We start from the raw sequence: 228992 nt of genomic DNA, 5'->3' as shown, positions 1-228992 counted from the left end.
CCCTTGGCCCTGGCCCTGTTCTTGACCCCGACCGTTCCCGGAGCCCTTACCCCGACCCTGGCCCTGGCCGTTCCCGGAACCCTGACCCTGGCCCTGGCTTTGGCCCGGCGCCTTCCCGGAACCCTGGCCCGACCCGTTCCCGGGCGCCGTTCCGGCATCGTTGCCGGAGCCCTTGTCGGGCGCATGGCCCGGCTCGTGACCCGGCAACTTCCCGGACTCCTGACCGGTGTCCTTGCCCGTGTCGTGGCCCTTCCCGGGAGCCGTGTCCGGGCCGTGACCCGCTCCCTTGCCGGGATCCTTCCCCGGCACCTTCCCGGAACCCTGGCCCGACTCCTGACCTGGCACCTTCGCAGGGTCGTGGGCGGGCCCCCTGTCGGGCTCCTGGCCAGGCGCCTTCCCCGGTTGCTTCCCCGGGCCCTCGTCTGACTGCTGACCGGGCGCCTTCGCAGGATCCTGGCCTGACTCCCGGCCCGGAACCTTCTCCGAGTCCTTCCCAGGGGCGTCGCCCGGGTCCTGGCCGGACTCCTTGCCCGGGTTCTCGCGCGACTCCTTACCCGGCTTCTGACCCGACTCTTCCTGGCCCGGCACCTTCGCCGGACCCTGACCGGACTCCTTGCCAGGCTCCTTGCCCGCTTCCTTGCCCGGAACCTTCTCCGAGCCCTCCCCAGGGGCCTTGTCCGGGTCCTGGCCGGACTCCTCACCCGGGTTCTCGCCCGACTCCTTACCGGGCTTCTTCCCCGGGTGCTCGCCCGACTCCTTACCCGGCTTCTGACCCGACTCTTCCTGGCCCGGCACCTTCGCCGGACCCTGACCGGACTCCTTGCCAGGCTCCTTGCCCGCTTCCTTGCCCGGCGCCTTCCCGGGTGCCTTGCCCGGCTCCTGGCCATGCTGCTTGTCTGCGTCCGGTCCGGGCACCTTGCCGGGCTCCTGGCCTGTCCCCTTCCCCGGGTTCTCGCCCGTCTCCTGACCCGGGTCCTTCGCCGGGTCCTGGCCCGGGTTCTGGCCCGGGACATTGCCCGGGACCCGAGCGGGTACGTTCCCCGGGTCCTGGCCGGGGTTGGTGTTCGGGGGCTGGTTCGGGGGCGCGTCCCGGGGCGGCTGGACTGATCCCGGGTGGGCCGCCGGTAGGACCGGGTAGGCAGAGCCGGGGGTCTGGCCCTTCGGGGGCGGGACCTCGCGGTCGTGCTTGCTCGCCGCCGCTCCACTCGGGCGCTCGTACCATCCCCTGCGGTCCTGGTCGAAGACCGTGACGGTGTTCACCGGCCTCACGGCCGGCTTGACCGCGACCAGGCCGGAAGACCGGAACGAGGACCACTTCGCACCGCTGTACGTCTGCCCGCCTTTGACCGCGACGGGCGGATCCAAGGGGTTACCGCAGGCACACCGGACCCGGGGCACACCCCGGCCGTCGACCAGTACGGGAGTACCGGCCTGCAGGACCGCCTGATAGCTGGTGGGCACGCCATTGCGGTATCCGTGATTGGTGACCCTGGTGTCCCACCCCAGCCGGACGGGCGTCAGCGACCGCAGGTACGAGGGGATCTCGGGCTGGCGGATACCCAGCGAAACGGCGAACGCCCTGCCCTTGTCCGGGTGCCGCGTCAGGAACCCGATCTGTTTCTCCACGTCACAGCTCGCCACGTTCCGCGTTCCGCCGTACAGCCCGGGATACCCGCCGTCGACCTCGAGCGTGCGCGCACCGTTCGTGGCGCTCGCAGTGCCCGTGTCTCCGTTGGTGCCCGTACCGTCCTTCGCGTCCACACCCGCAGCGGTCATGGGCATGACCTTGGCGACGCTCTCGGCCCGCGTGGCCGTCGAAGGAGTGAACGGGTCGGGCCCGACCTCCGGAGCGGCTTGGAGGAAGACCTCACCACTCATCGCGGTGTTCCCGCCCAACACGGTGAAACTGAGGACCGCCGCCGACACCACGGCCACCGCCGTGGTCACACCCAGTACGGCCTTGCGCGACCGCCATCCACGAAGCAGGCCAGCACCACCCGCCGCAGATAGCGAAGACCCGCCGGAAGAAGCCAGCACAGGCCCCGACGGGGGCCCCGAGGGAGACGGCGGGCCTGGGGGCGGCAGAAGCGGCGGCGGAGGCGGCGGGGGAGGCGGCTCTCCGTGCGCGCCCCGGCCCGACAACGGGCCGGGCGGCGGGCCAGTGGGGCGCTCGGAGGAAGGAGGCAGGGAACTCACGACGCTCGCCCCCCAGCACAGGGCAGTGGGTACACCGTGGTGACTCGCATGCGCTCACTCCTTCCGAACCGTCAACGCCTCCACATCCCGGAGGTGAAACCTGAATCTTTTGGAACGTCCGGAACTTCCGGACGACTGGACGTCCGGGCGGGGACCATCCCCTCCACGTGCGTCCATCTCCTGAGTAAGCCCTCCTCCCCCGCACCCCGTCATGCCGCGACCTTTCGGGACTTGACAGACCCCCGCCTCGCCCCCGTCACGACGAAGCCCCGGCCGCGGAGGGGCCTATGTTGAGGTGTCCCGCTCAAGCGCTCGACATCGAGACCGGCCTGTCCAGTACCTGGCCCAAGACTTCGGCGAGGCACCGCCTCGGATCCGTCCCCGCCGCCACGACGCGCATCGCAACGATCCCGTCCGGACGGATCAGCAACGCCCCCTCCTCGGAAAGCCAAGGGACCGCGACGCGATACGCGGGAAGCGCGACGGCCGTCGCGGCGGTAAGCCAGCGGTCGCCGGCGACGCCCACCAGCAGGGTCCACCGGGACGCCACCAGGTCGAGCGTGGAAACCCCGTCGATCCACGCGTGGGGCACTCGTGAACCCGGCGATCCGTCCAGCACCAGGTCCACGGTGGAGGGGAGCTGTGGCTGCGGCTCGACGACGGCGGCCGAGTCGTACCTCTGGCCGAGATGCACGACCGGCGCCGCCCACACCCCCGCCGCCGCCCTCGCAGCATCGGCCTCGGGTCCGCGTCCCCAGTGCAGCTGCGGGTCGGCGAGCCTGCGCATCGCCTGGTCCAGCGTCGCCGCAGCAACCGGTTCACGTTCCTGCGCATAGGTATCGAGCAACCCGACACCAGCCTCACCACGATGAACAGCGGCCAGTTTCCAGGCCAGGTTGTGCGCCTCGGCGACCCCGGCGTTGAGGCCGAACGCACCCAGGGGTGACACCGTGTGCGCGGCGTCGCCCACCAGGAACACGCGGCCGACCGCGAAGCTTTCCGCCGCTGCGCTCCGAGGCCGCCACGGGAGTACGCTGCGCACCTCGACATCGAGGTCGGGATCGCCGACCGCCAGCCGGACGACCTCGGCGCACCGTTCGTGCGTGAAGTCCTCGGGGCGTTCGCCGGCGTCGACGTCGCAGGAGATGTGGAAGACCCAATTCGTCTCGCCGTCCACGGTGGCCAGCAAGCCAGGGGCTTGTGGTGTGGTGATCGTGCAGGTAGCGAAGGAGATCCCCCGCAGGTGCGGCCGGAGGTCGGCACGGAACAAGATGTTGATCATCGACTTGCCCAAGTCACCCGGCCCGGAAATGCCCACACCCAGCGCGGTCCGCACAGTGCTATGGGCGCCATCGGCGGCGACCACGCGCGTGCACCGTAGCGAGTAGCGGCCGTCGGGTCCCTCCAGTTCGACGTCAACCCCGCTGGCGTCCTGTGCGATACCGGCCAGGCGGGTCGACCAGCGCACGTCCACTCCACGGCGCGCGAGGTCGGCCGCTACGACGGCGTCGAGCCGGTCCTGGGCACAGACACCACGCAGCCTGAAAGGCGTCACGTCCAGCTCGTCCACGGACGGCGTCGACATGGGCACCGTCACCACGTCACCCGCACCCATCTCAACGACAGTCCGCGCCACCGCCTTACCCACACCACCCCCAAGATCAACCGCAACGGCATCAACAGCGGCGTCGAGTCCGAGTTCGCGGAGGATCTCGACGGTGCGCGGGCCGATGCCGGTGGCGCGTGGGTGCACGGAGGGCCCGGAACGTCGTTCGACGAGGACGGCGGGGACGCCGTGATGGGTGAGCAGTGCTGCGGTGACCAGGCCGACGCTGCCGCCACCGACCACGAGCACCGGAATTTCTGGATACATCGTCTCGGTCATGGATACACCGTAGCCAGAAGGTAGGATGAGGGTCAACGAGGAAAGGACCCGCCCCGATGACCGAACAACCCGTTCCCTCGTCGGTGTGGACCCGGCCGCGTCCCGAGCCGCGTCGACGCGCGCCCGGGGTGGACCAGTACGTGGCCGCCGCGCTGGCCGTCGCGGACGCGGAGGGACTGGCAGCCGTGTCGATGCGGCGGGTCGCGGGTGATCTCGGTTCCGGGACCGCCTCGCTCTACCGGTACATCACCAACCGCGACGAGCTGGTGGACCTGATGGTCGATGCGGCGCAGGGTGAGGATCCGCTGCCCGAGTCCGCTGAGGACTGGCGTGCCGGTCTGAAGGCGGTCGCGCACGCGTTGCGTGCGACGCTGCTGCGGCATCCTTGGTTGGCGGGTGAGCTGGCGGGGCGGCCCGCTCTCGGCCCCAACTCGTTGCGGCGGTCGGAGTCCGCGCTGCGCGCCGCCGTCGCACTCACGCCCGACATCACCCTGGCCTCGCAGGCGCTCAGCGCCGTACACGCGTACGTACTGGGTTCGGTCGCCGCCCAGCAGGCCCTTCGACGCGCGGAGCAGCGCACCGGGCTCAGCGAGGAGGAGTGGCAGCGCAGCGTCGGCCCGTACATCAGTGAGGTCCTCGCGGCGGGCGAACACCCGATGCTCGCCCGCCGCGTCCTCGAGGCCGAGGAACTCGACCCCGACGTCGAGTTCGCGTTCGGTCTGGACTGCGTGCTCGACGGGCTCGCGGCCCGGCTGGGTCGCTGAGCATCCGGCGTGGCCGCGCACTGGAAGAACAGTCACGAGCTGTTCGTGCTCGTTCTTCGACGTCACGGGCTCGACCCGGATGCGATCGATGACGTTGCGCGGGCATGGTCTGCGTTCCAGGAGTTCGTCCAGGTGCCGGTCGACGGGATCGAGCCTGCGGAGGACGACGGAGACGGGTTCATCGTGCAGTGGGGGCGGTGGAGTTGGAATGACGACCGCCCCGCACTGGTCTTCACCAGGCAGTTCGCGGTGCACGACGAGGGTGCCCAGGATGACGAGGGTGACGAGGGTGACGAGGGTGACGAGTTCTGGCAGCCGCAGCGCTGGAGCGTAGAGCTCGAACTGTTCTTTGCCGACTCTCCGGCCTGGGCCGACCTGGACGATATGGCCTGGGCCGACAGCATGGGCTTCGACTTCGATCCCATCGGTCATGAACGTGCCGCAGCACTGGCTCGGATCGCCGCGTTCGTCGCAACGCTTCCGCAGGTCAGCGCGATGTGGCGGGCGATCCCGGTCGGTAGCGCCCTCGGGCTGGAGCGCGCGGACTGATCTGCCAGCGATGCTCTGCGCGTCCACCGGGGCAGCCGGCGCGCCGTGGGGGTTGGGCGCGCCGGCCGGGTGGACGGGACGGTCGGGATGGTCGGGTTAGCTGGGCTGACCCCAGCTGACGTAGGTGGGGGTGCCGTCGTCGTTGCGGAGGTGGAAGAGGGCCTGCGACGGGCGCCAGATTCCGATGTTCGCTACAGGGCTGCCGTTGCCGCCGTCCCAATTGCCCGCGACGGGGATGTCGTTGCTGTCGCCCCAGTCCAGGACGACCAGGCTGCCGTCGTCCCTGCGCAGGTGGAACTGGCCGGTCGACGGACGGAAGATGCCCACGTTGTCCGGGCCGACGCCGTCCCAGTTCCCTGAGACCGCGCGGTCGCCCGCCTGCCCCCAGTCCACATAGGTTGCCGAACCGTCGTCGTTGCGCAGGTGGAACCTGCCGTTGCGCCAGATACCGACGTTTGCTGCCGCGCCGCCGTCCCAGTTGCCCGCCACCGGCTGGTCCGTGCCCCCGCCCCAGTCGATGAGGGTCAGGCTGCCGTCGTCCCCGCGCAGGTAGAACTGGCCGGTCGACGGACGGAAGATGCCCACGTTGTCCGGGCCGGCACCGTCCCAGTTCGCCGAGACCAGTAGGTCGCTGCCGACGCCCCAGCCCACGTACGTGGTCGAGCCGTCATCGTTGCGCAGGTGGAAGGTGCCGTTGCGCCACACGCCCACGTTGGACGCCGGACCGCTGTCCCAGTTCCCCGACACCGGCAGATCGCCGGAGTCGTCGTCGACGATGCTGTTGTTGCGGACCGGCCGGAAGGTGCCGTAGCCCGAGTAGTAGGGGTAGGGGATCTCGCGGTAGTGCATCCCGCTACCCGTGAACTCGTAGCCCCTGTACGAGGTGCGCGCGGAGTTGACCCAGCCGCCGAACACGACGATGTGGCCGTTGGCCCCGGCCGCGTCGTTGAGCAGGGCGTCGCCCGGCTTCAGGTCGCTCTTGCCGATCCACGAGGCGACGCCGGCGGGGACGAAGCTGGTGGTGTCCAGCCCGGGGGTGCCAAGGCGCCAGGCCATGGAGGCGAAGCCGGAACAGTCGGTCCGGTAGCCCTGGTAGGTGTTGTGCCAGCTGTACTGGAGCCCGATCCCGACCCAGGAGGCGGCACGCTTGATCACTTCGCTGCGGGTGATGGAGGGACCGGCGGCCGCTTGGGACGGTGCGACAGGCGCGCCCTGGCCTGCTCCGCCCTTGTCCCTGGCCGCGAGGGCGGAGGCGGAGCCGGAGGCGGAGGACGGTGTCGGTACCGGTTCGTCCGCGTGAGCGGGCACGGCGGACAGGACGAGCGACACGGCGCAGGTGGCGGTGGCGGTGACTAAGCCCGCCGCTCTTAAGATCGAGGTCTTGACGGACAACACGACTCCTGATGAAGAGAATTGATCTAGGCATGACAGTCAACCGGTCGGGTGGGTCCCGTCGGCTGCTGCGGTGGTGAAGTGTGGTGGGGCTCTCGCGCGGTGCGGTCTCGTCCGCTCGACAGGCCGGGCCTTGGCCCGCAACGAGGGTGTCCGCCGTCGCCAGGACCAGGCCGCTTCCTGAGGATCACCTGATCGCTGGTTGATGTGTGCCGTTGGCCGATGCCCCATGGGCACGCATCGAGCCCCTACTGCCGGACCGAACACCTCGGCGGGATGGGCGGTGGCGGGATCACTACCTGGCCGGACTCCACATCGCCGCCACTTTCCTGGTCAGCGAGCCGACCAGATGAAGGGACTGCCTATACCCATCCATCGTCGAGGTAGAGCGTCCAGGCATCTCCCACTGCCCGGTTCAGCTCGACCAAGGCCGCAACCTCTGCGATCACTGCCGGCGCGTCGGCCAGCCGCAACGGGGAGTCCGGTACACCCTGCCGGGTGTAGGTCGGCAACTCACCGTTGCAGCCGAAGGCGTGAAGCGGCGAGGGGCCACGGTTGAACCATGTGGGTCGGTGTTCCTCGGCCCACACGGATGCGGCGTCGACGCGGTCCACGTGTGCAAGCAGGTGCTCGGGGGCAGGCCCGTCGCAGAACTGCACGAGGAATCCCCCGGCGTCTACGGCCCACCAATCCCATGTGAATCCGGGTCTGGGGTGCCGCAGGACCGTCGCCATGCCAGCACCATATCCAGGCCAGCACGAGCATGGTGACGGTGGTCCTCAGGAAAGCGGCCCGGCAGTCGGGAAGACGGCAACAGGTCGCGGCCCGGGGCAACCGGGCCGTCCACCGAGCTGTTGAGACACCCGTTTCGGTGCCGACGGACAGGGTCATGCCGTCGGAGCCCGTTCCCCGTTCGGCCGACGGGCCCGGGACCCGGTCGCGGCCGGCCACCGTGCCAGGATCGACGATCACGTGGTGCTCACCGTCCGTGAGGTAGGAGACGGTGGTGGCGGTCGAGCGGTCGAGCGGGGCGTCCGGAACCCAGGTGTGACCTACTGGGAGCCCTCGAGTTCGTCTTCTCGGAGTTCCACGATCACGAGTGTGCCCCGGCTATCGGGGCCGACCGCGTGGGTTGTTCCAGCCGGAACCATATAGAGCTCGCCTGCACGTACGGAGACGGGCCGGCCGCTGACTTCGAGTTGGAGCTGCCCGTCGAGGACGAGCAGGGCCTCGGTAGCTACGTGGCTCTCGGGCTCGACGGGCATTTCGTCCATCCTCAGCACCTTCACGCAGGCGTTACCCACCTCCCCCAGCACGAGCGAACGCCACCCTTCCGGGAGGTCCGCTGCGGTGTTCATCAAGTTGATCAGGGTCACGACACACTTCTCCTTCTCGGCCCGGCATCGCGTCCGCCGGCTCCCCTTCGGATGACTAGAAGCTATGTGACCTGCATCGATGATGGGTCGACCGATTGGTAAAGCATGGCGACGCAGAGCTGTTGGTCCTCCGGGGCCTGTGCGTGGTCGGCGAAGCGGCGCGCGGCATACGCCAACGCCCAGGACACGCCGCGCCCGCCTCGTTGATCGCGGCCACTACGAAGTCCGACCGGACCACGGCCGACGAGGCACCGGCAGCGTGGCGGACCTCCTCGGGCATCTCTGCCGTGCCTGGAGCAACTCGGCCCGGGCCGAGGCAGGCGGGCGGGCGGGTGTGGACGGTCGCGCAGTTCCCCAAGTGCTCGCGGTGGGGACGCCTGGTGGCTCGCGGGTCAGTCCCACCAGAGCACGACGAGCAGGTGGCGCTCGGCTGCGTCGAGGTAGAAGTCGCGCAAGGCGTTGAAGTGTTCCAGCAGGTACGCCTTCAGACCGCCGGCGACGGGGCCCACCTGGCCGATCAAGGATCCGGCTTCACGCTCGTCGGCCGGCAGGGCGGCGAGCAGGGCGGGCATGTCGATCTGGCCGAGCAGTTCGCAGACGCGCGCGACTTGGGAGACGCCCAGGCCGGTGGGGGCGCCCCCGAAGGGCCCCTTCGAGTCCAGCCACCTCCCCGACGCGGTTCAGCAGCGCCGGCGCCCAGGACAGGTCCAACACGTCGTGAGCCGGCGGATCCCAGTGGGGATCGCGGTCCGGTGACGCGCTGGCAGACTGACGGCAGGCGGCGAGATACGCCTCCGGGATGCGGGCGAGCTGCTGGGTAACGGCCATGACGTCAGTATCCGTGCCGCGTCTACCGGATTTCGGCCGCGGGTTCAGGAAGGGCTGTCCACGGTCGCCACCTTGATGCGGGGCTTGCGAGCGCCGGGGCGGGGAAGTTCGGGACGTTCCGCTCCCGATGCCTGGGGACAGAAGCGCCCCCACGCCTTCTCCCCGCCCCCGTCGTGCCCGTACCGCGCGTACGTCCGAGCGGCACGGACCGCGCGGGTCATCCGTTCCTGATCCGGCCGACCGACCGACAAGACACCCACTAGGCAGGGGCTTTGGTACCGGACTCGACGGGCCGCTTGTAGTACCGCCACGGGAACCAGCCCGCGCCGACCGGGATCCACCCTTCTGATTCCAGCCGTCGGTGTCGCGCAGGGGAAGGAAGGGTCACCCGGCAGTGTTCCCAGGGGTGGCCGGACGCCTCCACCTCGTGGAAGAAGGGGCCGTAGCCGACCATGTGCCAGCCGTCACGGCCGGCCTCCTCCAAGGCGGCCATCTCGTTGAACGCGGTCAACCCGCTGAGGGTGCGGCGCTTGGGGGCGTTGGGTCCCCCGGCGGGCGGTGCCGACGCTGTCGCGGCCTTGCCCGCGAAGCGCTGCTGGGCGGCCTGGCGGCTCACCCCCAGGACGCGGCCCACCGTGTCCCAACTGTGGCCGGCGGCCCTGGCGCCGTGGACGGCCTCGCGCAGCAGCCGACTGGCCTCCTCGGCGCCGACGCGCGAGGCGTCCACCAGGCGCAGGTAGCCGTGGGCGTCGTGTTCGAGGGAGTCGGCCAGCCCCTCGGGGGCGCCGAGGACGGCTACCGCGATCCCTTCCCGGATCCGGTCCATCTCCACCGGGTGGAGCAGGGGTTCGCCGCTCATCGACGCAGCCCGGCGAGGGGTTCGAGGGCGTCGAGGGCCGCCTCGTCGTGGCGCGCCCGCTCGGCCGAGTCGCGGGCCGCCGCCCGGGCGGCCAGGCCGGCCGTGCAGGCGATGAGCGCGAGGCCCGCGACGATCAGGGCGACGGTGACGGCGGTACCGAGCCGGCCGCCGAACACCACTGTGATGGCCGGCAGGCTCACGGCGAGCGGCAGCACGGCGGCCATGGAGGAGGTGGCAGGGAAGAGGTCCCGGTGCCGGTCCTTCAACTTCAAGATCAACATGCGTCAAGAAAACCTTGACGCAGCCGACTCGTCAAGAAATCCTTGACACTCAATTTCGCATCATGGCCCATGTACGGAGAGAAGGAAGCCCCATGGCTCAGCCCACCACTCAGGAAGCCCTGGCCGAGCTCTACGGCTATGACCAGGACGCCCATTTCGACACCGACCAGCTACGGGAGGGTCATCATGCTCCTCGAATCGGACGGGTGAGCCCGTGGGCCCGAGAGCACGGTGACCCCGTCGTGATGGCCTCGTCCTGACGGCTCTGTCGTAGCCGCGTACGTACGAAGGTTGCTCACGGCCGTGGTCACGTCGTCGCCCGGGAGAAGAAGCGGCAGGCACCTTGGGGAGGCTGAGGGAACTGCTCGGCGAGCCGGCCCGTTGGGGTTGGGCCCGGCCGCGCCTCTGGACGGCACGGCGGAGGAACTGGCGCGGCTCTGGCAACGCCGTCCGGGCGCGGGTGTACCAACTCGGGCACCTGCACCGGCACCCGTTCCCATCGCTACCCGTTCCCCTTGCGCCCTCGGGCCGGCGGCTTGCTCGACGGGGACGTCGTCGCCGTCACGCGTGCCCCCGTTCGCTCCTTCGCGGACTGCGCCGCGGCCAGTGCGTGGCGAAGCCGAGTACCAGGCAGCCCCCCACTGCCAGGGCCCCGCCGACCGCCGTGCACATCAGGGCCGTGTCCGGAGCGGCACCGGTCAGTCGCGGTATCGCGTTGACGGGTGCGGCGGCGTAGATCAGCAGGAGGGCTGCGCCGCGAGGCCGCACCGGCGCGAGCCGACCACGCCAGGTGCGGGGAACCCGGTCGGCCAGCATGGCCGAACCCGCGGGCAGCAGGGTGAGGGTGAAGAGAGCAAGGCCGATCCATTGCCATGGCACGACGGGTATTCCTTCCGGGGCGGACCAGGTGCCCGAAGGCACGTATGACGAGGCCGGTGGCCAGGGGAGACGTCCCGCATGACCGACATGAACGGGCCGGGCCCGCACAGTATGTGACAGACCGCTCCACCGGCTTCTAGGGGGTCTTGTCGATCGGGTCGGACCGGCAAGGCGCTTGCTAGGGCTTCGCTGCCCGGTAGGCGTACGGGGCGCTGTTCTCCACCTCGGGGAGAAGGTCCTTGCGGGTCTGCTCGTCCATGTCCCGTGCCTGTGCCCAGGTGCGGGCCATGTCAACGCCCTGGGTGCGTAGCCGGTCCGCGCGTGCCGGTCCGGGGGTGTCCTTCAGTTCCTGCAGCCAGGTGGCAGTGAGGTGGTCGGCCGGAGCCGCCTGGTCCGCCCGGTCCGCCCGTTCGTTGAGCAGGTGGTCGAAGACCGTGGCGTGCCATTTCCGGGCTTCGGGGGCGTCCTGGCTCTTGGCCGCGACGGCGACGGCGACGGCGACGGCGACGGCGACGGCGTCCAGGATGCCGAAGGCCCGGGCGTTCTTCGTCGGCTGCAGCGAGAGTTCGCTGCCGGTCGCACCCGTGGGGACTGCGGCGAGCCGCTCGGCTGCGGTACGGGTCTCGGCCGACCGGAGCAGGGCGTAGGCCCGGGGGTCCTCGGCCACCGCTCCCAAGGTTGCGCCGAACACGGTGTGGTAGACCGACAGGTGGTCGGTACCCCCGGCTTCCCAGAGCGGCATGTCGTGGCCCGCCTTCAGGACGTACTCGCTGTCCACACCGGCGAGCATCTCGTGCAGGTCGGGCTCGTAATCGGCCAGGGCGGTGGCGAGGGGGACCCGCAGTGCGGGGTCGAGGTCGATGTTCTTCGGCTGTACCCAGGCGAGTGCGAAGAGCACGTCCTTCATCGTCTGCGCCTGCGCTCGGGCGTGACGGCCCGGTTCGCTGCATGCGGTCGCCTTCACGATGGCTTCCCCGAGTGCCGTGCAGCTCATGCCGGGCTGGATCGCGGCGCCCATCGACGTCCGCACCCGCGTGTCGTGCGCCAGGCGGGTGCAGGGCGGGGACGGCTCACGCCCGAGGGTGAGCCATGCTGCGGCTGCGCCCAGCACGGCCAGGCAGATTCCGGCGGCGGCGAGCGCCTTCACCGGCACGGCCCGGCATCTCGTCCTTCCCCTCACAGCTGTCCCCCCTTCCCGTCCTTCAAGGCCCGGTCGCCCCGGCACCTGCTTCTCTGCGTCGACGTGCACGATCGCCGCCGCCCTTGCTCTCGACGCCCGTAGCTGGGCACACCGTCATCGCCGTCGGGGCTTCCCGAGGCTCCTGCGACCTGTGGCTGGAACCTTCGCTCCGTGCCACCCTGCAATCCGCTGCTGATCTTGTCCATGGGTGTCAGCACCCATCTCCGGGTGACCGGGGCCGCAGGCGGCGGGCGAACGATCCCCCGAACGCGCGTCTCGACGGGCAAGGGCCCGCGGCCGGCCTGAGGATCGGTGCGGGAACGTACGACGGGAGCCGACCAAGGATGCCGAACACCGCCGATTGCTCGAAGAGGGCGCGCATCGCGCTGTCAGGCGTGCTGGCCCTCGTCGGGGTCGTCGTGACCGGGTGCAGCGGTGAGGCCCGCGACGCCGGGCAGGGGCCGGGAGCCGGACCTCGCCCCCAGGCGGCGCGCTCCGGCCGGGTCACCGTCGTCTACGAGACCCGGACGGTCGCACCGGCGGACCGGGAGGCCGTGGCACTGATCCGGAAATCCCGTGTGCTGGAGCGGACGGCCGACTGGGTGAACCGATCCCTCACCCTCCCGCACGACATGGTCGTGAAGGTCACCGCGGACGTGCCGCCCGGCGTCACCGACGCCGTCACCCAGCCCGACGGCAGGACGATCTTCATCCCGCCGCCGTTCCTGACCGAGATCGAGAAGGCCCTCGCCGACGTCGTGAAGACCGTCGAACGGCCCGCTCCGTTCCCCGCGTCCGAGTACAACACCGACGATCTGACCGTGCTGTCGACCGAGTTCATCTTCGGCCACGAGATGGGGCACGCCCTGCAACGCCAGCTCCTCCTGGCCAACCTCGGCCTCGAGGAGGACGCGGCCGACGGCTACGCGTCCTTCTACACCGTCAACGAGGTCGGGCCGGGCCCGTCGCTGGCCGCCGCGATCCTCTTCGACGAGATCGCCCGCAAGGAAGGCACGCCGACGCTGGAGGGCATGTCGAGCGACCACCCCGTCACGCAGCAGCGGGCCTTCAACTTCCTGTGCTACCTGGAGGGCAGCGACCCGAAGAAGTACCAGGCGTCCCTCGTCGACAGCGGCTATCTCCCGAAGACCCGCGCCCCCCTGTGCCCGCAGGCGTGGGCGATGCTGGACTACGGCTGGTGGACCCAGCTCCAACCCCACTTCAGCGCGGCGTTCAGGGCCCGCGGTGACCAGGAGCAGAAGAAGGCGCACGCGCGGCTGATCGCGGAGACGCAGGCTCTGGCGAAGCGCATCGACGAGATCCGCACCAGTCAATGAGCCCGGCCGCCGCAGTGGCCGCCGGGTGTGGGGAACGGCGGGGCGGCCGGGCCGTGCGGGGCGGCGTACGGGGGCTCAGCGGACGCCCCGGCACGTCGCCCGACAGGGTCTAGGGGCGGCCGAGGAGTTGGCTGCCGGCCGTGTTGTCGGTGCGGGCGGTGAAGAAGTCGGTGAACGCCTGGACGAATTCGTCTTCGGTGATGCGGCCGTCTCCGTCGTGGTCGAGCTGGCGGAAGCCGTGGTTGAGTTCGGCGAGGTGGACCCGGGAGCCGCCGAAGACCCTGCGGTACTCATCGGCACACAGGTGTCCGCTGCCGTCGGTGTCCACCGCGTGGAAGACCGCCCGCACGGCGACGTGCAGTCCCTGCTCGAGGTAGGCCGGCCCGGAGTCGATTCCGGTGAGCATGGCGGTGATGAACTCCTCGCAGGTCACCTGTCCGTCCCCATCGGCGTCCATGCCGGTCCGTAGCTGCTGCCACCACGTCTCGAAGGCGGCGTAGACGGGGGCTTCGCGTTCAGCGGCGAGTTCGAGCGGCCAGCACACGTTGTGCGCCATGGCCTGTAGGTCGGCCGAGCTGATGCGACCGTCGCCGGTCTGGTCCAGGACCTGGTGGAAGAAGGTCCGCAGACGCACCGGGCGGGAATCGGCGTCCTTGCGGCGGCGTGGTACGGGAAACCGGACGGGGCGTGGTGCCGACGTGGAAGAGAGGTCGGTGGAGGCGGTGGAGGTGGTGGAGGGCTGTGGGGTCAACGGGACGCCGGCCGGTGGGGTGCGGTAGCGGCGGTGCTCGGGCAGGGCGTTCATCAGCACGCGCAGAGTGCGGTGCAGGATGAAGGACAGCAGGGCCGCGCGGCGGGTGCGGGGCAGGCCGAAGCGCTCGCGGAAGGCTTCTGGCAGGTCCGCGACGGTCAGTGCGCCGATCACCTGGGCGGCCACCGTGCGCAGGAGCGGCCAGGCCGGCTTCAGGGGGCCCAGGCGGCGGGGTGCGGGGGCTTCGCGGAGCATGTCGAAGAGCAAGTAGCGCACGGGCTCGCTGTATTCGAGGCGCTCGCGGATCGTGCGGTCCATGTACGCGGGCACGTCGGCGGCCGTGGCCGGGAACAGGTCGTCGGACAAGCCGAACTCGGAACACACCGCACGGAACTCTGCGTACATCTGCTCCAGTTCGCGCGGCGCCAGCGGGCGTCCCGAGAGTTCCCGCATCGCCGTCATGCACTCGTACAAGGTGACCAGCACCCATACCCGCACCGCCGGGTCCGACGCGGTGAAGGGCCTGCCCTGCTCGTCGGTCCCGGCCAGACGGCGGTGCGTGCGCTCCAGGCGGGCGACCTCGCGGCGCAGCCCTTCACGGTCGGAGAAGAACAGCCGCTTCCCGCTGTCCATCGTGTGCTCGATGCGCCGCCACGGGTGCGCGCGGTAGGTGGAGAAGTCGCGCATGCCGGCGGCGACCGCCGGATCCGCGGTCTGTAGGACCAGCAGCCGCCATGCGACCAATCCGATCCGCCACTCCCCCAGCGTGCGGCGCAGCAGCGAGTCGGGACCAGGAAGATCGGCGGTGGCCAAGGGGGTGTCTCCTCGATCGGGTGCGTGGGAACGAGCGGGGCGGAGGCGGAAGAAAGATCACCGCTCCGCCCCGCTCAACGGCCCTGCCGGGATCCGGGAGCGGCCGGATCGGCGAGTTCACCCGTCCGGGAGGTGTCTTGGGGTGGACGGCAGCGGGGGCCCGGTGCGTGCTGTCGGGCCGGGCTCACGTGGGGTGCTGGTGGCTGTCATGTGGTGGGGCAGGGTGGGGTGAAGTCGACCGCCGTGAAGTACTGGGCCCATTGGGCTTTGGTGATCCGGGGGTGGGCGCTGTCGCAGATGCGGGTGGCGACCTTGTCCAGGCCGGTGTCCCGTAGTCGGATCGTGAAGTCGTTGCCGCCGCTGGCCAGGGTGTTGCCGTCCGGGCTGAAGGCGACGGCTGGTACGGGGTTGGTGTGGCCGGTGAGGACGGTGGGAGTGGCCGCGCCGCCGATGTCCCACAGCAGGGCCTTGCTGTCCGCGGCTCCGGCGGCCAGTCGGCGGCCGGCCGCGTCGAAGGTCACGGTGTAGAGCCAGGAGCCGGACGTCGGTAGCTGCGTCATTTTCGCCGGGTGGTGGATGTCGTGGACGTCGATCAGCCAGAGGGTCTTGTCCGTACGGTGGAAGGCGGCCAGTGTCCGGTTGTCGGGGCTGAATGCGGCGCTGGTCAGCGGGTCGGAGCGGAACGGGGACGGTAGTTCCCGTGGGCTGCGCGGTTCGCTGATGTCCCAGAACCTCAGCGAACCGGATTCGCCGGTGCTCGTCACCAGCGTGCGGCCGTCCGGCCGGAACGAGGCCGTCGTGACGTGGGGTCCGTCCTCAGCGATCCGGCTCAGTGGTCGGGGGTTGCCGGGATCGGTCAGGTCCCACAGTCCGGCCGTGCCCTGTGCCCACAGGGCCAGCAGGTGGCCGTGGCCGTCCGGGCCGAAGGCGGCGCCGGCGACCTCGCCGCCGCCGGGGGCGAGGAGCGACGTCTGTCGCGGTCTGCGGGGGTCGCTCACGTCCCACACGCGTACGGTGCCGTCCTCGCTGGCGGTGGCGAGGGTGCGGCCGTCCGGGCTGAAGGCCACGCACCGGACGAACTTGGTGTGCCCGTGCAGGACCGACAGGGGCCACAGGGCCCGGCCACCGGTGACCTGCCACAGCCGTGCGGTGCCGTCCCAGCTGGCGCTGGCGAGCAGGTGGCCGCCGGGGCCGAACGCCAGGGAGGTGACCACGTCGTCGTGGGTGGCGAGGGACAGGTCCCGCAGGTCCAGGAGGCGGTCGGAGTTGGCGAGCACGCGGCCGTTCGGGCTGAACGCGGCCTGGTAAAAGCCGCCCTGGACGGTGCTGGTCCGGTTCGGGCGTGCCGGGGTGGTGACGTCCCAGAACAGGGTGGACCCGCCGACGGTGACGAGGGTGGCGCCGTCCGGGCTGAAGGCCACCGACCAGACGATCGCGGGATGGACGGGCAGGACGGCGGCTGTCTGCGTTCGCGGGCCGGCCGCGATGTCCCAGACCCGTGCGGTACGGTCCCAGCTCCCGGTCGCCATGGTCTTGCCGTCGGGGCTGAACGCGGCCGAGGTCACGGTGTCGGTGTGGCCGCGCAGGACGTCGCGGAGGAGCGGATGTGCGGGGTCGTCGACGTCCCACAGTCTGGTGGTGGTGTCGCCGGTGGTCGCCACCACGTGGCCGCCGGGGCTGAACGTCACCGAGGTGACCGTGGCCGAGTGGCCGGGCAGGGTGGCCAGCAGCTGCGGGCGGCGGGGGTCGCTGACGTTCCACAGTCGCGCCGCGCCGTCGGTGTGGCCGGTGGCGAGGAGGCCGTCCGGCCCGGACGCCACCCAGGTCGGCGCGGACCGCTGGTCCGCCAGTGTGCTCAGTTCGGCGGGTGCGTGCCGGTCGGTCACGTCCCACAGCCGCACGGAGCGTTCGCTCGCCGTGGCCAGGATGCGGCCGCCCTCGTCGAACGCCACCGACATCAGCCGCTCCGGCTGGTGGACGACGGCCAGTTGGAGGGGGCGGTGGGCGTGTGTGATGTCCCACAGCCGGACGGTGCGGTCCCAGCTCGCGGTGGCCAACAGCGTGCTGTTCGGGGCGACGGAGACCGAGACCACGTCGGAGGTGTGGCCGGTGAGGCGACTCGTGTACGGCGTCGCGAACGTGCTCATGAGCTGGTCGCGGACGTCGTCGGTGGCTGCCAGCCGGTACGCGGCCAGGTTCAGTTGCGCAGCGAGGGAGGGGTCGTGCTGGCGCACCTCGGCCGCGTTCGCGGCGGCCTTGCGTGCGATGGCCACGTTGCGCTGCCCGATGGCCGCGTCGCGCGAATCGAGGGCCAGCCCGCCCGCGGTCGCCGCGATGACCACCAGCACGGTCAGTAGCGTGACCAGTTGTCGCAGGCGGACCGTTCGGCGCCGGACGGCCGCCAGCTCGCCGGCTTGTGCTTCACGGCTCGCGTCGAGGAAGCGGCGTTCTTTGGAGGTCAGTTGGTTACGGTCGGCGGCGGCCAGGTCCAGCGCTGCGGCCAGGCGGGCGCCCCGGTACAGGGCGTGCGGATCAAGGTCCTGTGCTTCCCAAGCGGCGGTAGCGTCGGTGAGCTGACGGTGCAGGAGCAGTTGGTCCCGGTCTTCGGTCAGCCAGGCGCGCAGTCTCGGCCAGCAGCGGATGATCGCCTCGTGGGTGATCTCGACGCATTCTTGGTCCAGGGTCACGAGCCGTTGCCGGGCGAGGGATTCGAGCACGCAGGTGATGTCGGGGCTCGGGTCCAGTTCGTCCCTGGTGATCCGGCGCCGAGTGTCCTCGGTGCCGTCACCCAGTGCGGTCAGCCGCAGGAACAGGGACCGGGCGAGGTCTTGCTGCATCGGTGACAGCGTCCCGTAGGCGGCTTCCGCCGTGTGTGCGAGCGCGTGTTGGATTCCGCCGGCCGCCAGGTATCCCTCCAGGGTCAAGCGGCTGCCGCTGCGCCGGCGCCAGGTCTCGACCATGGCGTGCGAGACCAGTGGCAGTGCGCCCGGCTGGCCGGTCGCGTCCGCGACCACGGCGGCCAGGAGCGGGCCGGTCACCGTGCAGTCGGCGAGGACGGCCGGCCGGGTGATGGCCTCGCGCAGCTCTTGGCTGCTCATCGGGCCGACGGCGAGTTGCGCGTCGCGGATGGCTTCGACCAGGCGGGGATCCTGGACGCAGTGGCCGTAGAAGTCGGCGCGGACGCCGAGGACGACCCGGGTTCGGCTGGTGGGCGTCGTGGCGGCCGCGGTCAGCATGGCGATGAAAGCGCCTCGTTCGTCCCGGTCCCGGCAGAGGGTGAAGACCTCCTCGAACTGGTCGACGACGATCAGCGTGTCCGTGTCCGGCGTGTGGTCGATCATGGTCTGCCGGATGCGCAGGTGCAGGGCCGCGGGGTCGTCCAGCAGTTCGGCTGCCAGCGTTCCGGGGGCCTGACCGGTCGCGGCGGCGAGGTGGACCGCGCACTCTTCCACGGGGTGCGGGCCCGGAGTGAAGAGGATCACCGGCCACCCCGATGCCCGTGCGCGGGCGACGAGCCCTGCCCGGAGCAGGGAGGACTTCCCCGATCCGGACGGCCCGAAGACTGCCAGGAAGCGGCGCTCGCGCACCTTCGTGAGCACCTCGGTGGTCAGGCGCTCGCGCCCGAAGAAGCGGTCGGCGTCTTCTGGTTGGAATGCCGACAGGCCCGCGTACGGCGCGTCCTGCCGGCTGGTTCGTGCGGTCTCGTCGGGGCGTGCGCTCGCGGCGATCTCGGTGGCGACCGCATGCCATCGGGTTTCCCATGCATGGCGGTCGCCGTGGCAGGCCTCGACGTAGGCGAGTGTGACGGCGAGGCTCGGGAAGGTGTTGCCGCCTGCGGCGTCCGAGAGCGTCGTGGACGAATAATGTGCCCTTTTCGCCAGTGCCCGATAAGGCGGCCGGCCCGCTGTCTCGCGCAGCGTCCGAAGATCGGCCGCGAAGCGTGTCAGCGGACCGGAGTCCAGGTCGAGCGGGCGTTCGGGACGTGGCATGGCTTCCTTCCTGCGGCGTCCGCCGTCGTGTCGGGTGGTGTTTGTCCAGCTTTTGATGTCCGGAATCCTCGTTCCGGCGCCGGACATCAACGGGGGGCTAGACAGGGGTCAGCGCAACCGCGCAACCGCGATGGGAAGGGGAAATCATGAGGTCCATGCGACGACTGATGCTGCTGGCGGCGGTCACCGGGCTATTGGCCGGAGCCGCTTTGACGGGCTCGCCCGCGGCTGCGGCGGCGCCGCTCCTCAAGTCCAATCTGAACGGAAGGTGCGCCGACGTCTTCATGTTCCACCAGGAGAACGGCGCCTCCACCGTGACGTGGGACTGCCACGGCGGCACCAACCAGCAGTGGTACTGGGACGGTGAGCAAATCCGTTCCAGCATGAACGGGAAGTGCCTGGAGATCTACGGTCCCCACCTGGGCGAGCAGGGCTCGGTGAGCCTGTGGGACTGCTACGGCGCTCTCCACCAAAAGTGGTACCGCAACGGCAACGAAATCCGTAACCGGGTGAACGGAAAGTGCCTCGACATCTTGGCCGGCCGGCCTGAGATCGGGCAGCTGCTGGTGAGTTGGAGCTGCAACGGCGCACGGAGCCAGAGCTGGGACTTCTGACCGCCTGCCCGGTCCGGCACATCACGTGCCGGGCCGGGCCCCGTCGGATCGGGTCGGTGTCTGGAGCAGGCCAGGGTCGGGGCGGTGCGGCGTCAGCCCGCTTGGGGGCTCAGCGGCTGCCCCGCCGCAGCCGGCCCCGGACCTTGCCCGGGCCGGCCACCTGTGTCGGAGCGGTGGCGTGCGCCGGACCGGTGCCGCTCTGCGGTGGTCTGCCGTGCGGCTCCAGGTGCTTCAGCTTCGCCTCCCACGGGCCGTCCGCCATCTGCGATTGCACGATGACCGGACCTTCGGGCAGTGGAACGGTCTCCCGCCGCTTGCCGATCTCGTTCACGACGTTGTCGTCGTCGGGTAGGGCGGTGTGGTCGTGGTGCCCCTCCCGTTCGAAGAGGTTGACGATGAGGTTGTCCTCGCCCCGGTAGTGGAGGGCGAGGTCGGCTGTTCCCGCGGTGTGCAACAGGAGCCCCCTGGACAAGGCCCGTGGAAAACCGGTCGGGGCCCCGGCGCCGCGCGCGCGTCCACGCGGCTCATTCCTCCCGCGCCGTCGTCCCCCTGTCCACGACTGCCGAGACTGCGGCCACGAGCCTGTCCCCCGCGCGGTCGACGCTGCCGTTCTGCGCGCTGATCTGGGCGCCTTCCAGGAGGAAGGTGATCTCTGCGGAGACGTCGTCGGGCGCGGGCGCGCCGGCCCGCTCGCACATGGCCGTGAGGCGGCGCCGCTGAGCGGCCTTGTGGTCCTCGATCAACCGACGCGCCGGATGGTCGGGATCGGGCAGGCCGGCGATGGAGTTGACGAAGGGGCAGCCCCGTCGGGCGATGTCCGGCAGCCCGTCGGCGATGAAGCGTGCCACGCCGAGCACCTGAGCCCGGCCGTCGTCCGGGTGTTCGGCTTCCACCTGGTCGAAGGCGGTCGCGTACCCCGCCGCCACGATCCTCAGCCACTCCTCGATCAGCGCGTCCTTGGTGGCGAAGTGACGGTAGAGGGCCATCTTCGTCGTCTTCGCCCGCTCGGCGATGGCCTGGACCCCGACGGCCCTGACGCCCTCGAGGAGGAAGAGTTCCTCGGCGGCGTCGAGGATGCGCTCGCGCGGGGGGAGGCGGGCGACCCTGGAGTCCCGGCCCGGTCTCGGGGGGCTGCTCGTCATGGTGTGCCTCGCTTCGGTCGCCTGGGTCGGTGCCTCTCGATCTCAACCCATGTACGTTACCGACCACTCCCAAACGATACCACTCGGTATCACGCGGGACCGATCGGAAACGTAGGTGGAACGCCGTGGAGCTGCACGAATACACCCAGTACGACGCCGTGGGACTGGCCGGGCTCGTTGCCCGGGGAGAGGTGACCGCGGCGGAGCTCACCAGCGCCGCCGAGGCCGCTCTGGCGGCCGTGAACCCGCGGATCAACGCCGTCGTGGAGAGCTGGCCCGCCGAGACGCCCCCGTTCCGGGCAGCACTGCGCTCGCGGGCGTGCCGTTCCTCATCAAGGACCTGGCCGTGTCCATGCGGGGCAAGCGCGTCGAGTTGGGCAGCCGCCTGGCCGCCGGCAACGTGGCCGGCCAGGACTCCTTCCTGATGCGGCGGCTGCGCCGGGCCGGCCTGGTGACGCTGGGCCGCACGGCCACGCCCGAATTCGCCTACAGCACCACCACGGAGCCGGTCCTGTACGGTGCCACGCGCAACCCCTGGGACCTCACCCGGACCCCGGGCGGCTCCAGTGGCGGGTCGGCCGCGGCGGTCGCCGCCGGCATCGCTCCCCTCGCGCACGCCACCGACGCGGCCGGGTCGATCCGGGTGCCGGCAGCCAGCACCGGGCTGTTCGGGCTCAAGCCCACTCGCGGCCGCATCTCGCTGGGGCCGGACGCCGACGAGGTCTTCAACGGCCTCGCGGTGCACGGCGGGCTCAGCCGGTCCGTGCGCGACAGCGCGGCCCTGCTCGACCTGATCCAGGGCCCGGAGACCGGCGACCCCTACTTCGCGGAGCGCCCCCGACGCCCGTACCTCGAAGAGATCACCAGGGATCCCGGCCGTCTGCACGTCGGCCTGCTCACCACCCCCTGGAGCGGGCGTGCGGTGGAGCCGGCCGTGAGCGGGGCGACCCTGGCCGCCGCCCGGCTGCTGGAATCACTCGGCCACCGGGTCGAGGTCACCGTCGTGGACCTCGGCGTGAGCTGGGAGGAGTTCATGCTGGCCAACGCCCGTCTGTGGGCCACGAACCTGGTGACGTGGATCGACGACCTCGCCAGCTCGTTCGGCCGCCCCGTGGACGAGTCCACCGTCGAGCCCGAGATGCTCGCGAGCTACGCGTGGGGGCGCACGGTGAGCGGTGCCCAGTTCGTGCACGCCCTCGACGTACGCAACCGGGTCGCCCGCTCGATCGGCGCCCACTTTGGGGGCCAGGACCTGCTGCTGACGCCCACCCTCCCCGAAATACCGGTGCCCCTGGGCACCTACGGCCGGGGCGCGGAGCATGCTGACGGGCTGGGCTGGCTGGAGCACCTGTTCCACCGCTCCCCGTTCACCGCCGCGTTCAACGTCGCTGGCACGCCCGCGATGTCGGTGCCGCTCGCCTCCGACCCGGCGACCGGCCTGCCGATCGGTGTCCAGTTCGCCGCGGGCTACGGACGCGAGGACGTGCTGTTCCGGCTCGCCGCGCAACTGGAGGAGGCCGCGCCCTGGGCGCAGCGCAAGCCTGCCGTCTGGGCGGGCGCGGCCCGATCGGCCTGAGACCGTAGCGGGAGCACCGGCACCGCAGCCGTCGTCACCGCAGTCGTCGTCATTGCAGTCGTCGTCACCGAATCCTGTGCGGACCACAACGCCTAGCGGGTGCCGGAGCGGTCCTGGGAGGCCAGGACCGTGTCGGCGTAGCGGGCGGCCCAGCTGCCCATCGCGCGGATGGGGACCATCAGGGCCGCGCCGGCCTCGGTCAGGGCGTAGTCGACGCGCGGTGGCGCCTGGGCGTAACGGCGGCGCTCCACCAGGCCGTTGTGCTCCAGTCGCCTGAGCGCGTCGTTGAGCACCTTGGGGCTGATCCCGCCGATCCGATCCAACAGCGCACGCGGGCGCATCGGGCCGCCCTCGCCGAGGACGAAGACCACCACGCTGTCCCACCGGTTCGCCAACACCTCGAAGGCGACCCGGGCCCGGCAGTCCGCCGCGAACCCGTCCCCCGCCAGCTCCTCGCGCTCTCCCATCCCCCCATCCTGCCCGGCCGATGCACACCGTGTGGTGTGCATCGGCCCGCCTAGCGTCCGGGGCATGACATCCCACGACGTAGGGGCAAAGGGGAGCAGCATCATGCGCATCGGCATTCTCGGCACGGGCTCGATGGCGACGGCCCTGGGCGGTGCCTGGGTACGGGCCGGGCACCGCGTACTGGTGGGTGGGCGCAACGCGGCGGCCGCGGCGACGACTGCGGCCCGGATCGGAGCCGCCGGGCACGGCGGCCTCACCGAGGCGGCCGCTTACGGTGAGGCGGTGCTGATGGCCCTACCGGCGGACAGCGCACCGCGGTTGGCCGGCGAGCTCGCCCCGGTGCTGGCCGGGCGGACGGTGCTCGACTGCACGGTGCCCATGGCGGCGGGGCCGGACGGGCCCTGGCTGACCAGCGCCGGCGGCACGGACTCCGTCGCCGCGCGCATCGCGGCAGCCGCGCCGGACGCCGGTGTCGCCAAGGCCTTCGGGATCTGCCACGAGAGCATCTGGACCCTGCCGCGGCCCGCCTTCGAAGGGGCGGCCCTGGCAGTGCCGTTCTGCGCCAACACCCCCGCTGCCGCAGCCTTCACGGCGGAGCTGATCACCTCGATGGGCTGCTCCCCGCTGTCCTGCGGCGGACTGTCCCGCGCGGCACTGCTGGAGTCGGCAGCCGTCCTCGCCGTCGGTGTGTGGTGGTCCGGCGGCGAGGCGCGCCACATGTTCCCCTCCCCCGCCCTGGCACCGGGCGCGGTCGACGACGAGCCCTGAGTGGCGCGGTGCCGTGCGGTCCCGTGCGGTGCCGTGCGGTGCCGTTGCGTGCCCAGGTCACCCGTCGTTGCGGTGCGACTTGCGGCCGAGGGGAAGGAGGTACTGGAGCGGCTGGTCCGGGTCGTGGAGCCCGAGCAGTTCGTGGGCCAGGTCGTCGTGGAAGCCGCCCAGCAGGGTCCCGCCCAGGCCCAGCGCCGACGCCGTGAGCAGCAGGGTCTGGGCCAGGTGGCCGGTCTCCAACAGGGCCAGGCGCAGCGCGCGCAGTCCGTAGCGGCGGCGCAGCAGGCCGAGGTCGACGTAGAGGGCGAGGAGTACCGGTGCCTCTGCGATGCCGATCCAGTCCGGATCGGTCGGCGGGCGCGAGAGGTAGGTCGACAGGGCGGTGATGTCCTCCAGCGGCGCTACCGGGCCGATGCGGCGCAGGGTCCGGCGTTCGGGGACGCAGTCGTAGGTGCCTGCGGGCAGACCGCTCACGTCGAGGACGAGGAGGCGGACGCGTGCCGTGTGGAGGGCGCCCGCGCTGGGGTAGGGGCGGTGGGCCAGGGTGCGGGTCGTGCCGTCGGCGAGGTGCTGCTCGCTACGGCCGCTCTCGGCGAGGGAGTGCCACAGCAGGGCGCCGAGCGTGCCGGTGTCGAGCGGGCCGGTGAGGGGTCCGCGCAGCGAGGAGCGTGCGGCGAGGACCGCGGCCAGGGGCACGGCGGGCAACGGGTCGGCGGGGAGCGGGATTTCGGCGGGCCCGGCCGGGTCGCCCGCCCGGGCCGGATCGCTCGCCGGATCGCTCGCCCGGGCCGTGTCGGACGCCGGGGCCGGAGCTGGCAGTGGGCGCAGTGCAGAGTCCTCGCCGCGGCCGATCTGGAACTTGCTGCGTTCCAGGTATTGCAGGTCGGGGGCGGTGTGGCCGGGCGGGAAGAAGCCTGCCGGTCCGCCCGTCTCCAGCAGGGTGCGCGCGGCCAGCCGACACACGGCCCGTTCCTCGTCGGGGCTCACTCCCAGTCGGTTGAACAGCATGTGTAGCTGGGAGCCCCAGATCCCGGCCCGGGTCCGCTCGCCGGGGCGCTCGAGAGCCGCGTCGGCCTCCCGGACCCGTTCGGCCCAGTGCGCCAACCAGGGCGCCGCGGTGCCCGAGCGGAGGCGGTCGTGCAGGTCCGCGGCGCGGGCGCCGAGGGTGGTGCGCTGCGCGGCGTGGACGGTGTTGACCCGGGTGTGGACGGCGGCAGCGGGCAGCAGCGGCACCTCGGTGACCCAGCGCCAGCCCGCCGCGTGTGCGCGGAGCCAGCGTGCGGCGGCGAGCGGGTCCATGCCGAGCGCATACGCCGTGGTGTGGGCGAGGTCCGCGGCCGCGGTGAGGCGGGATGCGGCCGTGGTCGTGGCGGGCAGGGCCCGCAGTACGTCGAGGGCGGTGCGGGTGGAAGTGACGAAGAGCGCTTCGGCGACGGGCAGGGCCCGCGGTCCGCCGTAGCGCCGGGTTTCCGGTACGTAGGGCACGGCGCGGATCTCGGCGTGTCGGGAGGGCCAGGGGCCGGGGACGGCGGGCACCTGCCGTGCCCGCCGGGCCAGCAGTTCCGGTAGTTCGGCGAGGCCTGCGGCGGTAGCGGTCGCGGTCGCGGTGGTACGGACACGGATCCGTAGGTGGGGGCCGTCCTGCCCGTAGCGGATGAAGAACCAGTCGGCGGCTTCGCCGGCGGCCACGAGGTCGTCGAGGAGGGGGGCCACGTCCCGGACGAGGAAGCGGTCGGTGGCCTCGGTGGTGGAGTGCAGGAAGAGGTGGTGGCTGTGCCAGGTGCCGGCGACGGCACCCGTGCCGGAGCTGGTGCCGGTGCCAGAGCTGGTGCCGGTGCTGGTGTCGGGGCCGGAGCTGGTGCCGGTGCTGGTGTCGTTGTCGGTCGTCGTCACGTCGTCCGGTCCTCGTCGTCGCGGGTCGGGTCAGGGGAAGGGGTGCGGGTGCAGGGGCAGTTCGCCGTGGCGCATCGGCCGGCCGGTGCGGCCCAGGCGGTGGGGCACGTCCCATAGCCGGGGCAGGCCGAGGGTGCGCCGGTTGACGTGCCCGAAGGTCATCGGGAGCGCGCCGGGGACGACGACCTTCACGCAGTGCAGGTCGAACCGCTCGCGCAGCCCCGGCTCGCTCTGATCGACGGTGATCACTTCCAGTCCGGCCCGGGCCAGCCGGGCGACGGTCCGCGTCAGGAGGTCGGCGAGGTCGGGCACCGGGCGGGGGGCGCCGGGCCAGGCCTCGTCGACCGTGGCGGCCGGAGTGTCTGCGAAGAGGAACTCCAGGCGGGGGGCGGCCTCGGGCAGGGTGCTCAGCCCGACGTGGTCGTCCAGGGTGAGGACGAGTTCGGGGTGCTCCAGCATGGGCCGCAGCCGTTCGGGGTCGCGCGGCCCTCCCCGGGCGGCGGAACGGTGCGGTGCCTCCAGCACGTTGGTGACGACCTCGGCGACGGCGGAGCGGATGGCGGCGCGCGGATCGTGGTGGGCGCCGGCCGCGAGGAACATCCGCGGCGCGCCGGGATGGCCGCCCTCGTAGCGGCAGACGGCCAGGACGGCCGGGACGGCGAAGTCGTTGGTCGCATCCAGGAGCAGGAGCCGGTAGCCCGCGGCCGCCGCCCGGTCCGCGAGCAGCAGGGTGTCGGTGTCGTCGGCCGGCGGGTGGATGCGGCGCAGCGGGGTGGCGGCGTACCAGGCCATGAGGAAGGCGTCGCGTTCGGCTACCTCGAACAGCCCGTGCAGGGCGGCCTCTTCGGGGCTGTTGCCGAGGCCGCAGCCGTTGGAGGACTCGTACACGACGCGCGGCCGGTCCGGTCCCGGCACGTCCCAGTAGGCGACGTGTTCGGGGACGGCGATCGTCCTCTGGTGGGTGAGGGACCAGCCGTGTACCCAGTGGAGCGGCAGGTCCGGGGTGTAGGGGACGGTGGGTGAGCCGGGGTGGCCGTGGTGGGCGGGGTCGGGCAGGCCGAGCCGTGCGGGGTCCAAGGCCCGGTCGGGGCCCAGTTCGGCGAAGGAGGCCAGCAGGTCGGTGCGGCGGCCGGTGGGGCGCATGCCCGCGTACCGTTCGACGGCCTCGAAGAGGGCTATGCGTTCGCTGTCGGGGAAGGTGCGGGCCCGGCCGTAACCGCCGTCGTCGATGGACCTGCCGTCCGTGACGAGCGCGCTGGTGAGGCTGAACGCCGAGTCCTCGGAGCGGCGCAGCAGCCGTACGGGGCCGAACCGTTCGTCGTGCAGGGCGGCGCGCAGTGCGGCGCCGGTCGTACGGGGGTTGGGGGCGCGCAGGACGGTCGGGTCGGGCATCGGGCGGGGTCCGGAGGGGAGTGGGGGGAGCGGTGTCTGCGTGTCGGAGGGCAGTGGGCGGCACACGTCGCAGCCGCCGACGGGGCGGACGTGGTGGGTGGACCAGGTGCCGCGCCCCTGGTGGACGAGGTGGACAACGGCCGCATCCGCATCCGCATCCGCATCGGGGCCGGGGTCCGAGTCGAGGTCGAGGAGGTCGTGGACGAGGGCCTCTACGGCCGGGGTCAGGGCTGGTGAGGGCACTCCGGCCAGGGTCAGCTTCGGGGTCTGCCACGGGACCCGGCCGCCCGCGGTCGCCAGGCGCTGGTACTCGGTGCAGACCAGGCAGGCCGCGCCGCCAGGCCGGAGCACCGGTCCGATCACCGCCAGCGGCCCGTCGTAGCGAACCGGGACCAGGGTCACGGGCTGGTGCAGGGCGTGGCGGCTCAGTTCCTCGGCGAGGCCGAGCGTCCAGCGGGTCAGTAGGACCGCGGCCCGGCCGGTGGTGGCCGCCAGGGCGGCGGCCGCGTCCAGCACGGGGACGGGGCCCGGACCGACCGCGGAACCGGGTGCGGGTGCGGGAGCCGTGGCGGGGGCGGAGGCTGTGGCGGGGGCGGTCATCGGGCCTCCTCGGCGGTGGGGAGCACGGTGAAGCCGAAGGAGCGCAGCAGGCCGGCGAGGCCGGCATCCGGTGCGGGGTCGGGTGCGGGCGGTGTGATCGCGGGGTCGGCTCCGGACAGCTGGTGCAGGGTGGTGCGGAAGGCCTCCTCGCGTACGGCCAGGTCGGCGAGCCAGCCCCCGGTCCAGCCGAGGTCCTCCCAGGCGGCGGTGGGCACACCGGCCGCCGCGAGCGGGGCGGCCGCGCCTCCGGAGGGCGGTGACGTGGTGTCGGGCGCCCCGGCCGCGGCAGTACAGACGGTGGTGACGGCGGCCAACGCGGCGAAGGCGGCGGCGTCGCCGGGCGTCGCCTCGACGGCCTCGCCGAGCAGGGGGCCCGGCCCGCGCCCCGGCCGCGGCGGAGTGCGGCGGACCACGGCCCGGTACGCCTGCGCGTGGGGGGCCGCTCGGTGTACTTCCAGTCGTGCGGGGACCGCGAGCCGCCCGGTCAGGGTCGTCCACCAATGGCGGAGCTGCGGGTGGCCGGACCATCGGGCCGGGTCCACCGGGGGGCGGCCGTGCGGGGCGGCGGCGAGGCGGCGGGCGGTGGCGTGGCGCAGGGCGCGGCCTCGGGCGTGCCCCGAATCGGCCCCGACGGTGAACGCAGTCTCTCCGAGGAGTAGTTCGGCAGCGCGGCAGAACACTTCGAGGCGGGCCAGGTCGAGGCGGGGCCCGCCGCCGGTCAGGGTGCGGGGGGTGGTGGCGTGCCCGGTGGTGGGGCCGGGCAGGGCGCAGGCGGCGAGGGGTACCGGAAGTTGGGGCAGGTCCCCCGGTAGGGGGCCGGGCAGGGGTCCGCAGCGGCGGTCCCCGAGGACGGCGATGCGCTGGAGTGCCTCGGCGAGCCCGGCCGGGGGCGCGAGGTGGGCGCGGCGGTCCGCGTCGATCCGTTCGGGGCCGAGCCAGCTGTGGTGGTCGGCGCGCGCGGGGCGGGCGTCGGCGAGGAGGACGGCGGGGATGCCGGGGAGCAGTCGGGGGTCGTCGGCCTCGGTGGCCGGGTCGGGCAGCCCGGCGGCCGCGCACAGCAGCCGGTGGGCGGCGGCGCCGGCCAGGAGTGCGGCGAACGTGCGCGGAGTCTGGTGGGGTTGCGGCGCGGCAGCGCCATCGGCGCCGTCGGCGGCGTCCGCGGCGTCGGTGAGCCGGGCCTCCAGGGCTGCCGCGTCGGCGCGTGCCTGGGCCGCGCTGCCGGGGGCGGTCACGTATCCGGTGGCGCCGCACCGCCCGGCTGCGACCGCCCGGTCCGGACCTGCACCGCGGACGGTCAGCAGGACGCCGTCGCGGGGCAGGTCCGGGTCGGGGCTGAGGGTGACGGGCACACCGCCGGCCGCCAGCGCCCGTACGGCAGCGGCGGCGGGCGGGGAGGCCGGGTCGTGGGCCAGGACCTCGGCGCGGGCGGTGGCGAGGAGGGCGGCCGCGTCGGCGGGGCGTGCGGCCGTGGCGTCGATCCATCGTGCGACGGCGGGGTCGGAGTGCCCGGTGGCGGATGGGCCCGGGTGCCCGGTGGCGGGGGGTGCGGGGATGAGGAGGTCGTGGTCGGTGAGCCGGCCGAGGAGGGTGTCGACGGCGGTGCGGACGGCCGAGCCCTGCTCCAGGCCCTCGCGGAACTCGGCGAGGCGGCCGGAGCGCAGGGGTTCCTCCAGTAGGCCCCACACCGTGGGAACGGCGGTGCTGCCTTCCAGCGTGAGGTTGCCGCGGCGTCCCCGCAGGTGCAGGCCGGCGCGCAGCGGTGTGGCGGCGGTGCCGGGACGCAGCCGGTCGCCGCCGTGCGCGTGGTTTCTGCCGGCGTCCTGGCCGGTGCGTTCGCCGGCGTCCTGGCCGGTGTGCTCACCGGTGTGTTCGCCGGTCATGTCCGTGCCTCCACGGCGTCAATGACGGTGTCGATTTCGGTGCGCCAGTCGCAGCCGGTCAGGGCGGGCACGGCGCGGACGACGAGGTGCGCGGCGAGGTAGCGCTCCAGCGGGCGGACGTCGCAGATCGTCAAGAGCCGGTACAGGGCGTTGGTGCAGGCCCGGTGGATGAGGTAGTCGGGGCGGCTCCACATCGTGCCCTGGGGGTCGGCGCGGCGCAGTAGCTGGTGGAACTCGCTGTAGCGGGTGCGGATGTCTTGGTTCCAGCGTTCGTAGGCGGCGGCGTCGCCGGTGGCGGCCGCCCGGGTCCGGTAGGCGAGGGGGTCTCCGTGGAGGTCGGCGCCCGCGGCGTGGCGCTGGCGGGTGAGCTGCCAGGCGTTGCGGGAGAAGTCGGCCCAGACCTGTTCCCAGTCGTCCGTGCGTCCGTCGGCGATGCGTGCGACGAGGGAGGTGACGGTGTTCCCGGCGCGTTCGGCGTGCTGTTCGAAGGTGGCGCGGAGCCTTCCGTCGGGGTCGTCGTGGAGCAGGAAGTCTTCGAGGTGGGAGACGTAGGACCAGTGTCCGCCGGTGAGGCCGCCGGGGTGGGCGCAGGCGTGGGCCGCCAGGGCGGTGACCGCGAGGCGGAGCCGGGCCCGGTCGGTGTCCCCGTGCCGGCCGAGGAAGGCGGCGCCGGCCCGCAGGGCGTCCAGGCCGTGGCGCAGGAGGTCTTCGCGCAGGGCGGTTCCGTCGGCTTTGAGGAGAGTGCGTACGGGGGTGCGGTCGACGGGTTCGATCCGGGTCGTGTTGTCGGGGTGGATCGGTCCGTAGGGCGGGGGGATGAGTTCGGCGCGCCCGGTCTCGGCGGCCTGTTGCAGGAGTTGGGCCTCGGTGAGGTCGCTGTGTGAGGGGTGGGCGCGCAGCCAGGTGCGGACGTGTGCGGCTGCGGCTGCGGCGGTGTGCGCTACGGCGGCGGGGTCGGTGCCCTGGAGGCGTAGTCGTAGGTGCGGGCCGTGCAGCCAGTGTCGTTCGACGTGGGCGGCGGTGCCGTCGGCGGTCGCGGTGGCGGCGAGCGGCAGCATGACCTCGCGCAACAGGGGGGCTTTGACCGGGTGGTGGTAGTAGGCGACGACGTCCAGTGCACTGTGGTCGTGAGGATCCTGTCCTGGGCGGTTTTGGGGGTCGGGGGCCGGCATGTCCGGTGCGCTCCTGTCGTGGTGCTGCGGGCTGGGCGGGCGGGTCATCGTGGACGTCCGTCCCGGTAGACCTCCAGGGCGAGTTCGACGGCCCGGGTGGGCGCGGTCAGGCCGCCGGGGGCGGGCAGGGCTTCCTCCAGGACGACGCCGTCGGTGTGCCGGGACAGCCATTTGGCGAGGCAGCGCAGGTGCAGGGCGTTGCCGAGGTCCGCGAGGTGCGGTTTGGGGCGGGTCAGGCGGCTGAGGAAGTCCTCGGTGGCCCGGCCGGTGGGTGCGCCGGCGACGGGGTGCAGGAAGACCTGTTCGGGTAGGCCGAGGTGGGCGCGCCAGTCGGCGGTGGCCGCGGCGGGTACCCGGTGGGGGTGGGTGTCGGCGGTGAGGTCGGCGCGCAGCCGGGCCACCACGGCGGGTGGCAGCAGCCAGCGGCGGCGCTGGAGGACCACGTGGCGGTGGCGGAGCCGGGAGCTGACGGTGACCGGGCCGCCGGGTGCGTCCAGCGTTCGGCGGGGGGCGAGGGGTCGGAAGTCGATGACGCCGCCGGGGTGGTCGGCGAGGTGGGGCGCGATGCGGGCGGGCAGCAGGACGGGGGCGAGGAAGCCGGGGTAGAGCACGTCGAGGGGTTCGCCGGTGGTCCGCAGGTGGATGCGGACCTGGTCGGTGGCTTCGTCGTGGACGAGTTCGAGGTCGGCTTCGGCGATGGGGGTGCGGTCGCGGTCGGGGCCGATCTCGTCCGGGACGAGGAGGGGGTGGAGGTTGGCGTTGAACCCGCCGACGGGGCGGATCTGGGCGGGGTGGGCGCCGCGGCCGAGGCCGCGCCGGATCTGCCGGGACACCTCGGCGGTGGCGCGGGGGTCGAGGAAGTCCAGGAAGCGGCTGGTGAAGCGGCCCCAGCCGCCGTAGACGTGGTTGACGGCCAGCAGCCCGGAGGCGGGGTCGCGCTGGAGGAAGTAGGTGTAGCTGAGGGGGCGTTCGAGGGTGGTGGCGGGGAGTCGTTCCCCGAGGGTCTTGAGGGTGTCCGCGGGCAGTACCGCCTCGTCGGCGGGGGCGCAGGCGTGGCGGTCTTGGGCGGCGTCGTGCTCGCGCAGGGCGGTGGCGATCTCTGCGCGCAGCTGGGCGACGGGTTCCGTTGCGCTGGGGAACGAGTCCCGGTCGGCGGGGTCGAGCAGGGCGATCCGTCCGGCGGACTCCCAGGCGGCGGTGACGTCGGTGCCGAACTCCCAGGGGTGCGCGCAGCGTCCGCCGACGCCGTAGCGCTCGACGAAGCGGTCCCGTAGGACGCGGCGGACGAGGTGGCCGAGGTCGAAGAGTTCGGCGAGGGCGGTGACCTCGCCGAGCGCCTCGTGGTCGGCGGCGTCGAGGAAGCCGTCGAGTGCCAGCGGGCGGGGGGCGATCACGTCCTCGGACAGGACGGTCAGCGGGGCGGAGTCGGTGGGGACGGGCCGGCCGGCGGCGGCCAGCTCGGCGGTCCAGCGCTGGGTGAGGTCGGCGAGCAGGCCGGGTCGGTCGGCGGCCGGGGTGGCGGCGAACCTGGCCGTCAGCGCGCCGAGTTCGGCGATGCGGTCGGCGCGCTGCGCGTCCTGGGGATGGCCGGGTGCGAAGGTGCGTACCCAGGCGTCGAGGCGTTGCAGGGGGGCGGGGTCCTGTGGGGCGAGGGGGTGCTGCGGGACCAGCAGGTCGGCGTGGGTGAGCCGGTCGAGGAACGCGGCGACCGCGGCCCGACCTCCACCGCCGTCGTCGCCGTCGTCGTCGCGTTCGCCGGGCGGGCAGAGCGCTGCGGCCAGGCGCTGTGTCAGGTCGGCGAGGGGTACGGGGTTCTCGGCGAGGCCGGTCAGCAGGCGCAGCGGGCGGCCGGAGGCGACCTCGGCCTCGTCCTCGCCGGGTACGAGGTAGCGGCCGCCGGCGAAGGATGGCCGGTCGCGGGTGTATGCGGTGCGGGGGCCGTCGGTGCGTGCGGTGCTGGTGATGCGGTGGGGCAGGGTGGTGCGTCGGTGCGGTGCGTCGAGGAGGGCGAGGGTCAGCGCGGTGGTCAGGGTGCGGTTGGCCCGTACGACGGACCGGAGGGGGCCGTCGAAGAGGGGCGCGGCGCCCCAGGAGGTCACCGGGCGGGCGGGGCCGCGGGCGGGGTGGCCGGCGAGAGGGCCCCATCCGACCGCCGTGAACCAGGACAGCGGGCTGGTCTTGGTGCTGGCCCGCAGGGCGTAGCGCAGCACGGTGGGTTCTTCCTTGCGGGCGCGGCGGTCGGCGGTGCCGGTGGCGGCACGGTTGATGGCGCGCAGCAGGTCGGCGCTGGTCAGGGCGGCGGCCTTGGCGAGGGCGGGTTCGCTGCAGAGGGCGGCGAGTGAGGCGCGTTCGGCGTCGAGGGCGGGGCCGGTGGCGGCGTCGAGGGCGGTGAGGAGGGTGTCGCGGGCGGCGCGCAGGGCGAGCCAGGTCGCGAGTCGGGGCAGGCGGGCGGGCAGGTCGCCGAGGCGGGCGAGCAGGGCGGGGCGGGGTTCACGGCGGTTGTGCAGGGCCCTGCGCAGGGGCAGGACGGTGTCGCGGTGGAAGTCCGCGGGGTGGCCGTCGCGGGCGGCGTACAGGTCGTCGCAGAGCGGTCCGGCGGTCAGGGCCAGTTCGGTGTCCAGCTGGTGGAGGCGGGTCAGTAGGTCCCGGAAGGTGGCTGCGGCGGGAGGCTGGGCCGGGTGGACGAGCACGGTGGCGCGGGCCAGTGCGTAGGGTGCGGACCGGACCCGGTAGCCGTCGGTTCCGGTGCCGGGAGCGGCGTGCGGTTGCGGCTGCGGCATGGGTTCCCGTCCTGTGGGTGGGGGCGGCGCGCGGCTTCCCGCCGGGCGTAGGAGCGCGGCGGGAAGCCTCTGGCGAGCGGTCATGCGGTAGCGCTGTGGTGCAGTGGTGCAGTGGTGCCAGGGTGTTCCCCGGTTACAGGGGGAGTTCGGGCAGCTGCGGGTGGGCGCAGGAGGACGAGCCGCAGGAACAGGAGCTGCCGCCGTTGGACGCTCCTCCCTCGGGCAGCGCGACCGTGTCCCGCATGGAGGTCACGGTGAGTTCACCGAGGTCGAGGTCGTCGAGGTCGAAACCGGCTGACTGCGTGGCGTCGTTCATGGGTTGCCTCTCCGTAGGGGTCAGACGTCGAGGGCGGTGGCGTTCTGCGGCTGGGCGCAGGACGAGGACCCCTGGCAGGAGCAGGAGCCCCAGGACGCCCCGCCCTCGGGCAGCGCGGCGGTGTCCCGCATCGAGGTGACCGTGAGGTCGCCGAGGTCGAGTTCCAGGTCGTGGAGTTCGACCTCGGGGGTGCGTGCGGTGTCGGACATGCGTGTCTCCCGAATGTGGAAGCGGAAAGCCGAAAGTGCACTGAACGTCGGTCGGCCGGACCGTTCGGAAGTATTGCGATGCCGTCCGGACGGCAGCAAGTGCCTGAGGGTTATGTTCGCTATCTGTCCAAGTCCGGTTCTGATCGGTGGTGTCACCGTCGATCGAATCTGGCCGCGGTGGGATTGTGGCCGCTTCCCCGGCATTCCATCCGCTCCCCCGGCATTTCACGGGGCCGGCCGAACCCTGCCGGAGCGGGGGCGTCCACATTTCCCGGCGGGTTGCGGAATGCGCGGCGCGCGCGCCGTCCGCGCCGGATGTCGTGCACCGGTGCGGCTCGGCGGCTTCCGGCAGGTCGGGAAGCGGCGGCCTGCGGCCTGGACCGCCGCGGTGGACGTCCGGCCGCGCAGAGACAATTCACACGGCACCGGAATCTACGCCCCCTCTTTTCCCCGCGGGCGTTTTCCCGTCACACGAACTAGGGGGTGTCGGCTGTTTCTCGCCATTTTCGGAACACCCTCGACCAGATTCATTCGTTATACATTTATTGCGTGCCAGCATGTCGCGGGTGAGATGAACCGTCCGATTCGGACACCGACATGACGGAGTGTTTTCTTGACCACCTACCTCAAACAAGGTACCGGCCCGCGGATGCTCCTGGCACTGCTCTCGGCCCTGTGCACGGTCGTCGCCGCCACGGCGCTCGGTACGGCCCCGGCGACAGCAGCAACGACAGCACCGACAGCGGTCGCGGCTGATCAGCGCCATCCGGTCTACGCCATCGCGCACCGCGTCGACACCCTGGGCGGCGTGGACGCCGCGCTCAAGCACGGCGCCAACAGCATCGAGATAGACGTCTGCGCCTGGTGGAACCCGAACGAGTGGCGGGCCTATCACGACTGTTCCTCGGCCGGGGACAACCGGCTGGGCCCCAGCTTCGACAGCATGATCGACCGGATTCTCTCCCACGCGAACCAGGGGCGCAGGCTGTCGCTGGTCTGGCTCGACATCAAGGACCCGAACTACTGCGGGGAGCGCGAGAACCGCGGGTGCAGCGTCGCCGGGCTGCGTGACAAGGCGCAGCGCCTGACGGCTGCCGGGATCCAGGTGCTCTACGGGTTCTACGAGTACCACGGCGGCAGCACCCCGGACGTCGGCGGCCGGGGTTGGAAGAGTCTCGAGGGCAGGCTCGGCGCTCTGGAGGGCATCACGACGACCGGGACCCGCGACCAGGTGCGGGGGGCGTTCGACCGGTCCGGTTCCGGGTTCCCGGCCGGCCGTCGGGTGATGGACTACGGCGACAGCGACATCACCAAGGGGTTCGGCAACTGCACGGAAGCCACTTACTACACGTGCGCGGAGCTGAAGAAGGGCGCCGCGGACCGTGACGCCGGACAGCTGGCGGCGACCCTGTCCTGGACGACCACCTACAACGATCCGTGGTACGTCGACAAACTGCTGGGCGACGGGCGGGTGGACGGGATCATCGCGGGCTACGGGGCCTTCACCGGGGTACGGGAGTACGACGACAGCTGGCAGTGCGCCAACTCCGTCAGCCTGATCCGTGACTGGGTCGGCCGCCACGGCGGGACCCATCGCATGGCCGCACCCGGTGACCGTCTGTTCCGGTAGGACACGGGCACCGCAGCCGGTTACACCGGGGGCCGGGCGTGACGCTCTCGTGCCCGGCTCGTTGAACGGGTAGGTCAGCGAAGTACGCGGAGGCCCCGAGTCGTTGTCGGGGCCTTCGTGGTGTGCGGCCGTCGCCCACCGGCGCGGGGCTGTGCCAGGCATGGGTGTGTCAGGCAGGGGTGTGCCAGGCATGGGTGTGTCAGGTGTGGCTGTGTCAGGTGTGGCTGTGCGGGGCGATCGCGAGCATCGCGACGTCGTCGTGGAGGGTGCGGGTGTGGCGGGGCAGGTCGGTGTTGAGGAAGTCGACGACGTCGGCGGGTCCGGGTGCCGGGCGGCCTTCGAAGCGGTGGCGTAGCCGCTCCACCAGGGGGTAGAAGTCGCCGCCTGTGTCACGGGCCTCCACCAGGCCGTCCGTGACCAGCAGCAGTACGTCGCCCCGGGTGAAGCGGTGGGTGCGCGCCACCGGCCCGTCCGCTGCGGCCAGCTGGCCCAGGCCGAGCGGCAGGGCTGGCGGGCCGTCCAGCGTGCGCACCTCGCCGCGGGAGATGAGCACCGGCTCCACGTGCCCGTGGTTGGCGACCGTCACCCGGTGCGCCAGGCTGTCGTACTCGATCAGTACGGCGGTCGCGAACAGTTCGGCGTCCCGGATCTCCTCGGCCTCGCGGACCAGGCCCCGCTCCAGCCGGGCGGCGACGGCCGGCAGGTCGTGCGCCTCGTACGCGGCCTCGCGGAAACTACCGAGGAGCGCTGCGACCGTGCGGACCGCCGGGAGTCCTTTGCCGCGGACGTCGCCGATGATGGCGCGCTCCCCCGCCCTGGTGGCGCGGATGTCGAAGAGGTCGCCTCCCACCATGGTCCCGGCCTCGCTCGGCCGGTAGAGGCAGGCTGCGAGTACGTTCCCGACCTGGTGCGGTACCGGGCGCAGGAGTGCCCGCATCAGGGCCTCGGCGACGGAGTTGGCGTGGACGAGGTGGCGTTCTTGGCTACGGCGGTGCGCGGCGAGTGCGGTCGCGAGGATCCCGACGACGACGGTGGCGATGTCGGCGGTGACGTGGTGGGTCTCGCCGAGGTGGTGGGAAAGGGCGGTGAGCAAGCCTTCCAGGAGGATCGCGAGGACGGTGAACGCGGCCACGGCGACGGGGCCGAAGGCGTATGCGGCGATGGCGGGCAGGGCGACGAGGAAGAAGCTCACCGCCCACTCCTGCTGCTGGGCGAGTTCCAGGAGGAGGACGAAGGCGAGGTAGACGAACGGCAGCCACCGCATCCATACCGGTGGCACGGCCGGCCGAAAGCCGTCGTCGACGGCTGTGAGGGGCGTATCCGGGCGGGTGCGTCTCACCGCCCGCCTCCGGGGGCGGTGCGGAGGGCCGGGCACCCACAGGACCTGTGCACGCGGGCCTCCTGACATGAGCGTGATCGACTGTCACAGCGTGAGGAGGAAGTCGGGCCGAACCGTCGATTACGCCGAACGCGGCATGTTGCCCGGCACGTGCGGGAGTCCGCCCCCGGCCCCGGCCCGGGCCCGGGGAAAGGTACCGGCCGCGGGCGGATCTGCTGTTGCACCCGACCGGCGTCAGATCAGGCGTTGCCCCTCACGATGACGCCGGTCGCCCCTCGAGGGGCGTTCTACGGCTACTCGGCGCGCAACGCGGCCAGGCGCTGTTCGAAGGGCACCACCTTGAAGCCGTGCGCCGGATCCGCCGAGGTGATCGCCCCGGTCAGCGAACGAGGTGCGATCGCGGCAGCAGTGTCGGTATCGAAGGCAGTGTCGGGGGCGGTGTCGGGGGTGGTGGGGCGCATGGAGCGGGCCAGTTCCGTGCCCGCGCGGGTGATCCGCCGTGCCAGACCCTGTTCGCCCCAGTCCTGCGAGGCCGCGTACACGGCGGTGGGCACGACCAGTGCGCGCAGGTGGGTGAAGAGCGGGCGCAGGGCGTGTTCGGTGACCAGGCTGTGTCGGGCGGTGCCGCCGGTCGCACCGAGGAGGACGGGCGTGCCGGTGAGGGCGTCTTTGTCGATGAGGTCGAAGAACGACTTGAACAGGCCGCTGTAGGAGGCTGCGAAGACCGGTGTGACGGCGATCAGGCCGTCCGCGGCCGCCACCGCGTCGAGGGCGGCTGCCAGTGGGGCGGGCGGGAAGCCGGTGACGAGGTGTTGGGCGATCTGTGTCGCCAGTTCCCGCACTTCAATGACCTCGGGGTCGGCGTTCAGGTGGTCCAGGTGGTCCAGGTGGTCCAGTGTCGCGGCCGTGAGCCGGTCGGCGAGCAGGCGCGTGGAGGAGGACGAACTCAGTCCTGCCGATACGACGACGAGTTTCATGCCTGCATCTCCTGCTTCGGGGTCTGACGGGCGGCTGCCACGCGGGCCGGGTGGGTCGGGGCGTCCGGTACGCCGGCCGGGCGCAGGTTCGCGAACTCCTTGCGCAGGACCGGTACGACCTCTTCGCCGAGGAGGTCGAGCTGTTCCAGGACGGTCTTCAGGGGCAGGCCCGCGTGGTCCATCAGGAACAGTTGGCGCTGGTAGTCGCCGGCGTAGTCGCGGAAGGACAGGGTGCGTTCGATGACCTGCTGGGGCGAGCCGACGGTCAGCGGGGTCTGTGAGGTGAACTCCTCCAGGGACGGGCCGTGGCCGTACACGGGCGCGTTGTCGAAGTAGGGGCGGAACTCGCGTACCGCGTCCTGGGAGTTCTTGCGCATGAAGGCCTGGCCGCCGAGTCCGACGATGGCCTGCTCGGGGGTGCCGTGTCCGTAGTGGGCGTAGCGCTGGCGGTACAGGTTGATCATCTGCTCGGTGTGGGAGGCGGGCCAGAAGATGTTGTTGTGGAAGAAGCCGTCGCCGTAGTAGGCGGCTTGTTCGGCTATCTCCGGGGAGCGGATGGAGCCGTGCCAGACGAAGGGCGCGACGCCGTCGAGCGGGCGCGGGGTGGAGGTGAAGGACTGCAGCGGGGTACGGAACTTGCCCTTCCAGGTGACGCTGTCCTCGTCCCACAGGCGGCGCAGCAGGGCGTAGTTCTCGATGGCGAGGTCGATGCCGTCGCGGATGTCCTTGCCGAACCAGGGGTAGACCGGTCCGGTGTTGCCGCGGCCCATCATGAGGTCGACGCGGCCGTCCGCGACGTGCTGGAGCATCGCGAAGTCTTCGGCGATCTTCACCGGGTCGTTGGTGGTGATCAGCGTCGTCGAGGTGGACAGGATCAGGTTCTCGGTGCGTGCGGCGATGTAGCCGAGCATCGTGGTCGGCGAGGAGGGGACGAACGGCGGGTTGTGGTGCTCGCCGGTGGCGAAGACGTCGAGGCCGACCTCCTCGGCCTTCTGCGCGATGGCGAGCATCGCCTTGATGCGCTCGTGCTCGCCGGGCACGCGTCCGGTCGTCGGGTCGGCCGTGACGTCACCGACGGTGAAGATCCCGAACTGCATGGCTTCCCACACCCTTCCAAGATTGTTGATTGTTCAACCACACCTCGGAACCGGGGGTGCGTCCGCGATATTCCCGGGCGGCGGACACGAAGCCGCCCCCGCCGCGCCCGGCGGTACGAGCCGGGCGCGGCAGGGGCGGAGAGTCGGGCCCGAGGGCCGGAGAGTCGGGGCCCGGGAGCCCTAGGAGCCTGGGGCCGGGAGGCCTGAGGACCGGGGGCCCCGAAGGGCCGGGGGCCGGGGGCCCGAGGGACCGGGGGCGGGGGTGTCAGCCCTGGCAGAGGCCGCGGGCGTAGTCGTACGTCGCGGTGGCCTGGGAGTAGCGCCACTGCGGGTCCAGCAGGTCGCTCTTGATCTGTCCGGCCGCGGCCGGGCTCTCGACGACGTACCCGAAGTCCTGGAGCCAGGCGGGGTAGAGGTTCTTGGAGCCGATGTAGAAGGCGGATCCGTCGACCGAGACCAGCTTGTGGTGCTGGGCGTAGGGCTTGCCGTCCGCCCACGTCGGCCGGTCGGACGCACGGAAGGTGGCCAGCTGGAGGTTCTCGCACATCGCCGTCCGCGCCCGGCCGCCGTCACCGGTCAGGGCCGCCACGCGGCCGCGCAGGGCGTCACTCACCTCGGAGAGCGACTTGATCTGCGAGTAGCCGCCGCTGCCGATCGTGCCGCGGTTGGCCGGGTCGCTGACGACGATGCGGACCTTCACGCCGGAGACGAGCTTGGCGGCGAGGGCGTCGTAGAGGCGCACGTCGTAGCGGGGCAGCGGCGGGCAGGTGGCGTGCACGTCCTGCTGGGATATCTCGATGTGCGAGGTCGCGCTGGAGACCAGGGCGCGCAGGGCGCTCTCCTCCGGGTTGACGGTGTCGTAGTCCCGGTCGGCGTTGGTCCTGTCGTACACCCCGAACCCGCACTTGGTGTCGCCGGCCGTGGGCAGGACGGGACGGAAGGAGGAAGTGGGGTCGCTCTGGCGGATGCCCACGCCGAGGCCGCCGACGGCGAGCGCGGGCACGTCCCCGCCGCCCGCCGGGGCGGCGGGCCTCGGCAGGGAGGGCATGCAGTCCGCGCCGGGCGAGGCGGCGAACCAGACCGAGCCCCAGTTGCTCTTGTTGCGGCAGGTCCAGTCCCACAGGGAGTCCAGGTAGCGACCCGCGGAGCCCGCGGCGGGCCCGGTCAGCGCGAGGTCGACGTCGCTCACCGGGTGCGAGGTCTCCAGGTAGTCGTCCTTCCAGCTGTTGATGCCGCCGGTGATCACCGAGGTGCCGTCCACGACGACCAGCTTGGAGTGGTTCCAGGAGAACGCGGTCTTCGAGGTGGTCATCGAGGCCACGTTGAGGGTGATGGCGCCCGCGGCGCCCGGGCCCAGCTTCGCGAGGAGCTCATCACGGTAGGACGAGGGGATCACCGTGGAGTGGTAGATGGGCGCGGCGCCCACCATGACGCGCACCTTCAGCCGGCTGCCCTTCTGGGCGGCTTCCTTCAGGCCCGCGACGATCGCGTCCTGGTAGCCGCCGTTGGGGAAGGGCGCGAGCGTCGATATGTCCACGGTCTCGCGGGCGCCTGCGATGTCCTGGCGCATCTTCTCCAGGAGCCGGCGCGATCCGGGCCGGTCGGCGCACGCGGGGTCGCCCCAGCAGCCGGGGGTCTGGAGCAGCCAGTCGGCGCCGCCGGGGACGGAGGAGCCGAGCCGGTTGCCGGCGGTGCGCTCCCACACCGAGCCCTCCAGGCCCGGCGAGACCTGGCGCAGGGTCTGCTCGATGGAGTCCAGGTGCGGTGTGGGGGCATCGGCGGCGGACGCGGGGGCGGCGGCGCCGAAGAAGGAAAGGCCGAGCGCGAGGGCCGTGGCGGGGACGAGGGCCGTCGTACGGACGGTGCGTGCCAATGTGGTTCCTTGACTGAGGTGGGGGTGGCTCCGGCCGGGAACGTGGTCGACCACACCCCGACCTTGATCAACTCGCGTAAGTTACCAGCACGTAGCCCCTGGTTCACCCACCCCGGACGAGTTCCAGCCACACAAAGCCGGAACGCCCGCCGCGCAGAGCCCGGGGCACTCGCCGCGCAGAGCCCGGGATGCCCGCCGCGCAGAGCGGGGCCGCCCGGCACACGGAGCCGGGGCGCTCGGCGCACGGAGCCGGGCGGCCCCTCGCGGGGCCGGCACGCCCGCCGGGCGGAGCCGAGACACCCCCGCGCAGAGGCCGGCGCGCCCGCAGCATGGAAGCGGGACGCCCGCCGCGCAGAGGCCGGGGGCGCCCGCCGCGTGAAGCAGGGGTGCGCCGACCGGGCCCAGGAACGGGGGTGTTGGCCTGGATCGTCCTCGCGAACGGATCCACCCGATGGTTAAAGTGGGTGACGATGACTCCCGGGACGGCATTGCGCCACACACAGATCGGTGACCCGGTGCTCCGCTGAGCGCCGTACAGGCCGGTGTGGGCCGCCGGTTCGAGCGAGGAGACCGCGCCGCTGCGCGGGCTCCACCTCCGTCGTGTTGACCACAGGCTCGACACATCGCTCACCGCGCCCACGACTGGAGAACCCATGCCCATCACGACCCTGTCGATCCCCACCCCAGACGGCCTGGCCGACGCTTTCGCCGCCTTCCCCGACCACGGCGAACGGCAACAGCAACGGCACCCGGGGGTGCTGATGTACCCGGACGGCTTCGGCATCCGGCCCGCGCTGCGCGAGATGGCCCTCGAACTCGCCGGGCACGGGTACTACGTACTCGTCCCCAATCTCTTCTACCGGCACGGCCCGACACCGGTGATCGACCTTCCCGAGCACATCGGCGAAGAGGCCCGGCCCGCGGTCTTCGCCCAACTGATGCCCTTGATCGAGGCCCACACCATCGAACGTGTCCTGCGCGACGCCGACGCCTACCTCACGTTCCTCACCCGCCGGCCCGAAGTCGACACCGGTCCGGTCGCAGTGACCGGCTACTGCATCGGCGGACTCCTAGCGATGCACACCGCCGCGGCGCACCCCGGCCAGGTAGCCGCCGTCGCCGCGTTCCACAGCCCCGTGGGAGCCGACGGGCCCGACAACCTGCGCCGCCTCCTCTCCACCCTGACCGCCGAGGTCCACCTCGGCCACGCCGCATCCGACATCACGCCCGAGGCCCTCGGCGCACTCAACGAGGCCCTGAACGCCGCCGGCCTCGACCACACCTGCGAGATCTACCCCGACACCGTCCACGGCTTCACCATGTCCGACACCGACGCCTTCAACCCCGCCGCACTACAACACCATTGGAACCGCCTGCTCCCCCTCCTCCACCGCGCCCTCACCAACAACTGAGCCCAACGCCCCAACCCCGGCCCCGGCCCCGGCTGGGGCTGGGGCTGGGGCTGGGGCTGGGTGCTGCGGCTCCCTGCGAAGGTTGTCCGACCTGGCTCGTAGCCTGAGCACATGACCACCGCTGAGCTGGAAACCGTCGCACAAGAAGCGCTTACGCATTACCTGCCGATCATCGACGAGATGATCACCGAGCCCTTTCCGGCGACGGACGTGGAGGGCGGCACCGGCTACGGGAGCCCGACCCATGTCGTCCGGGTGCTACGCACGAGCCAGGACTTCTGGGACGACGAACTCCACAAGGCCTTGCAGCAGGCCGACGCGGAGATGAGCGCCGCCCTCGACGCCCTGGTCGCGGCCCTCACTGCGCGCTGGGGCGATCCACTCGTCGTGGACCTGTGGTCATACCTGAAGGCCAGCTTCGACGGGAGCAGGGCCCCGGAGCTGATCGAACGCCTCTCCCAGAGCGCCGGCAGCCTGCAGGCGTGGCCCGTCCCGGACGCCGGCCGCTGGATCGGCCTCACCGTCGGACAACACGACACGGAACTCCCCCTCGAGCTCATGGCCGTGGTCAGCCACACCCCGCTACCCGCTCCGAGCGCTGCCGACACCTACTGAGCCCGGAGCCACACCCGGAGCGGCATCCGAAGCCGCATCCGAAGCCGAACGGCAGCAGCGGGCCCCGGCTCCGGGCGGCGGCCGGGCGAGGTGCGCAGGGCGTCCGCTCGGCCGCCCTGCGGACCCCACGGACCCCGGCGTGCCCTCCACCCGGTCACGTCACGGACCTTCCTCAGGAGGCGGCCAGGGCCTCCAGCGCGGGAACCGTCTCGGCCGGGGTCGCCAAGGCCGCGTTCTCCGCCTGGAGGCGGGCCGCCGCCTCGCGCAGCGCCGGGTCAGCGATCAGGCGGGTCAGCAGCGGGGCATCGACGTCAGCGGAGGCACAGCGCAGGGCGGCCCCGGTGGCGGTGAGCGCGTCGGCGTTGGTGAAGTGGTCGGCGCCCTGGGGAAGCAGGAGCTGGGGGAGACCGGCCTGCAGGGCGGTCAGCAGCGTGCCCGAGCCGCCGTGGTGGACCAGTGCGTCAGAGGTGGTCAACAGCTCGGCGAGCGGAACCCAGGGCAGCGGGCGGACATTGTCCGGGAGGGTGCCGAGCGGGCCGAGGTCGGCGTCACCGACGGCGAGCAGGAACTCGGCGTCCACCGACGCGGCGGCCTCGATCAGACGGACGATGGCGCCGATACCGTCCAATGCGGTGAGCACGGTCCCCAGGGTGATGGCGATGCGCGGACGGCTACCGCGCCGGAGCAGCTCGGCGGGAACGGAGCCGCCACCGTTGTAGGGGAGGTAACGCACGCGCAGGCCACCCGGATCGCCACCGAGCGAAGCGGGAACGATGTTCAGCGCGGTGGGCTCGGCCGGGCCGGCCACCCCGTACGCCCCATACGCCTCGGTGAAGTTGGCGGCGAGCCGGGCGACCATGTCGAGGCCTGAGGTGACACCGAAGTTGTGGACCACCGACGGGATCTTGAGTTTGGCCGCGACCAACGGAGCCGAAGCCTGAAAGGAATCGTAAACCAGCAGGTGAGGACGCCAACTATCGGCAGCCTCCAACAGACCGTCCACAGTGGAGCGGGAAACGAGCGCGAAGCCGCGAGCGGCCCGATCAAGAATCTGATCCGTGGTCATGTCCGGCGCGACATAGCGCACTTGCTCGCCCGTGGCCTGCTCAAAGACGTCCCGGATCCTGCGGCCGTCACCGATCTCAACGATCGAAAACCCACTCTCGCGAAGTTGATCGAGCGGCTGCGAGCCCGCGAACAACACCTCGTGGCCGGCAGCGCGTAAGGCCTGCGCGGTCGGAATCATCGGGAAGAGATGGCCGGCTGCAGCCGGTCCGGTGAAAAGTATGCGCACGAGTTCTCCCTGCCGTCGGTCTGCCAGTCGAACCAGGTCGTGCGGGCCACGACCCAGCTCCCTCCGATGAACCAACAGGAACCCTTCTGACGTTCCCCCCACAGGATCGATGTCCGAACATTTCGAGGTGCGACTGTCCGGAAGGGCTCGATGCGCCCCGCGGGCCGCGGCCATACCGGAAGGTCCGAGGGTGTGCCGACCTGACGTCGTACACCACCAGCCACCCAGCACCCACAGCCACCCGGCACCACCAGCTGCCCAGCAGCACCGGCTACGATCCCGGAACGGGCGGAGCCGTAGCGCAGAGGTCGACGCGCGCGGTCTCCAACACCGCGAGGACACCGGTTCGAATCCGGTCGGTTCCGCCCACCCCAGAGTCCGCAACCCCGCCAAGCCATTCAGCTCCTGACGGCAAGAGCCACACGAACACCCTGACCCGGCGAGTACCGCTCCCCCACATCCCCATCCCTGTCAGGATGGGCCCGTGACCACATCTCGCCCATGGACGAACTCGTCGTGCCGCAGCAACGGCTCCCACCTCTCCCTCTGGTCGAAGGACTCGGTACTGTCCATCGGCTCGGTGGGCTCAGTGCTGTCGATCGGCTCGGTGGGCTCGGTGCTATCCGTCGGCTCCGTGGGCAGCGCTCTGTCCGCCGCCTCCATCGGCTCCTCCCTGTCCGTACTCAGCGCCGCTTCCTGGCTCAGCACGGGCTCACTGCTGTCCGCGCAGTCCCGCTGGTCGGTACTGTCCTGGCGCTCACGCAACGGCTTCATGGCGGCCGGCGTCATCGCCGCGACCGCCGCCGGACTCGCCGCCGCCGGACTCGCCCTGCACCTCAGTGAACGCCGCGGCCACTGAGGGACGCACGGCAGAGCCGGCCCACCGGCGCGCCGGAAGGCCGGCCTACGAACGCCTCCTCTACGGGCGGTGGTGTCAGCCGGTGGGCGGGGTCCAGTCCGCGGGCAGCCCGGACTGGGCAAGTACGGTGGCCAGGCTGTAGTGATCCTGGTCAACAGCGATCCGGCAATGGTTCTCGTCCAGGTCGAGCCGGGTGGTCATCGGCACGGCAAAGGGCTTGGGCGCACCCTTGAGATGACCCGAATAGACGGCCCGGACCGTGATGCGGTCGCCGTCCAGGCGAGTCGTGCGGACGGTGACATGCACGTTCTCGATGAGGGCGTCGGCACGGGCCTTCCACCCGGCGATCTCCTTGCGCCCGCGGAAGGAGACGCCAACGGCTTCGTCGGTGTAGGTGCCATCGGCAGTGAACAGGGCACCAAGAGCCTGAGGGTCAGTACCGTTCCAAGCGCGAGCCCAAGCAGCCACGATCCCCGCCCCACGCCGACCGCTGTCCTGCCCACTGGCAGCAGCGGCAACGGTGGCAGTGGCGGCGCAGAGGGTAGCGGTGGCGGTCAACACGGTGAGAGTGCGCACAGTGCGAGACGTCATGGTGAATGCTCCAGGGAAGTCGGATCCAGTCGGATCAGCCGCCGGTACACCTGCGGCCTCCATGGAGCACAGACTCACGTCGAGCAGTGTCCACTCTCCAGGCCCTACCGGGTCGGAAGATGTCCAGCACTGCCCGCTGCTGTCCACCCGAGGCCGGGGGCCGGGGCCGGCGTGGTGGCGAGCGGCCCGGCGGGCGAGCGGCACGACGAATCCCCCACACACCCCTAGCTCGTACGGCGTGATGTCATGCGCGAAGACCAGGCCGATGCCGTCCCGCACCACCCTCACCCTCCCCACCGGCACACCCCGCGCCTCGCATGGCGCCGTGCATCTCCCCCGGCTGCCGCTGGGAGGGGCGAAGTGCGCTGCTGGGCAGCGCGGGTAAGGCGAGATCCGGAAGAGACGGCCGGGGAGGCGGCGGACGTGGACGTGAGAACGCCCGGCCGGGAAGTCCGGGCCGGGCGTTCTCATCAGTTTGGTTGTCCGCTGGTGGCTTAGTACCAGTGGTTGGCGGACCAGAAGTTCCAGGCGCCGACCGGGCTGCCGTAGCGGTCGTTCATGTAGTCCAGGCCCCACTTGATCTGGGTGGCCGGGTTGGTCTTCCAGTCGGCGCCCGCGGAGGCCATCTTCGAGGCCGGCAGGGCCTGGGCCAGGCCGTACGCACCCGAGGAGGGGTTGGTCGCGGTGTGGTTCCAGCCGCTCTCGTGGGAGATGATCTTGTCGAACGCGGCGAACTGGGCCGGGTCCTTGATCATCTGCTGCGCGATCGCCTTGGCGCTCATCGGCGCCGCCTGGGCGGGAACCGTGGCGAGCATGGAGCCGGCGACACCGAGGGCGACGACGGTGCCCGCGAGGGCCTTCTTGGAGGTGGCGATGCGGCGGATGATGGCGTTGGACACGGAGGGGAACCTTCCACAGGGAACAAGGGCGGTCGCAGGCATGTCGAAGACATGCGTGAGCCACTCACGCGGTGGAGAGGGGTTCGTCGGCGGCGGGTGAAGCACCCGTGCCGCCTGGCGACTCATCCAGTTCTACAGACGGCCCGACCCCCTGGCAACGCCCCCTCTTACTAACGACCCTCGCAGTCCCCGGCCACCAGCGGCACCCGGGGGTGGGAAGAATCCGCGCAGGTGGGAGCCCACACCAAGGGTCGATATGAGACCTTTAGAGGCTACTATCCCGGTTCGTATGTGACGTGGGCCCTATGGGGCGGGTCACCCCTGAGGCACCCGGATCTCACCGACCGCGATCGGTCGTATCCCCTTCGAAACAGCCAGCCGGATACCGCAACCACCCCACGACCGAAGGAAGACCCCGACCGGCCCCCATCAAGGCAAGCCAGACCGACCACAGAACCCCACCGGCCAGGCAGCCGGACGGGCCGGACGGGCCGGACGGGCGGACGGCCGGACGGGCCGGCCGCTCAGCGTCACGGGGACGAGGGCGAGGGCGGCGTCCAGGCCGGATCGCGCCCGCTCAGGCCGACGGTCCGGTCCAGCAGCGGGGCGTCGTCCGGTACGGGCACGACGGCCCCGAAGGCGCCCCCGCCGCGGCCCTCCTCCTGCGCGGCCGCCAGCAGGAAAGCGTGCGAGGCGCGCAGCGCAGCCTGATCCGGTACGTACTCCTGGCCGGTGGCCCGGGCCAGGTCCCAGCCGTGCACCACCAGCTCGTCGGCGGCCACCGCCCCCGCAAGGGGACCGGGCAGGTCCACACCGCCCGCGCGGGTCATACCGGTCCAGGCGGCCGGGTCCTGCCAGGCCTCCGCCAGTTCGCCAAGGACCTTGGGCAGGTCCTCACGCCAGCGGGCCGGCAGAAGGAGCGCGGCCCGACCGGGAGGCGTGTCGGTCGTGGCGCCGAGGTCCTTACGAGCGGCGTCGCGGAAAGCAACGCAAAGGCCCACGAGGTGACCCAACAGGTCAGCGACCGTGTACGCGGGACACGGCGTCCGATCGGCGAGCCGGGCGTCGGGGACGGCGGCCGCAAGACGGGCCACGATCCGGGCCTGCGGTCCGAGGTCGAAGGTCGTCGTGCCGGTCATCTGCCGCTCCTCCCGGACGGTGGATCTGCAGGGTAGACCGACGGATCCGCTCGGGCGCGTTACGACGCGTACGAGCGGATCCGCACCGGGCGGACCAGAGACCCCGTCGAGTCGGCGCGCCCCGCTCGACGGACCCACCCCCGCGACGGAGGATGAGGGACTGTGATGACAGTCCTGGTAGTCGGCGTAGCGGAAGGCACGGAGCTGGAGCTGCTGCGGTCGCGGATCCAGCGCAACCCCCACTTCCGCGTCATCTCCCACGCCCACACACCCGACATCGCGCTCGCGCACGCCCGGGTGCTGCTCCCCGACATCACCGTGCTCACCCTGTCCGGCGGCTTCGGTGACGACCCGGCCGCACTCGGCGTGTTCCAGGGGGTACGCGCCCTCGACCCGCCGAGCGGGGTGGTGCTCCGTACGAGGGCGGAAGCGGCCCCCGGCGATCTCGACGTCGCCTGCGCCGACGGGGCCGTCCACCTCGTCCGCGCGGGCGACGAGGAGGGGCTGATGCGGGCCCTACGCACCATCGGGCTACGTCGCGCCACCTGCGACCCCGACGAAATGCCCTGACCCTCCGTTCCCTGCGCGAGGGCGTGTGAACGGGGCAGACGACTACGGCTACGGCTACCCGCGCGCCGTCAGGCGATGCGCAGGACGCTCTTGCCGTGGGTGGCGCCCTCGGCGAGGCGCCGTACGGCGGTGTCCAGGTCCGCCAGGCCGTATTCGGCGGTGATGTCGACGCGTACCGATCCGTCCGCGACGAGAGCGAGAGCACGGCGAGCACTGTCGGCGAGTCGCTCGGGGTGGGTGCGGCCGAGCAGGTTGCTGTTGTAGGTCAGGAGCGACCTGCCGTTCATGAGCAGATCGCCCGTGTCGGCCGGGACGGATTCAAAGGTGGCGAGGTTACCGAACACCGCGAGTCGACCATGCGCCGTCAACTGCTCCAAAGCAGCGCGGCGGGTAGCGCCGCCGACCGGGTCGAGGATCACGTCGAAGCGTTCACCGTCGACCCCGGCCGGGAAGTCCTCACGCAGCACGATGCGGTCGTATCCGAACCGGGCGGCGTATTCGGCCCTGGCCGGACTACTGGCGACACCGGTGATCCGGCCGGCTCCGGCCAGCCGGGCGAACTGGGCGGCAAGCGTGCCGACCGAGCCGGCCGCGGCATGGATCAGCACGCTCTCACCGGGCCGGACCCGTGCGGTGGTGTTGATCAGGTCGTAGGCGGTCGGTGCGCCCCAGCCGAGCCCCGCGGCCGTCCGCAGCGGCAGGTCACCGACGTCCAGGCTGAGCACGGCGGGCGCCACGACCACCTCGGCGTAGGCACCCGCCGTGGTCAGCGCCGTGACGGGCGCGCCGACACGGCCCGGGGCGACACCCTCACCGACCGCGATGACGTACCCGGACGCCTCGAAGCCGGGAACGAAAGGCCGCGGCACGGGGAAGTGGCCGTCGCGCACCATGATGTCCCCCCACTGGATCCCGGCGTAGGCGACCTTGATCGCCACCTGGCCGGGGCCGGGCGTGGGCGCATCGAGTTCAGCGACGCGGTAGCGGTCCTCGGCATCGAGGAGAACGGCCTTCATAGTCACAACCCCTTGTGCTGACTCAGTATCCTTACAGTCGAGACAGTAGGTATGTAAGGTTCCTGAGTCAACCCATGAACCTGTTAATGGAGTGGGAGTGCGTGATGGAGACCCCGACCGAGGAGTCCCTGTGTACCCGGATCAGGCGGTCCGAACAGGCGCTGATGGCGCACCACGAGGCGGTGCTGCGCACCTACGGGCTGACCATGACGCAGTACACCGTGCTGCTGGCCCTCTCGCGCGAAGGCGGCATGTCCGGCGCCCAACTGGCCCGCTCCTGCGGGGTGACCCAGCAGAGCATGAGCAGCGTGCTGACCAACATGGAAGGCAAGGGGCTCATTCGCCGCGAAAGCTCCCCCGTGCACGCCAAGGTACAGATCGCGACCCTGAGCAATGAGGGCCGGGCGCTCCTCGACCGTGCCTACCAGGAAGTGGCCGTCCTCGAAGAGGCCCTCACCGACGCGTTCACACCCTCCGAACACGCCATGCTCTGCACACTCCTAGAACGGGCCACCAGCGTCCTCATCAAGCAAACCCGCAACACGACGAGCCCGCCCGCCTCCTGAACCACCGCCCTGCAGCACGCGGCTGACGCCCGTCCCCCTCCCTTTTTCGATCGCCTGCGGCTCGGTGGCCACGTTAGGTTGACGCCATGTCTGAACTACGAACCGAACGCCTCATCCTTCGCGGCTGGCAGGACAGCGACCTCGCCCCGTGGGCGGCGATGAATGCCGATCCCGAAGTCCGTGAACACTTTCCGGACGTACTCACGCGTGAGCAGAGCGAAGGGTCTGCGGCCCGTTTCCAAGCCGACCTCGACCGGCGAGGCTGGGGCTGGTGGGCGGTAGAGGTCGCAGCGACGGGCGAGTTCATCGGCTTCACCGGGCTCGATCCGGTCGACGAAGACCTGCCTTTCGCGGGGGTCGAGGTGGGCTGGCGCCTGGCCCGCACGGCCTGGGGGCACGGATATGCGACCGAAGCCGCCCTCGCAGCCCTGGACTTCGGCTTCAACTCCCTCGCGCTGCCCGAGGTCCTGGCCATCACCACGGCCACCAACCTCCGCTCCCAGGCGGTCATGCAACGCCTGGGCATGACCCATGACCCCGCCGAGGACTACGACGACATGAGCGTCCCCGCCGGCCCGCTACGCACGAACGTCGTATACCGGATCTCAGCAGGAGGACAGCAACCCGCCAAGCGGTAGGCCCGCCCGACCACGCCAGGCGATCGACCCCGCGATGGCACCGCCTCCTGCCGCGTCGCTGCCCGACGTGGCGCCCGGGGAACCGCTCTGCCGCTACGGCTGGCGCAGCCCCCCTGCCCGGAGGCGGTCAGTCGCGGCCGATCACGGACGCGAGGAAGGACTCGAGCGCGCGGTTGAAGGGTTCCGTGCTCTCGAGGTTGACCATGTGGGCGGCCGAAGCGAAGCGTTGGCGGCGGGCCCCGGGAACGGCCTGGGCAATGGCCTGGGCGCGGGAGGAGATGTCGCTGCTGTCCAGTTCCCCGTCGAGAACCAAGGCGGGCACGGCGATGGCGGCCAGCCGGTCCGCCGCCCCGACCTCCCTGGGCGCACCCGCCCCGAGGCCGCCGGCGTGCCGCACGACGTTCGCGGACGCCGACGCGCGCATCCGCTCGCGCAGGCCGCGGTCGACCTGGGAGGGCTGACGGAACGGCCCGTCCACCCACATCCGGAGAAAGTGCTCGACAAACCGCTGCGCACCGCCTTCCCGGTCGCCCACCGCGGCCATCTGCTGTGCGCTGTGGTGGGCGACGTACGGGTCGGTGAACGGCCGGCCGCTCACCCCGGGCGAAGCGAGGACCAGTGCCGACACGCTTTCCGGATGGGCCAGCGTCGCATCGAGGGCGGTGCGGGCCCCGAGGGAAAGCCCTATGAGCGTGGCGCAAGGGACATCGAGGTGGGCGAGCAGCGCCTGCACGTCGTCATGGTGGGCGTAGTCCTGAGTGACCGTGGAGGAATGCCCGTGGCCGCGGGCGTCATAGCGGATGACGTGGTACCCCCGGCCCGCGAGCCACGAGAACTGCTCGTCCCACATGTTCAGGTCGAGCATGCCGCCGTGCAGAAGTACGACGGCGGGTCCTTCGCCGGCCGACTCGTAGAAGAGTTCGCCCGCCTCGACGGGTGCGGTGCCGGCCGTGACCGGATGGATCCGTGCGTGCGTCATGGTGTGTCGTCTCCTCGGTCCGTCGGGTGTGGCGGGGCGTCTTGCGCGAGCTCCTTGAATTCCTCGCCGAGGCGGCGGAGTACTTTCAGGGCCGTCGCGACGTCACCTGCGGAAAGATCGGCCAGGCGGCGCCGCAGTTCGGCTTCCTCGGCTTCCTGGATGCTGCTGATGGTGGCCTCCCCCTTCGGGGTGAGCCGGATCAGGTGCGAACGCCGGTGCTCCGGGTTCGGGGCGCTTTCGGCCAGCCCCAGGGCTGTCGCGTCGTTCACCAGACGCTGGACCGGCTGCCGGTCCAGGCCCAGCAGACGGGCCAGTTGAGGGACGGTGCGAGGGCCGCCCCTGCGCAACTCGTCGATCACCGCGTGCTGACCGGCCGTCATGCCCGTGCCCATCAGCTCCCGCTCCACGGCACGAACGACCGTGCGGTGGAGGGGCCACAGGCTGCGGATGACTTCGTACAGCAGGAACCCGACCGGGGGCTCGTCATTCGTACGCTCAACGCCACTCATGATGTCATCATGACACCTTTGATGTCGTCATGGCCAGAGGTTCTGAGCGGCCGAGCCCGAGCGCGTCCCCTCGTGCGCGACCGGGCGCACGCGGTACGCGGTCCGGGCCGGACGCGTACCGTACGCGTCCGGCCCGCGGAAGGTCAGGGCCTGCGGAGCCCTCGGCCGTACGGGCTCTCCCGGCCTTCGACGCCCTCAGCTTCCGTCGGCCGCCACGAACTCGGTGGTGAGGACGTCACCGAAGACGCCCAGGCCGCTCCAGTCGCCGTTGACCTGGCTGGTGAGCAGGTGCTTGCCGTCACGGGAGCCCATGGCGCAGGTCCACGAGCCGTACGTCGCGCCCGCGTTGCCCCAGACCGTGACGCCCGACGGCAGCGCCCAGGAGAACACGCCCAGGCCGTACCGGGTGCCGGGGATCCACGGGACGGGCCCCGTGGTGTCGACGGTGGTGAACATCTCCTGCTGCTGTTCGGCCGGCAGCAGGTGGCCTTGGAGCAGCGCGCCGAAGAAGCGCTGCAGGTCGTCCGTGGTCGAGATGATGCCGCCGGCCGCCCAGGCGAAGGACTGGTTCATGTCGGTCGCGTCGTGGACCTCGGGCTGGGCGTCGGAGGCGAAGAGGGTGGAGTAGTGCCGGGTGTGCGGCCCTTGGATCGTCGGTTCCGTGCCGGGCAGGTAGGTCCCGGTGAGCCTCAGCGGGTGGACGATCCGGTGGGTGAGCGCTTCGGCGAGCGTCCCGCCGGTGATCTTCTCGACGATCAGGGCGGCCAGGAAGTAGTTGGTGTTGGAGTACAGGAAGGCCTCCCCCGGAGCGAAGGACGGAGGGGTGGCCAGACCCATCCGGATCAACTGCTCGGGGGCGTAGGTGTCGTAGCGGTGCTCGAACCAGGCCGCACCGATGCCCTTCGCGAAGAACTGTGCGTCGTTGCCGTAGTTGAAGATGCCGCTGGTGTGGTTGAGCAGCTGGCGGATGGTGATCGCACGGCCGTCGTAGCCGTTGCCCGCCACCATCCCGGGCAGCCATTGCTCGATCGTGTCGTCGAGGCCCAGCCTGCCTTCGGCCGCCAGCTGTAGGACGAGCGTGGCGGTGAACGCCTTCGTCGTGCTCCCGATCCGGAACCGCTCGGACGGCCGGCGTTCCTCGCCGGTCCCGGTGTCGGAGACGCCTGCCGAGCCGAACCACGCGCCGTGGGCGTCTCGTACCTCGACGACGACGCCGGGAGCGCCACCCGGGGCGGCGGCACGGTCCAAGACCTGCTGCAGTGCGGCGCGGTCGGGGGTGGCCGTGATGGCCGCTGCGGGGACCGCCGGCGTGCCCTCTACGGTCGCCTCGGTGGAAAAGTGACTGGTCATGTCGGTGTTCCTTTCGGGAATTCGGGTTCGGTCGGTCGGTGTACGGGTCGGCCGGTGGGTCGGCCGGTGGGCGGGTCGGATCGGGGAAGTGGCGTCAGCGCGCCAGGCGGGCGGGCTCAGGGATCCCGGCCGGTCGCGCCGTGGCGTGCTCGGCCGTGGTGCGCTTGACCGTGGCGTGCTCGGCTGTGGTGCGCTTGGCGGCCACGATCACTCGTGCGGTGGTCCCCACCGTGAGCAACAGCACCGCGACGAGGGCGAGGAGAGTGGTGGTGTCCGGATGGATCAGGGACTGTCCGCGCCACGCCTGCCAGGTCACCACCGCGACCAGCCCCGTGTAGCCGAGGGCGGCACTGCCGACCAGGCGTGCCCGTACCTTCTCGTCGCGCAGCCAGACGCGCTCGGCGGCCAGGGCGGCCAGGACCGCCGTGATCAGGAGGAGTACCTGGATGCCGTGCAGGGCGAAGAAGTGCGGAACCCGGAAGTCGCCTCCGGTCACGCTCCAGTTGGTGAGGGGCATGCCGTGGCCGTCGGGGTCGCCGATGCCGTGGCCCTGGTACATCTGCACGGAGTGGCCGTTGGCGTCGGTCACCGTACGGGAGTGGATCTCGGTGACCATCCAGAAGACCGGTACGACCATGCCGAAGGTGGCGAGTGCGAGACCGGAGCGGATGGCGCGGTTCAGTGCTGCTCCGCCCGTGCGCTGGATCAGGACGACGACCGCGAGGACCAACTGCGCGATGACGATGACCATCACGCCGAAGGTGAGGAGGGGGACCAGGGCCAGGGTGACCGGGTCGGTCTGGTCCGCGTTGAAGTGACTGAAGGTGCCGCGCGCCGCCTGGGCGGTGATGGCGCCCACCTCCACGGTGGCGGCCACCGCGAAGACGGTACCCAGCCAGCGTCCCAGTCGTCGGCCCTTGGTCAGCTTGGTCAGCAGCCACGCCAGCGTGCCCGCGTAGAGGCCGAAGGCGAAGCCGAACTTGAGCGGCTTGACCCACACCGACTCGCCCAACAGCGTCCGCCCGTCGACGAGGGTTCCGACGCCGGAAACGAGCACCAGGCCGAACATGAGTGCGGTGCAGACCACCAGCGGCCGGTGCCAGCCACGCACGGGTGTGAGTAAGGACGTCATGAGGCGCTCCGATCAGGGCGACGAGCAGCCCTCGTCCGGGCCGGCTCGGTTCACATCGCTCGTTCGCGAATGACTAAAAGCTAAATTGCTTTCACTCTTTCGTCAATCAAAAAGGCGACCCGAGAAGCAAAGATGCAGGTCAAAGCGCAGAACTCTTGCAATGACAATGAAGTCGAATGCAAAAGCAGCGGGAAGGCGCTTGCAATGGCCTGACCGCGAAAGCAATACTGGCCGCACACGCGGACCCGACACGGAGGCAATGACGATGCCCGGAGGCAGACTGACCCACGACGAGCGACAGGCGATCGCCGAGGGGTTGGAGGAAGGGCTCAGCTACACCGACATCGCCGGGCGCCTGGGCAGGCCCATTTCCACCGTCACCCGGGAGGTGGCCCGCAACGGCGGCCCTTCCGCCTATCGGGCCGAAGCGGCCCATCGCGCCACCACGGGGCGCGCCCGCCGCCGCAAGCAGCCCACGACACCGGCGACCGCCCCGACCACGAGCGTCGCGCACGGACGCGACCCGGAGGCCGTCCTCGAACTGGAGGAACAGTTCACGGCGATGATGGTCGGTACCGGTCTCCCGCGAATGACCGCCCGAGTACTGACGTGCCTGTACGTCACCGATGGAGGCAGCCTGACCGCCACTGAACTCGCCCAGCGCCTCCAGGTCAGCCCCGCATCGGTCTCCAAGGCCGTCGGCGAACTCGAACAACAGGAGCTCATCAGGCGCGAACGCGACACCGGTCGACGGCGCGACCGGTACGTCATCGACGCCGACGCCTGGTTCCGCGGCTGGATGGCCAGCGCCCGCCAGAACGCCATGCTGGCCGACTTCGCCCTGCGCAGCGCCCAGGTCCTCGGCGCCACGACACCCGCCGGCGAGCGGATGCAAGACATAGGCCACTTCTTCGAGCACGTCGGCCGGACCATGATCGAGGCGGCCGAGCAATGGCGGCAGGCCGATGCCGCGCGGCGAAACCCGTCCGGCTGATGTCGACGTCGGCGTCGCCTCCCGCGAAGGCGGGCAGCCGGCCGGTGGGGGCGAAGATGTGCTCGGGCTCGCCCGACCCCAGGTCCAGGCCGCCCAGGAGCTCGTGGGAGCGGACGATCCTGCCGCCGGCTTAGGTGTGGGCAGCCGCCGAGCTGATGATGTCCTCCTTCAAGATCCCCCAGGTCTCCTCGGCGAACACGCGCATGAAGTCACGGCCGCCGCCCGAGCACACGAACACCCGGAACCCGTGTCCCCGCAGGAGGTCGAGCAGCTCCAGCATCGGCCGGTAGACCAGCTCCACGCGGGGGACGCCGAACCGCGGGTCACGCACCGTCCCGGTCCACTCCCGCACCCGCGCGTCGAACTCCTCGCCCGGTCGTGCCGGCCCACGACCGGGCGAACGCCTCCAGCAGGGTCGCCACCGCTTCGGGTTCCTGCGTCGCCAGGTCCTCGAAAAACCCCTGGAGCGAGGGGTCGGCCTTCACCTCCTCCTCCCAGGTACGGAACACGAAGTCGAAGTGCGGTGGCATCGGCTGCTCCACCCACAGCGTGCCGTCATTGTCGAACGTGGCGACCCGGTCGGCCGGCTCGACGAACGCCGCGCCCGGTGTCGTCGCCCCACGGACGTAGTTCAGGACCGCCCGCCTGGCAGGGCCCTCGTTCCAGCTCGCCAGTACCCGCTCGGTCACGGGCCGCTCCTCGGCTCGGCCGCCGCGTCGTCCTCGAACGGCGGCTCAGGGGCGTTCATGAGGCAATGGTCACGCCGGACGGCTGCGGTCGCCGTCCGGGCATGCCCCGGGTACCGCCCCGACACCGGACGGACCAACGCGGCGCGTCCCCTGGCAGCGGCCCACGCCTTCCCCGACCGCCGTCCCCAGCCGCCGCGGGCCGGGGGCGTACAACCCTGGCGGTAGCCGGGAATCAACTCCTGGCGGGCCGACAGAGCCGTTGGCCGGCCGCTACGTTGGCGCCCGGTCCGCAGCATCCCTGACGGAGGAGCGCCGTATGACCCGTTTGGCCGACGACCCCCGCAAGCGCGTGGTCCGGGGGATATCCCTGGTCCTGATCACGGTCACCGCACTCCTAGGAGGAACACCCGGCCCCGCCGACGCCGCCCGCGCCACCGCGGCGGCCAGGGCGGGGGCAGCCGGGGAGGGGGCGGCCGGGGCGGGGGCCTCGGAGGCGCCGCCCGTCCCGGTGCTGTCCTGGGGCCCTTGCGACGGGGCGAAGGACGGCTTCGAGTGCGCGACCGCCCGGGTACCGTTGGACTACCGCCGGCCCGCCGGCCCCACGCTCGCGCTCGCGGTCACCCGCCGGGCGGCAGCCGATCCGACGCGCCGCACCGGCGTCCTGGTACTGCACCCCGGCGGACCCGGCAACTCCGGTGTGAACTTCGCCCGCAGCAGCTACGGGGCGCTGCCCGCCTCCCTGCGAGACACCTTCGACGTCGTCGGCTACGACATGCGCGGTGTGGCGCGCAGCGGGCAGGTCGAGTGCTGGGACGACGCGCAGTACTCCGCCGCGGTCGACGGTGCGCGCGGTGCGCCCGGGCCGGGGGCCCTCAAGGAGGCCCTGCGGCAGGGCGCCGCGTTCGCCGCCGCCTGCCGGGAACGCTCCGGGGGCCTGCTGCCGTACATCGGCACCGGGTCCAACGCCGGCGACATCGACCTGCTCAGGCAGGCCCTGGGAGAGGAAACGCTCTCCTTCTACGGCCGTTCCTTCGGCAGCTACGTCGGCACCGTGTACGCCGCCCGGTTCCCGGAGCGGGTACGTGCCATGGTCCTGGACGGGGCCTACGATCCGCGCCGCTACGGGGACCTGCCCTACGCGTACGACGCCGCGCAATTCACCGCCCTGGACGCAGCGGTCGGCCGGTTCCTGGACTGGTGCGGGCGCAATGCGGCAGCCTGCGGGTTCGGTGAGGGCCACCCGCGGCAGGCATTCGAACAGCTGAAAAGGGATCTGGACGCGCACCCGGTGATCACCACGAGCGGGCGCCCGGCCACCGGCTACACCCTGGCCTACCGCCTCATGTTCAACATCAACGCGGGCAAGGAAATCTGGCCCCATCTGGGGCAGGCCCTGCGGTCCGCCCAAGCACGGCAGGCCTCGTTCCTCCTGTCGCCCCCTTCGCCCGCATCATTCGACTTCCTCACCGTCAACACGGCCGTCGAGTGCGCCGATCGCCTCTATCCGAGCAGCCGGCCACTCCTGCGCACACTGATCGCCGCCGAGGCCGCGTCCGCCCCGCTGCTGGGACCTCCGATCGCTCTCGGGCCCCCCACCTACGACCACAACCACGCACCCGCCTGTACCCAGTGGTCGACGGAACGCCCGAGCCGTTTCGAGGGCTCCTACCGGGCGGCGGGTTCCGCCCCGATCTTGGTACTCGGCACGACCGGAGACCCGGACACCCCCTACCAAGACGCCGTAACCCTGGCCGGGACACTGGCCAGCGGACGACTGCTCACCTTCAACGCCGAGGGGCACACCGCCTACCACCGCAGCGCATGCATCAGCACCCTGGTCGACACCTACCTCACCACTCTGACACTGCCTGCCCGAGGCACCGTCTGCACGGACGAAACGCCACCACAGCCGCTCGACCGCCGCACCACGACCCCTGAGGTGGACGAAACGCACGACGTAATCCCCGTCCTGCACTGAACAGACCGACCGTCAGGCATGAGCATTCACCCTCACTCCATTGCAACGAAATGGGGTGAGGGTCGTTGCGTTAAGCCCGAAACCATTGCAATGAAATCCTCGACTTGACCTGCGTGAACGCAGTTTTGAGGCAACGAGTCTGTTGCCAGATCCTCGAATGCAACGTAGCTTTTCGTTCATCAGAAACCGCGGAGCGCACGGAGCGCAGCCGCTGATGAAGGAGAAGGACCATGCAGAAGTTCGCCACCGCCACCCCGATCACCGCCGTCCTGGACGTCCCCGCCGCACTCATCCACTTCATCGCTGCCGACCGGGCCGACACCACCGTCGAGATCCTGCCCGTCGACACCTCCAACAGCCGCGACGTGAAGGCCGCCGAGCAGACCACCGCCACCTGCCAGGACGGTGTACTGCGGATCGCGGCCGCACCGGCGAAGAGCCCGGTCGTCGGCAACCCGGGATCCGTCAAGATCACCGTCCAACTCCCGGCCGACTCCCGCATCGAAGCGAAGACCGCCACCGCGGAGTTCCGCAGCACCGGGCGCCTCGGCGACGTCGCGTTCGAGAGCGCCCACGGCACGGTCAACCTCGACGAGACCGCGAGCGCCCACCTCACCCTGATGGCCGGCGACGTCTCCGTCGGACGCCTGGGCGGCGCCGCGCAGATCACCACCCAGAAGGGCGACCTGCACATCGCCGAGGCCCAGCGCGGCACCGTCGAACTGACCACCCAGGCCGGCGACATCACCGTCGGCGCCGCCCGCGGGGCCTCCGCCACCCTCGACGCCGGCACCGCCTACGGCCGCATCCACAACGCCCTCACCAACACCGACGGCGCCGCCGCCGGCCTCACCATCCGCGCCACCACCTCCTACGGCGACATCACCGCCCGCAGCATCTGACCTGCAGTCACGCCGGTGCGTTCGGCACGGTTGGCCCGTTTCATCCTGCCGAACGCGAGCCCGCCCCCGGGGGGGAGCAGAGTCCGTGTCAGGTCAGGTACCGGAAGGGGCCGCACCGTTGGAATTCAGCAGGTCGAGACCGAAACGGCTCACCGTATGAAGGGCGGCCTTCCGCTCCCGGGTGAGGGTGGTCAGCCCGGCGCTGCGCAGCGTGGTGGCGTGCTCGCTGGCGCTAGCAGGTGAGATGCCCGCCCTGTGGGCGAGCTGCGTAGTGGTGCACGCCGGATGGTCGGCTATCACGCACAACACGACCGCCCTGGTACGGCCGAGGAGCGCGGACAGCGCTGGTGGTACGGGGGCATCGACCTGGCGTGAATCGGCGGAGGGAGCCCATAGGCCGGCCGCCTCCGCCGGGTTGTTCAGCGCCGGATACACCATGACGACCGTTTCGGACCGGAGGCCGGTGAACAACTGGGGAACCGGCCCGCAGAACACCGAGGGAGCCAGAACGAGCGAACGACCCGCCAAGTGGAAGTCGGCCTCCGGGTGGACCAGCGGCCGGTATCCCGGGATCTCCAGCACGGGCGCCTTCCACAAGGCCATCGGGCGCAGGCTGTCCAGCAGTGCCCCCACCCCGCCCTCCACCATGAGCCTCCCGCGCCGGGCTACTTCCCCGTCCAGGTGCTGGTGGATGCGCCCCCAGTACGGGGCCACCGCGACGCGGTGGCAGTCCTGCAGCGCGGCGGCCAGCCTTCGTACCGCCCGCGGGTCGGCATGCATCGCTTCGGTCAGCCACGGTGCCCGCCACCTGTCCGTGGGCGGAAGCACCGCGAACTCCGCGCGCAGCTGCCGGTCCGGCGTACTGTTCAGCCGTTCCACCCCCTCGTCCATGCAGCCTGCCGCGCCGACGAGGGTGAACAGATCCACGAGCCCGCCGGCGGGTCGGCTGAGGAACCGTGCGGTGTCCGGCCCGTCGCTGGTGACCAGCGGGCCCGTGCGCGTGCGCCAGCCGCCGAACAACGCCTTGCCATCGCGCCGCTGGAGGTTCCACAAGCTCAGCTGCGTCTCCGCGAGGGGACCCAGAACAGTGACCCGTACCAGCGCCAGATCCTCTGCAGTGAAGTGGAACCGCAGCACGCCTACCTCCTCGTCCGCCCCTGCAGGCGATGCTCCCCACCGCCCTCGCTCGGGGACAGACCGAAACGAGTCGACTCCTCTTCCGGCCCGGGTAAATCCTGCTCTGCAGCCACGCCCGGCCCGGGGCACCCCGCCTCTCGTTGCCTCAGCCCGGAGGGATGAACCATGGAGATCCGCCGACGCTTTGCCACGGGCCGGCTCGCAGCCGCGCTGGTCGGGAGCGCACTCGTGACTGCACCCACTGCCCAGGCTCGGACGTCCGAGTCGGCAGCATCGTGTTTCGACCCCTCGACCAGCTACTCCAAGCCCGCCGGAGACGTGGACCTCCCGGCCGGCCGGCTCTTCTCCACCTCGAACGCCTGCACCGACATCCACATCAGGCCCCACACGAACCGATACATCAACGTCTGCTTCGAGACCCAGGGACGGCTGGAGTGCCAGGCGAACTACGCGCTCGCCCGCGGGGGCCAGTGGAACACGATCGCGACCAACGTGCGGCACGGCGCCCTGTTCGCCTTCTCCTTCCGCTCCGATGCGGCGTTCACCGGCCGTTGGGCCGCCCGACCCGGCGGGCTCGCCCCGGATGAGGCTGGTGCGGCGTAGGGCGACCTTTACCCTGCGGTGCCGGGGTGGGCCCTGCCATACTCTGCGATATGGGGAGAGCTTTGAGTCGCACCCGATCGTGGGGGCCAGGTGATCTGACCGGTGGACCGGTCGATCAGGTTTTTGCACAGGTGCGTCAGGCTGTGCCTGGATTGGCCATCGAACGTCTGGCGGTCACGTGGGCCAGCGACGACGACAACGTGTACTTCCTGGGTGTCGGATCGGTCCCGGACCTCGTCCAGTTCGATACCGGCCCGGACGGTCAGCCGCCGTTCTTGGTCGAGACCGATCATTGTCGGGCGGTGACCTCGGAAGTCGCCGAGGCGGTAGCGGCCGTTTCCGCGGGGCTGGGGTCAGGCGACGCTGGTTCCGGCGACGACCTTCCGTAAGTGGGCGCGCCTGTCCGATGCCCGATGGGAACCGTTTCCGACCCCGGTCAGCGGTGCGCCGCCTATCCCCGCTCCCAGTAGGCACAGTTGCGGCGGGTCTCCGGCGCCTCCGGGGTGGAACTCGGGCAAGGCAGCGGTTCTTGTGGCGGTGAGGAAGGGCGCTCCCATCGATGTGGCCCTGCCGGAGCGCCTGCCCCGTCCTCCATGGAGAGGGTGGCCGCGCCACCGAGTAGGACCAGCGCTACCCAACCGCCCCACAACCACCGTCGCACCGGCCTCGACACCGTCCGCATCCCCCTGCCGCCCGGGCGTGTTGATCACGAGCGTGGTGAGCACCCGTCAGGTCTTGATCATGACGAAGGCCTCCGGTGTGGTGGAGGACGTCTTGAACTGCACCCCACACGAAGGTCATCGCGCCCTACCGTAGTGTCCGCCCGACCGTTCACGGCAGGCGGATCTCGGTCGAACGCGTTCCCACAAGCTGCCCTGTCACCCATGTCGCGGCCGGGCATCCCGCCCGACGACTACCACGAACGGGTCCGTCGATGATGTCGATGGTGGGGACCGGTGCCCGTGCGGAGGGGCCTGCCGGGGGGTACACCCCGGCAGGCCCCTTCACCTGCTGCGGGTGACCGTTCAGCCCGTCGTACGACGGCGGCGGCCGGTGCCGGCAACCAGGGCCGCGCCCATGGCCAGCGCCACACCAGCACCTCCGAGGGCCCAGCTGCTGGCCGCGTCGGCGCCGGTGGCGGCGAGCTCGCCGCCGGCCCCGGTGGTGGTTCCGGTCTGGCCGGTGCTGCCCGTGGCGCTGATCGGCGTGGTGGTGCCGCCGTTCGGGCCGGGCCGGTTGCCGGTGTTCGGGTCGGCGGCCAGGATCTTCACCAGGACCGGGCGGCTGGAACTCCGAAGGTGCGAGCCGATCTCGAGGACCGTGCCGGAGGCCTGGAACTGCGCGTAGCCGAGCGGGGTGTCGGCGGCGAACCGGATGCGCAGCTTGACGTCGAAGGTCTTGCCCGCGGGGATGCTGCCACCTGCCAGGTGGTTGACGATGTAGTAGCCGTCGCTGTAGCCGAGTTCCGCACGCTCCCAGCCGTTCTTCCCGTAGACCTCGACCTCCAGCTTCTCGCCTTCCGTCGGGACCCAGTCGGGCCGGGCGAGGGTGAAGTACAAGTGGAAGTCGTCCAGGGCCGGCTTGCCGGAGTTGTCGACGTGGACCGTGAGGTCCTGCCAGGCACCGCCCACCGCGAGGCCGCCGGGCAGGCCGCCGATGGTGAGCTTGGGGCCCTCGGTCACCACGGGCTGGTCGTTGTCGGGGGTCGCGCCCGTGATCCCGGTGCTGTACCAGGACGTGGGCGAGGCACTGGTCTTGCCACCGATGCGGCTCGTGCCGTCGGCGGTGAGGTCGAAGGCGACGACCGGGGTGTCCGCGGCGAAGCTGATCCGCACGTCGATGGCGTAGACGGCGTCGACGGCCACGGAGGTGGTCGTCGCGAGCTTGTAGACGAACCCGTTGCCGAACTGCGGGCCCTGGACCAGCTTCGCCGGCTGCCAGGAGACGGATCCGTCCGCGGCGGTGACCCGCTGCTCGACCTTGACCTGCGAGGCCTTGATCTTCCCGTCCCTGTGCGTGACGGAGATCTCGGGCGTGTAGTTCGCGACCGCGACGTGGCCCGAGTTGTCGACCTGCACGGTCAGCGGGGTCCAGCTGCCGTCGGCCTTGAAACCGGCCTTCGGGATGCCCTGCACGCTGACTTCGGGCCCCATGAGCATCCCGGTGGGCAGCTCTTGGTCGGGGTCCTCGGTCGCGGGGCCCGCGGCGTCCTTCGCCGGCGTTCCGGCGGCCGGGTGTGCGGGCGTTCCGGCGGCCGGGGGTGCGGGTGTCTGGGCGGCCGGCGGCTGCGGGACGGCCGGCGGCGCCACCGCGGACCCGGAGGCCGGCGGCTCGGCCGAAGTGCCGGTAGTGGCAGGAGCGGCAGTAGTGGCAGTAGTGGCGGGCTTCTCCGCCGCCGCGGTCTCCCCGGCAGCCGGCGCCGTGTCGCCCTTCGGCTCGGCGTCCGGCGTGGTCACGGCCGGCTGCCTCTGCTCGTCGGCCATCGCGGGCGTGGTGAGCAGGACCGGACCGACGACGGCCGCGGCCGCGACGGCGGCGATGCGCTTGATCTTCACTTCTCAATTCCCCCCTCGTTTTGAACATGATCAGATTAGAGGGTCTGGAGGGGTCAGTGTCCGAAAATCGGATCACAGGTCGGACAAGACATCCGGACGCCCCCGCTCCATGCCGTGCGCTCCCCCACCCCGGAACGACCGGCTTGGTTCACGCCGACCCGGTCCTGGCCCAACCAAGGCGATAGCCTCCGTCCGTGACCCATCGCCGCAACCAGGCCGCAGATCCTCACGCCGCTGAGCCGCCTCACCACGAGACGCTCCTGGCGAGCACCGACTGGGCCTCGCTCGCCACCCCGTACGGGACGGGCGAGTCACTGCCGGCGGCCCTCGCCCGTCTCATCGACCCTGACCCGCGCGTCAGGGAGGCTGCGGTCCACGACCATCCGGTCCTCACCGAGGACGGCTTCTCATCATGAGGAGCAGGGCGTGGGAAGTCTGTTGAGGAGCGTTTCCGGGGTCCGATGGGGAGAACTGCACGACGCGACGGGGGCTGCGGCCTCCGGTATTCCCCCTCTGCTGTCCCGGATCGCATACGAAGATGAGGACACGGCCCGTATCGCCATCGATGACCTCGGCGATGCCGTCTGTGCGCTGGGGTTCGTCGTTGGCGAGGCGACGGCCCACACGGTCCCGTTCCTACTCGAACTGGTCGGGTCCCCGCACGTGGCTTGCAAGGCCGAGTTGTTGGACCTGCTGGAAAGCATCTGCCGGACCGACCAGTGGCACTCCGCCGCCGCGGCGGCCCAGGACCGCAAGCACGACGCGAACTACCGGCAGCGAACGGGCTGGGAGGCAGCCGCAAGGACAGCCGTGTACGCGGGCCGGTCAGTCATCGAGGGTGTCGCCTCCTCCGTACGACCGGAGGAGGCGACACCCGCTCGGAAGTTGTTGCTGGTGATGGACGGCACCCCGCCGTTCCCGGAGCCATGAGCGGTCATTGCGGACAGCCCTCAGCTCCGGACGTTCGGCCGCGCCGGCTTCGATCTTCTGCGGACACGAGTCCTACGTACTGAGCGGCTCCTCGGTCTCCGAGCGGAGATCGTAGATCGGGAACTTCGTGGGCGAAGGATGTTCCCTGCACGCTTCTCCGTGGAGTTCTTCGGGTCGCAGCGCCCAGGCAATGGCCTCGTCCGCACCGCAGAACGACGGATCAAGGTGGAACGTGGTCCGGGTCCCGACCGGTTTCGGCGCTGAGAACTCTTCCCGCGGGCCGGTCGGGGCCATCCCGACCAGCTCCTGACGAAGGCCGTGGCCATCCCGCCACACCTCGATGACCGTGCGGACGCTGAGTGCGGCAGCCGCGGAGGGAGCCCAGCGTTGCCTGTCGAACATGTCGAGCAGGGAGCCGAAGAACCGCGGCGCGCGCCTCTCCTGTGCGTCGGCGCTGGGACGTTGATCGCTCTCCACTGTGAAGCTGAGGTCAGATCCGATCTCGATGCTGATCCGTCCGTGCCTGCCGTCGCGACGGTGCAGAGCATCCCAGGCCACCGCTCGAAGGACCTCGGTGGGAAGCTCGGGGCTGCCCTGATCTACCAGAAAATACTGCGCCGGGCGGCGCCGCACGTGCGCCACGAAGTCGACCACCCCAAGCGGCTCGACTGCGAATTTCTCCACTCGCCCCCCATCTGTGCACCTTCGGCCAGTCACAGCCGATGATGGCACCCGCCACCGACATGCTCCGCGCTCCGCGCTCCCCACTCGCGTCCGGGCACCGTGCCGGACCGTTACGAGGAACTGAGCCGGAGCCACAGCCCCCTGAGCAGGCGGAGCGAGGGCTCGTCCTCTAGGGTCCATCACGGCGGCCCGGCATCCGGGCCGCGCGGCGCGGACCGGCAACGGCCGGGGGGAACAGGGGGAACTGATGGAGTCTTTGCGGCCCGGTGACCCGCTGGAGATCGGCGGGTACCGTCTGCTCGCCCGGCTCGGATCGGGGGGCATGGGCGAGGTGTTCCTGGCGCGGACGATGTCCGGGCGGGCGCTCGCGCTGAAGACCGTGCACCGCGAGCTGAGCCTGGACGCGGACTTCGCGCACCGCTTCGACCGGGAGATACGCACCAGCGACCGAGTACGTAGCCCGTGGACGGTGTCGGTGGTCGATTTCAGCGCACCGGGCGCCTCCCCGCAGTGGCTGGCGACCGAGTACGTGCCCGCGCCGTCGCTGGGTGACTGGGTACGCGGATGGGGGCCGCTACAGGCCCCGGCCGTCCAGCAGCTGGGACGGGAACTGTCGGCGGCCCTGGTCAGCGTACGGGCGGCAGGTATCGTCCACCGCGACATCAAACCGGCGAACGTACTGCTGGGCACGGAGCGGCCCTTCCTGATCGACTTCGGTATCGCCCGCACGGTCCGCGACCCGCGGCACACCCGCACCGGCACGGTCATCGGCACACCGGGCTTCCTGGCGCCGGAACAGGCCACTGGCGCGGTGGCCGGGGCCGCGGCAGACGTGTTCTCCCTCGCCGCGGTACTCGTGTACGCGGCGACCGGCCGCAGTCCCTTCCTCGCGGAGGGCGAGGAACTGGACCTGCCGGCCCTGCTGTACCGGATCGTGCACGACGAACCGCACCTCGACGGTGTACCGCAGCCGCTCCGGGCGCTGGTGAGGGAATGCCTCGCCAAGGACCCGCAACAACGTCCCCTTGCCGAAGACATAGCGGCACGGCTGGCCGGCGGCAGCCCGGTGCAGGGCTGGGGGCCCGCCGCGCCGCAGGCCCTGGCGGCCGAGGCCGGCCGACGGGAGACCGAGCTCCGCCATCTCCTCACGCTCCCCCCACCGCCAACCAGCAGCCCCCACGCCCCCCGTGCGAACGACGCTCTCGGAGCTTCCGGCGCGGACAGCTCTCCCCCCGCATCCGTGCCCGGACCGCTCTCGCCTCCTCCGACGCCGCCCTACTCCCCCGCACCCCCGAGGCGCGGGTCGGGGCGGGCGGTCCTGCGTTCGCGGGGCGCCGGTGCGGCCGCGGGTGCCACCATCGTCGCCGCCGCAGCCGTCGCGCTCTCGGTGTGGCTCCCCGGACACCGCGACGACGGCGACGGAAGCGGGAGCCGGACCCCCTCCCCCGGGGCGTCCTCACCCGGGGCGTCCTCACCCGGGGCTTCCTCACCGGCAACGGGTCCGGCGGGGGCGCTGCCGGCCGCGTGGGCCGGTACGTGGTCGGGTGCCGGACCCGGAACTCCTGACGCGGACGGCGTGTCCCGGGCGCGCACGGGTGAGTTCTCCGTCACCGTCACACTGAACGGCGGAGCGGTGGGCGAGCTCGTGGGCCGGCAGGTCAGCGACCTCAAGGAGCTCACCACCGGGCAGAACCTGGGATGCACCGAGGCCCTGCGGCTACAGCAGATCCGCGGGAACAGCGCGGTGTTCGAAGCGGCGACCAGCCATCCCACCGACCGTGCGGCGGTCCTCGAGTGCCCCCGGGGCAACCTGTACGTGCTGACGATGACGGCCCCGGACCGCCTCACACTGGAAACAGAGGGGGCACAGTCGGCGGGCGCTCCCGCGGCGCTGACCCGCCGCCCGTGATCCACCGCCCATGACCCACCGCCCGTGGCCCTCACGCCTTTGTCCCTCAGTCCTTTGACCTCAACCGGACTTGATGTTCTACACATGAGGTCATGACCACTCCCCTCCGTATCGCACTCGTCGTCGGCAGCACCCGGGAAGGCCGGTTCGGCCCCACCGTCGCCCGCTGGTTCGAAACCATCGCCGCCGCCCGCACCGACATCGAGCTCACCGTCGCCGACCTCGCGGACGCCGACCTCCCGGCACACTGGACCCCCGACCTCACACCCCACGGCCGCGCATTCGTCGAACGCCTCGCCCTAGCGGACGCCTACGTGGTCCTCACTCCCGAGTACAACCACTCCTTCCCCGCCTCCCTGAAACAGGCCATCGACATCGCCGGGCAGGTCTGGCGGCGCAAACCGGTCGGTTTCGTTTCCTACGGCGGCCTCTCCGGCGGCCTGCGGGCCGTCGAGCAACTCCGCCCCGTCTTCGCCGAACTCCACGCCACCACGCTCCGCGAAACGGTCAGCTTCCACCAGTTCCCCTTCGACGAAACCGGAGCACCCCGCGACGCCGACGCTGCCGCACGGGCCGCCACCCTCCTCTTCGACGACCTCCTGTGGTGGGGCCACGCCCTACGCACCGCACGCCAGCACGACGAAGCAAAGGACCGAGCCGCCTGACCACACCCGCCCCGCACCCCGGCTGCGGCTGCCCGGCGGCAGCCACAGTCGGGCAGGGCGGCCGCCGCTCCCGGGGTTCAGGTGGGAACGGCACGCGGCAGCTCGGGGGCACGCAGTACGTCCAGGCGTGCCTGTGCCAGCCGCAGGTAACGGGGTTCCAACGCGGGCAGGGTCCCCAGCAGGGCGAGCAGTTCGGCCCCCGACTCCACCGCCGAAGCCCGGTCCCTGAGCTGGGTCCAGCAGTACAGCGCCCCGGCCGCCGCGGCATAGACCTCGGGGGCAGCCGCGCCCTGACCGGCCAGCCGGACCCGACAGGCGCCGATCCACAACCCCGTCGCCAGCAGGAAATCACCCGCCATCCGCGCCAGATCTGCGCGGATCTCCGCCCACTGGACCGCCTCCGGGGAGGAGAACCCGTAGGCGTGCCGGACATGCTCCTCCCACGCCCGAGCCAGAGCCGCCGCCTCCGCGTGACGGCCCGCGGTCGCCAATGCATGGATGTGCGGCCGCGGATCCCCACCCGACACCCCGCCCGGCACCCCGTCGGAGGCCGGGACGGCCGGCCCGCCCGGTTCCTGCCACGCCCCCTGCCGGTCCGGCTGCTGCTGCGGCTGCGGCTGCGGTTGCTGCTGCGGGCCCGGGCGCATGCCCAGTTCGCGGGCGGTCGGCAGGACCAGCGCACCCGGCGGCAGACCCGCCGCTCCCGCCGCCAAAGCGTGCAGCTGCACATCGGCCGGCCGGGACGGGCTACGGCGCAGCTGCTCGATCCAGTGCCGCGTGTAGCCGCTGACCGTGCCGCTCCCCGCCGCGAAACCCGGCGGGCACACCACCCCGTACACCTCCGGAGACGGCAAGCCCGGCAGGCCGCCGCACTCCTGGAGCAACGGCCAGGCCTCCTTGTCCGCGGCCAGGTCGAGGAGCACCGTCGTCAGCCCGGCAGGACGGCCCCGCAGCTCGCCCACCAGCCAATCCCACGGCAGAGCCGTGTACCGCACGGCCGCCCGCGCCGTCCCCGCCAGAGCCAGGTACAGCCCGCGGCCGCGCCGGTCAGCGGTGAGCCGGCCCGAAAGATAGAGGAGCAACGGCCCCGGAGTAGCGGCTGCTGCACGCAACCGCGCCAGCACCGTGTTCGGATCACGTGCCCCGTCCAGACACACCGTGTCCGTCGGAAGCCCGCTGCCCAGCAACACCGAAGCCGGCACCATCGCAAGAGCGGCAAGATTCGCGCTCGGTGCAAGGTGCACCGTGCCGCGGCGCACCGCGGCGTCCCCCGCTATGAGAAGGACGTGCCCCCGCTGCTGCCCCGAACCGATCAAGTACATGGACAGACCGTACCCACCCCACGAACACCACCGCGACCACCGCGACCACCGCGGGGGAAGGGGACCGCGCGGGTGGGCGGACCGTACGACCTGGTACGGCCGACGGACCGGATGGGCCGGTGGTCCCCCTGTGGAGGGGTCGGGGTGCCGTGGCCACCTGTCACCTCCCCTACTCTCGGTCAGATGATCGAGTACGTGAACCAACTCGGCTCCGGGGCACCGCGGATCGGGCCGCCGCCCACGGGCACGGACGCCTCGGTGTGGTCCCTGGACACCGCCGCGGACACGGTCGGCGGGTACCGCGTCGAGGAGGCGGACGCCGTCCTGGACGCCGGGGAACGCGAGAAGGCCGCACGGCTGCTGCCCGGCCACCGCCACCGCTACCTCGCCGCGCACCTGGGGCTACGGGTCCTGCTCGGCGCCCGTCTCGGCCTCGACCCGCGGGAGGTCGCCCTGGTCCGGGAGGACTGCCCGTGCTGCGGCGGCCCCCACGGCCGTCCCGCCGTCGCCGGCGGCGGCGTCCACTTCTCCCTCTCCCACAGCGGTGACCTGGCCTACTTCGCCGTCGCCGACGTCCTGGAGTCCCTGCACCCGGTGGAGAGCGCCGAGTTGACCGCCCTGCCCGCCCCCGAGGGCTACGCCGCCGCCCTCGCCGTGGCCGACCACCACGATCAGGGCCAACACCAGCACCAGCACCAGGGACACGACCAGGAAGAGGAACAGGAGAACCAGACATGATGATCACCGTGCCGGGCGGACACGTCACCCTCTCGGACCGCCGCACCGAGCGCAGTTGGACCGTCGAGGTCGCCCCGTACCTCCTCTCCGCGCACCCCCTCACCCGGGCCGGCTACGCACAGGTGACCACGACACGGCCCGACGGCGGGCAGGGCGGCGGGCGGCTCCCGGCCCACAGCGTGTCGTGGTGGGACGCGGTCCGGTACTGCAACGCCCTGTCCCGGCAGGAAGGACTGACCCCCGCCTACCGCCTCCCCCACACCGCCGAATCCGCCGACACTAAGGACGGCGGGGACGGCGGGGACGGCGGGGACGGCGAAGGGGCTCACATCATCTGGGACCGGGACGCGGACGGGTACCGGCTACCGACCGAGGCCGAGTGGGAACACGCCTGCCGGGCCGGCACCACCGGCCCCCGCTACGGGCCCCTCGACGACATCGCCTGGCACCGCGGGAACTCCGGGGAACGGATCCACGAGGTCGGCGGCCGCCGCCCCAACCCGTGGGGCCTGTACGACATGCTCGGCAACGTCTGGGAGTGGTGCTGGGACTTCTACGACCCCGAGGTGTACGGCTCCTACCGGGTGCTGCGCGGCGGCGGCTGGTTCGACGAGCACTGGAGCTGCCGCGCCTCCGTACGGCGGCGCAGCCACCCGACGCTGCGGATCGAGGACGTGGGACTGCGGCTCGCCCGCTCCCCACGGCCCTGACCGGCCACCGTCCCGGGCGCGGGCCTGCCGCGCGGATGAGGCGCGGCAGGCAGGCCCTCGCACGGACGTCAGGACCGCGACGTCGGCTCCTCCGGTGCCAGTGAGTTGCCCGGGGCGATGCGGCCGCAGTCGGACGGGGCCGGCCTGCCCGCGAAGCGGTCACCCAGCCAGCCGAGAGCGGCGGGGGCCCAGGCCACGGCCGCACCCGTGTGGCTGAGCAGCTCGTACTGGCTGTACTTGACGGCGGAGTTACCGGTGGCGCAGTACTGCCGGGCGAGCGCCCGCACGTCCCCGCTGACCATGACGCCGTCGCCCGTTCCGATCCCCCGGCGGTTGCCGAAGGTCCCTTCCAGGAAGCCCGCGTCGCCCTGGGCGATGAATCCGGGGATGGCGGGGGTGCCGGCCGAGCCGAGGTTGATCTTGTTCATCGCCTCCACGAACGTGGGGATCGAGTTGGGGTCGGCGTACTGCGACTTCGCCATCTTCTTCCAGGTCAGCCCGGGGTAGCGGCCGATCGCGTCGACGATGGAGCCGTGCTCCAGCTCCTTGTACACCTCCAGGCCGTAGCCGTTGAGATAGGACTTGAGGTCGATGCCGTAGGACCGGGAGACGCCGATGACCGCCATGGGGATGACGCCCGACCAGGCCAGCGAGCCGTCCACGTACTTCAGGTTGTGTGCCGGGTCGACGAGCAGACCGCCCTCGGCGTAACCCACCAGCTTGCGCTGCACGTCCGGCGCGTAGCTCGGAGCGAGTGCGGCGGCCCAGTTGGTCGCGATGGAACCACCGGAGTAGCCCATGAGGCCGAATGCGGTGGCCGAATTCAGTCCGGTCTGCGGCGACTTGGTGGCGGCGCGGATCGAGTCCAGCGTGTTCGTCCCGTACTCCGGTCCCGCAGCGAAGTGCGCCTGCTGCCCCTCGGTGTCCGGGATGACGACGTCGTAGCCCTGGGTCAACAGCGGCGCCAGGAAGACGGCCTCGACGTTCGGGATGAGGCCGCCCAGGGTGACGTCGCCCGCGATCGCGCGGGACGGCCCGTCCTCCGGGTTGAGGGAATCGTAGAACGACTGGTAGGACACCGCCTTGCTGCGGTCACCCGTCGGGCTGCGCACCACCGTGGTCACGTTGGCGGCCGGGCGGCCCTGGGCGTCGGTGGTGCGGTAGAGCAGTTGGACCGCCTTCAGCGGCGTGGAGATGCCGAGGAGGTGGTACTGCAGCGTCCGGGTCTTCAGCACGGTGCCCGGCGCGAAAGCGGACAGGGGCGTGCTGTCGCCATAGGCGTAGAACGGGTCGCCCGTCGTGGACGTCGCTGCTGCCGGCGCGGACTGGGCGGCGGTGGCCGCCGGCGCGGCGGTCATGGCCGCCGCGGTGACGACGGCGACGGCGATCAGGCGAACGGCTGCCTTGGACATGTGTTCCTCGATTTCTGGGTGGGGGGGGCTGACGTGCCGGTACGAGGTCGGGCGCATCGGCACGTCAGGCCGGGGCGGGCGGCCCCCGGCAGGGGATTGCGGGGAACGACGCGGCCGGGGTCTGCCGCATCTGGCCATCCACCGGTCAACCGTGTTACCAACCAGTAGGACATGTCCCGGAAACATCATCGGGCCGGTACGCGGCCGCGTCTCCGGGGTGGAGAACAGAAATCTGCGAGGTGAATTGTGACCGGATCCAACGCAGTGGGGCGGGAGTCGGTGCCGCAGTTCGGCGGCGTGCCGGTCCACAAGCGGCTTCAGGACGCCGCCGTGGCGCTGGAACGTGCGGTGATGGTCCGGCTCGTCGAGCGGCTGCCCGTCTACGGCACGCTGTCAGCGGAACACCTCGGCGGTGACATCGCCAAGCAAGTGACCCGCGGCATCCGGAGCTTCGCCGTGGTCCTGCGCACGGGCGAACTGCCCGGGCAGGCCGAAGCGGCGGCGATCCGCGAGTCCTCGGCCCGGCGGGCCGACGAGGGCGTGCCGCTGGAGGCCGTGGTCGGCGCCTATCACCTGGGTGCGGAGGAGTGCGCCTCCCAGGTCTTCTCGGCGGCCGGACCGGGTGACCTGGGCGACGTACTGCTGGTCCAGCGCCAACTGCTCGCGTATCTGCGGCTGGTGAGCTGCGAGGTCGCAGCCGGGTACGTGCAGGAGCGGCAGACGGCGCTCAGTGACGAGCAGGTCGCCCTGCAGTCGTTGCTGTCCCGGCTGCTGGAAGGCGGCAGCCCGCAGGCCGCGGCCGATCGCGCGGGCATCCATCTGCCGCCCTGCTACCTGGTGCTGAGCATCAGCGTCGGACCGCACCCGGACGAGCTGGTGCCCGGCATGAACCATTCGGTCGCCGCGCGCCGCAAACTCCGGCGACTGCGCAATGAACTACAGCGCCAGACGAGGGGGGTCCCGCTGACCGTGCTGTCCGGCGACGGCGGGCTCGTACTGGTTCCGTACGAGACGCCGGCCGGCGACTTCGGCCGCGCGGACCGGGACCGGCTCTCCCGACTGGTCCAACAGCTCGGCCGGGTGTGCGGCGCCGAGCTCGTGGCCGCGGCGGCAGCGGCAGCGCCGGAAGGCGTCGCCGAAGCCGCCCGGCTGGCCGGCGAGGTACGCGAGGTGGCGGAGGCCTCCGGCCGGGGGCCCGGCCTGTACCTGCTCGACGACGTGCTGCTCGAGTACCAGCTGAGCCGTCCCGGCCCGGCCCGGGACGGGCTCGCCGCGCTGCTCGGTCCGCTCGATGCACGCCCGGAACTGCTCGTCACGTTACGCGTCTTCCTCGCGTGCAGCCTTGACCGGCGCCGGGCCGCCGCCCGGCTCCAGATCCATCCGAACACGGTCGACTACCGCCTGCGCAAGGCGACCGAGTTCACCGGACTGGACGCTGCGCGCGGCGCCGATGCACTGACGCTGCGCGCCGCACTGGCGGCGCACGACGCCGTCCGGCCGGGCGGACCCGACGTGGGCTGACGGGCCGTGACCCCGGTTCCTGGACACGAACGTGCGGCTCGGGGAGGGCGGGCCGGGTCGGGTGGCGCTGGATTCCGTCAGGGCGCCGGTTCCTCGACGGTGGTGACGCTCTCCCGCTCCTCGGCGGGTTCCTCCTGGACTTCCGCGACGTGGTACTCGGCCTCCGCCAGGAGCTCCTGGGTCACCCGCACACCGGTGAGGCGTTCGGTAAGCGCCAGGACCGCCGCCTTCCTGTCGACGTCTGGGTCCTCCTCCCCCGACGGGTGAAGGCCGACCGCGAGCATCAGGGGGTTGAGCGCATTCGGAGTGCTGCCGGTCCTGTCTGCGGGCCACTCGAACGTGGTCCTCAACTCGCCCTGTTCGTACCAGTGGAAGAAGTCCATGGGCTTCCCCCCGTTGCTGGAGTGCGAGACGGCACGGGTTCCGGCTGAGATCGCCTCCATGATGTCCGCGCGCATGTCCAGGCCGCCTCCGAACTCCAGAACGAGGGTCCAGTCCCCTCCCTCGCCCTGCACGGTGAACGCTCCGGCGAGGAAGGCGTCGGGCCATTCGTCGTACTCGTCCAAGAACTCCTGCTGCTCGTGGATGAGCTCGTTGAGTCCCTCACACACGCCTTGCGGCTCGGCCCCCACGATCCGGAACAACTCCGAAGGCGAGACCCCCCGCACCAGCGTCAGGCTGTACCCCAACTCCATTCCGTAGGCGAGCACTGAGGACGAGGAAGATATCCAGCCGTAGTCGGCTGCGGTGGCAGAAGTCATGCGGCCCATCCTCCCAGCGCGCACTGACACCGGGGCGCGCTGCCCTCGCGGTCGCGGCCGGCCGTCGTCGTTCCGGACGGGGTCGACCACCAGCCCTCGGTCCGGGCAGAGGGGTGGTGGCCTGGTCGATCTCCCGGCACTCACGCTCCCTACCGACCGGATGACCGGAGGGCAGGTCCGCCTTGCGCCTCCTCGTCCCTCTCCAGAACGCCGATCGCGCGACGGCGCCAACGCGTGATGGCTACGACGAGGATCACCCCACCCAGCAAGCTGACCAACAGAACACCCCAGACTGCGGCCGTGAACAGGGTCCCGAGTGACTCCATGACGCCCCCTCTCGGGGCGAGAGTACTGCGCGTGCGGCACGGTGGGTCAAAGAGACGGCCTAGCGAAGACGGCCGGCCGGGCACTACCGTGGAACACGAAGACCTCGGCGCGGTGCGTTCCTAGACAGCTCCCACCGCACCGGAGGTCTTCGCCATGTTCGAGACCTGCCGAGTGTCCACGACGTTCGTGATCGGTACGCCTCGACCGACCCGGGCTGCGGGCAGTCGGTCACCGCACCCTCGGCCCTGCCGGAGCCGGTACTGCCGGGCTGCACGGCATCCGTTCAGTGCTCGGGGTCGGGCCGGACGGGAGGGTCGGGGTTTCCGAGGGAGAAGCACCACGAACATTCGTGGGGGTCGCTCGGGGCGCTCGCTTGACGAGGCGGGGGCAGGGGAAATCCCGCCCTGTATTCGTCCTGGAGTACGTGTATCGGTCCCCTCTTCTGTCCGGGCGGAGCGACCGCGCCGGCCGTGCCCGCGTCGGCGAGGCGGCGCGTCACGCGCATCAGCGCGGCCCGGACCGTTCTCACCGCCCGGGCTGCCGCCCTCCGGACACGTCGCACAGCCGACCGAGAACCTCGATCCGATAAGTCACCACAGGAGCCATGCTCATGTCCCTTCACGAAATCAGTTACTCCTCGGTCGCACGGAACAGGAATACATGGATGATAATTTTTTTATTTTGGGTATTTCCCGCCCTTTGTATCAGCGCTTAGCACGGAGGTGCGTCGAACGAGAATTACGCAGACCGCCGACGGTACGGGCGGTACAGGCGGGCACTAGGGCGCCGAGATCCCGCAATGTACGAATTGCCGGGGTTTTTGCACTGGCGATGTGTAGATTGCCGGGGTTTTTAAGGATTCGGCGTTAACGGATGCCCTTTCGACCGGATGCACACCTCGCCGACGTGCGGAATTGCACGGCATTACGTCCGAGACCATCGGCTCATCGCCGTGCGGTAGTAGCATCGAATGCCTATCGCGAGCGCGGGCTCTCGTCGCCGGGCGTCGGCATCACCCGGCCCACCGGGGAACACAAGGGCCAATACGGCTCGTGGACGGCCTGGAGCGGCTCCGCACCGGGGCGGGCCGAGACGCCGGCAGACGCCTCCACCCGCGCCGCGGCTTGCCCTCGAGACAGCCGGAGGGCATCCACATGACAGGACAAGACGTCCTTGAACCGCTGCTGGCGCCTCAGCTCAAGGGCGTCCACACGCCACAGCCGGCCGGTCCCTGATGACGTGAACGCGGTGCAGCCCGTACCCAGTGCGGCAGAGAGCAGCACGATCCACAGGAGAAGATGTCCCACAGCTGATCCTTTCGAAGGCGGAAGCTCGACGACGCCCACGATCTAAGCCCCGTCGATTGCTCGGCATAACGCAGAGGCATATGCAGAGTTGCGCCCCGGCCTCCGATTTCAGCAATGCGTAGCAATGTGCCGCCCTTGGCATTTCAGCGGTTTTCACGATGATCGGCCTGCGAGTGGCGACGCAAGTCGGCGGCCGGCGCGCTCCTGTGCGGCGCATGGCAGTACGGAACCGGGGAGGCGACATGGAGGGATGAAAATATGGCGAGTCGGCGACACGTCCAGACCCATTCGGTCAGACGCGGGCGACGCCGTAAGGTGGGCTCGCGGTGTACGGCAGAGCCACCCGCGGGCCCGCCGCGGCCCGGCACTCATCGGCTCCCTGAGCTGCGGATTGGCAGGGCGGCAGGACGTGGTCGCCGGGCTCTCGCCGTGTTACCGGAATCGACTCGAGGTAGGGCTGAAACTTATCCGTCCACCACGATCACCCGGATGGCGCATACCCTGACCAACATCGACAGCGTTTATGGAATATGACAACAGCAAAGCCCCCCTTCTTCTTCCGTAGGCCTCTAGAAGAAGGCGAGGGGGGAGGTGGTTTTCACACCGGGACTACCCGGATCGGAAAGTGGACTTTCACTCCAGGATCAACGGGCTGCAGCGAGAGCAGGCACGCCACACTGGAAGACGAGGGCCTGGAAATCGACCTGTGTTACTCGTCCTCGGTCCTCGAGGACTTCCTCCATACGATGAGCATGATCCAGGTCGACTTCGACCGGAGGTCAGGGAGCACCGCACCGTCCACGGCCGTCGACGCGCGCTCGGGCGGCAGTTCCCGTGCATGAGTCGTACGGGTACCCCGACGTCCACGGCCTCCACCCGCAGCCGGCCACCACCCTGTCCTGGCATCGGCCGGAGCACGGGGAACCACTGGGCAGGTCCGGTGAGACGCAACTGCCGTGGGATCCGGTGGAAGAGCTCGCGAGCCTGCTCCAGGAGAGCCCCGGACCGGTACAGCCGGAGCCCTTCGCCCACGTCGGCTACGACCTCACCGGTGACACGGCCAGCACCATCGGCCTCGTCGCGGGCTTGAAGCAGACCTCCACGGAGCGACCCACCAGACGAGCTTCCAGCGGGCACCGCCGGAACTCGTCGAGGACGCCGGTGGCGACCCTGCTGCAAACCGGCAGCCTGTTCACCGCCCTGCTGGTCGCCATCATCGCCACCCTGGTGAGCGTGCTCAGCGGGATGGCCATCTGCGACGCCCTGCGCCACAGCGCCGGGCTCCACACGGCCAGCGAAGTGGTGAGCTGGTGGCCCCTGCTGATCTACGGGCCCTGGACGGTCGCCTCGCTGTCCATCCTCAGGTCCGCGCTGCACCAGCGCCGTGCGGTGCATTCCTGGGCGATCGTTCTGTTGTTCTCCACCTTGGCGACGCTCCTGTGCGTGGCCCAGGCACCCAGAACACTCGCCGCGGAGATGTCGTCCGCGCTCCCCGCCGTCGCGGCGCTGGCCTGCTTCCAGCAGCTGGTCCGTCAGATCACACTCACGCGGCCGCCCCGCCAAGCCGCTCCCCGACACCGGAACCCGTCGACGTCCGTGCTCGGGGCCGGGCAGACGGCCACGGCCCGCAGCGGCCCGGACGGTGTCCGTCCCGGGTACTCCGTGGCAGACGGAAGGGCGAGCCGCTCCCCGTCCAACGGTCGCAGGTTCGGGTACGGCGCATGACGGTCGTACCCGTGCGGCGGTGTCTCGTCCGCACGCCACAGCTACGGCCCTCGGCCCGGACTTCGGCTCGGGCTTCGAAGGGACGATCGGTGCGGTACCGCCGGGCTGAGGTGTTGACGCCGACCACGGAGGGCCCGCCCGCCTGGCTCCCGCGCAAGCGGGCCGGCGGGATCGGCGCTGCCGGACCACGGTGCAAGGGGGCCGAACGGCCCGTGCGGGGCGACCGCGAAGAGCGGAGGCAGTGACAGCCGCCAACTTCCTGGACAACCCCGTCCTTCCCATGCGTCACAAGGGTGTTCGCTTGCACCTTTGAAACGAAGATCGAAAGCGATAGTCACGGGCCGTGCGCAGACTCAACCCGACGGTCCCTGCCCAGGTCCGGGCCCCATTCACCGGGCTGCGGCCCGAGCCGTAGCCCGCACCCCGGGCATCCGGCTGCCGCGGCACGTCCGAGCGAGGCGACGTCCGTGGCAGCCACGTGCCCGGGGCAATGGGCCGGGCCGTGTTCCGGTGCCTCACCCCCCACATTTCCCACACCTCCCACGAAGGGCAAGAAGCATGGTGTACGAACTGACCCACGCCGAGCGGATGCAGTACAAGAGGCTTCAGGACGCCGCCTACCAGGACGGCGAAGACGCGGTCACCAACCTCCAGGCGGCGCTCGCGCTCGCCGGCATGACCCTTCCCTCCCTGTGCAACGACGGGCCGGTGGCCAGCCACGGTTTCGTGCGGCTCGGTGGGTGCAACGCGGACTTCGCCAACCGGCTCGCCGAGGTCATCGCTGCGGGTGCCGACGCTCTGCAGTACCAACGGTGAACCGGCAGCCGGCCCCCGTGAGCCGACCGTACGACGTCGCCGAGTTCGGATCTGCCGGACGAACCCGCCACGGGCCCCTGGCCCGCTGGGGCTGACCTGCACGAACCGCCCGCGCAGGCGCGCCCGCCGTGTCCTGGGTGTCTCGGTGGCTGCGGTCAAGACACCCAGGGCTGAGGTCCGTTGTGGAAGTGGCTGGAGATGCGGGGTGTCGTTCAGAGACTGCGGATGGCCTCGGCCAGGTCGGATCCGTAGGAGGCCCAGCAGATCACTGAGCCGTCAGCGTCTAGCTGACCCATGAACCACTCACCGTCGTCCCTCACGAGGCACAGTTCGTGGAACGCAAGGATCACATCGGGCTGGAGGGACTCGTAGTCGTCCTGACCGGCGACGTCGACGACTACGAGCCGGTCGACGGAGAGCGGGGCGGCGCTCGGGTCTCCGGACAGCGCGCGCAAGCGTTCGAGCGTCCATCCGGCGGGGAGTCGTGAGTTCACCGACGCATGGTCTCAACAGGGTGCCCGTCACGGCCACTCGTTAAGGACTGCCCATGGTCGGCCGGCTCGAGGAAGAGGCCGCCGGGTGGTTCCTACTCCCTCATGGCTTCCTGCCACGCCTGCGCCTGACCGGGGTGGGGGCCAGCGCACCGAGCGGCCCGGTGACCGCCGCGTCCGGCCAGGTCGCCCTTCCCTCCGCCGTGCGGGAGAGAAACGATTTAGCAGTACGCCCCAGTAGGCGCTTCCGGTCCGCCGGGTGCGCTCGGCGCCGGCCAGCATCTCGGTGAAGCCGGCGCGGGACCGGCCGAAGGCCGCCAGGATGTCGGCCTCGCACTCGCATGACCGCAGGACCATCCGGCCCTCCCTTCGTATCTCCACGGCAAGGACCGCCGCGGGCCAACCGCACCGGGCGCGCGTCTCCGGCAGCCACATGGGCGAACTCGTGCCGGGCGATCGCCCTCGACGTTGAACGGCTCCCCCAGCCGGAGGCGGCCTCGAGGACCCCGGGTCGGCCCCGGAGCCCGAGGCCGTCGGCCTGCCGATCCGCCCACTCGGTCGGGGAACGCACGCCGGGCAGCGCCGTCGGGGGGGCAGCTGCTGTGGGCCTGCGTCGAACTCCGCGGGAAATCGGCCGCATCCACGGTTCGCGGTCACCTGCGCCGGCAGGGGTGGCGCGCACCGCACGGCCGGCGTGCGCAAGGACGCCGGGCGGTCCTGCTCGTACAGCAGCTCACTCAATTGAAATATAAACGACATTTACTGCACATTTTTGCAACCCTTCGGGTCGATAAACACATCCAAAGAGAAGAAGAACCCACCCGTTCTGCCCGCCCGAGGGCAGCCGCCCCGTTCGGAGCAAAGTTCGTGCACGAGTACCCGCAGCCGCAGCAGCCCAGGCGATCCCGCAGGAAGGTGTGGATCACGTCCGCAGTGGCGGTGGCCCTGCTCGCCGGCACCGGCGCCGGGTTGATCTACTGGAAGACGGACTGGTTCGACGGGAACGGGGAGTCCGTCAGTTACGCGAAACCCGCCGCCGATGCGGAGGAGAAGAAGGAGACCGGCGGCGGGAAGCAGGCCTCCGCGCCGAGCGCGGACCCGGACGTCTCCCTCCCCGCCGGCCCGTTCACCGACTTCAAGCAGACGGTGAAGCTGGACGACGGCACCCGCATATCCAAGGCCCGTGTGAAGGGCGCCAAGTCCGGCTTCGACGGAAGCGTCTGGGTGTGGACTCCCAAGGAGTACGACCGCCCGGAGTACGCGAAGAGCGCCTTCCCCGTCATGATCGCGCTGCCCGGAGGCAACGGGAACGCCGACAACTACTGGGCGACCATGCCGAAGCTGGGCCTCCAGAAGGCCGTCGCCGAGGGCGCCGCAGCCGGCAAGAGCCTCCCGTTCATCCTGGTCATGCCGATCCTCAACCCGGACGCCAAGTACTACTACGACGGTTCCGACATACCCGGCCAGGCCAAGATGGGCACCTGGATCGGCGAGGACGTACCCGACCTCGCCCGGGCCAACTTCCGTACGTACAAGTCCCGCGACGGCTGGGCCTTCATGGGCAACTCCTCCGGCGCCTTCGTCGGCCTCAAGCAGCTGCTGCAGAAGCCGGACCGCTTCCGGGCCGTCATCGCCAACGGCGGCGAGATCGTCCCGGACTCCCCGCTCTGGAAGGGCCACCAGGCGGAAATGGACGCGAACAACCCCGAGAAGCTCGCCCCGAAGCTGATCAACGACAAGGGCCCCGAGGTGGACATCCTCTTCCAGTACGGCACCAAGGAAGGCGGGCGCGACCGGATGGAGAAGTTCCAGCAGCAGTTCGGCAAGGGGCCGATCAAGGTCTCGATCCACGAGATCCAGGGCGGCGACCACAACGGCTGGGACTACGTCCGCGGCATGACGGAGGGCCCCCTGGAACAGCTCAGCAAGCTGATGAAGGGCCCGAAGCCGCAGTAAGCGGCCGGTGCGCAAGCCTGAGCGGCCGGGCACCGTTCGCGCCGTCGAACGGCTCTCAGCAGCCGTTCACCGACCGGACGGTGCGATGACGCCCGGGCGAGGGGAAGGGCGCGCTGCTGCGCCCGGAGCCTCGGGGGCTCCGGGCGCAGGCGCCGTGTCAGCCGTGGTCGGGCGGCATGGCGTCGATCATCTCTGCCAGTACGGTCCGCCGGTCCTCTCCCGGGCGTGCGCGCAAAGGACGGGCCAGGCGGGCGCTGTCGTAGTGCCAGCGGTGATCGAGGTCCCGGGGAACGGTCCCGGTCGCACGGAGCTCCGCGCGGGAGCCGAGCAGTTCCGTGAGGTCCTGTGCCAGGTCGTACCAGGACACGTGGCCGCTGCACGCGTTGGCGACTCCGTGCACGGGCCGGTCCAGGCACTCGGCCACCGCACGGGCCAAGGCGGCAGCGTGCACCCAGGCGGCCCCGTACCAGTCGTGTCCGCCGGTACCGGGGCGCGGCAGGTCGATCGGCCGGCCCTGGCGGGCCGACTGGTAGAGCGTGCCGATGGCACCCCAGCGCAGCTGTTCGCGCAGCCGGTCGTGCGCGCCCCAGACGATCGGTGACCGTACGGCGCTCGCGCCCCCGCGCCCCTCGGTCCCCGCGGCGCGCAGCAGCATCGCCTCGCAGTCGAGCTTGGCCCTCCCGTACGGGCTGACGGGCTCGTGGGACGGCAACTCCTCGGCGACCCGGTCCGTCCCGGGGTGCCCGTAGGCGTCGACGCTGCTGACGAAGACGAACGGTCCGCGCCGCCAGGCGTCGACCATCGCCTCCATCGCCGCCAGGTCCACCTCGTGCCGGGTGAAGGTGCAGGCGGCGTGGACCACCGCGTCCGCCTGTGCGACGGCGTCCCGCAGCCCCGCCGGGTCGGAGAGGTCGCCCTCGATGACGTCGACGCCCTCGGTGGCGATCAGATGGGCGGACTCGGGCCGGGCCAGGGCCAGGACGGGGCGGCCCCGTGCGGCGAGTTCACGTACGACGAACGCGCCCACGCCACCCGTCGCGCCGGTGACGAGCACCGTGCCCGGGCGGAGGTCCCGGGAACGGGGGGCCGGCTTGCTCGCGGCCTTCGCGGCGCTCTGCCGTGCCGCCCGTTCGTCGAGGAGCACGGTCAGCGCCCGGGGCGTGCGGGCCTGGAGCACGTCGAGGCCCGTGAGCGGCAGTCCGAGGTCCGTGCGCAGCCGTTCGGCGAGCTGCACGGCCTTGAGGGAGTGGCCGCCGAGGGCGAAGAAGTCGTCGTCCGGCGACGGGGCGACACCGAGCACGGCGGTGAAGCCCTCCTCGACCGCCCGGGCCCGCGGACCGGACGGGTCGCTCGCCAGGGACGGCCCGGGCAGCCGGGCGCGGTCGAGCGTCCCGGAGGCCGAGCGGGGCAGCGCGTCGAGCAGCGTGACCGTGGCGGGCACGGCCGCGGGTGCGAGCGAGCGGCGCAGCAGGCCCAGCAGTTCGTGACCGGACGGGCCGAAGCTGTCGTGCAGGACGGCATAGGCCACGGACGGCCCCTGCTCGGGCTGGACCACCATGGCGTCGGCCACGCCCGGGTGGGCGCGCAGGGCCTGCGCGGCCGGGTGGCGGTCGCCGTCCTGGTCGGCTCCGTCCTGGTCGGCTCCGTCCTGGTCGGCTCCGTCCTGGTCGGCTCCGTCCCGGTCGGCGCCGCCCTGGGGGCCGGAGCCGTCGTTCGGACCGGGGAGGGGCAGCTCGCTCAGGGCGAGTTCCGGGTCGGCCGCGACCGCGTGGAGCAGGGCCGCGTAGTCCCGTACGGCCGCCTCCGCCACGGTGTCGTCCAGCGTGTTCGCGTCGTACTGGACGAGCGCCCGGGGCGGTGCGGCATCGGCCGGCACCAGGCCGTAGGACAAGGTGAACTTCGCGCCGTCGGAGGGGACGTCGACGTACTCGGCCGTCGTACCCGGCAGCCGCAGTACCGTCGGCTCGCCGAGGACGTCGGAGGTGACGCGGACCAGTGCGGTGCCGTCGGCACCGCGGGCCCCGGCGCCGAGGCGTTCGAGGACCAGGTCGAAGGGGATGTGCCGGTGGCTCTGGGCTTCGAGGAGCGCGTCGCTCACGCGGCGCAGCAGTTGGGCGAAGGACGGGTCGCCGGAGACGTCCACCCGTACGGGCAGGGTGTTGACGCACAGGCCGACCAGGCCGCGCATGGCGGTTCCGCTGCGGTGGGTGCCCGCCACGCCGATGACGAGGTCGTCGTCGCCGGTGAGGCGGTGGAGGGCGGCAAAGGCCGCGGTGAGCGACACCGCGAAGAGCGTGGCCCGGCGCTGTGCACCCAGCGCCCGTAGGGCGTCGGGCACCCCTGGCGCCAACGGCACGGTGTGCGCGGCGCCGGGACGTGCCGCCGTGGAGGGAGCGGCTGCGCCCGGCTGGGGCAGGCGCGGCGGGGCGGCGTCGGCCAGCAGGCCGCTCCAGCGGTTCAGTTCCGCCTCGAAGCCGGGCAGGGCGTCGTGCTCGCGGCGCGCGTGGTCGGCGTACTGCGGCGGTGCGGCGAGCGTGCGCCGACCCGTTCCGTCGGCGGCCGCCGTGTAGAGGACGGCGAGTTCGGTGGCCACGGTCTCCAGTGAGGCGGCGTCCACGGCGATGTGGTGGAAGGTCAGCAGCACCGTGTGGTCCTGCGGGCCGTGGCGCAGGACGAGGGCCCGTACGGCGTCGCCGGCCGCGAGGTCGAACGGCCGGGCCGACTCGCGCCGCAGCAGCTCCGGGGCGTCCGTTGCGCCGGTGTCGACGACGTGCACGGGGACCGTCCGCGGCGTCGGCAGCACCTCCTGGTACGGCTCGCCCTCGTGCTCCGCGTAGCGGGTGCGGAGAATGGCGTGCCGGGCCACCAGCTGGGTGAGGGCGGTGGCGAACGCGGCCACGTCGAACGGACCGCGCACCCGGGTGGCGAACGGTACGTGGTACGAGTCGCCCGCGCCGCCGAGCCGCTCCATCAGCCACATGCGGCGCTGGGCGCGGGAGAGGGGAACCCTTCCGGCCTGCGGGGCGGTGGCGGTGGTACCGGAAGGAACGGTGTCCCGGGTCGCGCGGCCGTCCTGTGCTGCGCCCGCACCGGTGGTGGGCTCGGTCTGGGCCGTCGCGCGGCGGGCGGTTCCGGCCCGGGCCCGGCGCAGCAGCTCCTGTTGGAGTTGCTGCCGGCTGTTGCGGGCCGCGGAGTCGGTGTCAGTGGACATCGCTGTGCTCCGGGGTCTCGGGGTGGAGGTCCGCGTGGGCGGCCAGGAGGGCTCGTTCGACCAGCGCGGCCTGGGCGGCGACGGTCGGGGCGGCGAAGAACTCGGCGAGGGAGAGTTCGACGCCGAGTTCCTCGCGCAGGTCGTCGGTGACGGCGAGGGCGAGGAGGGAATGGCCGCCGAGGAGGAGGAACTCGTCGGCGGCGCGGGTGACCTCGACGCCCAGGGCCTGGCTCCACACCTCGGCGACGGCCTGTTCCAGCGGTGTCATCTGCGCCGCCGGCTCGTCGGCGGGCAGGCTCTGGGCGGCGTGCGCGCGTGCGCTGTCCGCGCGTGCGGCGAGCGCGCGCCGGTCGACCTTGCCGGCCGGGGTGAGGGGCAGCCGTTCCAGCACGGTGACCGTGTCGGGAACCAAGTGGGCGGGCAGCACCGCGGTGAGCCGCTCGCGCAGTGCCGCGCCGTGCGGTACGGGGCCGGGCGCGGGGACGACGAACGCGACGAGGCGGGCCTCGGGGGTGCCGGCGCCGTCGACGGTGACGGCGGCGTCGTCCACGTCCGGCTGCTCGCGGAGGGCGTGTTCGACCTCGGCCGGTTCGATGCGGAAGCCGCGGACCTTCACCTGGTCGTCGTTGCGGCCGTGGAACTGGAGGACGCCGTCGGACCGGAGGGAGACGATGTCGCCCGTACGGTAGAGCCGCCCGCCAGCGGCGGCGGGATGCTCGACGAACCGTTCGGCGGTGAGTGCGGGCAGACCCGTGTACCCGTGGGCGAGCCTGCTGCCGCCGATCCACAGTTCGCCCCGGTCGCCGTCGGCGACCGGGTGGCCGTCGGCGTCCAGGACGTGCGCCGTGGCCCCGGAGACGGGCCTGCCGATCGGTATCGGCCCCTCGCAGTCCTGCCCGGTGACCCGGTGTGCGGTGGCGAAGGTGGTCGTCTCGGTCGGCCCGTAGCCGTTGACGAGCTCCAGCCAGGGGAAGGCGGTGAGGACCTCACGGGCCGGTGCGGCGGCCATCGCCTCGCCGCCCACGACGACCGAGCGGAGCTGGGCGAAGACGCGGGAGCGGCGTGCGGCGAGCTGGTGGAAGAGGGCCGTGGTGAAGAAGGCCACGGTCACGCCGTGCTGTTCGACGTGCCGGGCGAGGTCCTCCAGGGAGGGCCGCTGCTCGGTGCAGACGACGACCGCGGCACCGCCCGCGAGCGCGCCCCAGACTTCGAACGTGGAGGCGTCGAAGGTCATGGGCGAGTGGAACAGGACGCGGTCGCGGCCGGTGAGGGTGACGTAGTCGGGCGCGGTGACCAGCTCGGCGATGGCCCGGTGCGGCACGAGGACGCCCTTGGGACGGCCGGTGGAACCGGAGGTGAACATGATGAATGCCGGGCTGTCCGGGTCGGACTCGTCGACCGGTCGACCGGTCGTGAGCGGCTCCTCGGGCAGGGCGAGGACGGGGCCGGGGAGTGCGGCCGCGTCCAGCAGCTTCGCGTCGCCGACGGTGAGCGTCACGTCCGCGTCGGCGATCATCGCCTCGGTGCGCGGGCGGGGCTGGGCGGGATCGAGCGGCACGCACACGGCTCCCGCCAGCCACAGCCCGAGCTGCGCCACGATCGTGCGGGACGACCGTGCCGTCAGGAGCGCCACCCGGTCGCCGCGGGCCACGTCGTGCGTGCGCAGGTGTGCCGCGAGGGCGCGGCCCGCCTGCAGGAGACGGCCGTACGTGAGGGTGGTGTCGCCGTCCACGACGGCGAGGGCGTCGGGGGTGAGTTCGGCGTGCCGGGCGACGAGTGCCGGCAGGGCGGTCGCCGGGCCGGCGGGCACCGGGGTGGTGGACGGCACGGTGGTGGACGGCAGGGTGGTGGACGGCAGGGTGGTGGACGGCAGGGTGGTGGACGGCATGTCAGGCTCCTTCCGGGCGCGGGGTCCGGCGCTGGTCGAGGAGGGCGGCGAAGGCGCGCAGGTCGGTGCTGCGCAGCAGCTCGGGGGCGCGCAGGCGCACTCCGGTCTCGCGTTCGACGGTTGCCAGCAGCCGTGCGGCGACGACGGAGGTGCCGCCGGCGTCGGTGAAGTGGTCGCCGAGGCCGATGCCGGGCCGGCCGAGGAGGTCGCGCACCGTCGCCAGCACGAGCCGCTCGGAGGCGGTGGCGGTGGCGTCGGCGGGGTCGTCCGTGGTGGCGGTCCGGGGCGCGCCGGTGGTCCGGGCCCGGGCTGCCAGGGCCGGCCGGTCCACCTTGCCGTTGGCGTCGAGCGGGAAGCCGTCGACGATCCGTACGGCGGTGGGGACGGCCTGCTCGGGAAGCCAGGCCCGGACCGCGTCGAGGAGGTCCCCCGCCGCGGGTTCGGCGCCGTCGGCGGGCCGTACGTGGGCGACGAGTCGGCCGTGGCCGGAGCTGTCGCGCAGCACGGTGACGACGGCGGTGCGCACCCGGGGGTCCTGCTCGAAGGCGGCTTCCACCTCGACCGGTTCGATCCGCACGCCGCTGATCTTCACCTGGTCGTCGAGACGGCCGAGGAAGTCCAGGCTGCCGTCGGCGTTCATCCGTACCCGGTCGCCGGTCCGGTAGAGGCGGTCGATCGCGGGCAGCGCCAGTTCTTGCGGAGGCGGGGTGAACCGGCGGGCGGTGAGTTCGGGGTCGAGGTAGCCGAGCGCCAGGCAGTGACCGCCGACGCGCAGTTCACCCTCCTGCCCGCGGGCGACGGGGCGGCCCCCGTCATCCGTGACGACGAGGGTGACGCCCGGCAGTGCGGTGCCGATGGGGGGCGGGGTCGGGTCGCCGGCCTCCGGGTCGGTGCCGCGCATGGTGTGGGTGGTGGTGACGACGGTGGCTTCGGCGGGACCGTAGGCGTTGTGGACGGTCGCGGTGACGTCGGTGCCGGGGTGGCGGCGCATGCGGTCGCCGCCGACGACGAGGTGACGTAGCTTCAGGTCCTGCGGCCAGGGCCGGTCCAGGAGCGGTTCGACGGTGGGCGTGGCCGCCACGGCGTGGGTGAGGCCGGTGTCACGCCACCAGTCGGTGAGCACGTGCGAGTCCCAGCGGGTGTCGTCCGGGGCCGGGACGAGGGCGGCACCTGAGGTCAGGGCGGCCCACAGTTCGAGCAGGTGCGGGTCGAACGCGACACCGATGAGCAGGGACTGCCGGTCGCCCGGTGCGAGGCCGGTCTCGGCCCGGTACCAGTCGAGGGCGACGGACAGCGAGGGCTCGGCGACGGCGACCGCCTTGGGGCGGCCGGTGGAACCGGAGGTGAGGACGGCGTACAGGGCGCCTTCGGGCGCGCGCCGGGTGCCTTCGACGGAGTCGGCGAAGGCCGCGACCACGGTGGCGGGGGCGTTGACACCACTGGTGGGCAGCGGCAGCGGGACGTGCTCCCCGCTGCGGTGTTCCTCGGGCAGGACGCCGGGGTCGCCGATGAGGCAGGCGACGTCGAGGTCCTCGGTGACGGCCTGGATGCGGCGCTCGCCGGGGCGGGGGCCGAGCGGCAGGTAGACGGCGCCGAGCCGGGCGAGCGCGACGGCGGTCACCACCAGGGCGGTGGACCGGTCGAGGCAGACGCCGACCAGGTCACCGGGGCGGACGCGGTCGGCCAGATCGGCGGCGACCAGCTCGGCCGCCGCGTCGAGGTCCCGGTAGGTCCAGATCTGTGTGCGGTCGATCGTTGCCGGGGCCTGCGGGGTGCGCCGCGCCCAGTCCTCGAAGCGGGCGAGCACACCGGTCGGTTCGGCGGAGGGGCCGTGGGCGACGCTCGGCGTGGGTCCGGTGTCGGTGGGCGTGGCGGGAAGGACGACTGCGGTCGGGGACTGGGTCATCACGACTCCGTGGAAAGGGCGGTGGTGGCGAGGGCATCGGCCTGGTCGGCGAGCACGGGGTTGCGGAAGAGCACCTTCAGCGGCGGGCGCGTGCCCAGCCGGGGCTCCAGCCAGGCGGCCAGCTCGGCCGCGAGCAGGGAGTGGCCCCCGCTGTGGAAGAAGTGGGAGCGGGCGTCGAATCGGCTGTGGCCGAGGACCGTGCGCCAGCCTTCGGTGAGCAGGGCCGTCATCGGATCGTCGGAGACGTCGGTGGTGCCGGCGGGCCCGGGCTCGGAGCCGATCCGAGGCTCGTGGCCGGTTCCGGGCTCGGGCGTAGCGGCGTCGTCGGGGTCGAGCGCCGCCGCCCGGCGGGACAGTGCCGTACGGTCGGGCTTGCCGCCGGCGAGGGTCGGCATGCTGTCCAGCCGGGCCCATCGGGCGGGCACGAGGGGGCCGGGCAGGCGTCGGCTCAGCTCGGCGTGCAGTGCCTTTTCGTCGAAGGCCGCGCCGTCGGCGCCGTCTTCGAGGAAGCCGACGAGCCGGGGCGCGCCGGGGCCCTCCCGGTCCAGTACGACGGCGCAGGACCGGCCGCCCAGCACCGCGGACGCGGCCGCCTCGATCTCCTCCAGCTCGATGCGGTGACCGCGCAGCTTGATCTGGTGGTCGCGCCGCCCGAGGAAGTACAGCAGGCCGTCCAGACCGCGGTAGCCGAGGTCTCCGGTGAGGTAGACGCGCTGTCCGTCGAGTGCGTCGACGTGGACGAACCGGGCGGCCGTCGCCTCCGCGTTGCCCGCGTAGCCCTGGGCGAGGCCGGGTCCGGCGACGGCGAGTTCACCGACCGCGCCGGACGGCAGCGGGCGGTGGTGGGCGTCCAGGACGTGGACCCGCTCGCCCGGGAGTTCGGTGCCGAGGGGGATCTCGGATCCCTCGGCGAGGGCGTCGCGGGAGATCTCGTGGACGGTCGAGCTGATGGCCGCCTCCGTGACGCCGTACGCGTTGAGCACGGCGGCGTCGGTGTCGGCGAGGACGCCGCGCAGTGCCTCCACGGGAAGCCGCTCGCCGCCGAGGACCAGGAGCCTGGGCGCCCAGCTCTCGTCCCGCAGTGCGGGACGCAGGTCCTCGCGGGTGGCGAGGAAGTAGCTGGTGGGCAGGTTGGCGACGGTGACCCGGGCGGACGCCAGCAGTGCGGCGAGCTCCGCGCCCGTGGGCACCTCGTGCTCGGGCAGGACCAGGCACGCACCGGCGTGCAGGGTCGGCAGCACCTCCTCGAGCGCCACGTCGAAGGACGGCTGGGCGAACATCAGGACCCGGTCCGAGGTGGTGAGGCCGAACCGGTCGGCGGCCGCCGTCATGTGGTGCACCAGCGCCTCGGGGCCGACGGCGACGGGCTTCGGCGTGCCGGTGGAGCCGGAGGTGTGGATGACGTACGCGGTGCCGGGGAGTTCGGCGGTTCCGTGCGCGGCGGGCAGTACCGGGGCGTCGATCCGGGCCGTCGGCAGTGCTTCCGGCAGGTCCGGGGTGCCGTCGCCGATGAGGACGAGCGCGGGGGCGAGCCGTTCCAGCAGCAGGCCGAGGCGGGCCGGCGGATCGGACGGGGACAGCGGGCAGTAGACGGCGCCGGTCCGCAGGCAGGCGAGCAGGGCGACGAGCGAGTCGGTCCCCCTGGGCAGGACCACGGCGACCGGCCGACCGGCAGTCACACCGGCGGCGCGCAGTCGCTCGGCGAGCGAGCCGACGAGGTCGTCGAGTTCGCCGTAGGTGAGGCGGCGGGCGCCGCACAGCAGGGCCGGCTGCGACGGGTGGTGCGCGGCCACGGGATCCAGCGGATCGCGGTCGGCGGGGACGGGCACGGGCTCGGCGGCCGGCTCCACCACGGTCGGTTCCAGGTCGGCCAGCGCGGTCTCGGGGCTGTCGAGGTAGGCGCGCAGCAGGCCCAGGAAGCGGCCGGAGACCAGCCGGGCGACGTCTTCGCCGAACAGGTCCATGTCGTAGTCCCAGACCAGCGTCATACCGGGCGAGCCGTGGCGCGGGGTGACGCCGCGCCGGTCGTCCGGGAGCAGGACCACGTCGAGGTCGAAGCGGGTGGTTCCGGTGTTGAAGCCCTCGAAGAGGGTGATGTCGAGACCGGGCACGTCGATCTCGGGCAGCGGTGCGTCGTGGGCGCTGAACATGACCGAGAAGAGCGGGTTGTCGGCGCCGGAGGTGTGCATGCCGAGCGCCCGGGTCAGCTCCTGGACCGGTACGTCCTGGTGCGGCAGGGCCCGGATGAGGGTGTCGGTGACCTCGTCCATGGCGTCCTGGGCGGGGGCCGCGCCATCCAGGGCGAGCGGCAGCGGGATGGTGTTGACGAACATGCCCACGGCGTCCTCGTAGCCGAGGGGGCGGTTGCCGACGGCGGTGCCGATGACCATGCGGGAGCGGCCGCTGTGCCGGCGCAGGAGTTCCGCGAACAGCCCGAGGAGCGTGGAGAAGGGGGTCAGTCCGCGTGCACGGGCGTGCGCGCGCAGGCGTTCGGCGAGATCGGCGCCGATCGTCTGGCGCAGCTGTCCGCCGTGGTGATCGCGGCGGGCACCGGGGCGGGTCAGGCCGGGCAGCGGCAGGTCGTGCTGCTGGTCGCGCAGTTCGGCCCGCCAGAAGTCGAGCGATTCGGGGGCGTACGCGGCTTCGGCCCGCTCCTGGACGTGGTCCGCGTACGAGGATGCGGGCGGGAGCTCCAGGGTCTCGCCGAGGACGTGGGCGCGGTAGACGCGGAAGACGTCGTCGAGCAGGATCGCGAAGGAGTGGCCGTCATGGATCAGGTGGTGCTCGACGTGGACCAGCCGGTGGTGGCGCTCGGCCAGTCGCACGAGCGTCCAGCGGATGAGCGGTGCCTCGAAGGTGTCGAGCGGTGTTTCGGCCTCGGTGCGCAGGAGACGGGCGAAGGCCGCCTCGGGGTCCTCCTCGGTGCTGAGGTCGACCGTGCGCAGTCGCGGTGCACACTGCCGCGCGACCCGCTGCGCCGGTACGGATCCGGTGGAGGCGACGAGTTCGAGCCGCAGGCCGGGGTGGCGTGCCAAGGTCGCGTCGAGTCCCCGGCGCAGCGCCCCGGTGTCGAGGGTGCCCCACAGGTCCAGCGAAGCGGTGAAGTTGTAGGCGCGACTGCCGGGCTGCATCTGCTCGTGCAGCCAGACGATCTCCTGCGAGGAGGAGAGGGGAAGCATGGGCGATCCCTGAGGTTGTCGGGTCGGTCTCCGTACCGGTCACGGTCGTGTCCGGTGGTCGTGCGGGCGGCGTCGCGGGTCGCGCGGTGCCGCGTTCCACGTGGGGGGCCGTGGGGGGATGCCGTGGGGGGGGGTCGGGGTGCGCGGCGGCGCGGGATGCGCTGCGGTACCGGGTGCCGGACGCTGCGGTTGCGCGTGGACACCCGGTGCGCGGTGGCCGCGGGTCGGTGGTGCGCCGGGGGGCGCTGCGGTCGAGCGGGGTGGCGGGAGGGCGCGGGTGCGCGTCGTTCCCGGAGCCTTCGGCGGCCTCCGGGCGGCGGGGTCACTGCGCGGTGTGCTCCGAGGGGCGCAGCGCGTGGGTGAGCGCGTCGAAGGCCCGGTGCGCGGCCCCGTCGTCGAACACCGCCCGGTCCCACGCCATCTGCACGCGGATCTCCGCTCCCTGGGTGACGGAGACGGCGAAGGGGCCGCGTACCGGTCTGCCGTCGACGTGGACTTCCCGTCCCTCGACACCGGCGAGCGTCAGGGGTGGGCGACGGCTGTCGTCGTCCACGGTGAGCAGTCCGTCGAGGCCTCCCGTCCAGGCCGAGCCGGCGGCCCGCGCCGCGGTCACGACCGCGTCGAACGGTACGTCTGCCCGGTCGAGGTCGTCCCACCACGCGTCGGCCGTCACCTCCGGGCCGGGTCCGTGGCCGGTGTAGGTCGGGAAGACGAGGGTGTTGAGGAAGCAGCCGACGACCGGCTCCGCTCCCGTGGGACGGCCGCCCCACGGGTAGCCGAGCGGGACCGCGAGGCCGGGGCCGTACAGTTCGCGGGCCGCGGAGCGGCAGGCGTCGAGCAGCCCGGGGAAGGACACGCCACCGTCGTGCGCGGGCAGCCGGGCCTGCGCGGCACCGCTGGGCCATGCGCCCTCGGGCACGCGTGCCGGACGGGGGGCCGGAGCGTGGGCGCGCAGCGCGCGCAGCCGGTCCGCCCAGTACGCGGCCGCCTCGGGCGTCTCCGCCCTTTCCTCGGCGGCGAGTTGACTGAGGACCGCGTCCCGGTAGGCGGCGAGTTCGGCTTCCGTCTCCTCCGGTTCCACCTGGGATCCGGGGGCTTCCTCGCCGTACGCCGCGCCGAGTTCGTCGACGATCCGCGCCAGTGAACGGCCGTCGCAGACGGCGTGGTCCAGGGCGACGGCGAGGATGTCCTCCTCGCGCTGCTCGTCGTGTACGAGGAAGAGCCGCATGGGGGGACCCTGCGCGTCCCAGGAGGCCAGCGCGCGACGGAGCCCGTCGGCGGGCGACTCCCCCGGTACGAGGGTCGACCGGGTCACGGTGACGTCCGGATCGGCGACGCGCAGGACGGGTGTGCCGCGGACGACGTCGGGCCGCGAGCGCAGGGCGGTGTGCCGTGCGGCGAGCCTGGATGCCGCTGCCCGCAGGCGTTCGGGGTCGATGGTTCCGGACGGGAACGCGAAGAACATCGGCACCACGTCGGGGCGTCCCGACGGGTCCAGCGAACGCACCAGAAGGAAGCGGCGCTGTGCTCCGGTGACCGGCAGCAGGGTGTCGGACCGGTCGCCGGCGAGGCGCCGGTAGCGGGCCAGGTACTGACTCGAAATGCTGAGCACGTGGTCCTCTTCGTCGTGGCCGCGGTCACGCGGAACGGTGTGGCGGCGGGCGCGGTGCGCGCGTAGGGGTCGTCCCCGCTTGCCGAACGGTGGTCGGGCGGTGGTCAGGCGGTGGGTGCGGGGGCCGGCCGTTCGTCGCCTCCGGCGGAGGTGTCCCGCGGTGTCCCGTGGGCGGCGTCGGCGCCGCCGCCGTCGTCCGGCGGACCGGGCAGGTCCCGCATCCGGCGCAGCGGGGAGAACACCAGCGGCAGTGGTACGGCGAGGATGCCGACGGCGCACCAGGCGAGTGCCGTGCGCGACCCGTAGGACTGGGCGAGGGCTCCGCCGAGGAGCGCGCCCAGCGGCAAGGTGCCCCACATGAGGAAGCGCAGGGTGGCGTTCATCCGGCCGAGCAGCCGTGGTGGGCACATTCCCTGGCGGAAGCTGACCTGGGCGACGTTGTAGACGACGGCGCCGAAGGAGACGACCGCCGATCCGGCGGCGAAGAGGACCGCCCCGGCGACGCCGTGCCCGGACAGGGGCCACAGCAGTGCGAACGGGCCGGTCACGAGGAGGGACAGGAGGATGACCCGGCCTTGCCCCAGCCGGGCGGCGATGCGTCCGGCGCACAGCGCACCCAGGAGCCCTCCTACGGCCGACGCGGACAGCACCAACCCGAGCCCGCCGGCCTCCAGGCCGACGACGCGGACCAGGTGCACGGTCTGTGTCGCCATGAGGACCGCCGTGGAGAAGTTGGCGAGGCCGGTCGTGAGGGCGATGACACGCAGCAGCGGATGGCCGAAGACGAAGCGGAGGCCCTCGCCGATCTCCTTGCGCAGGGAGCCCCCGGCAGCAGCGGGCTCGGGCGCCTCCTCGGTCCGCTCGATGCGCAGGAGGAAGAGGGCGGAGAGCACGTAGCCGATGGCGTCGACGATGACCGCGAACTGTGCTCCGACGAGCTGGACCAGTCCGCCGCCGATGCCGGGGCCGGTCACCTGGGCGGTGGAACGGACGGTCTCCAGGGCGCCGTTGCCGGCCACGAGTTGGTCACGGGGCAGGATCTGCGGCAGGTAGCTCTGGTGGGCGACGTCGAAGAACACGGTCGCCACGCCGGTCACGAGCGCGACGGCGTACAGCTGGGCCATGGTCAGGACGTCCGCGAGCGCGGCAGCGGGGATGCTGGCCATGGCGACGGCGCGCACCAGGTCCGCACGGATCATCAGGGGCCGCTTGCGCATGCGGTCGGTGAGTGCCCCGGCGGGCAGCCCGACGAGGAGGAAGGCGGCGGTCTCCGCGGCGGTCAGCAGGCCCACTTGGAAGGCGGGGGCGTCGAGTTCGAGGACGGCCACGAGAGGCAGCGCCACCAGTGTCACCTGTGCACCGAACTGTCCGGTGGCGGCTCCCGCGAGTAACAGTCGGAAGTCGCGCAAGCGCATAGGGCCACCGGTGGCGGCTCGAGATGTGTCGGACATGTGAACGACATTCACGGATCCATCGCTCAAGAGTCAAAGCAAACCTGTCACTTTCGGACTTGTTTTGCGGCCGCACGGACACAGGTCGGGAAATCTTGCGCACTGTCCTGGGTACAGCCGCGTTAATTGCTGCCGATTCCATGTGACGCAAGGGACAGGCGAGACAAGGGGGGACAGGGGGACACGCTGAGGAGCCGAGCGACCCGCCTTACCCTGAGTAACTGGTTCCATCCTGACCGAAAAGGCTCACCTGTGATCACACCCTCGCGGAGGCGCCCGTTCCGTCGGCTATGAACGCCACCGGACGGACCCGCGCCCCAAGCCGTCCTTGAGTTCGGCCAGTTGATCTTCGGGCAGGCCCGGGAGGTCGCCCGCACCGCCCCCGCGGCCCGCTCCTCGTCAGCGCACCACGCCCCGGGCCGCCCGGTCGACGCCGGCCGTGGTCCGGCCGGCACAGTGCCGGACGACCGAGGCCAGGTCCCCCTCCGACCGCAGCAGGCTCCGCTGGACGCGCGCGCCGTTCCCGTGCTCCAGGAGGCGGGCGATCGCGGCCCGCACGAACTCCTCGTCGCCGGAGTCGACCAGGGCGTCGCCGACGTGCCGGTACAGCGCGTCGACTGCGGCCTCGGGCGCGGCCTCCCGCAGCGTTTCGGGGTGCAACAGCGGACCGTCCAGCCCCGAGCGGCCCGCCTGCCACGACGCGAGTCGGAGCAGGCCGGTGCTGACCCTGGCCGGGGGTTCACCGGCCCGCCACTCCCGGGCCGCGGTCTCCACCAGGGCGCGCACGAGGGCCGCCAGCAGGACGGGGGTCGACGCGTCGAGGCACACGTCCGCCACCCTGACCTCAACCGTCGGGTAGGAGGCGGACAGCCGCGCGTCGAACCAGATCATCCCCTTGTCGCGCAGCACGCCCGACTCGACCATGGCCCGCACCTCCGCGTGGTAGCGGTCAGCCGAGCCGAAGACGTCCACCGGCCCGGCTGCCGGCAGCCGGTTCCAGACCCGGCTGCGGTAGCTGCCGTACCCGGTGTCCTCGCCCTGCCAGAACGGGGAATTCGCGCTCATCGCGGTCAGTACGGGCAGCCAGAGCCTGATGCGGTCCAGCACGGCCACCCCCTCCTCGTCCGACTCCACGGACACGTGGACGTGGCAGCCGCAGGTCAGCTGCTCCTGGGCGGTCATGCCGAACTGCCGCGACACCCACTCGTAGCGGTGTCCGGGGGACATCGAGGGGCGGACGGCCAACGGTGAGGTGCCGAGCGCGGCGACGACCGCACCGGCCGCCGCGGCGTGCCGGGCCGCCTCGGCGCGCCAGCGGAGGATCTCCTCCTGCAGTTCGCCCATCTCCGTCACCGGTCTCGTGCCGAACTCGACCTGCTCCTCCTGGAGCTCCGCCTCGAAGGTGTGGCCGGAATCCTTGCCGTCCGCGGCACCGGCGGTTGCGGCGCGGTCAGCTGCGGCGAGCACGGCTCCCGACACGGCCAGCGGCTCCCCGCTGTCCGCGTCCGCCAACAGCAGCTCTTCCTCCACGCCCACGCTTCGCATGCAATCGCCCATCGCTTCGTCGTCCGGTGTCACCGCTCGGTGGTCAGCGTCTGCCCGGGCCCGCCGTGGATATGCGGAAGGGATTCCTCCGGACCGAGGTCCACAGAACAGCAGGTGGCGGGGGCCCGCTCGGCGGGGCGCGGCCGCCCCGCGCGGCCCGGATCCGACCCGCGCCGTTGCCTCCGGCGAAGGCCGGGCGTGGCGGCCGGGGCAAAAACGTCATCCCCGGGCGGGCTCGGTCCCGGACGGGGCCGGCTGCTGCTCGAACGCAGAGGGCACCGGGAAGTAGGCCTCCAGAAAGGCCGCGACGACGTGGTGCTGCTGCGTCGCCGACAGTTCGCCTCCGGCTCCGCCCTCGTCACGTCCGTCCGGGTCCTCGTCGTCCGCGAGGCAGAAGGCGTCGTGGCCGCGCTCGGCGGCCAGGTCCGGCAGCCGCTCGATCTCGGCGCGGTGCGCGGTGCTCACGTAGGTGTGCGCGAGGTCGCCCTCGACGGCAAGTCCCTCGGCGAGCGCCAGGTGGGCGGCGAGGGTGACGGGGGCGAGGTCCTCGGCGCTGCGGAAGACGGAGCGGGCGGTGGCGGCGAGCCGACCGGGCAGCAGTTCCTCGACGCGGGTGAAGGCGGACCGGGTGAGGGGGTACGGGGTGTGCGCCAGGATGTGGGGATACGTGCGACCGACGGCCTCCTCCACGGCCTGCCGGGTCACCTTCTGGGACGAGGTGAACACGTCGTCCCCGGCCCGGCTGCCCGGGTCCACCGCCCGCCGGTCGTGGAAGACCTTGGGCAGTCCGGAGGGCAGGAAGTAGTTCTGCGGGCGCTGGGGCCGGCCGAGGAAGATGTCGTCGTTGAAGTAGAGGAAGTGCTCGGCCAGGCCGGGGATGTGGTGCAGTCGGCTCTCGATGGCGTGGGAGTTGAACACCTCGGGGGCCGTCGGTTCCGTGGACAGCTCGCGATGGTCGATGACCGTGATGTGCGGATGGTCGGCCGCGAGCCAGGCCGGAGCCTGGTCGTCGGTGACCAGGAAGATGCGCCGGACCCAGGGTGCGTAGGCGGCGATGGAGCGCAGGCAGTAGCGGAGCTCGCCGCGGTCGCGGTAGCGGTTCTCGGCGAGGTCGATCCCGGCGGTGTCGTCGATCCCAGAGGGGTGACCTGAACCGCCCTCCGCCTTCGCCGCCCGGTCCCGACGGCGGCGCCAGGCGGGGTCGGCCGCGTCCACCCAAGTGATCACCGCGTCGATCGGGAAGTCGATGTCATCGGGGAAGCGGCTCGAGAAGCAGTCGACTACGGGGTACTCCCGGTCGTCGATGCGGCGGGTGGTGGAGGCGGCGAGGGAAGGCACCCACCAGCCGTACGGGGTCTCGCGCAGCACGGCGAGCGCGCCCTCGCCGGAGTCGGGGACCTCCCAGAACTCCAGGTCACAGCCGCTCTCGCGGCCGTACGTCAGGGTCCGGCCCGACGTGATGACCGGCCGGTGGATGCGTACGGCCCGCACGCGAGCGGTGTGCGCCGCCCCCCTCCCGTCCTTGCCCCCGGCAGTTTCGGCGGACTCCACCGCCGTCGGGAGGTCCTCGGCGAGCACGTCCCCGGCGTCACCGTCAGCGGTGAGCAGGCGCGCGTAGACGGGGAGCCCCGTAAAGGCGACGGCGCAGGCCTTCAGCGCCGCGGCCCGGTCGCCCGGCGCAATGGCCACCCGGTGGACGAGCTCCCCGTCGGGGACCAGCCCGTAGGGGACGGCCGCGCCCTCCAGGGCCTCGGCGACCGACCGGAGACTGGCGGTACGGGCATCGGCGGGGAGCAGGTCGTCGCGTACGGTCACGAGTCGACCACAGTGCCGGATCAGGCCGGGCACGGTCGCCAGCAGCTCCTCCTCGCGGGAGGTGAGCCCGCTGGACGGAGGGATCCTGCCGCCGATGCGCTCCCGCCCGGCGGGACCTGGCTGCGGCGGAACGCCCCCGGGGCGACGCAGCGTTCGGGCGAGTTTGCGCAGCCCGGCGGGCAGGAGAATGCGGTGAACACCCTGCATGTACGACCTCGGTGTGGGGTGCCGGTGCGCTGCAGCCGGTCGGCCGAACGTCCCGGGCAGGAGCGGTGCGCTCAGCGGCAACGACGGGTACCTCGTTCACCCTCACTTTTGCTGTTGTTCGCTTTTCACGCAAGAGTCGTGAGTGCCGCCGCCCCGACTCACAGCCGATTCTCAGGTGCACCGACGGCCCACCGCGCCGCTCCCCCGCACCTCTGGTGCCGCGGCCCGCCCGGAGGGGATCATGGGCGGTGCGCGTTGGCCGTCATCGCCGCAGCGAGTGCTGGAGGTACGTGTGTCCGTAGCGTCGAGTCGTGCGTCCGGGAGTTCCGAAGTCCCGCTGCTCCGCGAGACGATCGGGGACAACCTCGATCGGACCGCACGGCGCCTCCCCGACCGGGACGCCCTCGTGGACGTGGCTGCCGGCCGCCGGTGGACGTACGCAGAACTGGCCGCCGAGGTGGACGCCCTGGCCCTCGGGCTGCTGGACCTCGGGATCGTCCGGGGCGACCGGGTCGGCATCTGGGCGCCCAACCGGGCCGAGTGGACGCTGGTGCAGTACGCCACCGCGAAGATCGGGGCGATCCTGGTCACCGTGAACCCCGCTTACCGCTCCCACGAGTTGGAGTACGTGCTGGGGCAGTCCGGCATCCGGCTGCTGGTCGCGGCGGAGCGCTTCAAGACCTCCGACTACGCGGCGATGATCGAGGAGGTCCGGCCGCGCTGCCCGGGGCTGGAGTTCACCGTCCTGTTCGACGGGCCGCGGTGGGAGGCACTGCTGGAACGCGGGCGCGGCGCCGATCCGGCCGCACTCGCGCGGGCACAGGCCGCACTGGGCCCGGACGACCCGATCAACATCCAGTACACCTCGGGCACCACCGGCTTCCCCAAGGGCGCCACCCTCTCGCACCACAACATCCTCAACAACGGCTTCTTCGTGGGCGAGCTGTGCGGCTACGACGAACGCGACCGGGTGTGCATCCCGGTCCCCTTCTACCACTGCTTCGGGATGGTGATGGGCAACCTCGCCTGTACCAGCCACGGTGCGGCGATGGTGATCCCCGCGCCCGCCTTCGACCCGGCCGCGACGCTGGCGGCGGTGGAGGCGGAGGCCTGCACCTCCCTGTACGGGGTGCCCACGATGTTCATCGCCGAGCTGGCCGCGCCCGGGTTCGACGGGTACGACCTGTCGAGCCTGCGCACCGGGATCATGGCGGGTTCGCCCTGTCCGGTGGAGGTCATGACCGAGGTCATCGAGCGGATGGGGATGGCCGAGGTCTCCATCTGTTACGGCATGACGGAGACCTCTCCCGTGTCCACGCAGACGCGTGTGGACGACTCGGTCGAGCGCCGGGTCTCCACGGTGGGCCGGGTCGGCCCGCACCTGGAGGTCAAGGTGGTCGATCCGCAGTCCGGACTGACCGTCCCGCGCGGCACTCCGGGAGAACTGTGCACCCGGGGCTACTCGGTGATGCTCGGCTACTGGGGCGAGCCCGAGAAGACCGCCGAGGCCGTCGACGCGGGGGGTTGGATGCACACCGGCGACCTGGCGGTCATGGACGGTGACGGCTATCTGAGCATCACCGGACGGATCAAGGACATGGTGATCCGGGGAGGCGAGAACCTCTACCCGCGCGAGATCGAGGAGTTCCTCCACGCCCATCCCGACGTCATGGACGTCCAGGTCATCGGGGTGCCCGACCCGAAGTACGGGGAGGAGCTGATGGCGTGGGTGCGGATGCGCGAGGGGGCCGCGCCGCTGACCGCGCAGGCCGTGCGCGCGTACTGCGCGGGGCGGCTCGCCCACTTCAAGATCCCCCGCTACGTCCACGTCGTGGAGGAGTTCCCGATGACCGTCACCGGGAAGATCCGCAAGATCGAGATGCGCGCGATGGCGACCCGCCTGCTCGCGGAGGAGGCCGCGGCCGGTAGCGCCTGACCCTGCCGGGGCGGTGGTCCGGGGGCGGCCGGTACGGCTACGGCCCTCCGGGCGAGATGCGGACGGCGCAGGTCGGGGCACGCGAAGGAAGGGAACGCCCGGGCGGTCGACGGTCGGTGACCGTGCCGTACTGCTGCGCGCGACCGGCTGCGTCACCGGTGCACGGCCGGGCCGGCCCGCACGCCTACCGACCGCCCCCGGAAGCAACCGCGCGTCGGTCCTCAGCCCTTCCGCTTCGCCGCCGGTTTCGCGAGCGTGCGGTAGCCGGGGTGCACACCCGGCGTCAGTTCCTGCTGCGCCGCGACGCGTTCGAGGAGTTCCAGAAGCCGGGCCCGCCCGTCGGGGTCGAGGGCGGCCAGCAGGTCATCCTCGTGGGTGGCCGCCGCCCGGGACACCGCGCCGAGGGTCCGTCGCCCCTCGGAAGTGAGGTGCAGTTCGTAGTTGCGGCGGTCCTCGGCGCTGCGCCGCCGCTCGACGAGGCGTTTGTCCTCCAGGACGTCGATCAGGGCGACCACTCGACTGGGTACGACCCCCAGGTCTTCGGCGAGCGCGCGCTGACTGCGGCCGGGCTGCCCGGCGACCATCCGCAGCAGGCCGACGTCGGCGGGGGTGAGCCCCAGGGTGGCGACGCGCTCCGCGAACCGCCCCGCGGCGTGGGCACCGATCTGGGCGAGGAGGAAGGCCGCTCCGCGCGGAGCCGGCGCCTGGGCCGGGGCCGGGGAGGGATCTGGTTGCCGGGCGGTGTTCACGCGGCTATCGTACGCGACACGCAATGATTCACCGCAGTGAATCGTTCTCCTCAAGAACGGATTGTGCCGTGGAAGCGATCGAGAGCCGTGTCCCGCGCAACACCCGCACCACCGCCCCGCAGTCCGGGCCGCCGCCCGGCGTCCTCGCCGTGGTCTTCACCGCCCTGTTCCTCGGTGGTCTCGTCCTCAGCACCCTGCTGGCCGGCGGCGATCCGTTCCCGTCGCCGTTCGGCGACACGGACGCGATCACCGCGTACTTCCTCGACCACGGGGACGCGGTCCGCGCATCCGGGGCCCTGCAGTTCGCCGCCTCCGTCCCCCTGGCCATCTACGCCGCAACCGTCTCGGCCCGCCTGGGCCGGCTCGGGATCCGGGCGCCCGGCGCCACCATCGCCCTCGCCGGCGGGGTGCTCGCCGCCGCCTTCCTGGCCTGCTCCGGCCTGGTCACCTGGGTCCTGTCCCACGCCGAGGTGGCACAGCGGCCGGAGCTCGTACGAGCCCTGCAGTACCTGGCGTTCGGCCTGGGCGGCCCCGGCCACGTGGTCCTGCTGGGCCTGCTCGTCGCCGGGATCGCCGTACCCGGGCTGCTGGCCGGGCTCCTGCCGCGGGCACTGGCCGTCGCGGGTCTCGCCGTGGCCGCCGTCGCCGAGCTGGCCACCCTCGTCCTCCTGAGCGAGGACGCCGCCCTGCTCCTGCCGGTCGCCCGCTTCACCGGGCTGGCCTGGCTGATCGCGGTGGGCTTCCTGCTGCCGCGCAACCGTGCCGGCGTCCGCGTCCGCGTCTCTGAGGAAGGCTGACATGACCACCACCGACCGGAACACCGCCCAGGCGCAGCGTCTGCTGCGGTTCCACCAGCCGGAGAAGCTCCTGCGCCACCTGGGGCCGCTCGACGAGCCGGTGCTGGCCGCCCTGTTCGGGACCGACGCCGGGGACTACCGGGGCCGGCTGGAGCAGTTCGACGAGCGCAACCGGGAAGCGGCGGCCGCACTGTCGGCCGAGCCGGGCGCGGCCGCTCAGATCGCCGCACTGCCGTTCCGGCCGGGTGAGCACGTCGTGGCCCTGGGCGAGAGCACCACCGCAGACCGGCTCTCCTGGTTCGAGATCCTGCGGCACCTGCTCCCCGAGGGCGTGCGGTGCACCAATCTGGCCGTCTCGGGGAGCACCACCACCCAGGCCCTGGCGCAGCAGCTGCCGGTGCTGGGATTCCAGCGGCCCGACTGGGTGTTGTGCATGCTCGGCGCGAACGACGTGCAGCGCATCGACCGCACCCCGCTCGTCGGCCCCGCCGAGACCTGCCGCAATCTGATCGCCCTGCACGACCTGGCGGTGGCCCGGACGGGGGCCCGGTGGGTCTGGCTCACCCCGACGCGCATGGACCCCGTCCTAGTGGAACGGTACGAGCACTTCCGGCGGGCCGGCCTGAGCTGGTCCGATGCGGACCTCGACGCCGTGGCCGACTTCCTGCTGGCGCGGCCGGAGCCGGTGGTCGACACGCGCGGCGCGGCGCGCGGCCACCATGAGGCCGACGGCCTCCACCTCACCCCCTCCGGCCAACGCGCCGTGGCTGCCGCCCTGCTGGAGGCCCTTCACCCCTGACCGCCCCGAGCAGCACCGAACCCGACCGCGGGCCGTCGTGCCGCAGAGCGGGGGCGGCCACCCGGGTCCGTACGGTCCCGGTCGTCCTCCGCTTCCGCGCGTGCGTCGTCCCGTGCCGGCCGATGCGGACCTCTCACTCGTCCGCGTACCTCCGGTGAGCGCGGCGCCCCGGTCGTGGCGGGGGCCGCGCACGTGTGGCGTGCGCACGCAGCGGTGCTGCGTGCAGCAACATGGTGTTCACCACATCGCGCAGCCGGCGGAACGACGGCTTCCTCACGTGACCGACGTGGGACCACCGGCATGAACGGCGTCGCCGCAGAACGCTCATTACGGCCCGGCGCTCCCCGTCCTGCCGGCGGCGGCGCACCTGCACCCTGCCCCACCGGGAGGCGTGGCATGAGCACCACCGAGTCGCAACGGACCATTGCACACCCGACGAGGCCCCCTGCCGACCGGGCGGTCATTGCGGGCTGCGCCGGGGCGCGTCGGCCGTCGCCAGGGGGCGCGTTCCGCGTGGGGGGATCTGCAGGTGCAGGCGGTAGCCGCCGTCGGGGGTGGGCCCGTCGGAGAGGGTGCCGCCGAGGTGTTCGGCTCGTTCGCGCAGTCCGATCAGTCCGTGTCGCGCGCTGGGCAGCGCCAGGGCGGGCTGGCGGGCCTTGGTGTTGGTGACCGTCACCTCGAGGGCGGGTCCGGGCCGGCGGAACTCGACCACGACGGTCGAACCGGGCGCGTGTTTGCGTACGTTGGTCAGGGCCTCCTGGACGGTCCGGTAGGCGGCGCGTTCGACGGCGGGGCTCGCGTCGCGGGGGACCTCGCCCGTCAGCGTCACGTCCAGTCCGCTGTCCGCGATCAGGCCGTCGAGCCGGTCCAGGGCGGGCTGCGGCTGTGACGTCAGCCGCGGGTCGGGGCCTTGGGCGCTGCTGCCCGGGGCGCGCAGCACGGCGACCATGTGGCGCAGTTCGTCCAGTGTGGCCGCGCTCAGGGTGCGGATGGTGCGGGCCGTCTCCTTGGTGTCCGGGTCGTCGGCGGACACCTGTAGGGCGCCGGCGCGGACCGCGATGAGGCTGACCTGGTGGGAGACCACGTCGTGCATTTCCCGGGCCAGATGGGCGCGTTCGCGCGCGAGCACCTGCTGGGCGTGGAGCTCGCGCTGGTGTTCCTGCGCCGCGCGCAGCTCCTCCATGTTCTGGGCGAGTTCGCGGCGGGTGAGTACGAGTCGGCCGAGAGCCACCGCCACTCCTGCGGCGGTGAGTGAGTAGCCGACGACGACGGCGATCTCCGAGGGGTGGGCGACCTCGTACGGGCCGATGTCCGGCAGGTTCGCGCCGATCCCGTACGCCAGTACGCACCCGACCAGCGCCCTGCGGGTGCGGTGCTGCTCGGCCAGGGAGAAGAGGGCGGCGAGGGCGGCCAGGACGTTGTGTCCGAGTTGCACGGCGAGCAGGGCGAACACGAACACCGCAACCGGCCAACGGCGGCGTGCCAGCAGGGCCAGGGCGGCGGCGGCCCCGGGAGCGGCATCCGCCCATGTGCCGGTCGCGGCGAACACCCACGCGTCGGCCAGCGCGGCGGCTGCCAGTCCCGCGTCCACCGCGCGGGGGTCCAGGGCGCGGGCCTCCAGGGTGCGTCGGGTACGTGCCACGCGCCCGGGTCCGTCCGGAGCCGTGCTGGCGCTCATGCGTGCGTCCCGTCGAGCAGGCCGGCGCGCTCCGCCCACAGGGCGGCCTGGACGCGGTTGCTGACGTCGAGTTTGGTCAGCACGGCGCTCACGTAGTCCTTGACGGTGCCGATGCTCAGGTGGAGACGCCGCCCGATGTCGGCGTTCGACAGTCCCTGTGACAGCAGCACGAGGATGTCCCGTTCGCGGGCGCTGAGCCGGGAGGCCGCGTGGGTGAGGGCGCGCTGCTCGCCGCGGTGGTGGAGGTAGCCGCTGATCACGGTGGCGGTGACCTGCGGGGCGAGGGCCATCGCCCCCGCCGCCAGGGACCTGACCTGGTGGGCGAGTTCGTCCGGGTCGGTGTCCTTGACCAGGAAGCCGGAGGCACCGGAGCGCAGTGCGGTGGAGACGTACTGGTCGGAGTCGAAGGTGGTGAGCATGGCGACCACCGGCGGATCGGGCAGCTCCATCAGCCGCGCGAGGACGGTCAGCCCGTCGACATCGGGCATGCGTATGTCGAGCAGCACCAGGTCGGGGGCGTACGCGGCCACCGCTGCCAGGGCCTGCCCACCGCCGGTGGCCGCCACCACCTCGATGTCCGCCGCTGCGTTGAGGATCATCGTGAGCCCGGACCGGACGAGGGCCTCGTCGTCGACCACCATCACTCGGACCACCGCACCGGTCTCCCACCTGTCGTTCCCAGTCGACCCAGCCTTTCCCCAGGTCAGAACCCAGGGAAAGCAGCTGTCACCCTAGCGGTATCGCAGGTCCCGCCCCGCCACGCGACGGCCGGCACCCGAGAGGAACGCGAACACGGCCCGCCGGTGCGGGAGTCCGGCCGGGCGGCCGGTGCGCGACCCGCTCGGTGGCGGGGTCGAACCAGCCGGTCGACGGGTGCCGTTCGCCCCCGGGCCCGGCTGAAGATCGTGACGTCCCGGGCCACGCCGGCAGCCCGTGGACCGTGCACCATCCGACTCCTTCCGTCCAGGCGCGTCCGCATCCCGGGACTCCGGAATGCCTGTGCACGGGACGGACGGCACCGAGCAACACGGGAAACACCTTGCGCACCAAGCACAGAAGTCTCGCCCTGGTCATGGCCACGGCTGCCTTCCTGGCATCGGCACCTGCCGCCCACGCGGTCGATGTGATCCAGGAGAACAACATCAAGAACTGCTACCTGGGCAAGAAGAAGGACGCCGCGGCCTGTGAGCGGCTGCTGTCCGTCCGCCCGATGAACCAGCGGGCCAAGGACTGTCTGCTCAAGGCCGGCATCGGCGGAGCCGCCGCCCTGATCGTGGGACGCGTCAACAAGGACGCCGCCAAGAAGATCGCCACCAGTGTGGTGGCGGGCGGGGTCACCGGCTGCCTGAGCGGGCTCGTATGAGCACCGCGCTCGGGTGGGCCGCCAAGGTCGCCACCTCGGCCCTGGCCGTCCTCGTCCTGGTCCTCGTACCCGTGCTGGTCGGCCCGCCCTACTGGGCCGAACTCCTCCTGACCGCGGTCGTGGTGGCCGCCGGCGCCCGCGCGTGGTCATGGATCGACAGGACGGAGCCGCGGGCAGCGCAGCCGCGGGCAGCCGACCGTCAGTGAACGGGCCCCGGTCCGGGGCGTGTCCGTGTCCCTCGCTGGCACGCCCCCGACCGGAGGTCGACCGTCGGTCACGACGTGCTGCCCGCCTCAGAGCCCGTAGCGCATGCGCCCCAAGGCCGTCATCGGGCGGTCGTGCGCGGCGACCGGAGCCGGGAGGCAGGTGGAGCCGGTCAGGTAGCGGTCCACGGCGGCGGCCGCCGCCCGGCCCTCGGCGATGGCCCACACCACCAGCGACTGCCCCCGGCCGGCGTCGCCCGCGACGAACACTCCCGGTACCCGCCGCCCTCCGCCCGCCGCGAAGCCGGCGTCCCGCGCGAAGTTGCCGCGCTCGTCGAGCTCCAGCCCCAGCTGCTCGCGCAGGTCGCCGGCCCGCTCGGGGCCCGAGAAGCCGAGGGCCAACAGGACCAGCCCCGCCGGTATGACGTCCTCGGTCCCGGCCAGGGGGCTGCGGGCCACGGGCTCGACGGCGGTCAGGTGTAGCGCCCGTACCCGGCCCGCGGCGTCCCCCTCGAAGCGCAGGGTGGCGCGGGCGAACAGTCTGGGGTCCCGGCCCTCGCGCCCGCGGGCCTCCTCGTGGGCGTGGGAGATCCGGTACGTCCTCGGGTACACCGGCCAGGGCTCGTCGTCGGTCCGGCCCGCGCCGGGCTCGGGATTGATGTCGAGCTGGAGCACGGAGATCGCGCCCTGCCGCAGGGCGGTCCCGAGGCAGTCGGAGCCGGTGTCACCGCCGCCCACGATGACCACGTGCCTGCCTTCGGCGGTGACGGGCGACACGGCGTAGTCGCCCTCCCGTACCCGGTTGGCGCAGGTCAGATAGTCCATGGCCTGGTGGATGCCGTGCAGCGCGCGGCCCGGGACCGGCAGCTCCCGGCGCTCGCCGGCCCCGATCGCGACGACGACGGCGTCACAGCCGCTCCGCAGCTCGTCCGCGCCGGCACCGGTCGCGCCGCCGACGTCCGCACCCGTGACGAACACCGTGCCCTCGGCCCGCATCTGCTCGATGCGCCGGTCCAGGTGGGCCTTCTCCATCTTGAACTCGGGGATGCCGTAGCGCAGCAGTCCGCCGATCCGGTCGGCCCGCTCGTGGACCGTGACGCGGTGCCCGGCCCGGGTCAGCTGCTGGGCCGCGGCCAGCCCGGCCGGTCCGGAGCCTATGACGGCCACCGTCTTGCCGCTGCGCTTCGTCGGCGGTCTGGGCGACATGTAGCCGCGCTGCAGGCCCACGTCCGCGATCGCCTGCTCGACGTTCTTGATGGTCACCGGGTCCGCGTTGATCGTGAGGACACAGGCGTCCTCACAGGGGGCCGGGCAGAGCCTGCCCGTGACCTCCGGGAAGTTGTTGGTCGCGTGGAGCCGCTCGTACGCCGCGCGCCAGTCGCCGCGGGCGGCGTACGCGTTCCACTCGGGTATGAGGTTTCCCAGGGGGCAGCCGGTGTGGCAGAACGGTATGCCGCAGTCCATGCAGCGGTCGGCCTGCCGGGAGACGAGCGGCAGCAGCGCCTGGCCCGCGTAGACCTCGCGCCAGTCGCCGAGCCTCTGCTCGACGGGGCGGGGCGGAACGGCCTCGCGGGGGATCCTGAGGAAGCCGAACGGATCGGTCACGCGCCGCCTCCCTGGATCGTGGGCGCGGCGAGCCACACGGCCCGCGCACCGTGCCGCTCGTACGCGCGTTCTGTGGCGGTTCAGCCAGGTTACGCCGCCCGCGCGGCCGTGACCCGGGCGAACCGAAGGGGTGACCGGACGGATGCGGGCGGTGATGGCGGCGTGGTGATCCGCTGCGGCTCGATACGGCTCGGGCACGGGCACCGTCCGCTACGGCCGCTCACCTCTCCGCAGGTCGCCGGTCCCCCGCCGTCCGCCCGGCCACCGCCTCCGGACGGGCCTAGTGGAACGGTTCCAGCGTCATGAAGGCCGCTTGGGGGTTGCCGTCGTGCACCAGCGACTCATGGGCGCCCACGTCGTCGAAGGCGAAGCCGTACGCCTTACCGTCGGCCATCTGGCCGTGGATGATGCGGGAGTAGTGGTTGGTGACGGCGTCACGGTAGAAGTTGGCGTCGTTCGGGTCGGGTTGGACGGGGTTGGTCAGGAGCGTCGACCGGTTGAAGCCCGCGCACAGGGTGCGGGAGATCGGGCCGCGGACCAGGTCGTTGGGTGCGTCCAGGAGCTTGTAGCAACCGAAGACGCTGTCGGAATCCGGCTTCTGGAAGCTGGTGACCACCGCTCCCGAGCCGTCGGTGAAGTTCATGACGTTGCCTGAGACCCGGCCGTAGTACTTGGTGTTCGGTTGGTTCACGAAGGGCGCCACGGTGAGCGTGGAGGAGCCGTACTTGTTCCACACCCGGTTGATGTAGTCGTTCATGACGCCGGCGGGGATCGCGCCCGCCTCGATGCCGTGACCGGGCGAGAGCGCGCGCAGCGGTGTGCCGTCGGGGCGGTTCTGGATCAGTCCGCCCCAGCCGGCCGAACGCAGCTGGCCGAAGACGGCGTTGTAGCCGCCCGGGCGCAGCCGGCCCGTGTGGGTGACCGTGCCGTCGGCCGCCTTCACGCCCACCGCGTACGGGGCCGAGAACATGTCGACCTGGGTGCTGTTGATCCACAGGCCGGCATCGCCCAGCGTGTACTCGGACCAGTTGAACAGGACGTTGCGGTTGGGGTCGGAGGGGTTCTGCACGGCGGGCTGCACGAGGCCGCCGGTGCTGAGCTTGAAGACGATCTTCTGGCCGATGGAGAAGTAGACGCGTCCGGAGAACTTGGGTATCCGGATCGTCTTGGTCTGCCCGTCGGCCGGACCCGTGATCGACGCGTCGGGCGCCGGGGTGGGGGGATTGCCTCCCGCGGGCCAGGGGTGGAACGCGCCGTTGGCGTCGGCCCAGCCCTGCCGTCCCGTCGCGAGCTGCGTGCCCAGGTTGTAGACGTACACCGGCTCGCTGCGTCCCGAGTTGTTCTTGATCGTGAGCGGGATGGTCGCCGGTACGGCTTCTGCCGATGCCAGCGGACCGAGGGCGATCAGGCCGGCGGCGACCGCCAACGCCGAGAGCCCGGAAGCCAGCACCTTCGATAAGCGGAACACGATCTGCCTCCTTGTGGGACACCCGACAGTGGGGGGAGGTGCGATGCTCCCGCGCCTATGAGTTGACGAATGAGAGCGCTCTCAGCCTCGGTCTGCGTTCAACTCCTGTCAATGAACTTGTCCGATGCAGAGCAGAAAGCCCGAGCGGCTTCGCGCCCCTCAGAACGGCGCGGGCGCGCGCGTGAACCTGTCCGAGACGTCCCCGACGAGGTCGATCCCGTCGGGACGCAGCGTCATGACGGGGGCGCCGGGTGACAGGTCGAAGCGGTCGATCTCGGCCCACAGGAGGTTCGGGCTGGTCGCCAGCTCGAAGAAGTACCGCTTGCTGGTGAGGTCGCAGACGGTGCGGTACTCGGTGTTGTAGGTCTTGAACCTCCCCTCGCGGTACGGCGCGCCGAACGGCACCGAGGCGTTGCGGGTGACGGCCAGGATTCCGGCGACCGCCTGCCGGTCGTCCGCAGGCTCGGGCAGCAGTGAACTGAAGTAGGCGGCGCGTTGGAAGCGGTCGACCGCGTTCACGTTTCCGGGGACGGGAACCTCGCTGCTGGGCCGGTCGTGGCCGAGCCCCTGCACGGCGCGCACCTTTTCCCGCAGCAGACGGAGTTGTTCCTCGTAGGAGGGTTCGTTCGTCATGATCGTGTAGCTGCGGTCGTGGTGCACCTGCCGCTCGCCCGCGATGTACTCGATGATCGCGGAGTCCCCGGCCGCGTCCTCCAGGGCCACGTGCACCGAGGCCTTGAAGCCGCGCACCTCGACCGGCACCAGTTGACAGGTGTCGAGCAGGTCCAGGGCTTCCTGCACGGTGCGGGCGCAGTCCAACAGGTACTGGATCCACAGGGCGATCTGTAGGCCGGGCCTCCTGGGGTCGCGGGGGCCGAGGTCGGTGCTGTCCAGGTACAGCATGTGCGCTGCGAGGCCGGCTTCGTTGATGCCGTCGGCCGTACCGGCCCCGTACACGGTCGTCACGAGGCTGCCGAAGCCGCTCGTCCAGAGCAAGGGGTTGTCGGCGACGACGGTGGTGCCACCGAGGGCGCCTCCGTTGCGCTCCAGCCCCCGGGGGAACACGGTCAGGACCGGCTCGGTCGATTCCGGCCAGTCCATCGTCCGGCCTGCGAGGACAGCGTGGCCGTTGGTGTTCCACAGGATCCTTGTGCACATCGTGAATCCCTCGTCCCTCTCTACGTGAGCCGTACGCATCAGCTTGCGGTCGGGGCGCGTCCCCTCCACCGCCTAACCGACGGGCTCCTGACCGACGGGGCCCGAACGGGTGCGGGCCCGGGAGACCGCCCGGTCGCGGAACCACGCGCACGCTCCCACCAGCACCGCCGCCCCCACCCCGTACACCGGCAGCCACAGGGTCGTCGTGGCCGCCAGGCACTCGGCAACGGCCTTACGGGCCTGGTCGTGCTGCGCGAACGCCAGGGCCCGGCCGTCACTGGCGGCCAGGTTCCCGAGCGCGGCCTCCACCTGGAGGGCCGCGTACCTGCCCACCAGCACGCAGTCGCTGCGCGTGCCCGGCATCGGGAACAGCCACGCCCGGCGTTGCAGGAGGGGAGCCAGTGCGATCGCCACGCACAGGCCGACGACCAGTGAGTACGCGATCAGGCCGCGGACGTACGGCGAGCGGATGTCCGGGTTCCACTCCGCCCGTCGCTGGAAGGCGAGCATCACCGCGAGCAGGGTCACCCCGATGAACGTGGCGAACCACTGCCACGAGCCCTGGGCGAGCGCGAACGTCAGCACCGCGGCAAGACCGATGCCGATGACCCCGGGAGCGGGAAGGCCGTCGGCCGCCCCGGCTGGTGCCGGCCTCGTGGTCGCTCGCGGTCGGGAATCACTCACCGGCTCTCCTCCGGGGCGGGGAGCCCCAGCATGTGCCCCGGGACGCCGCGGCCCCGGGTGCCGTGCCGTACGCGCCCCGCGCCCCGCCCGGATGGCCCGCGCCCGGCCAGGACCTCCTGCCCGCATCCCCGTGACGGTTCCGGCTCGACTACTCTCGGCGCCACTGATCATGTTCGTTCCGCGGTCCGGGCACACCGCCTTCGGACCACCCCTCGGGAGACGCCGACACATGGATGCGCCACCATCGCCGCCCGGTACGGAGCGTACTGACGGATCGTCCGTCCGGATCGGCGCCCTCGTTCCACTGACTCGGCCCGGCTGGGTCGAGGCGGGCCAACACCTGCTCGCCGGACTCGAACTGGCCGTTCACGAAGCCAATGACGCCGGCGGGATCGGCGGACGGCCACTCGAACTGGTGGTGCGGGACACCGCGGCTGATCCGCAGCGGGCCGCGGCGGCCGTGGACGAGTTGGCTGCCCTGGGCGTTGCTGCCGTGGCAGGTGAGTACCACAGCGTCGTCGCTCGCGCCGCTGCCGCCCGGGCCGACGCCCTCGGCCTGCCGTTCCTCTGTTCGTCAGCGGTTCTCGACGCGCTCACCGAACAGCCGACGCACTGGGTCGCGCGCCTCGCCCCGGCACAGTCCCACGGCTGGCAGGTCTACGCGGACTTCCTCCTCGGCGCGGGTCACCGTCGAATCGCCGTAGCGACCCAGCCGAGCGTCTACTGGGCGTCCGGGACCCGCATTCTGCGGGAGTACCTCGCTCCGCGCGGCGGCGCCGTCGTCGAACTCGACGTCCGTGACCTCGACCCCACTGCGGTGTGCGACGAACTCGTCGACCACGGCGTGACGGCCCTCCTCCTCCTGGTCGGCCACCCGGAGCCGGCAGTGCCCCTCGTCAAGGCCGTCCGCCGTGACCAGCGCCTCGCCGAGATCACGATCGGTGCTCCGGCCGGGCAACCGGAGTTCCCCTCATGGGCGACGCTGCTGGGCGGCGACGGCGCCGCGGTCCCGTTCTTGCGCTACCTGCCGGAACGTCTCGGCCCGCTGGGTACGCGCGTCGGCGCGGCCCTGCGCGAGCGGCTTGGCCGGGCGCCCTCCTTCGTCGCCTTCGAGGGGTACGACACGGTCGTCGTCCTCGCCGACGTGCTGCGTGCCCAGGTCGGCGCAGACGGGGCACGCGTCGGCGGACCCTGGTCGTGCGTGGCGGTCGAAGGCACCCGGGGGCAGATCCGGTTCTCCCGCACGCCGGGCATCAACGTCTGGCAATGGACTTGGGCTCCCACCCAGGTCGTTGATCGAGACCCGGCGGAACCCGATCGCTTCCGCGTCCTCCACGCCGGTTGAGCGGTCACGGAACCTGCGCGGGGTCCCGGGACGTGAACACCTCCTGGTGGCGCGGGGCGCAGCCGGGTAGCCTCCGCTTGATCATCCGCATCGTTCCAGGGGGCCGACCATGCCGAGACGCGTTGCACGAAGGGCTTCCGGCTTGCCGGCGCTCCTGGCCGTCAGCACGCTGGCCGTCACCACGCTGGCCGTCACCGGCTGCAGCGCGAACCCCTCGAAGCCCGCATCCGCGCCCGCGCCCTCCGCACCCGCCGCCGCGTCCCCTTCGGCCGCGTCGCCTTCCGCCGCGCCTTCCGTGAGCCGCCCGCTGACCGCCGAACAGCTGGTGGCGGCCGCGCTGCCGACCGAGGAGGGGCCGGACTCCTACGGGCACCCCGTCGCCGTCCGCGAGCCCCGGGGCAAGGACCGGAAGTCCGAGGTCTCCGAACCCGCGTGTGCACTGATGCTGGAAGCCGCCCATGCCCGGCGGCCCTCCCGCCCGTCCCCGGTCGTGGCCGTGCAGACGTTCAACTGGAAGGACGACATCAACGGTGGCGACTCCACCCTCGCCTCGTACGGGAACTCCGGCGCAGTGGCGGTGTTCGCCGAGGTCCGCGAGGGTCTGAGCACCTGCCGGTACTTCGAGAGCCCGGGCTCGAGCACGACCTACAAGGGCACGGTCACGGTCGACCCGGCGCCGCAGCTCGGTGACGAAGCAGTGCAGTTCGAGATCACGGCCCCGAGCGAGATGGGCCCGCACGTCACCCAGTACACGGTGATCCGCACCGGGAGCGTCATCGCCACGTTCTCCAAGCTGTCGGTCGGCGGCCATGACGTACGCGCCTTCCCGCCGGCCATGATCGCCCAGCAGATCTCCCTCCTCCAGCAGGCACAGAGCCGAGTCAGTCTGGAGACGACCTAGCCGGCGGTCGCCGGGCCCAGGGCCCGCTCCAGGGCTTCCAGGACGGTGTTGCCGAACAGCTCCGCCTTGTAGCCGGTCTGCGGCAGCGGCCGGCAGCGGGCGAGGACCGTCGCTGCGGCTGCGGCAAGGACGTCGGGCGTGGCCTCGCGGCCGATCAGGGCGGCCTCCACCTCCGTGAGCCGCATCGGTACGCGGGCCACCCCGCCCGCCGCGACGGCGGCGCGCGTGACGGTGGAGCCGTCGAGCACCAGCCGGGCGGTGGCCTCGACCAGGGGCCATTCGGCGTGGGCCCGGCTGATGGCCCGGTGGCAGGCCGCGCGCTCACCGGGCCAGGGCGCGGGCAGGTGGACCGAAGTGAGGATGCGGTCCGGCGGCAGCAGGTGGTCGGCGTGGGAGAGGCGTTCGCCCTCTCCGTACAAGTCGGCTACGCCGCGCGGGGATTCGCCGTGGACGTGGACCTCGGCGTCATAGGTGAGCAGGGCCATCGCAAGGGTGGAGGGGTGCGGGGCGACGCACGGGCCCTCGCCGCTGACCACGCCGAAGTGGTGGTCGCCCTGGCGCGCGGGGCAGCCGGGGCCGCCCTTCTGGAGGCAGCTGAAATGGGGATTGCGGTAGTACCAACAGCGGTTGCGCTGCAACAGGTTGCCGCCCACGGTGCCGGCCGCGCGGACCTGCGGCGTGGCCGCGGTCCCGGCCGACAGGGCCAGGGCCGGCCAACCGGCGCGTACGCCCGGATCGGCGGCCAGCTCGGCCAGGGTCGTCAGGGCGCCGATCTGCAACCCGCCGCCGGGCAGCGGTGTGCAGCCGCGCAGGTGGCCGGCGCCGCCGAGGTCGGTGAACGGCCCCGGGGAGATGCCGCTGCGCTGCCGGGCGGTGGTGTCGGTGCCACCGGCGCGCAGTTCCCCGCCGCGGGCCAGGACGGTGGCCGACAGATCGGTGAGGGCGGTCTCGGTGCTCACGTGCCCAGTCCTTCCAGGAGCCGGTCGGGGCGGATGGGCATGTCGTACGGGCGCCAGCCGGTGGCGTCGTGGACGGCGTTGGCCAGGCAGGCGGCGGTGGGCAGGGTCGCGATCTCGCCGAGGCCGACTCCGCCACCGGGCACGTGCTCGAAGCCCTCCTGGTGGAAGTGGACGGTGATCTCGGGGGTGTCCCCGATGCCGGGGATGCGGTAGTCCTCCAGGTTCTCGGTCAGCACCCTTCCGGTGGCCGGGTCGGTGCGCCGTTCCTCGTACAGGGCGTAGCCGATGCCCTGTACGACGGCGCCCTGGCACTGGCTACGGGCGAGGCGGTCCTCGTGGATCCGGCCCGCGGCGATGCCGCTCCACACGCTCAGCGGGCGGACGCGGCCGAGCCGGGTGTCCACCTCGACCTCGGCGACCTGCACCGATCCGGTGAAGCCGCGGCCGATCGCGATACCGCCCAGGGTGAAGGGGGTCACGAAGCCCCGGCGGTCGCGGGGGCGGCGGCCGGTCACCCGTACGCCGTGCGCCATGGCCAGCCGGGGGGCGACGTCTCCGCCGCCGAGCGCGTCGCGCAGCCGGGCGGCGGCGTCGGCTGCGGCGGGCACGAGGGAGGGCGTGGTGCGGCTGCCGCCGGAGGTGGGGCCGTGGACGGCATCGCTGTGGCCGACCTCGGCGCGCACCCTGTCCTCCGGCAGGCCGAGTGCCGCGGCGACGGCGCGGCGCAGCACGGTGCGCGAGCCCGTGCCCATGTCCTGCACGGCGCAGCGGGCGACGACGATCCCGTCCTCGACGGTGAGCTCGACTTCGGTGACGGGATCGAGGAAGTACATCCAGTTGGCCGCCGCGACGCCGACGCCGCGGCGGTACCGGCGGGTGCCGCCGCGGGGGCCCGACCAGACCGGGAGCGCGGCCGCCCGCTCGTAGAGGGCGTGCCGCTTGGGGTTGCCGTCCCAGCGGCGGCGCAGGGCGATCGGGTCCTGGCCGAGCCGGTGGGCCATCTCGTCGACGGCCTGCTCCAGGGCCCAGCACATGGTGGGTCCGCCCGGGCCGCGGAACGGGGCGCCCGGAGGGTGGTGGGTGACGGTGTCGAAGTCGCGGAGCCGGCGGGGGGCCTTGCCGTACATGAACCGGGCCAGTGCCGCCACGGTGCCGCCGACCGAGACGCCGCCGTCGTTGTCCGCGTCCATGGCCAGGGCGCTCAGATCGCCGGCCGCGTCCGCGACCATGGCCAGCCGGATCCGGGTGCCGGGCCGGTATCCGCCGTCGGTGAGTTCTTCGTCCCGGTCCAGCACCACCCGCACCGGGGCGTCGTGCAGCCGGGCCAGTTCGACGGCGGCGACGACGTCGGAGGTCAGTCCCATCTTGCAACCGAAACCGCCGCCCACGTGGACGGCCCGTGCGACGACGCGGTCGACGGGCACGCCGAAGCGTTCGGCGGCGAGCTCGGCCGTGCGCTTCACGGACTGCGTGGACACCTCCAGGTGGAGGGTTCCGTCGATCCACCGGGCCAGGCAGGCGTGCGGTTCGAGGGGGGTGTGCGTCTGCGCGGCGGTGGTGTAGACGCCTTCCACCACCCGCTCGGGGGTGCGGCTGCGGGCTTCGGTGATGCGGCGCACGGCCGTGGCGGGGCGTTTGCTCATGGCGGACGGGCCCCGGAGGTTGCCGCGCCAGCGGGCGGGCACCAGTTGGGGGGTCTCGCCGGAACCCGGTGCCCGTTTGCGTGCCGCCTTGTCCGCGTAGACCAGGGGGCCCTCGCCGGTTCGGGCCCGGCGTGCGTCCAGGGACGCCGGGAGCACCTCGTAGTCCACCGTGACCCGCGCGGCCGCCAAGCGTGCGGAGGTCCGGTCCGGCGCCGCGACCGCGGCCACCGGCTGCCCGACGTAGCGCACCACGCCGTCCGGGGGCAGCAGCGGTACCAGGGGCAGGTCGCCGGCTTCGAGGGACCGTACGAGCGCGTGCGCGTGCGGCGAGCGGATGATCACCCCTTCCAACAGTCCCTCGAGGCGCAGGTCCGTGGTGTAGCGGGCCGATCCGTCGGTCTTCTGCGGCGCCTCGGTGCGCGGGACCGCCGGCGCTTGCCCTCCCGCCGGGGCCGTGTCGTATTCGCCGGCGCAGGCCGCGGCCACCGCGCTGAGGATTCCCTCGTACGCACCGCACCGGCACAGGTGGCCCGCGAGCGCTTCCGCGATGGTCTCCCGCCCGGGCCGGGTGCGGCCGTGGGCGGCTCGCCACCGCTCGAAGAAGGCCGCCGCCGTGACGACGAACCCCGGGGTGCAGTAGCCACACTGGAGGGCGTCCTCGCCGGCGAAGGCACGCCCGACCGGGTGGCCGGAGAGGCCCTCCACGGTCGTCACCCGTCGGCCGGCCAGCGCGACCGCCGGTGTCAGGCAGGAGACCCGGGGTTCACCGTCGACCTGGATGGTGCAGGCCCCGCACACCCCGCCCGCACAGACCAGTTTGGTGCCGGTCAGACCCAGCCGGTCCCGCACGACGTCCACGGCGGTCGGGTCGTCGTCCACGTCCACCGCGTGCCGGGTGCCGTTGACCTCGAACTCCACGAGACGTACTCCTCACCGCGGGGTGTCGCCTGTCGGACCCGGCGCCCGCCTTCACGCTCCTTGATATCCCGCTCGTGGCTCCGGCGCAGTTCGGCGCCGGCCCGGCCGGGTCGTCCCGTCCAGGTCGCGCCGGTCGTACGTGGATGAGATCCGGGGCCGTTGCGCAGTCACCTGCCCGGGGCGGCCGAGGGACCGGCGGCCGGAGTGGCCCGGCAGGAAGGCGCACCGGTGCTTCGCAGTGCACCGCAGGGGACGCCGTGCGCTGATCCACCGGGGATTGCGGGACGGCCCTTGGGCTGACCGGGTGACGCAATTCCGCGGATTCGCCGTGTTGTTGGGTCCGGTTGGCGGAGCGCCGCGGCGGGTGTGGGACGGTGCAGCGCCCGGCCCGTCGCTCCTGCGACGTCCGGCGCCCGCTTTCCGGGTGGAGGCCGAGGACCCGTTCGTCATGGCCGGAGCGGCTGTGCTCGCCCCACTTGGCACGCGGGCCCGTTGCCGCGGGACGAGCGGAGCCGATCGTGTCAGGTCGCGCAGTCGCTGGCCGCAGGAACGCCGCACCCAGCCGGTCCCGGAGCCGCCCGTGCGTCTCCCGTACCCGCCGGGTCCTGGAGACGTGACACCCGCTCTGCTGGACGGAACGGCGTCCCCGTCCGATGGGACGCTCGCCGCCCGACGACGGACCGGATGCAGCAGCTACGCGGTACCGCGAAGCGCATGCGTGGGGCCACGGACTACAGCTGGTACCAGTCGTCGTCGTCTTCGCGGAGCGAACGCCCGAGGTAGTCCCGCAGGCCGCCGGCCACCCACCGTCTGCTGTCGGTCTCGTGCTCCCACACGAAGACGTCGGGACGCCGCGGCATCTGGACGAAGGCGAACTGATCACCGCCCCCGTTGTCTCCGAAGAACAACAGGGCTTCGAACGACATGTACGACCGGGCGAAGGAGGGGTCGGACCAGAAGAGGAGGTTCTGCTCGACGATCCGGTCGATCGCCCAGACGGTGTCGACCGAGCTCTGACCGATCACCCCGTTGCTCTCGAGGAGCAGTTGCTTCAGTTCCGGAGGAATCCCACGGCCGAGCCGCCGCTCGGCCTCGGCGAGTTCGGGGGCATGAGACGGCTCGCGGAAGCCGACGCCGGGAAAGGCCTGCGAGGCCGTCTCTCTCCACATGATCGGAATCGTAGTGAACCCGAGCACCGGGAAGAGGGGCGTCGGCGCTCAGCGGGAGTCTTCGCGCGTGGCGTTCGCGGCGCGGCGGAACTCGGCGTTGATGCGCTGGGCCTCTTCGAGCTGGTCCTCCAGGATGACGATGCGGCAGGCGGCTTCGACCGGGGTGCCCTGGTCGACGAGCTCCCGGGCGCGGGCCGCGATCCGCAGCTGGTAGCGGGAGTACCGGCGGTGCCCGCCCGGGGAACGCAACGGTGTGATGAGACGGGCCTCGCCGATGGCGCGCAGGAAGCCGGGGGTCGTGCCGAGGAGTTCGGCGGCCCGGCCCATCGTGTAGGCCGGGTAGTCATCGTCGTCCAGCCGGCCGCCGAGCGAGTCATCCGCTGTCATCTGCACCTCTTCTTAGAACGCGTCGAAGGGCCTTGGTGCCGTACGGCACCAAGGCCCTGAAGGGAATTCAACACCATCTGTCGGCCTCAGCGCTGCGCCGACCTTCTGTTTCCGCGGTCGCGCCCGGGAGACGGGCGGGAGTGCGGGGATCGTGAATGCCTGACCGGGGACCACCTGCCGTTCGGGGTCGTGCGGTACCCGGGCCGTGTGCTCCTGCCCGGGCGATCCTGATGGTGTCTGCCTCCTCCCTTCCTTCGATCGTCGCTATGCGAGAAACCCTAGGCACGTCAGAGTCGGATGTCTACCGTGACGGGGATAGATTTTCTTGTGCCTGACGATGAGGGATCTTCTCCCGGAGCACGCGTGAGGGCCCGACCGGACGTGCCGGTCGGGCCCTCACGTGCTGGTCCGGTGGTGCTGTGCGCCTGCGGTCAGGCGGAGACCGATACGGGCGCGGGCTCGCCGAGCATCGCCGAGGCGCGCTGGAACGCGGTGAGGCCGGACGTGGCCGCACCCGTGCGCGTGTGCGCACCCGTGTGCGCCTGCGCGGCGGGGTCCTGGGGCAGGCCGCGGCAGGTGAACCCGAGCAGGGTCATCGCCCGTACGACTTCCGCGGCAGTGAAGTCCCGGCGGTCCTGGCGGGTGATGACCTGGCCGACCTGCTTGACCGGGTAGTGCCGGCGTCCGATGATCACGGACTCACCGTCGACGGGCTCGGGCTTGACGCCCTTCATCGACTCCAGCACCCCGCTCTTGGTCAGGTCGAAGGGGAATCGGGCGATGACGACGCGCATGATGCCTCACAAGGGGAAGGAGAAGGTTCACGCTACGGCGTCGGCGGCGGACGGCCGTGCCGGCCTGCGCCGGACGGCAGCCGCGGCGGGGCGGCGCCGGTTGCGCGAGGCGGAGCCGCTGCGCTCACGCCGCTCCGCAGCCGGGGCGGTGATGACGACCGGGATGCCGGAGGGGGCCTGGGCTCCGGTGATCCGGCTGAGGGCCTCTTCGCCGGAGCGGACCTGGGTGGTCTGCGGGGTGATCCCGGCGGCGGCCATGAGCCGCGCCATGTCGCGGCGCTGGTTCGGGGTGACCAGGGTGACGACGCTGCCGGACTCCCCGGCACGGGCGGTACGGCCGCCGCGGTGCAGGTAGTCCTTGTGGTCGGTGGGCGGATCCACGTTGACGACCAGGTCGAGGTTGTCGACGTGGATGCCGCGGGCGGCGACGTTCGTGGCGACGAGCACGCTGACGTGCCCGGTCTTGAACTGCGCCAGGGTGCGCGTGCGCTGCGGCTGCGACTTGCCGCCGTGCAGGGCGGCGGCCCGCACCCCGCTGTTCAGCAGGTGGCTGGTGAGCTGGTCCACGGCGTGCTTGGTGTCCAGGAACATGATGACGCGGCCGTCGCGCGCCGCGATCTCGGTGGTGGCGGCGTGCTTGTCACCGCCGTGCACGTGCAGCACGTGGTGCTCCATCGTCGTCACCGCGCCCGCGGACGGGTCGACGGAGTGGACGACCGGGTCGGTCAGGTAGCGGCGCACCAGCAGGTCGACGTTGCGGTCGAGGGTGGCGGAGAAGAGCATCCGCTGGCCCTCGGGGCGCACCTGGTCGAGCAGGGCGGTGACCTGCGGCATGAAGCCCATGTCGGCCATCTGGTCGGCTTCGTCCAGGACGGTGATCGCGACCTGGTTCAGTCGGCAGTCCCCGCGGTCGATGAGGTCCTTCAGCCGGCCGGGCGTGGCGACGACGACCTCGGCGCCGCCGCGCAGCGCGCCCGCCTGCCGCCCGATGGGCATCCCGCCGACGACCGTGGCCAGCCGGAGCTTGACCGAGCGGGCGTAGGGCGTGAGGGCGTCGGTGACCTGCTGGGCCAGCTCACGGGTCGGTACGAGGACCAGCGCGAGCGGCTGACGGGGCTCGGCACGCTGACCCGCCGTACGGGCCAGCAGGGCCAGCCCGAAGGCCAGGGTCTTGCCGGACCCGGTCCGCCCGCGGCCGAGCACGTCGCGGCCCGCCAGGGAGTTCGGCAGGGTCGCGCCCTGGATCGGGAACGGTACGGTCAAGCCCTCCGCAGTGAGTGCGGCGAGCAGTTCCGCGGGCATGGCGAGGTCGGCGAAGGCCTCGACGGCGGGCAGGGCCGGGGTGATCGTCTTGGGCAGGGCGAATTCGCCCTGCACCGCGGCGGGCCGGCGGCCGTACCCGCCCGAGCGGCTCGGGCCGCCGGAACGGCTGGGGCCACCGGAACGGCTGGGGGCGTAACCGCCGAAGCGGCCGCCGCTACCGCCGGATCCGGCTGCGCTGTTGCGCGTACGGGCGAATCGGTCGTTGGTGCGCGTGCGGTTCATGCGGAACCTTCCTCGATACGGCGCATATCAAGGAATTCCCGCAGGCGTGCAGTGCGCGGAGAATTGCAAGAAACGGGCCGAATGAAAATGCGAAAGCGAACCTGCCCGGCCGGAGATCCCGGCGGGTACAGGTGCGGAAAAGAGGTGACGCCGTCAGGGCGCGCAACCGGCGTATCGGCCGGGGCGTGATCCGCGTACGGAGGACTGCGGATCCCTCGGCGCCGTCCCCGCGGGCCGGCCGGTACGGCACGGGGCGGAGCGGGGCGGAAAATGCGTGCAGCTGGGGCCCGCACCCCGAAGGATGCGGGCCCCAGCTACGAAGTGCGCGTCAGCGTCAGGCGGGAACGATGTTCTCGGCCGTCGGACCCTTCTGGCCCTGCGCGATGTCGAAGCTGACCTTCTGGCCCTCGAGCAGCTCGCGGAAGCCCTGGGCGGCGATGTTCGAGTAGTGGGCGAACACGTCAGCGCCGCCACCGTCCTGCTCGATGAAGCCGAAGCCCTTTTCCGCGTTGAACCACTTCACGGTTCCAGTAGCCATGTCATATCTCCTTTGGGGCAGTACATCGGGATCCACACTGTGAGGATTCCGTGTCGCCGCGATGATTACCCCGTCCGATAATAATCGGAAAAATAAAAGTACTCCCAGGGGCGTAGACACCTGCTGGGGACACTTGAAGTTTTGGGAACCACAACTGCAACTGAGATCGACAGTAGCACGCATCGACACACCGTGTACGGTGAAACATTTCACGTCACCCGCCGCGGGAAAAAGACTCATGGCGCGGTTCTTCTCATTCTCATCGCGCGAACACAGATATTGTTCGACCGCCGGTCGACGTACGGGACGCGGCAGCCTCGGGCCTGCGCGTGCCGATCGTCGCCGACGCGAAGGCGGCCGGGCGCGACCGGTCGGGCGGGCTACGCCCAGCACTCCGGCGTCGTCCGGGTCTCCCGCACCGCCCCCCGCTGCCGGGCGGCTGCCAGCCGCGCCGCCTGTTCCGCGACCGGCCCCAGGTCGGTGGGAGCGCTGCCCGACTCCGGCGGCACGGCACGCTCCCCCATCAGCTCCACCTGGCGGGCCAGCTCCGGTGCGAACACCTCGGCGGGCAGGAACCAGGAAGCGGCGCCGGTGACGTCCACCTGGTGCGCCAGGCCCTCGGCGGCGAAGTGCAGCCGGTAGCCGAGGTACTGGCGGTCGGCGTCGAAGAGCAGGCTGCCGGTGACCTGTCCGCGGCGCTCCCGCGCCCACCGCGCCAGCTTGCCCACGGCGAACGGCAGCGTACGGGCCCGCCCGATCGACGCCGCGTACCCTTCGGCTTCCACCCCGCCCTCGGCGTAGCGGCCCGTACCGGTGACGGTCACCGCTCCGGGCTCGGCCCCGGTACGGAATTCCAGCCGCCCGTCACCGCCGTCGTCCGCGACGTGGCGGCGCCGCAGTTCGACGTACCGCGCCGTGTGGACCGCGGCCGTCCCGAGGGACGCGGCGACCACGGTCACCCGGGCCGCCGGGTTCCCCGTGAGGAGCGCCTCGGCGGTGGCCAGCGCGTGGTCTTGGCCGCCGGCCACGATCCAGCTGTCGGCGGCCGTTGCAGCGAGCCGTCCGTGCACCAGCTCGTCCCCGAAGCAGAGGGGTCCGGCGCCGCGCTCGGTGGCCCGCCGGAAGGCGGCGAACGCGCGGATCGCCTCGATCGGCGCGTCGACCGGCCCGTCGACGGGGGTGAGGAGCGCCGGGTCGAGGCGGTCCAGCAGCGCCAGCACGCCCGTCGGTCCGCCCCCGCCGTTGAGTACGTCGACGAGCGCGGCCGCCGCCTCGCCGGTCTCCGGTCCCCTCCTGACCAGCTCGGCCAGCAGTACGCCGGCGGCGCGGTCGAAGGAGTGGAGCGCGGGGCTGGTGCCGGGCACGAGCTGCGCGGGCAGCCCGGGGGCGAGCGTGGGCGTGCCGTCCACGTCGACGACCAGTCGCTCGGCGGCCCCCGTGGGGTGGACGGCCGCGACCAGGCGGCGTTCCTGGTCCACGGCCAGCTCGGCGGCGCCGTCGATCACCGGGCCGGAAACCGCCAGCTGGTCCAGCCACAAGCGGACGGCCAGCGTCGGCACCCGCTCCGCAGGGGCGGCGTACGTGTAGGGGTCGAAGCCGAGCGCGGTCAGATGCCGCAGCTGATCGGGGGTGTGGCCGAGATCGGCGAGGACGCCCCGGTGGAACGGCCCACCGCGATCGTCGACCAGCAAGGCACCCGCCGGTCGGGCGAGGACGGCGGGGCCGCCCCCGATCATGATCCGCACGGCCGGACTGCCGTTCTCGGACATCGCCGCCTCCCCCGCCTCAGTGATCAGGTGGGTCACAGTAACCCCGCACACGGACACGCGGCAGGGGCAGGTCGTTCCAACCTCCCGCCCTGTGCATCGAGTTGTCCTCCGCCCGGCGACCGGGTCCCCATCGGACGCGCGGTCCGCCGGCCCGTCCGGTCCCGGTGGGGCGCGGCCGGGCGCGGTCGGGCACGGTCGGCCACCCGCGTACCAGGGGGCGCGCGGCTCGCCGCACGGCCGTGACGGTCCGTCCTGGGGGTCGGGTGGGTTACGGTCCGTTACCTGATCTTCGCGTCACGCGGACGTCCGACCAGCTTCCCCCGGAGACCACCGTGTCCCAACTCCCCCGCCCCGCGCACACCCGGCGACTCCGGTCGGCCGCCGTGTCCGTGGCCCTGCTGGGTCTGTTGCTCGCCCCGGCCGCCGTGCCCTCGGCCGCAGCCCCCCGCCTCCCGGCCGCCGCGGGTCCCGCTCCCGCCGCGACGACGGTGCTCCCGGGCGGGACCGCCGCGCTGACCGGGTACGCGATCCGGTCGGCGGCCGAGGTGCCCGACACGGCGGCCGCGGTGTCCACGCCCGGCTATGCGACGGCCGGCTGGCACCGGGCCGGACCCCGCTCCACGGTGCTCGCCGCGCTCGTCGCCGACGGCACGCACCCGGATCCCTTCTACTCCACCGACCAGCAGCGGATCCCGCGCCGCGACTTCGCCGGTCCGTGGTGGTACCGCAGCGACTTCACCCTTCCCGATACCTCGGAGCGCACCTCGCTGGACTTCAGCGGGGTGATCTCCGCGGCGGACGTGTACGTCAACGGCCGGCGGGTCGCCTCGGCGGCCGAGGTCGCCGGCGTGTACACGCGCCACGAACTCGACATCACCGATCTGGTCCGGGCCGGCACCAATACGGTCGCCTTCCGGATCCAGCCCAACGACCCGCGCAAACACCTCACGCTGGGCTGGCTGGACTGGCTACAGCCGCCGCCCGACGCCAACATGGGCATCGTCCGTGATGTCCTGGTGCACCGCCGGGGGCCGGTTTCGTTGCACGACGCCCATGTGGTGACCAGCCTGGACGTGCCGTCCTCGGAGTCGGGCCCGGCCGAGCTGACCGTGAAGGGGCGGGTCCGCAACGACTCGCGGGAGACCGCCACCGCGACCGTCACCGCCGCCATCGGCGGGACCGGGATCGTGCTGCGCGAGGAGGTCACCCTGCGCGCCGGGGAAACCCGTGCGCTCGTCTTCGCCCCGGACCGCCACCGGGAACTGCGCCTCCAGCGGCCCGCCCTGTGGTGGCCGGCCGGCATGGGACCCCAGAACCTGTACGGACTCCACCTGACGGCGACGGTGGCCGGCAGCCGCTCGGACGCCGTCCGCCGCTCCTTCGGCATCCGTGACGTGAAGGCACCCCTCAACGCCGCCGGCGCCCGCCAGTACACGATCAACGGCCGCCCCCTCCTGATCCGGGGCGCCGGCTGGTCGGCCGACGAGCTGCTGCGCTGGGACACGACCGCCGCGGAGGACCGGATCGAGGCCGCGCTCGACGCGGGCCTCAATACGCTCCGTCTCGAGGGCCACATCGAGCCGGACGAGTTCTTCGACCTCGCCGACCGGCACGGAATCCTGCTGCTGCCCGGCTGGGAGTGCTGCAACAAATGGGAGGGGCCGGTCAACCCCACCGGTTCGGGCGAGAAGTGGAACGCTGCCGACCGTCTCACGGCCCGGGCCTCCATGGCCGCCGAGGCCGCCCGGCTGCGCGACCATCCCAGCGTCCTGTCCTTCCTCATCGGCAGCGACTTCGCACCCGACGCCCAGACCGAGCGGGACTACCTCGACGCCCTGCGCGCCGCCGACTGGCCCACCCCGGTGGTTCCGGCCGCCTCCGCCGTCACCACGGACCTGAGCGGCCCGTCGGGCATGCGGATGACGGGACCCTACGACTGGGTCCCGCCCTCGTACTGGTACGACAAACGCGAAGGCGGTGCGACGGGCTTCAACTCCGAGACGAGCGCCGGACCCTCGATCCCCACCCTCGACACCCTGCGCCGCACGCTCTCGCCGGCCGAGCTCGAAACCCTGTGGACATCGCCCTCCGCCCCCCAGTACCACCGTTCCCCCTCCCCCACCTTCAACACGCTGAGGCTGTTCAACGAGGCCCTCGCGCGCCGCTACGGCGCGCCGCGCAGCCTGCGGGACTACGTGGCCAAGGCCCAGCTCGGCCAGTACGAGAACGTCCGCGCCCAGTTCGAGGCCTACGCCCGCAACGCCACGGATCCCACCGACCCCTCGACCGGGCTCGTCTACTGGATGTTCAACAGCGGCTGGACCTCCCTGCACTGGCAGCTCGTCGACCGCTACCTCGACCGGGGCGGCGCCTACTACGGCGCGAAGAAGGCGAACGAGCCCCTGCACGTCCAGTACTCGTACGACGACCGGACCGTGGCCGTCATCAACCGCCGGCCGGCCGCCGTTTCCGGTCTCACCGCCCGGGTCACCCTGTTCGGCACCGACGGGGCCTCCCTCTACGACCGCACCGTACGGGGGCTGCGGGTCGGCGGCGACGGTGCGAGGACCACCGCCCTGACGGTTCCGGCCGTTCGGGCCGCCGCGGACGCACCGGATGCCACGTACCTCGCCCGGCTCACGCTCACCGACGACGCCGGCCGCGAGGTCAGCCGCAACGTCTACTGGCTCTCCACCCGCACCGACGTCCTGGACTACGACGCCACGGACTGGTACCACACCCCCACGACCACCTACGGCGACCTCACCGGCCTGAACTCCCTGGCGGCCGCCACCGTGACCGCGACCGCCCGCACCACGCACCGCGCCGGCTCGATGTCCACCACCACGGTCACCATCCGCAACACCAGCAGCGGGAACACGCCGGCCCTGCTGACCGATCTCCATCTCGTCGACGGCCAGGACGCACCCGTGCTGCCGGTCCGCTGGAACGACAACCAGATCAGCCTCTGGCCCGGTGAGAGCGCCGTCCTGACGGCCGAACACCGGACGGCCGACCCAACCGGTTCGGCACTGCGGGTACGGATCTCGGGCTGGAACACCCCCACCACCCACATCGATGCGAGCTCGCCCTGACGCCGGGCACCCGACGCACCCCCGGGGCCGGGGCCGGCACGACCCGCGATATTCGCTTGCGCACCATCCGTCTCTCGGAGCAACGTCGGCGGACACCGAACGAAGGCAGAGCCGATGACCACCGAGCACCCCCACCCCGTCGACGACGAACTCGTCCGGGCCGCAACCCACATCGCGCGCACCTGGTGCCACGGTGACAACCACACCGTGGCTGCCGCGGCCCGCGCCCGGGACGGCCGGATCATCACCGCGATGAACGCGTACCACTTCACCGGAGGCCCGTGCGCCGAGCTGGTCCTCATCGGCACCGCGGCCGCCCAGGGCGCGTACGCACTGGACACGATCGTCGCCGTGGGCGACCGCGACCGGGGGATCCTTCCCCCGTGCGGCCGATGCCGCCAGGTCCTCCTCGACTACTTCCCCGCCATCGAGGTCATCGTCGCCGTGGGCGACCGCCCCCGGACCCTCTCCATCACCGACCTGCTCCCGGAAAGCTACGTCTGGGCCGACCACCAACTCGACCCGGCATGAACCCCGGTCTGACAGGATCTGGGCATGCGTGATGCGCCCTTTGACGCCGTGCTCTGCGACTTCGACGGGGTCCTGCGCCTGTGGGATCCCGATGGGATGGCCGCGCTCGATCGGAAGGCCGGACTGGCCGAGGGAACTCTCGCGTCAGCCGCGTTCCGCCCCGAGCTCCTGGACGCCGCCGTCACCGGGCGGATCAGCGACGAGCAGTGGCGCCGGCGCGTCGCGGAGGATCTTGCGGAGGTCTGCGGCTCAGTGGCCCGTGCCCAGGACCTCGTCAGCGGCTGGGCGGCGCTGACCGGCCGCGTCGATCCGGCCGTCCTGGAGATCCTGACCGCGATCCGCAGCCGGGTGCCGGTGGTTCTGGTGTCGAACGCAACCACCCGGCTGGAGGCCGATCTCACCGCGCTGGGGCTGGCCGACGCGTTCGACGCGGTGGTCAACACCGCCCGCGCGGGGGTCGCCAAACCCGATCACCGGGTCTTCGAGGCCGCGGCAGGGGCGGTGGGAGCGGAGCTGCGGCGGTGCCTCTTCATCGACGACACGCCCGGCCACGTCGCCGCGGCGCAGGCGGCCGGGCTGACCGGAATCCACTACCGGCATGTCGACCAGCTGCGGAACGCGACCGCGGCGCTGCGAGCGTGACCGTGACCGTGACCGTGACCGTGACCGTGACCGTGACCGGGTAAACGGGTGGACGGGCGCCTCGGCGCGATCGAAAATGTCCGGCATGACGACATGAAGAGCACAGGCCCGGTGGCAGCATTGGCGCAAGGTCGGAACCTGGGACACGGTGCCCGAAGGGAACCGACGCGTCTGCGCCGCCTGCGGGACGCCCGTCCGCTCGTACCAGTACCGCTTCTACCCGCCCGAGTCCGACCTGTTCGAGCGGTGCATCGGATTCTCCTGGTGCTCGGGGTGCCGGATCTACTCCGGGAACATGGTGTACGTCCACCGGAAGCGGGTCCTCGTCGACGCCCTCGCCCCGCTCCCCTGCGCACAACGAGAACGGATCGCCCGGTCGGAAACCCGGTTGATCGAGTTCCTGGACCGCCGGCTCCGGGACGGCCGCTGACCTCAGCAGGACTTCGGCGTGGCCGGGGCGCTCGCCGACGTGTGCTGAACTCCGCGGGGCCACGGCCGGGCGGGTAAGTCCCAGGCGGTAGCGGTGACCGGTCTCGTACAGTGCGGTGATGTCTACCGTACGAGTGATGACCGAAGCCGATGTCGCGGCTGTCTCGGAGATTCGGGTGACGGGCTGGAAGGCCGCGTATGCCGGGATCGTGCCCCAGTCCTACCTCGATCGCATGACGGTCGAAGCGGATGCGCACCAGCGTCGCCAGTACGTCACGAAGCCGGACAAGGCCACCATCGACCTGGTGGCGGTGGACGCCCAGGGCGCAGTGGTGGGTTGGGCGTGCTTCGGGCCCTCGCGCACGGCTGCGGGTGAGCTCTACGCCCTGTACGTGCGGCCCTCGCTCATCGGGACCGGCATCGGTCGCACGCTCCTGCGGGCCGTGCACGCCAACGCTGCGGCGCACGGCTTCGGTTCGGTCCTGCTGTGGGTACTCACCGACAACACCCCGGGGCGTCGGTTCTACGAACGGGCCGGCTATGTCGCTGACGGTGCGGTCCAAGCCGACGACTACGACGGAGTGTCCCTCACCGAGGTCCGTTACCGGGTCGCCTTGTAGCGGGGTACGACCGGGGGACGGTGCGGCGGCAGTGGCCGGATTGCGGGCTGGACAGTCGGCAGGAGCCGCCGGAGCATGGCGCGCAGGTGCCAGGCCTTTCCAGGGGAAGGACCGTCAGGATGAACGTGGACGACGGGAAATCGGGCGGCTGGTGGCCTTGGCAGCGGTCGCCCGCGAACGGCGACCCGGGACCGGCGGGGCCGGTGGTACCCGGCCGCTCCGGTGCGGCGGGAGGACTCCCCCACCAGCCGATTCCACCCGGTGCGCGGATGCCGGACGCCGTGCGGAACCTCCGTGTACTGATGATGGTCCTGGGCGGGATGCAGGCACTCCTCGGAATCGCCCTGGTGACCAGGAGCATGGCCGTCGCCACGTCCATCTGGGGCGACGGTGACGCCTCCACCCCGTGTTGCACCACGCTGGACGAGGACCGCGCCGGGTTGGTCGTGTTCGTCGGCTTACTCGTCCTCGGGGTCTCCGCTTGGGGTGTCACCACCGCCCTCAAGTTCCCCACGCGCCATCAGAACCTGCGCGTGTCCGCCTTCGCCTACGGATGGACGGCCCTGCCCTTCAGCTGGGCGTTCTTCCAGGTGATCCCCCTACTGGGCTTCGCCTGGCTCGTGCCGGCGGTCCTGGCGATCGTCCGCCCGAACCAGCCGGAAAGCCGTGCCTGGTTCAACCACCGGTCCCCGTGACACGGGGACAGCGCGACGGCGTGCGCTGAGGTTGCGGCACGCGATCTCACCGACTCCGCCGCCCGGGAAACCCTGAAGGATCCCGGCCGTCTCTTTCGGATCTTGTCGGCCGAGCCCGCGACGTCCGGTGCCGTGCAGGGCAAGGCGGGGGTGCGCTCCGTGTACCGGACGTACTCGGACGCCCCGACAACCTGGGGGTCCCCCGGACGGAGTCTGGGGGATCACGTGCGGTTCCAAGTTCGCAAACCCGGCAAGATCCGAAGGAGACGGCCCAGGGGTGGTGCGAAGCGGCGCCGACCGCGGCAGCATGACCGCGACTCCGGAACGCGGAGCTCGTTCAGCCCGGGCCGGTGAGAGGTGGCGGCCTCGATCGTCGCCGGCCCGGCGGCAGCGATCTGCGGGGGCGGCTCGGGGTGACGGCCCCACCGGCCGCCCGGGAAAGCCCCGGCTCAACAAACCCTTCTTCGCCGGGCACCACGAGCCCACGAGGTCGACGAGCCCACAAGGTCGACGAGGTCGACGAGGCTGGTGCGCAGCGGCGCACGGCGCGACGTGCCGAGGGCACGGATCCGAATCCGCTCCGGCTCTCCGTCACGGGGAACGCGGCAGCGGCAGCGGGGTCCGCGGGCACCCGGACGCGAGGTCCCCGCACGTCGGGCACGACGGGCACGACGGGCGCGGCCCCGTCGGCGGCTTGCCGGATCGGCCCACCGCCCCGTCACCCCACCGCCATGCACCCGCTTGCCCCACACGGGAGGTGTGAGATCCGCCCCGGCCGGTTATTCGAGGGAGGTCTATCGACATTCCTGGACGAAGGGGCACCAGTGGCGCATCCCAAGCAGGAGACCCGCTCCGGCATCGGGCTGCACGTGAACGGCCAGCGGTACGAGCTCGACGTGGACCACCGGGTCACCCTCCTGGACCTGCTGCGGGAGCACCTCGGCCTGACCGGCGCCAAGAAGGGCTGCGACCACGGCCAGTGCGGCGCCTGCACCGTCCTGGTCGGCGGCCGGCGGGCCAACAGCTGCCTCCTGCTCGCCGTCGCCCACGACGGCGCCCGGGTCACCACCGTGGAGGGGCTGGGCGGCGACGGAGCGGGCGGCCTGCACCCGTTGCAGGAGGCCTTCATGGAACGGGACGCCTTCCAGTGCGGCTACTGCACGCCCGGTCAGCTCTGCTCCGCCGCCGGCCTGCTCGCCGAGGCGGCCGCCGACCCCGGGGCCGCGGACCTCAGCCGCTCCGGGATCGCCGAGGCGATGAGCGGAAACCTGTGCCGATGCGGCGCGTACCCCCGCATCGTGGACGCCGTACGGGACGTGGCCGCAGCCTCGGGGGCCACTGCCCCGGCCCGGGCTTCCGGTGACGGCCGGGTGGTCACGTGAAGCCGTTCGCGTACGTGCGCGCCACGGGTCTCGCCGAGGCCGTCGCCGCCCACGGCGGGCGGCCCGGCTCCCACTACCTCGGCGGCGGCACCAACCTCGTGGACCTCATGAAGCTCGGGGTCGAAGCCCCCGACACCCTCGTCGACCTCGCCGGCCTGCCGCTCGGCACCGTCGAGGAGACCGCGGACGGCGGCCTGCGGATCGGCTCCGGGGTACGGGGCAGCGACCTCGCGCTCCACCCCCTCGTCCGCACCCGCTACCCCGTCCTGTCCCAGGCGCTCCTGGCCGGTGCCTCGGCCCAGCTGCGCAACGTCGCCACCACCGGCGGAAACCTGCTCCAGCGCACCCGCTGCCCCTACTTCCAGGACGTGGCCAAGCCCTGCAACAAGCGGGAGCCCGGCTCCGGCTGCGGCGCCCGTGACGGAGTCCACCGGGACCACGCCGTCCTCGGCCACTCCCCGCAGTGCATCGCCACCCACCCGTCCGACATGGCGGTGGCGCTCGTCGCGCTCGACGCGGCCGTCGAGCTCCAGGGCCCCGACGGCGCCCGTACGGTACTCGCGACCGCTTTCCACCGGCTGCCGGGCGACCACCCCGAACGGGACACCGTCATCGAGCCCGGCGAGATCGTCACTGCGGTCACGCTCCCGCCGGACCGCGCCGGCCTCCCGTCGCGCTACCGCAAGGCCCGCGACCGCGCCTCGTACGCCTTCGCGCTCGTCTCCGTCGCCGCCGTGCTCGACGTCTCCGGGGGACGCGTCCGCGATGTCGCGCTCGCCTTCGGCGGGCTCGCCCACCGCCCCTGGCGCGCCACCGCCGCCGAGGAACGGTTGCTGGGCGCCGCGCCCACCGAGAGCGCCGTACGGGAGGCCGTCGAGGCCGAGCTCAACTCGGCGGAGCCGCTGCACGACAACGCCTTCAAGGTCCCCCTCGCCCGCGGCCTCGCCCGCGACGTACTCCACTCCCTTTCCGGGAGTCCCCCCTCCCGCGGCTCCCGCCCCTGAAGACGCCCTCCGCCCCGCCCCCGATCGCGAGGACCCGCCATGGACTCCAGCCCCGCCGCCCCTGCGCCCTCCCTCGGCAGTCCCGCCACCCGCCTGGAGGGCCGGGAGAAGGTCACGGGAAGGGCCCGCTACGCGGCCGAGTACGCCCTGCCGGACCGGGCGTACGCATGGCCGGTGCCCGCCGCCGTGGCCCGCGGACGCGTCACCGCCGTCGACACCGCCGCCGCGCTCGCGCTGCCCGGCGTCCTCGACGTCCTCACGCCCTACGACGCGCCCCGGCTGGGCCCCTCCGACGACCCCACCCTCCGCGTGCTCCAGGACCCCGAAGTCCCCCACCGCGGCTGGTACGTGGCCCTGGCCGTGGCCGAAACCCCGGAGGCCGCCCGGGCCGCTGCCGCAGCCGTCCGCGTCCGCTACGACGCCGAGCCGCACGACGCGGTGCTGCACACCGGCCACCCGGCCGCCTACACCCCCGAGCAGGTCAACGGCGGCTATCCGGCCCACCGCGAGACGGGCGACGCGGCCGTCGCGTTCGCCGCCGCGCCGGTGCGCGTGGACTGCGCGTACGCCGTACCGCCGCTGCACAACCACCCCATGGAGCCGCACGCCGCCACCGCCCACTGGGACGCCGACGCCGGCACCCTCACCGTGTACGACTCCAGCCAGGGGTCCGGTCTCGTACGCTCCACCCTGGCCTCCCTCTTCGGACTGCCCGCGGACCGCGTCACGGTGGTCTCCGAACACGTCGGCGGCGCCTTCGGCTGCAAGGGCACCCCCCGCCCGCACGTCGTCCTCGCCGTCATGGCCGCACGGCACACCGGCCGGCCCATCACCCTCGCCCTGCCCCGGCGCCACCTCGCGGCCGTCGTCGGACACCGCGCGCCCACCCTGCACCGCGTGCGCCTGGGCGCCCGTACGGACGGCACGCTCACCGCCGTCGCCCACGAGGTCACCACGCACACCTCCCGCGTCCGGGAGTTCGTCGAACAGGCCGCCGTCCCCGCCCGCGTCATGTACGCCGCGCCCGCCCTGCTCACCACCCACCGCGTCGTGCCCCTCGACGTACCCACGCCCTCCTGGATGCGGGCACCCGGCGAGAGTCCCGGCATGTACGCGCTGGAGTCGGCCATGGACGAGCTGGCCTGCGCCCTCGGCATCGACCCGATCGAGCTGCGCGTCCGCAACGAGCCCGGCGCAGAACCCGACAGCGGCCACCCGTTCAGCAGCCGCCATCTGGTGGAATGCCTGCGCGAGGGGGCCGCCCGGTTCGACTGGGCCGCGCACCGCACGCCGCGCCGGGACGGCCCGCTGCTGATCGGCACCGGGGTCGCCGCCGCCACCTACCCGGTGTACGTCGCCCCTTCCTCGGCGCGGGCGCACGCCTTCCCCGACGGCACCTACCTCGTGCAGACCAACGCCACGGACCTCGGCACCGGCGCCCGTACGGTCCTGGCGCAGATCGCCGCCGACGCGCTACGGGTCACCCTGGACCGGGTGGCGGTGGAGATCGGGCACTCCGCACTGCCGCAGGGCTCGGTGGCCGGCGGCTCGGCCGGTACGGCCTCCTGGGGCTGGGCGGTCCACGACGCCTGCACGAGCCTGGTCGCCCTGCTCGCCCGCCGCCCCGGCCCGATCCCGGAAGCCGGAGTGTCCGTCCCGGCCGATACGACGGCCTCCGCCAAGCAGAAGTCCCCGTACGCCAGGCACGCGTTCGGCGCCCACTTCGCGGAGGTGCAGACCGACACCGTCACGGGCGAGGTCCGGGTCCGCAGGCTCCTGGGCGTCTTCGCCGCGGGCCGCGTCCTGAACCCGCTCACCGCCCGCTCCCAGTTCGTCGGCGGCATGGTGATGGGCCTGGGCATGGCCCTCACCGAACACAGCACCATGGACCCGGCTTTCGGGGACTTCACCCAGAACGACCTCGCCTCCTACCACGTCCCCGTCCATGCCGACGTGCCCGACATCGAGGTGCACTGGCTGGACGAGCACGACAAGCACCTCAACCCGGTGGGCGGCAAGGGCATCGGCGAGATCGGCATCGTCGGCACGGCGGCAGCCATCGGCAATGCCTTCCACCACGCGACCGGCTGTCGGATCCGCGCGCTCCCGCTCACCCCGGACCGCGTCCTGGCGGCCCTCAGCTGAGGAGAACCGGGCGCCCGGAGCCGCGATCGGCTTCGGGCTGCCGCGCGGCCCCGGGCGAGGCGCTGCCGGGCGAGGCGTCCTCGATCGGCGGCGGCGCGTCCCGCGGGACGACGTCCGGGTCTGGGAACCCGCACCGGCCGAGCTCCTGCATCGCCCGTGCTGGCACGGCGCGGGGAGGCAGGATCCGTAGCCGTACGGCCGACGAGCTTCCCCGGACCCGGTCGGACAGGGGATCAGCGCAGTCCGGCGAAGAGATCGTTCTCGGGCACGGCCGCGCCGGTGGAGTCCTTGACGCGTACGAAGGTCTCCATGCCCATCAACTCGCCGAACCTCTCCTTGCCCATCTTGAGGAAGAAGATGTTCTCGCCCTGACTGGCGTGCGCGGCCAGCGCGTCGAACTTCTGACCGCTGTACGCGGTGGTGTCCACCCACGTGGTGATCTCATCGTCGGGGAGGCCGATCTCGGCCATCGCGGCGGCCTCGGCGGGATCCGGCTCCGGCATCTCCTCATGGAACTCGCGCATGATCTCCCCGAAGCGCTGCATCCCCGAGCGGGGCATCGTCGTCCAGTACACCTTCGGTGTCAGCGCGGTCATCTCCAACGCCGCCATCGTGATGCGATGGGCCTGGATGTGGTCGGGATGGCCGTAGAAGCCGTTCTCGTCGTAGGTGACGACCACATCGGGTCGGTAGTGCCGCATGAGTTCCGCGAGTCGGGCCGCGCCTTCCTCGACGGGGAGCTGCCAGAAGGACCCGGGAGCGTCGTTGCTCGGCCAGCCCATCATCCCGGAGTCGGCGTAGTCCAGCATTTCGAGATCGCTGATCTTCAGGACGTCACAGCTCGCCTCGAGTTCTTGACGGCGCATCAAGGCGACGGTCGCCGGATCGTGCGCGGGATCGCCCGGCTTGGTCCCGCCCGGTCCGTCGCCGCAACGGCCGTCGGTACACGTCACGAGAACCGTGCGGATGCCTTCTGCCGCGTACCGCGCGAGGACCCCTCCGGTTCCGGTGGCCTCGTCGTCGGGGTGGGCGTGCACTGCCATGAGCGTCAAGGGCCGGTCAGCCACGAAACAATCCTCCTGAGGAAGTACTTCTCGGTCCGAGTCCGCGGCGGACTCACCGCGATCCTGGAGGGCCGGATCCCGGTGGGGCGGACGACCTCGTGGTCGCCGTGCTCCCCGCCCGTGCGGCGCCGGTCCCTCGGTCGGTGCAACCGCGCCGACCGGCCCGGCTGTTCCCGGCGCGGCCGCTCGGCCGGCCCACAGCCTCCGTCCCGGCCCGCCCGGGCGGCCCCGTCGATCGCCCGGGGATCGGCTGGAAGGCGCTGTGCCGGCTGAGCTGCTCGTGGGAGGTACGACGGGTCCGGCACGGGGCGGCGGACCCGGTGGCAGTGTTCTGGCGACTGTGAGCGGGCGGCCTTGATCGGGGCGGGCGCATCGTCCGACACTGCTCGCGGCCCGGCGCCGACCCCGAACACCACTGATTCGTGAGTAATTGGAGGTTTGTGGAAGGAAGCTCGGCCAGCTCCACCACGGTCCGGAACTGACGCACACCTGACCAGGACTGACTACCAGTGCCAGGTAACACTGCCGTCGGCGTTGGTCTCCTCACGAACCGTCTCGGCGTGATGCTTCCAGACCGGTATCTCGCGCTCGGCGGTCGCGCGGAGCCAGTCGGTGAAGGACGAGCAGCTGGGAACAGGAAGGTCCGCGTGATCGCCTTCGGAGTACGACCAGACCTCGGGGTCAGGTCCGGTGCCTCGCATGAACTCGAACTGATACCCCTGGTGCATGGAGAAGACACGGTCGGTGGCCTCGAAGTGGAAGGACGATTCGTTCTCTTCGAGAAGCTCGCGGGCAGCCGTCCCCAGGCCAAGGATGCGGGGGTGGTAGACGTCCGTCCCCTGCATGAAGCGCCCTGCGCCACCGCCGATCAGGGAAAGGAATTCTCGGTAGGCGGCTGCCATCGGAGCTCGTTGATCACGCTCGACGGCCAGGACGGCCCCGGCCGGCAGGCCCTGAAGCTGATCGAGGCGGGCGGTGGTGCCGTCGGTGATCGCCTCGACCACAGCCCGCACCCGCTGCTCCGGCGTCAGCAGGCCTGCTTCATCCCATGCCGCCGGCCACGGTTGCGTCGGCAGAGGTATCGCTGGGCTCTCGTCTTCGCGTCGCTTCCATGGCATCGGGCACCCCACTCGGTCTGTGATCGCGAGCTTACGTGAGCTCCGAGCCGGCTCCGACTCCGATGTTCATGCCCGCGCCCATCCAGGTGGTGGGTGCGGTCCCTCTCGGAAGGAACGATCCTCTGCGGGGCCTCCCGGGTGACGCGGGGAGGCGCTCGGCACGGCCTACCGCCGCACTGTGGTCCCCTTCACCACCATGTGCCCGTGATCCCATCCCACTTGATCGGTGCGCTCTCCGCCCTCGCCCTGCTCGCGCCCGCCTCCGCGTACGCGGCGGCCGCCACCCCCGCCTCCGTCGCGCCCCCGGCTTCCGGGCCGGGCCGTGCCGGAGACTTCTTCGCCGACCTCCCCAAGGGTGGTGACCTGCACAACCACTTGTCCGGAGCGGTCACCACCGAGTTCCTGATCGAACTCGCAGCCGGGGACGGCCTCTGCATCACCACCGACACCACCACGGCGGTACCCCCGCCGTGCGGGGCGGGCACCCGGCCGGCCGCCGACGCCGTCACCGACGCGGCGTTCCGCCAGCAGGTGATCCGGGCCTGGTCGATGCAGGACTTCCCGGCGGACGGCAACGGCCACGACCACTTCTTCGCGACCTTCGGGAAGTTCGGCGAGGTGACCTGGCGGCACCCGGGCCGGATGCTCGCGCAGGTCGCGGGCTCCGTGGCCCGACAAAACCAGTTCTATCTGGAGACCATGATCTCCCCGGCCTCCGGCCAGGCCCGTGAGCTCGCCGACCGGGTCGGCTACGACGCCGACCTGGACCGCATGCACGACAAGCTCCTCGCCGGCGGGGGCCTGGACGCGGTCGTCCGCCAGGCCCGCACCGATGCCGACACCACCGACGTCGAGTTCCGTGGCGCCGCGCACTGTGACACTCCGCAGCCCGACGCCGCGTGCTCGCTGCCGTACCGGTGGATTTCCCAGGTCGCCCGCGCCGGCACCCCCGAGCGGGTGTTCACCCAGATGGCGCTCGGCATGCGGCTGGCCGAGCGCGACCCGCGCTTCGTCGCCGTCAACCTGGTGCAGCCGGAGGACGACCCGGTCGCCCTGCGCGACTACCGCCTGCACATGCGGATGCTGAACTACCTCAAGACCCAGTACCCGAAGGCGCACATCACCCTGCACGCGGGCGAGCTGGTGCCCGGCCTGGTCAAGCCGGAGGACCTCACCTTCCACATCAGGGAGGCCGCCCAGACCGGCCGCGCCGAGCGGATCGGGCACGGCGTGTCCGTCCTGCACGAGGACCGCTGGGAGTCGCTCATGCGCTACATGGCCGAGCGGCGCATCGCGGTCGAGGTCCCCTTCCACAGCAACGAGCAGATCCTGCGCGTCTCCGGCGACGCGCACCCCTTCGCCACCTACCGCCGCCACGGCGTGCCGGTCGTCCTCGCCACCGACGACCCGGGCGTGTCCCGGATCGAGATCACCGACGAGTACCGCAGGGCTGCGGAGATGTACGGACTCGGCTACCCGGAGCTGAAGGACCTCGCCCGGGCCTCCCTGGAACACTCGTTCCTGCCCGGCCGGGGCCTGTGGAACCGTGACGTCCGTACCGGCTACCGTCCGACCGGGGCGTGTGCCAAGGAGCAGCAGGGCGCCGAGCACCCGAGCGAGCGGTGCGCCCGGTTCCTGGCTGCCAGCCCGAAGGCGCAGGTCGAGTGGCGGCAGGAGGCGGCCTTCCGGCGCTTCGAGGCCGACCACACCCGCACCCCCCGCCCCGGCTCCCACTGATCCCGGGACCTGGTCGGAGCCGGCCCGCGGCCCTCACGGGCGCGGGCCGGCCCGCACGCCCCGTCCGCGGTGGCATCGAGGATCGGCGCATGATGGCTGTCATGGAGAACGCGGTCGAGAAGATCAAGGTGTGGTTCCGGTTCGTCCCGCGCGAGGGGTGGTTCCCGCAGGACACCGAGGGCCTGTGGGCGATGAAGCTCGGCGATGACACCGCGAGCGTGGAGAACTGCCCCTTCCTCCAGGACGGGGTGGCCGAGGGGGATGTGGTGCGGTACCGGACCGACTCCGACGGCCTCCACTGGGCCGTCGGGCGGGTCAGTTCCTCCGGCAACTGCACGATCCGAGTGCTGCCCGTACCCACCGGCCCCCTGGGCCGCAGCCCGCAGGCGGTGCACCAGCGCCTGTCGGAGTTCGGGCTCGGCGGCGAGGTCTTCAGCGAGGACTTCCCCATGCTGGCCCTGACCGCGCCGGCCGGCGCGGACTTCGCCGGGATCAAAGCCCTCCTGGACCGGGGGCGGGACGAAGGGTGGTGGCACTACGAGGTCGGCTGCGGCACGGACGCATGGTGGAACGCCTGACCAGCGCCGTCTGACCAGCGCCGTCAGATCACCACCGCCTGGCCAGCGCCGCCCGAGCCCCCGCCCGCAATCCCCCTCAGGAGTGACACCGACCTGTTCGAGCGAGTTTCAACGTCGGCCGGCCCGAGCCCGCAAGGGCCCTGCCCCACACCCGAACACGGGTTCGCGCGATGCCCCGGCCCCGGCCGTGACGGCCCCCGATCCGGACCGTTCTCCAGAGCACGAGTGAAGGAGCTCCGATGACCGAATCCGTCGAACCGCACGGCACCGCCGCGCTGCTGGTCGACTCGCGAGGCCGGTACCTGTTGCACCTGCGCGACGCCAACAAGGACATCTGCGATCCGGGCACGTGGTCGGTCCCGGGCGGCGGCCGTGAGGGCGAGGAGACGGCGGCGCAGGCCGTCGAGCGGGAACTCCTCGAAGAGACCGGCCTGACCGTGCCGTTGGAACCCTTCACGGTCGTCAGCTGCCACGGGCCCGGGCCGGACGGGCCGGCCGAGGGCCGCATCCAGGTGTACCTGGGGGCCTGGGACGGAGACGCCGACGAACTCCCGTGCCCCGAAGGCATCATGTTCCGCCACTTCGACGCGGCCACGATCCCCTTCCTGACGATGTGCCCGTGGACGAAGGAGGTCATCGACCTCCACCGGGCCCGGGGCCTCGCCCCGGCCGCCGTACCGGCCCCGGCCCGACCCGGCGGCCGGGCGCGACGCAACGTCGTCGGCGTTCACCTCTACCTCGAACGCGACGGGCGGGTCCTGCTCGGACTGCGGCACCCGGACTCCGCCTTCGCGGCGTCCACCCACCACTTCCTCGCCGGACACTGCGAGCAGGAGTCCGCCGTCGCCTGCCTCGTGCGGGAGGCGGAGGAGGAGGCCGGCCTGGGCATCGACCCGGGCGACGTGGAACTGGTCCACGTCGTGCACGTCGTGGACCGACCGGGCGGCCTGCCCCGCATCCAGCTCGTGTTCCGCGCGCGGCAGTGGCACGGCACACCCGAGGTGCGCGAGCCCGACCGCTGCCTGTCCTGGGACTGGTGGCCCGTCGGCGACCTCCCGGAACCGGTCGTCCCCTACGCCCGGGCTGCGCTCGAGGGCATCCGGGCCGGTCGCCTCTACACCGAGCTCGGCTGGGCATGAACCACCCATGACCCTGACCACGACCACGACCACGATCCGGTGCACCGTCACCCGAGCACCGGACCATCCGCACGACCGCGGTCGCCGCGCCCCGCACCCCCGGACCGCAGCGTGAGCGGCGGCCCCCGGCACACGGTGCCGGTCGACGTCCACCTCGTACTGCGCCGCGACGGCAGCTGCGGCCCGCAGGTGTTGCTGTCGCGCAGGGCCGGGCCCGTGTACGCGACCGGCCTGTGGCACCTGCCGTCCGGGCATCTCGACCCGGACGAGGACATGGTCGAAGCCGTGATCCGGGAGGCCCGCGAGGAGACCGGCGTCCTGATCGCGGCGCCGGACGTGACCGCGGCGGTCACCGTCCACCACCGCCCTCCCCGGGGCGGCAATTCGCGGATCGGCGTCTTCTTCGAGGTACGGCGGTGGACGGGCCTGCCCCGGGTGACGGAGCCGGACCGGTGTGACGGCATGGGCTGGTACCCGTTGGGCGCTCTGCCGGAGCCGATGGTGGCGTACTGCCGGGCCGGCCTGGACGCGTACCGGGCGGGCGCCCCCGCCGCCGTGCACTTCCAGCAGCCCGGCGACCTCGTCGAGTACGCCGCGGACGGCGCCGACCGCACCCGACTCCTGCCCGGCCCGCCCCCGCCCCCGCCCCCGCCCCCTCCCCCGGCTCCTCGGGGATCGGTAGGGTGCGCCGAATGACCGTGGGAAGTGACGGGACCCGGCTCGTGGTCCTTCGCGGGAACTCGGCGGCGGGCAAGTCCTCGGTGGCGGCGGGGATCCGCGACCGGTTCGGCCGTGGCCTGGCCCTCGTCGGCCAGGACAACGTGCGGCGGGTCGTCTTGAGGGAGCGTGACGTGCCCGGCGGCGCCAACATCGGGCTGATCGACACGGTCGCCCGCTACGCACTGGACGCCGGCTACCACGTGGTCGTCGAGGGAATCCTGTACGCCGACCGGTACGGCGACATGCTGGCGGGCCTGCTCGGCGACCACCGTGGAGTGTCCCGCTGCTACTACCTCGACGTCCCGATCGAGGAGACGCTGACCCGGCATGCCTCGAAGGCCGACCCCGACTATCTGGCTCAGGTCACCGAGCGGGAACTGCGGGACTGGTACCGCGAGCGCGACCTCCTTCCCGGTGGCGTCGAGACCGTCATCGGAGCCGACAGCGCGCTGCCCGACACGATCGAACGCATCATGCGCGACACCGGTCTCGCGGGGTTGCCCGCGCGCATCGACCGACCCTGATGCTCCGTGGTCCCGCCCTCGCCAGGAGTCTCCTTGACCTGAAGTGCGATCGAGCTTCTAGCGTGTCCTCAAGTTGATCAACGGAGGGCGGGAGAACGCGCACATGATCCTCGTGACCGGAGCCACCGGAAACATCGACAGGGCACTGATCAGGGAGTTGCACGGATGCGGCGCGGGACCGCTGAGAGGGTTCACGCGTGACGCCTCACGGGCGACGTTCCCCGAGGGGGTCGAGGGCGTCGAGGGCGACTTCGCGGTGCCCGCGTCGTTGGAGCCCGCTCTGGACGGGGTGCGCTCGCTGTTCCTCGTGTCCCGTACGGGCCCGGACGCGGACATCCTCGCGGCAGCCCGGCGGGCGGGTGTCGAGCACGTGGTGCTGGTGTCGTCCATCACCGTCCAGACCCATCCGCACCTGGGCCCCGCCGGCGAGAACCTGGCGGTCGAGCAGCTGCTCAAGGACAGCGGCATGGCGTGGACGATCCTGCGACCGACGCAGTTCGCCTCGAACGCCATGATGTGGGCGGCGTCGATCCGCGACGGCCAGGCGGTCCGCGCCCCGTACGCGGACACCGGGCTGCCCACGATCCACCCCGCGGACATCGCGGCGGTGGCGCGGGTCGCCCTGACCGAGCCCGGCCATCGGGAGCGGACGTACGCCCTGACCGGCCCGGAGCCGGTGACGGCCCGGCAACAGGTCGAGGCCATCGCCGCAGCACTGGGGCGGGACGTGCCCTTCATCGAGGTCAGCCGAGGGGAGGCGCACGCCCAGATGGCCGCCGTCTTCGGGGAGGAGGCCGCGGATGCGGTGCTCGACGTCACGGGCGGAGACGTCAATGCCGAGCTGCTGGCCGTGCGCGACACGGTTGCGCACGTCACCGGTTCCCCGGGCAGGTCGTTCCGGCAGTGGGCCGAGGAGAACGCCCACGTGTTCCGCTGAGCGGCCCGTCGGAGCGTCGGAGCGTCAGAGCGTCAGAGGGTCTCGCTCAGCGAGTCGGCCGGCCGCCTGCGTGCCGCTCGTGTCGCCGGGAGCACCGCCGCCACCACCGCGCCCAGCACCGCCCCGACGATCACGGTGAACAGCACGGGGAGCGGCGGCAGCTGGGCGATGCCCGCGCCGATCCCGCTCGACGCGCCCTGGGTGTCCACCAGCCACCTGCCGGACAGCACCCCGACCGTCGTACCCACCACGGCGGACGCCAGCGCCGTCAGCCCGGCGGCCGTCACGATCATCGCGCCGATCTGGCGGGGCGTCAGCCCGATCGCCTTCAGCGCGAGCAGGTCCCGGCCGCGGTCCCGTACGCCGGTCCCGATCAGTGTCAGCAGCTCGATCAGCCCGATCAGCGCCAGGACCGCGATCAGGGCCGCGATCACCGCGCGCGCCGGTTCCAGCCGGTCGACCGGGTTCGGCGTCTCGCGGACCTCCAGCGCCCCGGCCGTCGCCCCGGCGAGCGCGGCGCTCACCGCCTCGGGGTCCGCGCCCTCGCGCAGCACGAGGGCGTGGAAGTCGGGTCGTAGCCCCGGATCGCGCTCGCGCAGCGCGTCGATGCTCGTGGTGATCACCCGGCCCCCGGATTCGGGTTCGATGGTGCGGCCCACGACGTGCAGGATCTGTGGTCGGCCCTCGACGGTCATCCGCACCCACGCGCCGACCCGTACCCCGAGGAGGTCGAGCAGCCCCTGTCCGGCCACCGCCTCGTCCGGACCGCTGACCGCGCGCCCTTCCACCACCTCGGCGGGGTACGGGTCCCGGGCCGTCCCCAGGCCGCGGAGCGTGATGGTGCCGGTCTGACCCGGTACGAGCGCCGCCATCTCGGCGCCGGGGTGGACCGCGGCGACGCCCCGGACCCCGGCGAGGGTCCGCTCCAGTTCCGCGTCGGACGTCCCGGCCGACTGCCCGGCCCGTACGGTCAGTGCCGCGGGCAGTCCCATCTGCGCGGGCCGGCTGCGGAACTGGTCCAGCGTCGACCAAGCGACGAGTGCGACCGTGATGAGGACCAGCGGCAGGGCGAGCCGGGCGACGGGGACGAGCGTCCGGCCGCGCCGCGGGAAGGCCGCACGCCACCCCAGGACCAGGGCGGGCGGCACGCGTACGCCGAGGGCCCGCCTGCCGAGCGCGGTCATCGGCGCGGCGGACGGCAGCGCCGCCCGGGCCACCGGCACCGGTGGGACCCGGCCGGCCCGCCAGGCCGAGAGCCCGGTCGCGGCCGCGATCAGCAGCACCGCACCGCACGGGATGCCGATCATGAGCGCGGTATGGCCGGGCAGGTCCTGCCACACCGCCGTCGCTTCCCCGATCCGTCCGGGTATCCGGGCGCCCAGCAGGGCGATCGCCGCCGTGCCGAGCGCCACGCCGAGGAGGGCGAAGGCCAGGTGCTGGACGAGGAAGCCGCGGGTCACCTGGCCGGGGGTGAAGCCGACGGCCTTGAGGATCGCGATGTCCCGCAGTTGCCCGCGGACGCGGGCGCCGATCGCTCCGGCGGCGGCGAGCGCGGCCGCGAGCAGCGCTCCGAGCCCGAAGACGGCGAACATCTGCCCGAGCAGCCGGTCGTCGCCGCCCGCCTCGGCCCGTGCCTGCTGCCACTTGGTGACCTGGGCGACCCGGTCGGCGCCCAGGACGGTCACGGCCCGCTGGACGGTGAAGTCGGTGTCGTCCGGGTCGTGCAGGCGCAGGCCCACGCTCTGGCCGGTGTCGCCGTGGGCGACCTCGTCGAGGGTGTCGTCGAGGACCCATCCGATGCCGGGCCCGCCGCCCGGGTGGTAGCGCGGCTCGGCCACCTCGGCGATCCCGCTGACCCGTAGTGCGTGCGGTGCGCCGTCCGGGCCGGTGACCCGTACGGTGTCGCCCGGCTCCGCCCACAGGGCCCGCGCGACGGAGGCTTCCAGTACGAGGGCGCCGCTACCGGTACCCGCGCCGGTGCCGGCACCGGTGGTATCGGGACGGGCGAGCCAGTTGCCGTCGGTGACGAGCGGTCGTCCGGTCTCCGGGGGCACGGCCCGGGCCGCGCGCAGCGTCACTCCGGCTCGGGCGCCGCGCGACTCGACCGTCGTGGCCGTGGTGCGGTAGGGCCCGGAGAGGGCGGCGACCCCGTCCACGCGGGACAGGGCGGCCGTGTCCGCACCGGCGCGGGTGTGGAGCCAGAGGTGTGCGCCGTGGGACTGGTTGAAGACGCGCTGCCAGGGGTTGGCGGCGTAGCTGAACAGTGCGCCGGCGAGCAGGAGCGAGGCGATGATGCCGGCGCTGGCCAGGACGACGAAGAGGGCTTCGCCGCGGTGTGCGCGGAAGTCGGCGTGCGCCCAGCGCAGCGTGGCCCGCACGGTCACTCCTTGAGTTCCAGGTCCAGGTCCAGCACGCCGGAGACGCCGCGGGCCGGCCCGCGGCGTCCGCCGCCGAGCTGTGCGTCGTCGGCTATGCGCCCGTCGAAGAAGGAGATGACGCGGTCGGCGGCGCTGGCCATCCGGGCGTCGTGGGTGACCATCACGATCGTCTGGCCGCGCTGGTGGAAACGGGAGAGCAGTCGCAGGACCTCGCGGGTGCCCTTGCTGTCGAGGCTGCCGGCCGGCTCGTCGGCGAGCAGCAGTGCGGGGTGGTTGACCAGAGCGCGGGCGAGTGCGACCCGCTGCTGCTCGCCGCCGGACAGCTCGCCGGGCATCGAGCGTTCGCGGCCTTCGAGGCCGAGTTCGGCGAGCAGTTCGCCGCGGGATGCGCGGGCGGCCTTCGGGGAGGCGCCGGCGAGCAGGGCGGGGAGTTCGACGTTGTCGGCGACGGTGAGGTTGGAGACCAGGTTGAAGAACTGGAAGACGACGCCGATGCTGCGGCGCCGCAGGACCGCCCAGCGGGCCTCGCGGTACGCGTCGACCCGCTCCCCGCCGATCCACAGCTTCCCGCTGTCGGGCCGCTGGAGGCCGCCCAGCAGGTGCAGGAGCGTGGACTTGCCGGCTCCGGAGGGTCCGGTGACCGCGACGAACTCGCCGGGCCGGACGGACAGGTCCACCCCGCGCACGGCGCGCACCGGTACGCCCTCGCCGTGGTGCGTCTTGGTCAGGCCCTCGGCCCGCACGATGGGCTCGGCGGACGCGCCGGGAGCGGCGGTGGTGGCGGCGTCGCTCATTCCAGCTCCTCCTGGCAGCGTTCCAGCCAGTCGAGGTCGGCCTGCAGGTGCAGCATCGCGCCCTCGATCAGCAGTTGGGAGATCTTGTTGTCGCGGTCCTCCGCCGCGGCCAGCTTGGACAGGTCCCGCATGGTGTTGAGGTACTGCCGCCGCTGCTTGTTGATCAGTGCGACCGGATCGGCCAGACCCGACTGCGGCGCGAGCGCGAGCTTCATGAAGAACTCGTCCCGTACCCGGGGCTCCTCGGTGGCGTCCTCGAACCAGGCCAGTACGGCCTCGCGTCCGGCGTCCGTCAGCTTGTACGTGCGCTTGTTGGGGCGTCCCGACTGTTCGACGTCCTCGCCCTCGATGAGGCCGCTCTTCTCCAGCCGTCCGAGGGTGACGTAGATCTGGCCGACGTTGGGCTGAGGGTACGCGGCGCCCAGGAGCTTCTCAAGGTCCTGCTTCAGCTCGTAACCGTGCGCAGGGCTACGGGTGAGGAGCGCAAGGAGCGCCAGCCGCACTCGCTCCCCCTCCTTCCCGCTCCGTAGTCAACGGTTCACTCGGCAGCGGGCCAAGTCGCGCCGCCGTCCGTCTCGTCTGCCTGCGCGTCTAGTATCGCCCATGCCTAACGGGTATATATAGGCCACGATGGTCGGCGACGCAGCCGGATCGTGCACTGGGAGGAATCTATGCGGTGGATGCGTGCCGCGGGTAGAGCTCTCCTGGTCGGGGCGGTCGTACTGGCGGGCTACACCGGTCTCGGTGTCCGTGCCGGGGCGGGCGTTGCTTCCGAGGACCAGGCTCGCGGTCCCCTGACGCTCGTCACGGCGGGCGATCTCACGGACTACCTCCCGCCGCTCCTGGCGGACTGGAACGAAGCCCATCCCGACGAGCGCGTCACGCTCGTCGAGCTGCCCGACTCGGCGGACGAGACCCGGGCCCAGATGATCAGCGAGCTGCGATCGGGCCGCCATCGGTTCGACGTCCTCAACATCGACGTCGCCTGGACCTCCGAGTTCGCGGCGGCCGGATGGATCTCCCCGCTCCGGCGCGAGCGCTTCCCGCTGAACGCCTTCCTGCGGCCCGTCGTCGACACCGCGACCTTCGACGGCCGGTTGTACGCGGTCCCGTACGTCACCAATGCGGGACTGCTGTACTACCGCAAGGACCTCCTGGACCAGGAGGGCGAGCAGCCGCCGCGCACCTGGGACGAGCTGATCCGCCAGGCGCGCACGATCGCGCCGAAGTACGGACTGGACGGCTATGCGGGCCAGTTCCTGCCGTACGAGGGGCTCACGGTCAACGTCACCGAGGCCGTGCACTCGGCGGGCGGATCGATCCTGCGCGACGACGGCGCCCGCGTGAGCGTGGACTCCGACGCGGCGCGCGCCGGGCTGCGCTTCCTCGCGGACGGCGTGCGGGAGGGCTGGATCTCCCGCGACGCGCTCGGCTACAAGGAGGAGGAGTCGCGGCGGGCCTTCCAGGAGGGCCGGCTGCTGTTCCTGCGGAACTGGCCCTACGTGTACGCGGACGCGGGCGCGGAGGGGTCGAAGGTCGCGGGCAAGTTCGGCGCGGTGCCGCTGCCCGGGCCCGACGGGCCCGGCACGAGCGTGCTGGGCGGCTCCAACCTCGCCGTGAGCAGTCGTGCACGGCATCCGGCGTCGGCAGCCGACCTGATCTCCTACCTCACCAGCGAGCGGGTCCAGCGGCAGGTGCTCACCAAGGGGTCGCTGCCTCCGGTGCGCGCCGCGCTGTACGAGGATCCCGAGCTGGTCCGGGCACATCCGTACCTGCCCACGCTGCGCCAGAGCGTGCTGTCGGCGGTGCCGCGTCCCAAGAGCCCGCGCTACGACCAGGTGAGCCTCGCCGTGCAGGCCGTGGCGCAGGACGTACTGGCGCTGCGCCAAACGCCGGAGCAGGCGGCGGCGCGGCTCGCGCGCGAGCTCGGGACCATTTCCCGCAAGGGCTGATCGCACTCTTCCGCTCCCTCCCCCAGGGCCTCTACTTACATGTTAAGTAGAGGCCCTTTCTTTTACATGCGGGCAAACGCGCACAAACCACCCCAACTTTTCGCTGTTTCTGGACACATCGTTGACACCTTCCAGTCGCCGCTACTTAACATGCATGCATAACAGCGCACCGATCCGGAGCGCTCTCGCATTCAGCAGACAGGTCGACGCGAGATGCTCAGCACCCTTCCGGCCGCTACCGGCCACCCCTCTCCCACCGCCACCACCTCGGCCCCTTGGTGGCGCGACGCGGTGATCTACCAGGTCTACGTCCGCAGCTTCCTCGACAGCACCGGGGACGGCATCGGCGACCTGGCCGGCGTCCGGGCCGGGCTCCCCTACCTGCGCAAGCTCGGTGTCGACGGCATCTGGCTCAGCCCCTTCTACCCCTCGCCGCAGCACGACCACGGCTACGACGTCGCCGACTACCGCGGTGTCGACCCGGTCTACGGCGACCTCGCGGAGTTCGACCGGTTGGTGGCCGACGCCCGCCGGCTCGGGCTGAAGCTGCTCCTCGACATCGTTCCCAACCACTGCTCCAGCGAGCACCCGTGGTTCCGCAGCGCGCTCGCCGCGGAGCCGGGCAGCGCGGAGCGCGCCCGTTTCCACTTCGCGCCCGGCCGCGGCCCGGACGGTACGGAGCCCCCCAACAACTGGCGCGCGATGTTCGGCGGTCCCGCCTGGAGCCGGACCACCGGGCCCGACGGCGCCCCCGGCGAGTGGTACCTGCACCTCTTCACGCCCGAGCAGCCCGACCTGAACTGGCGCGATCCGGCCGTGGGCGACGACTTCGAGGAGGTGCTGCGCTTCTGGCTGGACCGAGGGGTCGACGGCTTCCGCATCGATGTCGCCGCCGGACTGTTCAAGCACCCCGCGCTGCCGGACTCCGGCGACCCCGGAGCCGACGAGCGGGCCCGCGACGCCGTCAACCAGCTGGCCTGGAACCAGCCCGAGGTCCACGGCGTGTGGCGGCGCTGGCGCTCGGTCTGCGAGGAGTACACCGCCCGGGACGGCCGCGAACGGCTACTGGTCGGCGAGGTGTCCGTGCCCACCGCGCGCGAGCACGCCGAGTACGTCCGCCCCGATGAGCTGCACCAGGCGTTCTTCTTCGACCTGCTGAGCGCCCCCTGGGACGCGGAGGCCTTCCGCACGACGATCACCGACGCGATGCGCGACATCGCCGGCACCGGTTCCACCGTCACCTGGGTCCTCAACAACCACGACCAGGTCCGCACGGTCACCCGTTACGCGGGCGAGCCCGGGGTGGAAGGCAGCGGACTGGGTGCCGCCCGCGCCCGCGCCGCGGCCCTCCTGATGCTCGCGCTGCCCGGCGCCGCCTACGTCTACCAGGGCGAGGAACTCGGCCTCCCCGAGGTCCTCGACCTGCCCGACGAGGTCCTCACCGACCCGATCTTCCACCGTACGGGCAGCCGCAAGCACGTCCGGGACGGCTGCCGCGTGCCGCTGCCCTGGTCCGGGCACGCCTCGCCGTTCGGCTTCTCCGGGGAAGCGGCCGGGGCCAAGCCGTGGCTGCCGCAGCCCGAGTGGTTCGCCGAGCACGCCACCGACCGCGCCCTGGCCGACACCCGTTCCTTCTGGCACCTCTACCGTGACGGGCTCCAGCTCCGGCGCACCCTGCCGCAGCTCGGCGAAGGCCCCCTGCGCTGGCTGGACGCGCCTCCTGGGGTGCTGGCGATCAGCCGCGGCGACGGCCTGGTCTGCGCGGTGAACTTCGGCACCGAGCCGGTACCCGCCCCGGTCCCCGGGACCCCGCTGCTCGCCAGCGGCCCCTGTCCCGACGGGGTCCTGCCCGCGGCGACCGCCGCCTGGTGGACGGCCGAATGCCCGGCCCCGTGACCCCCGGCCCCTGACCTCCCCCTCTTCCTCCTCTCCTCTTTCCTCTCTTCCTTCCTCCCCCGCGCAGTCCGGGCTCCGCCCCGTGTCCCGGACCTCCAGACAAGGACTCCCCCATGCGACGACCCAGCAAGACGACCCGGCGGACCGCGGCCACCGCATCGGCGGCCCTCGCCCTCGCCCTCGGTGCCACCGCCTGCGGCCAGACCACCGGACCCGCGAGCAGCGGCGAACTGAGCGGCCAGACCGTGACCGTGGCAGGCGTCTGGACCGGCAGCGAGCAGCAGAACTTCAAGAAGGTCCTGGACGCCTTCACCGAGAAGACCGGCGCCAAGACGGTCTTCGTGCCCTCCGGCGACAACGTCTCCACCTTCGTCGGAAGCAAGATCGAAGGCGGCAACGCGCCCGACGTGGTGATGGTTCCCCAAGTGGGCGTGCTCCAGCAGTTCGCCAAGGAGGGCTGGCTCCAGCCCCTGTCCGACCAGACCGTCCGCAAGGCCGGCTCCACCCTCGCCCCGGTGTGGCGGAACTACGGCACCGTCGACGGCACGTACTACGGCCTCTACTTCAAGGCCGCCCACAAGTCGACCGTCTGGTACGCCCCGGAGGCCTTCGCCCAGGCCGGTGTCAACGAACCCACGAGCTACGCCGACCTTCTGAAGGCCGGCCGCACCCTCGCCGACTCCGGCCGCCCCGCCTTCGCCATAGCCGGCGAGGACGGCTGGACCCTCACCGACTGGTTCGAGAACGTCTACCTCTCCCAGGCCGGACCGGAGAAGTACGACCAGCTCGCCCAGCACAAGCTCAAGTGGACCGACGACAGCGTCGTGAAGGCGCTCACCACCCTCGGCGAACTGTTCAAGGACAAGCAGCTCGTCGCCGGCGGCGCCCAGACCGCGCTGAGCACCGACTTCCCCACGTCGGTCGCGCAGGTCTTCGGCCCCGAGCCCAAGGCGGGCATGGTCTACGAGGGTGACTTCGTCGGCGGCATCGCCAAGGACCAGTTCGGCAAGAAGCCCGGCAAGGACGCCAAGTTCTTCCCGTTCCCCGCGGTCGACGGCGGCAAGGCACCGGTCGTCAGCGGCGGTGACGCGGCCGTCGTCCTCAAGGACGCGAAGAACGCCGGGGCCGGCATGAAGCTGCTCGAGTTCCTGTCCGGCCCCGAGGCCGCCGAAGTCTGGGCCCGCGCCGGCGGCTTCCTGTCCCCGAACAAGGAGCTCGACCTCACCGCGTACGGGGACGAGATCACCCGCAGCACCGCCGACTCGCTCATCGCGGCGGGCGACTCGATCCGCTTCGACATGTCGGACCAGGCCCCGGCCGCGTTCGGCGGCACCAAGGGCGCGGGCGAGTGGAAGCTCCTCCAGGACTTCCTGCGCGACCCGTCGGACCCGCGGGGCACGGCCGCGAAGCTCGAGGCCGAGGCCGCCAAGGCCTACGGGAACTGAGGCGCCTCCCATGGCTGACACCATGACCGCCGCCCGCGGCACGGCCGACGGGCGGCGCCGGGCCCAGCGCAGGAAACGCCGCCTCGCGGTCGTCTTCGTCCTGCCCGCCCTGCTGCTGCTCGGCGCGCTGGTCGTCTACCCGGTCCTCTTCTCCGTCGGCCGCAGCCTCTTCGACGCCGACGGCGACCGCTTCGTAGGGGCCGCCAACTACGCGGCGATCGTGCAGGACCGGGCCACCCTCAAGGCGATCCGCAACAGCGCCCTCTGGGTGGTCGTCGCCCCGACGCTGCTGACCGGACTCGGGCTGATGCTCGCCGTGCTCACCGAGAAGGTGCGCTGGGCGACCGCGTTCAAGCTCGTGCTCTTCCTGCCGATGGCCGTGTCGTTCCTCGCCGCGGGCATCATCTTCCGGCTCGCCTACGACCAGGACCCGGCCCGGGGCGTGCTCAACGCCGCCGTCGTCGGGGTCCACGACAGCTTCGTGGACACCGCCGCCTATCCGACGGCCCGTGCCCGGGAGGGCCAGGGCCTGGCGGGCGGGCCGGGCGGCCCCTACACCACCGAGGAGGCCGTCCGTCCGGGCCACTCCGTCGGTCTCGGCTTCATCGGGGTGGCACCCGACGCGATGCCGGCCGGAGCGAAGGCCGCGGCCCCCGCGGCGCCCCGGCCGGACGACATCGGGGGTGTCGTCTACCTCGACTTCGCCCCCGGCGGCGCCGGCACCCCGGGCCGCATCGACCCGGGGGAGAACGGGCTGCCCGGCATGACGGTCGAGGCCGTGCGGGACGGCCGGGTGGCCGCCACCGCCGTCACGGCCGAGGACGGGTCCTTCCGCTTCACCGGGCTGGCCGACGCCCCGTACACGGTCAGGTTGCCCGCGGCCAACTTCGCGGCCCCGTACCAGGGGGTGAACTGGCTCGGTCCGGCGCTGGTGACACCGGCCATCATCGGCGCCTACCTGTGGGTGTGGACCGGCTTCGCGATGGTCCTGATCGGCGCCGGCCTCGCGGCCATCCCGCGGGACGCGCTGGAGGCCGCGCGGATGGACGGCGCCTCCGAGGGCCAGATCTTCCGCAAGATCACCGTGCCGCTGCTCGCCCCGGTGCTCACCGTCGTCTTCGTGACCCTGGTGATCAACGTGATGAAGGTCTTCGACCTCGTCTACATCATCGCGCCCGGGCCGGTCCAGGAAGAGGCGAACGTGCTGGCCACCCGCATGTGGCTGGTCTCCTTCGGCGGCGGCAACGACCAGGGACTCGGCAGCGCGCTCAGCGTGGTGCTCCTCCTGCTCGTCGTCCCGGCGATGGTCTTCAACATCCGGCGCTTCCGAAGGAGTGGAGCATGAGCGGCCGCGGCACCATCGAGCGCCGACCGTCCCGGCGGACGGCGGCTGTCCACCCCCTTCCCGGCCCGCCGGCGAAGGGGCCCGCACGGGGAACCGGACGCGGGCGCGGGAAGCGGCTGTCGCGCCTGCTGAGCAACTCCCTCGTCCAGGGCGCGCTGATCCTGGTCGCCCTGGTGTGGATCACCCCGCTGGCGGGCCTGCTCATCTCCTCCATGCGTTCCGAGGGCGACAACGCCTCGGACGGCTGGTGGACCGCGCTCGCCGACCCGTCCCGGCTGTCCCTGGACAACTACGGCGCCCTACTGAAGGACTCCGGCATCGCGGCGGCCTTCGGGAACACCGTCCTGATCTCCGTGCCCACCACCGCCCTGGTGGTCGCCCTCGCGTCGCTCGCCGGATACGCCTTCGCATGGCTGGAGTTCCCCGGCCGGGACGCCGTCTTCCTGGTGGTCGTCGGGCTGCTGGTGGTACCCGTACAGATCGGGCTGCTGCCGGTGGCCAAACTCTTCGGTGCGGTGGGGCTGTTCGGCACGGTCGCGGGCGTGATCCTCTTCCACGTCGCCTACGGGCTGCCGTTCGCGATCTTCCTGCTGCGCAACTACTTCGCGGAGATACCGCGCGAGATGCTGGAAGCCGCCCGGATGGACGGCGGCAGCGAGTGGCGGATCTTCTCCCGGCTGGTGCTGCCGCTCGGCCGCCCGGCCATCGCGAGCCTGGCCATCTTCCAGTTCCTCTGGGTGTGGAACGACATGCTCGTGGCGCTGCTCTTCGCGGACAGCGGGTCCCAGCCGCTCACGGTGGCGCTGCAGTCCCAGATGCGGCAGTTCGGGAGCAACATCGGGGTGCTCGCGCCCGGGGCGTTCCTGTCCCTGGTGGTCCCGCTGATCGTCTTCTTCGCCTTCCAGCGGCACTTCGTCCAGGGGGTGATGGCGGGCTCGGTGAAGTGACCGCCGCCCACCCGGCGCAGAACGCGGGCCCCGTTGCCGGTCGAGGGACCGGCAACGGGGCCCGCGCCGGGATCAGGGGGTGGGCACGGGCCAGGGTACGTCGGTGGCCACTGCGGAGGCGTAGTCGACGCCCGGCACGGAGAATCCGTACAGGCGCTGGACTTCGGCGCGGAACCAGTCGAGGTCGGCGAGGCCGGCGATGGTGTCGGTCGTGGCGGTCGCCCAGCGCTCGGCGACGGCCGCCTGGACGTCGTCGGTGAGTTCCCACGTGTCCAGGCGGACCCGGCCTTCGTCGTCCAGGACGAGGGGCACAGCACCGGTGAGCTGGTCCCACAGGGCGGCGAGCTGATGCACCGGCGGGACCAGGTCCGCTCCGAGGACACCGCGCAACAGGCCGGTGTACAGGGCGATGCCGGGGATGGCGGTGGAGGACTGGGTGACGGCGGCGCCGTTGACGGAGGTCACGGCCCGCCCGCCCAGCGCCGTGCCGAGCCGTTCGTTCAGGGTGCGGGCGGTGGCCTCCAGGTGGGTCTTGGCCGCGCCGATGGTGCCCTGTCGGTAGATCGCCGCGGTGAGCGGCGAGCCGATGTACGAGAGCGCGGCGGTGGCGAAGCCCTCGCCGAGCAGTCCCCGACCGGCCAGGTGGTCGATCCAGCGTTCCCAGTCCGCGCCGCCCATCACGGCCACGGTCTGCTCGACGTCATCGCCCTCGGCCGGCCCGGTCTCGACCTCGCGCACCTCGGGAACGCCCTGGTCGTCGAAGACGAGGGTCTTGGTGCGGTTCGCCCGGCCGATCGGCTTGAGGGCGGAGGCGTACGTGGTGCCGGTGTCCGGGTCGGTGCGCCGGGGCGCGGCGACCGAGTAGACCAGGTAGTCCAGCCTGCCGCCGAAACGCCGTTCGATGAGGTCGGCGACCTCGTTCTTCATCGTGTCGGAGAACGCGTCGCCGTTGAGGAAGACCAGATCCCGCCCGGCGGTGCGGGCGATGTCGGCGGTGGCGGCGGTGCGGTACCAGCCGGCCGTGGCGGTGCGCCGTTCGGTGGGGGCCTTCTCGAAGGAGACCGCGATGCCACGGATTCCGGCGCGTTTGAGTCCGGCGACCGTGGCCGCGAGGCCGTATCCGGCCGAGGAACCGATGATCAGCGCCACCGGCCCGGCCCCCTCGGGCGGGTCGACGGGGTCGGGGCACGCCCGCCACATGTCGGCGACCAGCCGCTCGCAGCCCGCCGGGTGGGAGTCGAGGAAGAGGAAGCCCCGGTTGCGGGGGGTGAGAACGCGCTCGCTCATGTGTGCAGTCCTTGGGTCGACCGGGCCTAAGACGCGGCAACGGGTGGAGCCGCCACGTCCCGCAAGTCTGCGACAGGGCGAACACGGACCGTGGCCGCCACCAGGGACAAGGATCACGAGTCGATCTTGGAGTGTTCCGCCACTTCCGGCGGAGCAAGGGACGCGTCACGACGAAGTGCCCACGGCTCGGCCGCCCTTGACGCTCAGCGCGCGGAACTCCGTCGGGGTGAGGCCGTACCTCTCGCGGAAGGACCGGCTGAAGACCGCCGGGCCGCTGAAACCCCAGCGCGCGGCGATCGCGTGCACGGGGTGGTCCATCAGTTCGGGGCGTGCGAGGTCGCTGTGGCACCGCTCCAGGCGACGCCGGCGGATCCGGGCCCGGACGGTCTCGATGTCGCCCTGCCGCCGGAAGAGCTGGTGGAGGGTGCGGACCGAGACGTGGTGGCGAGCTGCGATCGCCGACGGGGTCAGGGCCGGGTCGGCGAGGTTGTGGTCGATGAAGGCGTAGACGCGCTGGAGCAGCGCCTGCGTTCGGACTTCCGGGGGGAGCTCGGCCTCGGCGTCCAGGTGCTGGGCCAGACAGGCGGAGACGAGGTCGACCGCGACCGTACCGAGCCGGTGCAGCTCTGCCGGGGAGCACTGGCCGCCGTGGCCTTCGAGTGCGTCCACGAAGGCGGTCAGGACCGCTGCCACGCCCTGGTCTCCCGGGATCCGGCGGGCGAGCAGCCGACCGAGCCGGTCCTCGTTCAACGGCAGTGCGTTTTGGGGAAGTTGGAGCATGGCGAGGCGTACCAGGCCGTCATCGGCGGCGGTCTGCACGTCGGAGGTGCGGGAGGTGTCCCAGAGCAGGATGTCCCCGGCGCCGACACCGCACTCGTTGCGCTGCTGGGCCAGGAACGCGCGTCCCCCTCGCATCAGGCCCAGCTGGTACTGTCCCGGGTCCCCGCGCCGGATCAGCGCGGGGGTGCGCCGCGAGCTGAGCGGGGAGAACTCCAGCCTGGCCAAACGGAGTTCGCCGAGCTCCAGGACAGCGGCCTCGGCCTGGAACTCGGCGGGCCGTTCGGTGCTCAGCGCGGTGGGCACCACCTCCCGCGAGAGCGTGTCGGAGAACCAGTCGAAGCGCTCCCCCACGGGCAGGTCACTCGCCGACACCACTGACCACATGTTCCGCCCCCGGCTCGAGATCTGCGACAGGGGCCAGGATGCAACAGGCGTACCGCTGCCGCCGCATGGTTCGGTGCGGCGTGGTGTCGCGCCCCGTTCCGGTCCGTCGGGCGGCCGCCGGAGGGGCGGCGCGCCGTCTTCGGCGCTGCCCCTCCGGTGTGCCGGGCGGTCAGTTGCCCGGGGCGTCTCCCTGTTCCCGCATGCCCCACGGGGAGCCGTACGCGGTGAGCAGGTCCAGGAAGGGGAGCGGCGGAAGGGCTTCGGGGCCCAGGACGCCGGGCTGCGACCAGACGCCGGTGGCCAGGAGTTCGAGGGCCACCACCGGGTTGACGGCGGTCTGCCAGACGACGGCCTGGGAGCCGTACTCGCGCATGGACCACTGGTTGTCGACCACGTGGTAGAGGTAGACCTCGCGGGGCAGGCCGTCCTTGGTGCCCTTGACCCAGGTGCCGGCGCAGGTCTTTCCGGTCATCCGGTCCCCGAGGGTCGCCGGATCGGGCAGGCAGGCGGCGACCACGTCGCGGGGCGAGACCCGGACCGTGCTGCCGTCCTCGCCGCGGACCGCGACCCGTTCGGTGGAGTCCAGGCCGAGGGCGTGGAGGGTCCCCAGCTTGCCGATGAAGTCGTCGCCGAGCCCGTACTTGAAGGTGACCCGGCGGGCTCCGACCCAGCGCGGGACCAGGAGGACCTCCTCGTGCTCGACGTTGACGCACTCGACGGGGCCGATGCCCTCGGGGAAGTCGAAGACCTCCGGCTCGCTGAACGGCTCGGTGGTGAACCAGCCGCGCTCGCGCTCGTAGACCACCGGAGGGTTCAGGCACTCCTCGATCGTCGTCCAGATGTTGAAGGACGGGGCGAAGTCGTAGCCTTCGACGGCCAGGTTCGCCCCGTCGCGGATGCCGATCTCCTCGATGTCGTCGAAGAGGTGGTCGGCGGCGTAGCGGGCGAAGACGTCCGAGAGTCCGGGCTCGACGCCCATGCCGACGAGGGCGAGGCGGCCCGACTTCTCCCACTCCTCGGCCCGTTCGAACTGCTCGTCGCCGAGCTTCACACCGCATTCGCGGTGCGGGTGCTCGGGGTGCGGGCGGGAGAGGGACATGGCCATGTCGAGGTAGTGGCTGCCCGCCGCGAGCGCGGCGTTGAACAGGGGCATCACGAAGCGCGGGTCGGTGGCGTTCATCAGGACGTCGCAGCCGCGCTCGGTGAGCAGCCGGGTGACCGCCGCCTCGTCGGAGGCGTCGACGCGGCAGGCGCTGAACCGCTGCTCGTCGCTGCCCAGGGCCGCGACCGCGGCTTCGGCGCGGGCCGGGTCGTAGTCGGCGACGACGAAGTGGTCGAAGAAGTCGCGGCGGGCGGCGATCTTGGTGATCGCGCTCCCGACACCGCCGGCACCCACAAGCAGAACACGCATGGCGAGGTCCTTTCTCTGTGAGGCGTGCGCCTCAGGGGGCTGATGGAACCGTTCCGTCCGAGATAAGGTCAATGGTGTTGGCATAAGGATGGACGGAGGCGGGCGATGGCGAAGGACGTGGTCCCGGAGGAGGCCCGCAGGCGGCGGCGCCCGACCCGGCAGGGGACGGTGCTCTCCGAGCGGCTGATCGTCGAGACGGCCCTGCGGATGGTGCGCGAGCACGGGAGCGCGGGCCTGTCCGCCCGGCGGCTGGGCGCCGCTCTGGGGGCGGACCCCAGCACCTTGTACCGGTACTTCGACGGCATGGACGGTCTGACCCTGGCCATCGGCGAGGAGCTCATCGGCCGGGCGCTCGACGGCTGGGTCCCCACCGGGCGGTGGCGCGACGACCTGCGCTCACTCGGACTGCGCATCCACGGCGCCTACCTCGCCCACCCGCAGGCCGCACTGCTGACCGCGAGCCGGGTGAGCGGCCGGCCGCGCGAGATCGCGGCCGACGAGGCGATCCTCGGCAGCCTGCGCGGCGCGGGCTTCGCGGACGTGGACGCCGTACGGATCTACCACGCCTACATCGACCAGGCCCTGGCCTTCGCGGCGCTCGACGCGGGACCCCTCGCACTGACGGACGAGGCGCGCGCGTCGGACGAGGAGCGGTGGGAATCGACGTACGCCCGGCTGCCGGCCGACGCGTACCCGAACATCGCGGCCACCGCGGGACTGCTGGCCGTCCGAATGCCCCACAGCGCGTACCCCGTCGCGCTGGACATGCTGCTGGACACCGCCGAGAGGCAGCTCGGGGAGGCGGCGGGCGCCGGGGGCGGGGGCGCTGCGGGGCACGGCTGACCCGGCCTTCCGCGGGCGCTTATGCCAACACCATTGACCCCCTGTACGGAGCACGGGTTTCCTCATCGCATTCACGCCCCGTTCACAGTGCACCAGTGAGGGACCATGGTCGAAGACACCCCGCGGACGTCCGCCGCGACCGCCACGCTCAGACCGAACGCGATCGGGTTCGTCGACGCCCTCGCGATCGGGCTGAACGCGACCTCGCCGGCGTACTCCCTGGCCGCCGTGATCGGGCCGATCGTCGCCCTGGTCGGCGTCCACGCCCCCGGGGTGATGCTCGCGTCGTTCGTTCCGATGGTGCTCATCGCTTCCGCTTTCTACTACCTGAACCGGGCGGACCCCGACTGCGGCACGACCTTCTCGTGGGTGACGCGCGCGCTGGGGCCCACGACCGGCTGGCTGGGCGGCTGGGCGATCACCATGACCGGGGTACTGGTGGTCGGCTCGCTCGCCGACGTCGCGGTCAATTTCGGTCTGCTGGCCGTCGGTCTGGACGGCTGGGCCGGGAACACGCCGATCCGCCAGGCGCTCACCGTGCTGGTGATCGTGACGATGGCGGCGCTGTGCGTCCGGGACACCCAGGCGGCGGCCCGTCTGCAGAACGTCCTCGTACTGCTGCAGACCGTCTGCCTGTTCGTCTTCGCGGGCGTCGCCCTGTACCGGGTCTACGCCGGATCCGGTTCTCCGGGCGCGCTGCGCCCGTCCGTCGGCTGGCTCGACCCGTTCGGGGCCGGAAGCACGGCGCTGACCGGCGGGCTGCTCCTGGGTGTCTTCGTCTACTGGGGCTGGGAGTCGGCCGTCAACCTCACCGAGGAGACGAAGGACCCCTCCTCCGCCCCGGGCCGGGCCGGCATCTGGTCGACCGTGGTCCTCCTGGCCACGTACGTCTCCGTGGCCTTCGCGGTGGTCGCGTTCGCGGGCACCGGCTATCTCACCGCGCACGCCGACGACGAGGAGGCCGTCTTCGCCTCCCTGGCCCGCGAGGCCCTCGGCGGCTGGGACTGGATCGTCCTGCTCGCCGTCGCCACCTCGGCGCTCGCCTCGACCCAGACGACGATCATCCCGGCGTCCCGCACCGCGCTGTCCATGGCGCGCAGGCACGCCCTCCCCCGCCGGTTCGGTGTGATCCACGACCGGTACCGCACGCCCGCCGTCGGCACCTGGTGGGTCGCCGGCACGGCCACCGTCTGGTACCTGTTCATCCACCAGATCAGCGAGAACGCGCTCGCCGACTCGCTGACGGCCCTCTCCCTGCTGATCGCCTTCTACTACGCCCTCACCGGCATCGCCTGCGCGGTCTACCACCGGCGCCTGCTGACCGCGGGGGTGCGCGAGTTCCTGTTCATCGGCGCCGGTCCCCTCGTCGGAGCGGGGATGCTGATCTGGCTGCTCGTCGAGGCGGTCGTCGACATGGCGGACCCCGCGAACTCCTCCGGTGGGACGTCCTGGTTCGGTTTCGGCCCGCCGCTGGTCATCGCGCTCGGCCTGAGCCTCGTAGGGGTGTTGGTGATGCTCGCCCGGCGCTCGGCGTCCGGGGCGTTCTGGGCGGAGCGCCCGACCGTCCACGAAGGCCCGGCGGATCCGGCGGACCCGGCGGACCCGGCGGACCGGCTGGCGGAGGCCGCCCCGGCGGAACGGTCGGCGGGAAGCGCCGCGGCCCGGGCGGCGGAGCCCGTACGACGAGGGTGAACACGCGGTGGGCGGGCGGGTCGTGACGGCCCGCCCGCCCACCGCGAGGGGGCGGCGGTGAGCGCGCCGGGGCGGGCCGGGGCGATTGTCAGTGGCTCGCGAGAGGATCACTCCCATGATGAACCTTTCCGCCGATCAGGCGCTGTCCAGCACGTCCAGCCGCTCCGCGTACGAGGCCGCCCTCGCGCGCCTGCGCGACGCATCGGGGGCGTACTACGCCGACGGCGACGGCCCGATGGACGACGCCACCTACGACCAGCTCCGGCTCGCGGTGCTGGCCTGGGAGGCGGAGCACCCCGAGGAGGCCGCCGCCGACTCCCCCACCGGGCAGGTCGGCGACGGCGCCGCCCCGGCCGGCGACGTCGCGCACACCACCCGGCTGCTCAGCTTGGACAACGTCTTCAACCCGGACGGCCTGCTGGCGTGGGGCGAGTCCCTCCAGCGGCGGCTGGGCGGGGCTCCGGTCGGCGGGTTCACCGTCGAACCCAAGCTGGACGGCGCGGCCGTCGCGGCCCGGTACCGGGCGGGGCGGCTGGTGCAGATCATCACGCGGGGCGACGGCAGCACCGGTGAGGACGTCAGCCATGTCATCGGGCAGATCGAAGGCCTGCCCGAGCGGCTGCCGGTACCGGCCACGTTCGAGGTGCGCGGCGAGGTGCTGTTCACCCAGGAGCAGTTCGAGACGGCGAACGCGGTCCGCACGGCACACGGCGCTCAGGTCTTCGCCAACCCCCGCAACGGCACGGCCGGCACGCTGCGGGCCAAGGACCGCCCGTACCGGCTGATGATGACCTTCTGGACGTACGGCGCGGTCGAACTGGACGGAGAATCGTTCCTGCCCGCCGGAGCCACGCACGCCGAGGCCCTGGCCGCGGTCGCTCGGGCCGGCGTCCGGACGACCGCGGACACCCCGGTCGGACTGCACGTGGTCGCCACCCTCGCCGAGGCCCAGCAGCGGGTGGACGAGATCGCCGCCCTGCGCGCGGGGCTGCCGTTCGGTATCGACGGCGTCGTGATCAAGCTCAACGACGCGGGCGAGCGGGAAGCGGCGGGGCTGGGCAGCCGGTTCCCCTACTTCGCCGTCGCCTTCAAGCTCCCGGCCGTCGAGCGGCAGACCGTGCTGGAGGACGTGGTGTGGGAGGTCGGCCGGACCGGGGTGCTCGCCCCGACCGCCGTACTCGCCCCGGTCCTGATCGACGGGTCCACGGTCACCCGGGCCACCCTCCACAACCCGGCCGACATCCGGCGCCGTGACCTCCACCTGGGCGACACCGTGACGGTCTACAAGGCGGGCGACATCATCCCGCGGGTCCAGGCCGCCGTGGTGGCGCTGCGCCCGGCCGGAGCGGCGGAGGTGCCGCTGCCCGAGGCGTGCCCCCACTGCGGCGGGGAGATCGACAAGACGCAGGAGCGGTGGCGCTGCGCGCAGGGCGCGGCCTGCGCGCTGCCCGCCCTCGTCGAGTACGCCGCCGGGCGCGAGATGCTCGACATCGACGGGCTGGGCAGGACGTACGTCAAGGCCCTGGTCGACGCCGGTGACGTCATGGACGTCGCCGACCTGTTCACCCTGTCCCTGGAGCAGCTCACCACCGCTTCCGGCAGCGCCAAGCGGGCCGCGAAGCTCGCCGAGCAGATCGAGGCGGCGAAGGCCCGGCCACTGAGCCGTGTCGTCTGCGCGCTGGGCGTTCTGGGCACCGGACGCAGCATCTCGCGCCGCATCGCCCGGCACTTCGGCACGATGGACGCCGTCCGTCGGGCCGATGCCCTGGCCATGCAGGCCGTGGACGGCATCGGTCCGGAGAAGGCTCCGGTGATCGTCGAGCAGATCGCCGCCCTGGCGCCGGTCATCGACAAGCTCGCCGCGGCGGGCGTCAACATGAGCGAGCCGCAGGAAGCGGCGGCGGCGCAGGAGTCGGGTCCGCTGGCCGGGAAGGTCGTGGTGGTGACCGGGAAGATGACCGGAGCGCTCGAAGGCCAGGGCCGGGACGCGATGAACGCACTGATCGAGAAGGCGGGCGGGCGCGCGGGCAGCAGCGTCAGCGCCAAGACCACCATCCTGGTCTCCGCGCCCTCCGCGAGCGGCAAGCCCAGTTCGAAGGCGGTCAAGGCCGCGGAGCTCGGTGTCGAGGTCCTCACCCCGGAGGCCTTCGCCGAGCTGGTCGCCGACTTCCTGGGCTGAGCCGAGCTGATCCCGCCCGGCCCGCGGCCCGGCGTCCGACACGGAAAGACCTCCGGCCGTCCCGCGTGATGCGGAGACGGCCGGAGGTCTCAAGTCGGTGGCGAGGAAAGCGAAGGGGCTATTTTAGGAGTGTTGAGAAGGAAGCCCCTTCATGGCCTCGCCACGGTCACGTTAACACTCAGGCGGGGATCAGGTCACGCAGGTTTTCGGGGGTGACGATCCGCGACCCCGGGTGCAGCTTCTCGGGCCGCTCCAGGCCGACGTAGGTGACGGGACCCGCCGGAACGGTCTTCCCGTCCCACACGGTGACGGTCGTCGCGCTGCCGGTCATCAGCTCGATGAGGTAGCGGACGGTGAGCTGCTCGCGCTCGACGACGGCGCGCATCAGCGTCGCGACCGTCACCCGGTGGTCCTCGACCCGGTTGTACGACGGGGACCCCGTCAGGCACAGGTGCAGCCACTTGGCGCGCCACCGGCCGTCGGACCCGCGCAGGAACACCAGCGGCAGCGCGACCCGGCCCGGACCGCGCAGGTCCGACTTCATGCGCACCGTACGCGGCTCGAAGGGTCGTCCCTTCTGCTCGGTCTCGCGCAACATGAACCCGAAGAACGACTCCGCTACCTCTTCGAAGCCTTCCCCGGAGTAGATGTGGACCTGCGGGACGATGCACGTGGCGGCAACCGCGTCCAGGCGTAGGTCGATGAACTCCGAGGCCCCGTGGGGCGCGTTCGTGATGTCGCCGGAATGCTTGCCCCCGATCTCGGTCAGGTTGGTGTACGACAGCCAGGAGACGGTCGAGTAGTCGGTGTCGAGCAGTGCCGCCGACAGGTCGTAGTCGGTGCTGCGCGCGGTCTGCTTCCAGTACACGAAGAAGCGCAGCAGCTCGCCGTCGACCCGGGACACCGAGCCGCGGGGCAGCACGCCGAACCCGGGCGCGGTCGCCTTGCCGCTGAGCGGAAGCGCCACGTCCAGGACGTCCGGGTCGATCAGCAGGTGGTCCGCGGCGGGCACCCGGCGGCGCAACTCCGCGTCGATCGCGGCGATCATCCGCTTGCGCTCGGGCGCGAACACCGGCGGACGGGTGTCTTCGGTGACCCAGGCCCGGCCGGAGCGGTTGACGAACACCCGCTGCTCTCCGGTCTCCTGCGCGCGGTTGTGTAGGTGCTCGCGCACCGACAGCAGGACCCGGCCGGAGGCGTCGGGGACGGCCTGCTCGGCGGCGGCCACGACCGCGTCGCGCTCGTCCTGGGTGTGGGCGGAGCGCAGCAGCCGGTCCAAGGAGCGCAGCAGCTTGCCGGGCGCGGCCTTCAGCAGCTCGGCCGCGCCGGTGGGGTCGATCCGGGCGTGCAGTTCCTCCACCCGGCTGTCGAAGGTGCGCACCGCCTTCTCGCCGCGGGCGACGGCGAACGCGTCCGCCGCGTGCGGCCACTGCGGGTACTCGTGCGGGTGCAGCCGCTCGCCGAGCCGTTTCCACATCTCGCGGTGGGCGTGCACGTCGGCGAGCTTGGCGGGCGCCGCGCCGACGACCGCGTCGAGGCCCGCGAGCAGGGCCCGGCGCACCGGGCGGGAGAGCCCGCGCAGCCGCGTCGGCTCTTGGAGGCCGACGTCGCCGCCGGCGAGCGCGCAGGCGAGTCGGAGCACGTCGGTGACCGTGTCCAGCAGCAGGCTCGCACCGGCCTTCAGCCGGGCCTCGTTGACCACGGCCCGGTTCTCCCGTACGGGGATCTCCGCGGGCTGCGGTCCGTCCGTGCAGTGGCCGGCGAGGTCCCGCAGGTCCCGCAGGCCGTCCTCGCCCAGGGGCGTGGTGCTGCCCGCCAGGGCCAGGTAGAGGGAGGTGAGTTCGTCCTCCGGGGCCGCGCCGAGGTGCAGGACCGTGATGCGGTCGCCCGCCGCGGCGATCAGCTCGTCGTGGTGGGTCAGCATCTCGGCGTACGTGTGCCGGTAGTTCCCGTACGAGGGGAGCGTGAGCAGGTTCACGACGCCGGTGCTCAGCTGCTCCAGCGTGCTCACGCGCGCGTCGTCGTCGGCGAGCGCCTCGGCGATGCACCGCATCCAGAAGTCGAAGGTGTCCGGCACGTTGGCCGGGAAGTCGATGAAGTACGCGTTGTGCTGGACGTGGTCGCCGACCATCTCCCGGACGGTGCCCAGCGTCGGTACGGCGGTGTCGACGACCGCCGACCCGGACAGTCCCGACAGGTGTTCGAGCAGCTCTGCCGAGAGCTTGAAGCCCACGGACATCAGGGCGGCGTCGAACTGCTGCGCGGCGACGGCGCCTTCGCCGGCGGGTCCCGCGGGGCGGGGGATGCGGTGGACGTGCCGGAGTACCAGGGGGTCGAGTCGGTGGACCATTCCGGCATGATCCCAAGGCCGCGCGGGCGGCCGCACCCGGTTTTCCCCGGGCGCATCGGGGTCCACCCACCTCTGTTCCGTACCGGACGGTCGGCGCCCTACTGTGGCGCGGTGACTCAGATGATCATTCTCAACGGTGGTTCCAGCTCGGGGAAGTCCGGAATCGTACGGTGCCTGCAGGCCGTGCTGCCCGACCCGTGGCTGTCGTTCGGGTGCGATGCGTTCGTCGACGCCCTGCCCGCCGCGATGCAGGAGGCCCAGGAGGGGATCGAGATCGCGGCGGACGGCACGGTGAGCGTCGGGGCGACCTTCCGGGCGCTGGAGGCGGCCTGGACCGAGGGGATCGTGACGATGGCCCGTGCGGGCGCGCGGATCGTCGTCGACGACGTGTTCCTCGGTGGGGCGGCGTCCCAGCAGCGGTGGCGGAACGCGCTGGGCGACGTGCCGGTCCTGTGGGTCGGCGTGCGGTGCGACGAGGCGGTGGCCGCGGGCCGGGAGATCGCGCGGGGGGACCGGGTCAGGGGCATGGCCGCGGCGCAGGCGGACGCCGTGCACCGGGGGGTGACCTACGACCTCGAGGTGAACACCACGCACACCGAATCCCTGGAGTGCGCACGGATCATCGCCTCCCGCGCCGGCTGACCGGGGAGTCCCCTCCCCGGCGTAGGGACTCCCCGGCGGACGCACCCGGTGCGATCAGCGCGTGGTGCGGCCGTGGAGCAGCGTCGCGCGGGCGAGAGCGGTGAGGGCCGCGGTGCAGAGCAGGGTGCGGACGATGTTCGTGGTGACCCAGGTGGTCTTGAACCGCTCGACGATCGAGAAGTCCGTCATCTGCTCGACCGCGCCCCCGTCGGCCAGCTCGTTGTTGAGCGGGATGTTCACGCCGAAGGTGATCACGAGGGCGACGAGGTACGCGATCGCGGCCGCCCCCACCCACAGGGCGGTGGCGCGGCGGCCCCCGCGGTACTCCACCACCGCCGAGGCGGCGGCCGCCACCAGAGCCAGCAGGAACACCGAGCCGAAGAGCGGATTGCCGTCGATGGCCTGGTTGAAGGCACGCATCGCGGTGACGTACGTCTGCTCGTCGCCGGCCGCCAGCCCCGGCATCACCGAAACGTCGAAGGCGAAGAACAGTCCGGCCATCAGACCCACCAGAACGGTGGACAGCGTGATCAGGGTAGCGGCGAGCCGGGTGCTCTGCGGCCGGCCCGGTGTCGTCGACGGGGTCGGCGGCCGGGTCGGATCGTGCGGCGTCGGGTTGATGGTCATTCGACTCTCGTCCTCTTCCAACAGTCAATACGGCACGGTGCGATGCAGTGCGATGCAGTGCGGTGCGGTGCGGTGCGACGCGTTCTGAACGCGAACGCCCGATCGTGACATCACCTGTTCGATCTCCCGCCGGGGTTCGCTGACCCCTTGGGTGAATCTTTAGCCATTGCTGCGCACTGCCGGGGAGCGTCGGATCCGGGGATACGCTGGCACCATGTCAGCCCTGAACACCCCCGCACCGGGCCCGCTGCGCCTGGAGCCCGTCACCGGTGACAACTTCGACGCGGTCTGCGCGATACAGGTCCGCCCCGACCAGGCCCACTTGGTCTCCCCGGTGGTGAAGTCGCTCGCCGAGGCGTACGTGCACAGCGCGACGGCCTGGCCCCGGGCCATCGTCGACGGCGACGAGACCGTCGGCTTCGTGATGGCCTTCCACGACATCGTCTGGGACCCGGCCGCCGACCCCGACGACCGGCGCAGCGGCATCTGGCGCCTCAACATCGACGCCCGCCACCAGGGCAAGGGCTACGGCCGCTTCGCCGTCCGAGCGACCACCGAAGAAATCCGCGCCCGCGGCATCCACGACGTGTACGTCAGCTGGAACACCGGCGCGAACAGCCCCGAGCCCTTCTACCTCGGCCTCGGTTTCCTTCCCACCGGCGAACTCAGCGGTGACCAACGCGTCGCCAGGCTCTCACTCGCCCCCTGAGGGGGTGTCGTGCGGAACCGCCCTCAGGAAACGGCCCGACCGAGAACGACCGTGCCCCGCGGGCCCTGAGCCGTCGCCGCGGCCGGCACCGTCGTCCCCGAGCGGTACTCCCGCGGGCTGACCCCGCGGACCCGCTTGAAGGCGGCGGACAGTGCGAAGGCGCTGCTGTAGCCGACCTTGCGGGCCACCTTCTCGACCGTGGCGTCCGGTTCCCGCAGGAGATCGGCCGCCAGCGCCAGGCGCCAGCCCGTCAGATAGCCGACCGGCGGCTCCCCGACGACCTCCGTGAAGCGGCGCGCCAGCGACGCCCGGGAGACGCCCACCTTCAGGGCCAGTTCCTCCACGGTCCACCCGTACGCAGGGCTCTCGTGCAGCAGCCGCAGCGCCGGCCCGACCACCGGATCGCCCTGCGCCCGGAACCAGCCCGGGGCGCCGGACCCGGGTGCGGCGAGCCACGCCCGCAACACCCCGATCAGCAGCAGGTCCAACAGCCGGTCCAGGACCACCTCCTGGCCGGGCTCCTCGCTGGAGATCTCCGAGCCGAGGAGCGTGATCAGGGTGGCGTCGGCGGTTCCGGCCGGCCTCACCAGGATCGTGGGCAGCGCGCTCAGCAGCCGGCCGCCGACCTCACCGGGCGCCTGGTAGGTACCGCTCAGCATCACCGCCGCCCCTGCGCCCGGGCGGGCGACGCCCCAGGTCCGCACGCCCAGCGCCATAGACTCCGAAACGTCCTCCCCCTGCGGCGTACTGCACCGCTGGTCCGGCCCGACCGTGATCTGGACGGGGGTGTCCGGCGAGTCCGCGACCGTGTAGGGCACGGGCCCCCGTACGACGGCCACGTCCCCGGGGCCGATCCGTACCGGCTCGGCGCCCTGATCGTCGGGCAGCAGCCAGGCGGAGCCCTGCACCATGGTCACCACCGACAGCGGGGCACGGTCCTCGATCCGCACCGACCACGGGGGGTCGAGCACCGACTTGAGCAGGAACGCACCCCGGGCCTGCGGGCCCGCCAGGAGACCGGCCAACATGTCCATGTGCACTTCCTCCCCACGACGGAACAACACCCCGGCACGAACCCGGGCGCGGGCGGTCCGCATCAGACCGCCCGGACGTCCCAGACGCCGGTGGCCGCCGCCTCCCGGGCGAAGTCCGAGAAGTCCCGGGGCGGCCGCCCCAGCACCTCCTCGACCCCGTTCACGAGGTGCGCGTTGCGCCCGTCCAGGATCAGGGTGAACAGCTCGGCGAACTCCTCCGGCAGCCCGTTCTCCCGCAGGACCGCACGATAGTCGTCCATCGGGATCGGCGCATAGGCGATCTCACGGCCGGTCACCTTCGAGAGTTCCGCGGCCACGTCCTCGAAGCCCATCAGGCGCGGCCCCGACAGCTCGTACGTCTTGCCGATGTGCCGGTCGTCGGTCAGCGCGGCCACCACCACGTCGGCCACATCCCCGGTGTCGACGAACGCCTCGACCGCGTCCGCCGTCGGCAGGACGATCTCGCCCGCCCGGACGGAGTCGAGGAAGAAGCTCTCGTCGAAGTTCTGGTTGAACCAACTCGACCGGACGATCGTCCAGTCCGCGCCGGTGGCCTTGAGCCCTTCCTCGCTGGTCCGCGCCGCCTCCTCGCCGCGTCCCGACAGCAGCACCAGGCGCCGCGCCCCGGCCGCGACCGCCACCTCCGCGAAGGCCGTCACCTGAACGGCCGCCCCGGGAAAGGCGAGATCGGGGTAGTAGGTCACGTACACCCGGTCCACGCCTTCGAGCGCCGCAAGCCAGGTCGTGGGATCGTTCCAGTCGAAGGCCGGCTCGCCGCGGCGGGATCCGACCCTGACGGGGCGGCCCTGAGCCGTGAGCCCCTCGGCAACCTTCCGGCCGGTCTTGCCGGTACCCCCGATCACCAGGGTGATGCCACCGGCGGCGTCCCGGTGCGCGTGCGCATCGGTGGTCAGGTCGGTGGTCTGCGTGGCGTTCTCGTTCTTCGTCGTCCTCGTCGTCTTCGTCATGACCCCAGTCAAATCCAACGGCACGAGACGCGACATAGCCGAAGAGCTCACCTGCATGCGCGAGCGTCCACCGGCCCCGGCTGACCGGGACCCGTTCGGCGCGGGGAGTCCGATAAACGGGATGACAGGGCGGCGGGCGCGGAGGAAGACTCGCGGCATGCGCGAACGTCTCGAAGTTTCCTCGGGTTTGGTGCTCCGGAGATGGGCCCTGCGCGACGCGGCATCGGTGACGGCCGCGTTCGCGGATCCCCTCATGCGTGAGCAGACCAGCCGGCCCATCGGTTCACCGCAGGACGCGCAGCGGTGGATCGCGGAGCGCACCGCCGAGTGGGAGGCGGGCTCCGCCTTCGCCTTCTGCGTCGTGGACGGGGCCGACACGGTGCTCGGACACGTGTCGGTCGGCGCGGTGAACCGGCGGCACTCGGTCGGCTGGGTCTCCTACTGGACGACGGCTGCGGCCCGGGGTCGGGGCGTGGCCACTCAGGCCTGCCGGGCCCTCGCCCGCTGGGCGTTCCACGAGGCCGAACTGTTCCGGCTGGAACTGGGGCACCGGGTGAACAACCCCGGCTCGTGCGCGGTCGCTCGCGCCGCGGGCTTCGCCGTGGAAGGCCACCAGCGCCAGAAGCTCGCCTACGACGGGGTCCGCTACGACGTCGAGCTCCACGCCCGTCTGGCGACGGATCCGGAGCCGCTCGCCGCGGCTCCGGGGCCGTACGGAGCGTCGTCCGGTCGGTCAGTACACGAGCTTGTACGTGACGTCCTTCGGGACCGGGGCCGGTGCGGTGTCCGTGTAGAGGAGCCGGATCGTGGTGAAGCGCTCGACGTCCGGGTGGCCCGGCCAGGGTTCCGGAGCGCTCAGCGTCACCGTCACCGGGTAGGACCGGAAGCGGCCCGCGGCACAGTAGGGGACGCAGTCGTTCACCATGTCGGTGCCCGTGGCCGTCGCGGTCTTCGGCCCCCAGGTGTCCCAGGTCAGTCCGACGAGGCGGTTGTTGCCGTCCCCGCAGGCCAGCAGGTACTCCTCGGGGCGTACCTGGGACTGCGAGAAGCAGTCGACGACCACGAGGGGTTCCGCAGGAGCCGATACGGCCCCGGGGCCCTGCGCGGAGGCCGGGACGGCGGCCGCTGCAAGAGCCGCCGCCGCACACAGAACGGTGGCGGTCCGCACCCGGGACCGGAACCAGGCCCGGGGTGCACGAATGAGCCGGCCGTCTTCTGAGGTATCCACGAGGCCCTCCTCGCCCTTCTGTCCCGCTGTCGGCGGTGCGGCTTAACCCAGCTTCCCCCATCCGGGCGTGCCCCGCACGCGCAGGGCCGGGGGCCCGCACGCGCAGGGCCGGGGCCGCCCGCCGCCCGCCCCTCTGCCCGAGGGCCTGCGGTTCCTGATCAGGTTCTCCCCGTTCGAAGCCTCCGTGGGGCCGCCCGTTCGGCCCGTCGGCGCCGCGGACTCCCGGCATCGCGGCGGCCGGGAATGCGACGCCCGGCCGGACACTTCGCACCGCAGCTCCGCGGCACCGCAGCGCTCCGCCGCCGTGAGTCCGGTGCCGATGGAAACGGACCTGCTCCCGGGGGGCGTGATCCGGCTCAAACCATGTGATCATATTGCGGCATGACCACGAAGACCCTTCACCTGCTCTGCTCCGCCGCCCCGCCCGTCTTCGACGTCGCCCGGGTCATCGAGGACGCCCAGGCCCGCGGCTGGGACGTGTGCCTCGGCCTCACCCCCACCGCAGCGCACTGGCTCTCCGAAAGCCTCGACGGACTCGCCGCGCTCACCGGCCATCCCGTCCGCTGGCAGTACAAGCTCCCGGGCCAGCCCGACGTATGGCCCGCGGCCGATGCCCTCCTCTTCGCACCCGCCACCTTCAACACCATCAACGCGTGGGCCCTCGGCCTCACCCACAACCTCGTGGTCGGCCTCGCCGCCGAAGCGACCGGCAAGGGCACGCCCGTCATCGCGATGCCCTGCACCAACGCCGCCCTCGCGGCCCACCCCCAGTTCGAAGTCTCCCTGAACACCCTGCGCAACGCCGGCGTCGAACTCCTCCAGGGCGAGACCGGATACGCCTCCGACCCCGCCGACCCCGACGCCCCGGTGCACTTCCCCTGGCCCACCGCCATCCATGCCCTGGGCGCCCTCGACCGCGCCGTGCCCCAGGTCTAGGCCGCCTTCCCGCGCTGCTCGCCGTCTCCCCCGCGCCCCGGACCTGGCGGAAGCCGGAGGCGCGCCGCGGGCCCGCAAGCGATTTCCGGTGCCCTGACCCCCGTACCGGCGGGTTCCGGCCAACCTCCCGTGCGTCTGCGCCCGGGAGCCCGGCGGCGCCCGAACACGATCAGCGGCCACGGCTAGGGAGCCGTCGCCGCGAGGTCGGCCAGATCCCGCTGCTCCGGCCTTCGGCCTGCGCTGTACTCACTGCTTCCAGTTCCCGCGACCACGCAGCCGCCCTTCCGCACACCGCGGAGACGGGCTTCTCCGGCATGCGCTGCGAGCGTCGAACCGGCCTCCAAGACAACCCAGTTGAAGGAGACGCAGGATGTCCGAGCAGCAGACCGAGCACCGCAAGACGGCCGCACCACCGGCCCCGCCGGAGTTCAAGTACACCTGGGGCCAGCACAACGAGACCATGGAGGCGCTGTCGCTCGGGCAGATGGCCCGCCGCGTTCCGTCCGCCCTCCGGCAGACCGCGCGGCTCGCGCTCGCCGTCAACCGCACCGCGTTCCACGTACTGGTCGGCGCCCAGATCCTCGGCGGGATCTGCACGGCGGCAGCGCTCGCGGCGATCTCCCGGGCGATGGTCCCGCTCCTGACCGGCGACGGCATCGAGGAACGGATCTCGGCGGCGGCCTGGCCGCTGGTCGCCGCGGCCGCCATGACGGCGCTCGGGGCGCTGGCCTCCATCACCTCGGGCAGCGCGGCCCGCCGCCTGAATCCCGGTATGGCCACCCTCGCCGACCTCGCCATGGTCGACGCCCACATGGACGTCGAACTCGCCGCGTACGACGCTCCCGACTTCACCGAGCGCTCCGAGGCCGCAGAGACCGGATCCGCCCGCTCCGCCATGCTGCTGCAGGACGCCCTCGGCTTCACCGGCGGCCTGATCGACATGGTCGCCGTGGCGTCCGTCCTCGCCGTGGTCCACCCCGTGCTGCTGCCGCTGCTCCTGCTGTCGGTGGTCCCCCGCGGCCTCGGCTCGGTCTACGCCGCCCGCCTCGACTACCGCCTCCACAACCAGACGGTCGCCTCCCGCAACATCAAGCACATGATGCGGTGGCACCTGACCACCCCGAAGCTCGCCGACGAGCTGCGCGGCAACAGCATGCGCCCCTACGCCCACCACTGGTACGCGGCGGTCTGCGAGCGCATCGACTCCAGGATGGTCAGCTCCGCGCCCCGCTACCTCACCGTCTACCTGATCGCGGCCGCCGCCTCGGGGGTCTTCGTCGTGGCGACCTACGGCGCCCTCGCCGGGCTGGTCATCGGCGGGTACATGGCGATCGCCGCCGCCGGTACGGCGATCGTCGCCATGCGGACCTCCACCGCCGCCCTCTCGCAGCTCGTCGTGTACGGGGCGGCCATGTTCCAGCACGCGCTCTACCTCGGCGACTACACCGCCTTCGTCGCCGAAGCCGCAGAGAAGTCCGGTCCGCGCGGCCCGCAGGTCATGGAGGCCGCACCGGAGAAGATCCGGCTGGAGGAGGCCACGTACACCTACCCCGGCAAGGACACCCCCTCGCTCGGACCGGTCTCCCTGACCCTGTCCCGGGGCGAGGTCATCGCCGTCGTCGGGGAGAACGGTGCGGGCAAGTCCACCCTGATCCGCCTGCTGACCTCGTTGACCGCCCCGACGTCCGGCGTCGTCTCCTGGGACGGGGTCCCGACCTCGGACGCCGACCAGCGCACCGCCTGGCAGCACGTCGGCCTCGTCACCCAGTCGTACGGGTACTGGCCCTTCTCCGCCCGGGAGAACATCACGCTCGGCCAGCCCGACCCGCGCGGCGAGGAAGCCGTCTGGGACGCTCTGGACGCGGTGGGCATGCGGGCGGCCGTCCAGGAGTTCCCGGACGGCCTGGACACCCTGCTGGCCCGCTCGATCTGGGGCGGGCACGAGCCCTCGGGCGGCCAGTGGCAGCGCCTGGCGTGCGGGCGGGCGTTCCACCGGAAGCCGGGGCTGCTGGTCATGGACGAGCCGACGTCGGCCATGGACCCGCGCGGTGAGCACATGGTGTTCTCCGGTCTGCGGGACATGAAGGACGACCGGATCACGGTGATCGTCACCCACCGGATGGAGAACTGCCGCCTCGCCGACCGGATCATCGTCCTCGACGCGGGACGGATCACCGAGCAGGGCGGCTACGAGGAACTGGTGCGACTGGACGGCTCCTTCGCCGAGCTGGTCCGGCTCTCCCAGGACCGGTAGCCCGGTGACGTCCGGGGGACGGGACGCGTCGCGCCGCACGTCCCCCGGACCCACGGCTTCGGCGAGGGCGCCCCCCGGCGCGCTCGCCCGGAGGACACCGGCTCATTGCACCGGCCGGAAGTGCACGACCGTGATGGTGTCGGCCGGCCCGATGCCGGGGTAGTGGTACCGGAGCCTGTCGTGGAGCTCGGCCAGGTCACGGAAGCCGTCCGCCCGGGCGTCCGCCTCGCTGAGCCGGGCGACCGTCTTTTCGGTGACCTGCGTGATGACACCCGGCAGGGACACCTCCTCGTCCAGTTCGAACACCAGCCGGACGGGGCCCGCCTCGACCGGGTCACGGAAGCGGACGGTGGTCGTCTTCCGGCCGGCCCGCACGGCGTCGAGGTAGTCGGGGTGGAAGTACAAGGACTGCGAGTTCATCGGCACACCTCAGGTCGTCTCAAGTCGTCTTGTCCGGATCTTGCCCCACCCCCGTCGCGGCGGGCGAATCCCGACGGGGCCCGCCGCCCGCGCGCCTGATCGATCACGGGTTGCCGGTTGGGTAGGGTTCATCCCGAATTTCTTCCCGACCTGACTCGATGGAGAACCGGCGGCACGGCGGTGCGGAGAACGGGGCCGCGGGGAACGGGCCGCCGGTACCGCATCACGGCCGGCGTGACGGAAGGCGGACGCGGTGAGCCCTCAGCCGGTCGTGCACGTGCGCAAGAACGTGTGGACCCTGCCGGAAGACGACCTGACGCTCGCGCACTACGCGGCAGCCGTCACCGAGATGAAGGCGCGGGACGCGGACGATCCCACGAGCTGGGCCTACCAGGCGGCCATCCACGGGACGGCCGAGACGCCGCCGAAGGCGCTGTGGAACAGCTGCAAGCACGGCTCGTGGTACTTCCTCTCCTGGCACCGCATGTACCTCTGGTTCTTCGAGCGGATCGTCCGCGCCGCGGTCGTGGACCTGGGCGGTCCGGCCGACTGGGCGCTTCCGTTCTGGGACTACGACGCCGACCCCTCGCAAGCCCGGATCCCACCGGCCTTCCGCGAGGAGGAAGGCGGCGCCAACCCCCTGTTCGCCGAGCGGGCGCACCGCCTCAACCTGGGTGCACCCCTGCCCTTCGAGATCACCTCCCCGGCCTATGCCCTGGGGCGCACCCAGTTCGTCGGCGAAGCCGAGTTCGGCGGTGGGATCACACCGGACGGCGATGCCTTCTGGAACCGGGACGGAGCCGTTGAGAGCACCCCGCACAACGCCGTGCACAGCCACATCGGCCGCTGGATGGGGAGGACCGACACGGCGGCCCTGGACCCGATCTTCTGGCTCCACCACGCCAACATCGACCGACTCTGGTACACGTGGGCGAGCCGCCCGGGACACGGCAACCCGACGGACCCGCGCTGGATCACCCAGGAGTACCAGTTCTTCGACGCCGACGGGAGCGAACGGAGACTGGCGGCGTCCGCGATCGTCGACATCGCCGGGCAGCTGGGGTACACGTACGAGTCGCCCGTACCGGTTCCCGCGCCGCCGCCGGCTCCTCCGCCGTCCCCGCCCCCGCCCCCGCCCCCCGTACCCGAGGCGTCGATGAGCAGTCCGAACGAGTCCGGGCCGGTGCCGCCCAAGCGGCGCGAGATGGCCGGCGCATCACAGCAGACCGTGCAGCTCGTCGGTCGCGCGGTGAGCGTCACCGTACCGATCGACCAACGGACGACGCGGTCGCTCGGCACGGCGCTGGGCGTCCCCGCCCCCGAGGCCGACCGGCACGTGTACCTCAACGTCGAGGACATCGAGGGCGAGCAGAACCCGGACACGGTCTACGGCATCTACGTCAACCTGCCCGACGGAGCCTCCCGCGAACTGGCGGAGAGCCACCGCGTGGGCAACCTCTCCTTCTTCGGCATCGAGCGGGCGCAGGATCCCCGCGGCGACGAGCACCCGCACGGTCTGCGGGTGACCGTCGAGATCACCCCGCTCGTGCGCAGGCTGGTGGCGCAGAACGCGTGGGACGACCGTGAGCTGCGCGTGACGTTCCTGCCGCTCGGCGCGCTCGGCCCGCTCGACGCGGTCGATGCGGTCGATGCGGAAACCGAGCACCCGCCGGTCGAGATCGGGCGGGTCAGCCTCGGCTACACCTGATGACGGTTCAGGGTGCGGCGCGGGTACGGTCCCCGCGGACGGCGCCGGTGCGACGGTTGCTGCGGCGGTTGCTGCGGCCGCGCGTCTCGCTCGCCTTCGAGCTGGCGTCCGTGGCCGCCTGGACCGCCCTGGTCGCCCTGGCCGTGACCGGCGGGTCGCACGGCGCCGACGGCGCCGACGGCACCCTCGGCACCGGGGCCCCGCACCACCACGTGTCCACGACGCACGCGGTCCACGGCGTCGCCGGTTCCGGGGATCTGGCGATGTGGGCGCTGATGAGCGTCGCGATGATGCTGCCGGCGGCCGTCCCTGCGCTCGAGCACGTGGGGACGAACAGCCTGCGGCGGCGCCGACAGCGCGCGATGGCCACGTGCGCGGCCGTCTACCTGGCGGTCTGGATCGGGTACGGCGCACTGCTCCTGGGGCCGGCGGCGCTGTGGGCGCGGCTGCCGGACGATGTCGCGCTCGCCTGCGCGCTCGCCCTCGCAGCCGCCTGGCAGCTGACCGTGCACAAGCGGCGCGCCCTGCGCGACTGTCACCGTTCCTCCCCGCTGCCGCCGACCGGCTGGCGCGCGGTGGCGGGGGCGGCCCGCTTCGGTCTGCGCCAGGGTGGCGCGTGTCTGCGGTCGTGCTGGGCGCTGATGCTGGTGATGGCCGTGGCGAGCGGCCGGGGCGGGATGCTCGCGTGGATGGCCGTACTGACCGGGATCGTCATGACGGAGAGGCTGGCGCGCAAGCCGCGGCGCCCCACGCGCCTCGCCGCGGCGGCGCTCGCCGCCGCTTCCCTGGCGGTCGCCCTTCCGGCGGCCGGGCGATGGTACTGAGCAACGGGGGGAGCGCCCCCGTGCCGGAGTGCGCGCCACCCGGCGCGGGGTGAAGCTGGTCCGGACGGCCTGACGGCCTGATGCCCTGACGGCCGGTGGCCGGACCGGGAGGCGTGGGCATGAGGGTGCGGAGCAGCTCCGGGCCGTTGCGCGTACAAGCCATCGCCGGGACCCATGTGGTGGTCCTGGGGTTCGACCACGAACACCGGTGGCTCGACAACCGCCTCCGTTTCCCGCAGGCAAAAGGCCGATGGGGGTCCCACTGGAACCCGTTCCAGACCTTCGCCTGGGGCGACTACCGGGTCAAGCCCGGGCAGACCTACACCTACCGCGTGCATTCCGTGACCGGAACCCGGGGGGAAGAACTCACCCCCGCGTCGACGGTCGAGGTGCAGGTGCGGACCGAAGAGCCGGGCGTGCAAGGTGTTTGGTTCAACCGTGGCGCGTACGCCTCGCAGGCCTACGCCGAACGCTTCAAGAACCTCCACCCCGCCGACGTCCCCCACCGCGCGGCCTGGCGCTGGCTGTCGCGCGGCCTGGAGGAGGCCCCCTGTTCGCCTTCATCGGCAACGCCGACGGCGACCTCTGGCAGCTGCACGCGGCGCTGTACGAGTTCGCGCACCTGCCCGTGCTCGAAGCCTTCCGCGTGGCCGCGGAAACGGGCGTGGACGTCCGGCTCGTCGTGTTCGACCACCCGCACAACCGCGCAGCGGTGACCGCCGCCGGCATCGACGACCTCGTCGTCACCTGGCGGACCCGGGCCACGATCCCGCACAACGAGTTCGTGGTCGCGAGCCACGACGGGGCGCCCCGGGCCGTCTGGACCGGATCGGCCAACATCACCGAGAACGGGATCTTCGGACGGTCCAACGTCGGACACGCCGTCACCGATGCGGCGGTCGCCCGGCAATACCGTGACTTTCAGCGCCCTCGCGGAGATCCATTTCACCGAGTTCTCCCGCCTGTTCAACCACCACCGCTTCCGGGACTCGCTCCGCTTGGCCGCGCACCAGCCGACGCCCGGCCCCGAGACGGGAGTCGAAGCCCCGGTACCGCTCCTCGCCGGGCACTGGTCGGACAAGTACTACGACGAACCGGCGCGGGACCACCAACGGCGACTGCTGGCCGGTTCGTCGTAGCACGTGCCGTAACGGGCGGCGGCGTACGCCTCAGACCTCGGGAAGGGACGGATCGGGTGTCCAGGGGCTCGGTGCGGTGATGGCCCAGCGTTTGTGGTCCCGCCAGTCCCCGTCGATGTAGAGGTAGGCGGGCGAGAGCCCCTCGTAGCGGAAGCCCAGCCGCTTGACCAGGGCCAGGGACGCCGTGTTCGCCGGCTGGATGTTGGCCTCCAGCCGGTGGAGCCGCAGGTCGGTGAAGGCGTACCGCAGGACGGCGGCGACCCCTTCGGTCATGTACCCGCGCCCCGCGGACGGGGCGAAGGCCGCGTAGCCGAGGGACGCGCCCTGGTAGCGGCCCCGGATGATCGAGTTGATGTTCACCATGCCGACGGCTGCGCCGGTCTCCCGGACGCGGACCAGAAAGCCCAGGTTGGCGCCGTCGTCGAAGCGGCGGGTCCAGACCTGGAACTCCTGCGCGGTCGACGGTAGCTGCATCCATGGCCGGTGCAGCTCGGAGCTGGCCCGCACGAGCGTGCAGAACTCGTCCTGGTCGGAGTCGGTGAGCGGGCGCAGTTCGACCCGTGACGGCGTATTGATCATGGATCAACGTTAGGGCCTGGCGGGCCCCGGGGGCGAGGGTACGGATTCCCGCATGCTTTAATAAATGCACGTGCATTTATTAAAGAGGAGCGACTGTGGCCGGACGTCCCCGCGGGGTGGAAGACGAGGTGATCCTGCGTGCGGCGGCCGAGGTGATGGGACGGGTGGGGCCGTCCGGGCTGACCTTGGCTGCGGTGGCCCGCGAGGTCGGCCTGGTACCCGGCACGCTCGTGCAGCGGTTCGGCTCCAAGCGCGGCCTGGTCCTGGCACTGGCCGACCAGTCCGTGCGGGACACGGACGCACTGGCCGACCGGTTCCGCGGGGAGCAGGGCTCGGCGCTCGGGGCCCTGGCCGCCCTGCTCGCGCAGTGGATGGCTCCGATGGTCTCGCCGGAGACCTTCGCCAACCACCTGGCGTTCCTGTGCACGGACCTCACGGACCCCGAACTGCACGAGCGTGCCCTCGCCGTGCACCGGGCCCAGCGTCGGGCGGTCGGGTCGCTGCTGGCGGAGGCCGTCTCCACGGGCGAGCTCCGCGCCACGACGGATGTCGAGGCGCTGACCGCCACCGTGCAGGCCGTCACCTCCGGGGCGGGTCTCATCTGGGCGCTCGACCGCGAGGGCGCCCTCGTGGAGCGCGTCCGGCACGGGCTCGACGCCGTGCTGGCCCCCCATGTCACCACCGCAACCGGCGCTGCCACGGCCACCACAACCACCGCGTGAATCCGCCGGAAGACAGGGAGAAAGAGATGACGACGAAGACACCACGGCTCGCCGGAACGGTCGCGCTGGTCGCCGGCGGCACCCGGGGCGGCGGGCGGGGCATCGCCATCGAGCTCGGAGCCGCCGGGGCGACCGTCTACGTGACCGGCCGCAGCAGCGGAACGACGCGCTCCGACCTCGACCGCCCCGAGACCATCGAGGAGACGGCCGAGAAGATCACCGCCGCCGGAGGGGTGGGCGTCGCCGTCCGCACCGACCACAGCGACCCGGAAGAAGTCCGGGCCCTCGTGGCGCGGATCGCGGCGGAGCAGGACGGCCGGCTCGACGTCCTGGTCAACTCGGTCTGGGGCGGCGACCCGCTCACCGACTGGGAGCACCCGCTGTGGGAGCAGGACCTGGAGCAGGGCCTGAGCCTCCTGCGTCGGGCGGTGGAGACCCACGTGATCACCAGCCGGTACGCACTGCCCCTCATGGTCGCCCGCGGGAGCGGCCTGGTCGTGGAGGTCACCGACGGCAACACCGCCCGCTACCGCGGCTCCTTCTTCTACGACATGGCGAAGTCGGCGGTGATCCGGCTGGCGGTCGCGCAGGCCGCCGAGCTGCGGCCGCACGGCGTCACGGCCGTCTCCCTGACGCCGGGCTTCCTGCGCTCGGAGGCGCTGCTGGAGCATTTCGGCGTCACCGAGGCCAACTGGCGTGACGGCGCCGCGAAGGACCCGAACTTCGCCCACTCCGAGACCCCCGCCTATCTGGGGCGGGCCGTCGTGGCCCTGGCGGCCGACCCGGACGTCATCGCGAGGAGCGGCCGGGCGCTGGCCACCTGGGATCTCTACAAGGAGTACGGGTTCACGGATGCCGACGGCACCCAGCCCGACTTCGCCGCGCACTGGGCCAGGAACTTGGAGGCGGAGTACGGTCCCCTCGGCGACCCGCTCTGACCCCACCACGCCGACAGGGGCGCTGTCAGTGGCAGGGTCTAGCCTTCATCACATGATCAAGGGGGAATTCGCCGTACCGTCACTGGATGCGCTCGCCGACGAGGTCGCGGCCGTGCTGACCGGTCGCCACGACCCTGGCGTGGTGCCGTTCGAACGGGTGCTCAACGCCGTGGTGAGCCACGACTTCCGGGACAGGGATGCGCTGGCCGCCGCGCTGGGCTCCGTCCCGCGCGAGTTCAAGGTGAAACCGCACGCACAGGTGCGGTGCATGGCGGGCGTCGTCGGCGCGGCGGTCGGTCCGGTACGGGCGGAGGAGTCCTGGGAGAAGACCGCCGGGGCCGGCTGGCTGGAACTGTGCCAGCACGTGGCGCTGGACTACATAGCCGGAGCGCGCGCCGACGAGGTCACCGCCCGGTTGCGGGCCGGTGACCCCGTGCCGTTCCTGCTCTCCGTACCGAGCCGACCGACGGGCGCGGTGGAGCCGTACGAGCTGGTCGAGCGCCTCGCGGAGTACGAACGCCTCGGGCTCCGGCCCGGACCGGCGGACCTCGGGCAGGCATTGCTGCGCTGCGGCGGCCGGGTCGACCCCGAAGCGGTGCGTGCCGCGGAGGGGTTGGGGCTGGCCGAGGGGCCCCGGGTGGCCGCTTGGCTGCGACAGGGCGGTCTGCCCCGGCCGACGGGGTGGCGGGAGCGCGAAGCGGGTGAGGCCGAGCGTCCCAGCAGGCGTCGGGGAGCACGCATCGGCCGCCGGATCCTGGTGGGGCACGAGGCCATCGAGGGCCGCGGCGCGTTCCCCCGGCAGTTCTGGTCACTGTTCCGCGTCTTCGAGCCGGCCATCTCCTGTCCGCACTGGTCCCTGCCGGACTACCGGGACGCGCACACCGTCGCGACCCTGCCCTGGCACCCGGAGATAGCCGCGGCCCGACTGCTGACGGGTGTCGCGTCCGCGGCCGACCAGGACGGCTGTGGCTCCCCCGCCTTCCTGGAGGCGCTGGCCCGGGCCGACGGCCCGGCCGGACCCGCCGTGCATCTGGCCGTGGCCTACGGGCTCGCCGCCGTCCCCGAGCCGGAGCGGGAGGCCGCCGGGCGGGCGCTGGTGGTGCTGGCTTCGCGGGGCCGGCTGGACGGCGAGCTGCTGGGCCGGGAGCTGACCGAACTCGTGGGGCTGGGCACGCTGAGGGTGCCCCTGCTGACCGAGTCCCTGCGGGCGGCCGTCGCCGCACCGGAGGGCGCCGGTGCGGTCTGGGCGGTCCTGGCCACCGCCCTGCCCGGTCTGCTGGCCCGCACCCGGCCCCAGGTGCACGGAGCGCTGCTGGCCGTCGCGGCGGACTCCGCCCGGCTGTCGGGTGCGCGCGGCGAGCTGCCCGAGGTGACGGCGCTCGCGCAGCGACCGGGTTCGTCCCAACTGCTCAGGCAGGCACGGAGGTTGCGGGACGCGCTGGCGGGGGTCTGACCGGGGCCCGGGAACGGCGGCCCGCGGCCGTCAACCGTGCTGGTGCTGCTCGGGCAGCCGGCTGTCCGGGTGCACCCACAGCAGCACGTTGTCGGGCCGCTCGTCGTGGAAGAAGTCCAGGACGTCCTGGTCCGAGTGACGCAGGCTGAAATGGGTGAGGACGAAAAGGGTGTCCGGGTGGGCCTCGACGACGGGCCGCAGCCGGCTCCAGACGGTGTGTCCGACCCGGTCGGCCCGTTCCCGTTCGGCGTCGTCGAGGAACGTGCACTCGGTGATGATCACCGGGTACTCGAAGAGCCACGGGTTGTCCTCGAAGACGCTGACGTGGGTGTCGCCGAGGAAGGCGAACAGCGGCTTGCGCACCTCGCGTTCGACCTCGGCGCCCTCCTTGCGCCGCTGCGCCAGGACCCGGCCGAACTCCGCGCCCCGGCCCTGTGCGGCGAGGTCGTGGCGCAGTTCCTCGTACTCGGGCAGCAGGGCCTTGCGGCGTTCGGAGAAGGCGTATCCCACACAGGGCACCTTGTGCACGCATTCCACCACCCGTACGTGGTGGCCGCGGCGCCCGAAGGTGAACTCGTCTCCGCCGCGCACCCCGTGGAGTCGGCAACCTGCTGCGAGGGCCGGATCGTAGGCGGCGCCGTGGTTCAGTTCGGCGGAGGCCCGCAGAAAGGTCTCCACGTACGGCACCGCCGCGGCGGGCAGGTGGATGTCGACCCCGTCGGGCCTCGCCGCGAGGTGGTCGAGGTCCTTGGAATGGTCGTGGTGGGTGTGGGTAAGGAAGACGGTTTCCGGCTGACGCCCTTCCACCAGTCCGGCGTCGAGCGCGCAGCGCAGTTCGGGGACGTGGAAGAACGTCTTGTCGTTGGCGCGCGAGTACCCGGTGAGCGTCAGTTCGGTGCCGGGTATGCGCCAGGTCTTCCACTGGCGGAACGGGTGTCCTTGCTCCAGCCGTTCGGGATGGGCGGGTGTTCGCGAAGGGGCCGGTGTCATCGGTGCCTCCGTCGGACCGCCGTGATCGGGTGGAGGCCCGATCGTAACGGGCGGCGCCCCGCCGCGGCCCGCCGTTTTCCGGGCGCCGGACACATCGCGGCCCGGGCCGGCACGCTCCTACGGCCGGGTCGCACGGACCCGGACCATGAACGCGAATGATCGCGCGGGATCCATATCCATCGTGAGCGAGATCGATTGTCGATCGCTTCAAATCGGCCTCATCGACAGCCAGTTACGCCTCACGTAAGATGCGCGACCGTGAAGCCAGACAAGACGCGATCGCAATCCGTCCAGAATCAGGTCGACACCACGAGGCTGGGGCGCGAAGGCCCCGAGATCACCCGCCTGGGACTGGGCACCTGGGCCATCGGCGGACCGTACGAGCACGGGTGGGGGCCGGTCGACGACGCCGTTTCGGTGCGGACCGTCCTGCATGCGGTCGATCGCGGCCTCAATTGGCTCGATACCGCGCCCGCCTACGGATGCGGCCACTCGGAAGAGGTCGTGGGGGCTGCGCTGAGGCAGCTCAATTCGTCCGAAAGGCCTTTGGTCTTCACCAAATGCGGTCGCGTCTGGGACGCCGAGAATCCCGGAAAGGTCGTATCCGACCTGCGGCCGAGCAGTATCCGCCAAGAGTGCGAGGCCAGCCTGAAACGTCTCGGCGTGGACCGGATCGATCTCTATCAGATCCACCGGCCGGATGCCCGGACCGGCACGTCGATCGAGGAATCCTGGGCCACGCTCGCGGAACTCGTCGACGAGGGCAAGGTCCGCTGGATCGGGCTGTCGAACGTGGACCGTGACCTGCTCGACCGCTGCGAGACGGTCCGGCACGTGGACTCGTTGCAGCCGTCCCTGAGCCTCCTCGACCGGAAGTCGCTCCCGCTCCTCGACTGGTGTCAGGAGCACGGCACGGGCGTCATCGCCTACTCGCCCCTGGCCTCCGGGCTGTTGACCGGCGCCTTCGACCACGCGCGCGTCGGGGCGCTCGCGCCCGACGACTGGCGCAAGAGGTCCTCGAAGTTCGCCGAGCCCGCACTGACCCACAAGCTGGCCGTCGTCGACGCGCTGCGGACCATCGCCGACCCGCTCGGGCACACGGTTTCCGAGCTCGCCCTCGCCTGGGTGCTCAGCCGGCCCGGGGTGAGCGGGGCGATCGTCGGCGCGCGCCTTCCCGGCCAGGTCGACAGTTGGGCGGGCACCACGAAGGTGACCGTTTCCGACGACACTCTGCGGGAGATCGAGGCCGTCGCCGTCGTGCCGTAGACGGGTGCCGCATTTCCCTCACGCATCCCTCGGAAGAGGAAGAGGAGGCCGAGTGGTGTCCGCACCGGACGCAATGGTCGAGGACGACCGGGCACAACGATTCCTCATCCCTTACCTCCAGCAGACCGAGCGCTTGCTGCGCGATGCGCTGCGCACCCTGGACCGCCGGGCGGACTGCCGCGTGAGCCCTGCCGCCGACTTGGGAATCCCCTACGACGCCCTGCGGCTGGCCGGGGGATTCGCCACCGGATGCCTGGTCGAATGGGAATGCGGCGTGCCCGTGGTTCCGGTGGACACCACGATGAACATCGACACGTCGTCCATTTTCTGGCTGGACGGCGACCCTGCGGAGGTGTTCACGGAGAAAGCGGTCAACACGCTCCGCGGGCGCATCTGTGAAAACAGCAGCTACGAATGGAACTTCGACCGCGGGAACCACTTCATCCTCACCTGTCGCCGGGAGACCGACGGCAGGTACGCGCTCCTGCTGCACAGCAACGAGAAGGAGTTCAAGGACCAGTTCAACGGCTTGTGCCCGACACCGGAGAACTGGTTCGCGGATTCGGTGCTCACCTTCGACGGAGAACGACGCATCCGGCTCCTGGTCGGGAAGAAGGCGGAACTCTTCGCCGATCTCGCGCAGATGTTGCTGCGGTTCAACATCCTGCGGCACCGCTTCGTGGCGACCATGTTGCTGGACGGGCGTATCGGCACGGTCGACGAATACCACAAGCACCACTACTTCATGCCGACTCCCGCGTCCGCGGTGATCGGCTGCTACCTGTGCGAGCCGGACGAGGAGGTCCCCGTGTTCAGTGCGCCGGGACGGCCGATCGCCATGTTCCGGCCCTCCGTCGGCGGCCTCAACTCGGTACGCCTCCTCACCGGGGAGGACCGGCTCGTCGTACCGCACGGCTGGGGGACGTCCACGTCGCGTCCCCTCGACGTCACCCAGTCCCCCGGCCGGCTGACCCTCAACGGTCGGGCCTACGACCTGGCGCCCGGGGTCTCCTTGCTCGAACATCCCGACGTCACCCCGCGACTGTTCGCCGGGGGGACGCGGGAGTTCCTCGCCGCCATCCGGAAGCACACCCCCGGCCGGCTGGTGACCGAACTGGTGCAGACGGCGTCGTACTCGCGACACGGCTTCGTGCGGCACGGCCCCGGCGGCGACCCGGCCGACGGCGCCTGACCGGTCAGTCGTCCTCGTAGGCGAAGAGGTACAGCCCGCCGTTCCCCGCGGCAGCGATCATGGAACCGGTGCCGGTGCCGGTGCCGGTGCCCGCGGCGGACCAGGCGCACCGGTGCAGCGGATAGGCGACCCGGATGCCGGTGAGGGGCGTGCCCGTGGCCACGTCCCACACACCCAGGTAGCCTTCGTCGCCGCAGGTCGCGATCTGCCGTCCCGACGGGGAGAAGGCACAGCCGGTGATCCGGTCGCCGCCGATCGGGACGGACGTGCCCACCGTCCGATCGGCGGTCGACCACAGGGTGAGTGCCGTCGCCGGCGATCCGACCGAGGCCAGCAGAGTGCCGTCGGGCGAGAAGCAGCAACGCCACAACGAGCTCTCCCGGCCCGTCGCGAGCGTCGACCGCAGGTGTCCGGTGCGGCTGTCCCACAGGCGCAGCGTGCCGTCGTCCCCGACGGAGGCGATGAGCTCTCCGTCGGGTGAGAAGGCGCAGCCGAGCACGTGTCCGTCGTGGTTCACCAGCTCGCCGAGGACCTCTGTGGTGCGCAGGTCGTGGACCCTCACCACTGCGTCTTCGCCCGCCGACGCCATCCGGGTGCCGTCCGGGGAGACGGCGCACCCCCAGACGCGGCCCGAATGGCGCTTGAACCGGCGCCGTAGATCGCCCGACGGCGCGGCCCACAGCGCCAGGTCGCCGTCGGCGCCCGCGGTGACGACGTCTCCGTCGGGCGTGACCGCGCAGTCCAGGACCCGGCCGTCGTGGCCGTCGACCTCGAAGCGCACCCGGCCGGTCGCGATGTCGAAGAGCTGGACGACGCCGTCGCTGTGCCCGGCCACCACGTGCCGTCCGTCCGCGGAGAACGCGCAGCACCCCACGGCCCGGCGCGTCGCGCGCACGGTCCGGGGCGGCGTGTCGGCCGTCACGTCCCACGTCCGCAGCGTCGTGTCCCCGCCGCAGCTGATGAGGGTCCCGCCGTCGGCCGTGAAGACCGATGCCCCGACCCAGTCGGTGTGTCCGTGCAGGACGCGGACCTGGCGTCCGCTGGCGGTGTCCCACAGCCGGATCGTCCGGTCCTCCGAGGCACTGGCCAGCAGAGTGCCGTCGGGCGAGAACGCGCAGGCGCGGACACGGTCGGTGTGCGCCCGCAGGACGTGCACCAACTCCCCCGTGCCGGTGCGGAGCACGCGGACCGTCGCATCGCTGCCCGCCGTGGCCATCAGGGCGCCGGAGGGGGCGACCGTGCAGCAGCGGATCCTCCCCTCATGGACCACGGTGCTCCAGCGCGCGACACCGCTGGCGGTGTCCCACATCCGCAGGACACCGTCCTCGCCGACCGACACGAGGCCGTCTCCGTCGGGAGTGAAGGCGCAGTCCCACTCGTTTCCGCTCGGGCTGTGCATCTCGCGGCGCTTCTCGCCGGTACGGGCGTCCCAGATGGTCACCGTGCCGTCACCGGTCGTCGAGGCGACCCACCCGCCGTCCGGGGACCACGCGCATCCCAGCACGCGGGCGGAGTGCTCCCCGAGGACGTGCAGCGGACGGCCGTCGAGGACGTTCCAGATCCGGACGGTTCCGTCGGTCGCCGCGGACAGGAGTCGGGATCCGTCCGGGCTGAACGCGCAGGCCCGGACCCGCTGACTGTGCCCGCGCAGGACGTGACGGACCCGGAGGGTGGCCGCGTCCCAGAGGATCACCAGCCGGTCGTCGGACGCGGTGGCGATGACATCACCGCGCGGTGACACGGCGCAGTCGCCGATGGGGCCGGTGTGCCCGTCGTCGGTGGCCGCGTCGGTGTCGGGCAGCGGCCAGTGCGCGCGCAACAGCGGGCGCGCCATCCCTTCGAGGTAACGCTCGACGACTCCGTCCAGTTCCGCGGTTCCCGCCAACCGGCTGGCGAGGGTCGCCCCGACGGCCGACGGGGCGGCCTCCGGGACGAAGACCTCGACGTCGCGGTCGAGTACGGCCCGCAGCGCGGCGGCCCGGGCGGTGTCGATCCCGGACAGGGTGGAGACGGCGAGCACCACCGAGCCCAGGTGCCGGATCTGTGATTCGATCCACCGTGGATCGCAGGCGAGTTCGCAGAGTTCGGCGTGCAAGGCGGCCGCTTGGAGGTGGTAGGGGAGGTATTGGAGCGCGAACTCCTCACGTGGCGGCAGCAGCCACCACTGGGCGGCCGCACCGGCGGGCAGCAACGTGCGCAGCGCGGCCACCAGCGACCGGTTACGGGTCACCAGGTCCTGCGGGGACATCTGGTGGCGCACGTACGACCGCAGGACGTCGTGGACGGCGATCGCCGGTTCGCCGTCGCACCACCGCTGCGACACCAGACGCAGGGTGGAGAGCAGTGCCGTCATCCTGCGGCTCTCGGTGCGTTCCAGTCCCCCGGTCACGCTCCACAGCAGGGCCACGACGTGTTCGGGGACTTCGGCGTCCTCGTCGAAGACGGCGAGATCGAAGTAGCGTTCGCGTTCCTCGGCGGAGAGCAGGTCGAGGCTCGCGCTGACCGTCGCGGCGACGGTGGAGCGCATGTGGGGCGGCATCGTGGCGTCGAGTGCTTCGGGCCCGTCCGAGGCGACGAGGTGGGCGACCCACGCGGCCACCTCTGCCGGTGGTCCGCCGGCACGGATGTGGGCCCGTAGCGAGGCGTTGATCAGCCCGAGCAGGACGGGCCAGCCCTTGGCGAAGCGCAGCAGGCTCTCCAGGACCGACGCGTCGAGCTCGGGCAGGCCGGCCGAGGCGGTCGCGCGTGCCTCGTCCTCCGTCATCTGGCCGACTTCGACGATCCGGGCGACGGCCGGTGCGAGACCCCTGTTGCGTGCGGTGAACATCCGGGCGGATCCGGTGCCTCCGACGAGGAAGGCATTGACCTGCTCCTCCGTCCAGACGTCGTCGACCACCACGAGGGCGGGACCGCCTTCGTCGAGGATCTCGCCGAGCAGGGCGCCGACCAGGAGGGGATCGGTGCTCGTCGGGCGGCGGCCGGACAGGTGCTCGCAGATGTCCGCGATGTGGTCGGCCAGTTCGGGACCGGTCCGGGACTGGCCGATGACCGTCCACACCACTCCGCCGGGGAAGCGTTCGGCTACTTCCGGAAGCCAGCAGGTCTGGAGCGCGACCGTCGTCTTCCCGATCCCGCCGTACCCCTCCAGGAAGAGCACCGGCGCCCGGCCCTCGTACTCCCCGTCCGACAGCGCCTCCTCCACCGAAGCGCTGATGCCCGCGCGGTTCGCCGTCTCGCCGAGCGGCGGGGGTGCGAGTTGGCGGCGCCGCGGTGGCTCGGGGCCGGGGGGCCAGCCGACCACCACCTGTTCGATCAGGGTGGCGCTGCTGCCCGTACCGATGGCGTTGCCCATCATGTGACCGCCGGCGCCGAGCCCGCCCCGGTCCGCGCGGACCTCGGACCGTCCGACCGGCCCGCCGGGGGCGGTCCCGCGTACGGGCGCGGGAGCTGGCGGGCCTGCCGGGTCCAGGCCCTCCCACGTTCCCGGTCCCACCGCACGTCCGTCAGGCGCCTGCGGTGCGGGTGGCGGTGGCGACGGACGCGGTGCCCGGGAGCCCCGCCGCCAGGGCCACAGCCTCATCGCTCGCTGTCCTCGCCCATGGCGTTGTCGACGATGTCCCCACCCGCTCCGACGGCGCCCGCGCCGCGCGCGCTGACGTCCTGCCCGCCCCGGGCCGGACGGCCGCCGGCCGCGGGGCCGCTCGCCCCGGTCACGGTGGACCGGGCTCCGATGGCGTTGCCCCGTAGGTCCCCGCCTGCGGCGATGCTGCCCCTGCCGCGGGCCCGGACCCTGACGGTCCTGCCACCGCCGGGGCCGGGGCCGGAGGTTCCGCGGTCGCGCAGGAGGGTGATCCCGGACAGGCCGAGCCCGATCACCGCCACGACGGCGGCGACCACACTGGCCGTTCCGTCGGCGACGGGCAGATCGAGCGCGGCCGTCACCACGAGGCAGACCACCACGGCCGAGCAGACGGCGCCGACCGACCACGCGACGATCCGGCGTGCTCCTGTGGACACGTTAAGGTCCTCCCCGCCTCGTGTGCCGCGGGCCCCGCGACCGCACGTGTGGCGTCGGTGCCCGAACGGACCATTGTGAGGCAAAGGCGCTCGCATGAATAGCAGTTGGCCCATTGCGGAAGAAACAGCAGGCAACGGGTACCTCGCCTGCGCACGGGACCAGGTGCTCACACCCTCAGGCGCCGCATCAGCAGGTCCATCGCGCGCGCCGCGTCCCGGTAGCCGTACGTCAGGCGGAAGAAGCGGTCGGCGGACGGCGGGAGCGGGGCGCTCGCCGGCGAGGGCTCGGTCCCCAGCCAGCGGACCCGCGGCGGCAGGACCTCCTGCCGGAGGAGCAGCAGGCCGGCGGTCGGGTCCAGTTCCTCGCACCGGACCGGCACCGACGGTGTGCCGACGCACGCCAGGACGACCGATCGCAGGGGCAGCGGGTCCACGACGACACGGTCGGCGTCGCCGGCGAAGTACGCGGCGAGAGTGGCGGTCCGTTTCGGCCGTCCCGGACCATCGATCACCCGAATGGGGTCCGTCCAGCCGCGAATGCGGGTGCCGCCCGCATCGGTACGGGCGTACAGCTTGTCGTTGGCCACCATGCGCGCACCCGCGGCGACCGCGGCGAGGACGGTCGAGGTCTTGCCCGCACCCGCGGGTCCCGCCACGGCGACGGCCCCGCCGCCCACGGCGAACGCGGACGCGTGGACCGTCGACACGCCCGCCGCCTCGAACTCCGTGGTCACCAGCTGCTTGACGACCCGCAAGGCGTCGCGCGTGCCCGACTCGGCATCGGGGTTCACGACGCGGACGTCCGTGCCCGTGATCAGGAACCGGGTGCCGGTGTGCGGGTTGACGACGAGCCGGTCCACGCCGGGTACTCCCGTGTACTCGACGCCTTCGTTGAAGTCGGGGACGTGACCGTCGGGGGACGCGTAGAGCGTGACCGTCCGCCGGGAGGCAGCGGCCGTCAGCCCGGGCGTGATCCGGCCCGGCACGAGGGTGACCGTGGGCAGAGCGGGGTGGGCGGGCACCGGGCGCGCCTGCGGCCACAGGTACCGGGCGGCCGCTTCGACGAACGCGTCCGGCCCCGCGAGGACGACCTCGCACCGGTCGTAGAGCCGGAGCCCCACCCGCCGGCCGTCCTGCGCGCTTGTTCCCGGACCTTCGCAGCGAATCGTGGCCTCCATGCGGACATTCTGTCCGCCTCCTCCCAGCCGAAGCATGACATCACGTCACCACCCCGTGCGGCCTCCGTGGACCGGGCCCGCGCTCACCGGTCGGCGGGGCCCGTCGGCCGGGCCCCTCCGAAACCCCGCTCTCGTGTGGTCCCTCGTCCCACCCGTCCCCATGCTCCCGAACCGGTGGACGGCCGTTCCCCGAGACCCGAAGATGGGGCCGGCCCGCGCCCGTGGGCCGCGGAGGGAGTGCCATGACGACGTCACCGGTGGCCGGCAGGCCGGCGCCACCACCGAGCACCGCCCGAGAGGTCCCGGACAAGGGCAAGTGGGCCGTCAAACCGCTGAACGACGGCAAGCTGGCCTACGCGTTACCCACCGAGTGGAAATCCGGTGCACTGCACCACAAGATCTCCAAGGAGCGGCTCAGCTCGATCGCCGAGCAGCTCACTCCGGCCTGGAACGCGAAGGACCAGCAGCTCCAGGGGGCGGCGCGGGCGTTCTGGAACCTGTGCTGGTCGGTGGCCGGCGAGAGCGTCGCCCAGGCCGTGGCCATGGCGGGGCACAGCGGCAGCCCCAACCCGCACCGGCTGCTGTGGAACCTGCCGCTGATGGTGTCGCTCGGCCCGCAGAGCCCGGCCAACGACCCGGGCATGAACTTCGACCCCGACACCGAGCCGGTGCCAGGCGGCCCGGGCACCCGTCGGATGGACGCCGTGTCGATCGCGCTCAAGGAGCTGGAGACCGCCTGGCTGACCGCGGCCGACGCGGACGGCGGGCGCGGCGCGTACGACGCGGCGCTCTGGACCACCCTGCACCGGCACCTGCAGACCGCGCACATCGCCGCCGAACGGATCGAGCGCGGTGCTCGGGTGCTGTACCCGCCGCTGCGCGAGCAGTGGGTGTACGACTCCACGACCAAGCAGAACCTGCGCAAGGGCCTGACGCCGTTCCCGACGCCCGAGCAGGGTCGGCGCCTCTTCGCCGGGGCCCGGTCGAACGCGCCGTCGATCGCGGCGTACGCCGCCTCCGGGGCCGCCGCCGCGACCGCCACGGTCCGCGCCGCCGTGGGCGGGCGGCAGGTGACCCTGCGGCTGACGGCGGCCGAGGAGAACGTGCACCACGTGTGCGTACGCCACACGCTCACGTTCTTCGACTTCACGGACGCGTCCCGGCCGCGGCCCATCAACACCTTCTGGCCCGACGTGCGCACCTTCGCCGACGCCACGGCCCTCGCCGCGACGCTGCTGCCGGGCATCGGCCGTAGCGCTCTGCGCGAACTGGACCGGGCGTCGGGCAACGTGGCCCACGCGGCCGACTGGCTCGACGAGGTCCTGGAGATCTCCAACGAGGACCTGGGCGGCCGGCTCGTCTTCTTCAACGTGCAGTTCACCGAGGTGAACGGCACGGACGCGGCTCCCGCCGTCGAGGCCGTCATCGAGTCGTTCGCCCCGGACGGCCCCGACGGTCCGGGCTTCACCCGCGGGGACCTGGACCTCATCGCCGGGCAGCTGTAGCACCGGGCGGCAGGCGGGGGAGGGCACGGTCCGTGCCCTCCCCCGCCGTACCCTGAACCCCGTGCCGCCCTCCCGTCTCCACCGCGTAGCCGTCCTCGTCCTCGAGGGCGCGAAGCCCCTCGACGTGGGCATCCCCGCGCAGGTCTTCACGACCCGCGCGAGCATGCCGTACGAGGTACGGGTCTGCGGTGCGGCTCCCGGCCTCGTCACCGGCGGCGACGGCCTCTCGTACCACGTCACGCACGGGCTCGACGCGCTCGCGTGGGCCGACATCGTCTTCGTCCCCGGCTACCGCTTCCCCGACCGCGAGGACCCGCCGCAGGCGGTCATCGACGCGCTGATCGCCGCCCACGGCCGGGGGGCGCGGCTGGCCGCCATCTCGACGGGCGCGTTCGCGCTCGCCGCCACCGGTCTGCTCGACGGCAAGCGCGCCACGACCCACTGGCACTACGCGCGGGCCCTCGCCGCGAAGCATCCGCTCATCCGGCTCGACGAGAACGTCCTGTTCGTCGACGAGGGCAGCGTGCTCACCTCCGCCGGCGCCGCCTCCGGCATCGATCTGTGCCTGCACATCCTGCGCCGCGACCTCGGCGTGGCCGCCTCCAACCACGCGGCCCGGCGCCTGGTCGCGGCCCCCTACCGCAGCGGCGGCCAGGCGCAGTACGTGCCGCGCAGCGTGCCCGAGCCGCTCGGCGAGAGGTTCGCCGCCACCCGTGAGTGGGCCCTGCACCAGCTGGGCGAACCGCTCACCCTGGAGGCGCTGGCGCAGCACGCGGGGGTCTCGGCGCGGACCTTCTCGCGGCGCTTCGCCGAGGACACCGGGTACACGCCGATGCAGTGGGTCATGCGGGCCCGGATCGACGTGGCCCGTGAGTTGCTGGAACGTTCGGAGCGCAGTGTCGAGCAGATCGCGGACGACGTGGGCCTCGGCACCGGCGCCAATCTCCGCCTGCACTTCCACCGCATCCTGGGCACCACCCCGACCGAGTACCGGCGCACCTTCACCCAGGGCGAATAGCCCGGGGCGGTGGTGTGGCGAGATCCTTACGAACCGTGGCGATCTCGCCGCTGTCGCGGACGGTGACCGGAAGCGAACCTGATGGCGAACGAAAGGGACATCGTCATGACTCGCATTGCCATCAACGGATTCGGCCGCATCGGACGCAACGTGCTGCGTGCGCTCCTCGAGCGCGACACCGCCCTCGAGGTCGTGGCCGTCAACGACCTGACGGAGCCCGCCACCCTCGCGCGGCTGCTCGCGTACGACACCACGTCCGGCCGGCTCGGCCGCCCGGTGACCGTCGAGGGCAACGTTCTCGTCGTCGACGGACACCGGATCACGGTGCTGGCCGAGCGCGAGCCCGAGCAGCTGCCCTGGGCCGAGCTCGAAGTCGACCTCGTGCTGGAGGCTACCGGCCGCTTCACCTCGGCCGAGGCGGCCCGCGGCCACCTCAAGGCCGGCGCGCGCAAGGTGCTCGTCAGCGCTCCGTCCGACGGCGCCGACGTGACGCTCGCGTACGGTGTCAACACCGACGCCTACGACCCGGCCGTGCACACGATCGTCTCGAACGCGTCCTGCACCACCAACGCGCTCGCCCCGCTGGCCGCCGTGCTCGACGAGCTCGCGGGCATCGAGCACGGGTTCATGACCACCGTGCACGCCTACACGCAGGAGCAGAACCTGCAGGACGGCCCGCACCGCGACCCCCGGCGCGCCCGCGCCGCCGGCGTCAACATCGTGCCGACCTCGACCGGTGCCGCGAAGGCGATCGGCCTCGTCCTGCCGCAGCTCGACGGCAAGCTGTCCGGCGACTCGATCCGCGTGCCGGTCCCGGTGGGCTCGATCGTCGAGCTCAACACCACCGTCGCCCGCGACGTGACGCGCGAGGAGATCCTGGAGGCCTACCGGACCGCGGCGCAGGGCCCGCTGGCCGGCGTGCTGGAGTACTCCGAGGACCCGCTCGTGTCCTCCGACATCACGGGCAACCCCGCCTCGTCGATCTTCGACTCGGAGCTCACCCGCGTCGACGGTCGCCACGTCAAGGTGGTCGCCTGGTACGACAACGAGTGGGGCTTCTCGAACCGCGTGATCGACACGCTCACGCTCCTCGCCGCGGGCTGACCCGACAGCGGTCCCCGGTGGGGGCGGGCCCGGCGCCCGCGCACGGTAGGTCCGGTTCATCGATCCCGGTGAACCGGACCGGCCGCGCGCGGGCGCTTCGGCCTGTCCGCCGCGGCCGTACCGGGTGCTCCGTACTCGCTCCGTACTCCTGCGGCCCGCTCAGCGCATGCGCGGAAGCCGGAGGCTGAGCAGTACGGTCAGCGCGATCAGGCCGAGTTGGACGAGCAGGGTGGTGGACACGGCCGCGCGCATGCCGGCCGTCGGGACCAGCGCGAGGAAGAGGCTGCCGAGCGTGGCGACGCCGAGCGCCACGGCGGACTGCTGGGCGGTGATCATGACGCCGCTGCCCGCCCCGGCCCGGTCCGCGGGGACGTCCGAGAGCGTCAGGCGCATCAGCACCGGCATCTGGAAGCCCTGGCCCAGTCCTGCCAGGGCGATGCCCGGAGCGAGCACGGCCACGCCGAGGTCGGGCCAGCCGTGGCGCAGGGTGGCCAGCAGGAGGGCGATCCCGGCCGCCTGGATGACGCCTCCGGCGGTGACGATCCGGCTGCCGAAGCGGGTGATCAGGCGCGGACCGGCCAGCGAGGCTCCGAAGAAGGCGACGGCCATCGGCGCCAGCGCCAAGCCGGCCGTCACCGGGCCCATGTCCAGGCCCTGTTGGAAGGTCACGGCGAGGACGAACATGAAGCCGCCGAAGCCGACGGAGAACGGCACCAGGAGTGCCAGGCTGCGCCTCAGCGACTCCAGCCTCAGCAGGCTCGGCGGCACCAGCGGGGTGTGGCCCTTGCGGTCGGCCCGGCGCTCGGTGAAGTAGAACGCCGCTGCGGCGAGGGGGAACACGCCGAGCGAGATCCAGGTCCACAGCGGCCAGCCGGCGGCCCGCCCCTCGGTCAGCGGCAGCAGCAGCGAGACCAGCGACAGCGCGAGCAGCAGGGTGCCGGGCACGTCCACGGCCGCGGGCCGGCCGGCCCGGGTGTCCGGGACGGTGCGCACCGCGAGGACCAGTCCGAGGACCACCACGGGTACGTTGACCAGGAACACCGCGCGCCAGCCGGTTCCGCCGAGGTCCGCGGCGACCAGGACGCCGCCGAGGATCTGCCCGGCGACCATGGACAGGCCCCCGGTGGCCCCGTACAGGCTCATGGCCCGGGCCCGGCGCGGGCCTTCGGTGGTGGCCTGGATGGTGGCGAGCACCTGCGGCAGCATGAGGGCGGAGGCAGCGCCCTGGGCGACGCGCGCGGCGACGAGGGTCCAGGCGTTGGGGGCGAGGCCGCAGGCGAGCGAGGTGACGCCGAAGGCGGCCATGCCGATGAGGAAGAGCCGGCGGCGGCCGAGGCTGTCGCCGACGCGGCCGCCGAGGACCAGCAGGACGGCGTAGGCGACGCCGTAGCCGCCGACGACGAGTTCCAGGAGGGCGGGGCCGGCGGCGAGGTCGTGCTCGATGGACGGCAGCGCGACGTTGACGATGAAGAAGTCGATCAGGGGGAGGGCCGCGCCGAGGAGCACGGTGAACAGGCCGAGGCCGCCCAGGTGGGGCGCGGGGGGCGCGGGGGGCGCGGGGGCGCTGCGCACGGGGTCGGCGTGCACGGCGCTGGTGCGTACGGGGTTGGTGCGTACGGGGTCGCTGCGTACGGCGTTGCTGCGTACGGGGATCTGAGTCACCCTCCGACGATCTCCCGGCCGTGAGACGGGTACCAGAGTGTCCTTATCCGGGTACCAGGAGTACCTGGCAACGGGATGAGCGGTGCGGCAGGCTGGGAGCATGACCACTGTGGCCCCTGGAAGCGATGTCCGCCGGCACGAGCTGGCCGAGTTCCTGCGCACCCGCCGCGAGCGGATCGCTCCCGAGCAGGTGGGACTGGTGCGCGGGCCGCGCCGGCGGACTCCGGGGCTGCGCCGCGAGGAGGTCGCGCACCTGTCGTCGGTGGGCGTGACTTGGTACACGTGGCTGGAGCAGGCGCGCGACATCCAGGTGTCCGGGCAGGTGCTGGACGCGGTCGCGCGGGCGCTACTGCTCGACGTGAGCGAACGGGAGCACCTGTTCGCGCTGGCCGGGAGCCTGGACCCGGCGCCGCCGGCGGTCTGCCCCAGCGTGACGCCGGCCGTGCGGGCCATGCTCGACCAGCTGGGCCACATCCCGGCGTGCGTCCAGAACAGCAGGTACGACATCGTCGCGTACAACGCGACGTACGGGCGGCTGCTCGGCGACTTGGACGGCAAGCGGCCGGAGGACCGCAACTGCATGTGGCTCGCCTTCACCGACCCGCAGTGGCGGGAGTCGGTGGTCGACCTGCCGAGCACGCACCGGCTCATGGCGGCGAGGTTCCGGGCGGCGATGGCCGAGCACCTGGCGGAGCCCGCGTGGACGACGCTGCTGGCCCGGCTGGAGGGGGCGTCGGCGGAGTTCCGTGAGGTGTGGGCCCGCCACGAGGTGGTGGGCGGGCAGCTCGCGAAGTCGAAGTACATCCGCAACGCTCATGTGGGCCTGCTGCACCTGGAGCACACCAACCTGTGGCTCGGGCCGCGGACCGGGCCGAGGCTCGTGACGTACGTCCCGCTGGACCAGGGGACGCGGGAGCGACTGGAGGAGCTGGAGCGGCTGGCGCGACCGGTCGGTGCGGGGCTCCACGGCTGACGCGACGTCACCTTCGCCGTGCGGACAGCACGTTCCCCGCTGGGTGCCCGTGCTGGCCGGCTGGCCCGTGCCGCCGGAGCTCGTGCTCTGGCCGGCCGCCGTCGGATCCGCGCTGTTGGCGGTCTACGGCCCCAGGAGGAGCACCAGGTAGAGGCAGGCGGCCAGGGGCACCAGGATCGCCACCGTGCCGAGCGCGACCCCGGTCAGCGACCGGCCGCGGGCCGCTCCCGCGTCGCCCCGCACGGCCCACAGGTCGGGAAGACCGCAGACGACCGCCATGATCCCGACGGGCAGGACGAGGTAGACGGGGAAGTAGCGGATCCAGGGCGGGAGCCCCTCCGGCAGGAACGGGCATCCGATCATCGCCACGGCAGCGATGCCCAGCGTGAGGGACGCCGTACCCCTGCGCTCCGCCACCGACTCCGCCACCGGCTCCGCTTCCGTCTGTTGCTCCGGCCCGGCCGTCTGCTCCACAAAGCTCATGGCACGGAGGTTAGGCGGGCGGCGGGCAGCCGCGCCTGGGCGCAGCTACTCAGAACTGCGTGAGTAGCCGGACCCGGATGCCTCGGCCTCAGCGGCGTCGGCGCGCGGTCCGTCCACGCTCCGCCCCCGGGTCCGGGCCCGGGCCCGGGCCCGGGTCGAGGCGGGCCAGCACGTGGGCTTCGAGGAAGCCCCGTTCGGAGGCCGGGTCGTGGAGCAGCCGGGCGAAGGTGGTGAGCCCGGCCCCGGCCAGCAACTCGGCGAACCGGTCCACCGGCCAGCTGTAGGCGGGCGCCACCTTGTGGTCGAAGCGGACCGGCTCCGGTCCGTCGGTCGCGAGGAACGAGACCAGGAGCAGGCCCCCTCGCGCCAGGACGCGCGCCTGCTCGGCGAGGAGTGCGGGCAGTTCCCCGGGCGGGGTGTGGATCATCGAGTAGTGGGCCAGCACGCCGCCGAGCGCGCGGTCCTCGACGGGCAGGGCTTCCATCCGCGCCTCGTCGAACCGCAGCTCCGGATGGGCCCGCCGGGCATGGTCGACCATGCCCGGGGAGAGGTCGATACCGAAGGCGTCCAGTTCCAGGTCGTGCAGCAGGGCCGTCAGGTGCCCGGGCCCGCACCCGATGTCGGCGGTCCGCCGGTTCCCCGTCCCGCGCACCAGCTCGGCGAAGGTGGCGACCATGGCCCGCGCGAACGGCTGGGTCTCCAGCCGATCGGCGAACATCGACGCATAGAGTTCGACGACCCCGTCGTAGGCCGCCCTGGTCACGTCCTGGTGTTCCACCACGGGGGAAAGCTACACCGGCGCCGTTCGCGACTGCTCGGCCCGGCGGGACTCTGCCGACAGGGCCTAGGCGAACGGGCCTTCGGCCGTGAAGCGGCGCAGGTGGCGGGCGAACGTCTCGGCCTCGCCCGGGGGCCAGTCGGACAGGCTCGCCGTGATGTGGTCCGCCAGGCGCGCACGCAGTTCTGCGACGACGAGCCGCCCCTCTTCGGTCAGGACGAGGAGGTGTGCGCGCCGGTCGGTGGGGTCCGGTTCGCGGCGGACGAAGCCCGCGGCCTCCAGCCGGGAAGCGCGGCGGGTCACGCCGGAGCGGTCGATCCCCACGTCGTGGGCGAGGTCCGCCGCGCTGCGGGAGCCGGCCCGGGCCAGGGCGCTGAGCACGGGGTAGGTCACGTCGTCCACGGCCTCGCCCATGCCTTCCGTGAGCCGCTGGTGCAGGTGCGTACGGGTCGTGCGCTTGAGCAGGATGCCCAGCGCGTCTGCGATCTCATGTCCGATCTCGTTGTCCACGACCGAAAGAATAGCGTGCGCTGCGCACGCATCACTGCTACGGTGAGCGAAGAGCGTGCGTCGCGCACGCATCATCGATCCGCTTCCCATCGAAAGGCAGTCCCATGACCCGCACCGGAATCACCGCCGCCCTCACCGACCTGCTCCTCAACCGCGACCTCACCGTTCAGGAGGCCGCCGACCGCCACTTCGCCCCGGAATACCGTCAGCGCACGGACGGCGAGTGGGCGGACCGGGCCGGCTTCATCGAGCACATCACCCACCTGCGCACCGTCGTCGACCACGGCCGCGTCGAGGTCCACGAGGAGCTGTACGACGGCCGCAAGTACGCCGACCGGCACACCGTCCACGTCACGAAGACGGACGGTTCGACGGTGCGCACGGAGGTCTACCTGTTCGGCGAGTTCGCGCCCGACGGCCGCTTCAGCCGCATCGAGGAGACCACCTTGATGCTCGAAGGATCCGAGTCCGACCGCGACCTCGGCAGCGCCCGCTAGACCCTGTCGCGCGGCCTCGGGTCAGGGGCGGAAGCGCAAGGGGTGGTCGGAGGGGACCTCCACCACGGCGATCCGGACGCCGTCGGGGTCGACGATCCACATCTCGATCAGACCCCACGGTTCGCGCTCGGGAGGCCGCACCACCTCGGCGCCCCGGCCCCGCAGTTCCTCGTACGCCGCCTGCACGTCCGCGACCTGGAGCCACAACCGCAGGCCCGGCGCGGGCGGCGCCTCGGCACGGCCGGACAGTTCGAGGAAGCCGCCGCCGAGGAAGTAGACGGTGCCGCGGTCGGGGCCGGTGCCGAACTCGCGGTGGACGGCGAGCCCGAGGGTGTCGCCGTAGAAGGCGCGCGAGCGTTCGGGGTCCGTGGGGCGCAAGAGGACCCTGCTGCCCAGTACGTGCACCATGACCCCTGCCTTCCCTCACCCACGGCCTTGCCGCGGCCCCTTCAGCGACTTCCAACGCCCGCGCCGCGAGCGGGTGTGCTGATCGAGCTCCTCCAACAGGCGCTGGGAGCGCTTGTCCACGCCCAGCTCGTCCAGGACCCGGTCGATCTCGGCGAGCAGCGCCCCGCTCAGCTGCCAGTGTGCCGGGTCCTCGCGGGCGGAGGCCAGCAGCAGGACCGCGAGTCGGTCGCGGTGGGCCCGGGCGACGGCCAGTTCGCCGGTCAACCGGGCCTCCGCCTCTTCCGCGTTGGCACTGACCTGCGCGGTGATCAGCTGGGCGAAGCTTTCCACCGCGATGGCCGTGTGGCGGAGGACCTGCCGCAGCGCGGTCGCGGTCGCGGGATCGAACAACGGACCGTCGGGGCGGGCCCGTGCCAGGTCGGTCAGCGTCCGGCAGGCCACGCGGAGCACGACCGCGCAGATCTCCAGGGTGTCCAGGCCGGTGCGCAGCACCAGCCTGAAGAGCAGCCCCTCCTTGACCCGCGGATTGAGCCGGAGGCTGTCCTCGGCCTGCCGGAGGGCGGCGTCGACCTGGGCGATGTCGTTGTCGAGGCGGCGCGCCTCGTGCAGCCGGGCCGCGGCCTGCTCGACCCTGGTCGGTCCGGAGGGTTCCTCGCCCAGGTGGTCGAGCAGCCGGCTCATGCGCCCGGCGAGGTCGGTGATCGCGGCCCCGGCCGGGCCGACCCACACGGGTGGCGCCAGGAGCAGGTTGACCAGCAGCCCGACCACCGCGCCGATGATCGTCTCCAGGACCCGGTCCCAGGCGGTGTCCGTGACCTGGGTGACGCCGAGGACGAGCATGGCGCTGATCGCGACCTCCGGCACGAACTCGTCCACGCGCACCAGGTGGCCCACGACCAGCGAGGCGAGGATCAGCAGCCCGAGGCTCCACCAGGTCAGACCCACCAGCGCGCTGAAGCCGATCGCGATCAGGACGCCGACGACCACCGAGTTCACCCGGCGGATGCTGGTGGTGAGGGTGGAGTACAGGGTGACCTGGACGACGAGCAGGGCGGTCAGTGGCGCGGTCAGTGGGAGTGGCTCGCTGCTCAGGCGCAGCGCAACGACGTAGCTGATCACGGCGGCGGCGGTGGAACGCAGGGCCTGGACGGCGACCGGCTCACGGCGACGGCGTGCGACACGAGTGGCGAGGCTGCTGATCGTTTCCGGCATGCGGGGCGCCTTCCCGCTGCTGGGCCGGATGACGCATGGCGTGGCCGCATGGTCCCGATCGGCCGAGGATGGGCCGTAGGAGGAGGGCGACCCGGCCGTTCGCGGGCAGGAGGTGGGCGTCCGGGGCAACCCCGGTCAGCGAGATCCACGACTACGAGGGAGAGGAAGCCATGGCCGGTACGGAGGACAAGCGAGAGAAGGCGGGAGAAGGGCGTGCGGAGCAGGCGCAGGAGCACCCCGGTCCGGACCCGGTACACCCCGAGGCCAGCAAGCGTGTCGAGGGCAAGAGCCCAGAGGAACTGAGGCGGCGACAGGAGCGCAAGACGACCCGTACGAGCGACGACGACGCGGAGTAACGGCGCCGGGCCGGACGTCCGGACGGCCTGACCACCGGACGTCCGGACGTCCGCACGTCCGGACGGCTGGATGTCCGGACGGCTGGACGGCCGCGGCGGGGCGGGGAGCGGCGGCGAGGGCCTACGGGCCCTCGTCGTAGGTCCCCGCCTCGATCTCCAGGGCGAGCTCCTGGAGCACCCCGAGCGAGGAGATGTCCGTCCGCCCGCTGTCGTGCACCATCGCGAGGCTGGTGAACGCCAGGCTGAAGCCCGAGACCATGGTGTGCAGGGCCGGCCCGAGCGCCTCCGCCACCAGGGCGGCCACCTCCTGCGGAGACGCGTCGGCCGGCACCCTGATCGACGGCAGCATCTCGTTCAGGAGCAAGGTGGCCACACCGGCCGTCGGCGGCGACCCGGCGCCGTCTTCCCCGGTCCCCCCGGCCCCGCCGCTCCCGTCGCTCTCCCCGGCTTCGGCGGCCCGGCGGATGTCCTGGGCGTCGGTGAGGATGGCGATCACTCGCTTGAGTACCTCGGCGCGTTCCATCTGCGGAGCGTAACCCCGAGCCCCGGATCGGGGGCGGGCGTGTAACCGCGGCCGCACCGGGCAGGCGCGCGGTGACGACACGGATCGATCGAGGGAGCTGTTCCGCTCATGTCTGAAAACGTCTGGGCCTACCGCGTCACCGTTGACCGCATCACGGACGTGGACCTGTACGGCTACAAGGTGGAGGCGGCCGACGGCACCATCGGAAAGGTCGACAAGCATTCCGACGAGGCGGGATCGGCCTATCTGGTCGTGGACACCGGCCCGTGGATCTTCGGCAAGGAGGTCCTCCTCCCCGCGAGCACCGTCACCGGCATCGATGTGGAGGAGAAGCGGATCCGCGTCGAGCTGACCAGGGAACAGGTCAAGGACGCCCCGGAGTTCATCCGGGACGAGCACCTGGAGAGCACTGACTACCGGCAGCTGCTGGGCGGTTACTACGGCATCATCCCGCCGCGCTGGCTGTGATCCACGGCCGGAGGACGTGCCGCGTCGCCCGGACCAGGTAGCGGCACATACTGGGCATATGGCACGGGCGACGACGGTCCAGCGGATCAGGCGGCACGCCGGCGAGGCGGTCTTCCTGCGCGTCGCCGGGCCGGACGGGCCCCGGAACAGGGCGCGGATCCACACGGCGCCCGGACCCCGGTGGTTCGCGCCGGAACGGCCGGTGCGGCGGGTCCACGGGGACGCGTCGATGTTCGTCGGCGGGCTGGCCGCCCTGCTGCTCCAGTCCCTGCACCCCCTCGCGATGGCGGCCGTGGCGGCGCACTCGGGGTACCGGGGAGACCCGTGGGGGCGGCTGCACCGCACCAGTACCTTCCTGGCCGTCACCACGTTCGGTACGAGCTCCGACGCCGAGGCGGCGGTGGCCCGCGTACGGGAGGTGCACGCGCGCATCCGGGGTCGGACGGCCGACGGCATCCCGTACCGGGCCGACGATCCGGAGTTGCTGACCTGGGTGCACATCGCCGAGGCGGACTGCTTCCTGCGGGCCCACCAGCGGTACGGCAGGAGCCCTTTGGATCCCGCGGGCTGCGACGCGTACCTCGCCGACACGGCCCGCGTGGCCCGCGCGCTGGGCGCGGACCGGCCGCCGGAGAGCCGGCATGAGCTGGCTCTGCGGATGGCGCGGTACCGGCCCGCCCTACGGGCGACGGCGGCCTCCCGGGACACCGCGCGGTTCCTGCTGACCGATCCCCCGCTGCCGGGGGCCGCCCGGTTGCCGTACGCGCTGCTGGCGGCGGCGGCCGTGGACCTGCTGCCGCCCTGGGCGAAGGCGGCCGTGGCCGCCGAGGTGCCCGCGGCCGCCCGGATACCGCCCCTCGCCGCTCGTGCGGGCGGCCGGGCCGTGACCCGCGCGATCCGCTGGGCGTTGCCGCCGGCTCCCCCGCCGCCCCCGCCCGGCTGAGGGCGGACCTCTCAGTACTCCTCGTCCGGGTAACCCCAACGGATTTCCGGCTCGGCTCCTGCCGCCACTGCGGCGACCGTCGCCGCGAAGACCCCCTCGAAGTGCGGTTGCCACAGGTAGAAGCGGGAGATGCCGAGCGGGAAGTCCGAGTCCCCGGAGACGAAGTGCGCGCCGGCCTCGTCCACCGCTACGCCGATGGTGACCTGGTTCGCTATGTCCTCCTCGTACATCAGCTCCTGCAGGGCGCGGACGATCGCCCAGGCCTGCGGCTCGTCGGCGACCCGGGTGACGGTGAAAGCAAGATCGATGTTCACTGACATGCCGGAAGAATAGGTGGGGCCACCGACACCGGGGCCGTCCGGACGAGTGGACCTCGACCCGTACCGACCCGTACCAATCGTTCGCTGTTTACCGAAATCATGGGGCATCCTGGACGTATGAACGAGACGCATCCCGGATCGACGTCCGCGGGCACGGCGGCCCCCGCGGCCCTGCTGGCCGCCTTCGCCTCGGCCCTGGCCGACGAGACGCGCGCTGCGATCTGCATGACGCTGCTGGAGGGGCGCGCCTGGACCGCGGGCGAGCTGGCCCGGATCACCGCGGTGGCACCGTCCACCATCAGCGGCCATCTGACCCGACTGCTCGACGCGGGCATCTGCGTGACCGAACGGCAGGGCCGCCACAGCTACGTGCGCATCGCCGACGCCGCGACCGCCCGCCTGATCGACGAGCTGGCCTCGCACGCCATTCCGGACCGGGACGCGGCGCACGCCGTGCCCGTGGTCGCTGCGCCGGACCCGCTGGCCCGCGCCCGGACCTGCTACGACCACTTCGCCGGGCGGCTCGGCATGGCGGTGACCGATGCGATGGAGCGGCGCGGGCTGCTGCGTACGCAGGACGTGTTCGAACTGACGGAGGCCGGCCGGGCCTGGTGCGCCGACGCGGGCATCAGCCTGGCCGGCGAGGGACGCAGGCGACTGGCGAGTTCCTGCCTGGACTGGACCGAGCGGCGCCGCCACCTGGGCGGCCTCGCCGGGGCGCGGCTGTGTGCGCGGGCGGCGCAGGAGGAGTGGGTGGTGCGCCCGGCGGGCGGCGGCCGGGCCCTGGAGGTGACCGATGCCGGGGAGCGGGCCTTCGGAGATCTGCTGGGACTCACACCGGAGGCGTGGAGCTGATCCGCACCGCCCCGCACGATCGGCCGTCAATTCGGTCGACACCGAAATGTTGCGGCCGTAGGGTGGGCGCATGACGTTCCGCTCGAGCTCGATCCCGCCCGGCGCCCTCACGGTCGGCGCCGTCACCTTCACGGTGTTCGCCTGGGCCTCCGCCTTCGTCTCCATCCGCAGCGCGGGCAGCGCGTACTCGCCCGGCGCCCTGGCCCTCGGCCGACTGCTGGCCGCCTCGCTGGTGCTCGTGGTACTGCTCCTGATCAGCCGCCAGGGCCTGCCGCCCCGCGAGGCCTGGCGCGGGATCCTGGTGTCCGGCGCGGTGTGGTTCTGCGGCTACACGATCGTCCTGAACTGGGGTGAACGGCTGGTCGACGCGGGCACGGCGTCGCTGCTGGTGAACACCGGGCCCATCCTGATGGCGCTCCTCGCGGCCCGCCTCCTCGGCGAGGCGCTGCCCCCGCGGCTCCTGGTGGGCATGGCCGTCTCCTTCGCCGGAGCGGTGGTCGTGGGTCTGTCCATGTCGTCCGGGGACGGCGGCTCCACCTCGGTGCTCGGGGTCGTGCTCTGCCTGCTCGCGGCGGTGGCCTACGCATCCGGCGTCATCGCCCAGAAGCCCGCGCTCTCCTACGGCACTCCCCTCCAGGTCACCACCTTCGCCTGCCTGACGGGAACGGTGGCCTGCCTGCCCTTCGCGGGCCGGCTGTTCGCGGAGCTGCCCGGGGCGCCGGTGTCCGCGACCCTGAACATGGTCTACCTGGGCGCGGTGCCGACCGCCCTCGCCTTCACCACGTGGACCTACGCCCTGGCCCGCATGCCCGCCGGCAAGCTGGGGGCGACCACGTACGCCGTCCCGGCCATCGTCGTGCTGCTGAGTTGGGCCCTCCTGGGCGAGGTGCCGGCCTGGCTGACCCTCCTCGGAGGGGCGCTCTGCCTGGCGGGCGTGGCCGTCTCCCGGTACGCGCCGCGCGCCCCGCGGACTCCCGTCGAGGACAGCCCGCTCGGTGCGGGCCGGACCTGACCGGTCCCCGTCTCCTCCCCCGACTCCCCTCCCTCCCCCTCCCTTCCCCTCCCTCGAAAGGAACCCTTCATGCGGATCCTCACGGTCGGCGCCGGCGCCGTCGGCGGGTTCTTCGGCGCCCGGCTCGCCACGGCGGGCCGGGACGTCTCCTTCCTGGTCCGACCGGGCCGGGCGAAGGCCCTGGAAGCCCGCGGTCTGCGCGTGGCGGGACAGGGAGAGGAACTCCACCTCACGCCGAAGCTGGTGACGGCCGGCGCCGTGGCCGGACCGTACGACCTGGTCCTGCTCTCGGTGAAGGCGACCGCCCTGCACACGGCCCTGGCGGACATCGAACCCGCCGTCGGCCCGGACACCGCCGTCGTACCCCTGCTCAACGGGGTCGCGCACCTCCGGACGCTCGTCGCGCGCCTGGGTGCCGGAGCGGTCCTGGGCGGCGTCGCGAAGGTGGTCACCACCCTGAACGACGACGGCGACATCCTCCGCATGGCTCCGCCCGCGGTCATCCTGACCGGCGAGCTCGACGCGCGCCCATCGGCCCGGGTGGACGCGATCCGCGGCGTGCTGGCCGAGGCCGGCATCGACTCGCCGGCGAGCGAGGACATCGTCGCGGCCATGTGGCACAAGTGGGTCTTCATCTCCGCTCTCGTCGCCCTGACCTGCCTGATGCGCGGCACGATCGGAGAGGTGAACGCCGTTCCGGGCGGCGCGGACCTGGCCACGGCGCTGATCTCCGAAACCGCGGCGGTGGCGGAGGCCGCGGGCCACCCGGTGCCCGCGGCGGAGCTCGCCTTCACCACGTCGACCCTCACGAGCCCCGGCTCCCCGCTCACCCCGTCCCTGTACCGCGATCTCGTCGCCGGGGCACCGACGGAGGCCGACCACGTCCTGACCGACCTCACCCGCCACGCCCGCGCGCTGGGCGTGGCCACCCCCCTGCTGGACCTCGCCGCCCTCCAGCTGCGCGTCCACGAACACCGGCTCGCCGCGGAACGCCCCTGAAGCCCTCGCGGCCCCGCCCCTGCGCGGTCACCCGGATGCCCCGCCCATGGGGCAGCCGGGCCGCCGGGCCCTTTGACTGGGAGGTCCGGAGGTCCGGAACACCCGTGGAGGCATGGTGGCGACGGTCGCGTGGATGCGTGGTGCGGCAGGTGCGGTGGTGCTGTCGGTGGTGGCGCTCGGCGCCGCGGGCTGTTCGGACGGCGACGGCAACCCGGCTGGCGCCGTGTCGAGCGCCGCGTCGGCGGTGAAGTCCGCCGGCGAGGCGGTCTCGTCGGCCGCGGCCGAGGCCTCGAAGGCCGCCGAATCGGCGGCCGCCGTCGCGAAGGACAAGCTCGCCGGGGTGAAGGACGGGGTGAATGCCAAGGACCAGGTGTCCCTGGGGGCGGTGGCCACCGACGGCGACGGATACACGACGGTCCCCGTGACGGCACGGAACACCGACGACGCGACGAAGTCCTTCGCGGTCCAGGTCGAGTTCAAGGACGAGAGCGGCAATCTCATCGACACCGTGGTCGTGACGATCACGGACGTCGCCGGGAAGGGCACGGGGCAGGGAACGGCCCGCAGTACGCACAAGCTGTCGGGCACGGTCTCGGCGCAGACCGGTTCGGCGCTGCGCTACTGAACCCGGACCGCACCCTGCTGCGCTGCGCGCCTTCCGGGGTCAGCAGTGGTCGCCCACGGCATCGATCTTCGAGCCGAAGCGGCCGCTGTAGTTGCTCGCGTAGTCTCCGCTGCGGACCGGTCGGCACTCCTTGCCGCTCGCCCAGTCGATGAAGGCCCCGCTCCTGTTGGCCCGGAACGACCCGACGTGGTTCACGAACCTGCTGGGGAGGTCCACGTAGCCGCCGCGCCAGACGTAGAGGTCCCCCGTCCCGTCCTGGTACCGCCACAGACAGATCGCGTTGGCGGGGCACGCGGGCAGGGCCTGAGCGGGTGGGACGGAAGTGAGTGAGACCAGTGCCGCCGCGCCGGCGACCAACAGGGTGCGTACGTGACGTGTCCTCATGCGGATCCTCCTCTTCGCCCCGTTCGTCTCCCATCGTCCTCGCCCGGGCGCCGGTGTGGACGGCAACACCCGGATTCGCCGGACCTCTTCACCACATCTCCCCGAGCGGTGCGGACCCCCCGCTGACCGGCGGGTAGCAGGGGCCCCGGCCACGCAGGGGCCCCTTCCACCGCACTGCGGCCACCGCACCCGCCGGCCGCGCCGGTCACTTCCGCGGCTTCTCGTGGCATCCGACGTCCTGCGGCTTCGGCTGGAATTCCTTCCACCGGTCCCCGGCCGCCAAGTCCGGGAACGACGCGGTGAAGTCCTTGTACCAGTCGCTGTTGGTGACGTACTCCATGACCGTGGCCGCCAGGTCCTTGCACTCCGCCTTGTGGTCCTTGGCAATGCCGATGCCGTAGTTGTTGGGCGAGCCGACGGTGGCGTCGGCCACTTCGACGGTCGGATCCTGGTGGGCGAAGCCGTAGAGGATGAGTTGGTCGGTGGAAACCGCAGTGACGTCACCCGACTTGAGCTTGTTGATGCAATCCTGTGCATCGCTCCCCGGGGTGCGTTGGATCTGCGGGTACTGCGTTTTCAGCACGTCGTCGGAGGTCGTCCCGGGCCAGGTGCAGACGGCCTTGCCCTTCAGATCGTCGGACGACTTGATCGGGGGACCGCCTTTGCGGACCAGGAAGCCCTGCTTGGTGACGGCGTACGGGCCGACGAAGTCGATTTCCTCCAATCGGGCATCGGTGATCGAGAAGGTCGCGATCACCAGGTCGACGCGATCGTCCTTGAGCGCCTGCAAACGGTCATCGGAAGATATGTCGTTGAAGACGTTCTTGTTGGGCGCGATGCCCTCCGCCTTGGTGAGGTGGTAGGCGACCTGGATGTCGAACCCCGTGCGCTTGTAGTGTTCCCACACGCTGGTGCCCGGCTGGTCGTTCTTCACGCCGATGACCAACCGGTTCTGCTCGAAGATCGACGGCTGGCCTCGGTCGTCGCTGCAACAGCCACTCGTCAGGGACGCCAGAGCGAGCAACGTGAGCGCGATCCCGCGTCCACGCGAGGTCATGAACATGAATCTCCATCAATTGTTCTGCAGGACGGCATGGTTGACATCGAGCTCGACATAGCAGCCGGGTGCGGTGCGGACCGTGAGGACCAGGCCCAGCGACTTCCGGCCGGGGTCAAGTCGGATCTTCACCCTCCGCTCCCCCTGCTCTTCGACCGTTCCGCCGGCCGTCGTCACGTCGAACGTCGTGGAGGGCAGGCACCACTGGCTTCGGTAGTGCTCATCGAGATCGACGTCGAACGTAAGGACGGACCGCTGCTGGGGAACGACCACGGTCACCTCACGTCGACCGTCGTTGCCGAGCGGCTGGCGATCGGCCTGACGGAACTGATCCGTGACCGTGAGGTCGCCGTGGTCCTGGACCCAGGCGAACCCCCACCAGCTTGCGGCGACCAGCAGGACGGACACCCCGGCGAGGATCGCAGAGGGCTTCACGGTGCCGCCGCTGGCCCTGTCGGGTGCCTTGTCGGGTGTTGAGGGTGACACGGACACGGCGACACCCAGCCCAGCGGCAAGCGCCAGGAGGGAAGGAACCAGGTAGTACGCCTTCTGCCAGTCACTGCTTTCTGGCCGGAAACACGAGTACCACCGCGAGGCTCACGAGCGGGAGGCACATCCAAGCCCAACGACCGGGGCCGGTGACGCTCACGCGAATGAACCTGAGGTCCCGGCCCACAGCGATCGCCCCGTCGCTTGCCCCCACCCTCCTCGACCCTTCGTCCCCGCCCGATCCGGACACCGGCGCACTGACCGCCCTGTCCTCCTCCGTGGGTTCCCCGGGCCCGATCGGGGACGGGGTCACGCCTGATGCCTGGGCAGGTCGACGCCGTACATGAAGTCACCGACCGCGATCGATCCTTCTCCCCTGGACGTCACGACGCGCGTTTCGGACTGCGACCTCAGATCACCGAGGCCGACGGGCAGTTGGACCCCGGCACCGATGATGCCGATGCCGACCGACAGGCCCCCGTCCTCCGCGGCCACCCGAACCCTCCGGACGCTACCGTCACTGACGGCGGTAGCCGGCGCCTGTCCGTCTCCGGCCCGGCGTCCCCCCGCTTGCGTGCCGCTGCTGCGACTGCGCATCAGTCCGTGGACCGTGATCGCGAGGCCCAACAGGGCGATGATCGCGCCACCCACGCTCGCGAACTTGTCCGCGGTCTCGAGATCCACCAGAGCCGCGACTGCCACCAAGCCGGTCCCAGCTGTTGCACACAGCCCTGCTGCCATCCACCACGCCCATCGATGCGGCATACGCCCGCCCCCTCGTCAACTGGCCACCGGCATCGCCCCGTAGCCGGATTGTGCTACTTGCTCCTTATCGCAATCGGCCCGTCCCTCAACGCCCTGGGACCACACCGTGCACACCTGCATGTCCGCTTGGTACGTGCGGGTCGAGTCGGTGATGGTGGCGGGGGCGCTGCCGAGCTGGTTCTGGCGCGGCCATCAGATCGGGATCGCCGATACCGCCGGCGGCGCCCCGGGTGCGGTATATGTCCTCCGGGGGTGACCCGATGCCGGTGAAGGGAGTGGGTTGCATGGAGCGGACCACCTGCTGTGTGGTGGGAGGAGGGCCCGCGGGAATGGTGCTGGCCCTGTTGCTGGCCCGGGCCGGGGTCGAGGTGACCGTGCTCGAGAAGCACGGCGACTTCCTGCGGGACTTCCGCGCGACACCGTGCACCCGTCCACCCTGTCGCTGCTGGACGACATCGGCCTGGCGGAGCGCTTCGCCCGGCTGCCGCAGCGACGGGTCACCTCGGTGCAGCTGCCCATCGCGCCCGACCGGTCCCTCGTCACGGTCGGGGACATCGGGGCACTGCGGGGGAAGTACAACTACATCGCGATGGTGCCGCAGTGGGACCTGCTCGACCTGCTCGCCGACGAAGCGGGCCGGGAGCCCTCCTTCCACCTGCGCATGAACACCGAGGCGACGTCCTTCCTGATCGAGCGCGGCAGGGTCACGGGCGTGCGGTACCGGACCTCGGACGGTGGCACCGGTGAACTCAGGGCCTCGCTGACCGTGGCCTGCGACGGACGCGGCTCGCTGGCCAGGGCCCTGCCCGAGCTGGGGCTGGAGGAGTTCCCGTGCCCCATGGACGCGTGGTGGTTCCGGGTGCCGCGCCGCGAGGAGGACCCCAGCGGGCTCGTCGGCGGCCTCGGGGACGGGCTGTTCGTCGCCCTCATCGACCGCGGGGACTACTGGCAGTGCGCGGGGCTCATCCCCAAGGGGTCCGACGCCGGGCGCCGCGCCGAGGGCCTGGAGTCCTTCATGGCGCAGTTCGCGGAGGCCGTCCCCTGGCTGGCCGACCGGGCCCGGACCGTCACCTCCTGGGACGAGGTCAAGCTGCTCGACGTACGGCTCGACCGGCTGCGCCGCTGGCACCGCCCGGGGCTGTTGTGCATCGGTGACGCGGCCCATGCCATGTCGCCGGTGTTCGGCATCGGCATCAACCTCGCCGTGCAGGACGCGGTGGCCGCGGCCCGCCACCTCGTGGGCCCGTTGCGCGAGGGCACCGTAGGGCTGCGGGACGTACGCCGCGTGCAGTGGCGGCGCCTGCCCACCACCGTGGCGACCCAGGGGCTCCAGCGCCTCGCGCACGCCAAGGTCATCGGGCCGCTGTTGGCCGGCCGTGCGGCGTTCGGGAACCCCCGGCGGGCGAAGCGGCTGACCGAGCTCCTCACCGACTCGCGCCGGCTGAACCGGCTGCCGGCCTACTTCCTCGCCTACGGGGCCCTGCGCGAGCGACCCCCGGGGGAATCGCTCCGCTGACCTCGTCCCGGTCCGCCCCGGTCCGCCCCGGTCCGACCCGCCCCGACCCGCCTCGGCCCCACCTCGCCCGAGGCCGAAAAGCGACGTATCGGGACGGTCAGGCGGATAACCTCGCTCCCACAGCGAGGACGACACGCTCCGGGAGGCCTCATGAGTGAGCAGCAGCCGACCCTTCTGCCCTACGCCGACCCCGCCTTCGTCGCGGATCCGTTCCCCTTGTACCAGCAGCTGCGCGAGGAGGGCCCCGTGCGCCGCGTCGTCGTCGCGGGCGGCCTGGACGCCTGGCTCGTCACCCGCTACGAGGACGGCCTCGCCGCCCTGTCCGACGACCGCCTCAGCAGCGACGTACGCGATGCCTCGGACAGCCGGATCCTGCGGCAACTGCCCGATACGGAACGCGATTCGATGCTGAGCAACATGCTCCGCAGCGACCCGCCCGACCACACCCGGCTACGCCGCCTGGTGTCCAAGGCGTTCACCGCCCGCCGCGTGGCGGAGATGCGGCCACGGATCCAGGCCATCACCGACGCCCTGCTGGACGCGGTCGTCCCGGCCGGCCGCGCCGACCTGGTGGCGGACTTCGCGCTGCCGCTCCCGGTCACGGTGATCAGCGAACTGCTCGGGGTCCCGGTGGACGAACGCCACGACTTCCAGCACTGGACGGACCGGATGCTCAGGCGGGGCGCGGAGCCGCCCGATCCCGCCGTGGTGAACGAGGCGTGGCAGCACATGCGCGCCTACCTGACGGGGCTCGTCCACGCCAAACGGGCGCGACCCGGCGACGACCTGCTCAGCGGCCTCGTCACCGCCCGCGATGCGCAGCAGCGGCTGAGCGAGGCCGAGTTGATCGCCATGGTGTTCCTGCTGCTCGTCGCCGGTTACATCACCACGGTCAACCTGATCGGCACGGGCATCGCCACGCTGCTGGCCCACCCGGACCAGCTCGAGCTGCTGCGCTGCGACCCCGACCTGCTGCCGGGAGCGATCGAGGAGTTCCTCCGCTACGACGGCCCGGTCAGTCCCGGCATCGCGCGGTTCGCGCGCGAGGACGTCGAGATCGCCGGGGTGGCCGTCCCGCGCGGCGCGACCGTCCTGATCGGCTCGGCCGTCGCCGACCGCGATCCCGAGCGGTTCCCCGACCCCGACCGCCTCGACATCACCCGCAAGGACAACGCCCACCTCGCGTTCGGGCACGGCATCCACTACTGCCTGGGGGCTCCCCTGGCCCGGCTGGAGGGCCAGATCGCCATCGGCACGGTCCTGCGCCGGCTCCCCGGGCTGGCCCTCGCCGCGGACCCGGACGGGATCCGCCGGCGCCCCGGCGGACTGCGCGGACCCGAGAGCCTGCCGGTGACCTTCACCCCGGGCGGCTGAGGCCGGCGCCCCCTGGCCGGTTCAGCCGCCGTCCTCGGAGAAGTGCTGGTAGTCCGGCGGGCTCCAGCGGCCGCCCCAGTACCAGCCGATCTCCCGGAAGGCCCGGGTCACGACCCCGTCGGGGGTGATCATCCCGGGGCTGGTGCGGCCGCGGTCGAGATGGGAGCGACCGTTCGGCGGATGGCTGGTGCCCCGGACGTCGACGTAAGGGTTCTCGACGGGGTTGATGTCGATGGCGTCGCCCCAGGAGTGCCGGGACATCCGGCTCGGGTCTCCGGTGACCCGCCGGCAGTTGAAGGCGGAGGTGTTGTCGTCGGCCATCGCCGCGGCGTCGCTGCCGCCGTACTCGGCCATCACCCGCATCCGACGGATCGGGAAGCGGGCGGCGAAGGCCTTCCCGAAGGCTTTCAGCACGGGGGCGACCACGTCCTCGTGGACCACCAGTTCGCCCCGGTGCACCGTGCCGTCGAAGCCCCAGTGGTTCATCCGGACGAGCCGGAGCTGCTCCGGCGGCACGGGACAGCCGGGGTGGTGGGTGGCGGCCAGCTTCTCCGGGGGGACGGCCGTAACGTGCGCGGACAGCGTCTTCACCACGGGCTGGCGCGCGGCCTGGAAGCGCGCTTCGGGCAATTCCCCTGTGCATGACAACGCCGTCGCGCACAGGGTGCCGGTCAGGGCCACGCAGGCGAGGCGGTGGCTCACCGTTCCACCGTAGGTCGGCCCGGCCGTCCGGGCATGCCGGAGGGGGCGGCTCCGAGGTCCGTGGGCGGGCGGGGACGGGCCCGGGCGGCGAGCACGGCGACGTCGTCCTCCGCGTGCCGGGCGTCGAGGCCCTCCACGACGGCGTCCACCACCGCGTCCACTCCCGCCCCCACCGGGGGGCGCACTGCCACCAGCCGGGCCAGCGAGACGTCGATGTCCTCGCCCCGCCGCTCCACCAACCCGTCGGTGAACATCAGCAGGGTCTCCTGGGGCGTGATCGCGCGCGTGACGGCCTCGTAGCCGCCGATGCCGGTGCCCAGCGGCGGGCCGACCGGAACGTCGACCAGCGAGGCCGAACCGTCGGCCCCGAAGACCGCCGGCGGCAGGTGGCCGGCACCGGCGAACATCGCGACGCCGCGCGCGGGATCGACGCGTACGAGCAGGCAGGTCGCCGGCCTGCGGGTCGCGTCGCCGGCGGCCAGGGCGTCGAGCTGGCGCAGGACGCGGTGCGGGGCGAGGTCCGTCGACGCCACGTCCCGCAGGGTGGAGCGGTACGCGTTCATGTCCACGGCCGCGTCGAGCCCGTGGCCCATCACGTCTCCGACGACGAGCAGCGTGCGCCCGTAGTGGAGGCGGATCGTCTCGAACCAGTCGCCCCCCACCAGCGCCCGGGGGCCGGCCGGCAGATAGCGGCTGGCCACCTCCAGGTTGGGGTGCGGGCGGCCCGGTTCCGCTACGAGCGCCCGCTGGAGGTGCGAGACGGTGTGCTCGGTGGCGGCCAACTGCCGGGCGTGCCCCAGGTGCACCGCCGCCAGCCGGGCCGCGAAGTGGACCGTCGCCGCCTCGTGGTCGCCGAACCCCGCGCGGGCCCGTACGACGGTCAGCATTCCGTGGACCCGTTCCCGGTCCGGCAGCGGGACGAAGAGGACGTGGACCGGAACGCCGTCGGCGACCGTCGCCCACTCGGAGAGCTGGTGTCCGCCGTCCGACGCCCGTACCGCGGCAGGTGCGTCGACGCTCGCCGTCAGCAGCCCGACGGCTCCTGCCGTCGCCACGCGGTGGGAACCGCCGTCCTCCGCCACGAGGTCCACGGCGACCGCGTCGCACATGTTCCGGGACAGGAAACCGGCCAGTTCCTGGCAGGTGGTCACCGCGTCGAGGGTCGTACCGATCTGTCCGACGGCGGCCTCGGCCGCCCGGACACGTGCCCACAACCCCTCGGGCCCACCCGCGGACCCGGTGGGGCCCCCGCCACGCTCCGGCAACGGACCTCCTCGCCACGGACCGCCGAAGCAGCCATTCCAGCAGGAGTACCGGTCACAGGCACGCACGCCGCGCCCCGCGGACCTGCGGGCTCACGGGGCGGGGGCGATCGACCGTGCCGGCCGCCCGCTCCGGGGGGACCATGCGTGGCGCGCCGGGTCCCTCGAACACGTTCCCGAAGCAACCAACTCGCCTACCCCGTACGGCCGATGGCCCCCGGCACCGATGCCCGCCGGCCGGGCCCGAGGGCGTATCGTGCCCGCATGCCCGCTGATCTGATCCGCATCGTCTCCCGCGATTCACCGATGGCCCTCGCCCAAGTGGAGCGCGTCCGCGCCGAGCTCGCCGCACTCCACCCGGAGATCAGGACCACCGTCCTGCCGGTGAAGACCACCGGCGACAAGTGGATGGGAGACCTCTCACAGGTCGAGGGCAAGGGCGCGTTCACCAAGGAGGTCGACGCCGCGATCCTCGCCGGTGAGGCCGACCTCGCCGTGCACTGCGTCAAGGACGTCCCGGCCGACCGTCCACTGCCCGCCGGAACCGTCTTCGCCGCGTTCCTGGAGCGCGACGACATCCGCGACGCCCTGATCCACCCGCAGGGGCTCACCCTCGACCGGCTCCCGCCCGGCACCCGCATCGGGACCTCCTCTGTGCGCCGGATCGCCCAGCTCGCCGCCGCGTACCCGCACGTGGAGTGCGTGCCGATGCGCGGGAACGCCAACAGGCGCCTGGAGAAGCTCGCCGCAGGTGAGGCGGACGCGCTCCTCCTGGCCGTCGCCGGACTCCACCGCATCGGCCGCGCGGACGCCATCACGGAGATCGTCCCGGTGGACACCCTGATGCCGCCGATCGGCGCCGGTGTCCTCGCGCTCCAGTGCCGGGAGGACGACACCGAACTCATCGACACCGTCAGCGCCCTCGGCCACCCGGACACGCACCGCGAGACGGTCGCCGAGCGGATGCTCCTCCACGTCCTCCAGGGCCACTGCAACAGCCCGATCGCGGGGTACGCGCGGGCGGAACGCGGAGGGGACCTCTCCCTGCGGGCCTGCGTGTTCTCGCCGGACGGCAAGGAGGTCCTGAACGCGCACGAGTGGGCGGGCCGCCTCGACCCGGCCACCCTCGGCACGTCCGTCGCGGTCGCCCTCCTCCGGCAGGGTGCCCGAGAGCTGATCGACAGCATTCCGCACTGACCCCACCCCCGTGCGGGTCAGTGCGTCCGGACGGACCCGGCGTGGGCCGACGGCCGTGCCCGGCCCCGTTGGTCCCCCGCACTGCCCAGACCCCCGTCCGGGGCAGTGCGTTCGCCGGGGCGCCCGGGCGACGTCACGCCGGGCGCGGCGCCGTGGTGACGGACACGGTGGCGGTGTCCTGTGCGGCCGCCGGCGCCGGAACCAAAGCGGCCAGCGCGACATCGTCTCGGGTCAACTCCACGGACACTCCTCGCAGAACGGATCGTTGGCAGGTACTCGCACCCGGAAAGCGCCTTCGGGCAGCGGCTCTTCGGTCCGGTGCACCAGGCCGGCGGCCGGCCGTCCACACCCCGCGAGAACGATCACCACGCTATGGCCGCGCACACCGCCGGGCCAGGGCAGCTCACGCCAGCCAGGGGACCGTCCGCGCCACGGGTCGGTCCCACAGGCGGAGTTGGGAACCTCCTGCGCCGGTCCGGACCGACGACCGGACGTTCCCGCTCGTCTATGCTCAGCCCCTGTGATCACGCAAGCACACCACGGAACCACCTCCTCCGCCATCACCCGGCTGAGCATCACCGCGGCGCGCCTGTTCGACATACCCGCGCACGGGTACGCACACCTGCTGGGCCTGGCGCCCGAGCACCTCAACGACGACCTGTGCCGGACGCCCGCGGCCACGGGCATCCGCATCGCCGAACTGACGACCGTCCGCGTGCCCTGGACCGAGTTGTCCCTCCTGCTGGCCGAGCAGTCGAGCATCGGCACCCTCGGCGTCTGGGACTACCTGATCACCTCGGCGCCCACTCCGCTCGAAGGGATCCGGGACGCCGCCGCCTACCTCTCGATCGTCGGCGACCCCAGCACCGACGCCCTGCGGATCGCCGAGAACGGCGAGCAGATCGTCATCAGCCACATGAACGAGGCGGATCAGAGCTACGAACCGGCCTGCGCCATCCGCGCCTTTGCGCTCGGCCTGTACCAACGGCGCCTCAGCGCTGCCGCACAGCGCCCCCTCGTCCCCCTCCGGGTCAGCCTGGCCGCCAGGACACCCCGCCGGCACGACGCCCTGATCGAGCTGTACGGCACCCGCAACATCGAGTTCGAGGCCCCGAGCAGCACCCTCACCTTCCTCGCCTCCGACCTGACCGGGCCGACACCGCACGCGCAGCCCGGCCTGTCCACCGTGCTGCGCAGGCACGCCGACCAGACCCTGGCCACCGCGATCCCGCTGCACAGCTGGCTGGACCTCTTCCGCACCGCGCTGGCCTCCGTCCACGACGAAACCGTTCCGACGCTGCCGGCGGTGGCACGGCGCATGGCCGTCAGCCCGCGGACCCTCCAGCGCCGCCTCGACGAACACGACACCACGTGGAGCAACGAGGTGGAGGCCGCGCGCCGGGACCACATCACACGGCTGCTCCACGGCACCGACCTCAGCGTCGACGCGATCGCCGCCCGCAGCGGCTACGCCGACGCACGCGCCCTGCGCCGGGCGGTCCTGCGCTGGTACGGCACCACACCCGCCGCCCTGCGCCGCACCGGTCTCCCGGGCCCGGCCGGCGCGTCCGGGGAGCACGCACCGGAAGGCCGTGGCCCGGTGGCACGGTCCGTGACATGAGCGACCTCATGATCGAAGACCACGAAGACCCCGTGCGGAAGGGGGCCACCGCCCCGTTCAGTGAAGCGGCCGGACGCGGCGATGGCCGGCGGCGCTCCTCCGGACGGCGCGCTGCCCGCTCGCCTGCGGGGCGGGGCCGTCGGCCGGCCCTACCGTAGGCGGCATGGCCCCTGACGAGACGCCCCCGGCCGGGTCCCCCGGCGGAGCCGCCCCCGGCGCCGACGACGAGCAGGCCTTCGATCGCGATCCGCACTTCGCCGCCGCGCGGCTGAAGGAGCGGCTGTACGCGACCATCACCATGATCTCGGTGGTGCTCGGGCTCGCGGCCTCCGACCACGTCGGCGCCACCGGAGCCGCCGCGACCGTGGTGACCACCGCGCTGGGCCTCTGGCTGGCCGCGCTGGTCGCCGACCAGCAGGCCCACCGCGTCGTCCACAGCCGCCTGGCGACCGGCCACGAGCTGCGCCGCATGCTGTCCGTCAGCAGCCCTCTGTTGCTGTCCGCCGCGGGACCGTTGGTCCTGATCGGTGCGGCGGCGCTCGGGCTGATGGCGGTGGACACCGCCCTGCTGGTCTCGGCCGGGGTGAGCGTCGCCGGGCTGTTCACCTGGGGGTGGTACGGCGGTATCCGCATGGGTGGCGGCACGGGCCTGGCCCTGCTGGCCGGCACCCTGGACGCGGCCATCGGCACCGCGGTCGCCCTGGTCAAGGCCGCCGCGGGCCACTGATCGCCGCCAGCGGGCCGCCCGGCCGTCCCGCGCCGCCGCGGGGACGCGGGATTCCCGGAGCCGCCGTAGCGTGGAAGCATCAGAGGCACTCCGCGGTGAGGGGCGATGCGCCATGACCTGGGCTTCGTGGACGACGACAGGAGTCTTCGCCGGACGGGGCGGAGTACGCACCGACGAGGCGGGAGTCCTCACGGGCGACCTGACCGTGCACACCACCTGGTCGGACCCGGAGGCCCATGTGGCGGTGCAGTACAGCGGCGGCTCGGACTGGTTCACCGTGACCGGCAGTCCGGTGCGCTGCGAATCCGAGGAGTTCAGCCGCGTCCTGCATCAGACCGTGGTGGATGCCGTGCGCGCCGACGGGGCCGCCACGGTCCCTCAGGACCTGCCGGAGGAAGTCCGCCGGGCCCCCCGCGCGCCGGCTCCGTGATCGGCCCCGCCGCCGGTGCCGGCGCTGGTGCCGGCACCTGTGACGCCACCGGGCAGCAGGTGGTCGATCACTTCGCCTGGGCGAGCCGCACCGCGTCGGCACCGGCCGGGAATCGCAGCTGCCCGGTCGTGTCGTGGGCCGCCCGCCACACGGTCTCGGCGACGTCGCTCTCCCTGGTGTAGAGGTCCTGGCCCATGAACTCCTCCATGGCCTTCTTCGCGAAGGCCGCGTAGGGCTCCGGAACCAGTTCGTCCGGCGACTCGCCGTTCGTCGCCCGCTGCCCGAAGTTCGTCGTCAGGCAGGCGCCCGGCTCGACCGTCTTCGCCCGTACGCCGAAGGGCGCGAGCTCGAGCGCCAGAGATGCGGTGAACCCCTCGACGGCCATCTTGCTCGCCTTGTAGACGGCCGAGAGCGGCATGTGGCCCAGCACCACGCTGGAGGTCACGTTGATGATCACGCCGGATCCGCGCTCGCGGAACTGCGGCAGTACCGCCTGCGTCATCGCCATCACGCCGAACGTGTTGGTCTCGAAGACCTCGCGCACCCGGGCCATGGGGGTGTCCTCGAACACTCCGATCGAGGGGACGCCCGCGTTGTTGACCAGGACGTCGACGGGCCCGGCCGCTTCGAGCGCGGCACTGATGCTCGCGGGTTCGGTCACGTCGAGCTCGACCACGCGGAGCCGGTCCGACTCGGGCAGGACGCCCGTACGCGGCGTCCGCATGGTGGCGATGACGTTCCACCCCTGCTCGTGGAAGTAGCGGGCGGTCTCCCGGCCGTAGCCGGAGGAGGTACCGGTGATCAGAACGGTCTTCATGGTGTGTCCCTCGCGATGTGGTGGGATCCGCGGGCAGACAGGCATTTTCCTGCTCCCCGGAAGAACTTCTGATCCCATTGAATCGCCCTGACCTGCACGAACAGTAGACCTATCCTCGCCCCTCCTTGCACGATCCTCGCCGATCACCTGCTTCGATCAGGGCAGGGCGCCAAAGGGGACCGGTGCGCGTACGGTGGTGCGCAGTCGGGCCGCGTCCCGGCTCGGGGGTGCGCCGAACTGACGGCGGTACTCGCGGCTGAACTGCGACGGGTTGTCGTAGCCGACGCGGTGGCCGACCCCCGTGACGTCGCCCGGGTGCGTGGCGAGCAACAGCCGGGCCTCCTGGAGCCGGATCTGCTTCTGGAACTGGATGGGGCTCATCGCGGTCACCGCCTGGAAGTGGCGGTAGAACGCGGAGACGCTCATGCCGGACAGCCGTGCCACGTCCTCGACCCGGAAGGGCTCGGCGTAGTGCTCGCGGATCCAGCGCACGGCCCGGGACACGTGGCTGAGGCCGCTGTCGGCGAGGCCGAGCTGGCGCACGGCCGCCCCCTGCTCGCCGGTGATCAGACGCCACAGGATCTCCCGCTTGACCAGCGGGGCCAGCACGGCCCGGTCGCGGGGCTCGTCGAGCAGGCGCAGCAACCGGACCACCGCGTCGAGCAGGGCCGGCGGGGCGTCGCTGACGGCCATCCCCGACGGCGCGGCGCCCGAGCCGGTACGGGGGGTGTCCCCGGGACCGGCCCGTAGGAGCAGTTCGGCGACGGCGGACGGGTCGAGCACCAGGCCGAAGCCGAGGGCCGGCCGGTCGGGGGCGGCCTGGGTGAACTGCCCGGTGACGGGCAGGTCGACGGATGCCACCAGGTACTGGCCGGCTCCGTACTCGTAGACCCGTTCGCCCAGCGCGATTCGTTTGGCTCCCTGGGCGATCACGGCCAGGACGGTGCCCGACATGGAGGGCGCGGGCGGATCCGGCCGGTCGACCTTCGAGATCAGGACGCCGTCGACGGCAGTGGTCCAGTCGGGGCGGGCGTGCCGCGCCAGCAGGGTGCGGAGCTCTTCGAGGCACATGCCTCCATTGCAGCACCCTTTGGGTTCACCTCTCCCGGGAATGCGAGGATCGTGCAAGCAACGGCGTGCACGGTCCTACGTTCTCGCAGGTCGGCGGCGCTGGACGGATCAGCCCCCTCCCTCCCTCACGGCTCGATCACGAGGATGCCGTACCCGACGAAGGTCGCCGCGGCGAGCAGCAGCAGGGCGAGGCGGCCGGCCGAGAGCCACAGCGGGAGGCGTCGGGCCCGTTCGGTCCCGGCCCGTGACAGCAGGGTCGCCGTCGCGGCCAGGGACGCGATCAGCCCGAGGGCGGCCGCGAACAGGGCGAGAGCCGTGGGCGAGGTGGGCCCGGTGGCGGGACCGTAGTCCTCCTCGATCCCGGGCAGCAGGAGGCCGAGACCGCACAGTACGAGGGACGCCAGGACGGTGGCCAGGACATCGAAGGCGAGGGTGAGGGCCCAGCCGACGGGCAGCTGCCGGACCGGGCGCTGCCCCTGGTTCACTGCCATGTACTTCTCCGTGGGATGTCTGGACGCCCGGACGTCGGGACGGTTGCTCTCGGGCGGTCGATCTCGAACGGCCGATCTCGGACGGTCATTCTCGGCACGGACGGCCGAAAATGACCAGTCCGCAGCAGAACCTAGTCCGCGGCAGCGCCGAACCACGTGGGCAACCGGTCGAGCAGGTCCTGCTGATCGTCACCGACCCACGCCACGTGGCCGTCCGGCCTCAGCAGCACCGCGGGCACGTCCAGTTCCTCGCTGACGTCGACGACGTGGTCGACGCGGTCCGCCCAGCCCGCCACCGAGAGCCGGCCCGTCTGGTCCAGCAGCAGTCCGCGCCCCTCGTGCATCAGCTCGTAGAGGTTCCCGCCCTTCAGCGCGACGTCCCGCATCCGCCGGCCGAGCAGTTCGTGGCCGTCACCGAAGTCGTAGCGGAGCCCGATGGCGGTGATCTTCTCGATCAGGTACCGGTTGACGTCCTCGAACTCCATCAGCTCGGACACCAGCCGGCGCACCGCCCGGGCGCCGGGCTCCGTGGACATCAGCTCCATCTGCGCGCGGGTGTTGTCCAGCACGTCGGCCGCCACCGGGTGCCGTTCGGCCTCGTAGCTGTCCAGCAGCCCTTCCGGTGCCCAGCCGCCCACCTCGGCGGCGAGTTTCCAACCGAGGTTGAAGGCGTCCTGGACGCCGAGGTTGAGGCCCTGGCCGCCGGTCGGCGGGTGGATGTGCGCCGCGTCGCCGGCCAGCAACACCCGGCCGACCCGGTAGCGCTCGGCCTGCCGGGTGGCGTCGCCGAACCGCGACAGCCAGCGCGGTGAGTGCACGCCGAAGTCGGTGCCGCCGACGGCCCGCAGCCGTTGCTTGAACTCCTCGAAGGTCGGCGGGACGGCCCGGTCCTGCGCCACCCCCTCGGCGGGCACGACGACGCGGTACACCCCGTCCCCGAGGGGCGCCGCGCCGAACCGCAGCTGCGTCTTGCGCACTTCGGCCATCACCGCGGCCAGCGTTCCGGGCTCCGCCGTCAACTCCATCTCGCCCAACAGCGTCTCGACCCGGGACGGCTCGCCGGGGAAGCCGACGCCGAGCAACTTGCGCACCGTACTGCGGCCGCCGTCGCAACCGACGAGGTGGCGCGAGCGCAGCCGCGTACCGTCGACCAGCTCGACGTCCACCCCGTCCTCGTCCTGGCTCAGCCCGACCAGTTCGCAGCCGCGCCGGACCTCGGCGCCGAGCTCGGCGGCGCGCTCGGCCAGCAAGCGATCGGTGATCGTCTGGGGGATGCCGAGCACGTACGAGTGGGCGGTGTCCATCCGCTCGGGCCAGGACGTACCGAGGCCGGCGAAGAAGCCGCCGACCTCGTAGCGCCGGCCGTGCGCGAGGAACCGGTCCAACAGGCCGCGCTGGGCCATCACCTCGATGCTGCGCACGTGGAGGCCGAGTGCGCGGACGTACGGGGTCGGCCCCGTCTCCTTCTCCAGCACGAGCACGTGCACACCGTGCAGCCTCAACTCGCAGGCCAGCATCAGACCGGTCGGGCCGCCACCGACGACGATCACGTCAATCATCAAGATCCCCCATTCGACAAGGTTGCGTCTCGCCAACCGCCCCGCGTCCCCGCAGGCCCGTACGCCGGCATGGCCGTACGTACTTCGCGAATCACTGATTTCGACAGGTTCTGGCTTCGATCGGAGATTCTGCTCCACGACCCGGGTCTTGCCGCAAGGCCCCCTGTGCGCTATACCTTGAGAGTGGCAAGGAGTGGGTAACCTCCTTGCCCTTTCTTTTTGTCGTCCGCCGTGAGCGCCTGGCGGCAACGCAACGCGGCAGGGCACAACGCAGCGGGGGCGACCGCCCTGTGGTCGCCCCCGCCTGTTCATCGCGGCTCAGAAGTCACGCGCCGTTCCCCGGGTGTCAGAACTGGAGCGCCCACGAGTCGATCTTGCCGGTGTCGACGTTCGCGTTGTCGTTCACGCGGAGCTTCCACACCCCGTTGGCGACCTCGGAGGAGGCGTTGACCGTGAAGGTCTTGATGATGTTGTCCGCGCTGCCGCCGGCGCGGTTGTGCAGGGTGTAGACGGTGCCGTCGGGCGCGACCAGGTCCACCTTGAGGTCACCGATGTACGTGTGCTTGATGTCGACGGCGACGGCCAGTGACGCCGGGGCGTTGCCCGCGACCCCGCCGACGGTGACGGGCGACTCGACGGTGGCGTTGTCGTTGATCGCGTAGTCGGCGGTGTTCTCGAACCGCTTGCCGGGCGGGACGGTGCCGCCCTCACCCACGTTGAGCAGCAGGTTCGGGGAGCCCGTACCGGGGCTGGTCACCACGTTCGGGGTCGCTGCGCCCACCAGGCCGTCGCGGACCTGGGCGGGCGTGCTGGCCGGGTTCTGCGCCAGGTACAGCGCCGCCGCGCCGACCACGTGCGGGGTGGCCATCGAGGTGCCGGAAATGGTGTTGGTGGCCGTGTCGCCGGTGCCCCACGAGGAGGTGATGGAGGAGCCCGGCGCGAAGAGGTCCAGAACGGTGCCGTAGTTGGAGTAGCTGGCCTTGGCGTCGGTGTTGGTGGTGGCGCCGACCGTGATGGCCTCGGCCACGCGCGCCGGGGACTTCGTCGACGCGTTGGTGGACTCGTTGCCCGCGGCGACGCCGTAGGTGATGCCGGAGGCGATGGAGTTGCGCACGGCCGTGTCGAGCGCGGAGTCCGCTCCGCCGCCGAGCGACATGTTGGCCACCGCCGGCTTGACCGCGTTGCGCGTCACCCAGTCGATGCCCGCGACGACCTGGGCCGTCGTACCGCTGCCGTTGTTGTCGAGCACGCGGACGCCGACGATCTTGGCCTTCTTGGCCACGCCGTACGCGCCGCCCGCGACGGTTCCGGCGACGTGCGTGCCGTGGCCGTGGCCGTCCTGGGCGGTGTTGTCGTTGTCGATGGCGTCGTAGCCGTAGGAGGCGCGGCCGCCGAAGTCCTGGTGCGTGATGCGGACACCGGTGTCGATGACGTAGGCGGTGACGCCCTCGCCGGCCTTGTCCGGGTAGGTGTAGCTCTGGTTGAGCGGGAGCGCGCGCTGGTCGATGCGGTCCAGGCCCCACGACGGCGGGTTGGGCTGGGTCGCGTCGACGGTGAAGACGCGGTTCTGCACGACGGACTTGACCGCCGGGTCGGCGGCGAGCTTCTTCGCCTGGGCCTCGGAGACCTCGACGGAGTAGCCGTTGAGGGCGGCGCTGTAGGTCTTGTCGATCTTCGCGCCGTACCGCTTCGCGACGGCCTTGCCGCTGTCGGCGGTGGAGCGTGCGGCGGAGTCCTCCAGGGTCACGATGTAGCTGCCGGAGACGGTTCCGGCGGCGCCGGCGTTCTCGATCACGCCCTGCGCGCCGTTGTCGGCCGCCGAGGCGGGTAACGCGGCGGCCGCGCCGAGCGCGAGGGCGGCGACTGCGGTCGCGCTGATACCGGCGAGCCTCCGGCGGGTGTGACGCATCACGGACATGTGGGGGGTCCTCCTCTGGGTGGACGCTGCGGGGGTGGAGCAGCGACCTGACGGAGCCATGCATGTAGGCATGGCCATGACAATGCGAAGCCCGACTGGCTGTCGCCTACGAAAGGTTGACCCAGCCCCGTCGCACCCACAAGAGGCCCAGGGACGCGTAACATCCCTGCCATGCCCCGGTCATGATTGAGCAAAGGTGCTCCGCACATGACGTAGGCACGGACCGGTCGGGCCGGCCCCGCGACGGGCAAGCGCGCCGCCCCGCGGACGGCACCCCGGACCGGCCCGGTGCGCGGTCCGCCCGCGACCGCGATTTCCCGCCGGACCCGGCCGTGGTGCCCGGACCGGCCGCTGGGGCGAACTCGCTGCCGCAGTACGGGTCCGGGCCGCCGCGGCCTGGGACGTTCTCGGTGCCCCCGGAGGAGGGGCCCACCTGGGCCGCGCCGCCGACCGGGCGGGTTCTCGCCACACGGGAACTCCTCGGGCCGAGCCCGCCGTACGCGGGCCGGGGTGCGCGCACGCACGCGGATCCGGCCCTGCGGCCGGCTCCGGAGCCGGCCCCGGCAGACGGCGGCGACCCCGCGGAATGCCCTGGGTCGCGTACTGCGCACGGTCCGGGCCGAGTTGTGAAATTTTCGTGCCCGCCGTCCTCGCCCGGCCCCGCCGGGTGGTCCCGTGGTATCCCACCGCCTCCCTCGGACGGGGGAGGCGAGTGCGACGGGCGGGGGACGCGGCCGCTCGGGGCCACCTTCGAAGATGGGATTCCATCTGATGGAAGGGGAGTTCGGGTGGAACGGTGGGATCGGGTCGGGCGGCGAGCCGCGTACGGGGCGGCACTGGCACTGCTGCCGTACCTGCTGATCAAGGTGTCCTGGGTGGTGGGTTCGCTCATGGGGCTGCTGCCGGTCGGCAACGGGTTCGGCAAGGCGGAGTGGGTGGTGCTCAACACCATCACGGTCGGTATGGCCGCGATCGGAATCGCACTGGCGCTGGCGCTGGTGCGGCCGTGGGGCATGCGGATACCGGGGGCGCCGGTCGCGTTCTGCGCGTGGGTGGGGTCGGGGTTCCTCGTCTCGATCCTCCCGTTCGGCGTGCTCGGCGCGCTCCTGGACACGAGCGGCGACGCACAGGGCGGCGGGGCCGGGAGTCCGGCCGATCCAACCGATCCGGCCATGCCGGTCTGGGAGGGCGTACTGGTCCAGTTCGGCTTCGTGGGGATGGGGTTGGGGCTGACCCTCGCGGTCCCCGCGTACCTGCGGCGGCGCTGGCCGGATGCGTTCACCGGGCGCGTCGGCGGGGGCCCCCGCACGGCCCTGCCCTGGGCGGCCGGCGTCGGTGCGGCGGTCGGGCTGCTCTGGCTCTACTGGGCGGCCGGCGGCACGGCGGGCATCGCGCACCCGGTCGAACGGAACGCCGACTGGTACGTGCTGGGGGCGATCTCCGGATTCTGGGCGCTGGCCGCTTCCGCCGCCGTCGGAACGATCGCCCGGGCCCGACCTGCCCGCTTGCCACGCCTGCTGCCCCTGGTGTTCGGCTGGGTCGGGTCGGGTTCGCTGTTCGCGTGGAGCGGATGGAAGTTGCCCATCACCGTGTACGTGGCCTGGGCCGAACCGGTCGGCGCACGCCCGCCCGAGAACCTCGCCGTCGCGGTGGTGCTGCACGGGTGCGCGGTGGTGGCGGGCGCGGCGATGCTGCGGACGCTCGTCCGCCCGCGTGCCCGCGCCGCCGAGCCCCGCGCCCGGGCCGAGCCGCCGCTCGGCCCGGGGCTCGAGTGCCCCGGCGCCGACACGACACCTCCTAGGGGGCGAGCTGCCACCACTGGTCGTCGTAGTGGTCGCCGCAGGACGTCTGCGTCGCGGGCCGGGCCGCCTCGCGGCCCTGGACCGTCAGGCACTTGGTGTTGACGGCATTGCGCAGCACGAACTGGTCGGCCCGGTCGCCGCTCCCCCACTGCAGTTCCCAGTGCTGCCCGTCGTTCCGAGCGGCGGTGCAGGCGAACTGACGGGCCGGGGCGAAGTTCTCCGAGCCCACCACGGCCAGACACCGGCCGCTGTGCGCGTTGCGCAGGGTGCGGGTGTCACCGCCGCCGGCCTGCAGGGCGAGCGTCCAGGTCCGGTCGGCGTCGTCGGTGCAGGTGTCCTGCACGGGGACGAGGCCGTCGTCGGTGCCGGGAACCCGCAAGCACAGCTTGCTGTCGTAGTTGACCAGCCGCCCGGTGAGGACCGACGGATCCGCCGTACCCGTACCCGCACCCGTACCCGTACCCGAACCCGGACGCGGTGCGGGGGACGAGGTCGTGCTCTTGGCGGGCGGCGGGACGGCACCGGTGTCCGAGTCCGCGCCGCCCACCCGGACGGCGATCACGGTGGCCACGCACACCAGGGCGACCGCGCACGCCGACACGATGCCGGCACGGTGCTCGTGGAAGTTGACCTGGAGGTTCCCGCTGCCGCGCTGCACCCCGGTCGGGCCCCCGTAGGTATCGCCGCGGCGGCCGTCATCGCGCCCGCCGTCGCCCCCGTCGGACTCCGCCCCGTTCACGGGCGGGAGTCGAACCGGTTCACCTGGATGTTGCCGTGCCCGGACTGCGCCGCCGTCGGGCCGAGGAACACGTTCCCCGTGAACCCCTCGCCTCCGGCGGCCGGGCGCACCGCCTGCGCGGCCTCGTCGAGCAGGGCCCGGAGCTCCGCCGCGGCTGCGGCCCGTTCGTCCGGATCCAGCTCCTCCAGCAGGTCCTCGGTACGGGTCCGCCAGGCCTCGCCGTGCCTGCTCCGCTCCTCGTTCCCGTTCCCTTCCGGCCCGTTGCCCTCCGGCGCGTTGCCGTCCTGCCCGGCCGCCGTCAGCTCGGCCGCGGTCCGGTCCAGGCGTTCCAGCTGGACGGCCTCCTGCTGCCGGTCCCCGCGGCCGAACAGCCGGCCCAGCCGGTTCCGCAACGCCAGCCAGGCGTCCGTTCCGGCGGCCTGCACGACGCCCGAACCGACCGAAGTCGCCAACGCGACCATCGCCTCGTCCAGCATGAAGCTCCCCCTTCGCCGTCCCCGGGCAACAGCGTCAACGGTAGCCCCGCCGGGCCGGCGGGCAACAGCGCTGCGCAGCTTCGAGGCCGGCACCGCGCCTCGCGGCGCATCCGAGGGGGACGACCCTGCTAGTCGGGCCCGGTCCAGTCGAAGGTGATGTGCTTGCTGGAGCGGCCTTCGCGGCTCCAAAGGAAGCCGTGGGCATCGGCGCGGTCCGCCGTCGAGCGACCCCAGGTCGCGACCTGGCCCGGTCCGGTCTCCGCACCCGGCAGGTTGGTCGACTGGACGCGCGCACCCTCCGGGGTCGTGGGTCCCGTCAGCGCGGCCGCGCTCGCCTCGACCCGGCCCGGTACCACGGCCCGCCAGCTCGCGAGGTCGTCGGCGACCTCGATCTCGATGGGGGCGAACTCCATGCCGCGCATTTCGGCGCCCATCATGCTCACCATCTCGGCGGGCCAACTGCCCGCCTGACCGCCGAAGATCATCTGGAGCGCCTCGCGCTGGGGGGCGTCGGCGCGCTCGTCGACGAAGACCGCGGCGTACGCGTCCGTGTGCTCGGCCCAGATGTTGCCGACGAACGAGGCCAGCATCAGCACGTTCAGGCCGTCCAGCCGTACGTCACCGTAGCTGCCCTCGCGGATGTGCCAGGCCAGGATGCCGTCGCAATCCCCGTGGGTGGGCAGCTGTGCGAACGAGCAGGGGCAGGGCACGTTGCACTTGCAGGTGTCGAACCAGTCTCCCGCCGCGTGCCACCGGGGAACGGTCGCCGTCGTCTCGGACATCTCCGTGCCTCCTCGTGACCGCGCCGGGACGTCGGTCTCGGGAGGACGGCAGAGCCCCCGGGAACCATCGCCGGCCCACGCCCGGGTCGTACGGGTATCCACCCCGATTGTCCCACCGCAGGGTCACGCGGAGCAGGTGCTTTCCGTGTACACGCGTTCCCGCGCGCACGCGCAGGTCCGCCGTGATGTGCTGGAGGTGTGCGCCTCGACCGGAAGGCCCTGTCACCCCCTCTGCGTCCGGCGAATCTGCTGTCCGCCCGGCAGCTCGCGTTCGCCTGGTCCGTGATGGCGTCGATCGCCCTCCTCGCCTGGGTGCTCGTGGTCGACCAGACCCGTGACATGGGGGTCGAGCCGGGAACCATGGGCATGGGCGTCCCGCTGTTCCTGCTGCTGTGGCTGGTCATGATGGTCGCCATGATGTTCCCGTCCGTGGCCCCCGTGGCCCTCACCTGGGCGCGGGCCATCGGGCGCCGGTCGCCCACGGGAGTCGTGCGGGTGGCTCGTACCGCCCAGTTCGTCGGCGGGTACCTGCTGGCCTGGACGGCCTTCGGCCTGATCGCCTACGGGCTCCTCGCCGGGACCGGGGCCCTGGTGGACGAGCATCCGGGCGCCGGGCGCTGGATCGGCGCCGGGGCCTTCCTGGTCGCCGGGCTGTACCAGTTCGGCCCGTGGAAGGACCTCTGCCTGCGGCACTGCCGGAGCCCGATGGGCCAGCTCGTGCGCTACGCGGGCTTCCGGCCCCGGGCGCGCGATCTGCGGGTCGGGGCGCACCACGGGGCGTACTGCGTCGGCTGCTGCTGGGGGCTGATGGTCGTGCTCGTCCCGCTGGGCGTCATGAACGTCCTGGCCATGGCCGCGGTGGCCGTGGTGATCTTCGTGGAGAAGCTCTGGCGGCTGGGCCCCGTCTTCGCGCAGGTCGTCGGGGCCGCCTTCCTTGTACTCGCGGTACTGAGCCTCTTCCAGCCCTGGCTACTGCCAGGCTTGATCCCGCCCCGGTCACCTATGACGGACATGCCAGACATGACTGACATGATCCGGCTCTAGACCGTTCCCTTCAGATCATCGGATCGCTGGTTGATGCGTGCCGCGTGCCGCGTGCCGCCCAGGGAGCGGGGACCGATCCGAGTGATCCGAAGGAAGCGTCCTAGTCGGTCGGCCGCTGCGGGGTGCTGGCCACGCCGGTGGGGCGGCCGCTGAGTTCGGCGTCCAGGGTCTGCTGGGCCGTGCGCATGGATGCGGCGTACTTCGGTTCGGACATGCGCCGCCAGGCCTCGTCCGGCGCGACCTCCTCGGCCCGGCTCGTCACCCACCAGATGTTGCCGAACGGGTCCCTCACCCGGCCCCCGCGGTCCCCCCACGCGCTGTCGGCGGCCTCGGTGACCACGCGCGCTCCGTGGGCGACGGCGGCGGCCATGGCGGCGTCCGCGTCGCGCACGTAGATCCGCAGCAGCGAGGGCGTCGCCGGCCAGTCGGGCCGCCGGTCGAAGGCCAGCACGACCGTGTCGCCGACCCGGATCTCTCCGTGGCCGATGCTGCCGTCCGCGACCGCGACCCGGGCGATCTCCTCGCCGTCGAACGCCGCGGTGATGAAGTCGAGCAGCGCGCCCGTGTCGTCGGTGACGACCCACGGCGCGACGCTGGTGTACCCCTCGGGGGCGAAGTGGTCCATCTGCCTCTCCCTCTCCTGCCGCTCTTCCTGACAGCACCACCGTAGGCGTGAACGAGGTCAGTTCTTGTCCTCGTTCACGCTCCGATCCCCCACGGCGGTGCGGTCTGCCCGGCCGGGTGTGTCGGTGGTGGCCGGGACGCCTTCCGTCCGGCACGGTGGGCGCGATCGGTGGCCGTCGTGCGCCCGCGCGCCCGTGCGCCCGTGCGTCGGTCGCGCAGCGCGCGGGAGAGGTTCGCATGACCGAGAACGGCAGTTCCCCGACCAGCCGCCGTGCCCTCCTGCTGGCCGCCGGATCGGCCGGGGTCGCGGCCCTTGCGGCGGCCTGCTCCGGCCCGCCCGGGACGCGGGGAGCGGCAGGACAGCCCTCCGCGTCACCGTCCCCCGCGCCGTCGCCCGGTGGCAGCACCCCGGCTTGCGTCCTCGCCGTGGAGGCCGGTGCCGGCCCGTACTACCTGGACCTGGACCGGGTCCGCTCCGACATCACCGAGGGCCGCAAGGGCGTGCCGTTCCGGCTGGACCTCACCGTCGTACGGGCCTCGGCGGGCTGTCCACCGGTCACGGACGCCGCGGTCGACGTCTGGCACGCCGACGCCTCGGGCGCCTACTCCACCGGCGGAGCCACCTTCCTGCGGGGTACGCAGGTCACGGACGGAGCCGGCCGCAGCACGTTCCGCACGATCGTGCCCGGCTGGTACGCGGGGCTGGCGCCGCACATCCACTTCAAGGTGCGTCCCGATCGGCGCACCGAGACGACCTCGCAGTTCTTCTTCCCCGAGGACCTCCTGGTGCGGGTGTACGCGCGCCCGCCGTACGCGGAACGCCGCGCGCCGCAGCACCCCAACGCCCGCGACGGCCGCTACCGCGCCTCCGGGGCCGCGATGACGCTGGCCCTCGTTCCCGACGGGGACGGCTACCGCGCCGCGTACACCGTGGGAATCGCCTGAGCGTCAGAGGAGCGCGAGGCCCTCGATCAGTTCGGCCCCGGGGATCTGCGCGAACAGCTTCCCGGGGGCGATCAGCTTGCCGCGCCGCCGTCCGCTGCCGACGAGTACGTACGGCATGTCGACGACCGCCGCGTCCACGAGGAGCGGCCAACCCTCCGGCAGGCCGAGCGGGGTGATGCCCCCGTACTCCATGCCCGTCAGCTCCACGGCCGTCTCCATCGGCGCGAACGACACCTTGCGCGCGCCCAGGTGGCGCCGGACGGCGCCGTTGACGTCGACCCGGCCGGCGGAAGGAACGAGGCAGGCGGCGAGGGTGACCGCGCCGCCGCGCTTGGCGGCGACGACCACGCAGTTCGCCGACCGGTCGAGGAGCTCCGGCCCGTAGTGGGCGACGAAGGCACCGGTGTCGGCGATCGCGGGGTCGGTGTCCACGTAGACGATCTGGTCGGCCGGCACGTCACCCGTCCAGCCGCGGACCGCTCCGGCGACCGGCGGGGTGAGTTCCGCGAGGCAGTCCGGAGCCGGCACCGCGTTGTCGAAGGACCCGAGGGGAGCGCGCATGCCCGCACGCTAGCACCCGTGGGCGGGTCGGGGCGGTGCGCACCGTCCACGGTCCAGCGGCCGGCATCGCCCCCGGAGGTCCGGACTCCGGGGCGCGTTTCAGCCGACCTGGATTCCGATGACGCAGGTGTCGTCGTCCGTGTCGGACCGGCTCTCGGCGAGCAGGCGGTCCAGCTGTCGGTCCAGGTCTCCGGCCCCGGCGGCCGCCGCGTTCATGAGGTGGCCGAGCGAGTCCTGCACCGAGGAGTCCCGCCGCTCCACCAGCCCGTCCGTGTACATCAGCAGGGTGTCCTCCGGTTCGAGCCGCACCTCCCGCTCGGCGTACGTCACTTCGGGGAGCGCTCCGAGGAGCAGGCCCCCGATGAGCGGGAAGGCTTCGGCCTCGCCGCCGCGGACGAGTACGGGAGGCAGGTGCCCGGCTCGCGCCCATCGCAGCACCCTGGTACGGGGGTCGAAGATCCCGCAGACGGCGGTGGCCGTCACGTGCTTGGCGAGGTGGTGGGTGACCGTGTTGAGCCAGGACAGCAACTGGGCGGGGCCCGCACCGGTCACGGCGAGGCCGCGGAGCGCGTTGCGCAGGACGACCATGCCGGTGGCCGCCTCGATGCCGTGTCCGGCGACGTCGCCCACGGAGAGCAGGACCAGTCCGGAGGGCAGGACCACGGTGTCGTACCAGTCGCCGCCGACGAGGGACTCGGTCTCAGCCGGCCGGTAGCGGACGGCGACGCGCAGTCCGGGTGCTTCGACGGCCGGCGGGGTGGGCGGCATGATCGCGTGCTGGAGTTGCAGGGCGAGGCGGTTGCGTTCGGCGGATTCGGCCTCGGTGTGGGCGAGTTGGTCCCGGGTCGCGGCCAGGGCGACCTCGGTCCAGTGCTGCGCGGAAATGTCCTGGTAGGCGCCGCGGACGGCGTGGAGCCGCTGGTCCGCGTCGAGGACGGGCTCGGCGACGACGCGGATGTGCCGGGTGATGCCGTCCGGCCTGCGCAGGCGCAGGTTGACGGAGGACGGACGGCGGTAGCGCAGCACGGCCCGCAGGAAGCGGTCCAGGGCGGCGGAGTCGTCGGGGTGGGCGTAGCCGGGCAGTTCCCGCAGCCGCACGGGCGGGGCGGTGGTCGGCAGTCCGTGCAGCGCGTAGAGCTGTGCGTTCCAGGTGATCCCGCCGGTGACGAGGTTCTCCTCGAAGCCGCCGATCCGGCCCAGGCGCTGGGCGTGCTGGAGGAGGTCGGCCAGTCGTGCCGTTTCGTCCTCGACGCGCCAGATCAGCAGGACGGCTGCCCCGTGGCGGCTGACGCTGATGTCCGCGACCGAGGTGAGGGGGATCTGGTCGACGAGCGCGGTCAGGCTCATGCGTTCGGCGCGGAAGGGCTCGCCCGTCGCGTGCACGCGCTCGACGATGTCGAAGAGCCCGCTCTCGCCCCCGGCCATCGGATAGGCCTCCAGCAGCAGCGCGCCGTTCACGTCGCCGCGCGGCCGCCCGGCGGGATCGACGAACCGGCTGCTGGCGTGCCGGATCCGGAAGTCGGTCAGCCGTCCCTCGTGGTCGAGTACCGGGGTGAGGACCACGGCGGGGTCGTGCAGGCCTTCGGAGAGGTCGATCAGCTCCGCGACGTCGGGGAGCACCGCGTCGAGCGTGCCGGGATCACCGGTGGGCGCGGCGTCCATGGTGCGGGCGCACAGTTCGGCGAGGGCCTCGACCTGGCGCTCGATCTGCGGGGGCTGCGGTGCCAGGGGCTGCGGCCAGCAGATTTCGAGGACGCCGTGGATCCGTCCGCCGGTCCCGGCCGGTACGGCCA

203 protein-coding genes, 1 tRNA gene and 3 pseudogenes (2 of these 207 only partly in view) are annotated in these 228992 nt (G+C 72.2%); 96 read left to right on the top strand and 111 right to left on the bottom strand.

The features are described from left to right. A protein-coding gene (locus OG594_RS22255) for a DUF6777 domain-containing protein (protein ID WP_266601673.1) crosses the window boundary here: on the bottom strand, positions 1-1947 show its 5' portion. 297 nt of this gene lie to the left of the window's left edge; only the first 1947 of its 2244 coding nucleotides appear in the window; it begins with the start codon at positions 1945-1947; the stop codon falls past the left edge of the window. A 553-nt stretch (positions 1948-2500) separates the two neighbouring features. Continuing rightward, complete coding sequence (locus tag OG594_RS22250; protein WP_266601671.1) at positions 2501-4081, bottom strand: FAD-dependent monooxygenase; 1581 nt, start codon at positions 4079-4081, stop codon at positions 2501-2503. Between the two features lie 56 nt (positions 4082-4137). On the opposite strand from OG594_RS22250, the gene OG594_RS22245 reads away from it, so the two are divergent. Then, positions 4138-4845, top strand: coding sequence for a TetR/AcrR family transcriptional regulator C-terminal domain-containing protein (locus OG594_RS22245; protein ID WP_266601669.1), 708 nt, complete (start codon positions 4138-4140; stop codon positions 4843-4845). Between the two features lie 9 nt (positions 4846-4854). Next, positions 4855-5394 carry a hypothetical protein gene (locus tag OG594_RS22240; protein ID WP_266601667.1) on the top strand — a complete coding sequence of 180 codons (540 nt, stop codon included), beginning with the start codon at positions 4855-4857 and terminating at the stop codon, positions 5392-5394. 96 nt (positions 5395-5490) lie between these two features. Here OG594_RS22240 and OG594_RS22235 read toward each other — a convergent pair whose 3' ends face one another. The 6 genes from OG594_RS22235 to OG594_RS22210 all read right to left on the bottom strand — a co-directional run bounded on the left by OG594_RS22235 (position 5491) and on the right by OG594_RS22210 (position 10130). After that, positions 5491-6786 (bottom strand): hypothetical protein, encoded by a 1296-nt coding sequence (locus OG594_RS22235; protein WP_266601665.1) that lies wholly within the window; start codon positions 6784-6786, stop codon positions 5491-5493. A gap of 362 nt (positions 6787-7148) precedes the next feature. Further along, complete coding sequence (locus OG594_RS22230) at positions 7149-7520, bottom strand: hypothetical protein (protein ID WP_266601663.1); 372 nt, start codon at positions 7518-7520, stop codon at positions 7149-7151. 318 nt (positions 7521-7838) lie between these two features. After that, entirely contained in the window at positions 7839-8162 is a 324-nt protein-coding gene (locus tag OG594_RS22225) for a cupin domain-containing protein (protein ID WP_266601661.1), read from the bottom strand. A gap of 392 nt (positions 8163-8554) precedes the next feature. Further along, complete coding sequence (locus OG594_RS22220; RefSeq protein ID WP_266601659.1) at positions 8555-8734, bottom strand: hypothetical protein; 180 nt, start codon at positions 8732-8734, stop codon at positions 8555-8557. Positions 8735-9249: 515 nt separating this feature from the next. Continuing rightward, positions 9250-9849 carry a hypothetical protein gene (locus OG594_RS22215; RefSeq protein WP_266601656.1) on the bottom strand — a complete coding sequence of 200 codons (600 nt, stop codon included), beginning with the start codon at positions 9847-9849 and terminating at the stop codon, positions 9250-9252. Next, the gene (locus OG594_RS22210; protein WP_266601654.1) at positions 9846-10130 is read right to left on the bottom strand and encodes a hypothetical protein; all 285 of its coding nucleotides are present in this window, start codon (positions 10128-10130) and stop codon (positions 9846-9848) included. Before OG594_RS22210 ends, OG594_RS22215 begins: the two co-directional genes overlap by 4 nt. A 92-nt stretch (positions 10131-10222) precedes the next feature. Between OG594_RS22210 and OG594_RS22205 the strand changes: the two genes are divergently transcribed. After that, positions 10223-10390 (top strand): hypothetical protein, encoded by a 168-nt coding sequence (locus tag OG594_RS22205; RefSeq protein WP_266601652.1) that lies wholly within the window; start codon positions 10223-10225, stop codon positions 10388-10390. A gap of 301 nt (positions 10391-10691) precedes the next feature. On the opposite strand, the gene OG594_RS22200 is transcribed toward OG594_RS22205, so the two are convergent. Together OG594_RS22200 and OG594_RS22195 are read right to left on the bottom strand one after the other, a co-directional pair. Beyond that, complete coding sequence (locus OG594_RS22200) at positions 10692-11009, bottom strand: hypothetical protein (RefSeq protein WP_266601650.1); 318 nt, start codon at positions 11007-11009, stop codon at positions 10692-10694. A gap of 178 nt (positions 11010-11187) precedes the next feature. After that, positions 11188-12162, bottom strand: coding sequence for a hypothetical protein (locus tag OG594_RS22195; RefSeq protein WP_266601648.1), 975 nt, complete (start codon positions 12160-12162; stop codon positions 11188-11190). A 371-nt stretch (positions 12163-12533) separates the two neighbouring features. On the opposite strand from OG594_RS22195, the gene OG594_RS22190 reads away from it, so the two are divergent. Next, positions 12534-13526, top strand: coding sequence for a DUF4344 domain-containing metallopeptidase (locus OG594_RS22190; protein WP_266601646.1), 993 nt, complete (start codon positions 12534-12536; stop codon positions 13524-13526). A 109-nt stretch (positions 13527-13635) separates the two neighbouring features. On the opposite strand, the gene OG594_RS22185 is transcribed toward OG594_RS22190, so the two are convergent. Then, positions 13636-15090: an oxygenase MpaB family protein gene (locus tag OG594_RS22185; protein WP_266601644.1), complete on the bottom strand. Its 1455-nt coding sequence runs from the start codon at positions 15088-15090 to the stop codon at positions 13636-13638. Positions 15091-15296: 206 nt separating this feature from the next. Beyond that, the gene (locus tag OG594_RS22180) at positions 15297-19079 is read right to left on the bottom strand and encodes a hypothetical protein (RefSeq protein ID WP_266601642.1); all 3783 of its coding nucleotides are present in this window, start codon (positions 19077-19079) and stop codon (positions 15297-15299) included. A gap of 155 nt (positions 19080-19234) precedes the next feature. Between OG594_RS22180 and OG594_RS22175 the strand changes: the two genes are divergently transcribed. Next, the gene (locus tag OG594_RS22175) at positions 19235-19693 is read left to right on the top strand and encodes an RICIN domain-containing protein (RefSeq protein WP_266601640.1); all 459 of its coding nucleotides are present in this window, start codon (positions 19235-19237) and stop codon (positions 19691-19693) included. Between the two features lie 109 nt (positions 19694-19802). Here OG594_RS22175 and OG594_RS22170 read toward each other — a convergent pair whose 3' ends face one another. Both OG594_RS22170 and OG594_RS22165 read right to left on the bottom strand, forming a co-directional pair. After that, positions 19803-20147 (bottom strand): hypothetical protein, encoded by a 345-nt coding sequence (locus OG594_RS22170; RefSeq protein ID WP_266601638.1) that lies wholly within the window; start codon positions 20145-20147, stop codon positions 19803-19805. Between the two features lie 70 nt (positions 20148-20217). After that, positions 20218-20835 (bottom strand): TetR/AcrR family transcriptional regulator, encoded by a 618-nt coding sequence (locus OG594_RS22165; protein ID WP_266601636.1) that lies wholly within the window; start codon positions 20833-20835, stop codon positions 20218-20220. Between the two features lie 125 nt (positions 20836-20960). Between OG594_RS22165 and OG594_RS22160 the strand changes: the two are divergent. After that, a pseudogene (locus OG594_RS22160) lies at positions 20961-22411 on the top strand (amidase). A gap of 92 nt (positions 22412-22503) precedes the next feature. Here the strand turns inward: OG594_RS22160 and OG594_RS22155 are convergent. Beyond that, positions 22504-22878, bottom strand: coding sequence for a helix-turn-helix domain-containing protein (locus OG594_RS22155; RefSeq protein WP_266601634.1), 375 nt, complete (start codon positions 22876-22878; stop codon positions 22504-22506). 103 nt (positions 22879-22981) lie between these two features. Between OG594_RS22155 and OG594_RS22150 the strand changes: the two genes are divergently transcribed. Next, positions 22982-23647, top strand: a complete 666-nt coding sequence (locus tag OG594_RS22150; protein WP_266601632.1) for an NADPH-dependent F420 reductase — start codon at positions 22982-22984, stop codon at positions 23645-23647. Positions 23648-23704: 57 nt separating this feature from the next. Here OG594_RS22150 and OG594_RS22145 read toward each other — a convergent pair whose 3' ends face one another. The 7 genes from OG594_RS22145 to OG594_RS22115 all read right to left on the bottom strand — a co-directional run bounded on the left by OG594_RS22145 (position 23705) and on the right by OG594_RS22115 (position 33889). Beyond that, on the bottom strand, positions 23705-25540 hold the full coding sequence (locus OG594_RS22145; RefSeq protein WP_266601630.1) for a thiopeptide-type bacteriocin biosynthesis protein: 1836 nt from the start codon (positions 25538-25540) through the stop codon (positions 23705-23707). 30 nt (positions 25541-25570) lie between these two features. Continuing rightward, entirely contained in the window at positions 25571-27532 is a 1962-nt protein-coding gene (locus tag OG594_RS22140; protein WP_266601628.1) for a TOMM precursor leader peptide-binding protein, read from the bottom strand. Next, the gene (locus OG594_RS22135) at positions 27529-29412 is read right to left on the bottom strand and encodes a hypothetical protein (protein ID WP_266601626.1); all 1884 of its coding nucleotides are present in this window, start codon (positions 29410-29412) and stop codon (positions 27529-27531) included. The genes OG594_RS22140 and OG594_RS22135 overlap by 4 nt, the downstream gene beginning before the upstream one ends. Continuing rightward, on the bottom strand, positions 29409-30632 hold the full coding sequence (locus tag OG594_RS22130) for a lantibiotic dehydratase C-terminal domain-containing protein (protein WP_266601624.1): 1224 nt from the start codon (positions 30630-30632) through the stop codon (positions 29409-29411). The genes OG594_RS22135 and OG594_RS22130 overlap by 4 nt, the downstream gene beginning before the upstream one ends. Continuing rightward, positions 30629-33364: a lantibiotic dehydratase gene (locus OG594_RS22125; protein ID WP_266601622.1), complete on the bottom strand. Its 2736-nt coding sequence runs from the start codon at positions 33362-33364 to the stop codon at positions 30629-30631. Before OG594_RS22125 ends, OG594_RS22130 begins: the two co-directional genes overlap by 4 nt. A gap of 133 nt (positions 33365-33497) precedes the next feature. Next, positions 33498-33680 (bottom strand): thiazolylpeptide-type bacteriocin, encoded by a 183-nt coding sequence (locus OG594_RS22120; protein WP_030774781.1) that lies wholly within the window; start codon positions 33678-33680, stop codon positions 33498-33500. Between the two features lie 20 nt (positions 33681-33700). Beyond that, positions 33701-33889: a thiazolylpeptide-type bacteriocin gene (locus OG594_RS22115; RefSeq protein WP_266601616.1), complete on the bottom strand. Its 189-nt coding sequence runs from the start codon at positions 33887-33889 to the stop codon at positions 33701-33703. Between the two features lie 613 nt (positions 33890-34502). On the opposite strand from OG594_RS22115, the gene OG594_RS22110 reads away from it, so the two are divergent. After that, positions 34503-35519 (top strand): phospholipase, encoded by a 1017-nt coding sequence (locus tag OG594_RS22110; protein WP_266601614.1) that lies wholly within the window; start codon positions 34503-34505, stop codon positions 35517-35519. A gap of 214 nt (positions 35520-35733) precedes the next feature. Here OG594_RS22110 and OG594_RS22105 read toward each other — a convergent pair whose 3' ends face one another. From OG594_RS22105 to OG594_RS22090, 4 genes are all read right to left on the bottom strand, one after another. Beyond that, on the bottom strand, positions 35734-36858 hold the full coding sequence (locus OG594_RS22105) for a PP2C family protein-serine/threonine phosphatase (RefSeq protein ID WP_266601607.1): 1125 nt from the start codon (positions 36856-36858) through the stop codon (positions 35734-35736). 293 nt (positions 36859-37151) lie between these two features. Continuing rightward, positions 37152-37835 (bottom strand): CE1759 family FMN reductase, encoded by a 684-nt coding sequence (locus OG594_RS22100; protein WP_266601605.1) that lies wholly within the window; start codon positions 37833-37835, stop codon positions 37152-37154. Beyond that, positions 37832-38932 (bottom strand): LLM class flavin-dependent oxidoreductase, encoded by a 1101-nt coding sequence (locus tag OG594_RS22095; RefSeq protein WP_266601603.1) that lies wholly within the window; start codon positions 38930-38932, stop codon positions 37832-37834. The genes OG594_RS22100 and OG594_RS22095 overlap by 4 nt, the downstream gene beginning before the upstream one ends. A 265-nt stretch (positions 38933-39197) precedes the next feature. Beyond that, positions 39198-40805 carry a phospholipase gene (locus OG594_RS22090; protein WP_266601602.1) on the bottom strand — a complete coding sequence of 536 codons (1608 nt, stop codon included), beginning with the start codon at positions 40803-40805 and terminating at the stop codon, positions 39198-39200. A 653-nt stretch (positions 40806-41458) separates the two neighbouring features. Here OG594_RS22090 and OG594_RS22085 point away from each other — a divergent pair. Beyond that, on the top strand, positions 41459-42217 hold the full coding sequence (locus OG594_RS22085; protein ID WP_266601601.1) for a dienelactone hydrolase family protein: 759 nt from the start codon (positions 41459-41461) through the stop codon (positions 42215-42217). Between the two features lie 111 nt (positions 42218-42328). Then, positions 42329-42832 carry a hypothetical protein gene (locus OG594_RS22080; RefSeq protein WP_266601600.1) on the top strand — a complete coding sequence of 168 codons (504 nt, stop codon included), beginning with the start codon at positions 42329-42331 and terminating at the stop codon, positions 42830-42832. A gap of 172 nt (positions 42833-43004) precedes the next feature. Here the strand turns inward: OG594_RS22080 and OG594_RS22075 are convergent, their stop codons facing one another. Continuing rightward, positions 43005-44078, bottom strand: coding sequence for a glycosyltransferase (locus OG594_RS22075; protein ID WP_266601598.1), 1074 nt, complete (start codon positions 44076-44078; stop codon positions 43005-43007). 338 nt (positions 44079-44416) lie between these two features. On the opposite strand from OG594_RS22075, the gene OG594_RS22070 reads away from it, so the two are divergent. Continuing rightward, positions 44417-44491 (top strand) — tRNA-Trp (locus OG594_RS22070). A gap of 119 nt (positions 44492-44610) precedes the next feature. Then, positions 44611-44985: a hypothetical protein gene (locus OG594_RS22065; protein WP_266601596.1), complete on the top strand. Its 375-nt coding sequence runs from the start codon at positions 44611-44613 to the stop codon at positions 44983-44985. Between the two features lie 75 nt (positions 44986-45060). Here OG594_RS22065 and OG594_RS22060 read toward each other — a convergent pair whose 3' ends face one another. The 3 genes from OG594_RS22060 to OG594_RS22050 all read right to left on the bottom strand — a co-directional run bounded on the left by OG594_RS22060 (position 45061) and on the right by OG594_RS22050 (position 47614). Next, on the bottom strand, positions 45061-45543 hold the full coding sequence (locus OG594_RS22060; RefSeq protein ID WP_266601594.1) for a nuclear transport factor 2 family protein: 483 nt from the start codon (positions 45541-45543) through the stop codon (positions 45061-45063). A 527-nt stretch (positions 45544-46070) separates the two neighbouring features. Next, a complete protein-coding gene (locus tag OG594_RS22055) occupies positions 46071-46517 on the bottom strand; it encodes a transglycosylase SLT domain-containing protein (RefSeq protein WP_266601592.1) in 447 nt (148 codons plus the stop codon). Between the two features lie 488 nt (positions 46518-47005). After that, on the bottom strand, positions 47006-47614 hold the full coding sequence (locus tag OG594_RS22050) for a TIGR03086 family metal-binding protein (RefSeq protein ID WP_266601590.1): 609 nt from the start codon (positions 47612-47614) through the stop codon (positions 47006-47008). A 165-nt stretch (positions 47615-47779) separates the two neighbouring features. Between OG594_RS22050 and OG594_RS22045 the strand changes: the two genes are divergently transcribed. Next, positions 47780-48184, top strand: a complete 405-nt coding sequence (locus OG594_RS22045) for a hypothetical protein (protein WP_266601588.1) — start codon at positions 47780-47782, stop codon at positions 48182-48184. Positions 48185-48252: 68 nt separating this feature from the next. Here OG594_RS22045 and OG594_RS22040 read toward each other — a convergent pair whose 3' ends face one another. After that, positions 48253-49200, bottom strand: a complete 948-nt coding sequence (locus OG594_RS22040) for a zinc-binding alcohol dehydrogenase family protein (protein ID WP_266601586.1) — start codon at positions 49198-49200, stop codon at positions 48253-48255. 74 nt (positions 49201-49274) lie between these two features. On the opposite strand from OG594_RS22040, the gene OG594_RS22035 reads away from it, so the two are divergent. Beyond that, positions 49275-49766: a MarR family winged helix-turn-helix transcriptional regulator gene (locus OG594_RS22035; protein WP_266601584.1), complete on the top strand. Its 492-nt coding sequence runs from the start codon at positions 49275-49277 to the stop codon at positions 49764-49766. 86 nt (positions 49767-49852) lie between these two features. Further along, positions 49853-50404, top strand: a complete 552-nt coding sequence (locus OG594_RS22030; RefSeq protein WP_266601582.1) for a GNAT family N-acetyltransferase — start codon at positions 49853-49855, stop codon at positions 50402-50404. Positions 50405-50531: 127 nt separating this feature from the next. Here OG594_RS22030 and OG594_RS22025 read toward each other — a convergent pair whose 3' ends face one another. The 4 genes from OG594_RS22025 to OG594_RS22010 all read right to left on the bottom strand — a co-directional run bounded on the left by OG594_RS22025 (position 50532) and on the right by OG594_RS22010 (position 54374). Next, a complete protein-coding gene (locus tag OG594_RS22025) occupies positions 50532-51383 on the bottom strand; it encodes an alpha/beta fold hydrolase (RefSeq protein WP_266601580.1) in 852 nt (283 codons plus the stop codon). Then, positions 51380-51892, bottom strand: a complete 513-nt coding sequence (locus OG594_RS22020; protein WP_266601578.1) for a MarR family winged helix-turn-helix transcriptional regulator — start codon at positions 51890-51892, stop codon at positions 51380-51382. Before OG594_RS22020 ends, OG594_RS22025 begins: the two co-directional genes overlap by 4 nt. A gap of 195 nt (positions 51893-52087) precedes the next feature. Continuing rightward, a complete protein-coding gene (locus OG594_RS22015; protein WP_266601576.1) occupies positions 52088-53242 on the bottom strand; it encodes a serine hydrolase in 1155 nt (384 codons plus the stop codon). A gap of 94 nt (positions 53243-53336) precedes the next feature. Beyond that, on the bottom strand, positions 53337-54374 hold the full coding sequence (locus tag OG594_RS22010) for a hypothetical protein (protein WP_266601574.1): 1038 nt from the start codon (positions 54372-54374) through the stop codon (positions 53337-53339). A 265-nt stretch (positions 54375-54639) separates the two neighbouring features. Between OG594_RS22010 and OG594_RS22005 the strand changes: the two genes are divergently transcribed. After that, positions 54640-55368 (top strand): GbsR/MarR family transcriptional regulator, encoded by a 729-nt coding sequence (locus OG594_RS22005; protein WP_266601572.1) that lies wholly within the window; start codon positions 54640-54642, stop codon positions 55366-55368. Between the two features lie 130 nt (positions 55369-55498). On the opposite strand, the gene OG594_RS22000 is transcribed toward OG594_RS22005, so the two are convergent. Both OG594_RS22000 and OG594_RS21995 read right to left on the bottom strand, forming a co-directional pair. Continuing rightward, positions 55499-55699, bottom strand: a complete 201-nt coding sequence (locus OG594_RS22000; protein WP_266601570.1) for an HAD family hydrolase — start codon at positions 55697-55699, stop codon at positions 55499-55501. Next, a complete protein-coding gene (locus OG594_RS21995; protein WP_266601568.1) occupies positions 55692-56057 on the bottom strand; it encodes a hypothetical protein in 366 nt (121 codons plus the stop codon). Before OG594_RS21995 ends, OG594_RS22000 begins: the two co-directional genes overlap by 8 nt. Before the next feature lie 316 nt (positions 56058-56373). On the opposite strand from OG594_RS21995, the gene OG594_RS21990 reads away from it, so the two are divergent. Together OG594_RS21990 and OG594_RS21985 are read left to right on the top strand one after the other, a co-directional pair. Further along, positions 56374-58035 (top strand): alpha/beta hydrolase, encoded by a 1662-nt coding sequence (locus tag OG594_RS21990; protein ID WP_266601565.1) that lies wholly within the window; start codon positions 56374-56376, stop codon positions 58033-58035. Positions 58036-58265: 230 nt separating this feature from the next. After that, on the top strand, positions 58266-58937 hold the full coding sequence (locus tag OG594_RS21985) for a DUF4097 family beta strand repeat-containing protein (RefSeq protein ID WP_266601563.1): 672 nt from the start codon (positions 58266-58268) through the stop codon (positions 58935-58937). A 93-nt stretch (positions 58938-59030) separates the two neighbouring features. Here the strand turns inward: OG594_RS21985 and OG594_RS21980 are convergent, their stop codons facing one another. Continuing rightward, a complete protein-coding gene (locus OG594_RS21980; protein ID WP_266601561.1) occupies positions 59031-60074 on the bottom strand; it encodes a winged helix-turn-helix domain-containing protein in 1044 nt (347 codons plus the stop codon). A gap of 228 nt (positions 60075-60302) precedes the next feature. Here OG594_RS21980 and OG594_RS21975 point away from each other — a divergent pair, with 228 nt between their 5' ends. Then, complete coding sequence (locus tag OG594_RS21975; protein ID WP_266601559.1) at positions 60303-60677, top strand: hypothetical protein; 375 nt, start codon at positions 60303-60305, stop codon at positions 60675-60677. A 152-nt stretch (positions 60678-60829) separates the two neighbouring features. Further along, positions 60830-61066: a hypothetical protein gene (locus OG594_RS21970; RefSeq protein ID WP_266601557.1), complete on the top strand. Its 237-nt coding sequence runs from the start codon at positions 60830-60832 to the stop codon at positions 61064-61066. Between the two features lie 636 nt (positions 61067-61702). On the opposite strand, the gene OG594_RS21965 is transcribed toward OG594_RS21970, so the two are convergent. Next, a complete protein-coding gene (locus tag OG594_RS21965) occupies positions 61703-63232 on the bottom strand; it encodes a hypothetical protein (RefSeq protein ID WP_266601555.1) in 1530 nt (509 codons plus the stop codon). 194 nt (positions 63233-63426) lie between these two features. Between OG594_RS21965 and OG594_RS21960 the strand changes: the two genes are divergently transcribed. After that, positions 63427-63648, top strand: a complete 222-nt coding sequence (locus OG594_RS21960; protein WP_266601550.1) for a HEAT repeat domain-containing protein — start codon at positions 63427-63429, stop codon at positions 63646-63648. A gap of 10 nt (positions 63649-63658) precedes the next feature. Next, positions 63659-64162: a hypothetical protein gene (locus OG594_RS21955; RefSeq protein ID WP_266601548.1), complete on the top strand. Its 504-nt coding sequence runs from the start codon at positions 63659-63661 to the stop codon at positions 64160-64162. Between the two features lie 72 nt (positions 64163-64234). Here OG594_RS21955 and OG594_RS21950 read toward each other — a convergent pair whose 3' ends face one another. After that, entirely contained in the window at positions 64235-64846 is a 612-nt protein-coding gene (locus OG594_RS21950; RefSeq protein WP_266601546.1) for a hypothetical protein, read from the bottom strand. A 247-nt stretch (positions 64847-65093) separates the two neighbouring features. Here OG594_RS21950 and OG594_RS21945 point away from each other — a divergent pair, with 247 nt between their 5' ends. Together OG594_RS21945 and OG594_RS21940 are read left to right on the top strand one after the other, a co-directional pair. Continuing rightward, complete coding sequence (locus OG594_RS21945; protein ID WP_266601543.1) at positions 65094-66755, top strand: serine/threonine-protein kinase; 1662 nt, start codon at positions 65094-65096, stop codon at positions 66753-66755. Positions 66756-66847: 92 nt separating this feature from the next. Continuing rightward, positions 66848-67420, top strand: coding sequence for an NADPH-dependent FMN reductase (locus OG594_RS21940; protein ID WP_266601541.1), 573 nt, complete (start codon positions 66848-66850; stop codon positions 67418-67420). Between the two features lie 77 nt (positions 67421-67497). Here the strand turns inward: OG594_RS21940 and OG594_RS21935 are convergent, their stop codons facing one another. Next, complete coding sequence (locus OG594_RS21935; protein ID WP_266601540.1) at positions 67498-68502, bottom strand: hypothetical protein; 1005 nt, start codon at positions 68500-68502, stop codon at positions 67498-67500. A gap of 423 nt (positions 68503-68925) precedes the next feature. On the opposite strand from OG594_RS21935, the gene OG594_RS21930 reads away from it, so the two are divergent. After that, positions 68926-69480: a 4'-phosphopantetheinyl transferase superfamily protein gene (locus OG594_RS21930; protein ID WP_266601538.1), complete on the top strand. Its 555-nt coding sequence runs from the start codon at positions 68926-68928 to the stop codon at positions 69478-69480. Further along, the gene (locus OG594_RS21925; protein ID WP_266603121.1) at positions 69480-70190 is read left to right on the top strand and encodes a formylglycine-generating enzyme family protein; all 711 of its coding nucleotides are present in this window, start codon (positions 69480-69482) and stop codon (positions 70188-70190) included. Before OG594_RS21930 ends, OG594_RS21925 begins: the two co-directional genes overlap by 1 nt. A gap of 68 nt (positions 70191-70258) precedes the next feature. Here the strand turns inward: OG594_RS21925 and OG594_RS21920 are convergent, their stop codons facing one another. Beyond that, positions 70259-71602 carry a lipase family protein gene (locus tag OG594_RS21920; RefSeq protein ID WP_266601536.1) on the bottom strand — a complete coding sequence of 448 codons (1344 nt, stop codon included), beginning with the start codon at positions 71600-71602 and terminating at the stop codon, positions 70259-70261. Positions 71603-71848: 246 nt separating this feature from the next. On the opposite strand from OG594_RS21920, the gene OG594_RS21915 reads away from it, so the two are divergent. After that, positions 71849-73123, top strand: coding sequence for a CdaR family transcriptional regulator (locus OG594_RS21915; RefSeq protein ID WP_266601534.1), 1275 nt, complete (start codon positions 71849-71851; stop codon positions 73121-73123). Between the two features lie 77 nt (positions 73124-73200). On the opposite strand, the gene OG594_RS21910 is transcribed toward OG594_RS21915, so the two are convergent. Then, positions 73201-73884 (bottom strand): DUF6461 domain-containing protein, encoded by a 684-nt coding sequence (locus OG594_RS21910; protein ID WP_266601532.1) that lies wholly within the window; start codon positions 73882-73884, stop codon positions 73201-73203. Positions 73885-76352: 2468 nt separating this feature from the next. On the opposite strand from OG594_RS21910, the gene OG594_RS21905 reads away from it, so the two are divergent. Together OG594_RS21905 and OG594_RS21900 are read left to right on the top strand one after the other, a co-directional pair. Then, positions 76353-77243 carry a hypothetical protein gene (locus OG594_RS21905; protein ID WP_266601530.1) on the top strand — a complete coding sequence of 297 codons (891 nt, stop codon included), beginning with the start codon at positions 76353-76355 and terminating at the stop codon, positions 77241-77243. Between the two features lie 558 nt (positions 77244-77801). Then, positions 77802-78059, top strand: coding sequence for a hypothetical protein (locus OG594_RS21900; protein WP_266601528.1), 258 nt, complete (start codon positions 77802-77804; stop codon positions 78057-78059). 212 nt (positions 78060-78271) lie between these two features. Here the strand turns inward: OG594_RS21900 and OG594_RS21895 are convergent, their stop codons facing one another. Beyond that, entirely contained in the window at positions 78272-78553 is a 282-nt protein-coding gene (locus OG594_RS21895; RefSeq protein WP_266601526.1) for a hypothetical protein, read from the bottom strand. Between the two features lie 864 nt (positions 78554-79417). On the opposite strand from OG594_RS21895, the gene OG594_RS21890 reads away from it, so the two are divergent. Continuing rightward, on the top strand, positions 79418-80506 hold the full coding sequence (locus OG594_RS21890; protein WP_266601524.1) for an esterase family protein: 1089 nt from the start codon (positions 79418-79420) through the stop codon (positions 80504-80506). A 157-nt stretch (positions 80507-80663) separates the two neighbouring features. Here OG594_RS21890 and OG594_RS21885 read toward each other — a convergent pair whose 3' ends face one another. The 8 genes from OG594_RS21885 to OG594_RS21850 form a co-directional block, all read right to left on the bottom strand. After that, positions 80664-83717 carry a condensation domain-containing protein gene (locus tag OG594_RS21885; RefSeq protein WP_266601522.1) on the bottom strand — a complete coding sequence of 1018 codons (3054 nt, stop codon included), beginning with the start codon at positions 83715-83717 and terminating at the stop codon, positions 80664-80666. Then, positions 83707-85605 carry a non-ribosomal peptide synthetase gene (locus OG594_RS21880; protein ID WP_266601520.1) on the bottom strand — a complete coding sequence of 633 codons (1899 nt, stop codon included), beginning with the start codon at positions 85603-85605 and terminating at the stop codon, positions 83707-83709. Before OG594_RS21880 ends, OG594_RS21885 begins: the two co-directional genes overlap by 11 nt. A 1-nt stretch (position 85606) precedes the next feature. Next, positions 85607-87511: a non-ribosomal peptide synthetase gene (locus tag OG594_RS21875; RefSeq protein ID WP_266601518.1), complete on the bottom strand. Its 1905-nt coding sequence runs from the start codon at positions 87509-87511 to the stop codon at positions 85607-85609. Next, positions 87511-90690, bottom strand: coding sequence for an amino acid adenylation domain-containing protein (locus OG594_RS21870; RefSeq protein ID WP_266601516.1), 3180 nt, complete (start codon positions 90688-90690; stop codon positions 87511-87513). The genes OG594_RS21875 and OG594_RS21870 overlap by 1 nt, the downstream gene beginning before the upstream one ends. A gap of 322 nt (positions 90691-91012) precedes the next feature. Further along, on the bottom strand, positions 91013-92302 hold the full coding sequence (locus OG594_RS21865) for a condensation domain-containing protein (RefSeq protein WP_266601514.1): 1290 nt from the start codon (positions 92300-92302) through the stop codon (positions 91013-91015). 104 nt (positions 92303-92406) lie between these two features. Beyond that, positions 92407-93753: an MFS transporter gene (locus OG594_RS21860; RefSeq protein WP_266601512.1), complete on the bottom strand. Its 1347-nt coding sequence runs from the start codon at positions 93751-93753 to the stop codon at positions 92407-92409. A gap of 399 nt (positions 93754-94152) precedes the next feature. Next, positions 94153-95298, bottom strand: coding sequence for a glutamate--cysteine ligase (locus OG594_RS21855; protein WP_266601510.1), 1146 nt, complete (start codon positions 95296-95298; stop codon positions 94153-94155). 219 nt (positions 95299-95517) lie between these two features. Beyond that, a complete protein-coding gene (locus OG594_RS21850; RefSeq protein ID WP_266601508.1) occupies positions 95518-97320 on the bottom strand; it encodes a Stealth CR1 domain-containing protein in 1803 nt (600 codons plus the stop codon). A 241-nt stretch (positions 97321-97561) separates the two neighbouring features. Between OG594_RS21850 and OG594_RS21845 the strand changes: the two genes are divergently transcribed. Continuing rightward, complete coding sequence (locus OG594_RS21845; RefSeq protein WP_266601506.1) at positions 97562-99256, top strand: AMP-binding protein; 1695 nt, start codon at positions 97562-97564, stop codon at positions 99254-99256. Positions 99257-99477: 221 nt separating this feature from the next. Here OG594_RS21845 and OG594_RS21840 read toward each other — a convergent pair whose 3' ends face one another. Beyond that, positions 99478-100005, bottom strand: coding sequence for a MarR family winged helix-turn-helix transcriptional regulator (locus OG594_RS21840; RefSeq protein ID WP_266601504.1), 528 nt, complete (start codon positions 100003-100005; stop codon positions 99478-99480). Positions 100006-100073: 68 nt separating this feature from the next. Here OG594_RS21840 and OG594_RS21835 point away from each other — a divergent pair, with 68 nt between their 5' ends. Beyond that, on the top strand, positions 100074-100802 hold the full coding sequence (locus tag OG594_RS21835) for a hypothetical protein (protein ID WP_266601502.1): 729 nt from the start codon (positions 100074-100076) through the stop codon (positions 100800-100802). A 1-nt stretch (position 100803) separates the two neighbouring features. Next, entirely contained in the window at positions 100804-101601 is a 798-nt protein-coding gene (locus OG594_RS21830; RefSeq protein ID WP_266601500.1) for a GDSL-type esterase/lipase family protein, read from the top strand. Positions 101602-102061: 460 nt separating this feature from the next. Here the strand turns inward: OG594_RS21830 and OG594_RS21825 are convergent, their stop codons facing one another. Further along, positions 102062-103243 (bottom strand): sensor histidine kinase, encoded by a 1182-nt coding sequence (locus OG594_RS21825; RefSeq protein ID WP_266601498.1) that lies wholly within the window; start codon positions 103241-103243, stop codon positions 102062-102064. 32 nt (positions 103244-103275) lie between these two features. Continuing rightward, the gene (locus OG594_RS21820; protein WP_266601496.1) at positions 103276-103932 is read right to left on the bottom strand and encodes a response regulator transcription factor; all 657 of its coding nucleotides are present in this window, start codon (positions 103930-103932) and stop codon (positions 103276-103278) included. A 386-nt stretch (positions 103933-104318) separates the two neighbouring features. Between OG594_RS21820 and OG594_RS21815 the strand changes: the two genes are divergently transcribed. Then, a complete protein-coding gene (locus OG594_RS21815) occupies positions 104319-104642 on the top strand; it encodes a hypothetical protein (protein ID WP_266601494.1) in 324 nt (107 codons plus the stop codon). Beyond that, positions 104639-104848 carry a hypothetical protein gene (locus OG594_RS21810; RefSeq protein ID WP_266601492.1) on the top strand — a complete coding sequence of 70 codons (210 nt, stop codon included), beginning with the start codon at positions 104639-104641 and terminating at the stop codon, positions 104846-104848. Before OG594_RS21815 ends, OG594_RS21810 begins: the two co-directional genes overlap by 4 nt. A gap of 87 nt (positions 104849-104935) precedes the next feature. On the opposite strand, the gene OG594_RS21805 is transcribed toward OG594_RS21810, so the two are convergent. The 4 genes from OG594_RS21805 to OG594_RS21790 form a co-directional block, all read right to left on the bottom strand. Continuing rightward, positions 104936-106450, bottom strand: a complete 1515-nt coding sequence (locus OG594_RS21805) for a glutamate synthase subunit beta (protein ID WP_266601490.1) — start codon at positions 106448-106450, stop codon at positions 104936-104938. A gap of 280 nt (positions 106451-106730) precedes the next feature. After that, positions 106731-107918: a glycoside hydrolase family 64 protein gene (locus tag OG594_RS21800; RefSeq protein ID WP_266601488.1), complete on the bottom strand. Its 1188-nt coding sequence runs from the start codon at positions 107916-107918 to the stop codon at positions 106731-106733. 159 nt (positions 107919-108077) lie between these two features. After that, complete coding sequence (locus OG594_RS21795) at positions 108078-109076, bottom strand: linear amide C-N hydrolase (protein WP_266601486.1); 999 nt, start codon at positions 109074-109076, stop codon at positions 108078-108080. A 72-nt stretch (positions 109077-109148) separates the two neighbouring features. After that, positions 109149-109760: a hypothetical protein gene (locus OG594_RS21790; protein ID WP_266601484.1), complete on the bottom strand. Its 612-nt coding sequence runs from the start codon at positions 109758-109760 to the stop codon at positions 109149-109151. Between the two features lie 229 nt (positions 109761-109989). On the opposite strand from OG594_RS21790, the gene OG594_RS21785 reads away from it, so the two are divergent. Further along, positions 109990-111105, top strand: coding sequence for an ABC transporter substrate-binding protein (locus tag OG594_RS21785; RefSeq protein WP_266601482.1), 1116 nt, complete (start codon positions 109990-109992; stop codon positions 111103-111105). 142 nt (positions 111106-111247) lie between these two features. Then, positions 111248-112006, top strand: a complete 759-nt coding sequence (locus tag OG594_RS21780; RefSeq protein WP_266601480.1) for a hypothetical protein — start codon at positions 111248-111250, stop codon at positions 112004-112006. On the opposite strand, the gene OG594_RS21775 is transcribed toward OG594_RS21780, so the two are convergent. The 8 genes from OG594_RS21775 to OG594_RS21740 form a co-directional block, all read right to left on the bottom strand. Continuing rightward, the gene (locus OG594_RS21775) at positions 112003-112965 is read right to left on the bottom strand and encodes a xanthine dehydrogenase family protein subunit M (RefSeq protein ID WP_266601478.1); all 963 of its coding nucleotides are present in this window, start codon (positions 112963-112965) and stop codon (positions 112003-112005) included. The two genes, OG594_RS21780 and OG594_RS21775, sit on opposite strands and share 4 nt — an antisense overlap. After that, positions 112962-115526: a molybdopterin-dependent oxidoreductase gene (locus OG594_RS21770; protein ID WP_266601476.1), complete on the bottom strand. Its 2565-nt coding sequence runs from the start codon at positions 115524-115526 to the stop codon at positions 112962-112964. The genes OG594_RS21775 and OG594_RS21770 overlap by 4 nt, the downstream gene beginning before the upstream one ends. 731 nt (positions 115527-116257) lie before the next feature. Beyond that, positions 116258-116695 carry an SMI1/KNR4 family protein gene (locus tag OG594_RS21765; protein WP_266601474.1) on the bottom strand — a complete coding sequence of 146 codons (438 nt, stop codon included), beginning with the start codon at positions 116693-116695 and terminating at the stop codon, positions 116258-116260. Between the two features lie 48 nt (positions 116696-116743). Then, positions 116744-117082: a MerR family transcriptional regulator gene (locus OG594_RS21760; protein WP_266601472.1), complete on the bottom strand. Its 339-nt coding sequence runs from the start codon at positions 117080-117082 to the stop codon at positions 116744-116746. Positions 117083-117513: 431 nt separating this feature from the next. After that, a complete protein-coding gene (locus OG594_RS21755) occupies positions 117514-117876 on the bottom strand; it encodes an SCO5918 family protein (RefSeq protein ID WP_266601470.1) in 363 nt (120 codons plus the stop codon). Between the two features lie 27 nt (positions 117877-117903). Then, positions 117904-119421 carry a DEAD/DEAH box helicase gene (locus OG594_RS21750; protein ID WP_266601468.1) on the bottom strand — a complete coding sequence of 506 codons (1518 nt, stop codon included), beginning with the start codon at positions 119419-119421 and terminating at the stop codon, positions 117904-117906. Between the two features lie 334 nt (positions 119422-119755). After that, positions 119756-119959 carry a cold-shock protein gene (locus tag OG594_RS21745; RefSeq protein ID WP_004986771.1) on the bottom strand — a complete coding sequence of 68 codons (204 nt, stop codon included), beginning with the start codon at positions 119957-119959 and terminating at the stop codon, positions 119756-119758. A gap of 380 nt (positions 119960-120339) precedes the next feature. Continuing rightward, the gene (locus tag OG594_RS21740; protein WP_266601465.1) at positions 120340-121728 is read right to left on the bottom strand and encodes a hypothetical protein; all 1389 of its coding nucleotides are present in this window, start codon (positions 121726-121728) and stop codon (positions 120340-120342) included. Positions 121729-122060: 332 nt separating this feature from the next. Here OG594_RS21740 and OG594_RS21735 point away from each other — a divergent pair, with 332 nt between their 5' ends. The 9 genes from OG594_RS21735 (at position 122061) to OG594_RS21695 (ending at position 132271) form a co-directional block, all read left to right on the top strand. Continuing rightward, complete coding sequence (locus OG594_RS21735) at positions 122061-124823, top strand: sugar-binding domain-containing protein (protein WP_266601463.1); 2763 nt, start codon at positions 122061-122063, stop codon at positions 124821-124823. 114 nt (positions 124824-124937) lie between these two features. Continuing rightward, positions 124938-125354, top strand: a complete 417-nt coding sequence (locus OG594_RS21730) for a cytidine deaminase (protein WP_266601461.1) — start codon at positions 124938-124940, stop codon at positions 125352-125354. Positions 125355-125378: 24 nt separating this feature from the next. Continuing rightward, positions 125379-125996 carry an HAD family hydrolase gene (locus tag OG594_RS21725; protein ID WP_266601459.1) on the top strand — a complete coding sequence of 206 codons (618 nt, stop codon included), beginning with the start codon at positions 125379-125381 and terminating at the stop codon, positions 125994-125996. Between the two features lie 148 nt (positions 125997-126144). Continuing rightward, entirely contained in the window at positions 126145-126426 is a 282-nt protein-coding gene (locus OG594_RS21720; protein WP_266601457.1) for a hypothetical protein, read from the top strand. A 118-nt stretch (positions 126427-126544) separates the two neighbouring features. Continuing rightward, the gene (locus OG594_RS21715; protein ID WP_266601455.1) at positions 126545-127045 is read left to right on the top strand and encodes a GNAT family N-acetyltransferase; all 501 of its coding nucleotides are present in this window, start codon (positions 126545-126547) and stop codon (positions 127043-127045) included. A gap of 281 nt (positions 127046-127326) precedes the next feature. After that, positions 127327-127740, top strand: a complete 414-nt coding sequence (locus OG594_RS21710; protein WP_266601453.1) for a hypothetical protein — start codon at positions 127327-127329, stop codon at positions 127738-127740. An 824-nt stretch (positions 127741-128564) separates the two neighbouring features. Continuing rightward, positions 128565-129122 carry a (2Fe-2S)-binding protein gene (locus tag OG594_RS21705; RefSeq protein ID WP_323185270.1) on the top strand — a complete coding sequence of 186 codons (558 nt, stop codon included), beginning with the start codon at positions 128565-128567 and terminating at the stop codon, positions 129120-129122. Beyond that, entirely contained in the window at positions 129119-130126 is a 1008-nt protein-coding gene (locus OG594_RS21700) for a xanthine dehydrogenase family protein subunit M (RefSeq protein WP_266601451.1), read from the top strand. Before OG594_RS21705 ends, OG594_RS21700 begins: the two co-directional genes overlap by 4 nt. Before the next feature lie 39 nt (positions 130127-130165). Further along, positions 130166-132271 (top strand): xanthine dehydrogenase family protein molybdopterin-binding subunit, encoded by a 2106-nt coding sequence (locus OG594_RS21695; protein ID WP_266601449.1) that lies wholly within the window; start codon positions 130166-130168, stop codon positions 132269-132271. A 233-nt stretch (positions 132272-132504) separates the two neighbouring features. Here OG594_RS21695 and OG594_RS21690 read toward each other — a convergent pair whose 3' ends face one another. Further along, positions 132505-133338, bottom strand: coding sequence for a PIG-L family deacetylase (locus OG594_RS21690; protein ID WP_266601447.1), 834 nt, complete (start codon positions 133336-133338; stop codon positions 132505-132507). Positions 133339-133838: 500 nt separating this feature from the next. Continuing rightward, entirely contained in the window at positions 133839-134339 is a 501-nt protein-coding gene (locus OG594_RS21685) for an SMI1/KNR4 family protein (protein ID WP_266601445.1), read from the bottom strand. Positions 134340-134657: 318 nt separating this feature from the next. On the opposite strand from OG594_RS21685, the gene OG594_RS21680 reads away from it, so the two are divergent. From OG594_RS21680 to OG594_RS21655, 6 genes are all read left to right on the top strand, one after another. After that, a complete protein-coding gene (locus OG594_RS21680; RefSeq protein ID WP_266601443.1) occupies positions 134658-136190 on the top strand; it encodes an adenosine deaminase in 1533 nt (510 codons plus the stop codon). Between the two features lie 89 nt (positions 136191-136279). Next, positions 136280-136768 carry a DUF4265 domain-containing protein gene (locus OG594_RS21675; protein WP_266601442.1) on the top strand — a complete coding sequence of 163 codons (489 nt, stop codon included), beginning with the start codon at positions 136280-136282 and terminating at the stop codon, positions 136766-136768. Between the two features lie 239 nt (positions 136769-137007). Then, positions 137008-137907: an NUDIX domain-containing protein gene (locus OG594_RS21670; RefSeq protein ID WP_266601440.1), complete on the top strand. Its 900-nt coding sequence runs from the start codon at positions 137008-137010 to the stop codon at positions 137905-137907. A gap of 111 nt (positions 137908-138018) precedes the next feature. Then, positions 138019-138603, top strand: coding sequence for an NUDIX domain-containing protein (locus OG594_RS21665; protein ID WP_266601438.1), 585 nt, complete (start codon positions 138019-138021; stop codon positions 138601-138603). After that, positions 138600-139151, top strand: coding sequence for an AAA family ATPase (locus OG594_RS21660; RefSeq protein WP_266601436.1), 552 nt, complete (start codon positions 138600-138602; stop codon positions 139149-139151). The genes OG594_RS21665 and OG594_RS21660 overlap by 4 nt, the downstream gene beginning before the upstream one ends. A gap of 103 nt (positions 139152-139254) precedes the next feature. Further along, entirely contained in the window at positions 139255-140088 is an 834-nt protein-coding gene (locus tag OG594_RS21655; RefSeq protein WP_266601434.1) for an NAD(P)H-binding protein, read from the top strand. Between the two features lie 32 nt (positions 140089-140120). Here the strand turns inward: OG594_RS21655 and OG594_RS21650 are convergent, their stop codons facing one another. Genes OG594_RS21650 through OG594_RS21640 form a run of 3 tightly spaced genes read right to left on the bottom strand, consistent with a single transcriptional unit; the run spans position 140121 to position 143763 of the window. Further along, entirely contained in the window at positions 140121-142466 is a 2346-nt protein-coding gene (locus OG594_RS21650) for an FtsX-like permease family protein (protein ID WP_266601427.1), read from the bottom strand. A gap of 2 nt (positions 142467-142468) precedes the next feature. Then, entirely contained in the window at positions 142469-143260 is a 792-nt protein-coding gene (locus OG594_RS21645; RefSeq protein WP_266601425.1) for an ABC transporter ATP-binding protein, read from the bottom strand. Next, a complete protein-coding gene (locus tag OG594_RS21640; protein WP_266601423.1) occupies positions 143257-143763 on the bottom strand; it encodes a PadR family transcriptional regulator in 507 nt (168 codons plus the stop codon). Before OG594_RS21640 ends, OG594_RS21645 begins: the two co-directional genes overlap by 4 nt. A 168-nt stretch (positions 143764-143931) precedes the next feature. On the opposite strand from OG594_RS21640, the gene OG594_RS21635 reads away from it, so the two are divergent. The 5 genes from OG594_RS21635 (at position 143932) to OG594_RS21615 (ending at position 150845) form a co-directional block, all read left to right on the top strand. Next, positions 143932-145212: an ABC transporter substrate-binding protein gene (locus tag OG594_RS21635; protein WP_266601421.1), complete on the top strand. Its 1281-nt coding sequence runs from the start codon at positions 143932-143934 to the stop codon at positions 145210-145212. 213 nt (positions 145213-145425) lie between these two features. Further along, entirely contained in the window at positions 145426-147108 is a 1683-nt protein-coding gene (locus tag OG594_RS21630; protein WP_266601419.1) for a glycoside hydrolase family 13 protein, read from the top strand. Positions 147109-147221: 113 nt separating this feature from the next. Then, positions 147222-148553 (top strand): ABC transporter substrate-binding protein, encoded by a 1332-nt coding sequence (locus OG594_RS21625; protein WP_266601417.1) that lies wholly within the window; start codon positions 147222-147224, stop codon positions 148551-148553. Positions 148554-148563: 10 nt separating this feature from the next. Next, positions 148564-149898, top strand: a complete 1335-nt coding sequence (locus OG594_RS21620) for an ABC transporter permease subunit (protein ID WP_266601415.1) — start codon at positions 148564-148566, stop codon at positions 149896-149898. Then, positions 149895-150845, top strand: coding sequence for a carbohydrate ABC transporter permease (locus OG594_RS21615; protein ID WP_266601413.1), 951 nt, complete (start codon positions 149895-149897; stop codon positions 150843-150845). The genes OG594_RS21620 and OG594_RS21615 overlap by 4 nt, the downstream gene beginning before the upstream one ends. Before the next feature lie 72 nt (positions 150846-150917). Here the strand turns inward: OG594_RS21615 and fabV are convergent, their stop codons facing one another. The 3 genes from fabV to OG594_RS21600 all read right to left on the bottom strand — a co-directional run bounded on the left by fabV (position 150918) and on the right by OG594_RS21600 (position 154707). Next, entirely contained in the window at positions 150918-152132 is a 1215-nt protein-coding gene (gene fabV, locus OG594_RS21610) for an enoyl-[acyl-carrier-protein] reductase FabV (RefSeq protein ID WP_266601410.1), read from the bottom strand. A gap of 165 nt (positions 152133-152297) precedes the next feature. Next, positions 152298-153296 carry a helix-turn-helix domain-containing protein gene (locus OG594_RS21605; protein WP_266601408.1) on the bottom strand — a complete coding sequence of 333 codons (999 nt, stop codon included), beginning with the start codon at positions 153294-153296 and terminating at the stop codon, positions 152298-152300. A gap of 169 nt (positions 153297-153465) precedes the next feature. Continuing rightward, the gene (locus OG594_RS21600; protein ID WP_266601406.1) at positions 153466-154707 is read right to left on the bottom strand and encodes a saccharopine dehydrogenase family protein; all 1242 of its coding nucleotides are present in this window, start codon (positions 154705-154707) and stop codon (positions 153466-153468) included. Positions 154708-154812: 105 nt separating this feature from the next. Here OG594_RS21600 and OG594_RS21595 point away from each other — a divergent pair, with 105 nt between their 5' ends. The 3 genes from OG594_RS21595 (at position 154813) to ligA (ending at position 159421) form a co-directional block, all read left to right on the top strand. Beyond that, positions 154813-155550 (top strand): TetR/AcrR family transcriptional regulator, encoded by a 738-nt coding sequence (locus OG594_RS21595; RefSeq protein WP_266601404.1) that lies wholly within the window; start codon positions 154813-154815, stop codon positions 155548-155550. Positions 155551-155655: 105 nt separating this feature from the next. Then, entirely contained in the window at positions 155656-157242 is a 1587-nt protein-coding gene (locus OG594_RS21590; protein WP_266601402.1) for an APC family permease, read from the top strand. Positions 157243-157357: 115 nt separating this feature from the next. Next, complete coding sequence (gene ligA / locus OG594_RS21585) at positions 157358-159421, top strand: NAD-dependent DNA ligase LigA (RefSeq protein ID WP_266601400.1); 2064 nt, start codon at positions 157358-157360, stop codon at positions 159419-159421. A gap of 178 nt (positions 159422-159599) precedes the next feature. Here the strand turns inward: ligA and OG594_RS21580 are convergent, their stop codons facing one another. Next, complete coding sequence (locus tag OG594_RS21580) at positions 159600-161771, bottom strand: TerD family protein (RefSeq protein WP_266601398.1); 2172 nt, start codon at positions 161769-161771, stop codon at positions 159600-159602. Between the two features lie 120 nt (positions 161772-161891). Between OG594_RS21580 and cpt the strand changes: the two genes are divergently transcribed. Beyond that, the gene (gene cpt, locus OG594_RS21575) at positions 161892-162413 is read left to right on the top strand and encodes a chloramphenicol phosphotransferase CPT (protein WP_266603117.1); all 522 of its coding nucleotides are present in this window, start codon (positions 161892-161894) and stop codon (positions 162411-162413) included. Positions 162414-162467: 54 nt separating this feature from the next. On the opposite strand, the gene OG594_RS21570 is transcribed toward cpt, so the two are convergent. Then, positions 162468-163040, bottom strand: coding sequence for a DUF1772 domain-containing protein (locus tag OG594_RS21570; RefSeq protein WP_266601396.1), 573 nt, complete (start codon positions 163038-163040; stop codon positions 162468-162470). Between the two features lie 214 nt (positions 163041-163254). On the opposite strand from OG594_RS21570, the gene OG594_RS21565 reads away from it, so the two are divergent. After that, positions 163255-163749, top strand: a complete 495-nt coding sequence (locus OG594_RS21565; protein WP_266601394.1) for a GNAT family N-acetyltransferase — start codon at positions 163255-163257, stop codon at positions 163747-163749. 23 nt (positions 163750-163772) lie between these two features. Here OG594_RS21565 and OG594_RS21560 read toward each other — a convergent pair whose 3' ends face one another. After that, a complete protein-coding gene (locus tag OG594_RS21560) occupies positions 163773-164783 on the bottom strand; it encodes an AraC family transcriptional regulator (RefSeq protein WP_266601392.1) in 1011 nt (336 codons plus the stop codon). A gap of 62 nt (positions 164784-164845) precedes the next feature. Next, positions 164846-165751: an NAD(P)H-binding protein gene (locus tag OG594_RS21555; RefSeq protein WP_266601390.1), complete on the bottom strand. Its 906-nt coding sequence runs from the start codon at positions 165749-165751 to the stop codon at positions 164846-164848. Here OG594_RS21555 and OG594_RS47130 point away from each other — a divergent pair. After that, a pseudogene (locus tag OG594_RS47130) lies at positions 165654-166337 on the top strand (GNAT family N-acetyltransferase); the annotation flags it as partial. The gene OG594_RS21555 and the pseudogene OG594_RS47130 sit on opposite strands and share 98 nt — an antisense overlap. 147 nt (positions 166338-166484) lie before the next feature. Here the strand turns inward: OG594_RS47130 and OG594_RS21545 are convergent. After that, entirely contained in the window at positions 166485-166979 is a 495-nt protein-coding gene (locus OG594_RS21545; RefSeq protein WP_266601388.1) for a hypothetical protein, read from the bottom strand. A 381-nt stretch (positions 166980-167360) separates the two neighbouring features. Here OG594_RS21545 and OG594_RS21540 point away from each other — a divergent pair, with 381 nt between their 5' ends. Beyond that, the gene (locus tag OG594_RS21540; protein WP_266601386.1) at positions 167361-167915 is read left to right on the top strand and encodes a flavoprotein; all 555 of its coding nucleotides are present in this window, start codon (positions 167361-167363) and stop codon (positions 167913-167915) included. A 370-nt stretch (positions 167916-168285) separates the two neighbouring features. Then, positions 168286-170169: an ABC transporter ATP-binding protein gene (locus OG594_RS21535; RefSeq protein ID WP_266601385.1), complete on the top strand. Its 1884-nt coding sequence runs from the start codon at positions 168286-168288 to the stop codon at positions 170167-170169. Between the two features lie 102 nt (positions 170170-170271). Here OG594_RS21535 and OG594_RS21530 read toward each other — a convergent pair whose 3' ends face one another. Beyond that, positions 170272-170589, bottom strand: a complete 318-nt coding sequence (locus OG594_RS21530; protein ID WP_266601383.1) for an ASCH domain-containing protein — start codon at positions 170587-170589, stop codon at positions 170272-170274. 253 nt (positions 170590-170842) lie between these two features. On the opposite strand from OG594_RS21530, the gene OG594_RS21525 reads away from it, so the two are divergent. From OG594_RS21525 to OG594_RS21510, 4 genes are all read left to right on the top strand, one after another. Then, positions 170843-172297: a tyrosinase family protein gene (locus tag OG594_RS21525; protein ID WP_266601381.1), complete on the top strand. Its 1455-nt coding sequence runs from the start codon at positions 170843-170845 to the stop codon at positions 172295-172297. Next, positions 172297-173121: a DUF2182 domain-containing protein gene (locus OG594_RS21520; RefSeq protein ID WP_266601379.1), complete on the top strand. Its 825-nt coding sequence runs from the start codon at positions 172297-172299 to the stop codon at positions 173119-173121. Before OG594_RS21525 ends, OG594_RS21520 begins: the two co-directional genes overlap by 1 nt. A 119-nt stretch (positions 173122-173240) precedes the next feature. Continuing rightward, positions 173241-173837, top strand: a complete 597-nt coding sequence (locus OG594_RS21515; RefSeq protein ID WP_266601377.1) for a hypothetical protein — start codon at positions 173241-173243, stop codon at positions 173835-173837. Between the two features lie 198 nt (positions 173838-174035). Next, the gene (locus OG594_RS21510; protein ID WP_266601375.1) at positions 174036-174260 is read left to right on the top strand and encodes a hypothetical protein; all 225 of its coding nucleotides are present in this window, start codon (positions 174036-174038) and stop codon (positions 174258-174260) included. A gap of 30 nt (positions 174261-174290) precedes the next feature. Here OG594_RS21510 and OG594_RS21505 read toward each other — a convergent pair whose 3' ends face one another. Next, entirely contained in the window at positions 174291-174839 is a 549-nt protein-coding gene (locus OG594_RS21505; RefSeq protein WP_266601373.1) for a GNAT family N-acetyltransferase, read from the bottom strand. 95 nt (positions 174840-174934) lie between these two features. Between OG594_RS21505 and OG594_RS21500 the strand changes: the two genes are divergently transcribed. Genes OG594_RS21500 through OG594_RS21490 form a run of 3 tightly spaced genes read left to right on the top strand, consistent with a single transcriptional unit; the run spans position 174935 to position 177952 of the window. Further along, positions 174935-175561 carry a TetR/AcrR family transcriptional regulator gene (locus tag OG594_RS21500; RefSeq protein ID WP_266601371.1) on the top strand — a complete coding sequence of 209 codons (627 nt, stop codon included), beginning with the start codon at positions 174935-174937 and terminating at the stop codon, positions 175559-175561. Between the two features lie 26 nt (positions 175562-175587). Then, entirely contained in the window at positions 175588-176499 is a 912-nt protein-coding gene (locus OG594_RS21495; RefSeq protein ID WP_266601369.1) for an SDR family oxidoreductase, read from the top strand. 52 nt (positions 176500-176551) lie between these two features. Then, on the top strand, positions 176552-177952 hold the full coding sequence (locus tag OG594_RS21490) for a hypothetical protein (protein ID WP_266601367.1): 1401 nt from the start codon (positions 176552-176554) through the stop codon (positions 177950-177952). A gap of 30 nt (positions 177953-177982) precedes the next feature. Here the strand turns inward: OG594_RS21490 and OG594_RS21485 are convergent, their stop codons facing one another. Then, entirely contained in the window at positions 177983-178942 is a 960-nt protein-coding gene (locus OG594_RS21485; protein ID WP_266601365.1) for an MBL fold metallo-hydrolase, read from the bottom strand. 258 nt (positions 178943-179200) lie between these two features. On the opposite strand from OG594_RS21485, the gene OG594_RS21480 reads away from it, so the two are divergent. Together OG594_RS21480 and OG594_RS21475 are read left to right on the top strand one after the other, a co-directional pair. Continuing rightward, complete coding sequence (locus OG594_RS21480) at positions 179201-180208, top strand: aldo/keto reductase (protein WP_266601363.1); 1008 nt, start codon at positions 179201-179203, stop codon at positions 180206-180208. A 55-nt stretch (positions 180209-180263) separates the two neighbouring features. Beyond that, positions 180264-181400: a hypothetical protein gene (locus OG594_RS21475; RefSeq protein ID WP_266601361.1), complete on the top strand. Its 1137-nt coding sequence runs from the start codon at positions 180264-180266 to the stop codon at positions 181398-181400. A gap of 4 nt (positions 181401-181404) precedes the next feature. Here the strand turns inward: OG594_RS21475 and OG594_RS21470 are convergent, their stop codons facing one another. From OG594_RS21470 to OG594_RS21460, 3 genes are all read right to left on the bottom strand, one after another. Further along, complete coding sequence (locus tag OG594_RS21470) at positions 181405-184893, bottom strand: NB-ARC domain-containing protein (RefSeq protein ID WP_266601359.1); 3489 nt, start codon at positions 184891-184893, stop codon at positions 181405-181407. A gap of 83 nt (positions 184894-184976) precedes the next feature. Then, positions 184977-185417: a hypothetical protein gene (locus tag OG594_RS21465; protein WP_266601357.1), complete on the bottom strand. Its 441-nt coding sequence runs from the start codon at positions 185415-185417 to the stop codon at positions 184977-184979. 167 nt (positions 185418-185584) lie between these two features. Continuing rightward, a complete protein-coding gene (locus OG594_RS21460) occupies positions 185585-186595 on the bottom strand; it encodes a hypothetical protein (protein ID WP_266601355.1) in 1011 nt (336 codons plus the stop codon). 242 nt (positions 186596-186837) lie between these two features. On the opposite strand from OG594_RS21460, the gene OG594_RS21455 reads away from it, so the two are divergent. From OG594_RS21455 to gap, 3 genes are all read left to right on the top strand, one after another. Then, entirely contained in the window at positions 186838-188100 is a 1263-nt protein-coding gene (locus tag OG594_RS21455; RefSeq protein WP_266601353.1) for a hypothetical protein, read from the top strand. A gap of 61 nt (positions 188101-188161) precedes the next feature. Further along, positions 188162-189118: a GlxA family transcriptional regulator gene (locus OG594_RS21450; RefSeq protein WP_266601351.1), complete on the top strand. Its 957-nt coding sequence runs from the start codon at positions 188162-188164 to the stop codon at positions 189116-189118. A 105-nt stretch (positions 189119-189223) separates the two neighbouring features. Then, entirely contained in the window at positions 189224-190222 is a 999-nt protein-coding gene (gap, locus tag OG594_RS21445) for a type I glyceraldehyde-3-phosphate dehydrogenase (RefSeq protein ID WP_266601349.1), read from the top strand. 159 nt (positions 190223-190381) lie between these two features. Here gap and OG594_RS21440 read toward each other — a convergent pair whose 3' ends face one another. Then, positions 190382-191794 (bottom strand): MFS transporter, encoded by a 1413-nt coding sequence (locus OG594_RS21440; protein ID WP_266603115.1) that lies wholly within the window; start codon positions 191792-191794, stop codon positions 190382-190384. Between the two features lie 190 nt (positions 191795-191984). Between OG594_RS21440 and OG594_RS21435 the strand changes: the two genes are divergently transcribed. After that, entirely contained in the window at positions 191985-192857 is an 873-nt protein-coding gene (locus OG594_RS21435) for a helix-turn-helix transcriptional regulator (protein ID WP_266601347.1), read from the top strand. Positions 192858-192980: 123 nt separating this feature from the next. On the opposite strand, the gene OG594_RS21430 is transcribed toward OG594_RS21435, so the two are convergent. The 3 genes from OG594_RS21430 to OG594_RS21420 form a co-directional block, all read right to left on the bottom strand. Beyond that, positions 192981-193340, bottom strand: coding sequence for a hypothetical protein (locus OG594_RS21430; protein ID WP_266601345.1), 360 nt, complete (start codon positions 193338-193340; stop codon positions 192981-192983). An 88-nt stretch (positions 193341-193428) separates the two neighbouring features. Further along, positions 193429-194121, bottom strand: a complete 693-nt coding sequence (locus tag OG594_RS21425) for a class I SAM-dependent methyltransferase (RefSeq protein WP_266601343.1) — start codon at positions 194119-194121, stop codon at positions 193429-193431. Positions 194122-194184: 63 nt separating this feature from the next. After that, positions 194185-194628, bottom strand: a complete 444-nt coding sequence (locus OG594_RS21420) for a MarR family winged helix-turn-helix transcriptional regulator (protein WP_266601341.1) — start codon at positions 194626-194628, stop codon at positions 194185-194187. Positions 194629-194732: 104 nt separating this feature from the next. Here OG594_RS21420 and OG594_RS21415 point away from each other — a divergent pair, with 104 nt between their 5' ends. Continuing rightward, positions 194733-195125: a nuclear transport factor 2 family protein gene (locus tag OG594_RS21415; RefSeq protein WP_266601339.1), complete on the top strand. Its 393-nt coding sequence runs from the start codon at positions 194733-194735 to the stop codon at positions 195123-195125. 21 nt (positions 195126-195146) lie between these two features. On the opposite strand, the gene OG594_RS21410 is transcribed toward OG594_RS21415, so the two are convergent. Next, the gene (locus OG594_RS21410) at positions 195147-195533 is read right to left on the bottom strand and encodes a VOC family protein (RefSeq protein WP_266601337.1); all 387 of its coding nucleotides are present in this window, start codon (positions 195531-195533) and stop codon (positions 195147-195149) included. Positions 195534-195548: 15 nt separating this feature from the next. After that, complete coding sequence (locus OG594_RS21405) at positions 195549-196745, bottom strand: aromatic acid exporter family protein (RefSeq protein ID WP_266601335.1); 1197 nt, start codon at positions 196743-196745, stop codon at positions 195549-195551. Between the two features lie 170 nt (positions 196746-196915). Here OG594_RS21405 and OG594_RS21400 point away from each other — a divergent pair, with 170 nt between their 5' ends. Continuing rightward, the gene (locus tag OG594_RS21400) at positions 196916-197101 is read left to right on the top strand and encodes a hypothetical protein (RefSeq protein ID WP_266601333.1); all 186 of its coding nucleotides are present in this window, start codon (positions 196916-196918) and stop codon (positions 197099-197101) included. A 121-nt stretch (positions 197102-197222) separates the two neighbouring features. On the opposite strand, the gene OG594_RS21395 is transcribed toward OG594_RS21400, so the two are convergent. Beyond that, positions 197223-197624: a hypothetical protein gene (locus OG594_RS21395; RefSeq protein ID WP_266601332.1), complete on the bottom strand. Its 402-nt coding sequence runs from the start codon at positions 197622-197624 to the stop codon at positions 197223-197225. Between the two features lie 108 nt (positions 197625-197732). Between OG594_RS21395 and OG594_RS21390 the strand changes: the two genes are divergently transcribed. Further along, positions 197733-198092, top strand: a complete 360-nt coding sequence (locus tag OG594_RS21390; protein ID WP_266601330.1) for a PRC-barrel domain-containing protein — start codon at positions 197733-197735, stop codon at positions 198090-198092. A 58-nt stretch (positions 198093-198150) separates the two neighbouring features. Continuing rightward, the gene (locus OG594_RS21385; protein WP_266601328.1) at positions 198151-199035 is read left to right on the top strand and encodes an oxygenase MpaB family protein; all 885 of its coding nucleotides are present in this window, start codon (positions 198151-198153) and stop codon (positions 199033-199035) included. 11 nt (positions 199036-199046) lie between these two features. Here OG594_RS21385 and OG594_RS21380 read toward each other — a convergent pair whose 3' ends face one another. After that, on the bottom strand, positions 199047-199355 hold the full coding sequence (locus OG594_RS21380) for a hypothetical protein (protein ID WP_266601325.1): 309 nt from the start codon (positions 199353-199355) through the stop codon (positions 199047-199049). Positions 199356-199472: 117 nt separating this feature from the next. Between OG594_RS21380 and OG594_RS21375 the strand changes: the two genes are divergently transcribed. From OG594_RS21375 to OG594_RS21360, 4 genes are all read left to right on the top strand, one after another. After that, entirely contained in the window at positions 199473-200210 is a 738-nt protein-coding gene (locus OG594_RS21375) for a helix-turn-helix transcriptional regulator (protein ID WP_266601323.1), read from the top strand. Between the two features lie 70 nt (positions 200211-200280). After that, on the top strand, positions 200281-201222 hold the full coding sequence (locus tag OG594_RS21370) for a DMT family transporter (protein WP_266601321.1): 942 nt from the start codon (positions 200281-200283) through the stop codon (positions 201220-201222). A 69-nt stretch (positions 201223-201291) separates the two neighbouring features. Beyond that, on the top strand, positions 201292-202221 hold the full coding sequence (locus OG594_RS21365; protein WP_266601295.1) for a 2-dehydropantoate 2-reductase: 930 nt from the start codon (positions 201292-201294) through the stop codon (positions 202219-202221). A gap of 133 nt (positions 202222-202354) precedes the next feature. Beyond that, positions 202355-202846: a hypothetical protein gene (locus OG594_RS21360; protein ID WP_266601293.1), complete on the top strand. Its 492-nt coding sequence runs from the start codon at positions 202355-202357 to the stop codon at positions 202844-202846. 39 nt (positions 202847-202885) lie between these two features. Here the strand turns inward: OG594_RS21360 and OG594_RS21355 are convergent, their stop codons facing one another. From OG594_RS21355 to OG594_RS21340, 4 genes are all read right to left on the bottom strand, one after another. Continuing rightward, on the bottom strand, positions 202886-203230 hold the full coding sequence (locus OG594_RS21355) for a peptidase inhibitor family I36 protein (RefSeq protein ID WP_266601291.1): 345 nt from the start codon (positions 203228-203230) through the stop codon (positions 202886-202888). 205 nt (positions 203231-203435) lie between these two features. Next, positions 203436-204287: a transporter substrate-binding domain-containing protein gene (locus OG594_RS21350; protein ID WP_266601289.1), complete on the bottom strand. Its 852-nt coding sequence runs from the start codon at positions 204285-204287 to the stop codon at positions 203436-203438. Between the two features lie 15 nt (positions 204288-204302). Then, on the bottom strand, positions 204303-204695 hold the full coding sequence (locus OG594_RS21345; RefSeq protein WP_266601287.1) for a hypothetical protein: 393 nt from the start codon (positions 204693-204695) through the stop codon (positions 204303-204305). 390 nt (positions 204696-205085) lie between these two features. Next, on the bottom strand, positions 205086-205460 hold the full coding sequence (locus OG594_RS21340) for a hypothetical protein (RefSeq protein ID WP_266601285.1): 375 nt from the start codon (positions 205458-205460) through the stop codon (positions 205086-205088). A gap of 199 nt (positions 205461-205659) precedes the next feature. Here OG594_RS21340 and OG594_RS21335 point away from each other — a divergent pair, with 199 nt between their 5' ends. From OG594_RS21335 to OG594_RS21325, 3 genes and pseudogenes are all read left to right on the top strand, one after another. Further along, positions 205660-205797 (top strand): hypothetical protein, encoded by a 138-nt coding sequence (locus OG594_RS21335; RefSeq protein ID WP_266601283.1) that lies wholly within the window; start codon positions 205660-205662, stop codon positions 205795-205797. After that, positions 205781-207057: pseudogene (locus OG594_RS21330) on the top strand (FAD-dependent oxidoreductase). Before OG594_RS21335 ends, OG594_RS21330 begins: the two are co-directional and overlap by 17 nt. A 150-nt stretch (positions 207058-207207) precedes the next feature. Then, complete coding sequence (locus tag OG594_RS21325; RefSeq protein ID WP_266601281.1) at positions 207208-208431, top strand: cytochrome P450; 1224 nt, start codon at positions 207208-207210, stop codon at positions 208429-208431. A 21-nt stretch (positions 208432-208452) separates the two neighbouring features. On the opposite strand, the gene OG594_RS21320 is transcribed toward OG594_RS21325, so the two are convergent. Then, positions 208453-209133 carry a M15 family metallopeptidase gene (locus OG594_RS21320; protein WP_266601279.1) on the bottom strand — a complete coding sequence of 227 codons (681 nt, stop codon included), beginning with the start codon at positions 209131-209133 and terminating at the stop codon, positions 208453-208455. Next, a complete protein-coding gene (locus OG594_RS21315; protein WP_266601277.1) occupies positions 209130-210347 on the bottom strand; it encodes a PP2C family protein-serine/threonine phosphatase in 1218 nt (405 codons plus the stop codon). The genes OG594_RS21320 and OG594_RS21315 overlap by 4 nt, the downstream gene beginning before the upstream one ends. Before the next feature lie 312 nt (positions 210348-210659). Here OG594_RS21315 and hemC point away from each other — a divergent pair, with 312 nt between their 5' ends. The 4 genes from hemC (at position 210660) to OG594_RS21295 (ending at position 214370) form a co-directional block, all read left to right on the top strand. Continuing rightward, the gene (hemC, locus tag OG594_RS21310; RefSeq protein WP_266601275.1) at positions 210660-211592 is read left to right on the top strand and encodes a hydroxymethylbilane synthase; all 933 of its coding nucleotides are present in this window, start codon (positions 210660-210662) and stop codon (positions 211590-211592) included. A 520-nt stretch (positions 211593-212112) separates the two neighbouring features. Further along, a complete protein-coding gene (locus OG594_RS21305; protein ID WP_266601273.1) occupies positions 212113-213213 on the top strand; it encodes an AraC family transcriptional regulator in 1101 nt (366 codons plus the stop codon). A gap of 163 nt (positions 213214-213376) precedes the next feature. After that, on the top strand, positions 213377-213940 hold the full coding sequence (locus tag OG594_RS21300; protein ID WP_266601271.1) for a hypothetical protein: 564 nt from the start codon (positions 213377-213379) through the stop codon (positions 213938-213940). Between the two features lie 112 nt (positions 213941-214052). Continuing rightward, entirely contained in the window at positions 214053-214370 is a 318-nt protein-coding gene (locus OG594_RS21295) for a hypothetical protein (protein ID WP_266601269.1), read from the top strand. A 67-nt stretch (positions 214371-214437) separates the two neighbouring features. On the opposite strand, the gene OG594_RS21290 is transcribed toward OG594_RS21295, so the two are convergent. The 5 genes from OG594_RS21290 to OG594_RS21270 form a co-directional block, all read right to left on the bottom strand. Next, positions 214438-215187 carry an SDR family oxidoreductase gene (locus OG594_RS21290; RefSeq protein ID WP_266601267.1) on the bottom strand — a complete coding sequence of 250 codons (750 nt, stop codon included), beginning with the start codon at positions 215185-215187 and terminating at the stop codon, positions 214438-214440. Positions 215188-215343: 156 nt separating this feature from the next. Continuing rightward, positions 215344-216258 (bottom strand): AraC family transcriptional regulator, encoded by a 915-nt coding sequence (locus tag OG594_RS21285; RefSeq protein WP_266601265.1) that lies wholly within the window; start codon positions 216256-216258, stop codon positions 215344-215346. 125 nt (positions 216259-216383) lie between these two features. Then, complete coding sequence (locus OG594_RS21280) at positions 216384-216749, bottom strand: hypothetical protein (protein WP_266601263.1); 366 nt, start codon at positions 216747-216749, stop codon at positions 216384-216386. 131 nt (positions 216750-216880) lie between these two features. Further along, positions 216881-218308, bottom strand: a complete 1428-nt coding sequence (gene rox / locus OG594_RS21275; RefSeq protein ID WP_266601261.1) for a rifampin monooxygenase — start codon at positions 218306-218308, stop codon at positions 216881-216883. A gap of 346 nt (positions 218309-218654) precedes the next feature. Next, on the bottom strand, positions 218655-220226 hold the full coding sequence (locus OG594_RS21270) for a S8 family peptidase (RefSeq protein ID WP_266601259.1): 1572 nt from the start codon (positions 220224-220226) through the stop codon (positions 218655-218657). 788 nt (positions 220227-221014) lie between these two features. Between OG594_RS21270 and OG594_RS21265 the strand changes: the two genes are divergently transcribed. After that, positions 221015-222130: a hypothetical protein gene (locus OG594_RS21265; RefSeq protein ID WP_266601257.1), complete on the top strand. Its 1116-nt coding sequence runs from the start codon at positions 221015-221017 to the stop codon at positions 222128-222130. Here the strand turns inward: OG594_RS21265 and OG594_RS21260 are convergent. The 3 genes from OG594_RS21260 to OG594_RS21250 all read right to left on the bottom strand — a co-directional run bounded on the left by OG594_RS21260 (position 222024) and on the right by OG594_RS21250 (position 224025). Then, complete coding sequence (locus OG594_RS21260; RefSeq protein WP_266601255.1) at positions 222024-222767, bottom strand: RICIN domain-containing protein; 744 nt, start codon at positions 222765-222767, stop codon at positions 222024-222026. The genes OG594_RS21265 and OG594_RS21260 overlap by 107 nt on opposite strands. Further along, positions 222764-223243: a hypothetical protein gene (locus tag OG594_RS21255; protein WP_266601253.1), complete on the bottom strand. Its 480-nt coding sequence runs from the start codon at positions 223241-223243 to the stop codon at positions 222764-222766. Before OG594_RS21255 ends, OG594_RS21260 begins: the two co-directional genes overlap by 4 nt. A 128-nt stretch (positions 223244-223371) precedes the next feature. Continuing rightward, positions 223372-224025: a DUF1326 domain-containing protein gene (locus OG594_RS21250; RefSeq protein ID WP_266601251.1), complete on the bottom strand. Its 654-nt coding sequence runs from the start codon at positions 224023-224025 to the stop codon at positions 223372-223374. A gap of 198 nt (positions 224026-224223) precedes the next feature. On the opposite strand from OG594_RS21250, the gene OG594_RS21245 reads away from it, so the two are divergent. After that, positions 224224-225069 (top strand): DUF2182 domain-containing protein, encoded by an 846-nt coding sequence (locus OG594_RS21245; protein WP_266601249.1) that lies wholly within the window; start codon positions 224224-224226, stop codon positions 225067-225069. Positions 225070-225169: 100 nt separating this feature from the next. On the opposite strand, the gene OG594_RS21240 is transcribed toward OG594_RS21245, so the two are convergent. Next, a complete protein-coding gene (locus OG594_RS21240; protein WP_266601247.1) occupies positions 225170-225694 on the bottom strand; it encodes a VOC family protein in 525 nt (174 codons plus the stop codon). Positions 225695-225930: 236 nt separating this feature from the next. Between OG594_RS21240 and OG594_RS21235 the strand changes: the two genes are divergently transcribed. Beyond that, positions 225931-226638: an intradiol ring-cleavage dioxygenase gene (locus OG594_RS21235; RefSeq protein ID WP_266601245.1), complete on the top strand. Its 708-nt coding sequence runs from the start codon at positions 225931-225933 to the stop codon at positions 226636-226638. Between the two features lie 3 nt (positions 226639-226641). Here OG594_RS21235 and OG594_RS21230 read toward each other — a convergent pair whose 3' ends face one another. Together OG594_RS21230 and OG594_RS21225 are read right to left on the bottom strand one after the other, a co-directional pair. Continuing rightward, positions 226642-227199, bottom strand: a complete 558-nt coding sequence (locus tag OG594_RS21230) for a YbaK/EbsC family protein (protein WP_266601243.1) — start codon at positions 227197-227199, stop codon at positions 226642-226644. Between the two features lie 99 nt (positions 227200-227298). Beyond that, a protein-coding gene (locus OG594_RS21225; protein WP_266601241.1) for a SpoIIE family protein phosphatase crosses the window boundary here: on the bottom strand, positions 227299-228992 show its 3' portion. 820 nt of this gene lie beyond the right edge of the window; the window shows 1694 of its 2514 coding nt (coding positions 821-2514); its start codon lies beyond the right edge, outside the window; the stop codon is at positions 227299-227301.

This window comes from Streptomyces sp. NBC_01214 (assembly GCF_026340975.1).
GTDB lineage: Bacteria > Actinomycetota > Actinomycetes > Streptomycetales > Streptomycetaceae > Streptomyces.
Note: the sequence above shows the minus strand (reverse complement) of the source record. Positions and strands in the feature narration are given on the sequence as shown.

Excerpts from the sequence above, each read along its gene's own strand:
- OG594_RS22205 (WP_266601652.1), top strand. The coding sequence starts at position 10,223 with ATGGCTCAGCCCACCACTCAGGAAGCCCTGGCCGAGCTCTACGGCTAT.
- OG594_RS21715 (WP_266601455.1), top strand. The coding sequence starts at position 126,545 with ATGTCTACCGTACGAGTGATGACCGAAGCCGATGTCGCGGCTGTCTCG.
- OG594_RS21625 (WP_266601417.1), top strand. The coding sequence starts at position 147,222 with ATGCGACGACCCAGCAAGACGACCCGGCGGACCGCGGCCACCGCATCG.
- OG594_RS22165 (WP_266601636.1), bottom strand. The coding sequence starts at position 20,835 with ATGACGAGCAGCCCCCCGAGACCGGGCCGGGACTCCAGGGTCGCCCGC.
- OG594_RS21655 (WP_266601434.1), top strand. The coding sequence starts at position 139,255 with ATGATCCTCGTGACCGGAGCCACCGGAAACATCGACAGGGCACTGATC.
- OG594_RS22125 (WP_266601622.1), bottom strand. The coding sequence starts at position 33,364 with ATGCCGCAGCCGCAACCGCACGCCGCTCCCGGCACCGGAACCGACGGC.
- OG594_RS22135 (WP_266601626.1), bottom strand. The coding sequence starts at position 29,412 with ATGACCGGCGAACACACCGGTGAGCACACCGGCCAGGACGCCGGCGAA.
- OG594_RS21880 (WP_266601520.1), bottom strand. The coding sequence starts at position 85,605 with ATGCCGTCCACCACCCTGCCGTCCACCACCCTGCCGTCCACCACCCTG.
- OG594_RS21725 (WP_266601459.1), top strand. The coding sequence starts at position 125,379 with ATGCGTGATGCGCCCTTTGACGCCGTGCTCTGCGACTTCGACGGGGTC.
- OG594_RS21660 (WP_266601436.1), top strand. The coding sequence starts at position 138,600 with ATGACCGTGGGAAGTGACGGGACCCGGCTCGTGGTCCTTCGCGGGAAC.
- OG594_RS22055 (WP_266601592.1), bottom strand. The coding sequence starts at position 46,517 with ATGCCTGCGACCGCCCTTGTTCCCTGTGGAAGGTTCCCCTCCGTGTCC.
- OG594_RS22050 (WP_266601590.1), bottom strand. The coding sequence starts at position 47,614 with ATGACCGGCACGACGACCTTCGACCTCGGACCGCAGGCCCGGATCGTG.
- OG594_RS21535 (WP_266601385.1), top strand. The coding sequence starts at position 168,286 with ATGTCCGAGCAGCAGACCGAGCACCGCAAGACGGCCGCACCACCGGCC.
- OG594_RS22245 (WP_266601669.1), top strand. The coding sequence starts at position 4,138 with ATGACCGAACAACCCGTTCCCTCGTCGGTGTGGACCCGGCCGCGTCCC.
- OG594_RS22215 (WP_266601656.1), bottom strand. The coding sequence starts at position 9,849 with ATGAGCGGCGAACCCCTGCTCCACCCGGTGGAGATGGACCGGATCCGG.
- OG594_RS21930 (WP_266601538.1), top strand. The coding sequence starts at position 68,926 with ATGATCGAGTACGTGAACCAACTCGGCTCCGGGGCACCGCGGATCGGG.
- cpt (WP_266603117.1), top strand. The coding sequence starts at position 161,892 with ATGATCATTCTCAACGGTGGTTCCAGCTCGGGGAAGTCCGGAATCGTA.
- OG594_RS22115 (WP_266601616.1), bottom strand. The coding sequence starts at position 33,889 with ATGTCCGACACCGCACGCACCCCCGAGGTCGAACTCCACGACCTGGAA.
- OG594_RS21355 (WP_266601291.1), bottom strand. The coding sequence starts at position 203,230 with ATGAGGACACGTCACGTACGCACCCTGTTGGTCGCCGGCGCGGCGGCA.
- OG594_RS21940 (WP_266601541.1), top strand. The coding sequence starts at position 66,848 with ATGACCACTCCCCTCCGTATCGCACTCGTCGTCGGCAGCACCCGGGAA.
- OG594_RS21390 (WP_266601330.1), top strand. The coding sequence starts at position 197,733 with ATGTCTGAAAACGTCTGGGCCTACCGCGTCACCGTTGACCGCATCACG.
- OG594_RS21795 (WP_266601486.1), bottom strand. The coding sequence starts at position 109,076 with ATGTGCACAAGGATCCTGTGGAACACCAACGGCCACGCTGTCCTCGCA.
- OG594_RS21395 (WP_266601332.1), bottom strand. The coding sequence starts at position 197,624 with ATGGAACGCGCCGAGGTACTCAAGCGAGTGATCGCCATCCTCACCGAC.
- OG594_RS21235 (WP_266601245.1), top strand. The coding sequence starts at position 225,931 with ATGACCGAGAACGGCAGTTCCCCGACCAGCCGCCGTGCCCTCCTGCTG.
- OG594_RS21645 (WP_266601425.1), bottom strand. The coding sequence starts at position 143,260 with ATGAGCGACGCCGCCACCACCGCCGCTCCCGGCGCGTCCGCCGAGCCC.
- OG594_RS21360 (WP_266601293.1), top strand. The coding sequence starts at position 202,355 with ATGCGTGGTGCGGCAGGTGCGGTGGTGCTGTCGGTGGTGGCGCTCGGC.
- OG594_RS22095 (WP_266601603.1), bottom strand. The coding sequence starts at position 38,932 with ATGCAGTTCGGGATCTTCACCGTCGGTGACGTCACGGCCGACCCGACG.
- OG594_RS21885 (WP_266601522.1), bottom strand. The coding sequence starts at position 83,717 with ATGTCCACTGACACCGACTCCGCGGCCCGCAACAGCCGGCAGCAACTC.
- OG594_RS21375 (WP_266601323.1), top strand. The coding sequence starts at position 199,473 with ATGAACGAGACGCATCCCGGATCGACGTCCGCGGGCACGGCGGCCCCC.
- OG594_RS22120 (WP_030774781.1), bottom strand. The coding sequence starts at position 33,680 with ATGAACGACGCCACGCAGTCAGCCGGTTTCGACCTCGACGACCTCGAC.
- OG594_RS21745 (WP_004986771.1), bottom strand. The coding sequence starts at position 119,959 with ATGGCTACTGGAACCGTGAAGTGGTTCAACGCGGAAAAGGGCTTCGGC.
- OG594_RS21860 (WP_266601512.1), bottom strand. The coding sequence starts at position 93,753 with ATGTCCGACACATCTCGAGCCGCCACCGGTGGCCCTATGCGCTTGCGC.
- OG594_RS21380 (WP_266601325.1), bottom strand. The coding sequence starts at position 199,355 with ATGTCAGTGAACATCGATCTTGCTTTCACCGTCACCCGGGTCGCCGAC.
- OG594_RS21385 (WP_266601328.1), top strand. The coding sequence starts at position 198,151 with ATGGCACGGGCGACGACGGTCCAGCGGATCAGGCGGCACGCCGGCGAG.
- OG594_RS21900 (WP_266601528.1), top strand. The coding sequence starts at position 77,802 with ATGGTGTACGAACTGACCCACGCCGAGCGGATGCAGTACAAGAGGCTT.
- OG594_RS21405 (WP_266601335.1), bottom strand. The coding sequence starts at position 196,745 with ATGCCGGAAACGATCAGCAGCCTCGCCACTCGTGTCGCACGCCGTCGC.
- OG594_RS22100 (WP_266601605.1), bottom strand. The coding sequence starts at position 37,835 with ATGAAACTCGTCGTCGTATCGGCAGGACTGAGTTCGTCCTCCTCCACG.
- hemC (WP_266601275.1), top strand. The coding sequence starts at position 210,660 with ATGCCCGCTGATCTGATCCGCATCGTCTCCCGCGATTCACCGATGGCC.
- OG594_RS21590 (WP_266601402.1), top strand. The coding sequence starts at position 155,656 with ATGGTCGAAGACACCCCGCGGACGTCCGCCGCGACCGCCACGCTCAGA.
- OG594_RS21285 (WP_266601265.1), bottom strand. The coding sequence starts at position 216,258 with ATGTGCCTCGAAGAGCTCCGCACCCTGCTGGCGCGGCACGCCCGCCCC.
- OG594_RS21230 (WP_266601243.1), bottom strand. The coding sequence starts at position 227,199 with ATGCGCGCTCCCCTCGGGTCCTTCGACAACGCGGTGCCGGCTCCGGAC.
- OG594_RS21760 (WP_266601472.1), bottom strand. The coding sequence starts at position 117,082 with ATGACAGCGGATGACTCGCTCGGCGGCCGGCTGGACGACGATGACTAC.
- OG594_RS21920 (WP_266601536.1), bottom strand. The coding sequence starts at position 71,602 with ATGTCCAAGGCAGCCGTTCGCCTGATCGCCGTCGCCGTCGTCACCGCG.
- OG594_RS21435 (WP_266601347.1), top strand. The coding sequence starts at position 191,985 with ATGACCACTGTGGCCCCTGGAAGCGATGTCCGCCGGCACGAGCTGGCC.
- OG594_RS21785 (WP_266601482.1), top strand. The coding sequence starts at position 109,990 with ATGGATGCGCCACCATCGCCGCCCGGTACGGAGCGTACTGACGGATCG.
- OG594_RS22040 (WP_266601586.1), bottom strand. The coding sequence starts at position 49,200 with ATGAAGGCCGTTCTCCTCGATGCCGAGGACCGCTACCGCGTCGCTGAA.
- OG594_RS22130 (WP_266601624.1), bottom strand. The coding sequence starts at position 30,632 with ATGACCCGCCCGCCCAGCCCGCAGCACCACGACAGGAGCGCACCGGAC.
- OG594_RS22045 (WP_266601588.1), top strand. The coding sequence starts at position 47,780 with ATGACAGTCCTGGTAGTCGGCGTAGCGGAAGGCACGGAGCTGGAGCTG.
- OG594_RS21875 (WP_266601518.1), bottom strand. The coding sequence starts at position 87,511 with ATGACCCAGTCCCCGACCGCAGTCGTCCTTCCCGCCACGCCCACCGAC.
- OG594_RS22220 (WP_266601659.1), bottom strand. The coding sequence starts at position 8,734 with ATGCCCGCCCTGCTCGCCGCCCTGCCGGCCGACGAGCGTGAAGCCGGA.
- OG594_RS21255 (WP_266601253.1), bottom strand. The coding sequence starts at position 223,243 with ATGCTGGACGAGGCGATGGTCGCGTTGGCGACTTCGGTCGGTTCGGGC.
- OG594_RS21595 (WP_266601404.1), top strand. The coding sequence starts at position 154,813 with ATGGCGAAGGACGTGGTCCCGGAGGAGGCCCGCAGGCGGCGGCGCCCG.
- OG594_RS22210 (WP_266601654.1), bottom strand. The coding sequence starts at position 10,130 with ATGTTGATCTTGAAGTTGAAGGACCGGCACCGGGACCTCTTCCCTGCC.
- OG594_RS21945 (WP_266601543.1), top strand. The coding sequence starts at position 65,094 with ATGGAGTCTTTGCGGCCCGGTGACCCGCTGGAGATCGGCGGGTACCGT.
- OG594_RS21370 (WP_266601321.1), top strand. The coding sequence starts at position 200,281 with ATGACGTTCCGCTCGAGCTCGATCCCGCCCGGCGCCCTCACGGTCGGC.
- OG594_RS22150 (WP_266601632.1), top strand. The coding sequence starts at position 22,982 with ATGCGCATCGGCATTCTCGGCACGGGCTCGATGGCGACGGCCCTGGGC.
- OG594_RS21850 (WP_266601508.1), bottom strand. The coding sequence starts at position 97,320 with ATGCAGGGTGTTCACCGCATTCTCCTGCCCGCCGGGCTGCGCAAACTC.
- OG594_RS21300 (WP_266601271.1), top strand. The coding sequence starts at position 213,377 with ATGGCCCCTGACGAGACGCCCCCGGCCGGGTCCCCCGGCGGAGCCGCC.
- OG594_RS21455 (WP_266601353.1), top strand. The coding sequence starts at position 186,838 with ATGACGACGTCACCGGTGGCCGGCAGGCCGGCGCCACCACCGAGCACC.
- OG594_RS22015 (WP_266601576.1), bottom strand. The coding sequence starts at position 53,242 with ATGACCAGTCACTTTTCCACCGAGGCGACCGTAGAGGGCACGCCGGCG.
- OG594_RS21560 (WP_266601392.1), bottom strand. The coding sequence starts at position 164,783 with ATGGACATGTTGGCCGGTCTCCTGGCGGGCCCGCAGGCCCGGGGTGCG.
- OG594_RS21410 (WP_266601337.1), bottom strand. The coding sequence starts at position 195,533 with ATGGTGCACGTACTGGGCAGCAGGGTCCTCTTGCGCCCCACGGACCCC.
- OG594_RS22030 (WP_266601582.1), top strand. The coding sequence starts at position 49,853 with ATGTCTGAACTACGAACCGAACGCCTCATCCTTCGCGGCTGGCAGGAC.
- OG594_RS22075 (WP_266601598.1), bottom strand. The coding sequence starts at position 44,078 with ATGATTCCGACCGCGCAGGCCTTACGCGCTGCCGGCCACGAGGTGTTG.
- OG594_RS22175 (WP_266601640.1), top strand. The coding sequence starts at position 19,235 with ATGCGACGACTGATGCTGCTGGCGGCGGTCACCGGGCTATTGGCCGGA.
- OG594_RS21630 (WP_266601419.1), top strand. The coding sequence starts at position 145,426 with ATGCTCAGCACCCTTCCGGCCGCTACCGGCCACCCCTCTCCCACCGCC.
- OG594_RS21870 (WP_266601516.1), bottom strand. The coding sequence starts at position 90,690 with ATGCTTCCCCTCTCCTCCTCGCAGGAGATCGTCTGGCTGCACGAGCAG.
- OG594_RS21845 (WP_266601506.1), top strand. The coding sequence starts at position 97,562 with ATGGGCGGTGCGCGTTGGCCGTCATCGCCGCAGCGAGTGCTGGAGGTA.
- OG594_RS22140 (WP_266601628.1), bottom strand. The coding sequence starts at position 27,532 with ATGACCGCCCCCGCCACAGCCTCCGCCCCCGCCACGGCTCCCGCACCC.
- OG594_RS22025 (WP_266601580.1), bottom strand. The coding sequence starts at position 51,383 with ATGACGCACGCACGGATCCATCCGGTCACGGCCGGCACCGCACCCGTC.
- OG594_RS22155 (WP_266601634.1), bottom strand. The coding sequence starts at position 22,878 with ATGGGAGAGCGCGAGGAGCTGGCGGGGGACGGGTTCGCGGCGGACTGC.
- OG594_RS21270 (WP_266601259.1), bottom strand. The coding sequence starts at position 220,226 with ATGTCCGTGATGCGTCACACCCGCCGGAGGCTCGCCGGTATCAGCGCG.
- OG594_RS21565 (WP_266601394.1), top strand. The coding sequence starts at position 163,255 with ATGTCAGCCCTGAACACCCCCGCACCGGGCCCGCTGCGCCTGGAGCCC.
- OG594_RS21495 (WP_266601369.1), top strand. The coding sequence starts at position 175,588 with ATGACGACGAAGACACCACGGCTCGCCGGAACGGTCGCGCTGGTCGCC.
- ligA (WP_266601400.1), top strand. The coding sequence starts at position 157,358 with ATGATGAACCTTTCCGCCGATCAGGCGCTGTCCAGCACGTCCAGCCGC.
- OG594_RS21335 (WP_266601283.1), top strand. The coding sequence starts at position 205,660 with ATGTCCGCTTGGTACGTGCGGGTCGAGTCGGTGATGGTGGCGGGGGCG.
- OG594_RS21430 (WP_266601345.1), bottom strand. The coding sequence starts at position 193,340 with ATGAGCTTTGTGGAGCAGACGGCCGGGCCGGAGCAACAGACGGAAGCG.
- OG594_RS22085 (WP_266601601.1), top strand. The coding sequence starts at position 41,459 with ATGCCCATCACGACCCTGTCGATCCCCACCCCAGACGGCCTGGCCGAC.
- OG594_RS21755 (WP_266601470.1), bottom strand. The coding sequence starts at position 117,876 with ATGCGCGTCGTCATCGCCCGATTCCCCTTCGACCTGACCAAGAGCGGG.
- OG594_RS21765 (WP_266601474.1), bottom strand. The coding sequence starts at position 116,695 with ATGTGGAGAGAGACGGCCTCGCAGGCCTTTCCCGGCGTCGGCTTCCGC.
- OG594_RS21635 (WP_266601421.1), top strand. The coding sequence starts at position 143,932 with ATGCGGTGGATGCGTGCCGCGGGTAGAGCTCTCCTGGTCGGGGCGGTC.
- OG594_RS21515 (WP_266601377.1), top strand. The coding sequence starts at position 173,241 with ATGAGGGTGCGGAGCAGCTCCGGGCCGTTGCGCGTACAAGCCATCGCC.
- OG594_RS22080 (WP_266601600.1), top strand. The coding sequence starts at position 42,329 with ATGACCACCGCTGAGCTGGAAACCGTCGCACAAGAAGCGCTTACGCAT.
- OG594_RS21670 (WP_266601440.1), top strand. The coding sequence starts at position 137,008 with ATGACCGAATCCGTCGAACCGCACGGCACCGCCGCGCTGCTGGTCGAC.
- OG594_RS21250 (WP_266601251.1), bottom strand. The coding sequence starts at position 224,025 with ATGTCCGAGACGACGGCGACCGTTCCCCGGTGGCACGCGGCGGGAGAC.
- OG594_RS21695 (WP_266601449.1), top strand. The coding sequence starts at position 130,166 with ATGGACTCCAGCCCCGCCGCCCCTGCGCCCTCCCTCGGCAGTCCCGCC.
- OG594_RS21985 (WP_266601563.1), top strand. The coding sequence starts at position 58,266 with ATGCAGAAGTTCGCCACCGCCACCCCGATCACCGCCGTCCTGGACGTC.
- OG594_RS21325 (WP_266601281.1), top strand. The coding sequence starts at position 207,208 with ATGAGTGAGCAGCAGCCGACCCTTCTGCCCTACGCCGACCCCGCCTTC.
- OG594_RS21555 (WP_266601390.1), bottom strand. The coding sequence starts at position 165,751 with ATGACGAAGACGACGAGGACGACGAAGAACGAGAACGCCACGCAGACC.
- OG594_RS21675 (WP_266601442.1), top strand. The coding sequence starts at position 136,280 with ATGATGGCTGTCATGGAGAACGCGGTCGAGAAGATCAAGGTGTGGTTC.
- OG594_RS21925 (WP_266603121.1), top strand. The coding sequence starts at position 69,480 with ATGATCACCGTGCCGGGCGGACACGTCACCCTCTCGGACCGCCGCACC.
- OG594_RS21810 (WP_266601492.1), top strand. The coding sequence starts at position 104,639 with ATGAGCACCGCGCTCGGGTGGGCCGCCAAGGTCGCCACCTCGGCCCTG.
- OG594_RS22180 (WP_266601642.1), bottom strand. The coding sequence starts at position 19,079 with ATGCCACGTCCCGAACGCCCGCTCGACCTGGACTCCGGTCCGCTGACA.
- OG594_RS22190 (WP_266601646.1), top strand. The coding sequence starts at position 12,534 with ATGCCGAACACCGCCGATTGCTCGAAGAGGGCGCGCATCGCGCTGTCA.
- OG594_RS22005 (WP_266601572.1), top strand. The coding sequence starts at position 54,640 with ATGCCCGGAGGCAGACTGACCCACGACGAGCGACAGGCGATCGCCGAG.
- gap (WP_266601349.1), top strand. The coding sequence starts at position 189,224 with ATGACTCGCATTGCCATCAACGGATTCGGCCGCATCGGACGCAACGTG.
- OG594_RS21740 (WP_266601465.1), bottom strand. The coding sequence starts at position 121,728 with ATGTCCGAGAACGGCAGTCCGGCCGTGCGGATCATGATCGGGGGCGGC.
- OG594_RS22035 (WP_266601584.1), top strand. The coding sequence starts at position 49,275 with ATGAACCTGTTAATGGAGTGGGAGTGCGTGATGGAGACCCCGACCGAG.
- OG594_RS21580 (WP_266601398.1), bottom strand. The coding sequence starts at position 161,771 with ATGGTCCACCGACTCGACCCCCTGGTACTCCGGCACGTCCACCGCATC.
- OG594_RS21730 (WP_266601461.1), top strand. The coding sequence starts at position 124,938 with ATGACCACCGAGCACCCCCACCCCGTCGACGACGAACTCGTCCGGGCC.
- OG594_RS21910 (WP_266601532.1), bottom strand. The coding sequence starts at position 73,884 with ATGACTTCTGCCACCGCAGCCGACTACGGCTGGATATCTTCCTCGTCC.
- OG594_RS21605 (WP_266601408.1), bottom strand. The coding sequence starts at position 153,296 with ATGTGGTCAGTGGTGTCGGCGAGTGACCTGCCCGTGGGGGAGCGCTTC.
- OG594_RS21280 (WP_266601263.1), bottom strand. The coding sequence starts at position 216,749 with ATGGCAGTGAACCAGGGGCAGCGCCCGGTCCGGCAGCTGCCCGTCGGC.
- fabV (WP_266601410.1), bottom strand. The coding sequence starts at position 152,132 with ATGAGCGAGCGCGTTCTCACCCCCCGCAACCGGGGCTTCCTCTTCCTC.
- OG594_RS21570 (WP_266601396.1), bottom strand. The coding sequence starts at position 163,040 with ATGACCATCAACCCGACGCCGCACGATCCGACCCGGCCGCCGACCCCG.
- OG594_RS22230 (WP_266601663.1), bottom strand. The coding sequence starts at position 7,520 with ATGGCGACGGTCCTGCGGCACCCCAGACCCGGATTCACATGGGATTGG.
- OG594_RS21460 (WP_266601355.1), bottom strand. The coding sequence starts at position 186,595 with ATGGAGGCCACGATTCGCTGCGAAGGTCCGGGAACAAGCGCGCAGGAC.
- OG594_RS21530 (WP_266601383.1), bottom strand. The coding sequence starts at position 170,589 with ATGAACTCGCAGTCCTTGTACTTCCACCCCGACTACCTCGACGCCGTG.
- OG594_RS22250 (WP_266601671.1), bottom strand. The coding sequence starts at position 4,081 with ATGACCGAGACGATGTATCCAGAAATTCCGGTGCTCGTGGTCGGTGGC.
- OG594_RS21415 (WP_266601339.1), top strand. The coding sequence starts at position 194,733 with ATGACCCGCACCGGAATCACCGCCGCCCTCACCGACCTGCTCCTCAAC.
- OG594_RS21520 (WP_266601379.1), top strand. The coding sequence starts at position 172,297 with ATGACGGTTCAGGGTGCGGCGCGGGTACGGTCCCCGCGGACGGCGCCG.
- OG594_RS21855 (WP_266601510.1), bottom strand. The coding sequence starts at position 95,298 with ATGCGAAGCGTGGGCGTGGAGGAAGAGCTGCTGTTGGCGGACGCGGAC.
- OG594_RS21490 (WP_266601367.1), top strand. The coding sequence starts at position 176,552 with ATGATCAAGGGGGAATTCGCCGTACCGTCACTGGATGCGCTCGCCGAC.
- OG594_RS21485 (WP_266601365.1), bottom strand. The coding sequence starts at position 178,942 with ATGACACCGGCCCCTTCGCGAACACCCGCCCATCCCGAACGGCTGGAG.
- OG594_RS21750 (WP_266601468.1), bottom strand. The coding sequence starts at position 119,421 with ATGAACCGCACGCGCACCAACGACCGATTCGCCCGTACGCGCAACAGC.
- OG594_RS21990 (WP_266601565.1), top strand. The coding sequence starts at position 56,374 with ATGACCCGTTTGGCCGACGACCCCCGCAAGCGCGTGGTCCGGGGGATA.
- OG594_RS21400 (WP_266601333.1), top strand. The coding sequence starts at position 196,916 with ATGGCCGGTACGGAGGACAAGCGAGAGAAGGCGGGAGAAGGGCGTGCG.
- OG594_RS22020 (WP_266601578.1), bottom strand. The coding sequence starts at position 51,892 with ATGAGTGGCGTTGAGCGTACGAATGACGAGCCCCCGGTCGGGTTCCTG.
- OG594_RS21350 (WP_266601289.1), bottom strand. The coding sequence starts at position 204,287 with ATGACCTCGCGTGGACGCGGGATCGCGCTCACGTTGCTCGCTCTGGCG.
- OG594_RS21540 (WP_266601386.1), top strand. The coding sequence starts at position 167,361 with ATGACCACGAAGACCCTTCACCTGCTCTGCTCCGCCGCCCCGCCCGTC.
- OG594_RS22010 (WP_266601574.1), bottom strand. The coding sequence starts at position 54,374 with ATGACGTCCTTACTCACACCCGTGCGTGGCTGGCACCGGCCGCTGGTG.
- OG594_RS21505 (WP_266601373.1), bottom strand. The coding sequence starts at position 174,839 with ATGATCAATACGCCGTCACGGGTCGAACTGCGCCCGCTCACCGACTCC.
- OG594_RS21830 (WP_266601500.1), top strand. The coding sequence starts at position 100,804 with ATGACCACCACCGACCGGAACACCGCCCAGGCGCAGCGTCTGCTGCGG.
- OG594_RS21240 (WP_266601247.1), bottom strand. The coding sequence starts at position 225,694 with ATGGACCACTTCGCCCCCGAGGGGTACACCAGCGTCGCGCCGTGGGTC.
- OG594_RS21600 (WP_266601406.1), bottom strand. The coding sequence starts at position 154,707 with ATGCGTGTTCTGCTTGTGGGTGCCGGCGGTGTCGGGAGCGCGATCACC.
- OG594_RS21365 (WP_266601295.1), top strand. The coding sequence starts at position 201,292 with ATGCGGATCCTCACGGTCGGCGCCGGCGCCGTCGGCGGGTTCTTCGGC.
- OG594_RS21615 (WP_266601413.1), top strand. The coding sequence starts at position 149,895 with ATGAGCGGCCGCGGCACCATCGAGCGCCGACCGTCCCGGCGGACGGCG.
- OG594_RS21295 (WP_266601269.1), top strand. The coding sequence starts at position 214,053 with ATGACCTGGGCTTCGTGGACGACGACAGGAGTCTTCGCCGGACGGGGC.
- OG594_RS21290 (WP_266601267.1), bottom strand. The coding sequence starts at position 215,187 with ATGAAGACCGTTCTGATCACCGGTACCTCCTCCGGCTACGGCCGGGAG.
- OG594_RS21620 (WP_266601415.1), top strand. The coding sequence starts at position 148,564 with ATGGCTGACACCATGACCGCCGCCCGCGGCACGGCCGACGGGCGGCGC.
- rox (WP_266601261.1), bottom strand. The coding sequence starts at position 218,308 with ATGATTGACGTGATCGTCGTCGGTGGCGGCCCGACCGGTCTGATGCTG.